At 61.5% G+C, this 170612-nt stretch carries 159 protein-coding genes, 7 tRNA genes and 2 pseudogenes (1 of these 168 only partly in view); 73 read left to right on the forward strand and 95 right to left on the reverse strand.

Translation table 11 applies throughout. The features are described 5' to 3' along the window. Nucleotides 1–916, reverse strand: the 5' portion of a protein-coding gene (gene serB, locus ACW5W7_RS09470; RefSeq protein ID WP_456501526.1) for a phosphoserine phosphatase SerB. The gene continues 89 nt to the left of window position 1, outside the view; 916 of the gene's 1005 nt are visible here — the first part of the coding sequence; it begins with the start codon at nucleotides 914–916; the stop codon falls past the left edge of the window. Between the two features lie 186 nt (nucleotides 917–1102). On the opposite strand from serB, the gene ACW5W7_RS09475 reads away from it, so the two are divergent. Together ACW5W7_RS09475 and ACW5W7_RS09480 are read left to right on the forward strand one after the other, a co-directional pair. After that, nucleotides 1103–1711: an AhpA/YtjB family protein gene (locus ACW5W7_RS09475; protein ID WP_349919742.1), complete on the forward strand. Its 609-nt coding sequence runs from the start codon at nucleotides 1103–1105 to the stop codon at nucleotides 1709–1711. A 64-nt stretch (nucleotides 1712–1775) separates the two neighbouring features. Then, nucleotides 1776–4031: a PAS domain S-box protein gene (locus ACW5W7_RS09480; RefSeq protein WP_456501527.1), complete on the forward strand. Its 2256-nt coding sequence runs from the start codon at nucleotides 1776–1778 to the stop codon at nucleotides 4029–4031. Nucleotides 4032–4149: 118 nt separating this feature from the next. Here the strand turns inward: ACW5W7_RS09480 and ACW5W7_RS09485 are convergent, their stop codons facing one another. The 8 genes from ACW5W7_RS09485 to ACW5W7_RS09520 form a co-directional block, all read right to left on the reverse strand. Next, on the reverse strand, nucleotides 4150–4938 hold the full coding sequence (locus ACW5W7_RS09485; RefSeq protein WP_456501528.1) for an RT0821/Lpp0805 family surface protein: 789 nt from the start codon (nucleotides 4936–4938) through the stop codon (nucleotides 4150–4152). Between the two features lie 132 nt (nucleotides 4939–5070). Beyond that, nucleotides 5071–5784, reverse strand: a complete 714-nt coding sequence (gene deoD / locus ACW5W7_RS09490; protein WP_100858606.1) for a purine-nucleoside phosphorylase — start codon at nucleotides 5782–5784, stop codon at nucleotides 5071–5073. A 150-nt stretch (nucleotides 5785–5934) separates the two neighbouring features. Next, nucleotides 5935–7143, reverse strand: coding sequence for a phosphopentomutase (locus ACW5W7_RS09495; protein ID WP_349919746.1), 1209 nt, complete (start codon nucleotides 7141–7143; stop codon nucleotides 5935–5937). A gap of 14 nt (nucleotides 7144–7157) precedes the next feature. Then, nucleotides 7158–8489 (reverse strand): thymidine phosphorylase, encoded by a 1332-nt coding sequence (gene deoA / locus ACW5W7_RS09500; protein WP_456501529.1) that lies wholly within the window; start codon nucleotides 8487–8489, stop codon nucleotides 7158–7160. An 83-nt stretch (nucleotides 8490–8572) separates the two neighbouring features. Further along, entirely contained in the window at nucleotides 8573–9346 is a 774-nt protein-coding gene (deoC, locus tag ACW5W7_RS09505; protein WP_349919749.1) for a deoxyribose-phosphate aldolase, read from the reverse strand. A 390-nt stretch (nucleotides 9347–9736) separates the two neighbouring features. Next, nucleotides 9737–9907: a XapX domain-containing protein gene (locus tag ACW5W7_RS09510; protein ID WP_349919750.1), complete on the reverse strand. Its 171-nt coding sequence runs from the start codon at nucleotides 9905–9907 to the stop codon at nucleotides 9737–9739. A 123-nt stretch (nucleotides 9908–10030) separates the two neighbouring features. Beyond that, nucleotides 10031–11305, reverse strand: coding sequence for a NupC/NupG family nucleoside CNT transporter (locus tag ACW5W7_RS09515; protein WP_349919752.1), 1275 nt, complete (start codon nucleotides 11303–11305; stop codon nucleotides 10031–10033). Between the two features lie 213 nt (nucleotides 11306–11518). Continuing rightward, nucleotides 11519–12307 (reverse strand): TatD family hydrolase, encoded by a 789-nt coding sequence (locus ACW5W7_RS09520; RefSeq protein ID WP_456501530.1) that lies wholly within the window; start codon nucleotides 12305–12307, stop codon nucleotides 11519–11521. Nucleotides 12308–12347: 40 nt separating this feature from the next. Between ACW5W7_RS09520 and tppF the strand changes: the two genes are divergently transcribed. Further along, nucleotides 12348–12962, forward strand: a complete 615-nt coding sequence (gene tppF, locus ACW5W7_RS09525) for a type IVa pilus pseudopilin TppF (RefSeq protein ID WP_456501531.1) — start codon at nucleotides 12348–12350, stop codon at nucleotides 12960–12962. Here the strand turns inward: tppF and ACW5W7_RS09530 are convergent. From ACW5W7_RS09530 to amt, 4 genes are all read right to left on the reverse strand, one after another. Beyond that, nucleotides 12931–13113, reverse strand: a complete 183-nt coding sequence (locus ACW5W7_RS09530; RefSeq protein ID WP_456501532.1) for a hypothetical protein — start codon at nucleotides 13111–13113, stop codon at nucleotides 12931–12933. The genes tppF and ACW5W7_RS09530 overlap by 32 nt on opposite strands. An 82-nt stretch (nucleotides 13114–13195) precedes the next feature. Further along, nucleotides 13196–13708: an N-acetyltransferase family protein gene (locus ACW5W7_RS09535; RefSeq protein ID WP_456501533.1), complete on the reverse strand. Its 513-nt coding sequence runs from the start codon at nucleotides 13706–13708 to the stop codon at nucleotides 13196–13198. Nucleotides 13709–13801: 93 nt separating this feature from the next. Next, nucleotides 13802–15151, reverse strand: a complete 1350-nt coding sequence (gene rlmD, locus ACW5W7_RS09540; RefSeq protein ID WP_456501534.1) for a 23S rRNA (uracil(1939)-C(5))-methyltransferase RlmD — start codon at nucleotides 15149–15151, stop codon at nucleotides 13802–13804. Nucleotides 15152–15435: 284 nt separating this feature from the next. Next, nucleotides 15436–16845: an ammonium transporter gene (amt, locus tag ACW5W7_RS09545; protein ID WP_349919761.1), complete on the reverse strand. Its 1410-nt coding sequence runs from the start codon at nucleotides 16843–16845 to the stop codon at nucleotides 15436–15438. Nucleotides 16846–17771: 926 nt separating this feature from the next. On the opposite strand from amt, the gene ACW5W7_RS09550 reads away from it, so the two are divergent. From ACW5W7_RS09550 to arsC, 4 genes are all read left to right on the forward strand, one after another. Then, nucleotides 17772–18140 carry a VOC family protein gene (locus ACW5W7_RS09550; RefSeq protein ID WP_456501535.1) on the forward strand — a complete coding sequence of 123 codons (369 nt, stop codon included), beginning with the start codon at nucleotides 17772–17774 and terminating at the stop codon, nucleotides 18138–18140. A 708-nt stretch (nucleotides 18141–18848) separates the two neighbouring features. Beyond that, entirely contained in the window at nucleotides 18849–19205 is a 357-nt protein-coding gene (locus ACW5W7_RS09555; RefSeq protein WP_456501536.1) for an ArsR/SmtB family transcription factor, read from the forward strand. Nucleotides 19206–19241: 36 nt separating this feature from the next. Beyond that, the gene (arsB, locus tag ACW5W7_RS09560; RefSeq protein WP_456501537.1) at nucleotides 19242–20306 is read left to right on the forward strand and encodes an ACR3 family arsenite efflux transporter; all 1065 of its coding nucleotides are present in this window, start codon (nucleotides 19242–19244) and stop codon (nucleotides 20304–20306) included. Nucleotides 20307–20341: 35 nt separating this feature from the next. Beyond that, nucleotides 20342–20767, forward strand: coding sequence for a glutaredoxin-dependent arsenate reductase (gene arsC, locus ACW5W7_RS09565; RefSeq protein ID WP_456501538.1), 426 nt, complete (start codon nucleotides 20342–20344; stop codon nucleotides 20765–20767). A 305-nt stretch (nucleotides 20768–21072) separates the two neighbouring features. On the opposite strand, the gene ACW5W7_RS09570 is transcribed toward arsC, so the two are convergent. The 12 genes from ACW5W7_RS09570 to ACW5W7_RS09625 form a co-directional block, all read right to left on the reverse strand. Then, entirely contained in the window at nucleotides 21073–21576 is a 504-nt protein-coding gene (locus tag ACW5W7_RS09570; protein ID WP_456501627.1) for a YgjV family protein, read from the reverse strand. 59 nt (nucleotides 21577–21635) lie between these two features. Further along, nucleotides 21636–22211, reverse strand: a complete 576-nt coding sequence (locus tag ACW5W7_RS09575) for a Crp/Fnr family transcriptional regulator (RefSeq protein WP_456501539.1) — start codon at nucleotides 22209–22211, stop codon at nucleotides 21636–21638. 138 nt (nucleotides 22212–22349) lie between these two features. Continuing rightward, complete coding sequence (locus ACW5W7_RS09580; RefSeq protein ID WP_456501540.1) at nucleotides 22350–23240, reverse strand: hypothetical protein; 891 nt, start codon at nucleotides 23238–23240, stop codon at nucleotides 22350–22352. A gap of 407 nt (nucleotides 23241–23647) precedes the next feature. Beyond that, entirely contained in the window at nucleotides 23648–25912 is a 2265-nt protein-coding gene (locus ACW5W7_RS09585; RefSeq protein WP_456501541.1) for a DUF927 domain-containing protein, read from the reverse strand. Then, nucleotides 25909–26265, reverse strand: a complete 357-nt coding sequence (locus tag ACW5W7_RS09590; RefSeq protein WP_456501542.1) for a hypothetical protein — start codon at nucleotides 26263–26265, stop codon at nucleotides 25909–25911. Before ACW5W7_RS09590 ends, ACW5W7_RS09585 begins: the two co-directional genes overlap by 4 nt. Then, nucleotides 26258–26416: a hypothetical protein gene (locus ACW5W7_RS09595; RefSeq protein WP_456501543.1), complete on the reverse strand. Its 159-nt coding sequence runs from the start codon at nucleotides 26414–26416 to the stop codon at nucleotides 26258–26260. Before ACW5W7_RS09595 ends, ACW5W7_RS09590 begins: the two co-directional genes overlap by 8 nt. Next, nucleotides 26413–26571 carry a hypothetical protein gene (locus ACW5W7_RS09600; protein ID WP_456501544.1) on the reverse strand — a complete coding sequence of 53 codons (159 nt, stop codon included), beginning with the start codon at nucleotides 26569–26571 and terminating at the stop codon, nucleotides 26413–26415. The genes ACW5W7_RS09595 and ACW5W7_RS09600 overlap by 4 nt, the downstream gene beginning before the upstream one ends. Then, on the reverse strand, nucleotides 26568–27152 hold the full coding sequence (locus ACW5W7_RS09605) for an ash family protein (RefSeq protein WP_456501545.1): 585 nt from the start codon (nucleotides 27150–27152) through the stop codon (nucleotides 26568–26570). The genes ACW5W7_RS09600 and ACW5W7_RS09605 overlap by 4 nt, the downstream gene beginning before the upstream one ends. A 14-nt stretch (nucleotides 27153–27166) precedes the next feature. Next, a complete protein-coding gene (locus ACW5W7_RS09610) occupies nucleotides 27167–27580 on the reverse strand; it encodes a hypothetical protein (protein WP_456501546.1) in 414 nt (137 codons plus the stop codon). Nucleotides 27581–27590: 10 nt separating this feature from the next. Further along, nucleotides 27591–27800 (reverse strand): helix-turn-helix transcriptional regulator, encoded by a 210-nt coding sequence (locus tag ACW5W7_RS09615; RefSeq protein WP_139406556.1) that lies wholly within the window; start codon nucleotides 27798–27800, stop codon nucleotides 27591–27593. A gap of 243 nt (nucleotides 27801–28043) precedes the next feature. Next, complete coding sequence (locus ACW5W7_RS09620) at nucleotides 28044–29252, reverse strand: tyrosine-type recombinase/integrase (protein WP_456501547.1); 1209 nt, start codon at nucleotides 29250–29252, stop codon at nucleotides 28044–28046. A 260-nt stretch (nucleotides 29253–29512) separates the two neighbouring features. Beyond that, nucleotides 29513–29597 (reverse strand) — tRNA-Leu (locus tag ACW5W7_RS09625). Nucleotides 29598–29740: 143 nt separating this feature from the next. On the opposite strand from ACW5W7_RS09625, the gene ACW5W7_RS09630 reads away from it, so the two are divergent. Next, the gene (locus ACW5W7_RS09630) at nucleotides 29741–30259 is read left to right on the forward strand and encodes an RDD family protein (protein ID WP_349919786.1); all 519 of its coding nucleotides are present in this window, start codon (nucleotides 29741–29743) and stop codon (nucleotides 30257–30259) included. Between the two features lie 241 nt (nucleotides 30260–30500). Here the strand turns inward: ACW5W7_RS09630 and lptG are convergent, their stop codons facing one another. Together lptG and lptF are read right to left on the reverse strand one after the other, a co-directional pair. After that, the gene (lptG, locus tag ACW5W7_RS09635; RefSeq protein WP_349919787.1) at nucleotides 30501–31571 is read right to left on the reverse strand and encodes an LPS export ABC transporter permease LptG; all 1071 of its coding nucleotides are present in this window, start codon (nucleotides 31569–31571) and stop codon (nucleotides 30501–30503) included. Nucleotides 31572–31596: 25 nt separating this feature from the next. Then, complete coding sequence (lptF, locus tag ACW5W7_RS09640; RefSeq protein ID WP_456501548.1) at nucleotides 31597–32709, reverse strand: LPS export ABC transporter permease LptF; 1113 nt, start codon at nucleotides 32707–32709, stop codon at nucleotides 31597–31599. 172 nt (nucleotides 32710–32881) lie between these two features. On the opposite strand from lptF, the gene pepA reads away from it, so the two are divergent. The 6 genes from pepA (at nucleotide 32882) to pbpG (ending at nucleotide 41107) form a co-directional block, all read left to right on the forward strand. Continuing rightward, the gene (gene pepA, locus ACW5W7_RS09645) at nucleotides 32882–34393 is read left to right on the forward strand and encodes a leucyl aminopeptidase (protein WP_349919791.1); all 1512 of its coding nucleotides are present in this window, start codon (nucleotides 32882–32884) and stop codon (nucleotides 34391–34393) included. Nucleotides 34394–34547: 154 nt separating this feature from the next. Then, entirely contained in the window at nucleotides 34548–35000 is a 453-nt protein-coding gene (locus ACW5W7_RS09650) for a DNA polymerase III subunit chi (RefSeq protein ID WP_349919792.1), read from the forward strand. A gap of 62 nt (nucleotides 35001–35062) precedes the next feature. Beyond that, the gene (locus tag ACW5W7_RS09655; RefSeq protein ID WP_456501549.1) at nucleotides 35063–37915 is read left to right on the forward strand and encodes a valine--tRNA ligase; all 2853 of its coding nucleotides are present in this window, start codon (nucleotides 35063–35065) and stop codon (nucleotides 37913–37915) included. Nucleotides 37916–38166: 251 nt separating this feature from the next. Beyond that, nucleotides 38167–39459: a hemolysin family protein gene (locus ACW5W7_RS09660; RefSeq protein ID WP_456501550.1), complete on the forward strand. Its 1293-nt coding sequence runs from the start codon at nucleotides 38167–38169 to the stop codon at nucleotides 39457–39459. 18 nt (nucleotides 39460–39477) lie between these two features. After that, nucleotides 39478–40143, forward strand: a complete 666-nt coding sequence (locus ACW5W7_RS09665) for a DedA family protein (protein ID WP_349919798.1) — start codon at nucleotides 39478–39480, stop codon at nucleotides 40141–40143. A gap of 136 nt (nucleotides 40144–40279) precedes the next feature. Continuing rightward, nucleotides 40280–41107, forward strand: coding sequence for a D-alanyl-D-alanine endopeptidase (gene pbpG / locus ACW5W7_RS09670; protein ID WP_456501551.1), 828 nt, complete (start codon nucleotides 40280–40282; stop codon nucleotides 41105–41107). A gap of 519 nt (nucleotides 41108–41626) precedes the next feature. Here pbpG and ACW5W7_RS09675 read toward each other — a convergent pair. The 12 genes from ACW5W7_RS09675 to pncC all read right to left on the reverse strand — a co-directional run bounded on the left by ACW5W7_RS09675 (nucleotide 41627) and on the right by pncC (nucleotide 49197). After that, nucleotides 41627–41703: transfer RNA gene (locus ACW5W7_RS09675), tRNA-Arg, on the reverse strand. 29 nt (nucleotides 41704–41732) lie between these two features. Continuing rightward, nucleotides 41733–41809, reverse strand: a tRNA-Arg gene (locus ACW5W7_RS09680). 28 nt (nucleotides 41810–41837) lie between these two features. Beyond that, nucleotides 41838–41914, reverse strand: a tRNA-Arg gene (locus ACW5W7_RS09685). Between the two features lie 26 nt (nucleotides 41915–41940). Beyond that, nucleotides 41941–42017, reverse strand: a tRNA-Arg gene (locus ACW5W7_RS09690). 98 nt (nucleotides 42018–42115) lie between these two features. After that, a tRNA-Arg gene (locus ACW5W7_RS09695) sits at nucleotides 42116–42192 on the reverse strand. A gap of 3 nt (nucleotides 42193–42195) precedes the next feature. Further along, nucleotides 42196–42288, reverse strand: a tRNA-Ser gene (locus tag ACW5W7_RS09700). A 214-nt stretch (nucleotides 42289–42502) separates the two neighbouring features. After that, the gene (gene csrA, locus ACW5W7_RS09705; protein ID WP_005315760.1) at nucleotides 42503–42691 is read right to left on the reverse strand and encodes a carbon storage regulator CsrA; all 189 of its coding nucleotides are present in this window, start codon (nucleotides 42689–42691) and stop codon (nucleotides 42503–42505) included. 92 nt (nucleotides 42692–42783) lie between these two features. Next, nucleotides 42784–44031 (reverse strand): aspartate kinase, encoded by a 1248-nt coding sequence (locus ACW5W7_RS09710; protein WP_349919801.1) that lies wholly within the window; start codon nucleotides 44029–44031, stop codon nucleotides 42784–42786. A gap of 16 nt (nucleotides 44032–44047) precedes the next feature. Then, a complete protein-coding gene (gene alaS, locus ACW5W7_RS09715) occupies nucleotides 44048–46672 on the reverse strand; it encodes an alanine--tRNA ligase (RefSeq protein ID WP_456501552.1) in 2625 nt (874 codons plus the stop codon). Between the two features lie 338 nt (nucleotides 46673–47010). Next, entirely contained in the window at nucleotides 47011–47526 is a 516-nt protein-coding gene (locus ACW5W7_RS09720; RefSeq protein WP_456501553.1) for a regulatory protein RecX, read from the reverse strand. A gap of 35 nt (nucleotides 47527–47561) precedes the next feature. After that, a complete protein-coding gene (gene recA, locus ACW5W7_RS09725) occupies nucleotides 47562–48626 on the reverse strand; it encodes a recombinase RecA (protein ID WP_456501554.1) in 1065 nt (354 codons plus the stop codon). Nucleotides 48627–48705: 79 nt separating this feature from the next. Next, nucleotides 48706–49197, reverse strand: coding sequence for a nicotinamide-nucleotide amidase (pncC, locus tag ACW5W7_RS09730; RefSeq protein WP_434668514.1), 492 nt, complete (start codon nucleotides 49195–49197; stop codon nucleotides 48706–48708). A gap of 256 nt (nucleotides 49198–49453) precedes the next feature. On the opposite strand from pncC, the gene ACW5W7_RS09735 reads away from it, so the two are divergent. The 3 genes from ACW5W7_RS09735 to ACW5W7_RS09745 all read left to right on the forward strand — a co-directional run bounded on the left by ACW5W7_RS09735 (nucleotide 49454) and on the right by ACW5W7_RS09745 (nucleotide 53353). Further along, entirely contained in the window at nucleotides 49454–49861 is a 408-nt protein-coding gene (locus ACW5W7_RS09735) for a Spy/CpxP family protein refolding chaperone (protein WP_456501555.1), read from the forward strand. 652 nt (nucleotides 49862–50513) lie between these two features. Beyond that, nucleotides 50514–52679: a DEAD/DEAH box helicase gene (locus ACW5W7_RS09740; RefSeq protein ID WP_324021113.1), complete on the forward strand. Its 2166-nt coding sequence runs from the start codon at nucleotides 50514–50516 to the stop codon at nucleotides 52677–52679. Further along, nucleotides 52676–53353 (forward strand): DUF2290 domain-containing protein, encoded by a 678-nt coding sequence (locus ACW5W7_RS09745; RefSeq protein ID WP_324021114.1) that lies wholly within the window; start codon nucleotides 52676–52678, stop codon nucleotides 53351–53353. Before ACW5W7_RS09740 ends, ACW5W7_RS09745 begins: the two co-directional genes overlap by 4 nt. 122 nt (nucleotides 53354–53475) lie before the next feature. Here ACW5W7_RS09745 and ACW5W7_RS09750 read toward each other — a convergent pair whose 3' ends face one another. The 3 genes from ACW5W7_RS09750 to ACW5W7_RS09760 all read right to left on the reverse strand — a co-directional run bounded on the left by ACW5W7_RS09750 (nucleotide 53476) and on the right by ACW5W7_RS09760 (nucleotide 56144). Then, nucleotides 53476–54225 carry a hypothetical protein gene (locus tag ACW5W7_RS09750; RefSeq protein ID WP_456501556.1) on the reverse strand — a complete coding sequence of 250 codons (750 nt, stop codon included), beginning with the start codon at nucleotides 54223–54225 and terminating at the stop codon, nucleotides 53476–53478. A 1-nt stretch (nucleotide 54226) separates the two neighbouring features. Further along, the gene (locus ACW5W7_RS09755) at nucleotides 54227–54418 is read right to left on the reverse strand and encodes a helix-turn-helix transcriptional regulator (protein ID WP_410488146.1); all 192 of its coding nucleotides are present in this window, start codon (nucleotides 54416–54418) and stop codon (nucleotides 54227–54229) included. 433 nt (nucleotides 54419–54851) lie between these two features. Further along, nucleotides 54852–56144: a tyrosine-type recombinase/integrase gene (locus ACW5W7_RS09760; protein ID WP_456501557.1), complete on the reverse strand. Its 1293-nt coding sequence runs from the start codon at nucleotides 56142–56144 to the stop codon at nucleotides 54852–54854. 366 nt (nucleotides 56145–56510) lie between these two features. On the opposite strand from ACW5W7_RS09760, the gene mutS reads away from it, so the two are divergent. Beyond that, the gene (gene mutS / locus ACW5W7_RS09765) at nucleotides 56511–59099 is read left to right on the forward strand and encodes a DNA mismatch repair protein MutS (protein WP_456501558.1); all 2589 of its coding nucleotides are present in this window, start codon (nucleotides 56511–56513) and stop codon (nucleotides 59097–59099) included. Between the two features lie 89 nt (nucleotides 59100–59188). Here mutS and ACW5W7_RS09770 read toward each other — a convergent pair whose 3' ends face one another. Both ACW5W7_RS09770 and ACW5W7_RS09775 read right to left on the reverse strand, forming a co-directional pair. After that, nucleotides 59189–60787 (reverse strand): BCCT family transporter, encoded by a 1599-nt coding sequence (locus ACW5W7_RS09770; protein WP_434664417.1) that lies wholly within the window; start codon nucleotides 60785–60787, stop codon nucleotides 59189–59191. A gap of 9 nt (nucleotides 60788–60796) precedes the next feature. Continuing rightward, nucleotides 60797–61324, reverse strand: coding sequence for a hypothetical protein (locus ACW5W7_RS09775; protein ID WP_456501628.1), 528 nt, complete (start codon nucleotides 61322–61324; stop codon nucleotides 60797–60799). Nucleotides 61325–61488: 164 nt separating this feature from the next. On the opposite strand from ACW5W7_RS09775, the gene ACW5W7_RS09780 reads away from it, so the two are divergent. Beyond that, nucleotides 61489–61968 (forward strand): MarR family winged helix-turn-helix transcriptional regulator, encoded by a 480-nt coding sequence (locus tag ACW5W7_RS09780; protein ID WP_456501559.1) that lies wholly within the window; start codon nucleotides 61489–61491, stop codon nucleotides 61966–61968. 59 nt (nucleotides 61969–62027) lie between these two features. On the opposite strand, the gene ACW5W7_RS09785 is transcribed toward ACW5W7_RS09780, so the two are convergent. Further along, nucleotides 62028–62609 carry a YjaG family protein gene (locus ACW5W7_RS09785; RefSeq protein WP_349919811.1) on the reverse strand — a complete coding sequence of 194 codons (582 nt, stop codon included), beginning with the start codon at nucleotides 62607–62609 and terminating at the stop codon, nucleotides 62028–62030. Nucleotides 62610–62769: 160 nt separating this feature from the next. On the opposite strand from ACW5W7_RS09785, the gene ACW5W7_RS09790 reads away from it, so the two are divergent. Continuing rightward, nucleotides 62770–63714 carry a D-2-hydroxyacid dehydrogenase gene (locus tag ACW5W7_RS09790; RefSeq protein WP_349919813.1) on the forward strand — a complete coding sequence of 315 codons (945 nt, stop codon included), beginning with the start codon at nucleotides 62770–62772 and terminating at the stop codon, nucleotides 63712–63714. Nucleotides 63715–63780: 66 nt separating this feature from the next. Here the strand turns inward: ACW5W7_RS09790 and mepM are convergent, their stop codons facing one another. Beyond that, on the reverse strand, nucleotides 63781–65118 hold the full coding sequence (mepM, locus tag ACW5W7_RS09795; protein WP_349919814.1) for a murein DD-endopeptidase MepM: 1338 nt from the start codon (nucleotides 65116–65118) through the stop codon (nucleotides 63781–63783). 270 nt (nucleotides 65119–65388) lie between these two features. Here mepM and ACW5W7_RS09800 point away from each other — a divergent pair, with 270 nt between their 5' ends. Together ACW5W7_RS09800 and ACW5W7_RS09805 are read left to right on the forward strand one after the other, a co-directional pair. Continuing rightward, nucleotides 65389–66687 (forward strand): LapD/MoxY N-terminal periplasmic domain-containing protein, encoded by a 1299-nt coding sequence (locus tag ACW5W7_RS09800; RefSeq protein WP_456501560.1) that lies wholly within the window; start codon nucleotides 65389–65391, stop codon nucleotides 66685–66687. Next, nucleotides 66684–67625 (forward strand): TAXI family TRAP transporter solute-binding subunit, encoded by a 942-nt coding sequence (locus tag ACW5W7_RS09805; protein WP_349919817.1) that lies wholly within the window; start codon nucleotides 66684–66686, stop codon nucleotides 67623–67625. The genes ACW5W7_RS09800 and ACW5W7_RS09805 overlap by 4 nt, the downstream gene beginning before the upstream one ends. Here the strand turns inward: ACW5W7_RS09805 and ACW5W7_RS09810 are convergent. After that, nucleotides 67620–68291, reverse strand: coding sequence for a transglutaminase-like cysteine peptidase (locus ACW5W7_RS09810; protein ID WP_456501561.1), 672 nt, complete (start codon nucleotides 68289–68291; stop codon nucleotides 67620–67622). The genes ACW5W7_RS09805 and ACW5W7_RS09810 overlap by 6 nt on opposite strands. Nucleotides 68292–68355: 64 nt before the next feature. Further along, nucleotides 68356–69270, reverse strand: a complete 915-nt coding sequence (znuA, locus tag ACW5W7_RS09815; protein ID WP_456501562.1) for a zinc ABC transporter substrate-binding protein ZnuA — start codon at nucleotides 69268–69270, stop codon at nucleotides 68356–68358. A gap of 93 nt (nucleotides 69271–69363) precedes the next feature. Between znuA and znuC the strand changes: the two genes are divergently transcribed. Beyond that, the gene (znuC, locus tag ACW5W7_RS09820; RefSeq protein WP_349919821.1) at nucleotides 69364–70128 is read left to right on the forward strand and encodes a zinc ABC transporter ATP-binding protein ZnuC; all 765 of its coding nucleotides are present in this window, start codon (nucleotides 69364–69366) and stop codon (nucleotides 70126–70128) included. Between the two features lie 20 nt (nucleotides 70129–70148). Then, the gene (gene znuB, locus ACW5W7_RS09825) at nucleotides 70149–70928 is read left to right on the forward strand and encodes a zinc ABC transporter permease subunit ZnuB (RefSeq protein ID WP_349919823.1); all 780 of its coding nucleotides are present in this window, start codon (nucleotides 70149–70151) and stop codon (nucleotides 70926–70928) included. An 18-nt stretch (nucleotides 70929–70946) separates the two neighbouring features. Here znuB and ACW5W7_RS09830 read toward each other — a convergent pair whose 3' ends face one another. Next, nucleotides 70947–71864: a LysR substrate-binding domain-containing protein gene (locus tag ACW5W7_RS09830; RefSeq protein ID WP_456501563.1), complete on the reverse strand. Its 918-nt coding sequence runs from the start codon at nucleotides 71862–71864 to the stop codon at nucleotides 70947–70949. Nucleotides 71865–71955: 91 nt separating this feature from the next. On the opposite strand from ACW5W7_RS09830, the gene ACW5W7_RS09835 reads away from it, so the two are divergent. Further along, nucleotides 71956–72813, forward strand: coding sequence for a DMT family transporter (locus ACW5W7_RS09835; protein ID WP_456501564.1), 858 nt, complete (start codon nucleotides 71956–71958; stop codon nucleotides 72811–72813). A gap of 16 nt (nucleotides 72814–72829) precedes the next feature. On the opposite strand, the gene ACW5W7_RS09840 is transcribed toward ACW5W7_RS09835, so the two are convergent. Next, nucleotides 72830–73411: a uracil-DNA glycosylase family protein gene (locus tag ACW5W7_RS09840; protein ID WP_456501565.1), complete on the reverse strand. Its 582-nt coding sequence runs from the start codon at nucleotides 73409–73411 to the stop codon at nucleotides 72830–72832. Between the two features lie 101 nt (nucleotides 73412–73512). Here ACW5W7_RS09840 and rarD point away from each other — a divergent pair, with 101 nt between their 5' ends. Together rarD and ACW5W7_RS09850 are read left to right on the forward strand one after the other, a co-directional pair. Beyond that, nucleotides 73513–74406 carry an EamA family transporter RarD gene (gene rarD, locus ACW5W7_RS09845; protein ID WP_434664424.1) on the forward strand — a complete coding sequence of 298 codons (894 nt, stop codon included), beginning with the start codon at nucleotides 73513–73515 and terminating at the stop codon, nucleotides 74404–74406. Then, a complete protein-coding gene (locus tag ACW5W7_RS09850) occupies nucleotides 74403–74753 on the forward strand; it encodes a GIY-YIG nuclease family protein (protein ID WP_434664425.1) in 351 nt (116 codons plus the stop codon). Before rarD ends, ACW5W7_RS09850 begins: the two co-directional genes overlap by 4 nt. A 41-nt stretch (nucleotides 74754–74794) precedes the next feature. Here the strand turns inward: ACW5W7_RS09850 and pspG are convergent, their stop codons facing one another. The 4 genes from pspG to ACW5W7_RS09870 all read right to left on the reverse strand — a co-directional run bounded on the left by pspG (nucleotide 74795) and on the right by ACW5W7_RS09870 (nucleotide 76863). Then, the gene (gene pspG, locus ACW5W7_RS09855; protein ID WP_349919830.1) at nucleotides 74795–75013 is read right to left on the reverse strand and encodes an envelope stress response protein PspG; all 219 of its coding nucleotides are present in this window, start codon (nucleotides 75011–75013) and stop codon (nucleotides 74795–74797) included. A 46-nt stretch (nucleotides 75014–75059) separates the two neighbouring features. After that, nucleotides 75060–75266 (reverse strand): PspC domain-containing protein, encoded by a 207-nt coding sequence (locus ACW5W7_RS09860; RefSeq protein ID WP_349919831.1) that lies wholly within the window; start codon nucleotides 75264–75266, stop codon nucleotides 75060–75062. Nucleotides 75267–75268: 2 nt separating this feature from the next. Further along, on the reverse strand, nucleotides 75269–75931 hold the full coding sequence (gene pspA, locus ACW5W7_RS09865; RefSeq protein WP_456501566.1) for a phage shock protein PspA: 663 nt from the start codon (nucleotides 75929–75931) through the stop codon (nucleotides 75269–75271). Between the two features lie 203 nt (nucleotides 75932–76134). Beyond that, nucleotides 76135–76863 (reverse strand): 1-acylglycerol-3-phosphate O-acyltransferase, encoded by a 729-nt coding sequence (locus ACW5W7_RS09870; protein ID WP_349919835.1) that lies wholly within the window; start codon nucleotides 76861–76863, stop codon nucleotides 76135–76137. A 163-nt stretch (nucleotides 76864–77026) separates the two neighbouring features. On the opposite strand from ACW5W7_RS09870, the gene ACW5W7_RS09875 reads away from it, so the two are divergent. The 4 genes from ACW5W7_RS09875 to ACW5W7_RS09890 are packed head-to-tail and all read left to right on the forward strand — an operon-like array spanning nucleotide 77027 to nucleotide 80776. Then, nucleotides 77027–77398: a hypothetical protein gene (locus ACW5W7_RS09875; RefSeq protein WP_456501567.1), complete on the forward strand. Its 372-nt coding sequence runs from the start codon at nucleotides 77027–77029 to the stop codon at nucleotides 77396–77398. Nucleotides 77399–77448: 50 nt separating this feature from the next. Then, nucleotides 77449–79488 carry a protein-disulfide reductase DsbD family protein gene (locus ACW5W7_RS09880; RefSeq protein WP_456501568.1) on the forward strand — a complete coding sequence of 680 codons (2040 nt, stop codon included), beginning with the start codon at nucleotides 77449–77451 and terminating at the stop codon, nucleotides 79486–79488. A gap of 10 nt (nucleotides 79489–79498) precedes the next feature. After that, nucleotides 79499–80236 carry a DsbA family protein gene (locus ACW5W7_RS09885; RefSeq protein ID WP_456501569.1) on the forward strand — a complete coding sequence of 246 codons (738 nt, stop codon included), beginning with the start codon at nucleotides 79499–79501 and terminating at the stop codon, nucleotides 80234–80236. Nucleotides 80237–80239: 3 nt separating this feature from the next. Further along, entirely contained in the window at nucleotides 80240–80776 is a 537-nt protein-coding gene (locus tag ACW5W7_RS09890) for a protein disulfide oxidoreductase (protein WP_456501570.1), read from the forward strand. Nucleotides 80777–80868: 92 nt separating this feature from the next. Here ACW5W7_RS09890 and ACW5W7_RS09895 read toward each other — a convergent pair whose 3' ends face one another. Continuing rightward, nucleotides 80869–81279 (reverse strand): EF-hand domain-containing protein, encoded by a 411-nt coding sequence (locus ACW5W7_RS09895; RefSeq protein ID WP_456501571.1) that lies wholly within the window; start codon nucleotides 81277–81279, stop codon nucleotides 80869–80871. 312 nt (nucleotides 81280–81591) lie between these two features. Here ACW5W7_RS09895 and atcJ point away from each other — a divergent pair, with 312 nt between their 5' ends. From atcJ to ACW5W7_RS09930, 7 genes and pseudogenes are all read left to right on the forward strand, one after another. Next, nucleotides 81592–81876, forward strand: coding sequence for a cold adaptation protein ActJcold adaptation protein ActJ (atcJ, locus tag ACW5W7_RS09900; protein WP_349919844.1), 285 nt, complete (start codon nucleotides 81592–81594; stop codon nucleotides 81874–81876). A gap of 7 nt (nucleotides 81877–81883) precedes the next feature. Continuing rightward, nucleotides 81884–82414: a cold adaptation protein AtcA gene (atcA, locus tag ACW5W7_RS09905; RefSeq protein WP_456501572.1), complete on the forward strand. Its 531-nt coding sequence runs from the start codon at nucleotides 81884–81886 to the stop codon at nucleotides 82412–82414. A 13-nt stretch (nucleotides 82415–82427) separates the two neighbouring features. Continuing rightward, nucleotides 82428–83195, forward strand: a complete 768-nt coding sequence (atcB, locus tag ACW5W7_RS09910; protein ID WP_349919848.1) for a cold adaptation protein AtcB — start codon at nucleotides 82428–82430, stop codon at nucleotides 83193–83195. An 11-nt stretch (nucleotides 83196–83206) separates the two neighbouring features. Further along, complete coding sequence (atcC, locus tag ACW5W7_RS09915) at nucleotides 83207–84109, forward strand: cold adaptation protein AtcC (protein ID WP_456501573.1); 903 nt, start codon at nucleotides 83207–83209, stop codon at nucleotides 84107–84109. A 178-nt stretch (nucleotides 84110–84287) separates the two neighbouring features. After that, nucleotides 84288–84539, forward strand: a complete 252-nt coding sequence (locus tag ACW5W7_RS09920; RefSeq protein WP_349922576.1) for a hypothetical protein — start codon at nucleotides 84288–84290, stop codon at nucleotides 84537–84539. Between the two features lie 182 nt (nucleotides 84540–84721). After that, complete coding sequence (locus ACW5W7_RS09925; protein WP_456501574.1) at nucleotides 84722–85096, forward strand: hypothetical protein; 375 nt, start codon at nucleotides 84722–84724, stop codon at nucleotides 85094–85096. A 770-nt stretch (nucleotides 85097–85866) separates the two neighbouring features. Further along, nucleotides 85867–86529: pseudogene (locus tag ACW5W7_RS09930) on the forward strand (tetratricopeptide repeat protein); the annotation flags it as partial. An 82-nt stretch (nucleotides 86530–86611) separates the two neighbouring features. Here ACW5W7_RS09930 and parC read toward each other — a convergent pair. The 12 genes from parC to nudF form a co-directional block, all read right to left on the reverse strand. After that, the gene (gene parC, locus ACW5W7_RS09935) at nucleotides 86612–88906 is read right to left on the reverse strand and encodes a DNA topoisomerase IV subunit A (protein WP_456501575.1); all 2295 of its coding nucleotides are present in this window, start codon (nucleotides 88904–88906) and stop codon (nucleotides 86612–86614) included. Nucleotides 88907–88977: 71 nt separating this feature from the next. After that, nucleotides 88978–90876 (reverse strand): DNA topoisomerase IV subunit B, encoded by a 1899-nt coding sequence (gene parE, locus ACW5W7_RS09940; protein WP_456501576.1) that lies wholly within the window; start codon nucleotides 90874–90876, stop codon nucleotides 88978–88980. A gap of 116 nt (nucleotides 90877–90992) precedes the next feature. Further along, entirely contained in the window at nucleotides 90993–93005 is a 2013-nt protein-coding gene (locus ACW5W7_RS09945) for an FUSC family protein (protein WP_456501577.1), read from the reverse strand. A gap of 1 nt (nucleotide 93006) precedes the next feature. Further along, on the reverse strand, nucleotides 93007–93873 hold the full coding sequence (locus tag ACW5W7_RS09950) for an efflux RND transporter periplasmic adaptor subunit (RefSeq protein WP_456501578.1): 867 nt from the start codon (nucleotides 93871–93873) through the stop codon (nucleotides 93007–93009). After that, entirely contained in the window at nucleotides 93866–94087 is a 222-nt protein-coding gene (locus tag ACW5W7_RS09955) for a DUF1656 domain-containing protein (protein WP_349919863.1), read from the reverse strand. Before ACW5W7_RS09955 ends, ACW5W7_RS09950 begins: the two co-directional genes overlap by 8 nt. Before the next feature lie 109 nt (nucleotides 94088–94196). Continuing rightward, the gene (locus ACW5W7_RS09960; RefSeq protein ID WP_456501579.1) at nucleotides 94197–94598 is read right to left on the reverse strand and encodes a GFA family protein; all 402 of its coding nucleotides are present in this window, start codon (nucleotides 94596–94598) and stop codon (nucleotides 94197–94199) included. A 32-nt stretch (nucleotides 94599–94630) separates the two neighbouring features. Further along, nucleotides 94631–95254: an NUDIX hydrolase gene (locus ACW5W7_RS09965; protein ID WP_456501580.1), complete on the reverse strand. Its 624-nt coding sequence runs from the start codon at nucleotides 95252–95254 to the stop codon at nucleotides 94631–94633. Nucleotides 95255–95256: 2 nt separating this feature from the next. After that, nucleotides 95257–95844, reverse strand: a complete 588-nt coding sequence (locus tag ACW5W7_RS09970) for a YqiA/YcfP family alpha/beta fold hydrolase (RefSeq protein WP_456501581.1) — start codon at nucleotides 95842–95844, stop codon at nucleotides 95257–95259. Beyond that, a complete protein-coding gene (locus tag ACW5W7_RS09975) occupies nucleotides 95841–96011 on the reverse strand; it encodes a YqiA/YcfP family alpha/beta fold hydrolase (protein WP_456501582.1) in 171 nt (56 codons plus the stop codon). Before ACW5W7_RS09975 ends, ACW5W7_RS09970 begins: the two co-directional genes overlap by 4 nt. Beyond that, nucleotides 95935–96753, reverse strand: a complete 819-nt coding sequence (cpdA, locus tag ACW5W7_RS09980; RefSeq protein WP_456501583.1) for a 3',5'-cyclic-AMP phosphodiesterase — start codon at nucleotides 96751–96753, stop codon at nucleotides 95935–95937. The genes ACW5W7_RS09975 and cpdA overlap by 77 nt, the downstream gene beginning before the upstream one ends. A 26-nt stretch (nucleotides 96754–96779) precedes the next feature. Further along, entirely contained in the window at nucleotides 96780–97220 is a 441-nt protein-coding gene (locus ACW5W7_RS09985) for a DUF1249 domain-containing protein (protein ID WP_456501584.1), read from the reverse strand. A gap of 1 nt (nucleotide 97221) precedes the next feature. Next, complete coding sequence (nudF, locus tag ACW5W7_RS09990) at nucleotides 97222–97863, reverse strand: ADP-ribose diphosphatase (protein WP_456501585.1); 642 nt, start codon at nucleotides 97861–97863, stop codon at nucleotides 97222–97224. Nucleotides 97864–98175: 312 nt separating this feature from the next. Here nudF and tolC point away from each other — a divergent pair, with 312 nt between their 5' ends. Beyond that, nucleotides 98176–99501: an outer membrane channel protein TolC gene (tolC, locus tag ACW5W7_RS09995; protein ID WP_349919873.1), complete on the forward strand. Its 1326-nt coding sequence runs from the start codon at nucleotides 98176–98178 to the stop codon at nucleotides 99499–99501. Nucleotides 99502–99626: 125 nt separating this feature from the next. Here the strand turns inward: tolC and hldE are convergent, their stop codons facing one another. Further along, entirely contained in the window at nucleotides 99627–101054 is a 1428-nt protein-coding gene (gene hldE / locus ACW5W7_RS10000; RefSeq protein WP_434664457.1) for a bifunctional D-glycero-beta-D-manno-heptose-7-phosphate kinase/D-glycero-beta-D-manno-heptose 1-phosphate adenylyltransferase HldE, read from the reverse strand. Nucleotides 101055–101323: 269 nt separating this feature from the next. Here hldE and lpxL point away from each other — a divergent pair, with 269 nt between their 5' ends. After that, a complete protein-coding gene (gene lpxL / locus ACW5W7_RS10005; protein ID WP_456501586.1) occupies nucleotides 101324–102247 on the forward strand; it encodes an LpxL/LpxP family Kdo(2)-lipid IV(A) lauroyl/palmitoleoyl acyltransferase in 924 nt (307 codons plus the stop codon). A gap of 77 nt (nucleotides 102248–102324) precedes the next feature. Here lpxL and ACW5W7_RS10010 read toward each other — a convergent pair whose 3' ends face one another. The 3 genes from ACW5W7_RS10010 to ACW5W7_RS10020 form a co-directional block, all read right to left on the reverse strand. Next, nucleotides 102325–104301: a bifunctional 2',3'-cyclic-nucleotide 2'-phosphodiesterase/3'-nucleotidase gene (locus ACW5W7_RS10010; protein WP_456501629.1), complete on the reverse strand. Its 1977-nt coding sequence runs from the start codon at nucleotides 104299–104301 to the stop codon at nucleotides 102325–102327. A gap of 127 nt (nucleotides 104302–104428) precedes the next feature. Beyond that, nucleotides 104429–105049 (reverse strand): L-lysine exporter, encoded by a 621-nt coding sequence (gene lysE / locus ACW5W7_RS10015; protein ID WP_349919878.1) that lies wholly within the window; start codon nucleotides 105047–105049, stop codon nucleotides 104429–104431. A gap of 336 nt (nucleotides 105050–105385) precedes the next feature. Beyond that, nucleotides 105386–106165 (reverse strand): LuxR family transcriptional regulator, encoded by a 780-nt coding sequence (locus tag ACW5W7_RS10020; RefSeq protein WP_349919880.1) that lies wholly within the window; start codon nucleotides 106163–106165, stop codon nucleotides 105386–105388. Between the two features lie 64 nt (nucleotides 106166–106229). On the opposite strand from ACW5W7_RS10020, the gene ACW5W7_RS10025 reads away from it, so the two are divergent. The 8 genes and pseudogenes from ACW5W7_RS10025 to ACW5W7_RS10060 all read left to right on the forward strand — a co-directional run bounded on the left by ACW5W7_RS10025 (nucleotide 106230) and on the right by ACW5W7_RS10060 (nucleotide 116760). Beyond that, nucleotides 106230–106856, forward strand: a complete 627-nt coding sequence (locus tag ACW5W7_RS10025; RefSeq protein ID WP_349919881.1) for an acyl-homoserine-lactone synthase — start codon at nucleotides 106230–106232, stop codon at nucleotides 106854–106856. A gap of 288 nt (nucleotides 106857–107144) precedes the next feature. After that, the gene (locus ACW5W7_RS10030) at nucleotides 107145–108044 is read left to right on the forward strand and encodes a LysR family transcriptional regulator ArgP (RefSeq protein WP_456501587.1); all 900 of its coding nucleotides are present in this window, start codon (nucleotides 107145–107147) and stop codon (nucleotides 108042–108044) included. Nucleotides 108045–108130: 86 nt separating this feature from the next. After that, on the forward strand, nucleotides 108131–110149 hold the full coding sequence (locus ACW5W7_RS10035; RefSeq protein ID WP_456501588.1) for an exoribonuclease II: 2019 nt from the start codon (nucleotides 108131–108133) through the stop codon (nucleotides 110147–110149). A 590-nt stretch (nucleotides 110150–110739) separates the two neighbouring features. Beyond that, a complete protein-coding gene (locus tag ACW5W7_RS10040; RefSeq protein ID WP_456501589.1) occupies nucleotides 110740–112668 on the forward strand; it encodes a PTS mannitol transporter subunit IICBA in 1929 nt (642 codons plus the stop codon). A 34-nt stretch (nucleotides 112669–112702) separates the two neighbouring features. Beyond that, nucleotides 112703–113845, forward strand: coding sequence for a mannitol-1-phosphate 5-dehydrogenase (locus ACW5W7_RS10045; RefSeq protein WP_456501590.1), 1143 nt, complete (start codon nucleotides 112703–112705; stop codon nucleotides 113843–113845). A gap of 111 nt (nucleotides 113846–113956) precedes the next feature. Continuing rightward, nucleotides 113957–114478 (forward strand): MltR family transcriptional regulator, encoded by a 522-nt coding sequence (locus ACW5W7_RS10050; protein WP_438551599.1) that lies wholly within the window; start codon nucleotides 113957–113959, stop codon nucleotides 114476–114478. Between the two features lie 22 nt (nucleotides 114479–114500). Next, a pseudogene (locus ACW5W7_RS10055) lies at nucleotides 114501–116413 on the forward strand (cation:proton antiporter). A gap of 98 nt (nucleotides 116414–116511) precedes the next feature. After that, the gene (locus ACW5W7_RS10060) at nucleotides 116512–116760 is read left to right on the forward strand and encodes a hypothetical protein (RefSeq protein WP_349919891.1); all 249 of its coding nucleotides are present in this window, start codon (nucleotides 116512–116514) and stop codon (nucleotides 116758–116760) included. Between the two features lie 40 nt (nucleotides 116761–116800). Here ACW5W7_RS10060 and ACW5W7_RS10065 read toward each other — a convergent pair whose 3' ends face one another. Both ACW5W7_RS10065 and zntB read right to left on the reverse strand, forming a co-directional pair. Next, nucleotides 116801–117319: a mechanosensitive ion channel domain-containing protein gene (locus tag ACW5W7_RS10065; protein ID WP_456501591.1), complete on the reverse strand. Its 519-nt coding sequence runs from the start codon at nucleotides 117317–117319 to the stop codon at nucleotides 116801–116803. Nucleotides 117320–117328: 9 nt separating this feature from the next. Beyond that, on the reverse strand, nucleotides 117329–118321 hold the full coding sequence (gene zntB, locus ACW5W7_RS10070; protein ID WP_434664468.1) for a zinc transporter ZntB: 993 nt from the start codon (nucleotides 118319–118321) through the stop codon (nucleotides 117329–117331). A gap of 105 nt (nucleotides 118322–118426) precedes the next feature. Between zntB and ACW5W7_RS10075 the strand changes: the two genes are divergently transcribed. Next, nucleotides 118427–118879, forward strand: coding sequence for a YaiI/YqxD family protein (locus ACW5W7_RS10075; RefSeq protein ID WP_456501592.1), 453 nt, complete (start codon nucleotides 118427–118429; stop codon nucleotides 118877–118879). A gap of 736 nt (nucleotides 118880–119615) precedes the next feature. Next, the gene (locus tag ACW5W7_RS10080) at nucleotides 119616–122411 is read left to right on the forward strand and encodes a beta strand repeat-containing protein (RefSeq protein ID WP_456501593.1); all 2796 of its coding nucleotides are present in this window, start codon (nucleotides 119616–119618) and stop codon (nucleotides 122409–122411) included. Nucleotides 122412–122599: 188 nt separating this feature from the next. Here the strand turns inward: ACW5W7_RS10080 and ACW5W7_RS10085 are convergent, their stop codons facing one another. Further along, entirely contained in the window at nucleotides 122600–123805 is a 1206-nt protein-coding gene (locus ACW5W7_RS10085) for a NupC/NupG family nucleoside CNT transporter (protein ID WP_456501594.1), read from the reverse strand. Between the two features lie 540 nt (nucleotides 123806–124345). Here ACW5W7_RS10085 and dbpA point away from each other — a divergent pair. Further along, nucleotides 124346–125725 (forward strand): ATP-dependent RNA helicase DbpA, encoded by a 1380-nt coding sequence (gene dbpA, locus ACW5W7_RS10090; RefSeq protein ID WP_456501595.1) that lies wholly within the window; start codon nucleotides 124346–124348, stop codon nucleotides 125723–125725. An 80-nt stretch (nucleotides 125726–125805) separates the two neighbouring features. Further along, entirely contained in the window at nucleotides 125806–126096 is a 291-nt protein-coding gene (locus ACW5W7_RS10095; RefSeq protein WP_349919903.1) for a YkgJ family cysteine cluster protein, read from the forward strand. Between the two features lie 16 nt (nucleotides 126097–126112). On the opposite strand, the gene ACW5W7_RS10100 is transcribed toward ACW5W7_RS10095, so the two are convergent. Beyond that, nucleotides 126113–126538 (reverse strand): hypothetical protein, encoded by a 426-nt coding sequence (locus tag ACW5W7_RS10100; protein ID WP_349919904.1) that lies wholly within the window; start codon nucleotides 126536–126538, stop codon nucleotides 126113–126115. A 274-nt stretch (nucleotides 126539–126812) separates the two neighbouring features. Between ACW5W7_RS10100 and ACW5W7_RS10105 the strand changes: the two genes are divergently transcribed. Then, on the forward strand, nucleotides 126813–128219 hold the full coding sequence (locus ACW5W7_RS10105; protein WP_456501596.1) for a PepSY-associated TM helix domain-containing protein: 1407 nt from the start codon (nucleotides 126813–126815) through the stop codon (nucleotides 128217–128219). Between the two features lie 70 nt (nucleotides 128220–128289). Here ACW5W7_RS10105 and ACW5W7_RS10110 read toward each other — a convergent pair whose 3' ends face one another. The 5 genes from ACW5W7_RS10110 to ACW5W7_RS10130 form a co-directional block, all read right to left on the reverse strand. Further along, complete coding sequence (locus ACW5W7_RS10110; protein ID WP_349919907.1) at nucleotides 128290–128505, reverse strand: DUF6500 family protein; 216 nt, start codon at nucleotides 128503–128505, stop codon at nucleotides 128290–128292. A gap of 12 nt (nucleotides 128506–128517) precedes the next feature. Further along, a complete protein-coding gene (locus ACW5W7_RS10115) occupies nucleotides 128518–129531 on the reverse strand; it encodes a CobW family GTP-binding protein (RefSeq protein WP_456501597.1) in 1014 nt (337 codons plus the stop codon). 115 nt (nucleotides 129532–129646) lie between these two features. Continuing rightward, nucleotides 129647–129844: a YbdD/YjiX family protein gene (locus ACW5W7_RS10120; RefSeq protein ID WP_290019660.1), complete on the reverse strand. Its 198-nt coding sequence runs from the start codon at nucleotides 129842–129844 to the stop codon at nucleotides 129647–129649. A 61-nt stretch (nucleotides 129845–129905) separates the two neighbouring features. Further along, a complete protein-coding gene (gene cstA, locus ACW5W7_RS10125) occupies nucleotides 129906–132029 on the reverse strand; it encodes a pyruvate/proton symporter CstA (protein ID WP_456501598.1) in 2124 nt (707 codons plus the stop codon). Between the two features lie 248 nt (nucleotides 132030–132277). Beyond that, nucleotides 132278–133183 carry a 1,4-dihydroxy-2-naphthoate polyprenyltransferase gene (locus ACW5W7_RS10130; protein WP_349919911.1) on the reverse strand — a complete coding sequence of 302 codons (906 nt, stop codon included), beginning with the start codon at nucleotides 133181–133183 and terminating at the stop codon, nucleotides 132278–132280. 214 nt (nucleotides 133184–133397) lie between these two features. On the opposite strand from ACW5W7_RS10130, the gene ACW5W7_RS10135 reads away from it, so the two are divergent. From ACW5W7_RS10135 to ACW5W7_RS10170, 8 genes are all read left to right on the forward strand, one after another. After that, on the forward strand, nucleotides 133398–134732 hold the full coding sequence (locus ACW5W7_RS10135; RefSeq protein ID WP_456501599.1) for an isochorismate synthase: 1335 nt from the start codon (nucleotides 133398–133400) through the stop codon (nucleotides 134730–134732). Between the two features lie 33 nt (nucleotides 134733–134765). After that, nucleotides 134766–136502 (forward strand): 2-succinyl-5-enolpyruvyl-6-hydroxy-3-cyclohexene-1-carboxylic-acid synthase, encoded by a 1737-nt coding sequence (gene menD / locus ACW5W7_RS10140; RefSeq protein ID WP_456501600.1) that lies wholly within the window; start codon nucleotides 134766–134768, stop codon nucleotides 136500–136502. Between the two features lie 62 nt (nucleotides 136503–136564). Next, on the forward strand, nucleotides 136565–137320 hold the full coding sequence (gene menH, locus ACW5W7_RS10145) for a 2-succinyl-6-hydroxy-2,4-cyclohexadiene-1-carboxylate synthase (protein WP_456501601.1): 756 nt from the start codon (nucleotides 136565–136567) through the stop codon (nucleotides 137318–137320). Between the two features lie 71 nt (nucleotides 137321–137391). Further along, nucleotides 137392–138252, forward strand: coding sequence for a 1,4-dihydroxy-2-naphthoyl-CoA synthase (gene menB, locus ACW5W7_RS10150; protein WP_434664480.1), 861 nt, complete (start codon nucleotides 137392–137394; stop codon nucleotides 138250–138252). After that, nucleotides 138252–139181, forward strand: coding sequence for an o-succinylbenzoate synthase (gene menC, locus ACW5W7_RS10155; protein ID WP_456501602.1), 930 nt, complete (start codon nucleotides 138252–138254; stop codon nucleotides 139179–139181). Before menB ends, menC begins: the two co-directional genes overlap by 1 nt. After that, nucleotides 139174–140595, forward strand: coding sequence for an AMP-binding protein (locus ACW5W7_RS10160; protein ID WP_456501603.1), 1422 nt, complete (start codon nucleotides 139174–139176; stop codon nucleotides 140593–140595). Before menC ends, ACW5W7_RS10160 begins: the two co-directional genes overlap by 8 nt. A gap of 222 nt (nucleotides 140596–140817) precedes the next feature. Continuing rightward, entirely contained in the window at nucleotides 140818–143562 is a 2745-nt protein-coding gene (locus tag ACW5W7_RS10165; protein ID WP_456501604.1) for a collagenase, read from the forward strand. 136 nt (nucleotides 143563–143698) lie between these two features. After that, entirely contained in the window at nucleotides 143699–144592 is an 894-nt protein-coding gene (locus tag ACW5W7_RS10170; RefSeq protein ID WP_456501605.1) for a SanA/YdcF family protein, read from the forward strand. 70 nt (nucleotides 144593–144662) lie between these two features. On the opposite strand, the gene ACW5W7_RS10175 is transcribed toward ACW5W7_RS10170, so the two are convergent. Together ACW5W7_RS10175 and ACW5W7_RS10180 are read right to left on the reverse strand one after the other, a co-directional pair. Next, on the reverse strand, nucleotides 144663–145277 hold the full coding sequence (locus tag ACW5W7_RS10175; RefSeq protein WP_349919925.1) for a superoxide dismutase: 615 nt from the start codon (nucleotides 145275–145277) through the stop codon (nucleotides 144663–144665). Between the two features lie 19 nt (nucleotides 145278–145296). Then, nucleotides 145297–145722, reverse strand: a complete 426-nt coding sequence (locus ACW5W7_RS10180; RefSeq protein WP_349922582.1) for a hypothetical protein — start codon at nucleotides 145720–145722, stop codon at nucleotides 145297–145299. Nucleotides 145723–146002: 280 nt separating this feature from the next. On the opposite strand from ACW5W7_RS10180, the gene ACW5W7_RS10185 reads away from it, so the two are divergent. Together ACW5W7_RS10185 and ACW5W7_RS10190 are read left to right on the forward strand one after the other, a co-directional pair. Continuing rightward, nucleotides 146003–146914 carry an alpha/beta fold hydrolase gene (locus tag ACW5W7_RS10185; protein ID WP_434664488.1) on the forward strand — a complete coding sequence of 304 codons (912 nt, stop codon included), beginning with the start codon at nucleotides 146003–146005 and terminating at the stop codon, nucleotides 146912–146914. After that, entirely contained in the window at nucleotides 146911–147663 is a 753-nt protein-coding gene (locus tag ACW5W7_RS10190; protein ID WP_456501606.1) for a lipase secretion chaperone, read from the forward strand. The genes ACW5W7_RS10185 and ACW5W7_RS10190 overlap by 4 nt, the downstream gene beginning before the upstream one ends. A gap of 93 nt (nucleotides 147664–147756) precedes the next feature. On the opposite strand, the gene ACW5W7_RS10195 is transcribed toward ACW5W7_RS10190, so the two are convergent. The 3 genes from ACW5W7_RS10195 to sgrR form a co-directional block, all read right to left on the reverse strand. Then, nucleotides 147757–148458: a hypothetical protein gene (locus ACW5W7_RS10195; RefSeq protein ID WP_456501607.1), complete on the reverse strand. Its 702-nt coding sequence runs from the start codon at nucleotides 148456–148458 to the stop codon at nucleotides 147757–147759. 31 nt (nucleotides 148459–148489) lie between these two features. Further along, on the reverse strand, nucleotides 148490–148885 hold the full coding sequence (locus tag ACW5W7_RS10200) for an acyl-CoA thioesterase (RefSeq protein WP_349919930.1): 396 nt from the start codon (nucleotides 148883–148885) through the stop codon (nucleotides 148490–148492). Nucleotides 148886–148968: 83 nt separating this feature from the next. After that, on the reverse strand, nucleotides 148969–150675 hold the full coding sequence (gene sgrR / locus ACW5W7_RS10205; RefSeq protein WP_456501608.1) for an HTH-type transcriptional regulator SgrR: 1707 nt from the start codon (nucleotides 150673–150675) through the stop codon (nucleotides 148969–148971). Nucleotides 150676–150775: 100 nt separating this feature from the next. On the opposite strand from sgrR, the gene ACW5W7_RS10210 reads away from it, so the two are divergent. Together ACW5W7_RS10210 and ACW5W7_RS10215 are read left to right on the forward strand one after the other, a co-directional pair. Further along, entirely contained in the window at nucleotides 150776–150952 is a 177-nt protein-coding gene (locus ACW5W7_RS10210; RefSeq protein WP_456501609.1) for a hypothetical protein, read from the forward strand. Between the two features lie 140 nt (nucleotides 150953–151092). After that, nucleotides 151093–152361, forward strand: coding sequence for an O-acetylhomoserine aminocarboxypropyltransferase/cysteine synthase family protein (locus ACW5W7_RS10215; protein ID WP_456501610.1), 1269 nt, complete (start codon nucleotides 151093–151095; stop codon nucleotides 152359–152361). An 84-nt stretch (nucleotides 152362–152445) separates the two neighbouring features. On the opposite strand, the gene ACW5W7_RS10220 is transcribed toward ACW5W7_RS10215, so the two are convergent. Next, a complete protein-coding gene (locus ACW5W7_RS10220; protein ID WP_456501611.1) occupies nucleotides 152446–153621 on the reverse strand; it encodes an iron-containing alcohol dehydrogenase in 1176 nt (391 codons plus the stop codon). A gap of 210 nt (nucleotides 153622–153831) precedes the next feature. On the opposite strand from ACW5W7_RS10220, the gene ACW5W7_RS10225 reads away from it, so the two are divergent. Further along, nucleotides 153832–154416: a hypothetical protein gene (locus tag ACW5W7_RS10225; RefSeq protein WP_434664496.1), complete on the forward strand. Its 585-nt coding sequence runs from the start codon at nucleotides 153832–153834 to the stop codon at nucleotides 154414–154416. Between the two features lie 150 nt (nucleotides 154417–154566). On the opposite strand, the gene ACW5W7_RS10230 is transcribed toward ACW5W7_RS10225, so the two are convergent. Continuing rightward, nucleotides 154567–155001, reverse strand: a complete 435-nt coding sequence (locus tag ACW5W7_RS10230) for a hypothetical protein (RefSeq protein ID WP_349919937.1) — start codon at nucleotides 154999–155001, stop codon at nucleotides 154567–154569. Nucleotides 155002–155409: 408 nt separating this feature from the next. Here ACW5W7_RS10230 and ACW5W7_RS10235 point away from each other — a divergent pair, with 408 nt between their 5' ends. Beyond that, entirely contained in the window at nucleotides 155410–156882 is a 1473-nt protein-coding gene (locus ACW5W7_RS10235) for a C69 family dipeptidase (RefSeq protein ID WP_456501612.1), read from the forward strand. Between the two features lie 57 nt (nucleotides 156883–156939). Here the strand turns inward: ACW5W7_RS10235 and ACW5W7_RS10240 are convergent, their stop codons facing one another. Genes ACW5W7_RS10240 through ACW5W7_RS10250 form a run of 3 tightly spaced genes read right to left on the reverse strand, consistent with a single transcriptional unit; the run spans nucleotide 156940 to nucleotide 158477 of the window. Then, nucleotides 156940–157686, reverse strand: coding sequence for an SDR family oxidoreductase (locus tag ACW5W7_RS10240; RefSeq protein WP_456501613.1), 747 nt, complete (start codon nucleotides 157684–157686; stop codon nucleotides 156940–156942). Nucleotides 157687–157729: 43 nt separating this feature from the next. After that, a complete protein-coding gene (locus tag ACW5W7_RS10245) occupies nucleotides 157730–157972 on the reverse strand; it encodes a DUF3624 domain-containing protein (RefSeq protein ID WP_349919941.1) in 243 nt (80 codons plus the stop codon). A gap of 31 nt (nucleotides 157973–158003) precedes the next feature. Beyond that, nucleotides 158004–158477: a GNAT family N-acetyltransferase gene (locus tag ACW5W7_RS10250; RefSeq protein ID WP_456501614.1), complete on the reverse strand. Its 474-nt coding sequence runs from the start codon at nucleotides 158475–158477 to the stop codon at nucleotides 158004–158006. Nucleotides 158478–158662: 185 nt separating this feature from the next. Here ACW5W7_RS10250 and ACW5W7_RS10255 point away from each other — a divergent pair, with 185 nt between their 5' ends. Together ACW5W7_RS10255 and ACW5W7_RS10260 are read left to right on the forward strand one after the other, a co-directional pair. After that, on the forward strand, nucleotides 158663–160105 hold the full coding sequence (locus ACW5W7_RS10255) for a RimK family protein (protein ID WP_456501615.1): 1443 nt from the start codon (nucleotides 158663–158665) through the stop codon (nucleotides 160103–160105). 24 nt (nucleotides 160106–160129) lie between these two features. Further along, entirely contained in the window at nucleotides 160130–160663 is a 534-nt protein-coding gene (locus ACW5W7_RS10260; RefSeq protein ID WP_456501616.1) for an MgtC/SapB family protein, read from the forward strand. A gap of 85 nt (nucleotides 160664–160748) precedes the next feature. On the opposite strand, the gene ACW5W7_RS10265 is transcribed toward ACW5W7_RS10260, so the two are convergent. Next, nucleotides 160749–162368 carry an alpha-amylase family glycosyl hydrolase gene (locus tag ACW5W7_RS10265; protein ID WP_456501617.1) on the reverse strand — a complete coding sequence of 540 codons (1620 nt, stop codon included), beginning with the start codon at nucleotides 162366–162368 and terminating at the stop codon, nucleotides 160749–160751. A gap of 124 nt (nucleotides 162369–162492) precedes the next feature. Further along, entirely contained in the window at nucleotides 162493–162765 is a 273-nt protein-coding gene (locus tag ACW5W7_RS10270) for a DUF2442 domain-containing protein (RefSeq protein WP_349919947.1), read from the reverse strand. A 260-nt stretch (nucleotides 162766–163025) separates the two neighbouring features. Here ACW5W7_RS10270 and ACW5W7_RS10275 point away from each other — a divergent pair, with 260 nt between their 5' ends. Continuing rightward, nucleotides 163026–164990, forward strand: a complete 1965-nt coding sequence (locus ACW5W7_RS10275) for an LTA synthase family protein (RefSeq protein ID WP_456501618.1) — start codon at nucleotides 163026–163028, stop codon at nucleotides 164988–164990. Nucleotides 164991–165047: 57 nt separating this feature from the next. Here the strand turns inward: ACW5W7_RS10275 and ACW5W7_RS10280 are convergent, their stop codons facing one another. Next, nucleotides 165048–165518, reverse strand: coding sequence for an Lrp/AsnC family transcriptional regulator (locus ACW5W7_RS10280; protein WP_349919950.1), 471 nt, complete (start codon nucleotides 165516–165518; stop codon nucleotides 165048–165050). A gap of 161 nt (nucleotides 165519–165679) precedes the next feature. Here ACW5W7_RS10280 and ACW5W7_RS10285 point away from each other — a divergent pair, with 161 nt between their 5' ends. Continuing rightward, nucleotides 165680–166192, forward strand: coding sequence for a phosphatase domain-containing putative toxin (locus ACW5W7_RS10285; protein WP_456501619.1), 513 nt, complete (start codon nucleotides 165680–165682; stop codon nucleotides 166190–166192). Nucleotides 166193–166265: 73 nt separating this feature from the next. Here the strand turns inward: ACW5W7_RS10285 and metA are convergent, their stop codons facing one another. Beyond that, nucleotides 166266–167213 carry a homoserine O-acetyltransferase MetA gene (metA, locus tag ACW5W7_RS10290; RefSeq protein ID WP_349919953.1) on the reverse strand — a complete coding sequence of 316 codons (948 nt, stop codon included), beginning with the start codon at nucleotides 167211–167213 and terminating at the stop codon, nucleotides 166266–166268. 143 nt (nucleotides 167214–167356) lie between these two features. Here metA and ACW5W7_RS10295 point away from each other — a divergent pair, with 143 nt between their 5' ends. Next, the gene (locus tag ACW5W7_RS10295) at nucleotides 167357–168595 is read left to right on the forward strand and encodes an HD-GYP domain-containing protein (RefSeq protein ID WP_456501620.1); all 1239 of its coding nucleotides are present in this window, start codon (nucleotides 167357–167359) and stop codon (nucleotides 168593–168595) included. Between the two features lie 34 nt (nucleotides 168596–168629). Then, nucleotides 168630–169793: a molybdopterin-binding protein gene (locus tag ACW5W7_RS10300; protein ID WP_456501621.1), complete on the forward strand. Its 1164-nt coding sequence runs from the start codon at nucleotides 168630–168632 to the stop codon at nucleotides 169791–169793. A gap of 14 nt (nucleotides 169794–169807) precedes the next feature. On the opposite strand, the gene ACW5W7_RS10305 is transcribed toward ACW5W7_RS10300, so the two are convergent. Then, nucleotides 169808–170344 carry a metal-dependent hydrolase gene (locus ACW5W7_RS10305; RefSeq protein ID WP_456501622.1) on the reverse strand — a complete coding sequence of 179 codons (537 nt, stop codon included), beginning with the start codon at nucleotides 170342–170344 and terminating at the stop codon, nucleotides 169808–169810. Nucleotides 170345–170612: the final 268 nt, after the last annotated feature.

The following is a 170612-nucleotide window of genomic DNA, read 5'->3' on the forward strand; positions in this document are numbered from 1 at the left end:
GCGCCCGTACCAGGGGCTTGGCATGAATGGCGATGCCGAGTCCCGCCACGCCCATCATCTTGAGATCGTTGGCTCCGTCCCCCACCGCCACCGTCTGGGAGGGGGGGATAGCATAGTCTGCCGCCAGTCGTTCCAACACCTCGGCCTTGACGGCGGCATCGACGATGCGACCGCTCACCTGGCCGCTCAGACGATCACCGTCCAGGGCCAGCTCGTTGGCGAAGATGGCATCCAGTCCCAGCGCCCGCTGCAGCTCACCGGCGAAGCGGGTGAAACCGCCGGAGGCGATCGCCACCTTCCAGCCAGCATCCTTCAGGGTATCGACCATCAGCCGCAATCCCGGCATCCAGGGCATGTTCCCCGCGACGTCATCGAGAATGGTGACCGGCGCGCCCGCCAGCAGGGCGACCCGGTTGCGCAGGCTGTCCGCGAACTCCAGCTTGCCCTGCATGGCTGCCGCCGTCACGGCGGCCACCTGCTCCCCCACCCCGGCCAGGCGAGCTATCTCGTCGATGCATTCGATCTGGATGGCGGTGGAGTCCATGTCCATCACCAGCAGACCGGGTTCACGCAGGCTGGGCAGAGCGGCGAGATGACAGAGATCGAGATCCCAGGTCTCGGCCTTGATCCCCTGCACCAACGCGGGGGAAAAGTGACTGGTGCCGAGCAGCAAGAGCGGGATCCCCGCCGGCTCTCCCGGCGGGTAGAGACTGGCAGACACCCCATGATGAGTCAGCAGGTCGGCCAGCCGCGCGAGATGGTTGGCCCCCAGCCCCTTGCCGAACAGCACAAGCCAGGCGGCATCCAGCGGCTCATCGACGGGGAGCAAGGCTTCGGAAGTCAGCAGCCAGTGGGGCGCGGAGCACAGGGCCAAAGGCCAGTCAGAGAGAGCCGGGGGGAGTTGGGACAACAACATAAGAGAGACGCCTTCCTTGGGGGTTCAACATGCTGGCCCAGAGTAGCGTATTGCTTTTTGTACAGGCAAGCGCCAAGATCCCGCCATGGATCCGCCCGGGTGAACAGTGCCTGGCAGGGTTCCCAGGCGGTGTGCCAGCAGCATGCCGCGGCTTTCCGGCATCACCCATCGCAAGAGGTTCGGGCTTTGCGTCATCTTCCCATCAAACGTGTCATCAGTCTGGCGGCCGGCACCCTGCTCGGCCTCTGGGTGCTGGGGCTGCTCATTCACATGCAGGGAGAGAGCCAGGCCGCCCTGCACAGCGAAGCCCGTGACCGCGCCCAGGCCCTGGTCTCCTACGCTGCCCGCGACATGGGCCGCTGGATCAAGGAGGACAAGGAGAGCGAGCTGGAACGTTTGGCGCAAGATCTGGCTTCCGAGCCGGAGATCCTGGATGTCACCCTCTACGACTCCCGTGGCATCCCCCTGGCCCAGTCGGATCAGGCCGTGCCGCTGGAGAATCTGCTGCCCATCGGTGCCGACAACAAGTCCCTGCCGGAACAAGGCAAGGGGCGTATCCAGTTCGTGCAGGAAGTGCAGGATGGCAATCTGACCCTGGGCTACCTGAGGATCACCCTGGAGGAGCAGAAGCTGCTGGCCAAGCAGGATACCCACCTCAAGGTGAATCAGGAGAAACAGCGGCTGATGCTGCTGGTGATGCTGCTGGCCGGCCTGCTCATCTCCTACGGCGTGCGCCGCAACTACATGCGGGTACGCAAGCACAAAAAGCAGAGCAAACCCGCCGCCCCCCAGTAAATGGGGTAGATCGCTCCCGCCACCTTGTATATAACTCTGACAGGATGACTGGCAGGAGAGCCACATGATTGCCCCCCCCCTGCCCCTGGACGAGCACAGCCGGTTGGAACGACTGCAGATGCTCGGCCTGCTCGATCGGGAGCCCATCGACCAGCTGGATCTTCTCACCCGGCTCATCACCCGACACTTCTCGCAGCCCATCGCCATGGTCTCCCTGACCGACGTGAACCGGCAGTGGTTTCTCGCCCGTACCGGCCTGGAACTGTACGAGATCAGCCGGGAACACTCCTTCTGCGGCCACGCCATCCTCCAGCCCGACATCATGCAGGTACCGGATGCCCGCCTCGATCCCCGTTTTGCCGACAACCCGCTGGTGACGGGAGAGCCCCGGGTCGTGTTCTATGCCGGCCGCCCCCTGCGCGCCCTCGATGGCGTGGTGCTCGGCACGCTCTGCCTGGTGGGTACTGAAGCCCATCACCTCGATGAGGAGGCGTGTCGCGATCTCGACGACTTCGGTCGCCTGGTGGAAAACACCCTGCACGATCTGGAGCGACGCCATCAGGTGCGCAGCCTGAACCAGGTATTGGAGGACAAGGAGCACCTCTTCACCCTCACCTTCAACCAGTCGTCGATCGGCATGGCTCTCTCCACCCTCGATGGCAAGTGGATGCGGGCCAACCCGGGACTGGAGCGACTGCTCGACTACAGTGAACGGGAGATGCTGGGGCGCACCTGGCACACCATGACCCACCCCGAGGATCTGCCGCAGGAACGATCCCTGCTCAACGCGCTGCTAGCAGGGGAGATCCGGGACTACCGGCTGGAGAAGCGGATGATCCGGGCCGACGGCAACCTGTGCTGGGTACAGCTCAGCGTGACCCTGTGCCAGGGCCGCACCATGGAGCCTCACATGATCGCCGTGTTCGCCGACCTGACCGAGCGCAAGCAGGCCGAGGCCGACCTGCTGCGACTGCAGCTTGGGCTCGAGCAACAGGTGCGCGAACGCACCCGCGAGCTGTCAAACACCGTCGAGCAACTGCATCTCGAGATGCAGGAGCGCGGCGCCGTGCAACAGCGTCTATGGCAGGAGCAGCGCCGCCTGCAGTACATGCTGGAGCACACCAGCAACGCCTTCCTGGAACTCGACGAGTCCCTCGTCATCACCGGCTGGAATCCGGCCTCCACGACCCTGCTAGGCTGGCGAGCGGAAGAGATGCTGGGACAACGCCTGCCTCGCTTGCTTGGAGAGGGGCATCCCCTTATCCCCCTGCTGGAGACCCCGCAGAGCCCGCCACGGCGTCTGGAGTGTGAGCTCGGGACCCGTTCCGGCCAGCAGATCCCGGTCGAGGTGATCGCCGAGCGTTACCAGTTCGACGGCAAGGTGCGCCTCGCCCTGTTCCTGCATGACATCACGACCCGTCAACAGGCGTTGGCCGAGATAGAGCGCGGCCGGGCCCGACTGCGCTCCATCACTGACGGCCTGCCGGTGATCATCAGCATGATCTCTCCCGAGGGGCGCTACCTGTTTGCCAACCAGACCTATTGTCATTACTTCGGGCTTCGTGCCGATGCCGTGCGAGAGCTCAGCGTACGAGAGGTCATTGGCGAGGAGGCCCATGACATGGCCATGGCCCAGGTGGCAAGAGCCCTGGCGGGTGAACAGATTAGTTACGAGCACAGACTCGACCTGCCCATCGGCACCCGCGATCTCAGGATCACCATGATCCCGAGCCGGGGGGATGAGCCCGGGGTCTATATCCTCGGCAGTGACATCACCGAATTCAAGGCACTGCAAAACCAGCTGGAACATGAGGCGGCTCACGACCCGCTCACGGCCCTGCCCAACCGGCGCGCCTTCACCCTGCGTCTCTCCCGGGAGCTGGAGCGGGTCCATCGGAACGGCGAACCCCTGGGCCTGCTGTTCCTCGATCTCGACGGCTTCAAGGGGATCAATGACAGACTGGGGCATCACGTCGGCGACGCCTTGCTGCAGCGCTTCGCCGCCGTGCTGATCGCCGAGGTGCGTCCGGGGGACATGGTGGCTCGCCTAGCCGGCGACGAGTTCACCATCATATTGCCAGCCTTGCGCCAGCCTGAGCAGGAGCTGCCCGCCCTGTGCGAGCGACTGCTGGCGGCCATGGCCCTGCCCGCCGATGTGGCCGGTCATCTGCTGCCTCTCGCCGGCAGCATAGGGGGAGCCCTCTGCCACTCGGGGCAATATTGCCACATCGACGATCTGCTGCACCGGGCCGATGCCGCCATGTACAGAGCCAAGCAGGCTGGCAAGGGAGGCTTCTACCTCGATCTCGACACGGCATAAGAGGCTGTCAGGCCTCAAAGCAACGGGGAGGCCTGATGCCTCCCCGTTTCTTGTTTCACCACGTTTCCCGCAGGTTGCGCTGATCGGACCGTTCAACGGCCCCCACCCCCGCAGGCGTTCAATCCGAAACGATCTCCCAGGAGCCATCAGGCTTCTGGCAAGCGGTACCGAAGGCATCCTCCTTCTTGCCCCCCACCGTGATGGTCTGCTGGAATTCGCGGCAGTAACGGCCACTGCTGCTGGTCCCTTCCCGCACCGCAGTCACCGAGCCGGAGGCGTCGCCATCGCTCCAGGTGACGGGATCATTCAGGGGCGCGGTGGTCGCCTTGACCTGGGCCGCCTCGTGCTCCCGCTGCTGCTCCTCATTGATGTTGTCGAGGATCTTCAGGGTAATGGCGGTGAAGGCCAGCCACTTCCAGGCATCGTTGTCGTCGTAATAACTGCCATAGCCTCCATACCAGTGACCATAGGGGCGAACCACCACCACGTCGTGATAGACACGGCGCCGGTTCGGCGGCACGACGATGTTGTTGTGGCGATTGTCGATGACCACGTTGTTGCCCCTGATGTCACGACTGTTGTCGATATGGCGGTTGTCCAGCTGACGGTTGCCCTCGACATGACGATCCTGTACCTGACGCGGGTTGACATGAACCGGCCGGGTCGCCTTGTCCCGCGCCCTCACATTGCCCCACCCCTCGTTGAACTTCACCGACTCCCGATTGGCCTGACGGGGCACGGCCCTGTGCTGCACCGCGTGGGGTTGGGATACCCGCTGCGGCGCTGGCCTGTGCTGGGGAGCCCGGTGCTGACCCCTGCCCTCCAGCGCCAGCACCTCCTGCCAGAGCGTCGGGGCTATCAACGTCATGGCAAGCAGCAACGGGGTCAGGATATATATTCGTTTCATGGTGTTAGCCTCGTGAGGAGTTGCCCGAAAGTATAGACAGCGCAACTCGCCAGCTGAGTTTTCCACCCCGATGAGGCATAAAAAAACGGCGACCCCGAGGTCGCCGTTCTTGCGTGGAGCCGAGGCTTGGGATCAGTCGCCCAGCAGCACGGAGTCCAGCGCCACTTCGATCATGTCGTTGAAGGTCAGCTGACGCTCTTCGGAGGTAGTCTGCTCACCGGTACGGATGTGATCGGAAACGGTGCAGATGGTCAGGGCCTTGGCACCGTATTCAGCGGCTACGCCGTAGATACCGGCCGCTTCCATCTCGACACCCAGGATGCCGTATTTTTCCATGACGTCGAACATGGAGGGATCCGGGGTGTAGAACAGGTCGGCGGAGAAGATGTTGCCAACGCGCACGGCAACGCCCTTGTTCTTGGCAGCTTGCACGGCATTGGCCACCAGATCGAAATCGGCGATGGCGGCGAAGTCGTGATCCTTGAAGCGCAGACGGTTGACCTTGGAGTCGGTGCAGGCACCCATGCCGATCACCACGTCACGCAGTTTCACGTCTTCACGGACGGCGCCGCAGGAACCCACACGGATCAGGGTCTTCACACCGTAGTCGGTGATCAGCTCCTTGGCGTAGATGGAGCAGGACGGGATGCCCATGCCGTGGCCCATGACGGAGATGCGACGGCCCTTGTAGGTGCCGGTGAAGCCGAGCATGCTGCGCACGTCGCACACCTGCTCCACGTTCTCCAGGAAGGTCTCGGCGATGTACTTGGCGCGCAGGGGGTCGCCCGGCATCAGTACGGTGTCAGCAAAGGCGCCATCTTTCGCATTGATATGAGGAGTTGCCATTCTCTTAATTCCTTCACACTAGGTTGAGTTTTATTGTCTTTATTGGGTTGCCCGCCACCTCGCGGCAGCGGGCGGGTAACTTACAGGACGCGGGTGCGGCAGTGCAACCCGGGCAGCGGTGCATGCATCAGGCACACACTGGCTGCATCATCACAGGAAGCTGGTGCCGTATTGCAGCTTCGGCAGGCCGTGGTAGGCGGCGATGCTCTGGCCGATGTCGGCGAAGGTCTCGCGACGACCGAGGGAGCCCGCCTTGACCGGCTTGCCGTAGAACAGCACGGGGATGTACTCACGGGTATGGTCGGTACCGCTCCAGGTCGGATCGCAACCGTGGTCGGCCGTCAGCACCACCACATCGCCATCCTGCAGGATCTCGAACAGCTCCGGCAGGCGGGAGTCGAAATACTCCAGCGCATCGGCGTAACCCTTGACGTCACGACGGTGACCGTAGGAGGAGTCGAAGTCCACGAAGTTGGTGAAGACGATGGTGTTGTCACCGGCGGCCTTCACCTCTTCCAGAGTGCGATCCCACAGTTCGGTCAGGCCCGTGCCTTTCACCTGCTTGGTGATGCCTTGCTGGGCATAGATGTCGGCGATCTTGCCGATGGAAACCACCTGGCCACCCGCATCCTTCATGAAGTCCAGCACGGTCGGTGCCGGCGGCAGCACAGAGTAGTCGTGACGGTTGCCGGTGCGCTTGAAGTTGCCCTTGCCGGTACCCACGAACGGACGGGCGATGACGCGACCGATGTTGTAGGGCTCCAGCAGCTCGCGCACGATGTGGCACAATTCGTAGAGCTTCTCGAGGCCGTAGGTCTCTTCATGGCAGGCGATCTGGAACACGGAGTCGGCGGAGGTGTAGAGGATCGGCTTGCCGGTACGCATGTGCTCTTCACCCAAGTCATCGAGCACCTGGGTACCGGAGGCGTGGCAGTTGCCGAGGTAACCCGGCAGGCCGGCCTTCTCGACGATGGCATCCAGCAGCTCCTGCGGGAAGCTGTTGTGGTGATCGTGGAAGTAGCCCCAGTCGAACAGCACGGGCACGCCGGCGATCTCCCAGTGACCGGACGGCGTGTCCTTGCCGGAGGAGAGCTCCTGGGCGAAGCCGTAGGCTCCGACCACTTCGATGTCCTTCTTCAGGCCCGCCGGGAAGACGCCGGAGGCGAGCTCCCCGGCGTGACCCAGACCCAGCTTGTTCAGGTTCGGCAGGTTGAGCGGGCCACGGCCCTCGAACTCACCGGCTGCGCAGGCCTTGGCGATATGGCCAAGGGTGTTGGCGCCCACATCTCCGAACTTCTCGGCGTCGGCGGCAGCGCCAATACCGAAAGAGTCCATCATCAGAATAAAGGTACGTTTCATGGGACTTCCCCTTGTTACAAATCAGCCAGACCGATGCGACGATAGACCTCGGGCAGTGCCTCTGGTCGGGTGTCACCGATCCTGACAGCCGCCTGCACCATGCCGGCAGCTTGAGCAAATTGCTCTTCGGTTTGAGCGTGGATCAGCGCGAGCGGCTTGTCAGCATCGACGCTCTGACCCAGGCGGATAAAGTCGGTCAGACCGACCGCATAATCGAGTTTGTCACCGGCGGCGCGGCGACCACCCCCCATGGCGACCACGGCCAGACCCAGCTCACGGGTATCCATGGCGGTCACGAAACCAGCCTTGGGCGCGAACACGGGACGCACGATGGCAGCCTTCGGCAGATGGTTGTCGTAGCGTTCCATGAAATCGCTCGGGCCACCGAGGCCGGTCACCATGCGACCGAAGATCTCTGCCGCCTTGCCGTTGTCCAGCACGGCCTGCAGTTTGGCGCGGGCATCGTGCTCGTCGCTGGCAAGACGGGCGGAGATCAGCATCTCGGCACACAGGGCCATGGTCACTTCGTGGATGCGCGGGTTGCGGTATTCACCGGTCAGGTAGCGCACCGCTTCGCGCACTTCCACCGCATTGCCGGCGCTGGAAGCCAGCACCTGGTTCATGTCGGTCAGGAGCGCAGAGGTACGGCAGCCAGCACCGTTGGCGACGGCGACGATGCTCTTGGCCAGCTCTTCGGAGGCTTCGAAGGTCGGCATAAAGGCGCCGGACCCCACTTTCACGTCCATCACCAGGGCTTCGAGCCCGGAGGCGAGCTTCTTGGAGAGGATGGAGCCGGTGATCATGGCGATGGATTCGACGGTGGCGGTAATGTCACGCACCGCGTAGATGCGTTTGTCCGCCGGGGCGAGATCGCCGGTCTGGCCGATGATGGCCACACCCGCTTCTTTCACCACCTTCAAGAAGCGATCGTTGTCGACCGAAGTCTGGTAGCCGGGGATGGCATCCAGCTTGTCCAGGGTGCCGCCGGTATGACCGAGGCCACGGCCGGAGATCATGGGCACGAAGCCACCGCAGGCGGCGACCATGGGGCCCAGCATCAGGGAGACCACATCACCCACCCCACCGGTGGAGTGCTTGTCGACGATGGGACCGCCGAGGTTCAGATGATCCCAGGAGAGCACCATGCCGGAGTCGCGCATGGCACAGGTCAGGGCCACCCGCTCATCCATGGTCATGTCCTTGAAGTAGACCGCCATGGCGAGTGCCGCGATCTGGCCTTCACCGATGGTGTTGTTGGTAATGCCCTGAACGAAGAATTGAATCTCTTGGGTACTGAGCGCTTCACCGTTGCGCTTCTTGCGAATAATTTCTTGAGGCAAAAACATCTTTCATTCCCTCCGTGCACCGTGCACGAACACAGACCAAACAGGATCCAGATAGAGGGCGGCGTACCGCCCTCTGCCGCGACTCAGTAACCGCTGGTGTTGGCCGGCTTGTCGCCGTGACCCAGGGTCGCCAGCAGGCTGGCCAGCAGGCTGGATGCGCCGAAACGGAAGGTGCGGGGGGAGACCCAGTCCTTGCCCAGGATCTCTTCGGCCATGGCCAGGTACTGACCCGCCACGGCGGCATCCTTCACGCCACCCGCCGGCTTGAAGCCCACTTTCGGGTTCTTGGCCTTGATCACTTCCATCATGATGCGCGCCGCTTCCGGGGTCGCGTTCACCGGCACCTTGCCGGTGGAGGTCTTGATGAAGTCGGCACCGGCGTCGATGCAGATCTCGGAAGCGCGACGGATCAGCGCCTCTTCCTTCAGCTCACCGGTCTCGATGATCACCTTCAGCAGGGCTTGCGTGCCACAGGCTTCCTTACAAGCTTTGACCAGATCGAAGCCAACCTGTTCATTGCCCGCCATGAAGGCGCGGTACGGGAAGACCACATCCACCTCGTCGGCGCCGTAGGCGACGGCGGCACGAGTCTCGGCCACGGCGATCTCGATGTCGTCGTTGCCGTGGGGGAAGTTGGTCACGGTGGCGATGCGCACGTCGGCGGCACCGATCTCACGCAGGGTCTTGCGTGCGATGGGGATGAAACGGGGATAGATGCAGACGGCGGCGGTGAGGCCGGCCGGAGACTTGGCCTTGCGGCACAGATCGATCACCTTCTGATCGGTGTCGTCATCGTTCAGGGTGGTCAGGTCCATCAGGTTCAGGGCACGTTGGGCGGCCAGTTTCAGATCGGTCATGCTATGTCTCCAAAGTCTCGATGATTCCCAATACCAGCGATCAGCATCCGCCGAACCAAAGGGATCGGCAAGTGAAGATCCCGGGTAAACGGGATATGGAATTACAGCGCAAATGCACAGGCAATACGGCTGCAAATAAGGCAAGAGCCCTGTCACTTTCTTACAAAAGTGCGGACTTGGTTCCATGAAGACTTGAGAAAGGCCGACAACCGCTGACCCGGATTCCCAATCAATTCCATTTGACCGCCAACACCCGACTTGAGCGGGTATTAGTCAATGCCAGCACCCTGCTGGCATCGCCTATTTCAGCCGAGATACCCCGTGTTTGCAAGCCGGATTTGCCAATTTCAGAGGTACCTCACATCTGGCAAAACCGGGTCTGGAAAATGCTTAAGAGAAGAATTTTGTCAGGATCCAGGAGTAGGCAATCCCCCCCAGATAGACCCCGACTATGCCCATCACCCCGGACAGAACCGGTGGTGCCGGGATCGGCAATTTGAGGAAAGAAAACAACACTCCGACGAGAAAGCCGGCTGCCATCGCCAGTAGTACTTCATTCATATAACCTCCGATTTGACTCATTTTTTTATTAGTTTAAGCAGGAAAACGGTTGTCACCGCCCCAAACGCGAACGCCACAGCTTTTCGCTGTGGCGTTCGTCTTTACCCGTGTGTCAGGCAAACATTACATGGCGGTCAGTGCCAGGAAGAAGCCTGCGATGGTGGCAGACATCAGGTTGGACAGAGAGCCGGCCAGTACGGCCTTCAGACCGAACTTGGCGATGGTGCCGCGACGGTTCGGTGCCATGGAGCCCAGACCACCCAGCAGGATGGCGACGGAGGACAGGTTGGCGAAGCCGCACAGGGCGAAGGAGATGATGGCCTTGGTGTGGTCAGACATGGCCACGCCGTTGATCAGCATCTCATCCTTCAGATACGGAGCGAAGTTCAGGTAGGCAACAAACTCGTTCACCACCAGCTTCTGACCGATGAAGGAACCGGCAACGACGGCTTCGTTCCAGGGCACCCCGATCAGGAAGGCCAGCGGGGAGAACAGCCAGCCCAGCAGCAGTTCCAGAGACAGTTCAGGCATGCCAAACCAGCCACCCACACCGGAGAAAATGCCGTTGATCATGGCGATGAGGCCGATGAAGGCCAGCAGCATGGCGCCCACGTTCAGGGCCAGTTGCAGACCGGCGGAAGCACCCGCAGCGGCCGCATCGATCACGTTGGCCGGCTTGTCATCCAGATCGCCATCGGCGGCGTTCTCGTCGTAGTTGGGGGTTTCGGTTTCCGGCACGATCAACTTGGCGAACAGCAGACCACCCGGTGCAGCCATGAAGGAGGCGGCGATCAGGTATTCCATCTTGACGCCCATGGAGGCGTAACCGGCCAGCACGGAGCCGGCAACGGAGGCCAGGCCACCACACATGACGGCGAACAGTTCGGAGTCGGTCATCTTGGAGATGAAGGGACGTACCACCAGCGGGGCTTCAGTCTGGCCCACGAAGATGTTGGCAGTCGCCGACAGGGACTCGGTACGGGAGGTGCCCAGCACCTTCTGCAGACCACCACCCAGCAGCTTGATCACCCACTGCATGATGCCGAGGTAGTAGAGAACCGCGATCAGGGAGGAGAAGAAGATGATGACCGGCAGTACCCGGAAGGCGAAGATGAAGCCGCCGCCACCGAACACTTCAAACATCTTGTTGCTGACCAGGCCACCGAACAGGAATTCGATGCCGTTCTGGCCATAGCCGATGACGCTGGAGACGGCATCGGAAACGCCGACCAGGATGTCACGGCCCACCGGGACGTAGAGTACGAATGCACCCAGGCCAGCCTGAATGGCAAAAGCACCCGCCACGGTACGAACTTTGATTGCCTTGCGATTGCTGGAGAACAGCACCGCGATAAGGATGAGCGTCGCCATCCCCACCAGACCCATAATCAGATTCATTATTAACACTTCCTCTTAAGTAGCACCTTCCAGCTTGTTAACGTTTTGTGTCTTGCAGCCGTTAATCAAGGGTGCGCATTATACTAATTACAGTGCGACAAAGTAGAATGCTGGTCACATTTTATAAGCCCGAAACGGGCTGGACATTGTTTAATTAGACCGCAAACGATTTTTATGGGTCCTATTTTTTATCACGGCGCTATCAATAGTTAATCAAGTGTTAAATGCCATGTCCAGCCGTGGAAAAGCCTGCTGAGTGGATTCACGTAACACCGAGGCAACATCCGCCAGCGGTTGTTGCCGCAATTGCGCCAGCATCTGGATGATGGTCAGCAGGCTGGCAGGGGTATTTGGCCCCGCTTGCTGCCCTTGCAGCGGCATGTCTGGGGCATCAGTCTCCAGCAACAACGCCTCCAGCGGCATCTCCCGCACCGCCTCCCGGGTCTTGTTGGCCCGCTCATAGCTGATGACTCCCCCGATCCCCAACCTGAAGCCGAGCCGCCAGAAGACTTCCGCCTGCTGCAAGGAGCCGCCGAAGGCGTGGATCACCCCGCCTCTGGCCGGTTTAAGGCGTCTGAGAATCTTGGCAACGCTATCGTTCGCCCGCACCGAATGGACGATGAGCGGCAGATCGAACTCCATGGCCAGCTTCACCTGTGCCTCGAACGACTCGACCTGCCCCGCCTGCGGCACCTGGCTGCGCAGATCCAGTCCACACTCGCCGACGGCCACCAGGCCGCGAGGCTGGCTCGCCAGCAGGGCACGCAACCGAGTCAGCGCTCCCTCGCGCTGCGTCCCCACATGCCAGGGATGGATCCCGAGGCCATAGGCCATACCGGCATGCTGGTCAGCCAATGCCATCACCCTGCCCCAGTTTTCCTCCCCCACGGCGGGGATGATATACTCGCCCACCCCCAGTTGGCGCCATGCGGCCAGCTGCACCTCCCGCGTCTCGTCGAAGACCGGAAAATCGAGGTGGCAATGGGTGTCGATCAGTTGCATGTCACGCCTACCTGTTTGTCGTATTTAATGGGTTCATTCAATGTCAAAACGCGCTTCCCAAGGCTTCACCCTGATAGAACTGGTGCTGGTCATCATAGTGTTGGGGATCCTGGCGGTCACTGCCCTGCCCCGCTTCATCAATGTGCAGGATGATGCGCTCAAGAGCAGCGTGGCGGCAACCGCAGGCGGTTTCTCCAGCGCCGTACAACTGGCCCACGCGGGCTGGGCCGTCAAGGTGAAAGGAGAGCCGCTGGCACTCTATAACTTTAGCGGCATGGGCAAGCAGGATCTCGACATCAACAGCCTGGGTTGGCCGGTGGGCACCAAGGAAGATCAGGGAGGCCAGGGGCCGGATACCATCTTCCCGGGGGGAGAGAGCGATCAGATCTCCGTCAGCAGCCGGGACGACTGCGAGAGCCTGTTCGGGGGTCTGCTCGATACCGGCCAGACTGCTGAAGATGAGCTCCACACCGACTCGGCCAGCGACTATATCTCCCGGCTCATCCCCGCCGACAACCAGAGCGTCGGCAGCCTGCGCCACGACAACTGCCGCTATACTCTGCGGGATTCCATCGGCCGCTTCCCCGCCCATCCGGACGGGCTAGCGTTTGACTACAACAGCATCACCGGCGCCGTGACTCGCAACTTTCAGTGAGGGATGAGGGGGCCTCCGCCGTGGCAGCCTCCCGAGGCTCCTCCCCTTCCCGGCGTACCGGCACGCAGCAGCGCCGGTTCTCGGGAGTGAGTCCCCACTCCTGGCACCAGGCATCGTAACGGGCCAACCAGCGTAACAAGATACCCTTCATCAACGTTCTCCTCTTCTTATCGGACCAGTCGATACGCTGCCCCATTGCGGCTTGCCCATCCAGCACCATCGGGCCAACGGCGTCATGGGGCACTGGACGGCAACAGCAGGCTCATGCTGATCTCGTCGACATAACCCTCGTCCAGTCGATACGCCTGCCGCCGCCCCCCCTCATCCATGAAACCGCACTTGCGGTAGAGAGAGTGGGCCACCTCGTTATGGGCCATGACCCCCAATTCCAGCCGGCTGACCCCAAGGTCGCTGGCGGCTGCAATGAGGGTGCGCAGCAAGCGCTCTCCCCAACCCTGGCCACGCGCACCAGATCGCAACCCCATCACCACCAGTGCACAGTGACGATTGCGCTGCAGGTTCCCTCCCAGCAGGACGGCAAAGCCCTGGACCTCACCGGCCAGCTCCAGCAGCCACATGCGCTGATTGGGGCTGGCTGCCATGGTCGCCAGACGCTGGCGCTGTCCCTCGATATCCGAGGGCCGCTCCCCCGCCTCATAGAGCATGAAGCGGGTCTCCCCGTCCAGTTGCCGGAAGAAGCGATCCAGTGCGGCGACATCTTCCACTCCTGCCAGACGAACGCTCATCCCTGCTTGCTCCTTCCCTGCTACCTTGTCGCGGTCATAAAAAAACGACTCCATTAGGAGTCGTTTTTATCAGGGCTATCTGGCTAATTCAATTCACGCCTTGGCAGGCAGGCTCAGGCGAGCCACAGCTTCGACATGCATGGAGTGGGGGAACATGTCCACCGGCTGCACCTCGTCCAGCACGAAGCCCTGTTTGACCAGCCAGGCCAGATCCCGGGCCAGGGTCTGCGGGTTGCAGGAGACATAGACCAGCCGGCGCGGCGCCATGGCGACCAGGGTCTGCAGCACCGCCTTGTCGCAGCCTTTACGGGGCGGATCCATCACCACCACGTCGGCGCTCACCCCCTGGGTGTGCAGCTCGGGCATCAGTTGCTCGGCTTTGCCCACGTGGAACTCGGTATGCTCGATGCCGTTCAGGGCCGCGTTGCGGCGGGCGTCGTTGATGGCGCTCTCCACCGACTCGATCCCCACCACCCGGGCCGCCTTGTTCGCCAGGAACAGGGAGATGGTGCCGATGCCGCAGTAGATGTCGAACACCGTCTCGCTACCGGTCAGCTCGCAGTACTCCAGAGCCTTGGAGTAGAGCACGTCGGTCTGGCTCGGGTTGTTCTGGAAGAAGGAGAGAGGCGAGATCTCGAACGCGAGTTCGTGGATCTGGTCGCGGATCACCCCTTCCCCCAGCAGCACCCGGTTGCGATCCCCGAGGATACGGTTGGTCCGCTCATCGTTGATGTTCTGCACCAGGGTGGTAATGGGCAGATCGCTCAGGGCGGCCAGCAGCTCGGCTTCAAACGGCAGGGTCTCCCCCAGAGTGACCAGTACCACCATCAGCTCGCCGCTCTTGAAGCCCTTGCGGGTCATCAGGTTGCGCACGCAGCCGCTGTGGTTCACCTCGTCATAAGCCTGGATCTCGTGCTCGCGCATCCAGTGGCGCAGGCGGGCGTTGAGTTCCACGTGCAAGGCGTCCTGCACCGCGCAGTCGTCGGCGGTGATGAGATCATGGGAGTGCTTGCGATAGAAGCCAAGCTCGGCGCCAGCCTCTGTGCCGCGCACCGCATACTGCGCCTTGTTGCGATAGGCAAACGGGCTGTCCATGCCGAGGATGGGGTTGACCCGGGTCACCAGTCCGGCCTGTGCCAGCGCACTCTCCACCAAGGATTGCTTGAGAGTGAGCTGCGCCGGATAGGCAAGGGGGCGCACCTGGCAGCCACCGCATTCGGTGTTGGGGCAGAAATCCGGTACCCGATCGACGGACGGCTGGGTCAGTGCCACCAGCTTGCCGTGCAGATAGTTGGGTTTGACTTCGGAAAGCTCCACCAACGCCTGCTCACCGGGCAGCAACCCTTCGACAAACAGGGGGCGATCGAACAGGCGTCCCTTGCCATCCCCTTTGTCGGTCAGTTCCAGAATATCGATCTGATGTTGGTGTCCCACTAACGGCATGAGCGGCTCCGAAGGCATGAATAAAGAAGGATGAAAGCAGGGCAAGCCCGGCTACCCCGAATAAAGGGTGGCAGAGTTTAGCGGAGATCCACACAAAATGCAGGCATAAAAACACGCCGACTCGCAGACGACCTCACTACGGGCACAGGGAAGGGCAAGCCGCTCAGACCTGCTTGGGGAAGATAGGATGGAACCTTATCGAGGCGACGGCCCGACCCAGCAGCCAGACAATAAAAAAGCCGCCGGACAGAGCCCGGCGGCAAACTTCTCAATGGGAACTTCTATTACAAACTGTACGCTTTCTCGCCATGGCTGGTCACATCCAGCCCTTCGCGCTCGGCGTCTTCCTTCACTCGCAGACCCACCAGCAGGTCCACCAGCTTGTAGGCCACGACAGAGACCACGGCGGTCCAGGCGACCGTCACCAGCACCCCGATGACCTGCACCTTGACCTGCGCCAGGATGGAGTAGCCTTCGGCGACCTGGTTGGTCACATAGTCCCACACCCCGGTACCGCCCAGATCCGGGCTGGCAAACACCCCGGTCAGCACCGCACCCAGGATCCCGCACACCCCGTGCAGGCCGAACACATCCAGGCTGTCATCGGCCCCCAGCAGACGCTTGAGACCGTGTACGCCCCACAGACCGGCGACCCCGCTCAGCAGGCCGATGATGAGGCCACCACCGACACCGACGAAACCGGCCGCCGGGGTGATGGCGACCAGACCGGCCACCGCACCCGATACCGCCCCCAGCAGGGAGGGACGACCCTTCATCAGCCATTCGGCGAAGGTCCAGGAAAGAGCCGCCGCCGCCGGCGCCACCCAGGTATTGATCAGGGCCAGGGCAGCCGTGCCGCTCGCTTCCAGCGCAGAGCCCGCGTTGAAGCCGAACCAGCCGAACCAGAGCAGGGCGGCACCTATCATGGTCATGGTCAGGCTGTGAGGCGTCATGGGATCACGGCCGTAGCCCACCCGCTTGCCCGCCATGAAGGCCCCCACCAGACCGGCCACCGCCGCGTTGATGTGCACCACGGTACCGCCGGCAAAGTCGAGGGCGCCATGCTGGAACAGATAACCGGCAGTGGCACCGGCCGCTTCGGCCGCGGCGGCATCGGTATAGGCATCGGGACCGGCCCAGTACCACACCATGTGCGCCATCGGGATGTAGGCGAAGGTGAACCAGATCACCGCGAACAGCAGCACCGCCGAGAACTTCATCCGCTCGGCAAAGCCACCGACGATGAGGCCGCAGGTGATGGCCGCGAAGGCCCCCTGGAACACCACGAAGATGAACTCGCTGATCCCCACGCCCTTGCTGAAGGTGGCACCGATGGAATCAGGGGTGATCCCCATCAGCAGCACCTTGTCGAAGGAGCCGTAGAAGGCGCCCCCTTCGGTGAAGGCCAGGGAGTAGCCATAGACCACCCAGAGCACGGTGATGAGGCAGAACAGGGTGAACACCTGCATCAGCACGCTCAGCATATTCTTGGCGCGCACCAGGCCACCGTAGAACAGGGCAAGCCCGGGGATCGACATCAGGATCACCAGGGCCGCGGCCACCATCAGCCAGGTATTGTCTCCCTTGTTGATGGTGACGGTCGCCGCCTGCACGGCCACTTCTTCGGCCCAACCTGGGGTGGCCATGGTGGCGCCCAGCGCCAGCAGGCCAGTCATTACGAGTCTCTTGAACATACAGCCCTCTCCTTGTCGTCCCGGCACCTGGCCGGGTCCATGTCCTGATATGAATGTCACACTCGGCTATTTACTCACATCGTCAAACCGGTATTGCCCCTCTGCCGATCCCGTCGGGATCATCATGGCGACATGAATCTTTTAAAGCATAAAGCAGGCCAAAAAATATAATTCATATATTTCAATGCGTTGAGGTGACTGGCGATGCGCAATGCACCATGATGGCGCAGCCTGACCATCAAGGAGAAGGAGATCGCACTCCTGCTGTGCAGCCGCCGCAGGTCGCACCAAGATGGGACGGGATGTCAGCGCCTAACCGCAGGCGCGCCGTTCTATCTGGGCCGGGGCATTGGAGCATCGAGGCATCAGGCATCGAGGCGCTGGGACGTCCTCCACCCCGGCTGACACGCCACATGCCGCGCGATGCCCGCGCAAACAGGGTGACCGAATGTGGCGGGGAGATAGAAGAGATCAGCCCCCACCAGCGCCACCAGCGCCACCAGTGGCGACGCCATATCGCCATATGAAGAGAGATAAAGAAGAAAAGCCGCCTCAGGCCGCCGACCCATCGCCGGGCAATGCCTCCCGGCCCCGGGCAAGAGCCGTGATGCTGGGGAACCCGCCGCCTGGTGGCATTTATAAAATAAATGGATTGCCTGTTTTCATTAACGAATCGAATGATGTGATGGCCCGGATCCGGGGCATGGCGGCCATACAGGACGTGAACTTGGCTGCGAGGAGAGGATCCCGGCATTCGATCCGGAGGTCGGTGGCGATGCCGTGCGACCCGGGCATGGCGATCGCGCTCTGCCCAGACGGGTGACCCCGGCAGTCAGGGCTGGCGAGCCCCGGATATTCCGGGTGATACTGGCTGCACGTTACCACGCGACCCCGCATCACTCGCTCCATCACCGCCAGAGGGCCTCATGAGCAACCTTAACATCACCGAAATCAAGGCCTTCGTGCCTGCCCGCGACTTCGCCCTGTCCAAACAGTTCTATCAGGATCTCGGCTTCACCCTGGCCTCGGATGGCGGCGGGGTCGCCTATTTCCATTTCGGGGAGGTGAGCTTCCTGCTGCAGGATCATTGCCACGAGCAGCTGGCCGAGCATTTCATGATGCACATCCTGGTGGAAGATGTGGCGGCCTGGTGGGCCCACGTCAATGCCAGCGGGGTCGCCGCCCGCTACGGCGTCAGGGTCACCGAGATCGTCACCCAGCCCTGGCGAATGCAGGATTTCTGTCTGTATGACCCGTCCGGCGTGCTGTGGCGCATCGCCCAGAACATCGACTGAAGCCTCTGCAAACCCAGAAAAACAAAAGGCCATCCGTGAGGATGGCCTTTTGTCATGAATCTGTATGGTGCCGGGGTCTCTATCGAATTGTGAATTTATTAGTATGATTTTAAAGGAAAAATCTGGATGTGGATTTTACTTATACCCCCAAAAACACCCCCACATCAGTGGCAGTGGTTGCTGCCTCCTCGAATCAGTGCGGGATATCTCAGGGGCAAGCCCCTTCCCTGTCCCGGGGAAATTACCCCTATACAGGGTGCGGTGAGGGGCCGGGCCATCCAGGTAAACGCCCCCTAGATTTGGTCACCGGCGTACCGGTCTGCCCTGCCGAAATGTCGGGTCAGATCATCGGCAACACCAAGAGCCTCTGGGTAGAGGTCAGTTCCCTATATGCCCACCCTTCACTGGTTTCATACTCACGGTGTTCTACTTCGCGCCGATGTATTTCGTTTTGCGCAGAACTGCGCAATTGCGCAATCTCTAAGCCTTCCACCTTCTCTCCAAGCCTTGTCACACCAGGATCCTCTCATACTGAACCACCCGTTGCATTTCGTTTTTGCGCAGTTTCAGTGCGCAATTTGCACAATCTGCCATCGGTCTCAACTCGGGGCGTGGGCAACCCATGCAATTTAGATTTGATGCTATGACCTATAATCATTTCAACTATTCTTGTAGTATTGAACTATGTAATGGTTTGAGGGCCACACGATGAACAAAGATGCTGCTACAAAAGTATTTGAATCCCTTTCATCAGGAGTCCGATTGGATGCCTGGCGTTTACTGGTAAAGGCTGGGCCTGATGGAATGGTAGCTGGAGAGTTAGCCAACAACTTGGGTCTTGCAGCCAATACCCTGTCATTTCATCTCAAAGCGATGATGTATGCCGGCCTGTTGTCAGTGACACAGGAAGGTAGATTCTTGCGTTATCGCGCCAACATTTCCCTGATGGTTGAGCTTATTGGCTATCTCACTGAGGAATGCTGTGCAGGCCACCCGGAAGCCTGTGGCATTGGCTGTATCAACCCCTCTACTCAGCTTGAGCAGTCCTGTTGCGCCAAGGCATAACCCTTTTCACCACACGTGTTTATCACCGGAGTTCAAATGTCTGCTGTATGTGATGCGAAGGCCACGCCGGCCATCGGCTTTTTCGAGCGTTATCTGACCGCCTGGGTGGCGATCTGTATCTTGGTGGGGATCGGGCTCGGCCAGGGGTTACCTGAATTGTTCAAGGCTATCGGTGCCATGGAAGTGGCCAAGGTCAACTTGCCGGTAGGACTGCTGATTTGGGTAATGATCATCCCCATGCTGCTCAAGATAGATTTCGGAGCGCTCCATCAGGTGAGGGAGCATATGAAGGGGATCGGAGTCACTCTTTTCATCAACTGGCTGGTCAAACCCTTCTCCATGGCCTTCTTGGGTTGGTTGTTTATCCGGGGTCTGTTTGCCGACTGGTTGCCTGCCGATCAGCTCGATAGCTATATAGCGGGCCTCATCCTGCTGGCCGCCGCCCCCTGTACTGCTATGGTGTTTGTCTGGAGCCGCCTCACCAACGGTGATCCCTATTTCACCCTCTCCCAGGTAGCGGTGAACGACCTCATTATGGTCTTTGCCTTTGCCCCGTTGGTGGCACTGTTGCTCGGTGTTTCTAGCATTGTGGTGCCTTGGGATACCCTGCTGACCTCTGTGGTGCTCTACATCGTCATCCCGGTCATCATCGCCCAGGTGCTGCGCAACGCCCTGCTGCGCAGAGGTCAGGCAAGCTTCGATAACGCCATGGCACGTATTCAGCCTTGGTCAGTGGCCGCCTTGCTGGTCACCCTGGTGTTGCTGTTCGCCTTCCAGGGTAATGCCATCATAGAGCAGCCGCTGGTGATCGCCTTACTGGCAGTGCCTATCCTGATCCAGGTGCTGTTCAACTCGGGGCTCGCTTATTGGTTAAACCGCAAGGTGGGGGAGAAGCACTCGGTCGCCTGCCCCTCCGCCCTGATCGGAGCCTCCAATTTCTTCGAGCTGGCGGTGGCTGCCGCCATCAGCCTGTTCGGCTTCCACTCCGGCGCGGCGCTGGCCACCGTCGTTGGGGTGCTGATCGAGGTGCCCGTCATGCTGTTGGTGGTGCGTATCGTTAACGCCAGCAAGCCCTGGTATGAAGCTGGCATCCGCTCATAGCCCGTTTTGTCCACTTGAGTCACGAGAGAACCGTAATGAGTGCAATCACCATCTATCACAACCCGGATTGCGGTACGTCACGCAATACTCTGGCGCTGATCCGCAATGCGGGTATCGAGCCCACCGTTATCCACTATCTGGAGACCCCGCCTTCACGGAGTGAACTGGTAGCCTTGATCGCCGCCATGGGGATGCCGGTACGCGAACTGCTGCGCATGAACGTGCCACCTTATGAGGCGCTGGGGCTGGCCGAGGGCCACTTCAGCGATGACGAGTTGATCGACGCCATGCTGGCCCATCCCATCCTCATCAACCGCCCCATCGTCGTGAGCCCGCTCGGTACCAGGCTCTGCCGGCCGTCAGAAATGGTGCTGGATATCCTGCCGACTCCGCAGCAAGGGGCGTTCACCAAGGAAGATGGTGAGCGGGTTATCGATGTAAGTGGAAAGCGTCTCAAATGATGGCGCTAACATCGAAGTGGGATTTAAAGAAAACATGGAGTGATTAGGGATAGACAGCATATGGCGTGGTATTCCCGACCATGTCAGGGATACCACGCCACAGCCGATTCAGAGAGCCACCTGGTGAGCACAGCTAATGGCCAGGGAATGGCGCCGCATGAACAGAGCCCACCAGGTGGTAGCAGGGAGCATATCTGATTCGGCAGACAATACCCTCATATTGCTAATCTTTGGGTTGTAAGAATAGCAAAGCGAATGGCTGAGAGTTCATATTGTGAGCTCGTTCTAGTTCATGAGGTAACCGGTTAAATTGATGGCTCCTTGCTCCAGTAGTGACGGTAATAGCCGATTAGGTTGCTGACGAGAAACAACCCTTCCATCAGTGCTGCCACAGGAGAGCCAATCAGAAAGTTGTTAACTAGCCAGCAAAGCGTGCCGAGCAGCATCCAGTGTCTTAATTGGCGATCACTTGGGCAAAAGGCTGCTCGGGTTTGCAGCATGCTGGCAAGCAGTCCGAGTAGATCCAGCGGTCCCCTATAGGTATTCATCACAACCGCGCAAGACAATCCCATGAAGCTCCACATCATATCGCGGTGTATCACGTACATACTGGCTAGGAAGCGTAGGCTCGCCAGCCCCAGTAGGCTGGCTGCCGACCACTGCCCGAGCAGCGCGAAATGACCCGCATTGAAGGCACAGGATGCTGCTAAGCAGGCCAGGATCCCTTTGCGCCTTTTCAGCTGGAATGACAGTAAGTCCAGTATCAAGGCCAGGCTCACCACCAGCTGGGACCACATAAACAACGACATTAACCAATACTCCATCCCTTTGAGAGGAAGCAGCATGGAGGGAGTTTGTTGCCACGACATTAACCCCTGTTAATGCGCCGGCGGATCCGTGACAAGCTGACCGGGCTTATTCCTATGTAGTTGGCGAGCTGAACCTGGCTGAGCCGTTCGGGCCAATGGGGGAAAATGCGGCACAGTTCGAGGTAGCGCTGCTCAGGGGAATGCAGTAGTAGGAAGGCTTCCTTACGTTCCTTGTAGCCCAGTTGCTGGCGTAATAGTGCCAGGCAGACGGGTTGCCAAGTGGGCTCACCCAGCAGGGCGAGGGGTAACCGCACCACCTGCAATGTGGTCAGCGCCTCCAGCTGGTAACCGGCGGGCTCTCCGTTCAGCCAGCTGTCATAAAGTAGGCAGAGCTCACCCTCGAAATAGAACTCCTTGCAGCGTTCCTGCCCATCCTGGCTGTAGTGACAAGCCCGGGCCATACCACGCTCGATGTAAAACGCGGCTTCTTGGTTGGTCCCTTGGGGCTGTAGTATCTGACCAGCAGCTAGGGTTAGCCTTGGCAGACGTTGGCACTGCACTTCGATTACTGACTGCTCTAACCCCATTGCGGTGAGAAAGTCGGTTAGAGATTGGGCCGTGTAGAGGGCGGTCATGAGCGATTTCCGTATACAGGGCAGTAATAGTTAAAATCATCTCATAGAATCAGCCAGATTTGGTTGATCTTGGACTCATTAAGAATACGAATAGAAACTCCTTGGGACGACATGGAACCCAGGCATCACTAGTCCACACTAGCTGACGAGGTTTTCCAAGATCCGGTCCGCCTCTGGCATATCTTGGCGCTCGCTGATCATCAGGTAGCGGAGGGTGTCCTTGGCTTCTTCCCGGGTCCGCGGCCGTAGCTCTGCCAACAAGCCGAAGATGAACCAGTCTCGGGCAGACGACTCCATGCGGTGCTCGTAATCTCCACTGGTATCACAGGCTTTTCGCAAGTAGTGAAGGTCATTCCAGTAGGCCAGCTCGTGAAGGCAGTCGCTCAGGGTGTGTGGCATCAGTTCGGGTAGCGCCTTGAACCGATCGGCCACCTGTTCCGGCGGGTAGTCCCATTTCACTCGCTCAACTGTTCGCAGGCTCTCCAGGCAAAATACCTCCGCCGGTGTGTCATCCCACAGTTCATCCCCGAAGCGCCCGACCGCCTCGGCTTCCTTGGCTCGTCGTTCGATGGCACGCTCTGCCAGGCCATCCAGGTTGGCAAAGCCGATGCTGCCAAGTCCCGCCATGATATGCCCGGCGCTGGCCACCAGCCACTTACCGTAACGTGTCTCCAGCTCCTCGAGTGGGGTGGTTATCCGCCCTGCAGCTTCCTTGGCTTGTTCAATACGGCCCGGGTCACCAGTCTCTATCACCTGGCGTAACCAGAGCAGGGCATCGATTTCCTTGTCTCCTGTCACCACCAGCTGGGGTGGCAACTCTGGAACTGTCGGCAAGGTCTCCCTGCTGCTTTGCCGTGGAGGCAAGGTGAACATGGCCCGGTGCCTTGGATTATCGGCAAACAGCCCCGACCGGCTGATGATGGACTTCACGGTACCCAATGGCAGGCCGGCTATCTCGGCAACCTCACTCAGTGAATGACGGCGGCGCAGTTCGAGCACCAGCTCTCGTTGTTTGTTGGTCAATCTCAAGGCAACCCCCCTGTTGCAGTAAAAGTGTGATCTCGATCGGCCGTCTGCACTCTATATATGAAAAAAACGGTGGCTACAGTGGCTACGCGGCTACAACTCCCTTCTAGGCCGCGCCATTGCTGGGTTTGTCGTGTAGCCACTACCCAAAAAGGTGGTGGCTACAGGTGGCTACACACCTCTTACTCGGTGGCTACAGCCCCCTTTTGTAGCCACTGTAGCCAATGTGTAGCCACTAAAAATCAGCCTAGTGGCTACACCTCTATCCCTTGATACATAAGGCCTACAGAGGTGTTTTGTTATGGTGTAGCCACTGTAGCCACCATTTTTGTTTCTTCTTTCACGCGCGCGCATGAGGCAGAAAAGGCAAGGGCCACACTCGGTGGCCCTCTGGTTCCTGTTGGCTGAGGTTATTCATCCTCCATGCCATCCCCCTCATCACCCAGTACCCGCTCACCCAGCACATAGACCCTCATCCCTTTCCCCATGCCGGGCAATCTGACTTGTCGCTGTAGCCGCTTCCTGTCTTTGCCTGTCAGCAGATAGCCAGCCTCAAGGCACAAGATGGCCGCTCGCTTGGGATCTCGCCCCTTGGTGATCTCAAGCCAGCCCTGGGGCAGCACAAAGAAGCTCACCCCATCCGACTCCACCTTGCGAAAGCCCACCATGTTGGCAGGACGATGGCTAGAGTCGAACCAGTCGGCAAAGCGTGTGAACTGGTGGGCAAAGACAAATCCACGTACCTGCATCAAGGTGGCAGCGTCCTCCTGGTTGCCCAAGTGCCCCCGTTCTGCCAGCCAAGCCTTGAGGCAGACCCTCACCGCTCTGATGGCTTCCCCCTCTGGCCAGCCGGTCACCCCCAATCGGGTGGCCAGCTCCCCGGCTGCGGCCACCAGCGCAAACCGGTTGATAGCTCGGCCAACCTGATTACCCGCGCCCTTGGGAGTCAGCTCGGCTGCCAATTGCTTAATCTCGGCCCTCAGCCGCTCTCTCTGCTCATCCATGGTCTGAGTCAGGGCATGGGCATAGGTGCGAAAAGCGATGCCGTGATGTGCTTCTGTGTTGGCTTTCAGGGTGTCGGCAAAGCTGCGGCCTCCATCCATGCCATGCAGCCACTCAAAGGCGCCATGGTGCCCGGTATCGCTGGGGATCTGGATTGTCCGCACCTCCATCCCGGCCTGGGTACTCTTCCCGGCACTGGCGGCATGGTCCTCGAGGCTCAGCTCACCGGTGGAGAGGAACAGCAACCGCCAGGCCTTGCGCTCTCTGAGCTCCCCATCCTGCTTACTACGGCCCTTGCCTTGACCGTTGGCCAGCATGTAGGCGGTCTGCCCTGCCTCCCGGCCATCCAACTCGCCCAGTTCATCCAGACAGAGCAGAGCATCATTACGCCGGCTGGCAATCCCCTCAATGGCGTTACCGGTGGCCCGCCAGGTCTGGGAATACCGATCCGGGGACCCATAGACACTGGCGGCCGCTTTCATCACCGTGGTTTTGCCGTCGGTACTCTCACCCTTGAGGTGGAAGCCACCGCCCTCCATGCCTACCAAGGAGAGCAAGGGAGCCGCAAAGGCGAGTGACAGCGCAAAGCAGAGGCGGGAGTTGCCCACAGCCAGCCCTGCAACCCCCTGTTGCCAGCCGGCCAGGGTACCGCGCTCGGTAAAGTCGCTGGCGGTGTAGCCGGCGGTCTGCAGGATGACCCCCTCAGCATCTGGCCCAATGGACCCACCGGGCAGCACATAGGCATGCCCATGCCACCCTGTGCGCTCGACACAGGTGATCCGCCGCTTGGGCTGGCAGCTCATCAGGTAGGCCGACAGCCTGCGCTTATGACTTAGCTCGATGAAGGGCAACCCCGCATCCAGCAGCGCGGCAAACACTTCTTCACCGTTGCGTGGGACCAGGGCGCGCACCGGCATGGCCCATTGGCGCGTCCGCCCGGCACTGTCTCGCCATTCCAACAAGCGGCCGTAGCCGCGGCCTTGCTCGTCAGCGGTTTCAGCCAGCACATGGACGGGACTGGCGATGGGGATCCACTCTTGCCGGGCATCCTCACCCCGGCCCACTGTGGTCAGGGCACACAGACGCGAGCCCCGCACCACAAACCCTGCTGGCAGCTCTGGCCCTTCCTCTGGGTTGCCTTTCACCAGATGGAGCGGAGCCACATTGTCTGACCAGGGTGCCTCGTCCGATTGGGTGTCTTCCGCCAGTGTCTGCTCGAAGGCCACCACATCCACCAGCTGCCAGGGCTCGGCATTCTGGCCCGGGTTACCGCGGTAGAGCTCGGCCTTAGGGGCTTGCTTGCGCAGAGCCACGATCAGCCGCTTGGCCTTCTCGGGGGCCAGGTTGCCGAACTGGTGAACGATGACTCGCTTGGTGGCATCCCGATCGGCCATCTTGTAGAGCCTGGCGCCTTCATCCAACTGAGCAGGCCCCACATACAGCGCCTGTTCTGGTTCGCTCTCCGGATCAATCGGGTTGTCTGTGGCCACCGCCTCGTTGTGGGCGCGCTGCAGGGTAGCCCTGATGCCGGCATCCCTGCTGGCTTGCTCACCGGTGTGGATCACGACCACCTGTAGATCATCCAGGTCCGCAAACTTGAGAAAAGTGCCGGCCCGGGATGGTGGGCTGTTTTGATGACCGGGGCCTGCAGCCCCTTGATGTAGTGCTGTCATTGCATCGCCCTCCGCTTGCTCTCGCTTGCCAGTTCAACCACGGGGTCCTTTCCTTCTTCCAGCATCTGGTGAACATCGGCGCAGAAGGCGCAATACATCTGATCCACCACCAAGGCACCCAACGAGGTCAGAGTCCCGTTCACCACCATGTGCCGCAGCATGAGCAAGGCATCGGCCTGTCCTTGTTGCGCCCCAGCGTTTTCGAGGTGAGTGCCCACAATGTTGTTATGAATAGCCATCGTCAGTGACTCAGCTGCAAGGGGAAGCTGGATCCCCAGGTGAGTAAACACATTGCCCCGGGCGGCCAGGTAGGCCTGGGCTAACTGCTCCACCAGCTTATTTAACTCAGTCATGGCAACCCCCTGTTGCATTGCGCTCGCCTGGTTGTTTCTGGGCCTTGGTCACCCGCTTGAAGAGTTCCCGCAGTACCGCGGGGCGCAGCGGATTACGTGATAGCTCACGCCACATGCGACCATTCAGGGTGTTGATCAGTCGATTACTCATGCCAGCACCTCCTGGCAGAGCCCAACCTCAATGCGCAGGGCATCCAGCAAAGCGCTGAACTGCGCCCGCTCTTGGCGGCATAGGTCGGTTTGTTCCAGGGCGTCGGCAAACTGCTCGAGCAGTGCCTCTAGGCGGGATGGGGTGGATTGGTTCATGCGACCACCCCCATGCTCGGGGTGCGGGACATAAACACCAGCGACAAGCCAGGCAGGTTAGCGCGGGCTTGGTGCTCGGTATTGGCGATGACAGAGATAGTGCGGATACGCCGAAGCTCTGCGAGACGACAGGCGCTGGGGCGTTGGATCAGGAAGGTGAAGATTTTGGGTAAAGCAGGGGTGGGGACAGTAGCCATGATGGCAGCCTCCTTCTTTAGCAGTTTGTTACTGCCACAGGAAGACGCCAATCTTCTGGTGGCAGCCCGGACAAGGTTGGCGTAACTGGTAAAGAAGGAACCCAGCGCCCCTTTCGAGGCCCTCGCCCGAACCGCCATAACGCTGTAGAGGCCGTCGGCCGGGTAGGCCAACAGCGCCTCAAGAAATGAGGATCGAGTACCGACAAAAAACCACGCAATAGGAGCGTGGGTCGGCTCCAGCTTTAATTTCGAGACGCCAATCTCGGCAACGGATTTGGCCGCTGCAAGAGGAATCGTACTCCGTTGGAGGTTGTGGGACAAGCCCACCCCTTGGATTTGAGGCAAGGCTTCGCCCTGGGCAGTGAGCCCATATTGTTCTTTCATGGCATACCTCGGGGTTAGGCGGCGGGAGGGAGGGGAGTGGCTGCCGGCGTGCGAGCGCACAGAGTGGCGGCGTAGTCATCTGCCAGTGGGGCCGCCTGGCGCTGGTGTCGCCAGTGGTTGATCAGAGCCACCAGCTTATGGGCTTGCTCACGGTCGGCCAGCCAATAGCGCTTGAAGCGAGTGGTCCCGCCGCCGCTATGCTGGTGCTCAAAGAACGCATCGGTGATAGCTACCCCGTGGTTTCGACGGAGTAGGCCGATGCTGTTGCGCAAGTTGAGGTCATGGAGCCCAGACAGGCCAGATAAGGCGCTGACACCCTGGGCTCCCTGCTCCAGTAGGTGGGTGGCGACCAATTCGTACTTGGTGATATGCTGACCCTGCTCAAGCTGGGTCGTGCCGTTCGCGGTGCGGCCTTTTTCTTTTTGCATCTTCTCCTCCTTACGCAGCTTGGCCTTGAGCGTTGATCCACTCGTGAACCTCTTCACAGCGCCAGGCGGTGACCCGGGCTCCCAGCTTGATTGGCTTCGGGAACTTGCCTTCACCAACCATCCTCCACAGCGTTGACTTGCTGAACGGCAGTGGGCCTACCTTGCTGGCCGTGGTCACCAGTTGTGCCTCTCGAATAAATCCTGTTTCCGGTATTGTCATGTGAGCTCTCCTGAAATGAAAAAGCCCGACACAGTGGTCGGGCTTAAGAGGGATAAAGCAGTCTTTGATGATGAATGGGGCTGATTTTGACTTGGGATCCTCCAACGCAAAAACCCGGCACGATGGCCGGGTTTGGATATGAAAAAGGCCCAATCTCGAGAGAATGGGCCATGATGGGGAAATCCTAACGCTGGTGTGATAACGAGTCAAGCAGTCGCTTAGCGTGTCACCCCCTCCTACCTCTTACCCTGCTCTGTGGAAGTTCACCGGACGAACATTGCCGCCCTGTTGTGACTCATAGAAGTCAGCAAGCCACTGCAAGAGCTTGCGGCGATCATCCAGGTACTCGGCCCTATGGTAGGCCGCCCGCACCTTGTTGCGCTCAGCATGGGCAAGCTGGCGCTCAATGACATCCGGATCAAAGCCCTCCTCGTTGAGGGTGGTGGATGCCAGCGCCCGGAAGCCGTGTGGGGTGGCAATCCCCTTATAGCCCATTCGTCCCATGGCATAACTCAGGGTGTTCTCGCTCATGGGGTCAGTCAGCTTCCGCTCGCTCGGGAACAGCAGCTCACGGTGTCCGGTTATCTGGCGCAGCTCCTCAAGCACAGCAAGGGCCTGTCGGGAAAGGGGCACGATATGGGGTACCCGCATCTTCATCCGCTCAGCCGGGATCCGCCACTCGGCTCGCTCCATATCGAACTCATCCCAACGAGCAAAGCGCACCTCACCAGGGCGGGTCATCGTCAACATCAGCAGGTGGAAGGCTAGGCGGGTTGCAGGGTTCAATGGCTCAGCAGCCAAGCGCCGGTAAAACTCCGGCAGCTCAGCCCGCGGGAGCGCCGGCCGGTGTTCCTGCTTGGTAGCTCTCAGTGCCCCTTTCAGATCTTGGGCTGGGTTGTAGTTGGCCCGCCCGGTCTGGATGGAGTAACGCATGACAGAGCTGATCCGCTGCAGTACCCGTCCAGCTGTCTCGGTGGCTCCCCTTGCCTCAACCTTGCGCAAAGCATCCAACATGATGGGCGCTGTCAGCTCAGCAACCGGCACCAACCCCAGATCGGGAAAGGCATCCACTTCCAAAGACTCGATGACCCGTTTGGCATGACCTGGGCTCCAGCGGGCTAACTGACTCTGGTGCCACTCCCTGGCTATGGCCTCAAAGCTGTGTTCGCTGGCGAGCCGGCTGGCTACCTTGCTCTGCTTACGGGCAAGACTGGGGTCGATACCCTCTGCCAGCAGCCTGCGAGCCTCCTCTCGCTTAGCTCTCGCCTCTTTCAAGGAAACCTCTGGGTAGACCCCCAGAGCCAGCACCTTCTCCTTTCCAGCGAAGCGGAACTTGAGGCGCCAGTATTTCCCCGACGAGGTGATCAGCAAAAAGAGGCCCTTTTCATCAGACAGCTTCTGCTGTTTGCCATTGAACTTGGCTTGTCGGGCGGCGGTATCGGATAGCGGCATGGGGGTATCTCCCGTTTAACTTGGGGGTACATGGCAGACGCTGGGGGTATAAGCCACTACCTCACAGGCCATGAATGGCGCGGGATAGCGGACAGGTGGGGGTACTTTTTACCCCTACTGGGATTTGTACCCCCAGAGATACCCCCAATAATGGGGGGATGTCATGAGGCTTTATGATACGACGAGAAACAACAAAAAACCCGCAAGCCTTACGCTATGCGGGTTTCTGGTCTGCCGTGATACGGCATGAAACTGTAATATGGTGCCCGGGGTCGGACTCGAACCGACACGTCTTGCAACGGCGGATTTTGAATCCGCTGCGTCTACCGATTTCGCCACCCGGGCAACTGCGAGGGATTATACGAATGGCGTTTGGGCATGCAAGGTGTTTTTCTCTCGCCCATTGTTGTTTGCTCATTTATTCAACGCCTTGCCGATGCATGGTCAGTTACATAGAATGCCCGCATCGTATTAATGGGATAAACACCATGGTCAAGCGCAAGACAATCACCCCTCTTCAACCTCCGCCCCAGCACAAGTACCCGTCGGCTGGCTTGCTGCGCCGCCTGGGCGCCCTGCTCTATGACTATCTGGTGGTCATCTCCTTGCTCATCATCGCGGGCTTCATCGGCATGGGGGTCGCCTACCTGCTGCTGGCCACCGGCGTGGCCACCGTGCCCGAGGGCAAGGACGCGGCCTGGCTGCTGACCAGCCCGCTCTACAGCGCCTGGCTGGCCCTGGTGATCTGCGGTTTCTACACCTGGTTCTGGACCCGCGCCGGCCAGACCATCGGCATGCGTGCCTGGCGCCTGCGCATCCAGAACCTGGACGGCAGCAACATCCGCATCACCCAGGCCCTGATCCGGCTCGGCACCGCTGCCTTCGGGCTCGGCAACCTGCTGTGCGTGTTCAACCGGGAGCGGCCCCGCGCCTTCCAGGATATCTGGGCGGAGTGCGAGGTGGTGGTACTCGGCAAGCAGGACAACCTGGATCAGCTGAACAAATAAGGCGGTTGGCCTGCAAGCAGGGGTCATCCCCCCTCAGCGTCTATCAAGCAAAAAGGGCCCGGCGGGCCCTTTTCGCTGTTTGATGCGCCGACACAAGCTGCAGCACGCCAAAACAAAAGGACCCTGTGGGTCCTTTTGTTTTTCTGTCCCGCATTCAGCAAACACGACTCGGAATATTGCAGGCTGGGCGCAGGCGAGGTCAGCATAAACCGACACCACAGCCCATTCCCACCTCATGTCGCTACTGCTTGCGGCTCAGAATATAGAAGGAAATGCCGCCAAACAGCAGGCTGGGTGCCACTGCCGCCAGTATGGGAGGCACCGCATAGACCAGACTCACCGGGCCGAATACCCGATCGCTCACATAGACGGCGAAGCCGGTCATGATCCCCATCAGCATCCGCGCCCCCATGCTCACCGAGCGCAGGGGACCGAAGATGAAGGAGGAGGCGAGCAGTATCATGGCGACCACCGATAGCGGTGACAGCAGCTTGCGCCACATCTCCAGCTTGTAACGACCGGCGTCCTGCTTGTTGGCATCCAGATAGCCGATGTAATCCCGCAGCCCGGAGATGGGCAGGTTTTCCGGGTCGACGCTGACCACCCCGAGCTGTTTGGGGGTCAGCTCAGAGCTCCACGCCATCTGGGCAAGCTGCTCGTCCTGGATCTGCTTGGGATCGTCGAAGCGGGTGATGTGCACCTGCTTGAGCAGCCAGTGGTGCTGCTCGAACACCCCCTCCTCCGCCTGGATCACGTCGATGAGGTTGCGCGACGGGGTGAACCGGTACAGGGTGATGCCGGTCAGGGCGCCATCATTGCGCACCCCGTTGATGTTGACGAAGTTGTTGCCATCCCGGGCCCAGACCCCGTAGGCCGAGACCGTCAATCGCCCTTCGGACATGGCCCCCGCCTTGATGTCATCGGCCATGCGCTTGGCGACCGGGGCCACGTACTCCCCCATCAGCCCCACCAGCAACATCAGCGGGATCGCCGTCTTGAGCGCCGCCATGACGATGCTGATCTTGGAGCGGCCCGCCGCCTGCATCACCACCAGCTCCGAGGTGGTCGCCAGCTGGCCGAGACCGATGAGGCCGCCGAGCAGGGCCGCCAGCGGGAAGAAGAGCACCGCCTCTTTCGGCATGGAGAGCACCACGAAATAGAGGGCGTTGAGCATGTCGTAGTTGCCCTCCCCGACCGCCTTGAGCTGCTCCACATACTTGATGAGCGCCGCCAGCCCGACCAGGGTCAGCTCGCACAGCAGGATCGACATGAAGATGACCCGGCCGATGTATCTATCGAGAATGCCAAACATCAGCAGTAATTCCTATGTTGCAGCATCATGCTGATTTGCCTTTGAAAAAGTGGCCTTTCACCCCGTTCCACCAGCTGGTGCCCTGCAAGTTGAGCGGCAGGCCGATCAGCAGCAGATAGGCCAGCGGCACCAGGAACATGCCGGGCCAATGGGGCAGTCGTCCGCTGTCGATGGCCGAGCGGGCAGCGCTCAGCAGCAGGAAATAGGAGAGATAGAGCAAGATGGCGGGCAGCAGCTTGGCATAGCGGCCCTGACGCGGGTTGACCCTGGCAAGGGGCACCACCAGGAAGGTGAGCACCAGGATGGAGAGCGGCAGCGACAGGCGCCACTGCAACTCGGCCATCAGCTGATTGTCCTGGGTGCCCAGCAACGCCATGGTCGGCTTGGCCGCCGCCTTGCGGTTGGAGCGCTCCATCTCCTGCTGGCGGATCACCAGGCTGTATTCGCTGAATTCGGAGACCTGGAACTTCTTGCCGGTGAACTGGCCCTCGTAGCGGGAGCCATCGATCAGGGTCAGCCACTGCAGACCGTTGCTGTCGGCGGTCACATGGCCTTCGCTCGCCACCACCACGGAGGGGGGAGAGGTGCCTTCGGCCCGCTGCAGCACGAAGATTTTCTGCAGCTGGGAGCCCTTGTCGTTCAGATCCTGGATGTAGGCGACCAGCCGCCCCTTGTCGAGCTCCATGAAGCGACCCGCCTGCAGGAAGGAGATACCGGGATCCGCCTTGAACTCGTCGATCACCTGATACTCGCGCTCCTTGGCCTGGGGGGCGACCCAGCCGGTATTGAAGGCCGCCACGGCGGCGGTCAGCAGGGCCAGCACCAGGGCGCTGCGCATCACGAAACGGTGGCTGAAGCCCACCGCGTGCATCACCGTCATCTCGCTTTCGGCATACAGGCGGCCGTGCGCAAACAGAATGGCTAAAAACAGGCTGATGGGCAGCATCAACAACGCCATGTTGGGCAGGTTGAGCAGCAGCAGGGTGGAGACCAGGCGCGTCGGCACCTCGCCATCGGCGGCGTCACCGATGATCTGGATGAATTGCTGGCTGACGAAGATAAGCAGCAGTACGAATAACACCGCCAGCTGGGTTTTCAGGGTTTCCCTGAACAAATATCGGAAAACGATCACAGTCATTCCCAAGTAAACTTGTGTTTTTAGTCGAATGCCTGAAAAATAGGGCCCTATATTGGATTTTTACCAGTTTGAACTGCGGAGCCTGTGGCTGTTCGCTCCGCCTCTGATACCCCAACAAGCACCGCATTATTCAATAATTGGTGCCTTTTGTCTTTAGGATGTAGGAGATTCCATGGAGTTCAGTGTAAAGAGTGGCAGTCCTGAGAAGCAACGCAGTGCCTGCGTGGTGGTCGGCGTGTTTGAACCCCGCCGTCTCTCTCCGGTTGCCGAACAACTGGACAAGATCAGCGACGGCTACCTCAGCTCGCTGCTGCGCCGCGGCGATCTGGAAGGCAAACCAGGCCAGATGCTGTTGCTGCATCAAGTACCGGGCGTGCTCAGCGAGCGCGTGCTGCTGGTCGGTTGTGGCAAGGAGCGGGAACTCGACGAACGCCAGTACAAGCAGATCATCAACAAGACCATCACCACCCTGAACGAGACCGGATCCATGGAAGCCGTCTGCTTCCTGACCGAGCTGCACGTCAAGGGCCGTGATACCTACTGGAAGGTGCGTCAGGCGGTGGAAACCACCAAGGCGGGCCTCTACAGCTTCGATCAGTTCAAGACCAACAAGGCCGAGCCACGCCGCCCTCTGCGCAAGCTGGTGTTCAACGTGCCGACCCGTCGGGAACTGACCATAGGCGAGCGCGCCATCACCCACGGCCTGGCTGTGGCGAAAGGGGTGCGCGTCTGCCGTGACGTGGCGAACATGCCGCCCAACGTCTGCAACCCGGCCTACCTCGCCTCCCAGGCCCGTCGTCTAGCGGATGCCTATGACAACATCAGCACCAAGGTGATCGGCGAGCAGGAGATGGCCGAACTCGGCATGAACTCCTACCTGGCGGTGGCCCGCGGCTCCGAGAACGAAGCCATGATGGCCATCATCGAGTACAAGGGCAACGGCGATGCCAAGCCCGTGGTGCTGGTGGGCAAGGGGCTGACCTTCGACTCCGGCGGCATCTCCATCAAGCCGGCCGACGGCATGGACGAGATGAAGTACGACATGGGTGGCGCCGCCTCCGTGCTCGGCACCATGCACGCCCTGGCCCAGTTGCAACTGCCCATCAACGTCATCGGCGTGCTGGCGGGGTGCGAGAACATGCCGGGGGGCAACGCCTATCGTCCCGGTGACATCCTCACCACCATGTCCGGCCAGACCGTCGAGGTGCTCAACACCGACGCGGAAGGGCGCCTGGTGCTGTGCGATGCCCTGACCTACGTGGACCGCTACGACCCCGAGACCGTCATCGACGTGGCCACCCTGACCGGTGCCTGCATCATCGCCCTGGGTCACCACACTTCGGGCCTGTTGGCAAACCACAACCCCCTGGCCCACGAGCTGCTGAACGCCTCCGAACAGGCGGGCGATCGCGCCTGGCGCCTGCCCCTCTTTGAGGAGTATCAGGAGCAGCTGGAGAGCCCGTTTGCCGACATGGCCAACATCGGCGGTCGGCCGGCCGGCACCATCACCGCCGCCGCCTTCCTGTCGCGCTTCACCAAGAAGTACAACTGGGCCCACCTGGATATTGCCGGGACCGCCTGGAAGAGTGGCAAGGAGAAAGGCTCCACCGGTCGTCCGGTGCCCCTGCTGACCCAGTTCCTGCTCAACCGGGCCGGGGTGGCGGACGTCGAAGACAAGGAATAAGCCTTCTCTTCAGATGTCCCATCGGGAGAGTGGTATCACAAGGAAGAGGCTCGCCTCTTCCTTGTTTCATTGAGAACATTGGGAAACCGCGCACCGCACGGCCCCCCAGAAGACGGCCAACTGCTGTCCGTCACAGCCAAACGGGACTGACCTGATGAGCCAAGTGACCTTTTACCTGATGAACGAGCAGGATGACGAACGCGGCAGCGCCTGCGAACGTCTCGCCTGCCAACTGGCAGCCGATGGCTGGAGTGCGGGGCATATCTACCTGCTGTGCCGCGACGAAACCCAGGCCCAGCGTCTGGATGAGCTGCTCTGGCAGTTGCCAACCGATCGCTTCGTGCCCCATCAGTTGCAGGGGGAAGCCGGGCAGGCCCCGGTGGAGATTGGTCATCAGCCGCCGAAGCGGCGCTACGCCCGTCTCATCAACCTGACCGAGCAGACACCTTTGTTTGCAGGACACTTCGCTCAAGTGGTAGATTTTGTCCCCACTGACGAAACGCAAAAGCAGCAAGCCCGCGAGCGCTACAAGCACTATCGCCAGGCAGGCCATACCCTCGAGATGAGGGATCAGCCCGCTGCCGCACCGGATCCGGCGCAGCCCTGACGGCCGCCCCCGCAGATCCCGAATCCATTCACACCAGCATCCATCCAGAATACGGCGAGACCATGGAAAAGACCTTCAATCACAACGCCATCGAACAGGCGCTCTACCAGCACTGGGAATCCCAGGGTTACTTCAAGCCCCACGGTGACACCAGCAAAGACTCCTTCTGCATCATGATCCCGCCGCCGAACGTCACCGGCAGCCTGCATATGGGTCACGCCTTCCAGCAGACCCTGATGGACACCCTGATCCGCTACAACCGCATGCAGGGCAAGAACACCCTGTGGCAGGCGGGCTGTGACCACGCGGGTATCGCCACCCAGATGGTGGTGGAACGCAAGATCGCCGCCGAAGAGGGCAAGACCCGTCACGACTACGGTCGCGACGCCTTCATCGACAAGATCTGGCAGTGGAAGGAAGAGTCCGGTGGCACCATCACCCGCCAGATGCGCCGTCTCGGCGACTCCGTGGACTGGGAACGCGAGCGTTTCACCATGGATCCGGGTCTGTCTGACGCCGTGCAGGAAGTGTTCGTACGCCTGTACGAAGATGGCCTGATGTACCGTGGCAAGCGCCTGGTGAACTGGGATCCCAAGCTCAACACCGCCATCTCCGATCTGGAAGTAGAAAACCGCGAGATCAAGGGCCACATGTGGCACCTGCGCTACCCGCTGGCGAACGGTGCCAAGACCGCCGAAGGTCAGGATCACCTGATCGTCGCCACCACCCGCCCGGAGACCATGCTGGGTGACACCGCCGTCGCCGTGAACCCGGAAGATCCGCGCTATAAAGCCCTGATCGGCCAGCACATCCTGCTGCCGCTGACCAACCGTCTGATCCCCATCGTCGCCGATGAACACGCCGACATGGAGAAGGGCACCGGCTGCGTGAAGATCACCCCGGCTCACGACTTCAACGACAACGAAGTCGGCAAGCGCCACAACCTGCCGATGATCAACATCTTCACCCTGGACGCCCACGTGCGTACCGAGGCCGAAGTGGTCGACAGCAACGGCAACCCGAGCACCGCCTATGACGCCGCTTTGCCGAGCGAGTTCGCCGGTCTCGAGCGCTTCGCCGCCCGCAAGGCCATCCTGGCCAAGCTGGACGAACTGGGCCTCTTGGCCGAGACCAAGGATCACGTGCTGCAACAGCCCTACGGCGATCGCGGTGGCGTGCCCATCGAGCCCATGCTGACCGACCAGTGGTACGTGCGCGTGGCCCCCATGGCCAAGACTGCCATCGAGGCGGTGGAAGATGGCCGTATCCAGTTCGTGCCCAAGCAGTACGAGAACATGTACTTCTCCTGGATGCGCGACATTCAGGACTGGTGCGTCTCCCGTCAGCTGTGGTGGGGTCACCGCATCCCGGCCTGGTATGACGAGGCCGGCAAGGTCTACGTCGGGCGCGACGAGGCCGAGGTGCGCGCCAAGCACAACATCCCGTCCGTGACCGTGCTGCGTCAGGACGAAGACGTGCTGGACACCTGGTTCAGCTCCGCCCTGTGGACCTTCTCCACCCTGGGCTGGCCGAACAACACCGAGGCGCTCAAGACCTTCCACCCCACCGACGTGCTGATGAGCGGCTTTGACATCATCTTCTTCTGGATTGCCCGGATGATCATGATGACCATGCACTTCATCAAGGACGAGGACGGCACCCCGCAAGTCCCGTTCAAGACCGTCTACATCACCGGCCTCATCCGGGATGAAGAGGGCCAGAAGATGTCCAAGTCCAAGGGCAACGTGCTGGATCCCCTCGACATGATCGACGGCATCTCTCTGCCGGACCTGCTGGAGAAGCGCACCGGCAACATGATGCAGCCGCAGATGGCCGAGAAGATCGCCAAGCGTACCGCCAAGCAGTTCCCGGAAGGGATCGACGCGCACGGCACCGACGCCCTGCGCTTCACCCTGGCGGCGCTGGCCTCCACCGGTCGTGACATCAACTGGGACATGAAGCGCCTGGATGGCTACAACAACTTCTGCAACAAGCTGTGGAACGCCTCCCGCTACGTGCTGATGAACACCGAAGAGCAGGATTGTGGCCTGAATGGCGGCGAGATGCAGTTCAGCCTGGCGGATCGCTGGATCCAGTCCCAGCTGCAGGTCGCCATCCGTGACTTCCGCACCGCCCTCGATACCTACCGCTTCGACATGGCGGCCGGCATCTTGTACGAATTTATCTGGAACCAGTTCTGCGACTGGTATCTGGAGCTGACCAAGCCGGTGCTGGGCAAGGGCTCGGAAGCCGAACAGCGCGCCACCCGCCACACTCTGGTGAACGTGCTGGAAACCCTGCTGCGCCTGGCGCACCCCATCATCCCCTTCATCACCGAAACCATCTGGAAGTCGGTGGCCCCGCTGGCGGGCGTGCATGCAGACACCATCATGCTGCAGGCCTTCCCGGAGTTCGACGGCGCCAAGCTGGACGAGACCGCCATGGCGGATCAGGAGTGGGTGAAGGAGTTCATCGTCAGCATCCGCAACATCCGCGCCGAGATGAACGTGGCACCGAGCGTGGGGCTGAACGTGCTGCTCAAATGCGACGCCAAGGACGCCGAGCGTGCCCGGGACAACGAGGCCTTCCTCAAGTCACTGGCCCGTCTGGAGTCCATCCGCGTGCTGGCGGACGGTGAAACCGCGCCGTTGTCGGTGAAGAAGCTGATCGGCGCCACCGAGCTGATGATCTCCATGGCGGGCCTCATCGACAAGGAGGCCGAGCTGGCCCGTCTGGCCAAAGAGCTCACCAGGCTCACCGGCGAGTGTGCCCGCATCGAAGGCAAGCTCGGCAACGAGGCCTTCGTGGCCAAGGCGCCGGATGCCGTCATCGCCAAGGAGCGCGAGAAGCTGGAAGACTACCGTCTCCAGCTGGTCAAGCTGGAAGCCCAGCAGGCCGAGATCGCCGCCCTCTAAACGACGCCCATGCCATGCAAGAGCCCCCGTCAATCGGGGGCTTTTTTATGGGCCGCCCGCCGGTGAATGGGGACAATGTTTCGCACCGTCCGCCCTGTCCCGGTAAAACGGAGCCAATCAGCCCTTTCTTTTGGCCGTGCCTCCCAGAAAATTCAAAAATTCACGAGCCAGATCCCCTGCTTTCACAAGCGCATCGCCCGCAAATTCATTACACTGCCAGCGACCTTTTCTATCAGGAGTGCTGTCGCAGTATGGAAATATTGATCCTGCTTGGATTGATTTTGCTCAATGGCGTCTTCGCCATGTCGGAAATTGCCATCGTCACCGCCCGCAAGGCGCGCCTCAGCAAGATGGCCAGTGAGGGCAGCCGCTCCGCCGCCATCGCCCTCAAGCTGGGCGAGAATCCGACCCACTTCCTCTCTGCCGTCCAGATAGGCATCACCAGCATAGGCCTGCTCAACGGTATCTATGGTGAATCCCTGCTGGCCCAGCCCTTCGCACTCTGGTTGCAGGAGTGGGGACTCACTCCCAAGAGCAGCAGCCTGATCGCAACCGTCATCGTGGTGGTGCTGGTGACCTATCTCTCCATCGTGGTGGGTGAGCTGGTCCCCAAGCGTCTCGGTCAGCTCAACGCCGAACGTATCGCCTGCCTGGTGGCCCGCCCCATGCTGTGGCTGGCCACCCTGACCCGCCCCTTCGTCTGGCTGCTCTCCGCCTCCACCAACGCCAGCCTGCGCATCCTGCGGGTCGATCAGAGCAGCAGCAACAATGTCACCCAGGAAGAGATCCACGCCATGCTGGTGGAAGGGTCCGAGGCCGGCATCATCGAAGATCACGAGCACACCATGCTGCGCAACGTGTTCCGCCTCGATGAGCGCAGCCTGGCCTCCCTCATGGTGCCCCGCAGTGACATCCACTACATCGACCTCTCCCTGCCGCTGGACGTCAACCTGCAGCGGCTGGTGGAGTATCGCCACGGCTTCTTCCCGGTCTGTGACGGCAGCCTGTCGGATCTGGTGGGCATCCTCAACGTCAGCCGGGTACTGCATGCCTATATCAAGGGAGAGCCCATCGATCTGGCCGCCCTGACCCAGGATGGCAGCCTGCTGCCGGAGACCCTCAACGGTCTCGAACTGCTCAACCACTTCCGCACCCATTCGGAGCACATGGTGCTGGTGGTGGACGAATATGGTGAGTTGCAGGGGCTGGTGACCCAGCAAGATCTGCTGGAAACCCTGGCGGGAGACTTCCAGCAGGAGGGGGGCGAAGACAACTGGGCCTTCCAGCGCGCCGATGGCAGCTGGCTGCTCGACGGCCTCATCCCCCTGCCCGAATTGAAGGATTGTCTGGAGCTGGTACGGCTGCCGGAGGAAGAAAAACATCACTATCACACCCTGGGAGGGCTTATCATGCTGCTCCTTGGCCGCCTGCCCCAGACCGGAGACATGGTCACCCTGGAGCAGTGGCAACTGGAAATTGTGGATATGGACGGCCTGCGCATCGACAAGGTGCTCGCCATGCCGCTGACCGACCAACCCAGCTAATCTGCGGAGTTTGCTTGTATGGAGCAGTTTTACCACCTGGCTCACGCCTTCATTAATCAGGATCTGGCGGTGCTGTCCGATCCCAAGATGGTCTTCATGGTCTATGTCGTCCTGCTGACCTTCCTGGTACTGGAAAACGGCTTCATCCCGACCGCCTTCCTGCCGGGAGACACCCTGCTGATCCTGACCGGCGTGCTGATCTATCAGGGGGTGCTGCCCCTGGCCGTCATTCCGCTGCTGATCGTGGCCACCTTCGTCGGCACCTGGCTCGGCTACATGCAGGGACGCTTCCTCGGCCATACCCAGATGTACCACAAGCTGATGTCCCACCTGGAAGACAGGCACAAGGAGAAGGTGCACTACCTGCTCAACAAGTACGGCATCATCACCCTGATCACCGCCCGCTACATCGCCTTCGTGCGCACCGCCTATCCCTATATCGTCGGGGCCAACGAGATCCCCCAGGGCCGCTTCCTGGTGGTGAACCTCATCAGCTCCATCATGTGGATCTGCCCCCTGGTGGGTCTGGGCTACTACCTGAGCCACACCAAGCTGGCCGCACAGTACGAGTCCCAGTTCCTCAGCGTCATCCTCTGTCTGCCGCTGGTGCTGCTGGTGGGCGGCCTGATCGCCATCGTCTGGCGCTGGTGGAGCAAACGCAAGGCCAGCGCCACCAAGCCGTGAGGCAAATCATCAGGGTCGCTGCGAGGCGGCCCTTTTTTATGGAAATAATGACGAAATCCTCACTCCCGCTCTTGTAAAGCGGGGGCAAAAATGAGTGAATCTAGCGCCTTTTTTTCGCCGTGGATGGAGTCGTTGTATGGGGTGTCGGATTCGCGCAATCGCGCTGGTGTGTGGCCTGATGAGCCTGTTGGGGCTGCCCGCAGCCATGGCGGCCCCCAACCCGGCCAAGCTGCAGCTGAAATCGGGCAGCGTCCTGGTGATGGACGTCAACACGGGCAAGACCCTCTACCAGAAGAACCCCACCCAGGTGCGCCCCATCGCCTCCCTCACCAAGCTGATGACGGCCCTGGTGGTACTGGATGCCAAGCAGAACCTGAGCCAGACCCTGACCGTGGATCAGAACGACAGGGATAACCTCAAGCATACCTACTCCCGGGTGCGCTTCGGTACCAAGGTGAGCCGCCGGGATGCCCTGCACCTGGCGCTGATGTCCTCCGAGAATCGCATGGCCTCGGCACTGGCCCGCCACTACCCCGGTGGTCGCGCCGCCTTCGTGCGGGCCATGAACAACAAGGCCAGAGCGCTTGGCATGCGCAATACCCGCTACTATGACTCCACCGGCCTGTCGACCCGCAACGTCTCCACCGCCCAGGATCTGGCCAAGCTCATCTCGGTGGCCTATCGCCAGCCGCTGATCCGCCAGTTCACCCAGAACGACAGCATGGAGATGCGCTTCTCCAACCCCTCCTACAGCCTGATGTTCAACAACACCAACCCCCTGGTGAAGAACCCGGACTGGGACGTGCGCCTCTCCAAGACCGGTTACACCGACGAGGCGGGGCGCTGCCTGCTGATGCGCGCCAAACCGGATCGCCAGGAGCTGGCCATCGTGCTGCTCAACTCGGTGGGCAAGCGCACCCCCATCGGCGATGCCAACCGCATTCGCAAGTGGCTCAAGAGCTGAGCCCCACCCGATGACAAAAGGATGCCGAGGCATCCTTTTTTATTGCCCGGGATTCGTGATCCCGGTGCGTCTCGCGCTCCCGGTGTCTGTCTGAACCGCGCCAGGGGATGACTGGGCCGATTCTGTCATGGGGGGCGGCTCACAGCCTGCCCCCGCCAGAGCCGTTCCCCAAAAGGGTGCCAGCGCCTGACAAGACAACAGATGCCTCAGGGCCAGGCATGCCTAGCGATGCTCGGGAGACGGCGGATCACTTGCCAGGACGGGCTCACGGGCTCCTCATGCCTGCTGGCGCCACGCCTTGGAAAGGGGCACCTTGCACACAGGGTTGGGGACAAGCAACGCTCAGAGTGGCCATGGCGGGCGCGTAATGCGGCACCGGGAGGTGCCGGCCAGCCGACAAAGGGACCAATAAGGCAGAGAGAAAGAGAGGTAAATGTAGAAATGGCAGCATATCTACATGGTGAAATCGGTTTTTGGCACATAAAAAAACAGCCCCGACCGAAGTCGGAGCTGTCTATATGGTGCGCCCGAGAGGATTCGAACCTCTGACCACCTGGTTCGTAGCCAGGTACTCTATCCAGCTGAGCTACGGGCGCTCATCAACTTTTGACATTGCTTCTTAAAATGGTGCGCCCGAGAGGATTCGAACCTCTGACCACCTGGTTCGTAGCCAGGTACTCTATCCAGCTGAGCTACGGGCGCTCACAAACTTTGACATTGCTTTATAAAATGGTGCGCCCGAGAGGATTCGAACCTCTGACCACCTGGTTCGTAGCCAGGTACTCTATCCAGCTGAGCTACGGGCGCTCATAAATCATTGATTTCACTTTAAATGGTGCGCCCGAGAGGATTCGAACCTCTGACCACCTGGTTCGTAGCCAGGTACTCTATCCAGCTGAGCTACGGGCGCCCTGATTTAAAGCGATAAAAAAAGCTTACTCAACAGTAAGCCTTTTATAGCGTACCGACGTGCTGAAGGTCGATACATGACTCATCGTGAGTCGAATATGGTGCGCCCGAGAGGATTCGAACCTCTGACCACCTGGTTCGTAGCCAGGTACTCTATCCAGCTGAGCTACGGGCGCAAATGGCGGAGAAGGGGGGATTCGAACCCCCGATGCGGGTATAAGCCGCATACTCCCTTAGCAGGGGAGCGCCTTCAGCCTCTCGGCCACCTCTCCGTTTGCGGGGCTGATAATACTTCACAGGGATTTTTAGTCAAACACTTTTTTGGAGAAAACAGAGCGTTCGCTCAGCATTTGGCCAAAGAGTGGAATATTCAAGCAAAATGGGTATTTACCCACAACTTTCGTGCCCTGGCGGGCCTTTTAGGGGGCCCGGAAAAACAAAAGGCGACACATGAGATGTCGCCTTATAGCAGCTTAGAGATGCGGCTTAGAAGTTCGGTTGACCCGGTACTTTCTCGGCCTGTATCCGCATGTAGATCTCTTCACGGTGTACAGAGACCTCTTTCGGCGCGTTCACACCGATACGTACCTGATTGCCTTTCACGCCCAGAACGGTCACGGTCACTTCGTCACCAATCATCAGGGTTTCCCCTACACGACGAGTCAAAATAAGCATTCGCTTGCTCCTGTATCCTGTTTTGTATTTATATCGATATAGCCATTATCTTACAAAGATACCGATATGGTAAATGGTTGAAACTAAATCAATCAGGGATTGTTCCCCAAGGGCTGCTCATGCGGCTCTTGATCCAACCCGAAAGCGGAGTGCAACGAACGCACCGCCAGCTCCAGGTACTTCTCGTCAATCACCACGGATATCTTGATTTCAGAGGTGGAAATCAACTGCATGTTGATCCCCTCCTCGCCCAATACCTTGAACATGGTGCGCGCGACACCAGGGTGATTCCACATGCCAACCCCGACGATGGAGACCTTGGCGATCTCCCCGTTGCCCTGTACGCAGGCGGCCCCCAACTCGGTGGCGGTCTCCTCCAGCAGGGCGCGGGCCCGGCGGTAGTCATCGCGATTCACCGTAAAGGTGAAATCGGCGGTGCCATCCCCCATGGTGTTCTGCACTATCATGTCGACATCTATGTTGGCATCGCTGATCGGATTCAGGATCTGCGCCGCCACCGTGGGTCTGTCCGGCACACCCAGAATGGTCAGACTGGCCTCGTTGCGGTTGAACGCAATGCCGGAAACCAGGGGTGCTTCCATTCTCTCACCTCCGTATGTGATTAAGGTTCCCTCTCCGTCGACAAAGCTCGACAGCACCCGCAGCGGTACGCGGTACTTGCCCGCGAATTCCACCGAACGGATCTGCAGCACCTTGGCCCCCAGACTCGCCATCTCCAGCATCTCCTCGAAGGTGATGGTGGAGAGCCGCCTGGCCTTGGGCTCGATGCGCGGATCCGTGGTATAGACCCCATCCACATCGGTAAAGATCTGGCATTCATCGGCTTTGATGGCTGCCGCCACCGCCACCGCTGTGGTATCCGAGCCGCCACGGCCCAGGGTAGTGATGGCGTTATGTTCATCACGGCCCTGGAAACCGGCGATCACCACCACCTTGCCCGCCCCCAGTGCATCCTGCACCTGTTCGGTATCGATGTGGGTGATGCGCGCCTTGCCATAGGCGGAATCGGTGTGAATGCGCACCTGATCACCGGTCATTGAGACCGCGGGACACCCCCGCTGGTTCAATGCGATGGCCAGCAGCGCTATGGTGACCTGCTCACCGGTGGAGACCAGCACATCCATCTCCCGCCGGTTGGCATCCGGATCCAGCTGCTGGGCCATGCCCAGCAACCGGTTGGTCTCACCCGACATGGCGGAAACCACCACCACCACGTCATGCCCCTGGGCGCGGGTCAGGCTCACCCGTTCGGCGACTGCCGCTATTCTTTCCAGCGTGCCGACCGAGGTGCCGCCGTACTTCTGTACATAGAGTGCCACAGATCACCTCGCCCGTTTACAGGCGCTCTTCCAGCCAGGAGTGTACGGATTGCAGTGCCGCCGGCACGGCCTCTGGCTGGGTGCCCCCTGCCTGCGCCATGTCGGGACGACCACCGCCCTTGCCGCCCACTTGCTGGGCCACCAGGTTGACCAGCTCGCCCGCTTTTACCTTGGCAGTCAGGTCGTTGGTGACACCGGCGATCAGATTGACCTTGTCGTCGCTGCTGGTCGCCAGCAGCACGACACCGGATTTCATCTTGTTCTTCAGTTCGTCCAGCATGCCGCGCAGGGACTTGGGATCCGCGCCATCCAGCGCCGCGACCAGCACCTTCTGACCATTGATCTCGATCACCTGGCTCAGCAGGTCGCTGCCCGCCTGAGCGGCCAGCTTGGCCTTGAGCTGTTCCAGCTCGCGCTCCATCAGCTTGGCCTTGTCCATCAGCTGGCGCACCTTGTCGGCGATGGAGAACTGATCCCCCTTCACCAGGGCGGCCGCCTCTTCGATCTGTTCGCCCAGCTGGTGCATGAAGTCGATGGCACCCTTGCCGGTCACCGCTTCGATGCGACGCACCCCGGCGGCGATGCCGCTCTCGGCGATGATCTTGAAGAAGCCGATGTCACCGGTACGCTTGGCGTGAGTACCGCCACACAGCTCGGTGGAGTAATCGCCCATGCGCACCACGCGCACGTCGTCTTCATACTTCTCGCCAAACAGTGCCATGGCACCGGCAGACTTGGCAGCCTCCAGATCCATGACCTGGGTGGTGACGTCGTGGTTGGCGCGGATCTGGGCGTTGACCAGCTCCTCGATGCGACGAATGGTTGCCATGGTCAGGCCTTCGAAGTGGGAGAAGTCGAAGCGCATGCGCTCTGCTCCCACCAGTGACCCCTTCTGGGTCACGTGATCCCCCAGCGCCTGGCGCAGGGCCGCGTGCAGCAGGTGGGTCACGGAGTGGTTCAGGGCCACGGCCTGACGGCGCTCGCCATCGACCTCGGCTTCGACCTCGGCACCCTTCTCCAGGGTACCCAGCTCCAGATAACCCTTGTGAATGATGGCCTTGCCTGCCTTCTGGGTATCGGTCACGGCGAAGATGCCGTCGTCCACCTTGAGCACGCCGCTGTCACCCACCTGACCACCGGACTCGGCGTAGAAGGGGGTCTCGGCCAGTACCACAACGGCCTCTTCACCGGCGATCAGGCCATTCACCTCGACGCCATCCTTGTAGATGCCGACGACGGTGGTCTTTTCGCTGAGCTGCTTGTAACCGGTAAATGGTGTCTCGAAGTCGAGTTTCAAGACCTCGTTGTAGTTCACGCCGAAGCTGGAAGCCTCCTTGGCTCGGGCGCGCTGTTTGGCCATCTCGACATGGAAGCCTTCCTCGTCGATGCCGATCTCGCGCTCACGCACCACGTCTGCGGTGAGGTCAGCCGGGAAGCCGTAGGTGTCATAAAGCTTGAACACCACCTCGCCCGGGATCACCTTGGCGTCCCCCAAGTTGGCCAGCACGTCTTCCAGCAGCAGCAGACCGCGGTCCAGGGTGCGGACGAACTGCTCTTCCTCGATGCGCAGCACGCGCTCCACCAGGGGCAGCTGGGCAATCAGCTCGGCGGCCACATCCTTCATCTGTACCGCCAGCTCGGCGGCCAGCTTGTAGAAGAACACCTCGGTGGCGCCCAGCTTGCGGCCGTGGCGCACGGCGCGGCGGATGATGCGACGCAGCACATAGCCACGACCTTCGTTGGACGGCATGACACCGTCAGCCACTAGGAAGGCGCAGGAGCGGATGTGGTCGGCGATGACCCGCAGGGACTGATTGCTCAGATCGCTGGTACCGACGATCTCGGCGGCCTTCTTGATCAGCGCCTGGAAGATGTCGATCTCGTAGTTGGAGTGCACTCCCTGCAGGATGGCGGAGATGCGCTCAAGGCCCATGCCGGTATCCACGGACGGGCGGGGCAGCGGCTCCATGGTGCCGTCGGCCTGACGGTTGAACTGCATGAAGACCACGTTCCAGATCTCGATGAAGCGGTCGCCGTCTTCGTCCGGGGAGCCGGGAGGGCCACCCTGGATGTGGTCGCCGTGGTCATAGAAGATCTCGGTGCAGGGGCCGCAGGGGCCGGTGTCACCCATCTGCCAGAAGTTATCGGATGCAAAGGCCGCGCCCTTGTTGTCACCGATGCGTACGATGCGATCGGCGGGGACCCCGATCTCGTTGGCCCAGATGTTGAATGCTTCGTCGTCCGTCTCGTACACGGTCACCAGCAGGCGCTCTTTGGGCAGCTTGAGGGTACCGGTCAGGAATTCCCAGGCAAAACGGATGGCATCCTGCTTGAAGTAGTCACCGAAGCTGAAGTTGCCCAGCATCTCGAAGAAGGTGTGGTGACGGGCGGTATAGCCCACGTTTTCCAGGTCATTGTGCTTGCCGCCGGCCCGTACGCAGCGCTGGGCCGTGGTGGCACGATGATAGGCACGCTTGTCTGCGCCAAGGAACACGTCCTTGAACTGGTTCATCCCTGCGTTGGTGAACAGCAGAGTCGGGTCGTTATGGGGAACCAGGGAGCTGGAGGAGACAACCTGGTGCCCCTGGGAGCGGAAATACTCGAGAAACGCGGCGCGTAACTCAGACGTGGACATATACATGGAAAATCCTGCTTGATTCGGATACGGACTTTTAATCGCAATAATGTAAGTTTTCTGCGGGGTAAAGTAAAACGTACCAGCCCCTGATGGGTGAAAAAGCCCCGTTCGGGAAGGGTGCAGGCGAGCCCTTGGTGACGGCGGCGTGCCACAGGGGAAAATCAGAGGGAAAATACGCAACGAGCGTCCCGGCCAGCGTCAGTCGGCGGTGACCATTTTCGATGGATTGGGGAATATCGCCACGCTGGTACCTGGGGCTCGGGACTCCCACTCAGGCGCCAATAAGGCGGCGCCCCCTGGCCTGAGTCTTTCCGACCCGAAGAGGCGCCACACTTTGACGCTTATTCCTCCTGGCCCTGCATGACGGCGATGGCATAGCGGGCCTGATCCTGATTGAAACCACGGCCCAGCAGGTACTTGAGCCACTTCATGCGCAACTTGAAATCCGCGAGATCCGTTGCCCTAGCGCGGCGCTGCAACAGCTCGGCCGCCAATTCGAACCAATCCAGCTCAGGTTGCTCGAACGCCGCCTCTATCTGGTTGTCGTCCAGCCCCTTGCGACGCAGCTCGAAGCGGATCTTGATGGGGCCATGGCCCTTGGCTGCCCCGGCCCGCACCGCCATGGCGCCGTAGCGCTCGTCGTCGACCCAGCGATGATCACGGCAATAGTCGAGAACAACCTCGACCACGGCGTCCGTAAAGCCCTGCTTGCGCAGCCGGTTCGCCAGCTCGGACTCGGCACTCTCCCGCCGCGCCAGACTGCGCATGGCGAAGGCACGCGCCGCGGCAAACTGCTCTTCAAAGGTGGGCTCGGGGAGTGGGTTATCTGCGGGTTCTGACATGGGGGTATCGACCATAAATGAGAAGGCCGGGTATCAACCCGGCCTCTTTGTTATTCGAACTCTTGCTCGTTTTCGGGCTCGAACTCATCGGCCTCGGCCACCTCGGCCTTGCCGTCCTGCGGGATGGCACCCGACAGCAGCAGTTCGCGCAGGCGAGCTTCCACCTCAGCCGCCATCGCCTTGTTCTCGGCGAACAGCTTCATCACGTTGGCCTTGCCCTGACCGATCTTCTCGCCGTTGTAGCTGTACCAGGCGCCAGCCTTGTCGATCAACTTGTGCTTGACGCCCAAGTCCACCAGCTCGCCTTCCTTGGAGATACCGGCCCCGTAGAAGATCTGGAACTCGGCCTGCTTGAAGGGAGGCGCCACCTTGTTCTTGACGACCTTGACGCGGGTCTCGTTGCCGACCACTTCGTCCCCTTCCTTGATGGCGCCGGTACGACGGATGTCGAGACGCACGGAGGCGTAGAACTTCAGGGCGTTACCACCGGTGGTGGTCTCGGGGCTGCCGAACATGACGCCGATCTTCATCCGGATCTGGTTGATGAAGATGCACAGGCAGTTCGCGTTCTTGATGTTGGCGGTCAGCTTGCGCAGGGCCTGGGACATCAGACGAGCCTGCAGACCGACGTGGGAATCCCCCATCTCGCCTTCGATTTCGGCCTTCGGCGTCAGGGCGGCCACGGAGTCGACGATGATGACGTCGACGGCATTGGAGCGCACCAGCATGTCGCAGATTTCGAGAGCCTGTTCGCCTGTGTCAGGCTGGGAAATCAGCAGATCATCGACGTTTACACCGAGCTTGGCAGCATAAATGGGGTCCAGAGCGTGCTCCGCATCGACGAATGCACAGGTCTTGCCTTTCTTCTGGGCTTCCGCGATCACCTGCAGGGTCAGGGTCGTCTTGCCGGAGGATTCCGGACCGTAGATCTCGACGATACGGCCACAGGGCAGACCGCCGATCCCCAGCGCCACGTCCAGGGAGAGGGAACCGGTGGAGATGGCTTCGATGTCCATGGTCTTGCTGTCGCCCAGACGCATGATGGAGCCCTTGCCGAACTGCTTCTCGATCTGCCCCAGCGCAGCCGCCAGTGCCTTCTGTTTGTTCTGATCCATGCCAATCTCCGCTGGGAATCGTGGTAAGAAATGAAGTTGGGCTAAGTATACTGTTTATGCATACAGTATCAAGCCAAAATTATCTGAGCAGGGCCAACAAGCCGGAGAGCGCCTGTCTGACGGCCTGTTGTCGCACTTGCTGGCGGTCGCCGTCGAAGCGGGCCAGCAGGGAGTGCTGGCGGCCGCTCTTGTCCGCCCAGGCGAACCAGACGGTACCGACCGGTTTGTCATCGCTGCCGCCCCCCGGGCCGGCGATGCCGCTGATGGCGACGCTGATGCCCGCATCGGAGCGGGCCAGGGCTCCCCGCGCCATCTCCAGCACCACGGTCTCGCTGACGGCGCCGTGGCGCAGCAGACTGTCGATGCTGACGCCCAGCATCTGCTGCTTGGCCTCGTTGGTATAGGTGACAAAACCCCGGTCAAACCAGCCCGAGCTGCCGGCGATATCGGTGATGGCGGTGGCCACGCCGCCGCCGGTACAGGACTCCGCGGTCGTGGCCAGCCAGCCCCGCGCCGTCAGCGCCTCGCCCAGTTCCTGGGAGAGGCGGGCGATCTCTGCATCAAGCCCCATCGTCATGCCCTCGTTGGCCCCTTGCGGGCTGAATATGGGGCTCATTATGCAATTGCCCCTGCCCGGGGACAACCCGCGAGGCGCCCCCTGCGTCAGCCTGGTTCAGGCGCCGGTGGCCACTCACCAGACGAGCTCCCCGGCAAATGGTCCGCGCTTAAGCTTCAGTACATGGGGGCTCTCTATAATCAACGGGCGCCGCCGTTGGAGCGGCATCCATTTGAAAAATACCTTCCGATGAAAACATGGAGAAAAACAGATGAAGCATCAGTTTAAAGTTGCCATGGCCGCGCTGGCTATCTGTGTGAGCAGCCAGGCCTTCGCCGCCGAGAGCGCTCCCGAGCTGCAAACCGAGACCACCCTGGCCCAGGAGCTGAACCTCTCCAGCGCCCAGGTTGAACAGATCAAGGGGCTTCGGGAGAAGGCGGCCAAGGAGCTGAGCTCCGTCAAGCTCGATGCCATCGGTCAGGATGTCATCGTCAACATGATCAAGAGCGGCAAGTGGGATGAAGCGGCCGCCAAGAAACAGCTGCAGACCATCAGCAACGTCCAGGCCGAGGCTCGCTACTACCGCGCCCACTACCTGTTCGAGGTGAGCAAGGTGCTGACTGCCGAGCAAAAAGCCAAGCTGCACGAGATGCTGAGCGGCGGCGAAGCCATGTACTAAGGGCGATGCCCTCCCATCCCCGCTGCCAGGCGGGGATGTTGTCTATCCCCATCTCTTCCCGCCATTCGAGTCCTCCCCACTCCAGCCAGCCCACTGCGTCAGGACATGCCAACCTAGTCAAGACACCGGGTTTGCCCCCAAGACGGAGATTCCCCCTCACCATCCGCTCCCGAGCATGTAGAATGGCTGCCAGATTCAGACCCAAGATGGCAGACGCTTCCCTGCCAGAGCACCTTCTGGAATAGCACATGACAGCACAGCACCCAGTCAGCGGCGCCACCCTCAGCGCCCACACCCCCATGATGCATGAGTGTATAAAACTTTTATTATCAAATAGATAAAGGCAGCACTCACAAAAAGGCATACTAAAGCTCATACTTTATAGACCGCCTTGCATCAATCCTCTTTATACCCACCTCACAAACATATGCTCAGCAACATGACCCCCCGCATTGAGAACGGCAGCTAACAACAAAGCATTCGATGGGGCGACTCGAACCCAACTAATCCATCTCACCTTGCCAGTAGACAAAACTTCACACATCACATAAGAAGGTGAACAATGTCAAACGAGGGGGACGATGGAGCTAAGGATTTGTATAATCCCTTCAGCTGTAAGCCATTGACCAAGTCTAAAGAGAGGTATAGAAGCATGAGCAAGCTAAGCTTCATTAGAGGCTCGAATGGTAAACCCGTAGCAACTAGAGCTCTAGAAGATGTATTAGCTAGCATTAATAGCTTGGAAGGCGAGTGCTTCTTCGGATACCCATTGATTCCAACACCCGAAGGAAAATTTTTTCTCGACGGCACTTACCTTAGTTGCACCAAGGGCATCGTTCTTTTCGACATTGTCGAAGGCACTAACTTGGGCAACTACAAAGAGCGGCAAGACGATCTGGCTAACAAGATTGAGTCTAAGCTAAGGCTTCATAGGGAGCTTTTGAATGGCCGCCGACTGATTCCGCCGATTAGCGTTGTAACTTACGCACCAGCACTGACGAACCTTAGTGCATACAATGATGCCGACTACCATGTTGCAAATGACAGCAATCTAGATGCTATCTTGGGTTCTATAACATGGTCTGATTCGTCTGATGCACTCTTTAAAGCCACTGTTTCTGCTATCGAAAGCCTCTCATCGATTAGAAAAAGCCGCCTAAGACGAGAAGTACATAACGCAGCATCACGAGGCTCTCTCCTTAAAAATCTTGAAGACTCTATTGCGACACTAGATCATCGTCAAAATCGTGCAGTTGTGGAAACTGTTGATGGCGTACAGCGGATTAGAGGGCTTGCAGGCTCAGGTAAAACGATCGTACTAGCACTTAAGGCTGCGTATTTACACACTCAACACCCTGACTGGAGAATTGCAGTCACCTTTAATACACGCTCTCTCAAAGGTCAGTTTAAGAGACTAATCAACAATTTTTGTGTTGAGCAAAGTGGTGAAGAACCTGACTGGACTAAACTTCGAGTTATTAATGCTTGGGGAGCTCCGGGTGGAGATGAGAGAGACGGCCTATATTATGAAGCATGTCGAGTTTCAGCATCAGACTTCTTTGATTTCAGAGCAGCGAAGGCTGCATTCGGCGATAATGAGAAATCATTTAGAGGTGCTTGTGAACATTTGCTATCAACGCTGCAAACCTCAGTTGAAGTATATGATGCGATCCTAGTTGATGAAGCCCAAGATTTTTCTCCCAGCTTTCTGAAGCTATGCTATACGATGCTGAGAGACCCAAAACGTCTTGTTTATGCATATGATGAATTGCAAAATTTATCCGGAACCTCGCTACCACCACCAGAAGAAATTTTCGGGGAAAACGAAAAGGGAATACCTTTAGTCAGTCTCGCAATGGACGAGCGCACTGACGTTATTTTACAAAAATGCTATCGAAACTCTAGACCTGTTCTAGTTGCTGCTCATGCCCTTGGCTTTGGTATTTATAGAGAACCACCACCCAAAACATTACAAACGGGCCTTGTTCAAATGTTTGAACAACCCGCACTCTGGCAAGAAATTGGTTATCGCGCGGAGAGTGGAGATCTAGAAAAAGGGAAGCATGTTGTTCTCCAAAGAACACCTGAGACTAGTCCTGAGTTCTTAGAGAATCACTCACCTATTGATGACATCATTCAATTTATTCGATTCGAAAATGAACACGATCAAAATGAATGGGTAGCTAAACAAATTCACCAAAACATTACCCAAGATGAATTACGTCATGACGATATCATCGTCATCAATCCAGACCCTCTTTCTGCCCGAGCCAAAGTGGGGCCTATCCGTAAGATACTGTTTGATAACAACATTCAGAGCCATCTCGCTGGTGTTGATACAGAGGCCGATGTTTTCTTCAGATCTGAATGGCCATCAGTTACATTCACAGGCATCTATCGAGCAAAAGGCAATGAGTCAGGCATGGTATATATCATTAATGCTCAAGACTGCCATGGCTATGGTGCTGGGCTTTCAACATTAAGAAGTCGCCTGTTTACGGCAATTACTCGTAGCAAAGCGTGGGTTCGTATTGTTGGTCATGGTCATGGAATGGATGCACTCATGAGTGAGTACCAAAAACTCCGTGATCACAATTTCATGCTCGACTTCACATATCCGACCGATGATATTCTAAAAACTTTGAGAATAGTTCACCGAGATATATCTGCACACGAAAAGAAACGTCTAGAGCAAAAGAAAAACTCAGCAGTAGATTTTGTTGAGGCACTTAAGAATGGAGAGCTTACATTAGCTGACTTGGATGAGGCAACTAAAGAAGCCCTTATTGCTCACATTCGAGATATGGGGGCACAATGAGCCCCCAAAATCTACATCTCAGTGTACATAAAGAACTGAACTCAATTATTTCATCATTAATTGAGTTCAGTTTAATAAACGATCAGAACTTTCCAGCAATTAAAAAACTACCAGACAATAAGCATGAGGTTAGTTTTAAAGGTGCAGACCATGTCTCTATAGCCATGAAAGATATAGATTATGGAGAGCTTTATAAAGAACTTAATTCTAAGCGTTCTTTCACTGCTAGATTAATTGATGGTGCATTGATACAGCTCTCATATCTTTTTGAAAATGGTGTCCTCATAAAGCATCGCTTAGCATTCTATCCATCACCATATCTCCAACCGTACCAGAACTCTGATGATGATTATAATCGAGATGAGATTTACTTAGAAATAGTTTCAAGGCGTATAATTCCATTTCCTTTGCGCTTTGACTACGATTCTTATGCAGCCAAAGATCTTATCCACCCACATTGTCATTTAACCTTGGGAGATGTTAAAGATTGTCGAATTCCAACATCAGGCCCAATCACCCCTCTTTGGTTTTTTGATTTTATTATTAGGAATTTCTACCAAACACAAAAAATCAATTTCATTGATAAACTCCCTGCACTCAAAAAAATCAATTTGAAAGGCACAATTACACCGTCAGAAAAAAATGTAATACATATCAATATACCAACTAGATAAGTAAAAGTGAAGGATAAGTTTCATCCTTCACCATGCTTAATCATAGTGTTACTACACTAACCTCATATAATACGTTGTATAACGCATAGATTGACATATACAGCACATAATTTAGACATTGCTCAGTTTTTCCTTCTGACATTATGTTCAACCAATAGCGTTTCAATACGTAGTGAATCAAGGTAATGTAATGAATCACAATAATTCATCCTTTCTCCTCTACATTTTTTACCTCCGGGCATTTTGGATTGCCACATAAATTTATAAACATACGTAACAAGATAAACCAACCTACCTAAAGAGGTATAATCGATAGGATCAATCCTAATAGGGAATGCTTGTTTCCCATTCCAAGACGGCACACCATGTCTTTTTTTAAAAAGCTTGTTCAGCATTTTCTTTTCAGTGTCATTGATCATCAAGAACAAATGAAAATGTGGTAGCCATAGATTATTCCCATGCTCAAATACGACTTCTAGTGCGCCATACATTGGGCTTTCAATACCTAGTTTTTTGATGTCTCGATAAAGTTTCGCCTTCAACTTCTGTGGGTTTAATTTATTCAACTCATTCTTTGCCAAAATATCACGATAAAGTACTAGTGAACAAAAGCTATAATCTCCATTCATCAAAACCTTAGTTACTGACTCGATGATTTTAATTCTCTTGGTTCTGACACATTGTTTGCAGGCAAGTGAATTACAATTGCAGTAATCATCTTCAATACAAGACATCAATTTATAAGCTAGCTCTCTATGATGACGTCCCTCCATTTTAATGAGTTGTTTAACACGATCTTGTGTCTCAATCTCGGCATCCTCCACAGTTTCGATGAGTGAGCAGATCAATTTGTATAATGACTTATTATCCATATCACCCCCCGATCTCAGAACCCACGGTTGATACCCAATGTTCAATATCCGAGCTCCGCCAACCAACAGCCCTCTTTCCTGTTAGCTGTATTTGCTTAGGGAATAGTCCCTTCTTCATCAATCGATATATTGTTGCTTTGGACAGTGCACAACATTCTACAACATCATTAATTCTGTATATTTTCATAACCATGACATTCCTTTTTCAGTGTCATGGCTCTTTACAGTTTCAAGTTCTTGTCATGTGTTTTACGTCTCTATCTAGAGAAGAATGTTTGATATGTTTGATATGTTTGCCCAATCGGCTCAAACGTTTGGTTCAGATAGCGAGTAGAATCGTATACTGTGGTAGCTATGCGACGAGAATCTAATAACGGCTCTCACTAAAATCAGCACGCTCAACACAACGCTGCAGGCTCAACACAACGCTGCAGGCTCAACACAACGTTGCAGGCTCAGCACAACGTTGCTGGCTCAGCACAACGTTGCTGGCTCAGCACAACGTTGCTGGCTCAGCACAACGTTGCTGGCTCAACACAACGTTGCAGGCTCAACACAACGTTGCTGGCTCAACACAACGTTGCAGGCTCAGCACAACGTTGCAGGCTCAGCACAACGTTGCTGGCTCAGCACAACGCTGACCGTCGCTCCTGAAGCTGATCAAGGTAATTTGCCCAACGTTGAAGCCATTCGCGACATTCATCTTCATACGTATACAAATTGTATGTTCCTTCGATTCCTCTTGGTGAATGACCAATAATTGCTTCCGCTATATCAGTTGGGCACTTCAAACGAGCAAGTCCTGTTCTCACCGTTCTTCTTAAATCATGTGGTGTCCAATGCGCGATGTCTAACATAGAACCACTACACCGCATTCTCCAAGCTTGCTCAGTAAGTTGCTTTTGTTGAATTGCAACTCTGGTTCTTAATGAAGGAAATACGTAAGTTGAGCTTAGTGACCTCAACGTTTTCAAAAATGAAATGGCTTGCGTTGGCAACTGCACACGTCTATAAGCACCATTCTTCGATAGCTTTATTCTAAAGGTTGCGTCATCAAAGTTGATATCTTCCCATTTTGCGGAACATAGCTCTCCCGTTCGACATCCAGTCCACAAAGCCATACGAATAATTGATTTATGTGTCGTAGTATAAGTCGAGCTTGGAAGCCAGATTAATAGTTTTTCTAATTCCTCATCATCAAGATGACGACTTCCTTTAGTAGACGTTAGCCTCACCTTTGCTCTTTTTAGTTGTTGCTTAACTAAATCAACTGGATTGACCATGTCACGAGATACAAATCCAGTATCGATGCCAATGTCATACGCAGACTTTAACTCTCGAAGAACAGCTCCGGCTTGAACATTTGCACCGCGTTTTAAAATCATATCCATAACAATACTTTTGATATCAGCAGAGGTAATTCTTGTTAGACTATAATTGCCAAGATACTGAACAGGATCTGCATACAACATTCTCCTCACCTCTCGTTGCCCTTTCAGCTTTCTTGCTCCATTCCTCAGAGATCCATCAACATTCTGCCCATCTTCTATATAACATGTAAGATAGTGATCAATGAGCTCCTTGAGCGTTACATCTTTAACTTTTAGAACGACATCAGATATAGTTACTGAAGATTGCTTTTTTAACTTATGCAACTCTCCATTACGCCTATAAACTTTTAGTTTAGCAAACTCAACTCGAGCCTCTGATAGAGAGGTTTCAGGATAGTAGGCAAAAGTAAACTGCTTCAGCTCTGATGTGACCGGATGCCGGTATCTATAGATGAAGCTCTTTGATCCTTTCTCACTACACCTCACTCTAAGTCCCCTGTTAACTCCAGTGTCAGTTAGATCCTCATCTGAAGGTTTCATTCGTTTAATATCAAGATCAGTGAGCGGATGTGTCTTACTCTGCTTCATTTTGAATCCTCTTCAATTTTTAATAAAGTTCATCACCTACGACATCCATCAAATAGAGGTGTGCGGCTTGTTATGCCTTTACAAATTTATGGGCGTTAGTGAAGAACTCAGACGAGTAGAATGGGTTGACTGCTAATGCAGCCTTTTAGAGTCAAAGTGATTTTGATGAGGAGCTTGCGTACATGTTGGTTCAGCATCTTGCAACGTATCTGGTACGATGCACTCAATAACTCATGTATAGCTTTTACAGTTTCTGAACCTTGCGATGTAACTTGCTATACAAAAAGCTACACATGACTGTGAGGTTGTGTGAGACATCCTGAGCGTCACAGAGATGCTCTGAGACAACGAAAGAATGACAACACAATGATCAATAAAGAATTTACCCCCAAGCTACAACCAGATATCAAGGCTCAGCTTCACCTACACACCCCCATGATGCAGCAGTACCTGACCCTCAAGGCTGAGAACCCGGAGATCCTGCTGTTCTACCGGATGGGCGACTTCTACGAGCTCTTCTATGACGATGCCCGCAAGGCCTCCCAGCTGCTCGACATCTCCCTGACCAAGCGCGGCCAGTCCGCCGGCAGCCCCATCCCCATGGCCGGGGTGCCCTATCATGCCATCGAGGGGTATCTGGCCAAGCTGGTGCAGCTCGGCGAGTCTGCCGCCATCTGCGAGCAGGTGGGGGATCCCGCCACCAGCAAGGGACCGGTGGAGCGCAAGGTGGTACGCATCATCACCCCGGGCACCGTCTCCGACGAGGCGCTGCTCAGTGAACGCCAGGACAACCTGATCGCCGCCGTCTATCACGATGGCCGCCGCTTCGGCTATGGCACCCTGGACATCGGCTCCGGCCGCTTCTTCATCAATCAGTTCGACAAGGAAGAGACCCTGTTGGCGGAGTTGCAGCGCACCAACCCGGCCGAGCTGCTCTACCCGGAATCCTTCGAGTTCCTGCGCCACGTCGAGGGCCGCCGCGGCCTGCGCCGCCGCCCGGAGTGGGAGTTCGAGCTGGGTACCGCCCGCAAACTGTTGTGCCAGCAGTTCGGCACCCAGGATCTGGTGGGCTTCGGGGTCGAACAGAGCGAGACCGCCCTGTGCGCCGCCGGCTGCCTGATGCAGTACGTGAAAGACACCCAGCGTACCGCCCTGCCCCACATTCGCGGCGTACGCCTCGAACAGCCGGATCACGCCGTCATCATGGACGCCGCCACCCGCCGCAACCTGGAACTGACCCAGAACCTGGCGGGCGGTTATGACAATACCCTGGCCGAGGTGCTGGACAGGACCGCCACCCCCATGGGCAGCCGCTTGCTCAAACGCTGGATCCACCAGCCGATCCGGGATCGGGTGATCCTCAAGGGGCGTCAGAGCACCATCGCCGAGCTCATCGAGCAGAACCTCTACGACGAACTGGGCGGCCTGCTGCGCCAGGTCGGCGACGTGGAGCGGGTGCTGGCGCGTCTGGCCCTGCGCAGTGCCCGTCCCCGCGATCTCACCCGGCTGCGCCAGGCCTTCGACCAACTGCCCGAGCTGCAACGGCTGCTGGCGGGTAGCGAACACGAGGCCGTGCAGCAGCTGAGCGCACGAGCCAGCACCTTCCCCGAGCTGCTTGATCTGCTGGAGCGGGCCGTGATGGAGGTGCCGCCTGTGCTGATCCGCGATGGTGGCGTCATCCGCGATGGTTTCAACCAGGAGCTGGACGAGCTGCGGGATCTCGCCAACGGCGCCACCGCTAGCCTCGCCCGCATCGAGGAACGGGAGAAGGCCCTAACCGGCATCAATACCCTCAAGGTGGGCTACAACAAGGTGCACGGTTTCTACATTGAGGTGAGCCGCGCCAACAGCCACCTGGTGCCGACCCACTACATCCGCCGCCAGACCCTCAAGAACAACGAGCGCTACATCATCGATGAGCTCAAGAAGTACGAGGACAAGGTGCTCACCGCCCAGGCCCAGGCGCTGGCGCTGGAGAAGCGTCTCTACGAGGAGTTGCTCGACGCCCTGTTGCCCCACCTCGGCGAACTGCAGGAGTCTGCCGCCGCGCTGGCGGAGCTGGACGTACTGTCAAACCTGGCGGAGCGGGCCGAGACTCTGGACTACCGCTGCCCCACCCTGACCGAGGAGGATCAGATCCTGATCGAGGCGGGTCGCCACCCCGTGGTGGAACAGGTGATGACGGATCCCTTTATCGCCAACCCGATCAACCTGCAGCGCAGTCGCCGCATGCTGATCATCACGGGCCCGAACATGGGGGGTAAGTCCACCTACATGCGCCAGACGGCGCTCATCGTGCTGCTGGCCCACATCGGCGCCTATGTGCCCGCGAGCAGCGCCCGCACCGGCCCCATCGATCGCATCTTCACCCGCATCGGGGCCTCGGATGACCTGGCTTCCGGCCGCTCCACCTTTATGGTGGAAATGACCGAGACCGCCAACATCCTCAACAACGCCACCGCCCGCAGCCTGGTACTGATGGACGAGATCGGCCGCGGCACCAGCACCTACGACGGCCTCTCCTTGGCCTGGGCCTGTGCCGAGCAACTGGCGAGCAAGATAGGCGCCTACACCCTGTTCGCGACCCACTACTTCGAGCTGACCCAGCTGCCCGCACTGATGGAGGGGCTGGCCAACGTCCATCTGGACGCGGTGGAACACGGAGACACCATCGCCTTCATGCACGCGGTGCAGGAAGGGGCGGCCAGCCGCTCCTACGGTCTGCAGGTGGCGGCGCTGGCGGGAGTGCCCAAGTCGGTGATCCATCAGGCTCGCCACAAGCTGGCCGAGCTGGAGAGCGCCACGCCGGCCCCCGCCGGCGAGGCACGCCCGGCCCCGGTCGTGCTGACACCCCAGCCCCACCCCGTGGTGGAAGAGCTGGCGGCTGTGCGCCCGGATGAGCTCAGCCCCCGTCAGGCACTGGATCTGCTCTATCGCCTCAAGCAGTTGCTGTAACCGGCGCCGAACGACAGCCATGAAAAAAGGGAACCGCGAGGTTCCCTTTTTTATTTTCTGTTCAATGGCTTGCCATCTGCCGGTCTGGCTTAGGCCGGACCAATCCGGTCCATCAGGCTCAGGTGGGAGGAGCCGTCGTGACGCTTGAGGTTCTGCCGGTACTCGAACTGGCGCTGACTCTCTTGCTTCAAACCCAGCATCAGGGAGTAGCACATGGCCAGCATGATCAGGGAGAAGGGCAGCGCTGCTATGATGCTGGCCGCCTGCAGAGCCGCCAGGCCGCCGGACACCAGCAGTATGGCCGCCACCAGTCCCTGACCCAGACCCCAGATGGCGCGGTGCAGCACGGGGGGATCCTGATCGCCGATGGAGAGCAGCGTCGTGATCACGAGCGTGCCCGAGTCGCTGGAGGTGATGAAGTAGGTGCAGATGAGCAGAGTCAGTACCCCCTTGGCAATCCAGCCGAAGGTATCCCAGTGCAGCAGCTCCACCGTCTTGTAGAGGGCCAGGGTCACATCCTGATTGACCGCTTCGACCACGCCACCGCTGCCGAACAGCTCGAGGTGCATGGCGGTGCCACCGAACACGGTGAGCCAGAGCATGCCGAGCAGGGAGGGCACCAGCAGGACGCCGAGCACGAACTCGCGGATGGTACGGCCCTTGGAGATGCGGGCGATGAACATGCCGACAAAGGGTGCCCAGGCGATCCACCAGCCCCAGTAGAAGGCGGTCCAGCTGGATTGCCAGGCCGAGGTGCCGTTGGCCTCGGTATTGGTCCAGAAGCTCAGCTTGACGATGTTTTGCAGGTAGTCACCGATGTTCTGCACATAGGCGTTGAGCAGATAGGTGGTCGGCCCCAGCGCAAGGAAGAGGGCGAGCACGAAGACGCTGAGCCAGATGTTGAGTTCGGAGAGGATCTTCACCCCGCGCCCCACCCCGGAGATGGCGGAAAGAGTAGCAATAACGCTGATGCCGCCGATGAGCCAGAGCTGGTTGGTCTGGGAGACCCCCATGCCAAACATCTGGTTCAGGCCCGTATTCATCTGGGAGACCCCCAGTCCCAGGGAAGTCGCCACCCCGAACACGGTGCCGAACACCGCCAGCACGTCGGCCGCGTGGCCCCAGAAGCCGTAGATGCGCTCACCGAGGATGGGATAGAGCACGGAGCGGATCGCCAGTGGCAACTTGCGGCGGTAGCTGAAGAACGCCAGCGAGAGACCGACGATCACATAGATGGCCCAGGGATGCAGACCCCAGTGGAAGAAGGTGAGGCGCATGGCGATCTGGGCCGCCTCCGGGGTCATCCCCTCGGTGATGAAGGGATTGCTCTGCAGGTGATACATGGGCTCGGCGATGCTCCAGAACACCAGACCTATGCCCATGCCGGCACTGAACAACATGGAGAACCAGGCGAAGTAGCCAAATTCCGGTACCTGGTCGTCGTCGCCCAGCCGGATGCTGCCAAAGCGGCTGAACATCAGATAGACGGCGAAGAACAGAAACAGGGCGACTACCAGGATGTAGTACCACTTGAAGCCGGCAATGATGGTGTCTTTGGCGCCGGTAAACCAGGTCCCCGCGGTATCGGGATCAAAGACGCCGAACAGCAGGAACAGGGTCACGACGGTCAGGGCCGTCATGGCCATGGTGGGATTGAGGCCTTTCAACAGCCCTTTGGTTGCTCTCATCTGGCCTCCTTAGTCATGGTTGAAAAAATCTTCGCCGACGTGATCGCCCGCCCCGCCGATGGCGCGATAGACCAGACGGCCCGCCACCTGTTCACGGTGATCCACCAGGCTGACCGACGGTTGACCGTTCACCGCATGGCGCTTGCCGAGGAAGATGGCCATGGGGACCCCCAGGCTGGAGACGCCGCTGGTGATCCAGAGCCGGTTGAAATCGTAGGAGCCGCCGATGAATTCAAGTTGGGCCAAGCCGTTGTCCAGGCCCGCCAGGTAGAAGTTCATGGCGCTCTCGTCGGGGAAGAGGTGTACCAGTACATAGGCATAGCGCAGTTCGTTCACCAACTCCTTTAATCTGAAAGCACCGGTGTTGCTGCAAGAGAGGGGCAACTCACCATCGTAGTGATGCACCTTGAGGTTGTTCGGGTCTTCGTCATAGGCGGGCTGGTAACGCACGAATGCCGAGGTATCTGGCAGTTCATAGCGAACTCTGACTACCCGTAGCTCGTTCACAAGGGACTTGATATCCAGGTCGTTCTGCATCATTTCGCTCCTCAAAGATCGGATTAAATTTCGAAAACAGCGGGATAACCTAACACAAAATTAGTTAGAGCAGAAACTATTAGACCAAAAACCATATTGACCTTGTGTGGAATTAGGCGGAAAATCTTGCGCCTCTCAACTACCAGGCCATGAGCCGGACCCCAGTGGAAAAACATGATGAAGTGCTGGTCGCCCTGCGCCAGATCATCCGTGCCATCGATATGCACTCCAAACGCTTGATCAAGGAAGCCGGGCTGACCTCACCACAGCTCCTGCTGCTCAAGGGGATAGACGAGCTGGGGCAGATCTCCATGCGCCAGCTGGCGGATCACACCAACATGAGCCAGGCCACCGCCACCACCATCATGGATCGGCTCGAGAGCCGCCACTTGGTGCAACGGATCCGCAGCGAGACCGACAAGCGCAAGGTACATGCGACGCTGACTGACGCGGGCCGAGCCCTGCTGGAACAGGCGCCGACCCCGCTGCAAGAGAGCTTCATCCTGCGCTTCCAGGCTCTGGAAACCTGGGAACAGACCCTGCTGCTCTCCTCCCTGCAGCGGATCTCCTCCATGATGAATGCCGATGGCATCGACGCCGCACCAGTGCTGAGCGTCAGGCCCCTCACCGAGGAGCGGGCATAAAAAAAGCTCCCATTCGGGAGCTTTTTTTATGGGCAGGCGCGGAAGGCGCCGCACTCGTATCACTCGTCCAGGCTGATACCGATATTGGAGACGCCGCCCTGGGCGGCAAACTCGCGGATGGCCAGGATGCGGTCGCTGTCGCGCTCGAAGGCCACGCGCTTGAGCAGTTCGACCTGAAACTCCAGCTCGGCCTCGATGTACTCGTGCTCGTAGAGTTCCTCATCGGTCAGGTCGCGCTCTTCCAGCATCTCGATGAAGCCGGCTACGGTGCCCACAGACGCGTGACTGGCATCCGTGGCTTCTTCGCCCACCCGGCAAATTACCGAGTTGTAGGCGCAGCCCAGTGCGACGCAGGCATCCAGTGCCGGATAGGCGCCATAGGATTCAAACTTGCTGGGCTCGGGAATGTAGATCTCGAACGCCTCCAGAATGGCCCCCAGATTGACCCGGGAACCCTTTACCGTGAGGTAGTTCCACATCTGATCCAGCGCGTGACGAAATGCCCTGGCATCGCCGAAACCGGACGCCTGGGAAAACAGCACATAGTTGGGGTACATGCGCTCTGCCAGCGCCAGGGTGTAGACGGTCTGCTGCCAAGGCTGCAGCTCGGCCAGTCGCTTATAAAACTTGTCACCAAACACTGGAGTCTGATCCTTTGCAAAATGTGGGGCAGATTGTAGCCCACGAGGGGGCTGGCGAAAACGAAAAAGCACCCTGCTCGGCTATCTTGCCCGATCAACTGGGGTAAGATGGGAACAGATCCCCCTTTGCCGTGCCATAAACATGATAAGGAACAAGAGTATGAGCCAACGTACCCTGCTTCTGCTCAGCCAGGACAACGCCCATTACGAGCGCCTGCTCAAGGCCGCTCACCTCCCCCATCTGCGCATTCTGCGGGCCGACAACCAGAGCGAAGCCGAACGGCTCATCGGTGAGGCACACATCCTGATGGCCGAGCCGGCTCGCGCCAAACCCCTGTTGCCCAAGGCCGGCAAGCTCGGCTGGTTGCAATCCACCTACGCCGGGGTCGATGTGCTGCTGGATGCCAGCTGTCGCCGGGACTACCTGCTCACCAATGTGCGCGGCATCTTCGGCCCCCTGATGAGCGAGTATGTGTTTGGCCACCTTCTGAGCCTGACCCGTCATCTGCCCCTCTACCGTGAACAGCAGCAACAGCAGCTGTGGCAGAGCCAGCCTTATCAGGGGCTCAAGGGCAAGACCCTGTTGCTGCTTGGCACCGGTAGCATAGGCCAGCACATCGCTCACACCGGCAAACACTTCGGCATGCGTGTACTCGGCATCAGCCATAGCGGTCGTGAGCGGGCGGGTTTCGATCAGGTGTATCAGCTGCCGGCGCTGAACAAGATGCTGGCCCAGGCCGACGTCATCGTCAGCGTGTTGCCGGCGACCCGGGAAACCCGCCACCTGTTCACCACCGATCGCTTCAACCACTGCAAGCCGGGCGCCATCTTCTTCAACGTCGGCCGGGGCAATGCGGTACACGAGGGAGACCTGCTGGCGGCCCTGCAAAACGGCAAGCTCGCCACCGCCGTGCTGGATGTGTTCGAGCAGGAGCCCCTGGCTCCCACCAGTCCCCTTTGGCATCAGCCCAATCTCATCATCACGCCCCACAACAGCGCCTACAGCTTCCCGGAAGATGTGGCCCAGATCTTCATCCGCAACTACATCCGCTTCATCGACGGCCAGCAGCTCGATGGGCGCATCGACTTCGACAAGGGTTACTGAGTCCGGTCCATGAAAAAGGCCCCGCCATGATGGCGGGGCCTTTTGCTATCTGGACAAGAAAGAGACTCAACCCGCCTCCATCTCCTGGCGATAGCTCTTCACCTTGGCGAGGAACTGACGCTTCTCCTTGCCGGAGAGCGGTTCAGCCATGGGCAACTTGACCGTCATGGGGTTCACCGGACGGTTGTTGATCCGCACCTCGTAGTGCAAGTGGGCCCCCGTGGAGCGCCCGGTATTGCCGGAGAGAGCAATCTTGTCACCCATCTTCACCTTCTGACCGGGTTTCACCAGCAACTTGCTCAGGTGCAGGTAGCGGGTCATCAGGGTGCGGCCGTGCTTGATCACCACATAGGTGCCAGCCAGCGGGTGACGGGTCGCCTTGAGCACCACACCATCACCGGTAGCCATCACTGCGGTGCCCACCGGCAGGGCGAAGTCGGTACCCTCGTGGGGGCGGACCTGACCCGTGATGGGGTGGCGCCGGGCCGGGTTGAAGTTCGAGCTGATCCGGTAGCGACTGTGGGTCGGATAACGGCGGAAACCACGCTCCAGGCTGTTCGCCTGACCGTCATAGTAGTTGCCATCCTCCGACAGCCAGGCAGATACCGCCTTGCCCTGGCTGAACACCTCGACACCCAGCAGCTGGGTGTTGCCCGTGCTCTTGCCCTCGACCGTCTCCTGACGCACCAGCACCTTGAATTTGTCACCTTTTTGCAGATCTTTCGCGAAGTTCATCCGCCACTGGAACAGGTTGGCAATCTTCTGGATATGGTTGGCCGGGATGCCGGCATTGCGGGCGCTGACATAGAAACTGCCATTGATGACACCGTCATAACTCTTCTTCTGCCACTCCACCTTCTCGTTGAGCATGTTGGCGCTGTAGGTGTCATCGGTGCGTTCCAGCACCAGGGTCTGCTTGATGTTCAGGCGGATCTTGAGCTGCTGCAGTATGTTGTCCTGATCGATCAGCAACTCTATGGTCTGGCCAGGCTTGAGGCGGGCCAGATGATTCTTGGCATCCGCATCCAGCACCTTGTAGAGGGTGGTGGTAGAGAGCCCCAGATTGTTGAAGATGGCCGTCAGGTTTTCACCGTTGCGCACCCGGTAATCCTGCCACTGGGGAGTCACATCCGCCGGGATGTCATCCTCCGGGGCGGCCGCCTCCACCAGTTCGTGGTCCGGGATATCGTTAAAATCGGTGTTGTCTTCGTTGGTCGCGGTGCCCGGGGTAGCGATGGGCAACTCGAGACGCAGTGGCCGCTCCAGGATGTCACCTGGTGCTGGCAATACGGCTACCGCCGACAGCGTCATGGCCGTGAGCAGTAACATGGCATAAAAATGCTTGCGGGGAACCGGGGGTTCCCAGTTGGCAGCCTGCGCTACCAAGGGACGGAGACGTTTCATCCGCTATCCTGTCATTAGATCTAAGGGTGGTAGTTGTGTGTCTGTCTTTATGATTTTTTATTATGAAAACCGTGCATCTGGCAGTTAGACCTAAATACTTACAAAAAGTTCATAGCTATATGCACGAACCTCACATTTTATGCATAACCTTCCTGTATTGGCAGAAATGATCGCCAGTTTCAGACATTTCTTTCTATTTTTAAGAACCCGATCCGGTTGTCGTCGCTCAAGATCAACCAAATGTTGCAAGAACATTTCCATGGAGTGGATATGTCATTAGCAAAATTGTTAAACGTAATCATCCTGATCCTCTTCACCATTGGCGCCATCCTGCTGTTCATGCTGGAGATCACCACGGTGCGGCAATCCATCCTCGACCAGATGTCCGCCAACCTCGAGACGGCCATCACCGCCCTCGGCCTGGTGCTGCAAGGCACCCTGCTCAATGATGACAAGGTGCTGGCGGAGACCATCGTCAATGCCATGTTTGACGGCGGTTTCGTCAGCTCGGTCACCCTGCTGGATCCGGACGGCCAACTGCTGTTCCAGAAGGCATTCCACACCGCGCAGCAGAACATCCCCGCCTGGCTGCCGAGCCTCATTGCCATGCCACCGATCAAGGTGGAGCAAGAGCTCACCGATGGTTGGCGCATTCTCGGTACCCTCACCCTCGAGGGGCACAAGGGCTATGCCTACCAGCATCTGTGGAACGCCATCAGCCGCACCGGGCTGGCCCTGCTCGGCGGCCTGCTGGTGCTGACCCTCATCATTCAGTGGGTATGCAACCGGCTGTTGCGTCCTCTCGAGCAGGTGAACCTGCAATTGTTGCAGGTGCGCCAGCGCCAGTTCAGTGGCAACCTGCCCATCCCCTGGCTGAGAGAGTTGCGGGAGGTCGTCTCCTCCATCAACCAGCTGGTCTCCGAGCGCAAGCGGGATCTGCTGCAGCAACGGCTCAAGATCACCCAGCTCGGCAAGCAACACGAGGGCCAGAGCAGCCAACCGCTGATGGGGCTGACACAGACCCCGGGTGACATGCATCTGCAGCATTTCGTCTCTACCCAGGGGGATATCCGGCTCTACAGCCGCCTGCTCCCGCAAAACCCACCGAGTGCGGACAGCTCACCTGACGAGATCCGGGCGCTGCTCAACCACTGGCTCGCACAAAGGACGGAAGGGATACAGCTTCCTCTCAGTCTGCTTGCCCACCCAGACTGGGCACAATTCTCGTCCACACTGGCCAGCGGCAAGGGCAAGACCCTGGACTGGCGCTGGGATCAGCCAAACTTCCCTCCCCTTGCCGAGGAGAGACTGTCGGCCCTGGCGGCTCAGGGGGTCGAGATGGCCTTCAGCAATGTCCCCATGAACAACGACAACCTGACCAGGCTCGACCCCGTCAAACCCGTGTTCATCAGTTGCCAGCTCACCGACGCCCCTCTGTACTGGAACCTGCTTTCCCAATGCCTGCACGCCTCCGGTTACACCCTGCTGGCAGAAGCCAGCGAGGTAACGGATATGGGCACCTTGCGCAGTTGGGGCATCGATGGCTATGCCAGCCAGGAGGCATCATGAAACGTTCCCTGTTGCTGTTCCCTCTGCTCCTGGCGTCTGCCTCTCATGCCCAGACCGTGTCCATCGGTACCGGTGGCGAGCAGGGGATTTATTATCAGGTCACCAAGGAGTTCTGCCGTCTGGCCAACAAGAGCGACCCCGGCCTCCAATGCAAGCCGCAGGCCAGCTCAGGTTCCATCGAGAATCTACGGCAGTTGCAGGCAGGGGAAAGCCCCTATGCACTGGTGCAATCCGACTGGCTCTATCAGGCCAGCCACGGCAGCGGCCCCTTTGCCAAACAACCCCAGCCCGAACTGCGTGCTCTGTTCGCCACCCATGCCGAGCCTTTCACCATAGTGGTGCGGGCCGATGGTGACATCACCAAGCTGGAACAACTCAAACTGGCCCCCATCGACATGGGGTTGAAGCACTCTGGCACCCGTCAGACGGCATTGGCATTGTTCTCTTTACTCGGCGCCACCGAGCAAGACCTCGATCTGAAAAGCGTGGCCAACCAGGCCGAAGCCCTGTGCAGCAAGCAGATCGACGCCTTCGGGCTGGTGATGGGCCATCCGAATCGCATCGTGCTGGACACCTCGAAGCGTTGCGCCATCCGCTTCTTGTCCATCGATGGCCCCGTTCGTGATCAGCTGCTGCAGGGGGTCAAGTATTACCAGCGCAGCCAGGTGCCGGCCCGCATCTACCCGGGCAATCTCAAGGCCACCCCCACCTTCGCCATCGCCGCCACCCTGGTGACCAATGCCAGCATGCCGGATGGGGATGTCTACCGCCTGACCAAGGCCATGTTGAGCCAGCAGACCAGCTTCAACGAGCAGACGTACGGTTACGCCAACCTGTTCCACAAGGCGCGCAATAAAGTCGGCCCGGTGTTGAGCATCAGTCAGCATCCGGGCGCGGCAAGGTACTTTGAGGAGTTGAAAGCGGCGGGCAAGTTATAGCTGACGGCGGGGGGCACGCAGATGCTCGCTGGAGAAGCGGCTCTGCATCGAGGTCCACTGGGTCAGGCGATCGGCACTCCCCGCCAGGGTGCCTTCGCGCCGGGACTTCATCACCCAGATGCTCTTGGCGTCAAAACTGTAAACCGGCTGCAGGTCGTTTCTTTTGCTGCCCGGCAGGATGCGGCCATTGATGTTGTCGAGGACCAGAGGGTCAGATTTGGCGGTGGGAAAGTAAAGCGTCACCATGTGAAACTGGTTGTATCGAATGGCCTTCACATAGGCCAGCCGCAGCTTCTTCTCATCCACCCCCAGCTCCATCAGGGTGTAGTACTTGGAGATACTGTAATCCTCGCAATCCCCACCACGGGCTCCGATAAACTCCAGCGGATTGGCCCAGTAGTCTTCCTCTCCCCATAACCTGGGATCCTCGCTATAGGTCAGGTTGTTGAAGTAGTTGTTCACCAACTCCAGTTTCTGCTGATCCGTCGTGCCCGCCCGCGGGCTGAGCAAGCGGGAAAACGCCTCCGCCCGCTGCAGCGCCCGAGCGCCGTAGACTTCCTGCAACTTGGACTTGAGATCAGGGCTGGCGATATAGCTGGACAGCTGGGAAGCCTGCAACGGGGCACTGATCAGTGCCACCATGCAGGCGGGGATAATCCATTTCATACGGGACACTCCATGTCATGCGCTGGAGGTCAGTATAGTCAGCCCTGATGGTCACACCGAGGTGTTAGCGGCACTCGGCAAAGGCATCGGCCAGTTGCTGCATAAACTGCGGATAACCCTCGGGTCCTAGCGGTACTTGTTCACCCACTTCATCCAGCAGCAGCACCTTGGCCCCCGTATTGCGGGCGACCGACTCGATCACCGCGGGCGAGAATTGCGGCTCGGCATAGATGCAGCTCGCCTGTTTCTCCTCCAGCGCCTTGCGGATCTCCACCAGCGTCCTGGCACCGGGGCGGCGCTCAGGGCTCACGGTAAAGTGACCCTTGGAACTCATGCCATAGTGGCGCTCCCAGTAGCCATAGGCTTCATGAAACACGAAGTAGCCCTTCTGATTGACCGCTTTCATCTGTCCGGCAATCACCTTGTCCTTGGCATCGACCTTGGCCGTGAAGGCTTTCAGGTTGGCACCGTAACGAGCGGCATTGGCCGGATCCTGGGTGCTCAGCGTGTCACTCAGCGCCTTGGCGATCACCAGAGCCTGGGTCGGTCCCAACCAGATGTGAGGATCCACCCCCTCGTGATGATGTCCCTCATGACCGTCATGGTCATGACCCTCATGTTCCTCGTCACCGTGCTCCTCGTGTCCGGCCTGCTTACGATAGTCAAACAGCGGCATGCCCGGCACCTTGGTCAGGGTCAGCACATGGGGATGCTGAGCCAGTGGCTTGGCCATGAAACCCTCCAGCTCGGGGCCAACCCAAACCACCAGGTCGGCGTCATTGATGCTGCGAATATCGGAGGGACGCAGGGCAAAGTCGTGGGGAGAAGCGCCGGTCGGCAGCAGCACCCTGGGCTCGCTCACACCGTCGGTGATGGCGGCGGCGATGAAGCCGATGGGTTTGATGGTGGTCAGCACCTCGAGGGCACGGGCGGGCAGACTCACCGCCAGCAAGGCAGTGATCAGGGCAAGAATGCGCATAGGGGTCTCGTCAGGAAGTATGTGTGTGATAATATAACAGCCAACGCTGTTGTTATATTATAACTCTCACAGGCTGTAAACCCCGGAGCTGTCATGACCCAACTGGTGGAGCTAAAAGATGTCTGTCTCTCGTTTGACGGACGTTCCGTGCTCGACAAGGTCTCCTTTACCCTGAACAAAGGCAAAATCACCACGCTGGTCGGCCCCAACGGGGCGGGCAAGAGCACCCTGAGCAAACTGGTATTGGGCCTGCTCAATCCGGACTCCGGCGAGATCCGGCGCCGCCGGGACTTGCGCGTCGGCTATGTCCCCCAGCGCCTCTATCTGGATCCCACCCTGCCGCTGACGGTGCGCCGCTTCCTGCAGCTTGGCAAGAATGGCCGCCTCTCCATCGAGGAGGCACTGAACCGGGTCGGCGCCCAGGATCTGCTGGACAACCGGATGCAGAAACTCTCCGGTGGCGAGATGCAGCGGGTGCTGCTGGCCCGTGCCCTGCTGGTCAAGCCCGAGCTGCTGGTGCTGGACGAACCGGTGCAGGGAGTGGACATCAACGGCCAGATCGAGCTCTACGCCCTTATCGGCCAGCTCGCCGCCGAGCTCCACTGCGCCGTGCTGATGGTCTCCCACGATCTGCACCTGGTGATGGCCAGCACCCACGAGGTGATCTGCCTCAATCGCCACGTCTGCTGCCATGGCGAGCCGGAAAGCGTGGCTCGTCATCCGGAATTCGCCCGCCTGTTCGGGCGCCCGGAGCAGGAGGTGCTGGCGGTCTATACCCACCATCATCACTGCGACGGTGAACACCACCATCACGAACCGCAGGCCCCGATTATCCGCCTGCCTTCTCGCAACAAATAGCCAAGCAATAGGACATTCCAGTGGACAGCTTTCTGCTATACGCCCTCGCGGCCGGCCTCGGCATCGCCCTGCTGGCCGGCCCTCTCGGCAGCTTCGTGGTGTGGCGCAAGATGGCCTATTTTGGCGACACCCTCTCCCATGCCTGCCTGTTTGGCATCGCGCTCGGCATCCTGCTGCAGGTGGACTTGACCCTGGCAGTGGTGGTCTGCTGCCTCGCCATGGCCATGCTGCTGGTCGTCATGAGCCGCAACCAGCAGGTGGCCACCGATACCCTGCTCGGCATCCTGGCCCACAGCGCCCTGTCGCTGGGCCTGGTGACCTTGAGTTTCATGGACAACGTGCGGGTCGATCTGATGGCCTACCTGTTCGGCGATCTGCTCTCGGTACAGCCCATGGATCTGCTCTGGATCTACGGCGGCGGCGCCCTGGTGCTGCTCACCCTGTGGCGGCTGTGGGATCCCCTGCTCTCCATGACCATCTCCGAGGAGCTCGCGCGGGTGGAGGGTGTACGAGTGGATGTGCTGCGCTGCGTGCTGATGCTGCTGATCGGCCTGGTGATCGCGGTGGCGATGAAGTTTGTCGGGGCCCTCATCATCACCTCCCTGCTGATCATCCCCGCCGCCACCGCACGGCGCTTCAGCCAGACCCCGGAACAGATGGCGGGCCTCGCGGCCCTGATCGGTTGCCTCTCCGTGCTGGGGGGGCTCAGCCTCTCCTGGTATCAGGATACCCCGGCGGGCCCCTCGGTGGTGGTCTGTGCCACCAGCCTATTCGTGCTGAGCCAGTTCAAGAAAGCCTGAATGCAGAGTCCGAGCGCCTCACGTCCGCTTGAGGGGGTCGTTTTCACCGGGGCGCAGGCTCGCCTGCGCCTCCTGCCAGAGCCACTGTCGCAACCGGCTGATGGCGGGTTCATGGGCCCGTGAGCGCTTGCAGACGAAATAGAAGTGATCCCCGGTCTCCAGAGCATGGAGCGGCAGCCGCACCAGGCCGGGATCCTCCGGTTGCAACATGTAGTCGTTGATAAGCGCCACCCCCTGATCCCAGTTGGCCGCCTCCAGCGCCAGCAGGATATGGCTGAAATGGTGCATCCGCGCAGTCGGGGCAATCGTCAGTCCGCCCACCTCGGCCCAGCGCCGCCAATCCTCCCCCTTCTCCCGGTAGATCGCCTGGATGGAGAGCAGTGGCAACTGCCACAGGGCCTCGGGCCACTCCCCCTCCACCTGCTGCCACAGTCGCCGGCTGCACACCGGCATCAGCCGCTCCCGGTAGAGCAGATCGTGCATGTAGCCAGGCCCCTCGGGGGACACGGTGATGAAGCCGTCCGCCACCCGATCGGAGAGCTCGGGATCTTCAGCTACCATCTCCAGGCTCAAGTCCAGCTCGGGGTAGAGCTGGCGCAGCCCCGCCAGACGCGGGATCAGCCACTTCACCGCGAACGAGCTGTAGACCGCGAGCCTGACCCGCATCTCGCCGCCACCGCGCAGCTGCTCGCTGCTGTGGGCAATCTGGCCGAGCCCCGCCGAGATCCCCTCGAAGTAGACCTCCCCCTGCGCCGTCAGGGAGAGCAGCCGTCCCTGGCGCAGCAGCAACCGCTCCCCGAGAAAATCCTCAAGCAGACGGACCTGATGGCTGACGGCACTCTGGCTGACGTTGAGCTCCAGCGCCGCGCGGGAGAAGCTGAGCAGGCGGGCGACCACCTCGAAGTATTGAACGGCGCGCAGGGGAGGCAGCTTCATTATCTAAAATTCTCATGGATGGTCATTTTTTATCATTTTACTGGATAACAAGCCCCAGACTACTCTTACCGCTTCTGAAACGGGAGGCAGTATGAATGCAGTCGGGATAGGCATCCTCTATCTGGTGCTGGGCAACATGGTGGCGGTCTTCTCCGACGCCCTGGTCAAGGTGCTGGATCCGGATCAGCCGGTGTTCCAGTTCGTCTTCTTCCGCCAGCTCTCCGCCGCCCTGTTGCTGATGCCCTGGCTGCTCTGGTCCTGGCGCGCACACCCGCCGGTCGCCATCAAGTGGCACCTGCTGCGAGCCCACATCTGGGCGGCCGGGGTCTGTTTGATGGTGGTCGCCCTCACCCGGCTGCCGCTGGCCACCGCCAACGCCCTCTTCTACGCGGCGCCGCTCTTGATGGTGCCGCTCGCGGTCTGGCTTGCGGGAGAGGCGCTGTCGCGCCAGAAGGTGGTGACGGCGCTGCTGGGTTTTGTCGGGGTGCTGATCGTGCTGCGGCCGACCGAGGTGAACTGGGCCGCCCTGGCCGCTCTCGGCGTGGCATTGTCATTGGCGGTCAACAACCTGCTGATCAAGCGCATCCCCCTCAAGCAGCCCATCGCCCAGACCCTGTTCTTCACCAACGTGCTGAGCATGCCCATCATACTGGCGCTGGCCTGGTGGGAGGGGGGCGACTGGCAGTGGCAGATGTGGTGGCCTGCCTTCGGTTCGTCGGCGCTGATCATGGTCTATGCCGGGCTCTGCGTGATGGCCTATCGCAAGGCGGAGGCGAGCAAGATCGCCTCGGCGGAGTACACGGGGCTCTTGATGGCGGTGGCCATCGGGGTCTGGCTGTTCGATGAGCAGCCCGGCCTGCCGCTGCTGCTGGGGTGCCTGTGCATCATACTGCCCCTGGTCGCCATGGCCCGCAGCAAACCCAAGCCGCTGGCCGAGCCCGCGACCTGAGTCCGAGACAATAGGGTCACCCCAGCAGTGGGGTGACCCTCTGTTTAAGGTGCGGGATCACCTCCTGCTCGAACCAGGGATTCTTCTTGAGCCAGAGGGTGTTGCGCGGCGAGGGGTGGGGCAGCGGCAGCCAGGCGGGGCCGTACTCGGCCCAGTGTCTGACCGTCTCGGTGAGGGTGTGTTGTGCTGCCTTGCCCAGATAATGATGCTGGGCGTACTGGCCGATGAGCAGGGTCAGCTCGACATTGGGCAACAGCATCAGCACCTTGTCGTGCCAGGTCGGCGCGCACTCGGGACGGGGGGGCAGGTCCCCGGACTTGCCTCGGCCCGGGTAGCAGAGCCCCATGGGCATGATGGCGATGCGGGAATCGTCGTAGAAGGTCGTTTTATCCACCCCGAGCCAGTGACGCAGCCGATCCCCGGAGGGATCGTCCCAGGGGATGCCGCTGGCATGGACCCGGGAGCCCGGTGCCTGACCGATGATCAGCAGGCGGGCAGAGGCGGCCCCCCGGATCACCGGTCTGGGGCCGAGCGGCAGGTGAGCCTCACACAGGCGGCAGGCCCGGATCTGTTCAAACAGGACGTCGAGTCGATTCATGGGGGCATGGTAGCAGAGTTTTCCCGCCGATCCCGCTTGTGAAAGCCGTGGCGGATACCTATCATGCGGCCACAATTGTTTAATTTAATAAACGGAAAGCGATGAAGAACTGGCTGGGCCCCGGCAGTGCGGCCCTCTCTTTCGTGCTCTGGGGCATGCTGCCGCTCTATTACCAGTTCATGCCCGAGGTCAACATGTGGGAGCTGCTCTCTCACCGGGTGCTCTGGTCGGTCGTCCTGCTCGGCAGTCTGTTCCTGCTGCTCGGCGTACGGGTGCCCTGGGCACGCCTGCGCGGCGAGCCGCGCCAGCTCGGCCTCATCCTGCTGGCGGGCCCCGTCATGTCCATCAGCTGGTGCATGTTCACCTGGTGCCTGACCACCGGCCAGGTGCTGGCCACCAGCCTCGCCTTCTTCATGACGCCCCTGTTCAACATCGTCTTCGCCGTCCTCTTCCTCAAAGAGAAGCTCACCCCGCAGAAACACCTGGCGGTGGCCCTGGCGTTGGCCGGTCTCGCCTACATGCTGTTCTCCTACGGCGAGCTGCCCTGGTTCTCCCTCATCATGGGGGCCAACTTCGCCTTCTACGGCCTCATCAAGAAGAAGGTGCGCTATGACGCCGGGGCCAGCCTCTATCTCGAATCCCTGGTGCAGCTCCCCATCGCCCTGCTGATCATCGGCTATCTCGGCGTCCAGGGTACCAGTCTGTTTATGGACGGCGACTGGCGCGAGCGCCTGCTGTTGATGGGCAGCGCTCCCGCCACCCTGCTGCCGGTCGGGCTCTTCTGCTACGCCGTGGCCCGCACCCGCATGAGCACGGTCGGATTGCTGCAATACATAGAGCCGAGCCTCGCCTTCCTGCTCGCCATCTTCTGGTTCGGGGAGACCCCGGATCCGGTGAAATCCGTGGGCTTCGCCTTCGTCTGGGCCGGCCTGCTGGTGAGCCTGCTGCCCCTGCATCGACTCCGGCGCAGTCAGGTGCAGTGGAAAGAGTCATGACGACAGACGTTTGTACCGATAAACCGGCAGATAACTGGTTTATCTATCTGGTGCGTACCCAGGGTGGTGCGCTTTACGCCGGTATCACCACGGATCCCGAGCGGCGCCTGCGCCAACATCAGAGTGGCAAGGGGGCGCGTGCCCTGCGTGGCAAGGGGCCTCTGACCCTGGTGTGGCAGCAGACCGTCTCGGACAAGGGCCAGGCCCTGCGCCTCGAATATCGCCTCAAGCAGCAGAGCAAGGCCTTCAAGGAGCGGCTGGTGCAAGAGCCAGCCCTCTGGGATGAGTGGTACAGCGCCTGGCTGACCAGCCTCTCCACCCCCGAGTCAGTCAGCCCTGCGCCATAAAAAAGGCCACCGCAAGGGTGGCCGTAAAGTGCCAGGGAGGCCTAACGATAGGTATTGGATTGCTTGCGCCTGTTGCTGAGCAGCCAGCACACCACCAGCACCAACAGCAGCCAGGGCGCCAGCTTGATGACCAGAGCAAGCATGCCGGCCAGGATGCCAAACAGCGCGAAGACCCCGCTCACCAGCAACATGGCCAGCACGGTAAATCCGGTCAGCGCCATGGTGACCAGCACCAGCATCAAGACGATAAATTCCAGCATGTTTTGCTCCTTGGTATCTCATTGGCAGATAGAAACCCTGCCTGGGTCAATCCAGCCAGCGTTTCAATTCACGGCGCGGCGGCATGATGAGCACCGCCAGCAGGTAGGCCGCCAGGGCCAGGGGTGGCATCAGGATCAGGGCGAGCAGCATGACCACCCGCACCGTCACCCTGGAGATCCCGAGCCCGTTGGCAAGACCGGCGCAGACGCCGGTGAGCTTGCGGTGGGCCAGATCTTTCGGCCAGGGGGTCATCATCAGGCCTCCTCTTTTTGGCCCTTCAGACGGGCCAGCTCGCGTTCGATCTCGTCATTGAGCTCCAGCTCGCGGAACTGGGCCTCGAGGGAAGGATTCTGCCCCAGGGTCGCCGCCTCCAGCTGGGCTTCCAGCTGATCCACCCGGCCCTGGAAACCATCGAAACGGGCCATCAGTTCATGCGTGCGCTGGTTGTCCACCTGGGCGCGGGCCCGGATCCGGCTGTGGGCGGTCTGCTCGCGCAGGGTCAACATCTTCTGCTTCTCCCGCGCCTCGGTCAGCTTGGTCGCCAGGCGCTCGCTGTCGGCGGTCAGCTGGGCCAGCACCTCGGCCACCCGGGCCTTGTCCTGCTCCAGCTGTTCGCATTTCTTGACCTCGGCCAGCTTCTCGGTGAGGGCGGCGCGGGCCAGGTCTTCCCGCCCCTTCTGGATGGCGAGCTCGGCCTTGGCGGACCACTCCTGGATCTGGTGGCGCAGCGCCTGCTGGTGGCGTTCCAGCTGCTTCTGCTCGGCAATGACGCGGGCGGCCTGGGTTCTCATCTCGACCTGGACCTGCTCCATCTCCTCGATCATCAGCCGCAGCATCTTCTGTGGCTCCTCACTCTTGTCGAGCAGGCTGTGCAGGTTGGCATTGATCACGTCGGTCAGGCGGCTAAATACGCTCATGGTCTGGCTCCTTGTGGATGGGATGTCTATCTCTCCCAGATGCATTACAAGAGCCGTGCCAAGAAAATTTATCCTTTCTTTACAAAGAGATGGTGGTTGTTAGTGGACATTCAACGGGCAGGTAGTGGTGAAAAAAACCAATGAAGTGGTGATTTTAACCAATAAAAAAGGGAGCCAGCGGCTCCCTTTCTCTCTTCTCAGGCTCAGGCGGCCTTGTGGTGACCGAGCTTGGCGTCCAGCTCCGCCAGCTTGGCCTCCATCCGGGCCCGGCAGGTGTCGGACAGCTCGCGAATGCCGGCGGCGCCGTGCTCCTTGCTGCACACGGGGGGCAGCATCTCCAGCAGCACCTCGCCGTTGTCCCAGCGGTTCAGATCCACCTGGCCGAAGTAGCTGGAACAGACGATGGGCACCACGGGCACCTCGGCCTGCACGGCGGTGTGGAAGGCGCCGGCCTTGAACGGCAGCAGGCCACGGCCCTGGGAGCGGGTCCCTTCCGGGAACATCCAGATGGAGGTGCCGCGACCCTTGATGCGATCCACTACCTGGCCGATGGTGCCGATGGCGCGGGAGCGGTTGGATCTGTCGATCAGCACGTTGCCGGAGAGCCAGAAGATGAGGCCGAAGAAGGGCAGCCACAGCAGGCTCTTCTTGCCCACCGCCACCACGCCGGGCACCACGGCGCCGGTCACGGTGAAGATGTCGAAGTTGCTCTGGTGGTTGCACACATAGACAGCCGGGCCGACCGACTTGATCTCGTCGGGAATGGTGACCCTGACCTTGAGCCCGATGAGAGGGCAGACCGCATGATACATGCGGGCAAAGACATAGACGTTGTTGGGATGGCGCGGGCGCACCAGACAGAGCAACAGACCGAATACGAACCAGAAGACGAGCAGCAGGGCAAGCAGCAGCACGCGGGCAATTTTGAGCATCGAACACCTCGGAATTTAACTCGGCGCAGTATACTGGTCCCCCTTTTAGCGAACAAGCGTTCGCCAAACAGAACTGACCACCCCAGGCGGTACAGACCGGCCCCGGCTTGCTCCTCCCGTCATTGGCCGTTAGGATGTGCCCATCTTGATGAACGGGGCAAGCATGATTCACCAACAACGTGTGGCGAAACGACTCCTGCTGCTGGTCTGCCTGCTGGTGCTCAACTGCGCTGCCCAGCCGCTGGCCCGGCTGGCCCTGCTCGATCACGCCCTCAGCTGCCAGACCCTGCCCTCGCTCGCCGATGCCGAGGTTCAGGATGGCGCCACCAATCCGCAGCCAAATAGCTGCCAGCTCAACGGCAAGTGGCTGAGCGCCGCCACCCTGCTCTGCGTCGAGCAGCTCTTCTTCGCCATCGCCCTGGTGATCGCCCTCCTGGCCCCGCTCTGGCGATATGTTCCCCCCTTGCCTCCCCCGAGAGTCATCTCACCGCCCGAGCGGCGTCTGCACCTTCGTCTCTGCGTCTGGCGGGAATGAGTTCGACTGCTAGCCATTAGCCGTCATTCATTTTTTTGCGAGAGAACAAGATGTCAACATTCCTCAAGGCAACCCTGTTACTGGGCTGCCTGCTGTGGCAATCCACGGGATTGGCCAGCGACACGGGCTGGCTCACCAGCCCCCAGAACGATCACGCCAAGATCAGGCTGCAAGCCGATCGCAGTGACCCACAGCAGACCCGGATCCTGCTCGATGTGGCGCTGGAAGCGGGCTGGAAAACCTACTGGCACAGCCCGGGTGAGGGGGGGATCGCCCCCCAGATCCTGTGGGACGAACCGGTCACGGACTTCCACTGGTACTGGCCCACCCCCCGTCACTTCGAGGTGGCCGGGCTCAGCACCCAGGGCTACCAGCAGAGCGTCAGCTTCCCCCTCAGCCTGAGGGCCGATGCGGATCAGCCCCTCAAGGGTACGCTGCGCCTCTCCACCTGCAGCAACGTCTGCATCCTGACCGATTACCCCTTCACGCTCGATGCGGACGGCACGGCGCCCGCCGGTTTCGACTTCGCCTGGGCCAAGGTCATGAGCGCCCTGCCCCAGCCCCTGCCCGCCGACACCCAGGTGAAGGTCAGCTACGGGCACAATCAGCTGCAACTCCTGGCGGAGCGCCCCCAGGGCTGGCAATCCCCGGCCCTCTTTATCGATGCGCTGGAGGGCGCCGAATTCGGCAAGCCCGAGCTCGAGGTGCAGGGCAATACCCTGACGGCCCGGGTGCCGGTCAGCGACGGCTGGCAGGGAGACGCGCCCGACTTGCGCGGCCAATCCCTCGGCCTGTTGCTCACCGACGGGGAACAGGCCTGGCAGGCAAAGGCCGCCATCGGCGAGGCCCTCTCCCTGCCGGCGCCAGGCAGCTCCCTGCCCTGGCTGCTCGGCATCGCCCTGCTCGGCGGCCTCATCCTCAACCTGATGCCCTGCGTGCTGCCGGTGCTGGCCCTCAAGCTCGGCTCTGTGCTGCAACAGCAAACACAACAACAAGGGACGATACGCAAGCAGTTCTTCGCCGCCAGCGCCGGCATCCTGGTCTCCTTCTGGTTGCTGGCCGCCATGAGCAGCCTGCTGCGCGCGACCCAGGGGGCGGTCGGCTGGGGCATCCAGTTCCAGAGCGCCGGTTTCATCGGCTTCATGGTGCTGGTGACGGCGCTGTTCTGCGCCAATCTGCTGGGCTTGTTCGAGATCCGTCTGCCAAGCGCCCTCAGCACCCGGCTCGCCACCAGCGGCGGCAACGGCCTCGGCGGCCACTTCCTGCAAGGGGGCTTTGCCACCCTGCTGGCCACCCCCTGCTCGGCCCCCTTCCTCGGCACCGCGGTCGCCTTCGCACTGGCGGCGCCGCTCGGGGAGCTCTGGCTCATCTTCACCGCCCTCGGGCTTGGCATGAGCCTGCCCTGGCTGTTGGTGGCGGCCCTGCCGCGCCTCGCACTCTGGCTGCCAAAGCCCGGTCGCTGGATGGGCCAGCTGCGTATCCTGCTCGGCCTGATGATGCTGGGCTCCAGCCTCTGGTTGCTGAGCCTGCTCGCCAACCACCTCGGCACCCTCACCACGGGCTGGCTGATGGTGGGCCTGTTGCTGGTGCTGCTGGCAGGCATCATCTGGCGTCATGGCATCCGCGGCTTCACGCTGGCCCTCTCCCTCTCGGCCCTCGTGGGGGGCGCCCTGCTGCTGGGCGGCGCCTTCAGCGCCCAGGGCGGCACAACCGCCGATCGGGTCGCCTGGCAGCCTCTGTCTGAACAGGCTATCACTCAGGCATTGGCCCAGAACAAGCGGGTCTTCGTGGATGTCACCGCCGACTGGTGCGTGACCTGCAAGGCCAACAAATACAACGTCTTGCTGCGCGATGAGGTGCAGACCGCCCTCTCGGCCCCGGATGTGGTGGCCCTGCGCGGAGACTGGAGCAGGCCGAGCGACACCATTTCCGCCTTCTTGCGCAAGCGGGGGGCGGCCGCCGTGCCCTTCAACCAGATCTACGGCCCCGGCCTGCCAGAGGGAGAGACCCTCTCTCCCCTGCTGGACAAGGGCGACCTGCTCGACGTCTTGAACAAGGCCGGCCTCATCAAGCCCGCCACCCATTTCTGAGGAGAATCCCATGAAACTGAACACCCTGACCCTGATCGCCGCCCTCTCCGCCAGCGTGCTGGCCCCGGCCCTGCACGCCGCCCCCTTCACCCCGGAGCAGGAGGCGCGCATCAAGGAGCTCATCCGCGAGACCCTGGTACAGAACCCCAAGATCCTCGACGAGGCGGCCGAATCCTGGGAGAAGCAGAATGCCGCGGCCCAGGAAGCCCAGCTCGGCGACGTCATCAAGGGCAATCAGGACGTGCTGTTCAACAGCGCCACCAGTCCGCGCCTGGGGGCCAAGAATCCCAAGCTGACTCTGGTGCTGTTCACCGATTACAACTGCCCCTACTGCAAGCAGTTCGATCCCGAAGTGACCAAGCTGCTCAAGGCCTACCCGAACGATCTGGGGCTGGTGATCAAGCTGTTGCCGTTCAAGGGGCAGACCTCCGCCAAGGCGGCCCAGTACAGCCTGACCCTGTGGCAGCAGGACCCGGCCCGCTTCCTCCCCCTGCACGACAAGCTGATGAGCAAGCAGGGTATGCTGACGGAGGCAGACATCAACAAGGCGCTGGCAGCCACCGGCAACGTGGCGCTCAAGCCTGATGCCAAGGCCAGCGAGGAGCTGCGCAGCAGCTTGCGCATCGGTACCCTGCTCGGTGTGCAGGGCACGCCGGCGACCCTGATCGGCAATCAGCTGGTGCCGGGCGCCCTGCCCTATGAACAGCTCGAACAGCTGGTCAAAGCCGAACTGGCCAAGCGGAGCTAAGCCATGGTCGAGAACGTGCATCCCAAACCGCCACGCTGGCGGCGTTGGGGCAAAGAGGCGCTCTGGCTGCTGCTGATGGCGCTCATCGTCTCCACCCTGCTGGATCTGTGGCGCAGCCCCAGCCTGCCGGACGGGGCCATGCAAGCCCCTATCACCCTGCAGGATGGCACCCGCACCGACCTCGCCACCCTGAGCCAGGGTCAGCCCCTGCTGGTCTACTACTGGGCCAGCTGGTGCGGGGTCTGCCGCTTCACCACCCCGGTGGTGGAGCAGCTATGGCAGGAGGGCGGCAACGTGCTGACGGTGGCGCTGCGCTCCGGCAACGACACCCAGTTGCAACAGGGCATGAGCAAGAAGGGGCTCGGCTTCCCCACCCATAACGATGAGCAGGGCAATCTCGCCGCCCGGTGGCAGGTCGGGGTCACCCCGACCTTCCTCATCGTTCGGGATGGGGAGCTGGTGAGCAGCACCACCGGCTGGAGCAGCCGCTGGGGACTCAAGCTGCGGCTCTGGTGGGCCAGCTGGTCGCTCCCCGCCTGATCCTGCAATGAAAAGAGCCCGGTCGCAGGACCGGGCTCTTTTATCTGACGGCAAACGCTCACCGGATGGTGGCTTCCTCGCGGCGGATCCCGCTATTGCGCGGCCTCCATGACCCGCTTATCCAGGTTGGCCTTGATCTCGGCCCGCTCGGACTCCCCAATTACCCCGTCCCCGTTCTTGTCCAGACGCGCAAACAGCTTCTCCTGACGGGCCATGAACTGCGCCTTGCTGGTGTCCCGTCTCGGCTTGAGCTGCGCCATCCGATCCGGCACCGGCTTGCCCGCCTGCTTCATCACACCCTCTATCTTGGCCAGGGCGGCCTCCTTCTCGGCGACGGAGATCACGCCATCCCCGTTCTTGTCCTGTTGGGCGAAGCGCTGCTCGGCCCGCTCCATGAACTGGGCCTTGGTGATATCGCCCATCAAGGGGGTGGAGGGCAAGGTATCGGTGGCAAAGGCAGCGCTGCTGCAGAGCGCGAGGGCGAGAAGACAAGGTTTGAACATGGCGATGATTCCTTATGCTGACCCGACAGGCCGGGCCCTGAATAATGAGACTCAAACCAAGCGCCAGCCAGGCACCCGGTACCGCAGTTGGGCAACGGGGCGGACAAAGAGTTCCGGCCGCCATCCCTTCTGCCATTGTAGCCCCGCCACCGAGTCCCATTCCCTCATCACTTTTTGCGCAAGAGCGCCGCACGCTCGTGGCAGTAGTGCCGGCTTTCCGTTAAAATGGCGAGTTTTTACCACGCCTGGTTCCCCAAGCCCCTCCGGCGCCAGCCTTGTGACTCTGATGATGCCAGTGATGCAGGATCTGCCATGAACAACTACTTTCGGGTGCTGGGCGTCAAGTCCAACGCCAGCGAAAACGACATCAAGAAAGCCTATCGACGGCTCTCGAACCAGTTCCACCCCGACAAGCTGATTGGGGCGAGTGAAGAAGAGAAAGAGCAGGCCGCCATCCGGCTGCATCAGGTGAAGAAGGCCTATGAAGTGCTTTCCGACCCCAAGGCCCGCGCCGCTTTCATCAAGGATTTCAACAACGTCATCGTGACCGATCCCGCTGCTGCCATGCAGGAGATGTGGGACCAATTTTACCCCTGAGGCTGATATGCAAAAAAAATGGGACCAGGCGCGGCTCAAGGCGCTGCAAAGCGATGCCGGCGAAAACATCGAATCCTACCGGGATCAGGATCAGCCCAAGGCGCTGGAACAGTTCACCGGCAAGATGAAGGCCCTGCTGCTGGCGGATATCAGCATGCTGGAGTTCATGCCCGAATACCTGCCGCTGGCCCTCTATGGCCGGGTGCAGTTCCCCCCCAAGGCCAAGCTGGAGTGGGCCAAGTGGCTCGCGAGCGGCGTCCAGCCCGACTGGGATGCGTTCAAGGTGTCGGTGGCGTTCAACAACGCAGACCTCCCCCTGGTCAAGGCAGTGCGCGCCCAGAGCGAGGATCAGCTCATCGAGGCCTGCGCCGTGCTCTATCTGCTGGACAACCCGCAGCCCCGCGGTGGCCGTCATGCCGATGACGACTATGAGTTGCGCGACGAAGATGACGAGGACGGGGAAGATGCCGACGCCGATTATCATGGCGGCAATGGCGAGGAAGACGATCAAGACATGTACGACGAAGTACGTTTCTAACTTGAGGCAGAGCATGAGCAACAGTCTGATAGAAATTACCGCCATCGAGATCAAAGAGCTGGCGGTGATCGAGCCGAAACAGGCCAGCGAGAAGTTCGAACTGATCGCCAAGACCATGTCTGACGAGCAGTTGGCCGAAGTCATTGAAAATATTGATATCGTCACCCTGACCCAGATCAACGGCCAGCACGACATCTCCTTCCCGTCCATCATCTCCGAGCTGATGACCCCGGAGCGGATCCGCGACATCGTCTGCCAGCAGCCCCTCTACTGGGAAGAGGCCATCAAGAACAACGCCGACGAGCTGCAGCAGCACACCTTCGATTTTCTCAACTACCTGATCCGCACCCAGGACAGCGAGGCCAAGCAGCGGGAGATCCTCGAGTGCATCGCCGAGGATCCCGCCGGCCTCTTCTACCTCGCCATCCCCTTCATCGAGTTCTACCGGGGCGATCGCTATGAGGATGACGAAGGCTATGGGGACGTGTTGCACGCCGAAGAGGAGGATCTCGAGGAGTCCCTGCGCTACAGCGAGCGCCAGCAGGCCGAGGGCACCCACGACTACTCCCTGGATGACCCGAGAAGCCTGTTGATGCTCATTCGCGAGCAGGCCCCCGAGGTGGAAAAAGCCATCAAGGCCCTGCTGCGCAGCGAAACCTCCTCCTGGGATGGCATCATCAACAAGTTCGCCGCCGAACTGGTGATGCAGGCCAAGGAGAAGAACAAGGTCGAGGAAGACGAGTACGGCGACGTCGACGACATGTTCAGCTTCCTGGATTGAGGTAGAGACCCATGCAACTCGTCATTCGTGAGGCCAATGAAGGCCCCTTCCTCAGCCAGGTGCTGCGCTTCGGGCGCGACAACGAACGCTTGAGTCAGCAGCAGCTCGCCGCCATCAAGGGCAAGGCGGTGCTGATGAGCCTGAAATTCGCCGACAAGTACTACAACAAGTACAAGATGCACCTGCTCGAACAAGCCGCCCACGACGTCATCGGCGTGGTGAGCCTGGGGCTGCAGGAGCTCTCCGGGCGGGACGTGGCCCGGGCGCTGGCCCTGCTGCAGGCGCCGGAAGGGCCCATCAAGCCGTTCCAGAAGGGCTGGTCCATGCTCATCACCGTCAGCCCCAAGCAGGCGGGCAACAGCCTCTACGGGGACGTGGATGCGCGGCTCTTGGACAAGATCTCGAGCCCGCCGGACGTGGAGGAGTGGCAAGGCTGGCAGGAGTACGAGAAGGCCCTGGCCGAGCACAACAAGTCCCGGCTGATGGGGCTGCTGGACGGCCACTTCTTCGCCTATGACAACGATCACCCCACCATGGAAGACAAGCTGGCGGAGGCCCTGCTCTATCGCATCCTGTGCGGCAAGGGCAGTGGCGCCGCCCCGCTCAAGGTGAAACAGGATCTCAAGCGTCGGCTGGCACGGGATATCGTGCTGCAAGATGCCTGGCTGGAGCAGGATTATATCGCCGCCCAGCTGGCACTGCTGCTGGCCGAGCTGCCCGCCGACATGGCCGACGCCCTGCGCCAGGAGCTGAGCCCGGGCTTCGTGTCCAATCTGCTGCACACCTTGAACTTCGTGCGCCAGTATCAGCAGTTGCAGCAGGAGAACGCCTCGCCGGAGAAGCTCGACAACATGGAGATGCGTGCTGGTCTCAAACACCCATTGCTTGGCTGGCCCCTCTACCACGACTTCTAGGGATGCTCCCCTTGCCCCAGGACTCCATCACGCCCGGCTCGCCGGGCGTGATGCTATCCGGCCTCGGCCAAACTACCCCCTAAGCGTCATAGGCCTGCAGTTTGTCAGGGTTATAATGGCTCCTTTCCACCGGCAGCAGGGGCCAGCCATGAGCAGAAAACCCGACCGCATCACCGCCATGCAGCAGATCATCGACGCCGTGAAGGCAGAGTTCCCGCTCTACCAGCCGGACACCTTCAAATGCGGCCCGGACAACACCTGCATCGGCTGCCCCAAGAAGCTGATGGAACTGGTGGATACGGATCTTTGCTACTGGCAATACCAGATCGATCGCGGCATCCCGCCGACCTTCGACGAGCTCTACAGCTTCGGCAAGATGTGCAAGAACATCCGCCGGGCCCTGGTGCGCAATGGCCGCCTCCCCGCCTGATGCTCTATGAACCACTACCTTATGGTGATTTCACAGATCGTTTCAGCTATCGGGATTAGAAATACCCTGATGGAATAAGGCAGAGACGATAATGTGCAATAAAACAAGCCGATCTCGGGTCTAGGTTCAAGGGCCCTCAGTGGCTCACGCTATGCTCATCTCTCAATTCAGGAGGACACGCCATGACTCAGGAAAGGATCCAGACCCGCTACCCCTTGGGCGGCCCCTTCGCTACCCAAAGCGCACTCAAGCAGGCCATCAGCCAGGCCATCGAGGCCCACAAGCGGGACTTCTTCCCCCTGCTGGAGCGGCTGGTGGACGTGGGGGACACCCGGGTCAACTTGAGCCAGGAGAACCCGCTGCGAGTGCTCAGCATCGAGCTCGCTGATGATGCAGCTGGGGGTATCGCCCAACTCAACTACGAATCCAACTTCGCCGAGAGCTGCCTGATTATCAACGAATACGACCAGCACCAGACCAGCCTGGCTTTCAGCCTCGACGGGGACGAGCTTGTCTTCGACGTCGAGCTGCCCATTGCGTGGAATTTCAATAACTAAAGGGTCAGGGGGGATGCCACTTGGCTGCTACCCTGACCTACCGGTTCCCCTCACCCTGGCCCTCTCCCAAGGGGAGAGGGGACAGTATCGCACCAGCTTCCAGCCGTAACAGTCATTCCATACACCTGTGGTTATTCCAGACTGTCAGACTCCTCCCCCATCTCACCCTCGGCCAAATAGCTACGTCCAGTCACGCAGCCACCATAGTCCTAACTAACTGAGTCTGAGCTCCCTTCTCCCCTCGCAGGAGAAGGGTTGAGGAGGGGGCAAGCCATCACAAAAGAAGTTATCGACCAGCACCAGAGCGTTGAATCGAGTAGGAGCAAGTAGGGTCGATTAGCGAAGCGTAATCGGCTGTACCACAATCTCGGTGGTTATGGACTTAGAGATCAGTTGAAATTCCTACAAAAAAGTGACAACTGGTTTTCACTATTGTCTGATTACGCTGCGCTAATCAGACCTACGGCCCTGTTTGCCAGCCAGTGAATTGAGGATTGCCTACGGGTTGGGAGACGGTTATTTTACTTCGGATTTGATCAACAAGGCCGCGACTAGCGTGAAAAACGTAAAATAATTGAAAATAATATTTCATTAATAGGGTGACAATTGAAATGAAAAAACATATTGAGTTAGGAGTGTTATTGCTGGTATTTAGCACTACCTCATGAACGAAAGAGCTTGCCCCACAAGAAACAGTTGCTTATAAAACATGTGATAGGGATGTTTCATTTTATGTAGAAGTCGCAAATAAAGGGAATGCTGAAGCGCAGTATTGCCTTGGTGTGAAGTACAACTCAGGCAATGGAGTGCAGCTTGATTTTAATCAAGCTAAGGAGTGGTATGAAAGAGCAGCTAACCAAGGGGATGCTGAAGCTCAATCAAGTATTGGTATGTTGTATCTCAACGGTAGTGGCGTAAAGCAGGATTACAGTCAAGCTAAGGAATGGCTCGAAAAATCAGCTAAACAGGGAAATGCCGAAGCTCAATTTTTTTTAGGCTGGATGCATGATAACGCAGATGGGATGTCGCCGGATTACGAGCAAGCAAGAAAATGGTATGAAAAAGCAGCTAACCAAGGGTATGCTAAAGCTCAACTAAATATTGGGATGTTGTATTACAACGGTAGTGGCGTAAAGCAGGATTACAGTCAAGCCAAGGAGTGGTTTGAAAAATCAGCTAAACAGGGAAATTCAAAAGCTGAATTCCTTATCGGTTCTATGTATTTTCTTGGCGAAGGCGTAGAAGAAAATTACAATCAAGCGAAGAAATGGTATGAAAGATCTGCAAATCAAGGAAATTCCGACGCGCAACGCTCACTAGGGCTAATATATGAAAAAGGTATTGGCGTAAAGCAAGACCACACAAAAGCTCAAGAACTGTACAATAAAGCAGAAGCGCAAGATCGCTTAAAAAAAATTCTGTCTTCGATGTAAGACAAACTCAAAGGTAGCTGATTGTTTTGGATAGATTCACTATCTAAATAGAAAGGGCGCTTTCGCGCCCTTTTAATATTAATTACCCTTCCTGATTTTCCCCCACTACCGGCTCGGCGCCGGTCACCGGTTCAATCTCTATTCTGTCCACCCGCTGCAAGCCGCGGGGCAGCTTGGCGCCGCGGCGGCCGCGCTCGCCGCGGTAGTAGTCGAGATCAGACGGCTTGAGAGTCAGCTTGCGCTTGCCGGCGAACAGGGTCACCGACTGGCCCTGCGGGATCACGGCGGCCATCACCACAAACTCCTCCCGCGCCTTCACGCGAGCGGACGGGATGCTGATGAGCTTGTTGCCCTTGCCCTTGCCGAGCACCGGCAGGGTATTGAGCGGGAACAGCAGCATGCGGCCCTCGTTGGAGATGGCCATGCACAGATCAGTTTCCGGCGAGCCAATCTTCTGGGGCGCCATCACCAGGCCCCCTTCCGGCACGCTGAGCAGCGCCTTGCCGTTCTTGTTCTTGCCGATGAGGTCGTCGTAGTGGCAGACAAACCCGTAACCGGCGTCGCTCGCGATCAGGTACGGCTCGCCTTCGTTGCCCATCACCAGATGACGCACCTCTTCGCCTGCGCCCAGCGCGAAGCGGCCGGTGAGCGGCTCGCCCTGGCTGCGGGCGGAGGGCAGGGTATGGGCCTCCAGCGCATAGGTTCTTCCTAAGGTCGAGAGGAACACCGCCTGCTGGTTGCTGCGCCCGAAGGCGTGGGCGAGATAGCTGTCCCCCGCCTTGTAGGAGAGCCCCTCCACGTCCACGTCGTGGCCCTTGGCGGCGCGTACCCAGCCCTTGTCGGAGAGGATGACGGTGACCGGCTCGCTCGGGGTCAGCTCTTTTTCGGTGAGCGCCACTGCGGTGGCGCGCTCCACCAACGGGGTGCGGCGATCGTCGCCGTACTTCTCGGCATCCGCCAGCAGCTCTTTCTTGAGCAGGGTGTTGAGACGACGCTCGGAGCCCAGGATGAGTTCCAGCTTGTCACGCTCCTCGGCCAGCTCGCTTTGCTCGGCGCGCAGCTTGAACTCTTCGAGTTTCGCCAGATGGCGCAGTTTGAGCTCGAGGATAGCTTCGGCCTGGGTCTCGCTGATGTTGAAGCGCTCCACCATCACCTTGCCCGGCTCATCCTCGGTGCGGATGATCTCGATCACCTCGTCGATGTTGAGGTAGGCGATGAGCAAGCCTTCGAGGATATGCAGGCGGGCCAGCACCTTGTCCAGGCGGAACTGCAGGCGGCGACGCACCGTCTCGCGGCGGAACGTGATCCACTCGGAGAGGATCATCTTGAGATCTTTCACCTGGGGGCGGTTATCGAGCCCCAGGATGTTGAGGTTGACCCGGTAGTTCTTCTCCAGATCCGTGGTGGCGAACAGGTGGGCCATCAGCCCCTCCACGTCCACCCGGTTGGAACGGGGGATGATCACCAGACGGGTCGGGTTCTCATGGTCCGATTCGTCTCGCAGGTCGGTGACCATGGGCAGCTTCTTGGCCACCATCTGGGCGGCGATCTGCTCCATGATCTTGGCGCCGGAGGCCTGATGGGGCAGCGCCGTGATGACGATGTCCCCATCCTCCTCGCTCCAGACCGCCCGCTGCTTGATGGAGCCCTTGCCGGTCTCGTAGATTTTGCGGATGTCGTCGCGGGGGGTGATGATCTCGGCGTTGGTCGGATAGTCCGGCCCTTGAATATGCTGCATCAACACATCCAGACCGGCGTTTGGGTTGTCCAGCAGCTCCGCACAAGCATAAGCCACTTCCCGAGCGTTGTGGGGCGGGATATCCGTCGCCATGCCCACCGCGATGCCGGTCACCCCGTTGAGCAGGATGTGGGGCAGACGGGCCGGCAGCACCACGGGTTCCTTCATGGTACCGTCGAAGTTCGGGGTCCACTCCACCGTGCCTTGGCCGAGCTCTGAGAGCAGTAGCTCGGAGAAGCGGGACAGCCGCGCCTCGGTGTAACGCATGGCGGCGAAGGATTTGGGATCATCCGGCGCCCCCCAGTTGCCCTGACCGTCCACCAGCGGGTAGCGGTAGGAGAAGGGCTGGGCCATCAGCACCATGGCCTCGTAGCAGGCGCTGTCGCCGTGGGGATGGTACTTACCCAGCACGTCACCCACGGTACGGGCGGATTTCTTGTGCTTGGAGAGGGCCGACAGCCCCAGCTCGCTCATGGCGTAGATGATGCGCCGCTGCACGGGCTTGAGGCCATCGCCGATGTGCGGCAGGGCCCGATCCATGATGACGTACATGGAGTAGTTCAAGTAAGCCTGTTCGGTAAAGGTGCGCATCGGCTGACGCTCTACCCCATCCAGACTGAGCTCGATAGCATCACTCATAGGTTTTTCTCATGCTAGGGTGCGCCCTCGGGGGGCACACCTGATATGCGGATCGGCAAATGACCGATGGCTTAGATGATGGCAAGGTTGCCCTTCTCTTCCAGCCACTCGCGGCGATCGGAGGCGCGCTTCTTGGCCAGCAGCATGTCCATCAGTTGCAAGGTCTCGTCCCCCTCTTCTCCCCCGTCATCCATGGTGAGCTGTACCAGACGGCGGGTGTTGGGATCCATGGTGGTTTCCCGCAGCTGCTTGGGGTTCATCTCGCCCAGGCCCTTGAATCGGGTCACCATCACCTTGCCCTTCTTCTTCTCCGCCTCGACCCGCTGCAGCACGCCGTTCTTCTCGTCCTCGTCGAGGGCGTAGAAGACCTCCTTGCCGATGTCGATGCGATAGAGCGGCGGCATGGCCACATAGACGTGACCCTGCTTGACCAGGGTGCGGAAATGCTTCACGAACAGGGCACACAGCAGGGTGGCAATGTGCAGACCGTCCGAGTCCGCATCCGCGAGGATGCACACCTTGCCGTAGCGCAGGCCGGAGAGATCGTCCGAATCCGGATCCAGACCGATGGCCACCGAGATGTCGTGCACCTCCTGGGAGGCGAGCACCTGGCCGGCCTCCACCTCCCAGGTATTCAGGATCTTGCCGCGCAGGGGCATGATGGCCTGAAACTCGCGATCCCGCGCCTGCTTGGCACTGCCGCCCGCGGAGTCACCCTCCACCAGGAACAATTCCCCTTGCATGGGATCGGCGCAGCCACAGTCGGTAAGCTTGCCGGGCAGAGCAGGACCCTGGGTGATTTTCTTGCGCACCACCGTCTTGGCGGCGCGCATCCGGCGCTGGGCGCTGGAGATGCAGAGCTCCGCCAGCTGCTCCGCCAGCTCGGTGTTGCTGTTCAAGTAAAGGCTGAAGGCATCCTTCACCACCCCGGAGACAAAGGCCGAGCTCTGGCGCGACGACAGTCGCTCCTTGGTCTGACCGGCGAACTGCGGATCCTGCATCTTGATGGAGAGGATGTAGGCGCAGCGATCCCAGATGTCTTCCGGGGTGAGCTTGACCCCGCGCGGCAGCAGGTTGCGGAACTCGCAGAACTCGCGCATGGCGTCGAGCAGCCCCTGGCGCAGACCGTTGACGTGGGTACCGCCGAGCGCGGTGGGAATGAGGTTCACATAGGATTCGGCGAGGCATTCGCCCCCCTCCGGCAGCCAGCACAGGGCCCAGTCCACCGCCGACTGCTCGGTGCTGAAGGTGCCGACGAAGGGCTGCTCCGGCAGACAGGTGAACTGCTTGACCGCATCGACCAGGTAATCCTTGAGGCCATCCTCGTAGCACCACTCGAGCTTGATGCCGGTGTTCTTGTCCAGGAACTTGATGGTGAGGCCGGGGCAGAGCACGGCTTTGGCTTTAAGCAGGTGCTCGAGCTTGGAGACCGAGAAGCGCGGCGAGTCGAAATAGCTCGCCTGGGGCCAGAAGCGCACCCGGGTGCCGGTGTTGCGGCGCCCGCAAGTACCCGTGATGGTCAGCTCCTGCACCTTGTCGCCGCGCTCGAAGGCGATGTCATAGACCTGGCCGTCCCGGCGTACCGTCACCTCGACCCGATCGGACAGGGCATTCACCACCGAGATGCCCACCCCGTGCAGACCGCCGGAGAACTGGTAGTTCTTGTTGGAGAACTTGCCACCCGCGTGCAGCTTGCAGAGGATGAGCTCGACCCCGCTGACCCCTTCCTCCGGGTGGATGTCCACCGGCATGCCACGGCCATCATCGATCACCTCGAGGGACTGATCCTCGTGCAGGATCACCTCCAGATTGCGGGCATGTCCCGCCAGCGCCTCGTCGACGCTGTTGTCGATGACCTCCTGGCCGAGGTGGTTGGGCCGGGTGGTGTCGGTGTACATGCCGGGGCGACGACGCACCGGTTCGAGGCCATTGAGAACCTCGATGGCATCCGCATTGTATTGAGTAGACATGGAGGGCCTTGCGAATTGACGTTTGGGGAGAATCTTACTCGCTGAGCGGGGCTGGGACAAACCCGTCTGTGGCAAAGGGTGATCCAGAGGGGCCAAGTCACCCCGACTGGCGGGATTCAGCGGGCTTCGGGGGTGCCAGGCAGCGCCAATTGCAACTGGGATAGCGAGCATTGCAGCCGCCACACCAGCCCCGCCAGTGCCTGGGCCGTCGGTTCGGGATTGGTGGCCAGCCCCTGGCTGATGCGCCCCAGTTCGGCCAGGGTGCGCGTCAGGGCATCATGCTGCACCCCGCCGGCATCCAGTATCCCCTTGAGGGAGCGAAGGCAGCCGTCCCGTACCAGGTAGAGCGCCGGATCCCGGCTCTGCCACTGGCGCAGTTGCCAGACGATGTGGCTGCAGTTGAGCAGCACCACGCCCCAGCGCAGCCCCCAGATCCTGGCGCCCTGATCCGTCCCCTGACCGAGCTGGCCGATGAGGTGATAGATCCTGGACTCGAACTCGGGCTCGCTCTGGTGCGGGCGGGATCTGAGCTGATCCATGAAATCGAGCCGCAGGCGGCGGATGAGACGCCGGCTCTTGCGAGAGTCCGAGCTGGGTCTGAGGATCTGGAACGCCAACCCGGCCACCATGACCCCCAGCACCTTGGCGATGCTGTCGTTGACGAAGCCCTGATAGTCGTAGCTCGGCGGATTGGTGATGGCGAGGAAGGAGCCACAGAGCACGATGAGCTGGCCCCAGAGCGCCGCCGAGGCGGGCCGCTGCAGCTTGAGCATCTGCATGGTCATCAGCGCCGGGAACAGCAGGGCGCAGAAGACCCAGAAGTCATCTATCTGGATCATCAGGCCGAACTTGATGGCAAAGCAGGCGAGGCTCAGCAGCAGGATGGCGTTCTGCATGTTGCCTATCCCCTTCAGGGGCGCCGTCCCGGACGAGTAGAGCACGCAGCAGATGGAGAGCATGGTCAGCGCCGACGCCCCCGAATCCCACTGGGTGTTGATCCAGAAGGCGCAGCCCAGCACCACGCTGGCGAAGGTGCGAAGACCGTTGTAGGCCGCCTCCAGGCTGTCGGTGTGGCTGGTGAGCGAGCTGTGACGCGGCGGCGTCGGCCACTCCTGCCCCTCGTAGCGAGCCAGTCGGCTGAGCCAGCGCTGGCACTCCAGATAGGTCCAGCAGAAGACCCGCAGCCGCCGCCAGAAGGTCTGCAGCCGATAGTCGTCGGAGCCCATGGCCAGGGGGGCCAGCAGGCGGGCGATGCGCACCTTGTCGCAATCGGGATCGCTCAGGGCATTGAGCACCTCGGCGAGCAGCGGCTGCAGTTGTGCCTCCTGCTCCGGCAGGTTGTGCAGCATGCGGCGCTGGCCCGAGAGCAGGCTGACCATGCGCAGCTGGCGGTGCAGCAGGAAGTTGAGCAGCTTGTTGTGGCGCCTGAGCCGGTGGTGGCTCCAGACCGCCTGGATGCGCAGCAGGTTCAGGGTCAGGATCTGGCCTATCACCCCCTCGTGGGCACTGCGCACGTCGGCGCTCGCCTCCCCCAGCCAGAGCAGTCTGGCGTGTTCCAGCAACCGGGCCTGGCTGCGCTGCAGGGAGGCCAGCAGGGTCTCGCCATCCGAGGTGCTCGGCAGGATCATCATCATCAGGCCGCCACAAAGAATGCCGGTGATCACCTCGCTCACCCGCGCCTGGGCGATGTCGAAGATGTGGCGGGGATCGTCCACATTGACGCAGGCGAAGGCGATGATGGCCGCCGTGTAACCCGCCAGGGCGAAGGTGTAGGAGACGTTGTTCTGATAGTGGTTGGAGACGTAGGTGCAGAGTCCGAGCCAGAGCGCGATGAGGAAGGTGAAGAGCCAGGGGTCGGCAAGGCCCAGACCGGTCAGCATCACGGCGGCCATGGCGCCGATGAGGCTGCCCACCACCCGCCCCAGACTCTTGCTGATGACGCCGCCGACGGTGGGAAAGCTCACCACGGCGGCGGAGGTCATGGCCCAGTAAGGGGAATCCAGCTCCAGCACGAAGGCCAGCCAGAGCGACAGGCACATGGCCAGGCTGTTGCGCAGGGCGTAGCGCCACTGCCCCTCATTGGCCTGGCCCCAGGGGGTGCGCCGCCAGAGGGATGCTCCGGCGTTCATCTTACCCTCCTATGGTGATGGTGCAGGTGGTGCCCGCGATGAGCGCCAGACCGGACGGCACCTCCAGCAAGCGGATGCGCACCGGCACCCGCTGGGCCAGCCTCACCCAGGGCACGTTCGGTTTGACATCGAGCAGCAGGCTGTCGCTCCCCTCCACGCTCTGATCGTGAATGGCGCGCCCTATGCTCTCCACCTCTCCCTTGAGCGCCTGTTCACCGCTGTAGAGCACGATCTGCGCCGGTTTGCCCGGCTGGATGTGCCTGAGCTTGGTCTCCTCGAAGTAGCCCTGCACATAGAAGGAGTGGATGTCCACCAGGGCCACCAGGGGCACACCGGCGCTGGCATAGTTGCCGACCCGGGTCTGCAGGTTGGTGATGTAGCCATCGCTCGAGGCCTTGATGGTGGTCTGGGTGAGGGACCATCTGGCCTGCTCCAGATCCGCCTCGGCCACCTGATAGGCCGCCCGCATCGCCTGGGCGTTGAGCCGCGCCTCATCCACTGCCTCGGCGGAGATGACGGTACGAGACAGGCTCTGGCGACGGTTCGCCTCGTGTTCGGCCTTGTCGAGATCCGACTTGGCCTTGGCGAGCGCCGCACTGGCGTTGTCCAGGGCGATGCGGTAAGGCACGGGATCCAGGTTGAACAATACCTCCCCCGCCTTCACCAACTGGTTGTCCCGCACCGGGATGCTGACGATCTTGCCCGACACCTCGGGGGTGATGCTGACCAGCTCGGCCCGCACCTTGCCATCCCGGGTCCAGGGCCCCTGCATGTAGTAGTTCCACAGCCACCAGCCCGCCGCCAGCGCCAGGGCGCACACCAGCAGGGTGGAGAAGTATTTGAGGGTCGCGAGGGGAGATTTAGCCATGAAGCAGGATCCAGAACGCGCCGCTGACGGCGAGGATGAAGAGGGAGAGATCCATCAGCAGGGGGTGCCATACCTCGCCGCCGTAGAGCCAGTCCCGCAGCAGATGATGAACCGGCAACCAGCCCAGCAGACCGAGCAACACCGCCTTGAACAGGGGCGGCAGATAGAGCGAGGCGCCCAGAATGAGATCGGGCAGGGCTGAGGCGATCGGCAATGGCGGCTCCCTGTGGATGGAGAAAGAGCGGAGAAAACCCGCCTTGGGCAGGCCAACCAAGGGTAACACAGCCCCCGGAGGCGCTACAGAAGCAGATGAAGCCTTCTTGTCAGCCCTTTCTGTCCGCCGGATGGTTGACCCCGTCTCGCACGGGCACGTCACCGAGATCAAACGGATTGACCCCCTCGAGACAGGCGAGATTGTAACCGTACTCGGCCGGGTTGGGGCGACGCTGATGATGGGTGTAGATGCCGCAGACGCCGCAGAAGTAGTGCTTGGCGGTGCGGGTATTGAACTGGTAGCAGCGCAGCACCGCTTCCCCCTGCAGGATGCGTATGCCCGCGAGCGGCACCGACGCGACGATGGCCCCTCGCCGCCGACAGAGGGAGCAGTCGCAGCGGCGGGGATCCACCACTCCGTCCGGCAGGCTGAGATCCAGCACCAACGCCCCGCAGTGACAGCTGGCCCTGTGTTTATCCTGAATGAGGGTGTTGCCGATTTGCTTGATCATGGGGCCTCCTTGCCAGCCGATGTCACAAAGCGTCAGTCGAACAGTGTCTCCACTCGCCCCTCTCGCACCTGCCCATGCAGGCTGTGCAGTTGGCTCTCCACCACCCGGTGGCGGGAGAGCTCGGGTAGCTGGTCGATGGGGAAGTAGCCTGCGCCCTGGGTCTCGTCGGTCTGGGTCAGCAGCTCGCCCCCCGTCACCTCGCACAGGAAGAAGGCCTTGTGGGCGTGGGGCAGTTGGGGCGGATGGGGATGTTTGTGCTTGTCGAACAGCGCCAGCAGCCGTGTGGCATGGCACGCAAGACCCGTCTCCTCCTGCACTTCCCGCACCACAGCCTCTGCGGGGGAATCGCCGATATCGCACCAGCCCCCCGGCAGGGTCCAGCAGCCGTCGCTGCATTCCTGCACCAGCAAGATGTGGCCGACCTCATTCACGATGAAGGCTCGCACATCCAGCTTGGGGGTGGGGTAGCCGCTGTCCAGTGCAATCCAGTGGGCGATGGCCGCGGGATCCAGCTCGCTCTGGCTGGCGATGAGGGTCGCCGCGGCGTTTCGCAGCGCCTCGAAGCGGCCGATGTCGAAGGGATCCTTGGAGTAGGTGAGCCCGGCCTGGGCCGTGGCCAGCACCTGTTCGAGAAAGGCGGCCAACGGCGCTTGCATGGCTAGAGCCCGAGGAAGCGAATGATCTGGGCGGGATAGCGCTCGAAGCCGACGAAGGCGTGGTTGCCGCCGCACTCCAGGGAGAGGCGGGCGAAGCGGTACTCCTCCAGCGCCTTGCGATAGTCGAGCACCTCATCCTCCTGCTGTTGCAGGATCCAGAGCCGCTCGGGGGCGCTCACCCTCACCGCCAGCGCACGCAGTTCGTCCATGTGGGCTGGCAGCAGCTCATAGCGCTCATCGGTGTAGGGGTTGGTCTGGGGACCGAGATAGTCTTGCAGGAGCTCGTGGGGACGCACCGCCGGGTTGATGAGCGCGGCGCGGCAGCCATGCAGCTCACTCACTCTGGTCGCCATGAAGCCACCGAGGGAGCTGCCCACGGCACCGAGTCGCAGTCCGTCACCATGGCGAGCCTTGAGGGTCGCTATCTGCTGCTCGATGGCTGCCCAGGCCGCCGCCGGGGTATTGGGCTGGGCCGGGATGATCACCTCGATATCCGGCCTGTGCGCCGCCACCCAGGCCGCCATCTGCTGTGCCTTGGCGGATCCCGGCGACGAATTGAAGCCGTGCAGATAGAGCAGGACTGATTTCATGCCGGCTCCCTCATTAACTGTGCCTTGGCGGATCCCGGCGACGAATTGAAGCCATGCAGGTAGAGCAGGACCGATTTCATGCCGTCCCCCTCAGTAACCGGTGGCATTGGGGTCGGGCACAAACTGCCCCATGGGCAGGCGCCAGACCTGGCTGTCGAGCCGGCCATCCGGATACAGGGTCAGGTAACGCCAGCCCGGGCCGGACTCGTCCAGCGCGAAGCCATCTGACAGGGGCTTGAACTGGATGCAGGTGGAGGGGCTGGCGATGAGCCGCACCCCGCGGTGCATTTCGTCAAACTCCTGGTGGACGTGGCCAAACAAGATGGTCTTCTGCTGGGGGTGGCGGGCCAGCACGGCGAACAGCTCGTCGGCGTTCTTGAGGTTGTGCTGATCCAGCCAGGCACAGCCCACGGGCACCGCCTGATGGTGCAGGGCGATGAGGGCGTGGCGGTCGGGATGCTGGCGCAATGCGCTGTCCAGGGCTGCCAGCTGGTGATCCCCGAGCAGGCCGTGGGGTTTGCCGCGCACCTGGGTGTCGAGCAGTATGATCTGCCAGTGATCCCCCACCAGCTGCTTGGCCTCGCTGATCCCGGCGGCATGCAACTGCTCCGTCATCAGCGGGCCGTCGTCATGATTGCCGGGCAGCCAGTAGATGGGGCGAGCCAGGGGCGCCATCATGGAGGCAAAACGCTGATAGGACTCGGGGCTGTGATCCTGGGAGAGATCCCCGGTCGCGAGCACCAGGTCGAACGGATGTGCATTGTCCTTCACCCGTGCCAGCACGGCATCCAGACTCTCGGCGGTGCGTACGGCCAGCAGCCGTCCTTCGGCACTGGCGAAAAGATGGGTATCGGTAATCTGTAACAGACGCACGTTTCCGTCCGGCGCCTGAGGTAGCTCTGTTTCCAAAATCACGCTTCTTTTTATGAGTTCAACTAGAGGATGTTAATCAAGCTGGTGCCATGTTTGAGACAAAACTTCAGCCATTCGGCCAGAAACAGATTTACCTGCTCCTTTTCATCCCTGTGGTGCATTTTTTGATTGGGATAATCATAACGTGGTTGCAACATTGAAATCTGTTGCGCGGCACACACTTCCGCCATGCGCACATCATGATACAAACGAATCTCGATACGAGCCTGCAAGTAGCCCGGCAGCTCGGGATTATCCTGGGTCAGGATCACCTGGCTGGTGAAACGGCTGTCATCGCTGACGGTCAACCTGAACTGCAGGCCGTTTCCCACCTGATAACGGCGCTCGTCCCCCACGGCACCACCCGGCGGCAGCAGCTTCATCAGGGCCATGTAGTTCACCTCGCAGGTACGCTGCAAGGACATCAGGTCAGGTACATGCCGCTTGGCGAGGAGTACGGACATCTCAGCGCCCCGCCAGCCAGCGCGTCTGCAGTTCACCATGATTGAGCGCCAACCATTGCAGGGCGATGACGGAGGCCGCGTTGTCGATGCGCCCCTCTTTCAGCCAGGCGTAGGCCTGCTCGCGGCTGACCACGTGCACCCGGATGTCTTCCCCCTCTTCCGCCAGACCGTGGATCCCGGTGGCCTGACTGGCGTCCACTTCCCCCACATAGACCTCGATCCGCTCGGTGCTGCCCCCGGGGCTCACCAGATAGCTGATGGCATGCTCGCAGCGCCCCACCTCGAGGCCCGCCTCTTCCACTGCCTCCCGGCGCACCACGGCCTCCGGGGTCTCCCCTTCGTCGATGATGCCGGCTACCAGTTCCAGCAGCCAGGGGGTGCTGCCTGTCTCCATGGCACCGATGCGGAACTGCTCCACCAGCACTATCTGGTCGCGCACCGGATCATAGGGCAGCAAGGCCGCGGCATGGCCCCGCTCGAACAGCTCGCGGACGATGGGCTCGTTCCAGCCACCGGCAAATAATCTGTGCTGCAGGCGATAGACGCTCACCTTGAAGAATCCGTTATATCCGGATGATTTTTCGATGATTTTCACATCACTACCCGAGTAGTGACGGGTTTGTGGCAAGGCTTGCTGCGACATACGACACTCCTGCCAGCTTGACTTGGCGAGGTTTGACCATAATATTCGAGAACATGAATGAACGTTCATTCACTCATTCTCGCTGGCGATAGGGGATGGATTTTAGCAGCCACAGGGTATTTGGCTAGGCACGCAGCCCAGAAAATCCCCCCGAAACCTTGACATTACCGCTGCTGGAAAAGAGACAGTTCGCATTCAAATTTGCTTATAGTAGAGTGGTTAAGCTGAAATCAAGCTTGCTCGGTGACAATCTCTCCTCCCTCTTCATCCAGCGGACAGCTTTGGGTTGATACATAAGGTCAAAACTATCATATGAAAAGAACACTCTTGTCAGTCATGGTGATGCTGGGTGTGAGCAGCGCTGCTCATGCCGAAAACCTGCTCGATATTTACCAACAGGCCCAGGTCAAGGATACCCAGCTGCTGGAGTCCAAAGCGAGACGAGACCAGGCCTTCGAGAAGATCAATGAATCCCGCGCAGCCCTGTTGCCACAGATCAACCTGGGTGCCGGTCTGAACTATCTGCAGAACAAGAACGACACCCAGACCAACACCGGAGCCAACGGTTCCCTCACCCTGGATCAATCCATCTATCGCCGCAGCAACTGGGTCAATCTGGATCTCACCGAGAAGAGCGCCACCCAATCCGACGTGGGCTACAACCTCGAAATTCAAAACCTGATGCTGCGCACCTCCCAGGCTTACTTCGACGTGTTGAAGGCCATGGACACCCTGGAATTTGTACGCGCCAACAAGGTCGCGGTCGAGCGTCAGCTCGAACAGACCCAGCAGCGCTTCGAAGTGGGCCTGACCGCCATCACCGACGTGCATGAAGCCGAGGCCGAGCGCGATCAGGCGCTGGCAGACGAGATCAATGCCGAGAACACCCTGGACAACAGCTACGAGAGCCTGCGTGAGCTGACCGGCATCGATCACCGCCAGCTGGATGTGCTGAACACCGATCGCTTCGCTCCGCAGAAGACGCCGTTCAACTCCGACAAGTGGCTGGAGCTGGCGCTGGACAAGAACCTGGAACTGCACAGTGCCCGCATCGGCAAGGACATCGCCAAGGAGCAGATCGATCTGGCCAAGACCGGTCATGAACCGACTCTGGATCTGGGCGCCGGTCTCAGCGCCGGTTACAACGACTACAAGGACGAGATCCGCAACCCCGAGAGCAACAGCAATCAGGGCAACGTGGGCTTGACCTTCAATCTGCCGCTCTATACCGGCGGGGCCACCACCTCCCAGGTCAAACAGGCGCAGTTCAACTACGTGGCCGCCAGCGAGCAGCTCGAGCGCAGCTTCCGTTCGGTACAGAGCACCGTGCGCTCTTCCTACAACAACGTGAACGCCAGCATCGGCTCGGTCCGCGCCTACAGCCAGTCCGTCATCTCCGCCGACAGTGCCTTGAAGGCGACCGAAGCCGGTTACGAAGTGGGGACCCGCACCATAGTCGACGTGCTGGACTCCACCCGCAAGCTGTACGAAGCCAAACAGAAGCTCTCCGAGGCGCGCTACAACTACATCCTCAGCATCCTCTCCCTCAAGCAGGCCGCCGGTACGCTGGAGCAGAAGGATCTGGAAGACGTGAACCAGGGCCTGATGCCCGCCCCTCAGGTCACCAAGAAGTCCTGATCCGGTTTCACGCCATGCAAAAGGCGACCATAAGGTCGCCTTTTTGTTGCCTGCCCCCTTCATCAGGGCGGACGGATACCGTCAAAAAACCCGGCCTCGGCCGGGTTTTTCATGACATATCAACCTTAGCCGCGTTCGCGAATGGTCTTGATTATGTCGCTGGTGGAGCAGCCGTCCTCGAAGTTCAGCACTCGCACCTCGCCGCCGTTGGCGGTCACTTCGGCGTAGCCGGCAATCTCTTCGGGCTTGTAGTCACCGCCCTTGACCAGCAGATCCGGCAGGATCTCGGCGATCAGCCGCTGGGGAGTGTCTTCGCCAAAGGGCACGACCCAGTCCACGGCACCGAGTGCCGCCAGCACCGTCATGCGGCGCTCGGTCGGGTTGACCGGGCGACCCGGTCCCTTCAGGCGACGCACCGAGTCATCGGTATTGACCGCGACGATCAGGCGATCCCCGAGCTTGCCGGCGTTGGCCAGGTAGGAGACATGACCCGCATGCAGGATGTCGAAGCAGCCGTTGGTCATCACCACCTTCTCGCCCCGCAGGCGGGCAGCCTGCACGGCCACCTTCAACTGGGCCTCGGACATGACGCCGAAGCCGGTTTCGTGCTCGGTGTAGAGCGCATTGGCGAGCTCGACCGGGCTGACGGTGGAGGTACCCAGCTTGCCGACCACGATGCCGGCGGCGGTGTTGGCCAGGGCACAGGCCTCGTCCAGACTCTTGCCGGCGGCAAGGGAGGTCGCCAGGGTGGAGATGACGGTATCGCCGGCACCGGTCACGTCATAGACCTCGTGCGCCTGGGCAGGCAGGTGCAGCTCGGGCTGACCTTCGCGGATCAGGGTCATGCCGTTCTCGGAGCGCGTCACCAGCAGGGCCGCCAGCTCGAAGCGCTTGACCAGCTCCAGCCCCTTGGCGACCAGCTCGGCCTCGTTCTTCACCTTGCCCACCACGGCCTCGAATTCGGACATGTTGGGGGTCAGCAGGGTGGCACCACGGTATTTCTCGAAATCCGTCCCCTTGGGGTCCACCAGCACGGGGATGCCGGCGGCGCGGGCACGGGCAATCATGCCGGGTACGTCGTTCAGGGCGCCCTTGCCATAGTCGGAGAGGATCATCACGTCCGCCTGGGGCAGCGCCTGCTCGACCTTGTTCATCAACAGGGAGGCGTCCACGTCGTGGAAGGCCTCTTCGAAGTCCAGACGCAGCAGTTGCTGGTTGCGCGACAGCACCCGCAGCTTGGTAATGGTCGGATAGTCCGCCAGACGAACGAAATCACAGGCGACCTTGACCCCGGCCATCTGGCTCGCCAGGGCGTCGGCCGGCTCATCCTGACCGGTCAGTCCCAGCAGCACGGCATGGGCACCGAGCGCGGCCGAGTTCAGGGCCACGTTGGCGGCGCCACCCGGGCGCTCCTCGATGTGTTCGACCTTGACCACGGGCACCGGCGCCTCGGGGGAGATCCGGCCGGTGGGGCCGTGCCAATAGCGGTCCAACATGACATCGCCAACGACCAGGACGCGGGCTTTTTCAAACTCGGGCAGGGTGATCTTCATCTGTATCGGCTCTCAAAACCTGAAAAATTCAGTCCCGGATTTTATCACACTCTTTTCCCTGGCGTGAAAAAAGCGCGGTAACCCCAGTGATGGCGGCCCTTTCCCGTCGCTTGACCCCTCTGACCAGATGCGGCGATTCGCACCCGCCCCCCCTTTTCGGATAGAATCCTCAGATTGCGCTTAACACCGTTCGCACGGGGCCAGTGCCGCGAGGCCCTCTCCCTCATGCGGCCTCCCGCTGATTTGCGATTGAGAACAAGAGACTCTTCATGGCCCAAGAACACGCTCCCCGCCTCGAACCCCGTCTGTTCCATCCCCGTTATTGGGGCAGCTGGCTCGGCCTCAGTCTGCTCTGGCTGCTGGTGCTGCTGCCCTGGCGCAGCCAGATGTGGCTGGGCCGCCAGCTCGGTACCCTGGCTCGCAAGATATTGAAATCTCGCGTCAAGATCGCGCGCCGCAATCTGGAGCTGGCCATGCCCGAGCTCAGCCGGGATCAGCGCGAAGCCCTGCTGGTGCAAAACTTCGAGAGTGTGGGCTGCGCCATCTTCGAGGTGGGCATCGCCTGGTTCTGGCCGGACTGGCGGATGCGCCGCCTGATGAAGGTGGAAGGGGAAGAGCACGTCATCGACGCCGCCCGACAGGGTCAGGGCATGCTGCTGCTCTCCTGCCACTTCCTGACGCTGGAACTCAACGCCCGCTGCTTCGGTCTGGTGCGACCGGGGGTCGGCGTCTACCGCCCCAACACCAATCCCGTGCTGGAGTATGCCCAGTACCATGGACGCTGCGCCTCCAACAAGTATCTGGTGGGCCGGCTGAACGTGAAGGGGATGATCAAGGCCCTGCGCAACGGGGATGCCCTCTGGTACGCGCCGGATCACGACTACGGCGCCCACGCCAGCGTGTTCGTGCCCTACTTCGCGGTGGAGCAGGCCGCCACCATCACCGGCACCGCCACCCTGGCCCGGGTCAAGAACACCGTCACCCTGCCCTGCTACAACATCCGTACCCAGGACGGCTACACCCTGCACATCGGGGCGCCCCTGGCGGATTATCCGAGCGGTGATGACGTGGCCGATGCCGCCCGCGCCAACCGGGAGATTGAAGCCGCCGTGCGCCGCGCGCCCGAGCAGTACATGTGGCTGCACCGCCGCTTCAAGACCCGCCCCAATCCGGAGGATGCTGGGTTCTACTAAGCCCTCCCTGCCCTCTGCTCCAAATGAAAAAGCCCTCGCACTGCGAGGGCTTTTTGTTATCCGTCAGGAAGGTGCTATCAGCGAACCAACCGGTAGATGGCGTAACCCGGATGTTTGGCATCACTCATCGGCAGGGTGGACTGATAGCTCAAGTCTGCCCCCGCCAGGGCCTTGGCCTCATCCCGTGGCGAAGAGTAGAGCCGCACGTCCACGCCCGCAGGCAGTGCCTTCATGTACCAGTTGTCGTTGGCCGCCGGGCTGAAGCCGGACGGGTTGTCCGCGGACTGGGACTTCAGATACTGGGCGATGATCTCCCGCGTCTCGAAGGGATCCTCGTGGACGATGTTGCTGCCATCGATCCCCGGGAAGTGTCCGCCGCCGCTGGCACGGTAGTTGTTGGTCACCACGTAGAACTTCTGGGCCGGATCCAGGGGCTGGCCGTTGAAGGTCAGGCCGCTGATGCGTTGACCATCGCTCACCTTGGCGCCGTCCTTGTTGTAGCGGGCGGGCTGGGTGATATCCACCTCGTAGCTGACCCCGTCGATGACGTCGAAGTTGTAGGTGGGGAAGTTCTCGTTCACCAGCCACTGCACGCCCGTGTTGCTGGCGTCTATCTGGTTGAACTGGCCGGCGCTCATCTCCAGCCACTCCTTGACGGTAGCGCCGTTCACCTCCACCACCTGCAGGGTATTCGGGTAGATGTAGAGGTCGGAGACGTTGCGCAGGGAGATATTGCCCTGGGCCACATAGGTGAAGTCATTGATGCCGTTGCGACCACCGCGGAAGGGGGCCGCCACCGAGAGGATGGGATAAGACTCCTTGAGCAAGCCGTCTTTTTGCAACTGCTCGGCATGCTGGCGCTGGGCGTCGCTCACCAGTTGAACGGACGGATCATCCTGTACCAGGGCGAAGAAGCTGTGGATGGGGGAGGTGATCTTGCCGAGCGGCTCGTCCAGCCAGAGGTTGGTGGCATCGTGATCCGCCTGCACCAGGTCCACCACCCGCTGATCCACGGCGCTGCCTTCGCTGGAATCGATCTTGCGCAGGCTGGCCTGGCTCTGCTTGACCTGCCACTTGCCATCCACCTGCTCCAGCTTGAGATCGATGATGCCGAGGTGATTGCCCCAGTAGCCGGGCATGACGGTGGGGATGCCGCTCAGGGTGCCGGCCTGGTTGTCCACCTCCGGCAAGTCCGGGAAGTCGCCGGGGAAGTTCTTGTGGGCATGGCCCAGCATCAGGGCGTCGATGCCCTTCACCTTGGCCAGGTGCCAGGCGGAGTTCTCCATCATGGCCTCGTAGCTGCTGGCGTTGATGCCGGTGTGGGCGACCACCACCACGATGTCGGCCCCCTTGGCGCGCAGCTCCGGCACGTAATGGTTGGCGGTTTCCACCATGTCGGCCACCACGACCTTGCCCTCCAGGTGGCGCTTGTCCCACTGCAACACCTGGGGCGGGGTCAGGCCGAGGATGCCGACCTTGACGGTTTGCGGCTGGCCCTTGTCATCCGTCACCTTGCGCTCCAGCAGCAGGTAGGGGGTGAACTTGTTGCCGCTCCAGTCAATCTGCCCCTTGGCGTCGCGCTTGAAGGCCCCAGCCTCGAACACGTTGGCATTCACGTAGGGGAACTTGGCTCCCGCCAGCACCTTGCCGAGGTAGTCCAGCCCGTAGTTGAACTCGTGGTTGCCGAGGTTGCCGGCGTCATAGCCGAGCTCGTTCATGGCCTTGAACACCGGGTGAGCCTGCTTGTCGAGGTAGCCGGCACCGGATTGCTCGAAGATGTAGTCAGCCAGCGGCGTGCCCTGAATGAGATCGCCGTTGTCGAGCAGCAGGTTGTTGGGGTTCTCGGCGCGGGCGGCCCGGATCAGCAGAGCCGTGCGGGAGAGGCCGAATTTGCGATCCTCCTTGTTCTGGTAGTAGTCATAGCCCAGCACGTTGGAGTGGATATCGGAGGTCTGGATGAGGCGCAGGGAGACGGCTCCCGGTTGCGCCTCGCTGTCGTTGTCGCTGCTACAGGCAGACAACAGCACGATGGCGGCAATAGCCCCCAGTTTCATGGTTTTATTCACTGTCTATTCCCTTTTTTTATGAGTGACGCTTTACCAGCGACGGGAATTTAACAGACGAATATGTCAGCAGATGAAGCCGGGACTCATTTTTATGAGGCCCGGCACAAAAATAGCCTTATGACGCCATCAGGGCCCCGAACGCCAACTTGGCTGCCAGCACCAGCATGATGATACCGACAATAATATCAATGGCTTGCTGCACTTTCCCCCGTGCGAGCCAGGGTGAAAGTGCCGCCGCCCCGAACGCCAGGCTGTAGAACCAGACCAGGGAGGCCAGCATGGCCCCGGCCGCGAAGGCGGGCCTGAGATCCTCGGCGAACTGGCTGCCGAAGGAGCCGAGCAGCATCAGGGTATCCAGGTAGACGTGGGGGTTGAGCAGGGTCACCCCCAGGGTCATGGCCAGCACGCTCTTGATCCCCATCAGTTGGGGAGAATCCGCCAGCGCCCCGCCCTGCCCGCGCCAGGCGCTGCGCAGGGATCGCACGCCGAACCAGCCGAGGAAGATCACCCCGCCCCAGGTCAGCAGCGCCAGCCCGATGGGGCTGGCCGCCAGCAGATTGGCACCGCCGAACACCCCGATGCCGATCAGCACGAGATCGCACAGGCAGCAGAGGGTGGCCGTCAGCAGGTGATGGTTGCGGTGGATGCCCCGGCTCAGCACGAAGGCATTCTGGGCGCCGATGGGAATGATCATGGCGAGGCCGAGGGTAAAGCCTTGCAGGGTAGTGGCAAACATAGGGGGTACGTCCAGTGAAGAGATGGACGGCACTATAGAGCCTGCCTCTTCATCAGAGAAATTCATTCATTTGCTGATGCATTAGCCGTTCTGATGACAGAAGCGGTTTGCCATTCCTCCTCCCCTGTCAATAGCAGGATCTGACAATTGTCCCTCCCCCTCCCCGACCCGAGAATCGTCAGGGTTATTTCCCCGGGCACGGCAAAACGCCGGCCAGACGGGGAGAGACGCAATCCGGCATCCCGCGACGACAAGGATCTTGGCACTGTGATCGGGAGAGGAGGAAGTGAGTTCCATGAGAAGCCCAGCGACAGCTTGTTGTCGCCAGGCCCGGGATCATTGCAGCAGCGAGGGATAGTTGGTGATCACGACCTGTTCCAGGTTGGGCAGCAGAATGCCGCTGCTCACCCCCTTGGCGATGGCCTGGTAGCGATTCATGGAGCCGGTCTTGCGGGTCACCTGATTGAGGTGGTAGTTCACGGTGCGCTCGGTGATGCCGAGGATGCAGGCGATCTCGCTCGAGGTCTTGCCTTCGCTGGCCCAGAACAGGCACTCGGTCTCCCGCTCGGTCAGCGCCTCCTGCTCCTCCTCCAGCATGCTCTTGCGCACGATCCGGATCGCCGCCTCGAAGATGTAGTTGGACATCCAGGAGAGGATGGGCGAGGACTCCAGCAGCAGATCGCTCGAGGCCCGCTCCCGGGTGATGAAGGAGAGAATGCCGTTCTCCCCCGCCGCCCCGTGCAACGGGAAGGAGATGCCGTTGCGCAGGCCGAACTCCGCCGCCAGCCCCATCACATCCATGCTGCCCTCTTGCAGGAAGCGCGCCTTCTCGTCCAGCCGGTTCCAGTAGATGGGCAGGGTCTGCTTGCGGGCGAGCTGAATGATGGGATCACAGGAGAGCATGTGGTTGGCCGTGTAGGCCTGCACCCAGGAGTCGGGGCACTGGTTGAACAGCACCACCTTGGGCCTTTGCATGGACATGGGCAGGATGAGCGCAAAACGATAGTAGTCGTAACCCATTCCCAGGGTGAAGCGGCCGATCAGTTCGGCCAGCCGATTGCCATCGGTCACCAGTGTGAAATGTTCCAGATACTCAAGCAGTTGGTCGCGTGTCATTAGGCTAGCCCCCCTAGACAAGGCTTTGGATTATAGCGCCGAAACATGAAATGGAGAGACATGAATGCTTGTTTTCAAAGGAAAAATAAAAGAACACCCCAAATGGGAGGTCGAAAACGAGCTCTATCGCTTTCGCAAGCGAGTCTTCTCCGATCGGCTCGGCTGGGATGTGGAAGCCCACAAGGGGCTGGAGCGGGACAGTTTTGACAAACCGGACACCCACTGGGTGCTGATCGAAGACGAACAAGGGCTGTGCGGCTGCATCCGGCTGCTCAGTTGCGCCCAGGATTACATGCTGCCCAGCATCTTCCCCTGCGCCCTCGCCGGCGAGATGGCTCCCCGCGGCCCGGAGGTCTGGGAGCTGACCCGGCTCGCCGTCGACGCCAGCCGGGCTCCCCAGCTCGACAACGGCATCAGCGAGCTGACCTGCGTCATCTTCCGCGAGGTCTATGCCTTCGCCAGAGAGCAGGGGATCCGGGAGCTGGTCGCCGTGGTCAGCCTGCCGGTGGAGCGCATCTTCCGCCGCCTCGGCCTGCCCATCGAGCGTCTGGGCCACCGCCAGGCCGTGGATCTCGGGGCGGTGCGCGGGGTCGGCATCCGCTTCCTGCTGGACGAGCGCTTCGAGCGCGCCGTCAACCGGCCGCTGCGGGGCCGCTACAGCCGGGCCGGCGAGTTGCTCGGCACCCCCTGAATCCACTCAGTCCACCCCATGCGGCCGGCCCTCCGGCTCTCGCCATAAAAAAGTCCCGGGACTGTGCCCGGGACCAAAACTCTCGCTATGGCCCGTTTCCACCCCATGCAAAAACGGACCGAATGAGTATCCAATGAATCTCACCCATCCGCTACTGTCACTTATCACAGTGGCCGACCTGCACCTTCCCGGCAGCCGGGATGCCACCAGAGCCCGCTTCGCCAGGTTGCCAACCCCGCGCTTTCAGTAGCATATTTACTGATATTGAAACTTTCATAAGGAATGCTGATGAAGGCACTGGACTACAAGCTGCTGCTGGCGCTGGACGCCGTGATGGAGGAGCAGAATTTCGAACGGGCCGCCCAGCGCCTGCACCTCACCCAGTCCGCCATCTCCCAGCGCATCAAGCAGTTGGAGCAGCAATTCGCCGAGCCGCTGATCATCCGCAGCCAACCCCTGCGGGCCACCGAGCTCGGCCAGAAGTTGCTGGCCCACTACCGTCAGGTGCGCCAGCTGGAGCTGGAGTTGGCGGGGGAGCTCTCCCCCGAGGAACCCCAGGCACCGGTGCGGGTCAGCATCGCCATCAACGCCGACAGCCTGGCCACCTGGTTCCTGCCCGCCCTCGGCCCGCTGCTTGAGCAGCATCCCATCGAGCTGAACCTGCTGGTGGATGACGAGAGCCGCACCCTCGACAAGGTGCGCGAGGGCCAGGCATTCGGCGCCGTCAGCCTGCAGCCCCAGCCGCTCGCCGGTTGCTGTGTCGACGAGCTCGGCGAGATGCGCTACCTGCTCACCGCCAGTCCCGCCTTCGTCGCCCGCCATTTCCCGCACGGCCTCACCGCCGCCGCGCTCGCCAAGGCGCCGGCGGTGGCCTTCGATCAGCGCGACGACATGCACGTGAGTTTCGTGGCCCGCAACTTCGACCTGAAACCCGGCGGCTACCCCTGTCACACGGTGCGCTCCTCCGAGGCCTTCGTCGCCATGGCCGAGCAGGGACTGGCCTGCTGTCTCATCCCCGAGCTGCAGATCCGTCGCCAGCTGGCGGAGGGCAGCCTGCTCGATCTCTGTCCGGATCTGCACCTGGTGGAGCGGCTCTACTGGCATCGCTGGGTGCTGGAGCGGGGGCTGCACAAACAGGTCTCCCAGCGCCTGATCGTGCAGGGTCGCCGGGCACTGCAACCCCGCTGACGCGGCCATTCACCTTGGCTTTGGGGGGGTAAAAACGTATAGTGCTGGGCGATTCTTCATCGGTTTCCACCTCAGGTTCCTCACTTATGTTTCAAGACAATCCGCTGCTGGCCCAGCTCAAGCAACAAATCCGCGAGAACATCCCCAAGAAAGAGGGTGTGATCCGCGCCTCCGATCGAGGCTTCGGCTTCCTGGAGGTCGATGAGAAGACCAGCTATTTCGTGCCCCCTCCCTACATGAAGAAGGTGATGCACGGTGACCGGGTGAGCGCCCTGATCCGGACCGAGAAAGAGAAGGAAGTGGCCGAGCCGGACGCCTTGCTGGAGCAGGCGGTGACCCGCTTCGTCGGCCGCGTGAAGATGTTCCGCGATCGCCTCAACGTGGTGCCGGATCACCCCCTCATCAAGGACGCCATCAAGGCCCGCGCCAAGAAGGGTCTGGACGAGAAGTCCTTCAAGGAAGGGGACTGGGTGGTGGCGACCCTCAAGCGCCACGCCCTGATGGACGGCAACTTCTCCGCCGAAATCACCCAGCTCATCGCCGACAAAGACGATCACAACGTGCCCTGGTGGGTGGTGCTGGCGCGCCACAATCTGGCCCAGATTGAACCGGCCGACCTGCCGGAGTGGAAGGTGATCGAGGAGGAAGAGCTGCCCCGCACCGACCTGACCTCTACCCCCTTCTTCACCATCGACGGCGCCAAGACCAAGGACATGGATGACGCCCTGGCTATCCGCAAGCTGGACAACGGCTGGGAACTGCTGGTGGCCATCGCCGATCCGACCGCCTATGTGGCCGAGGGCAGCGAGCTGGATCTGGAAGCGGCCAAGCGCGCCTTCACCGTCTACATGCCGGGCCGCAACGTGCCCATGATCCCGCGCACCCTCTCAGACGAGCTCTGCTCCTTGAAAGAGGGCGAGGAGCGCAACACCCTGTGTGCCCGCCTGCTCATCGCCGAGGATGGCCTGCTGCTGGAGGAGACCGAATTCTTCGCCGCCCGCATCAACTCCCACGCCCGCCTCTCCTATGACGACGTCTCCGACTGGGCCGAGCACGGCAAAGCGCTGGATATCGACGCCGGGGTGCTGGCCCAGCTGCCGCTGATGAAGGCCATGACCGAGGCGCGCATCAAGTGGCGCACCGAGCACGCCCTGGTGTTCCCGGACCGCCCCGACTACGACTTCGAGCTGGGTGAAAACGGCGAGGTGCTGGCCATCCACGTGGAGCCGCGCCGCATCGCCAACCGCATGGTGGAAGAGTCGATGATCGCCGCCAACATCTGCGCCGGCCGCGTGCTCGGCAAGCAGGTGGGTTACGGCATCTTCAACGTCCACACCGGTTTTGACGAGGAGTCCCTCGACGGTGCCATCGAGCTGCTCAAGACCGCCGAGGCGCCGTTCGAGAAGGAAGAGATCGCCAGCCTGTCCGGCTTCTGCGCCCTGCGCCGCTGGATAGACAACCTGGATACCCGCTGGCTGGACGGCAAGATCCGCCGCTTCCAGAGCTATGCGCTGATGTCCTCCGAGCCGGGTGCCCACTACGGCCTGGGGCTCGACGCCTATGCCACCTGGACCTCCCCCATCCGCAAGTACGGCGACATGGTCAACCATCGCCTGCTGAAAGCCGTCATCGCCGGCAAGGCTCCGGGCCCGCGCCCGAGTACCGAGCTGACCGAGCACCTGACCGCCTGCCGCCGCCTGCACCGCATGGTGGAGCGCGACATCGGCGACTGGCTCTATGTCCGCTACCTGATGTCTGCCGCCGGCACCGATCAGGTGTTCAACGCCGAGATCATCGACGTGATGCGCGCCGGCCTCAAGCTGCGCCTGCAGGAGAATGGCGCCGTGGTCTTCATGCCCGCCCGCCACATCCTGGACAACAAGGACAGGCTGGAGTGCAACTGGGACAACGGCCGCGTCTACCTGGACAAGACAGAGGTGGTCTATGAGCTCGGCCAGGTCATCGAGGTCAAGCTGAGCGAAGCGGTGGAAGAGACCCGCTCCCTCATCGCCAAGCCGGCGGTGGCGCTGGTGCCGGGCCCGGCGCCGGTCGCCCCGGCCGCCGATGTCGAGACGCCGGCCGATCCGGCTCCCCAGGCGGAGTAAGCTCTCCCCTTTCAAAAGGCCCGCCCCGTGCGGGCCTTTTTCATGGCGGTGCACGGGCCGATCACCACTCATCCCCACCCCGTGTCCTTTCCCGATCCTTCCCCCTCAGGCTTACTACAGACGAAACTCTGCTCCCCTCCCTCTCTCTGCCTGAAAGTGGGCAACAAATCAGAGTGATTCATCGCTCAGTTAGCCCATTGCATGGCAGATCCATCGCTGCCACCCCCGGATGCAGGCTCAGCGACTGAGCCCCAATTGGAATCAAATTCACATTTTGTGACAAAAATCACATTGACAGCCACTCGCGGCAGACATGAAAACGAGAGGTAAATCACGGTAAAACATCGTTCGCAGCAGAAAAGAACAAAAAGCAGCCAAAAAACAGTTCTAAATCGTGATTTGGATCACTCATGAGGGAGGGGGGAGGGAGGTGTATTTGAGAGGCAAGTCACAAGATGCCCCGTTTTCAGCCTAATTTGATCGCAAGCTGGTAGATTGAAGTTGCTTAGACGACCCGGATGGGGGGTTCGGCAAAACCCACCACTCCGACTACCACTCTTAATCAAACAGGCTTAAAACGGGGTCCCGACATGTTATCACCGGATACCAAAGTCAAGATACAGAATTTTGGACGCTTCCTGTCCAATATGGTCATGCCCAACATAGGCGCCTTCATCGCCTGGGGCTTCATTACCGCCCTCTTCATCCCCACTGGCTGGCTGCCCAACGAGACGCTGGCCAAGCTGGTCGGCCCCATGATCACCTACCTGCTGCCGCTGCTCATCGGCTACACCGGCGGCAAGCTGATCGGCGGTGAACGGGGCGCCGTGGTCGGTGCCATCACCACCATGGGGGTCATCGTCGGCACCGACATCCCCATGTTCATGGGTGCCATGATGGTCGGCCCTCTCGGTGGCTGGGCCATCAAGCGCTTCGACAAGGCGATGGAAGGCCGGGTCAAGAGCGGCTTCGAGATGCTGGTCAACAACTTCTCCGCCGGCATCATCGGCATGTTGTGCGCCATCCTCGCCTTCTTCGTGATCGGTCCCTTCGTCAAGGTGCTCTCCGGCGCCCTGGCTGGCGGTGTCGACTTCCTGGTCGCCCACAGCCTGCTGCCGCTGACCTCCATCTTCGTCGAACCGGCCAAGATCCTGTTCCTGAACAACGCCATCAACCACGGCATCTTCTCGCCGCTCGGCATCCAGCAGGCGACCGAACAGGGCCGTTCCATCTTCTTCCTGATCGAGGCGAACCCGGGCCCGGGCCTCGGCGTGCTGCTGGCCTACATGGTGTTCGGCCGTGGCAATGCCAAGCAATCCGCTGCCGGTGCCTCCATCATTCACTTCTTCGGCGGCATCCACGAGATCTACTTCCCCTACGTGCTGATGAACCCGCGCCTCATCCTGGCGGTGATCGCCGGCGGTATGACCGGTGTCTTCACCCTGACCCTGTTCAACGCGGGCCTGGTCTCTCCGGCCTCCCCCGGCTCCATCTTCGCCGTGCTGCTGATGACGCCCAAAGCCTCCCTCATCGGGGTGCTGCTCTCCATCGTCGCCTCGGCCACCGTCTCCTTCCTGGTCGCCGCCGTCTTCGTGCGTGCCCAGCAACCGGAAGCCGACGAAGCCGATGCCCTGGGTGAAGCCACCCGCAAGATGAAGTCCATGAAGGGTGCCAAGCCAGAAGCCGCGGCGGCCAAGAAGCCCGGTGGTGAACTGATGGCGGTACGCAACATCGTCGTCGCCTGCGATGCGGGCATGGGCTCCAGCGCCATGGGCGCCGGCATGCTGCGCAAGCGGGTAGAGGCCGCCGGCCTCGACATCAGCGTGACCAACCGCGCCATCAACAGCCTGGACGATCAGGTGGATCTGGTCATCACCCACAAGGATCTGACCGACCGTGCCCGCCGCCATGCGCCGCACGCCCAGCACATCTCCCTCAACAACTTCCTCGACAACGCCCTCTATCAGGAGCTGGTACAGAACCTGAGTCTGGCCAGGGCTGCCAACGACGACGTAGCCAACCCGCACCTGCTGGTGGCCGCCAACGACGACAGCTTTGAGCCGCAGAGCACCGAGGTCTTCACCCTGAGCCTGCAGGACGTGCACCTGGGCCTTCAGGCCGACAACAAGGAGGCCGCCATCCTGGCTGCCGGCAAGCTGCTGGCCGAGCGTGGCTACGTGGCCCCGGACTATGTCGACGCCATGCTGGAACGCGAGCAGCTGGTCTCCACCTATCTTGGCGAGTCCATCGCCGTGCCCCACGGCACCATCGCCGCCAAGGAGCACGTGAAGCGCACCGGCATCGTCATCTGCCAGTACCCGGCCGGCGTGCCGTTCGGTGAGTCCGCCGACGAGGTGGCGCGGCTGGTGATCGGTATCGCCGCCCGCAATGACGAACACATTCAGGTAATAACCAAGCTGACCAATGCACTGGATGAACCGGGTCTCATCGACCGGTTGGCCAGCACCCGGGATCCCCAGGAGTTCCTGGATTTACTGGGTGCCGAACACGCCGCATAACTCATCATCGTCTTTGGTTGTAGAGGTTAATATCATGAAAACATTGCATTTTGGTGCCGGCAATATAGGCCGTGGCTTCATCGGTAAACTGCTGGCCGACGCCAGCCACCAGGTCACCTTCGCCGACGTCAACGAGACCCTGATCGATCAGCTCAACCACCGCCAGGAGTACAAGGTGCTGGTGGTGGGCACGGATCAGAAGCTGGATGTGGTACGCAACGTGGCGGCCGTCAGCTCCGCAGGGCAAGAGGTGATCGAACGCATCGTCAGCGCGGATCTGGTGACCACGGCGGTAGGCCCCAACATCCTGGACAAGATTGCCAGCACCCTGGCCAAGGGGCTGCAGGCCCGCTTCGATGCCGGCAACCTGACCCCTCTCAACGTCATCGCCTGCGAAAACATGGTACGCGGCACCAGCCACCTCAAGCAGGAGGTACTCAAGTACCTGCCGGTCGAGTATCATGCCCGGCTCGACGCCTGCATCGGCTTCGTCGACTCGGCGGTGGATCGCATCGTGCCACCCGCCGCGGCCAACGACGATCCCCTTGAGGTGACGGTGGAGAGCTTCAGCGAGTGGATCGTCGACCAGACCCAGTTCAAGGGCGAGCTGCCCAAGGTGGCGGGCATGGAGACGACCGACAACCTGATGGCCTTCGTCGAGCGCAAGCTGTTCACCCTCAATACCGGCCACATCGTCACCGCCTACCTCGGCAAGCTGAGGGGCTACCGGACGGTGCGCGACGCCATCGAGGATCCGCTTATTCGCAGCAAGGTGCGCCGCGCCATGGAGGAGAGCGGTGCTGTGCTGGTACAGCGTTACGGCTTCGATCCGCGGCTCCATGCCGCCTATATCGAGAAGATCCTGGCCCGCTTCGCCAACCCCTATCTGGTGGACGAAATCGACCGGGTGGGCCGTCAGCCACTGCGCAAGCTGGCGGCGGGCGACAGGCTGGTGAAGCCGCTGCTCGGCACCCTGGAATACGGCCTGCCCAATGATCATCTGCAGGAGGGCATAGCGGCGGCGCTGCACTATCGCAATGCCGACGACCCTCAGGCGGTAGAGCTGCAAGCCTTGCTGGCGGAGATCGGCCCGGCCAAGGCCCTGGCACGAGTGACCGGCCTGGATGCAGACAGCGAGATCGTTGCCGCCATCGTCGCCCGCTATCAGACCCTGTGAGGACCCACAGGCGGCATCCTGGCCTACCCATCGCGGGTTGCCAGGGTGCCCCCAAGTTAAAAACCGGGAGAGAGCCTGGCTCTCTCCCAGTCAGCTGGACCCCAAGTACCTATGACCACACACCAGGAAGATGAAGTACTGGAGCGACTGAACGAGCAGGATGGCCCTCGCGGCTTCTTCCTCGAGGTCGTGTCCATCCTGGAAGAGGCGGTCGACTCCCTGATGCGGCGCGCATTCCGCCAGGAGGAGTATGCCGTCAAATACGCCATCGAACCCCTGCTCAACCAGAGCGGTCCCCTCGGCCAGCTGGAGGTGCGCCTCAAGCTCATCTTCGCCCTCGGCCTCATCTCCCTCGAGCACTATCAGGACATCGAGGCCTACATGAAGATCCGCGATTTCCTGGTGCGCGATCCCAAGGATTACCGCTTCAGCGACAAACCCGTTCGCGACCTGCTCGATCGCCTCCATGGCATCAACCAGGCGAGCATGATGCCGCAGGATCCCCCGGCCAACGAGGAAGACTGGCCCCTCTACCAGATGCAGCTGAACCGGCTCGATCAGATGGTGCGCTCGGCCCTGGTGCTGGCGGTGACCGACTGCGTCACCGAACTGCACAAGGAGAGCCCCATCTAGTCGCACCGCACATTCCGCTTCCATTTCCCCCTCCACCGCCCAGGCGCGGGCCACCTCCCCTGTTCCAATCGAATGTCAATTTGCCCCGCTTCCCCGCTACACTACTCCCAGTCCCATTACCTGCCCGAGGTTGGCATGATTGCACTCTCCCTGGCGGGGATCGCCCTGATCTCCCTGTTGGCCCAGTGGCTGGCCTGGTCCCTGCGGGTGCCAGCCATCCTGTTTCTGCTGCTCAGCGGCCTGTTGCTCGGCCCCGTGACGGGGGTGCTCGATCCGGATGCCCTGCTCGGGGATCTGCTGTTCCCGCTGGTCTCCCTGTCGGTGGCCATCATTCTGTTCGAGGGGGCATTGACCCTGCATCTGGCCGAGCTCAAGGGGATTGGCAAGGTGGTGCGCAACCTCTGCTCCGTCGGCATGCTGGCCAGCTTCGCGGTGATAGGCGGCGCCAGCTACTTCCTGCTGGGGCTGGATTGGCGAGTCGCCATGGTACTCGGTGCCGTGCTGGTGGTGACGGGACCGACTGTGGTAGCGCCCATGCTCAACGTGATCCGGCCGGTGCGGGAGGTCGACAAGATCCTGCGCTGGGAGGGGATCGTCATCGATCCCATCGGAGCCCTGTTCGCGGTGCTGGTGTTCGAGGCGGTGCGCCTCGGCAGCCAGAGTGACGTGCTCAGCCATACCCTGCTGGCGCTCGGCAAGACGGTGGGGGTCGGCACCCTGATCGGGGTGGGCGCCGGCTGGCTCACCACCCTGCTCATTCGCAAGGACTGGCTGCCGGTCAGCCTGCATAAGTTCGGCGTGCTGGCGCTGGTGCTGGTCACCTTCACCCTCTCTGACTGGATCAGCCACGAATCCGGCCTGCTGGCGGTCACCGTCTTCGGCATCTGGCTCGCCAATCAGGAGGGGCTGGATCTGGAAGAGGTACTGGAGTTCAAGGAGGAGCTCGCCGTCATCCTCATCTCCTCCCTGTTCATCCTGCTGGCGGCCAGGCTCGATCTGGCACAGCTCTGGCAGCTCGGGCCCATGGTGCTGCTCCTGCTGTGTGTGGTGCAGTTTGTGGCCCGCCCACTCTGTATCCTGGTATCGACCATGGGATCGGATCTTCCCTGGCGTGCCCGCGCCCTGCTCAGCTGGATTGCCCCGCGCGGCATAGTGGCGGCGGCAGTGAGTGCCTCCTTTGCCATCAGCATGCACGAGGCCGGCATTGCAGATGCCGACAAGCTGGTGCCTCTGGTGTTCGCCGTCATCATCTTCACCGTGGTGCTGCAGAGTCTGACCTCTGCCCCCCTCGCCAACCTGCTCGGCATGCGCCAGAGCGCTCCCAATGTCTGGCTGCTGATCGGCGCCAACTCGGTGGCCCGCGCCATCGCCAAGGCGCTGGCGGATCAGGGCATCCCGGTGCAACTGTCGGATCCCGCCTGGGAACACTGCAAGCTGGCCCGCATGAGCAACCTGCCCTGCTACTTCGGCAATCCGCAGTCGGAGCAGGCCGAGTTGCACCTGCCGCTCACCAGCATCAGCACAGTGCTGGCCCTCTCTCCCAACCGCCACAACAACGCCCTCGGCGTGCTGCACTTCGCTCACCTCTATGGGGAGGAGAAGGTCTACTCCCTGCGCTCCAGCGATCAGCACGGCAAGGCGAACCGGGAGAGTGCCACCTTCCGCGCCCGCCAGAATCTGTTCGGAGCCGAAATGAACTTTGCCCGCCTGAGCGGCCTGCTGAGCCGAGGGGGCCAGATCAAGGCAACCCGGCTGCGGGAAGCCTTCGACTGGAACCAGTATCAGGAAGCCAATCCGGGCGCCATACCGCTGTTCCTGCTCGATGCCAAGGGGCAGCCACAGGTGGTCACCGGCCCCATCCAGCCCCAGACTGGCGAGCTGGTGATCGCCCTGCAACCCCCCCGCGACACTCCCGTCCCGGATGCCATCAAGTAATCAGCGCCTGAGAGATGATCCAGGGCTGGCCGGACAGGGCTCCGCCCAGTCCGGGCAACTAGAATGAAGGTGAGTGCCATCGGTCATAGGAGGATGTCATGACGGTCACCGAATTGCGGACATTGCATCAGCAACAGCGTTTCAAGGAGGCGGAGATCCTGCACGATGTCATCTCACCTGGCTGGATCGTGGAATTTCGCGGGCAGGACGGTCGTCTGTACGCGATGACGGACACTCTGGGGTGCCCGGTGAGCTTCGCCTCCGCCGAGGAGGCGCGCGATCATATTCACCGGGTGGCCGATTGTCCGGTGCAGGTCGAGCATCTCTACCACTTCTTCGAACGCTGAGTCAGCCTGTCCATGAAAAAGGCTCCCGAGGGAGCTTTTTTCATTCTGGTTGCAGGGGCACGGCTTCCCTCTCCTCCAGCTTCCTGACCGGTTTTTGCAGGATCAGGTTCGCCGGATAGGTGACCATGTCGCCGTTGTCGTCCCGCACTCGCACGTAGAAGAGACCGATCTCTGTGATGACCCCTGTCACGGAGTCATCCTTGTCGAGGATGCGGATCCGATCGCCAATCTTGTAGGGAAAGGCGAAGAAGATGGTGATGCTGGCGGTGATGTTGGAGAGGATCGACCACTGCGCCACCATGGCGACGCCGAGCACCGCGAAGAAGGAGGAGGCCAGAACCACCAGGCGAGAGAAGTCGAGTCCCCAGACCCCGGCCAGGATCAGCAGGGTCGCGCACCCCAGCAAGAAGTGGAACACATGCTCCACGTAAAGCACCCGGTTTTCACTCACCTGCTTGGATTTGGCCAAGGCCAGCAGGCTCTTGTGGATCAGCCCGCGAATGAGGGTGTGACCCAGCAGCAACAGCAGGGTCACGCCAAAAGATTCCCACGTCGTCATCTGCGCTCCTTACCACCAGCGTCTGTGTTTGAGCCAGACGCCCAGCCCGACTGCCAGCGCCAGCAGGGAGCCGCTGAAGATCCAGAAGGCGGCTGGGCTCTCGGCCCCCGGCATTCCCCCCAGGTTGATGCCGAACAGACCGGTCAGGAAGCTGGCCGGCAGGAACAGCAGCGCCATGACCGACATCTGGTAGGCGCGGCGGTTGGTCGCCTCTGCCATCAGGTTGTTGATCTCGTCCGCCAGCACGGCGGTACGGGCCACTCCAGCATCCAGATCGTCCAGCCAGCGCCGCAGGCGATCGGCGATATCGAGCAGGCGGCGCCTGTCATCTTCATCCAGCCAGCTGATCTTCTCGTTGGCAAGACGGGCCACCAGATCCCGCTGGGGGGAGAGATAGCGGCGGATCATGATGAGTTGCTTGCGGATCCTGGCCAGACGGCCGTTGGGGGGGAGATCCCGCAGCAGAACCTGCTCTTCCAGCTCCAGGATCTGATCGTGCAACTCTTCGACAAACTCCCCCGCCCGGTCGGTCAGGGCATCGCAAATCTCCACCAGCCAGTCAGCTGGCGAGTCGGCCCCGCCCCCCAGTTTCAGCTGTTCGAACACATCCCGTTCAGACAGCAGGGGGCGACGGCGGCTGCTCAGAATGAGATCGGGGGTGATGTAGATCCGCAGCGCCACCATCTCCTCGGGGCGGTGATCCTTGTTGTGGTTGATACCACGCAGGATCAGGAGCACCGTCTCCCCCATCCGGACCAATTTGGGGCGATTGCTTTGGCCGAGCAGAGATTCACGGACCACCTCATTGATGAGCGGCGTCTGCAGCAGCCAGCGAGCCGCTTCCGGATTGCCGTAATCCAGGTGCAACCAGCTGGGTTCGGCGGCGGGGATCTCGCTCCCCACCGCCAGAGGCTGCATGCCCCCCTTGCCATCCAACGTCAGGCCGTAAATCACATCACTGGGCACCCGATCCATCCACTCATCCTTTTCGCGTCGATTCATCGGGTCAGCTTACACGAAAGCGCGGCCTGGCTCAGCACCGGGCAGCCCCTCTCGGCCAACCATGCTAATATGTGCCCCCTCGTGTGAACCATTGGAAACCATGCCATGCCCATCTGGGTCGATGCCGATGCCTGCCCTCTCCCGGTCAAGGAGATCCTCTACCGTGCCGCTCACCGCACTCAGGTCGTTACCACACTGGTGGCCAATCAGGGGCTGCGCGTGCCTCCCTCTCCTTTCATCAAGACGCAGCAGGTGGAGAAAGGTTTCGATGTGGCGGATCACGTGATAGCGCAGCAGGTTAAACCCGGTGACCTAGTCATCACCGGCGACATTCCGTTGGCGTCCTGGGTGATCGACGCTGGTGGCGAAGCACTCAATCCTCGCGGCGAGATCTATACCCGCGAAACCATACAGGCCAGACTCGGTATGCGTAACTTCATGGAGGAGCTGCGATCGGCTGGCATCCAGACCGGTGGGCCCGCGCCCTTCAATGCCGCCGACAAACAGCGCTTCGCCAACGCCCTGGATAGATGGTTGCTCAAGGGCAAACTGACTTGACCCAGCACAGCGCTCCTCTTGCCACCATGGGCTTGGCTTGCCGGCCCATGGACTCAAGTCATCCCTTTCCATCCAGTTTCGTCCAGCCTGCTGTCTCACCTAAGTCTTGTCCTCATGCCATGGTTCACACCAAGGCCATCGATACCTGATTGCCGCCCTTCTCCACCGGCAGAACGGTTCATCAATATAACCAAAGAACGGCGATTTGTTACAAAGCAATACTTTTAATTATATCAATAGCCATTGAAATACCCCTTCCCCTGACCTAGACATATTAACAAACCACAAATAATAAATTTATCCATAGCGGTCATCTAGGATTCACACCCTTAGCATTCACACCCACATAGAAAAGAGGGCTTGTCTCATAAAAAGCATCTATCACTAGAATTTAATACAGATAAATCAGCACATTGATAAAACATGTCATTCAACAAAAACAGAGATAAATATCTCTGCAGGATTCGCTGTCCCCTCATCAGGGTGAATCTCCTCTTACCTTAAGCACAGAGATTAAAGGGGAATATCCATGAGCAAGCCAATGACAGTATTTCTTTCGCTGTTTCTTACCTTCTTCTTATTCAGCTGCGGCGGAGGAGGCGGAGGGGGAGGCACCAAACCAACGAATCCATCCGCCAAAACTATCACCAAAATAGATATATCTGGCGATACCGCAGGCAATCAGGCCCGGGCAGAAGCCAACCCCAGCACCCCCCTTGGCCTGAGTACCCAATATTTGGCCATCGCCACCTATAGCGACAACAGCACCGCCAACATTACTGACGTCGCCAGCTGGAGCAGCGCCGATACCAGCATCGCGACCATAGATGCCATGGGATTGGCCAAGACACTCAAGGTCAGTGAGACGGTGATCACAGCCAGCTATCAGGGAGTCACCAGCAATAGCTCGGAGCTCACCATCACGGATGCCATCCCCACCCAGGTTTCCATCATTCCCCCGACCACCAAGCTCGCCAAGGGGTTGTCACTGCAGTTGCAAGCCATTGCTACCCTCTCGGACGATACCACCAAGGATGTGTCGACCCAGGCCAGCTGGCAGAGTGACAACCCATCCGTGCTGAGCGTCGATAGCCAGGGGAAAATCACCGCAAACGATACTGGTGATGCGACTGTGACGGCCACCATATTGGGCGTCACTGGCCAAACCAGTGTCTCTGCCGTCAATCTGGCCGTCAGCCAGATCCAGATCATTCCGGCCTCCGTGCAACTGGCCATCGGCACCACCACCAAACTGACGGCCATTGCCACCTTTGCCGACAACAGCACCCAGGATGTCTCCTCCCAAATCGCCTGGCTGAGCAGCAACAACGCCGTTGCCACAGTCGATAGCACAGGCCTGGTGACCGGTGTCGCTGCGGGTTCAGTGACGCTGTCCGCCACCCTGCTCGGCGTCACCGCGACTACCAGCATTCAGGTCAACAACGCCAGCCCTACCGCCCTACAAGTCATTCCTGCCGTCTCGACCATTGCCCTCGGTACCAAGAGTCAGCTGCAGGCCATCGCCACCTTCAGCGACGGCTCGACTCAGGACGTATCGGCTCAGGCACTGTGGAGCAGCGACAACCCCGTCATCGCCAGCGTAGACAGTCAGGGACAGATCTCGGGTAACGGCATAGGCCAGGCCAGCATCACCGCCACCCTAGGTTCCGTCAGCCGCAGTGTCAGTCTGACCATAACCAATGCCATCGCCACCTCGTTGCAGATCATTCCGCCCACCGCCTCCCTGCCTGCAGGCACCAAGTTGCAATTCCAGGCCATCGCCAGCTTCAGCGACAACTCATCGCAGGATGTTAGCGACCAGGTCAGCTGGATTAGCTCGGATAACAGTGTGGCGGTCATAGACCAGTACGGTGAGGCAACTGCGGTCAGTACAGGAGGAACAAACATCTCGGCCCTCTTCCAAGGCGTCAGCAGCAATACTGTATTGCTGGTGGTCACCAATGCCACCATCAGCAACGTCCAGGTCGTCCTCGATAGCGGCAGTGGCACTCTGGCCAAGGGCAGCTCGGTCCAGTTCAAGGCCCAGGCGGTGCTGAGCGATGGCAGTACGCTGGATGTCTCCAACCAGGCTGCCTGGGTCAGCAGCGATCAGACCAAGGTCACCATCGATACCCAGGGTCTGGCGACCGGGGTCGCGGTGGGTACCAGTACCATCACTGCCAGCGTCAATGGCGTGACCAGTGCCGGGACAATCTTGACGGTCACCAACGCCACCATCGGCCAGATCCAGCTCACCCCTCCCACTCTCACCCTGGCCAAGGGTACCAAAGGCAAGTTGACGGCTATCGCCACCTATAGCGATGGCACGACTCAGGACATCTCTAACCTGGTGGCCTGGAACAGCTCGGATATCGGTGTCGCCACCGTCAACCTGTCCGGTGAAGTCACCGCGGTCACCATTGGCAATGCCACCCTCACCGGTCGCGTGGGTAGCGTCACCAGCAATCCAGTCAGCCTGAGCGTCTCCAGTGCCAGCGTGAACCAGATCGACTTGTCGGCGACGGCATCGACCCTGGCGGCCGGCACCAAGACCCAGTTGACTGCCGTTGCCAACTACTCCGATGGCAGCAGCCAGAACATCTCGAGTCTGATCTCCTGGAGCAGCAGTGACAGCAACGTCGCCACCGTCGATACCAATGGAGAGGTGACGGCAGTATCCCCCGGGACTGCCACCATCACCGGCAGTTTTGGCGGGCAGACCAGCACCCTGATCATCACGGTCACGGCGGCAACGGTCAGTACCATCCAGATCAGCACCCCCTTGGCCTCCCTGGCACTGGGTACCAATGGTCAACTGAGGGCGCTGGCAACCTACTCCGACAATACGGTGGTGGATGTCACCAGCCAGGCCAGCTGGAGCAGCAGCTCTCCCGCCTTGGTGAGCGTGGATGCGAGCGGCCAGATCAAGGCTCTGGCCGTGGGTTCTGCCAACATCAGCGGCACTCTGGGCGGCATCACATCCACCATCAACATCGCGGCAACGGCTGCAACTGTGAGTTCGCTCAGCATAGAAACCATCCCCAATCTGGCGAGTGGAAACGAGGTACAGCTCAAGGCGACAGCAACCTTCAGTGACCTGACCACCCAGAATGTCAGCGCCCTTGCCCATTGGCAAAGTGACGATATTGGCGTGGTGACCGTCACCGGCACCGGGGTTGCACATGGGGTGGCGGCAGGCAATGCCAATATCAGTGCCAGCTTCCTGACCGGCTCAGACAGCAAGCCGATCACCATCACGGCAGCGACTCTCGGCAGCCTGACGGCCAGTTGCACCACCCAGGTCCAGCTCGGGCTGCTCGGCCTCCCGATTGCCAACATAGTGACCCGCAAGGCCGTCGCCAGCTTCTCTGATGGCAGCACGCTTGATGTCAGCAACAGCGTCACCTGGAGCAAGAATGGTGTCGTGCTCGGGGTAACCCTCAACAATATCGACATACTGCTGTTGACCCAGCAGGTGACTTACCAGGCCACCCTCAATGGCGTGACCAGTAATACCGTCACCTGTCCTTAAATAACCGGCATCGCCTCATCGTCCCTGCGATGGGGTCCTTGCCCCAGACAAAGAGGCCGCCACATTGGCGGCCTCTTCATTTTTCTGGTCACCCCCATACAGCACGAGACCGTATATCGATGCTTCCTATCACAAAAGAACAACCCCCTGCCTGGGCAGGGGGCTGTTGGCAAGACAAGAGCGACTTGTCAGATCATCACACCGGCGATCACGGCGGAGAGCAGGCTCACCAGAGTGGAGCCGTACACCAGCTTCAGACCGAAGCGGGAGACCATGTTGCCTTTCTCTTCGTTCAGCGCTTTCACTGCACCGGCGATGATGCCGATGGAGCTGAAGTTGGCGAACGACACCATGAAGATGGAGAGGATACCAACGGTGCGCGGGGAGAGCTCGGCGGCGATCTTGCCCAGATCCATCATGGCCACGAACTCGTTGGTCACCAGCTTGGTTGCCATGATGGAGCCAGCCTGCAGAGCCTCACCGCTTGGGATACCCAGGATCCAGGCGATGGGGTAGAAGATGTAGCCCATCACGTGCTGGAAGTTGACACCGAAGGCCACCTCAAACAGGTAGTTCACCAGGGCGATCAGGGCGATGAAGCCGACCAGCATGGCCGCCACGATCACGGCCACCGAGAAACCGGCCATGATGTATTCCCCCAGCATCTCGAAGAAGTTCTGACGTTTCGGGTTATGGTGCTCGTCACCCTCTACCAGGCTCTTGGCGTCGGTGACCGTGTTGTCAGGCTCATAAGGGTTGATGAGGGAGAGCACCACGAAGGTGCTGAACATGTTGAGCACCAGCGCCGCGACCACGTAGCGCGGTTCAATCAGCTGCATGTAGGCGCCGACGATGGACATGGACACGGTCGACATGGCGGTCGCCGCCAGGGTATACATCTGCTTCTCGTTGAGGTGCGGCAGTATGTTTTTGAGGGCGATGAAGTTCTCGGACTGGCCGACGATCATGGAACTGATGGCATTGAAGGACTCCAGCTTGCCCATGCCGTTGATCTTGGCCAGCACGGTACCGATACCGCGGATCACCAGCGGCAACAGGCGGATGTACTGTAAAATGCCGATCAAGACGGAGATGAAGATGATGGGCATCAGCACCATCAGGAAGAAGGAGAACGCCCCCTCATTCATCAGACCACCGAAGACGAAATCGGTCCCCTGTTTGGCAAATTCCATCAGCTTGGTGAAGCCTGCGGCAAAACCACCCACCACCGCCAGACCCACTTCGGAGTTCAACATGAACCAGGCCAGTGCCAGTTCAACCACCAACAGCTGGCCGATATAACGCAGCTTGATCTGCTTCCAGTTGCGGCGGTTTGCCAGCAACGCCAGAGCGAGGACCATCACCAGTCCGAGCACAAAGTGAACGTATTCCATACCTGTAGCACCTGAGTGAGTTTTAATTTTTGACCGGCGCCATCATAGGGAATTGCCTATTTAAAAATCGGAGGGGCATCACAATTTGCAGTAGAAATATGTACCCAGAATAATACAAACGTTTTTAAATTAATTAATCTGCAAGAATACGTTTCAATTAACCAAGATAGTCCGCATCAACCAATATAAACAACGACTTGCAATACTAAAACCCGGTATCGATATACACCAATAAATCAAAGACAGGTTAATTAATGGCTTGGAAATGCCTGCTTAAAGCATATTGTTCTGCTTTATTTAATCACTTTCGATTGAAAAACGTTTATATTCTTTGAGCATAATTAGTCATCCCTCTATGTCCGTCAGCCTGCCGTCGACATAGTCAGGATTCATCCAGACATCACACGGCTCGTTGACCCAGGAGCAGCCGGGCTGCGCTCAAAAATCCGCCACAATCCATCACAGCGAGCATGACTTCTGGTACAATGCGCCCCCTTAAGCGCACCGCGCTCCCGGTTTTCTTTGAAATAGAGTCTTTTTGTGAACAACAGCGAATTTAGCAGCCTCAACCTCTCCCCCGCCCTGCTGGAGAACCTCGCCAGCCTGGGCTACCAGCAGATGACCCCGATCCAGGCCCAAAGCCTGCCCCTGGTGCTGGAAGGCAAAGACCTCATCGCCAAGGCCAAGACCGGCAGCGGCAAGACCGCCGCCTTCGGCCTCGGCCTGCTCTCCCGTCTCAACGTCAACCGTGTCGACGTGCAGGCCCTGGTGCTCTGTCCGACCCGCGAGCTGGCAGATCAGGTGGCCACCGAGATCCGTCGCCTCGCCCGCGCCATGCCCAACGTCAAGCTGGTGACCCTGTGCGGCGGCACCCCGACCGCCCCCCAGTCCGCGACCCTGAGCTTCGGTGCCCACATCGCCGTCGGCACCCCGGGACGCATCCTCAAGCACCTGGAGCAAGGCACCCTTGAGCTCTCCAGTCTGGAGACCCTGGTGCTGGATGAGGCGGATCGCATGCTGGACATGGGCTTTGGCGAAGACATCAACCGGGTCATCAGCCATGCCCCTGCCCGTCGCCAGACTCTGCTGTTCTCCGCCACCTATCCGGAGGGGATCGCCCAGATGAGCCGCGGCGTACAGCACAACCCGGTGGAGGTGAGCGTGGAGTCCCTGCACGAAGGCAGCGCCATCGAACAGAAGCTGTATGAAGTGCCCGCCGGTCAACGCCTCGACGCCCTGACCTGGCTGCTGAGCCACTATCAACCGAGCTCTTGCGTGGTGTTCTGCAACACCAAGCGCGCCTGCAACGACGTGGCCGAACACCTGGCCGCCAAGGGCTTCTCGGCACTGGCGCTGAACGGCGATCTGGAACAGCGGGAGCGGGATCAGGTGCTGGTGCGCTTCGCCAATGGCAGCGCGACCATCCTGGTCGCCACCGACGTGGCCGCCCGTGGCCTCGACATCAAGGAGCTGGGCGCCGTCATCAACTATGAGCTGACCTATGACCCCGAGGTGCATGTGCACCGAATCGGTCGTACCGGCCGTGCCGGCCAGCAGGGTCTGGCCCTGAGTCTCTATCAGCCCAATGAGGCCCAGCGTGTCAACTTCATCGAAGAGTACCAAGAGGCGCCCATTCCCCAGGGGGATCTGAGCGAGATCGGGCGCGAGCTCAAACCCGTCACGCCACAGATGGTGACCCTCTCCATCGATGCGGGCCGCAAGAGCAAGGTGCGCGCCGGCGACATCCTGGGCGCATTGACCGGGGAAGGCGGCATTGCCGGCAGCGAGGTCGGCAAGATCCAGATCTCCGGGCAATACTCCTACGTGGCGGTCAAACGCCAGGTAGCGAGTGCCGCCCTCAAGCGGCTGCAGGAAGGCAAGATCAAGGGTCGCAGTTACCGTGCCCGCAAGCTGGGTTAAGACTCCCGCCATGAGCCAGACGCAGGCGCCGATGTGGCGCCTGTTTCATTTTTCCATGCCATGACCACAAGGGTGATGAGATGACCCAACAGACACTACCCGAAGTGAGTTGCCAGAACTGTGAGGCCTGCTGTTGTCGCCTCGAGGTGATGCTGTTCACCGATACCGGTGTACCGGATCGCTATGTGGAGGAACGGGAAGGAGAGGTGCCCGTGATGCACCGGCTGGAGGATGGCTGGTGTGCGGCGCTGGATCGCAACACCATGATGTGTCGTATCTATGAGGTGCGCCCCCTCATCTGCCGGGAATTCGAAATGGGCGAGCCGGACTGCATCGACGAGCGGGACAAGTGGTTCATCCATCTGAACTGATTGCCAGCTGGCGCCTCTATGACACCGGTTCTTCAACGCGGAGCCTGCCGTCCAGTGCGGCCAGCTGTTCCCTGACCCAGTTCATGGCCTCCTCTTCACTCTCGCAAAAATGCACGCCCTGAAATGGCAGACCGGCAAAGACCCGCTCCGCCAGATACTGTTTGAAGCCCCCTGCCATCACCACCGCCAGAAAGGCGCAGCCGTTGGCCGCGCACCAGCCAAACTGGCTGCGAAAACGGGCAAGGACGTCGGGACCGGCAGCCTCGAACTCGGTCGCTATCTCGACGATCCCCCAGGGAGCCTGACTCAGGCTGGCGATCCGCCGACTGAACTCGGCCTCGTAGGCCATGGCCCCCGCCAGGTTGAACGCGCCAATCGGACGACAGAGCAGCACCCGTTCCCGCTGCTGCAACTCGAATTGACCGTGCGGTTGCAAATACACAACAACTTCCTCCTGGATTTTCCGCTACCCTGCTCACCCCATCAATATGCCACAAATAACTGACACAGTAATCAGTTGCCACCCATTTCATCACTACAATTATTTTTGTAATCAATAAATTAGGTTCTATTCGCCAACACGGGCGCTGCGAACAAAGGCCAGGCCCCGAGCGCTCGGCGCTGTTTTATTGCAGTTAACAAAACGTTGCTGCTATCATCCGCGCCAGCAAACCTTCCACCAGCTGAAACCTTCACCCCGACCGCAAGGATCTGAGATGAAAAACCACGACGCGACTCATTACCAGCGGATCTGGCGCTGGCACTTCTATGCCGGCCTCTTCGTCGCGCCCTTCCTGATCCTGCTCTCCCTCACGGGTATGGTGTATTTGTTCAAGCCTCAGCTGGACAATCTCATGTATCCCGATCTGATGAAGGTTGCACCGGCCACCCAGACCCTGAGCGCGGATCAACTGCTGGCCAAGGCGGTGATCGCCATGCCGGATGCCAGCCTGCGCAAATACTTTCCCCCCACGGCGCCGGATGCCAGCGCCCAGATAGTGGTCCATCGCCAGGGCAGCGAGCTGACCCTGTTCATGGATCCCGCCAGTGGCGCCCTGCTCGGCACCATGGACAACAAGTGGAATCTGCAGGCGGTGGCGCGGGCCCTCCACGCCGAGCTGATGATAGGCACCACGGGCGATCGGTTGATCGAGCTGGCCGCCGGCTGGGGCATAGTGCTGCTCATCAGCGGTCTCTATCTGTGGTGGCCCCGCAAGGGACCCGGCGTCGGCGGCATCCTCTGGCCCAGAATGCACCAGCGGGGACGACTCTGGTGGCGGGATCTGCACGCCGTGGTCGGCTTCTGGGGAGCGGGCTTCCTGCTGCTGCTGCTGCTGAGCGGCATGACCTGGACGGGGTTCTGGGGGGATCAGTTTGCCAACCTCTGGAATCGCTTCCCGGCCGCCATGTGGAACGAGGTGCCCAAATCCGCCCCGCTTGCTCGCAGCCTCAACCATGCCCATGAGCAGACGGTGCCCTGGGCCATGGAGAGCACCCCCATGCCGAGCTCCCAGCCCGCCAGCGAGGGTCATGATCACAGTGCCATGGGGCACGGCGGTCACGAGGGCATGGTGATGGCCAGCCACCGCATCCCGCTGCAACAGGTGGTCGACATCGCCAGCGAGCGCAAGGTCGTCCCGGGTTACAGCATCACGCCCCCCTCGGGGGAGACTGGCGTCTACACCATCGCCATCTTCGCCGACGATCCACGCAACGACGCCACCCTGCACATCGATCAATACAGCGGCAAGGTGCTGGCGGACGTGCGCTGGCAGGATTACGGCCCGGTCGCCAAGGTGGTGGAGACCGGCGTCATGCTGCACATGGGCAAGATGTATGGTTGGCCCCATCAGCTCGCCATGTTCCTCATCTGCCTGATGGTCCTCGCCAGCTCGGTAAGCGGGCTCTGGATCTGGTGGAGCCGCCGTCCCCAGGGCCGCCTCGCCGCACCGCCCCTGCCCGCCAAGCTTCCCCCCATGCGGGGCGCCATCGCCGTGCTGGTACTGCTCGGGTTGGCCTTCCCTCTGGTCGGGGCTTCCATGGTGGTCATCTGGCTGCTGGACACCCTGATCTTCTCCCGTCGTCCGGCGGGTGCGACCCAGGCTGGCGGCTCCCGCGGCTAGCATCATCATCAGCCAGGCTAATAAAGAAAGGGCTCCCATCAGGAGCCCTTATCGTTTTTATCCCGCCCGGTTACTCCGCTTCAACCAGGCGGATGATCTTGCTGGCCTTCTCGAAATGGTCCAGTCGATGAGTCTGGATCCACCAGGTCGCCGCCTCCATCAGTAGCGCCGGATCCTCATTCTTGTTGGCAAAGAAGGCGTAGAAGGAGACGCCGACTCCCTCCCCTTTCTGGGCGATCTTCTGCTGGCAGACCCGGAGCATCTTCTCTCTCAGCGACGCGCGCATCGATCTGTCTCCTCAGTGCCCTGCCTCGGCAAAACCGGCTCGCAGTGCCTCGGTCGGCAGGTAACGGCCGATGATCACCAGCCGCGAGCGTGGCGCTTCTTCTCCCCAGGGAGAGCCATAGTCGAACCCCACCACCCTGTGCACCCCCTGCACGATGAGACGGCGCGGTTCACCAGCGATGGCCAGCACCCCCTTGTAGCGCAGCATGTCGTTGCCGTGCTGCTCGACACAGGCCTCCATGAAGGCACCTGCCCGCTTCAAATCCAGCTCGCCCCCCTCGAACAGATGGGCCGCGATGGCATCGTGCCAGGAGCGGGGTCGGGCCGAGAGAGGCGAGAAGGCCTCGAAGCCCTGGCCTCCCCCCCGCACGATACGCAAACCCGAGCTCAGACCGAGATCATCGCTCAGGGTAAAGGCGTCCAGATCCAGCCAGAGCGCAGCCGGGCACTCCCCCTGCACGATGTCGAGGATCTCGGCCCTGGGATTGATCCCGTGGATGCGGGCGATGGCGGCTGCCCGCGCCACCTCATCCACCCTGTCCGTCTTGGTGAGCAGGATGCGGTCGGCAAAGCCGAGCTGGGCCGCCGCCACCGGATGCTCGTCCAGCTGGCGGCCGATGTGTTCACAGTCCGCCAGGGTCACCACGGCATCGAGGCGCAGGGCGTCCCGCAGCCCCTCCTCCACGAAGAAGGTCTGGATGATGGGGGCGGGATCGGCAAGCCCCGTGGTCTCGACGATCAGCCGCTCGAAGTGAAGCTCTCCCGCTGCCCGCCGGGCCAGCAGATCGCTCAGAGCGGCGCTGAATTCACCCCGCACGCTGCAACAGACGCAGCCGTTGCTGAGCTCCACCACGCTGACCCCGGCCCCCCCCTCCAGCAAGGCGCCGTCGATATTGGCGGCGCCGAACTCGTTCTCGAGGATGGCCACCGAGGCATCGGCGTGGTGGCGCAGATAGTGGTTGAGCAGGGTGGTCTTGCCGGCGCCGAGAAAACCGGTCAGCAAAGTGACGGCTACAACTTGCGTCATGATGGAAGTCCTGTGGGGAAGGGATGGGTGGCCGCTCCCAGCCACGCCGAGAAAACCGTCCAATCAAGGGTGACTGCAATAGCCTGGGTCATGAAAGGATCCTACAGCAAAAGGATTAGCAGCAGCGCCCGCCATTCTTGCCGCCATAGCGGGCATCCTGGCGTTCGCGGAAGAACTCGTCGTGGCTCATGGGGGTCTGATCCGGGTGGGTCAGTCGCATGTGCTGCACATAGTTGTCGTAATCGGGCACCCCCACCATGAGTCTGGCGGTCTGCCCCAGGTATTTGCCCGCCTTGGCCAGGGTATCGAACATGGTTGCTCCTTGAACCGCTTGCCCACAAACCGGCACCGGGATGCCGGTTTGTGGAGTCACCTTACTTGAGGCTGGGGGCCAGATCGCCGTCATCATCCGACTTGGAGGATGCCCCCTTGCCCGCCGGCATCGGCTGATACGGGGTCTCGTTGGCGGTCGGCTGCGGATCGTGCAGCGCCTTCATGGCCGTCTTCAGGGAGAAGAAGGCGAGGATCACCACCACCGCCATGAAGAACAGGGTCAGCCCCGCGTCCAGCCGGTTGTTGAACACCAGCTGGGCCAGCTGGGATTCGGTGTACTGGGCCGGAATGGTGCCGCTGTCGATCATGGCCTGGAACTTGTTGGCGATGGCCAGGAAGCCGAGCTTGGGATTGTCGCTGAAGGTCTTCTCCCAGCCCGCCGACAGGGTGCAGATGAGCAGCCAGCTGGTGGGCAGCAGGGCGACCCAGGCGTAGGCCTGGCGCTTCATCTTCACCAGCACCACGGCGCAGAGCATCAATGCCATCCCCGCCAGCATCTGGTTGGCGATGCCAAACAGCGGCCACAGGGTGTTGATGCCACCGAGGGGATCCACCACACCCTGATGAAGGAAGTAACCCCAGGCCAGTACGCACAGGGCGGTGGCCAGCAGGTTGGCCGGCAGGGAGTCGGTGCGTTTGAGGGACGGGGAGATGACCCCCATCAGATCCTGCAGCATGAAGCGCGCGGCCCGGGTGCCCGCATCCACTGCGGTGAGGATGAACAGCGCCTCGAACAGGATGGCGAAGTGATACCAGAAGGCGACGTTCATCAAGCCGCCGAGGGCGCCGTGCAGTATGTAGGCCATGCCCACCGCCAGGGTCGGGGCGCCGCCCGCCCGGGCGATGATGCTCTGCTCCCCCACTTCGCTGGCGATGCGGGTCAGGGTCTCCGGGGTGATCTGGAAGCCCCAGCCGCTCACCACGGCGGCGGCGGAAGCCACCACGTCGGCGGTGCCCGCCGGTGCCAGCACCGCCATCGGGCTGTTCATGGCGAAGTAGACACCCGGATCGATGACGCAGGCGGAGACCAGGGCCATGATGGCGACAAAGGACTCCATCAGCATGCCGCCGTAGCCGATGAAGCAGGCCTGGTTCTCGTTGGCCAGCATCTTCGGTGTCGTACCGGAGGAGATGAGGGCGTGGAAGCCGGAGACGGCGCCACAGGCGATGGTGATGAACAGGAAGGGGAAGAGATCCCCGGCCCAGACCGGGCCAGTGCCGTCCACGAACTGGGTCAGCGCCGGCATCTGCAGGGTCGGCTGGGTCACCAGAATGCCGATGGCCAGACCCACGATGGTGCCGATCTTGAGGAAGGTGGAGAGGTAGTCCCGCGGTGCCAGCAGCAGCCAGACCGGCAGCACGGAGGCGACGAAGCCGTAACCCACCAGCATCCAGGTCAGTTGCACCCCGTCGAAATCGAAGTAGGGGGCCCAGGTCTCGCTCTCGGCCACCCAGCCACCGGAGACGATGGCGAAGATGAGGCACACCAGGCCGATGATGGAGACTTCACCGATGCGCCCCGGCCTCAGGTAGCGGGTGTAGATCCCCATGAAGACGGCGAGCGGTATGGTGAAGGCCACCGTATAGGTGCCCCAGGGGCTGTGAGCCAGCGCCTTGACCACTATCATCGCCAGCACCGCCAGGATGATCACCATGATCATGAAGGTGGCAATCAGGGCGATGACCCCGGCCGTCGGCCCCATCTCCGACTTGATCAGCTCGCCGAGGGAGCGGCCATCCCGACGGGTGGAGACGAACAGCACCATGAAGTCCTGCACCGCCCCCGCCAGCACCACCCCGGCCAGCAGCCAGAGCATGCCGGGTAGATAACCCATCTGGGCCGCCAGCACGGGGCCCACCAGGGGGCCGGCGCCGGCGATGGCGGCAAAGTGGTGGCCAAACAGCACCTTCTTGTCGGTCGGCACATAGTCCAGACCGTCGTTGTGACGCACCGCCGGGGTCATGCGGGTGCTGTCCACCGCCAGCACCCGCTTGGCAATAAACAGACCGTAATAGCGATAGGCGATGAGATAGACACACACCGCCGCCACCACTATCCAGAGTGCGTTGATCTGTTCACCCCGGTTGAGGGCGATATAGCCAAGGGAGCAGGCGCCGGCCAGTGCCAGCAACCCCCATCCCAGGTGTTTTCCCAACTTGTCCATTTTGTGCTCCTTCCATGGATTTTTTACACAAGCAGTCAGATACGGTTACATCTCTATAGCAATCCGAGGAGTGCCACAATCGGGGCTCGTCACAACTAGGCCTGCCATCGGCACAATTTCTCAATATTGACGACCGGATCACGGGCGGCCGAAGGCGACCACCCGGATATGGCTGAATGAATTGAGAAAAGCGGCGGCAGCGGCCACAAAAAAGGCCCCTCGCGGGGCCTCATACCTGTCATCTCCCCTCAGGAGAGGGCGAGACCGGTGGAGAGCAGCAGGCTGTAGAGGAAGGCGCTGATGGCGGTCTTCTTGAGGGCGCCGGTCAACACCTCCCCATCGAAGCTCAGTCGCAGGGTGCGGGCGGCATCGGTGAGGGGCTTCAGGGCGGGCAGGAAGATCCAGGGCCAGAGACCGGCGTTCTGCGTCAGCAGGAAGGCGACGGTGGCCAGCACTGCCGCCCCGAGCAGGGCCCAGTGGTAGGCGATGGCGCGGTTGCGGCCGAGGCGCACCGCCAGGGTGATCTTGCCGCTGGCGGCATCGGTTTCGATGTCCCGCACGTTGTTGATGTTGAGCACGGCGGTCGCCAGCAGGCCGCAGGCGGTGGCCGGCAGCAGCAGATCCCACTGCAGGGTATGGGTGAACAGGTAGTAGGAGCCGAGCACTCCCAGCAGACCGAAGAACAGGAACACCGAGATGTCACCGAAACCGCGATAGCCGTAGGGGGTCTTGCCCACCGTGTAGGTGATGGCGGCAACGATGGCCGCCCCTCCCAGCAGGATGAACAGCAATATCTGCTGCCAGGCCTCGCCGAAGGCACAGGCCAGCAGGGCGAGACCGCTGACGATGGCCGCCAGCGCCGTCATCCCCATGGCCACGCACATCTGCTTGCGGGTGATGAGACCGGACACCACGGCACGCTGGGGGCCGATCCGTTCGCCGTTGTCGGCGCCGGATACCGCATCACCATAGTCGTTGGCCAGGTTGGAGAGGATCTGCAGCAGGATGGCGGTCAACAGGGAGAGCCCCATGATGGTGCCGTCGAAGGCACCCCGGCTGGCGGCCAGTCCCGACCCCAGCAAGATGGAGGAACAGGCAAGCGGCAGTGTTCGCAAACGCGCCGCCAACAGCCAAACAGAGAAGGTATTTGTCATATTGTGATGGCCAAACAATCAGATATTGATCGTGTTAAGGGTTATCGAACCGGATTTCGGTATACTTGGCCCCGTGGGAACGCTTTGAGCTCCCTCGGGCAATTTACATGGAAGAATGGGCAGATAATATATAGGAAATCATCGCCCTTTGGCATCAACCTGCGCCATCCTCCCCCCGGAGCGATCGCCATTATCCGGCTCAGACAAGACATCCATGTTGGCTCAGACCCATATCAAGCAACAACTGGACGCCCTGCGTCACAGCAATGTCAGCGGCTTCGTGCGGTTGCGCGTGGCGGCACCGGTGCAATCCTTCCTGGGCTGGCTGGCGGCGCAGACCCTCTATCCCCGCATCTACTGGCAGGCCCGCAGCCCCCAGAGCCCGGAGTATGTGGCCCTCGGCTGCATCCACGAGCTGACCCGCCCCCAGGACATCCGCCGGGTCTGCGACAGCATCGACGGCGACAGCGATGACAGCCCCCGCTACTATGGCGGTCTGGCGTTTGATCCCGCTCAGCCCGGCTGGCCCGGGTTCGGCCCCTGCCGCTTCGTGTTGCCACGCATCGAGCTGGTGCGCCGGGGGGAAAGTGTCAGCCTCTGCCTGAACCTCTGGTTGCCGACACGGGATGAGGTCGACGCATTCGATGCCGAACTGCGGGCCGCCGGATCGGCCCTCGATGCCCTGCTGCCGGAATCCCCCCTGCCCGCGCTGCACAAGCGGGACTGGCAGCGGCAGGATTGCCCCTCACCGGCCCTGTGGCAACAGCTGGTCGAGGCCGTCACCAGCCCGGCGGCCCAGGCCCACACCCCCAAGGTGGTGCTCTCCCGTGAGAGCAGTCTGGCGCAGATTGACACTAGCCAGTCCCCCCTCTCTCCCTGGTCCCTGCTGGCCCAGTGGGCAGGCCATGCCCAGGAGTGCTTCCACTTCGGCTTCCAGTTTACCCCGGCCCAGGCATTCATTTCTTGCTCCCCCGAGCGTCTCTATCGCCGCGAGGGGCGCCACCTCCTGACCGAGGCGCTGGCGGGCACCATTCGCCGCTCCGGGGATGCGGCCACCGATGAACGGTTGGCGGCGGAGCTGCTGGCCGACAGCAAGAACCGGCTGGAAAATAGACTGGTTCATGCGGATATCCTGAACCGCCTGGCCCCCCTCACCAGCCACACCAGCCTGACCGAGCCACGGATCCTCAAGCTGCGACTCTTGCAGCACCTCAAGTGCGACATCGAGGCCGACCTCCACCCCGAGGTCTGTGACTGGCAACTGCTGGAGGCCCTGCACCCCACCCCGGCGGTGGGCGGCGCACCGCGCGAATCGGCGCTGGCCTTTCTGCGCGAATACGAGCCCTATGACAGGGGCTGGTATGCCGGCGCCTGTGGCATGCTGAGCCGGGAGACCTCCGAGTTCGCCGTCGCCATCCGCAGTGCCCTGGTACAGGGGCAGACCCTCCGCCTGTACGCCGGGGCCGGCATAGTGGCGGGATCCGAACCCGTCGCCGAGTGGGCCGAACTCGACAACAAGATAGCCAACGTGCTCTCCCTGCTGGGATAGCGTTTTCCATCGTTTCCTCACTGCGAGAGCCTCATGTCCGCGCGCCCAGCCTTTGCCACTCAACACGCCACCTTCAACCACGTCTGGTCTTCCCTCCTGCTGGAGGAGCTCCATCGTCTCGGCGTGCGGGACATTGCCCTGGCCTCCGGCTCCCGCTCCGCGCCGCTGACCATGGCCGCCGCCGCCCATGAGGGTTTTCGTCGCCACCTGCATTTCGACGAGCGGGGTCTGGGCTTCATGGCCCTCGGGCTCGCCAAGGGGACGGGGCGACCGGTGGCGGTGATCATGACCTCGGGCACCGCGGTGGCCAACCTCTGGCCCGCGGTGGCCGAGGCCCAGCTGACCGGCGTGCCCCTCATCATTCTCTCCGCCGACCGGCCTCCCGAGCTCATCGACAACGGCGCCAACCAGGCCATCAATCAGCAGGGGATCTTCGGCCACTATCCCGTCTATCAGCTCAACCTGCCGAGCCCCACCCAGACCATTCCCGCCGCCTTCGTGCTGAGCTCGGTGGATCAGGCCCTGGCCCAACAGGCGCGCACCCCGGGGCCGGTGCATCTCAACTGCATGTACCCCGAACCCCTCTACCCGGGTGAGCACTATCAGGAGTTTGGCGACTACTTGGCGCCGTTGGGGGACTGGCTGCACTCCGGTGAACCCTGGAGTCCCTGGCTGATGGGGGAGCAGGCTTGCCCTCCCCAGGCCGACTGGGCAGCGCTGACGGGCAAGCGCGGCGTCATCGTCGCCGGCCGCATCCAGGATCCGGCGCAGGGCGAGGCGGTGGCCGAACTGGCAGAACGCCTCGGCTGGCCATTGCTGGCGGATCTGCAGAGCCAGATCCGCTTTGACCGCCGCAACCACATCCACATGGATCTCGCCCTGCAAAGTGGCGACTTCGCGGGTGAACTGGCCCGCGCCGAGGTGCTGCTGCAATTTGGCGCCCGCCTCGTCTCCAAGCGCCTCGGCCAGTTCATCAGGCAGCACTCCTGGCAGGATTACTGGCTGGTGGACCCGCAGCCGGCGCGCCTCGATCCCGATTACCGGCTGCGCCGCCGCCTGCTGTGCGAACCCGCCGCCTTCGTCGCCACTCACCCGCTCCCTGCGGCGCAGGCGCAACGACCCTGGCACCGGCTGGCAGAACACCAGCAAGGGGCCAGCCAGCTGATCCGCGCCGCCTGCGATCGCTTCTCCGAGCTCGGGGTCTGCCACCGTCTGAATCAACTGATCCGGGGCCAGTTGTTCGTCGGCAACAGCATGCCCGCCCGGCTGATGGACATGCTGGGCGAAACCGGCAAGGGCCCCAGCCGGGTGATGACCAATCGCGGCGCCTCCGGCATCGACGGCCTCATCGCCACGGCCTACGGCTTCGCGCAATCGGTCGAGCAGGGCAGCGATGAGCCCACCACCCTGCTGCTCGGGGACTTGAGCGCCCTGCACGATCTCAACAGCCTGGCCCTGCTTCGCAAGGGGAGCCAACCCCTGGTGGTGATCCTGCTCAACAACGACGGTGGCAGCATCTTCCGCCTGCTGCCGGTGCCGACCCAGGATCAACTGCTGGAGACCTATTACTGCCTGCCCCACGGCCTGCATTTCGAGCACGCCGCCGCCATGTTCGGCCTCGCCTATCGGGCCCCCACCTCGCTGGCCGAATTCGAGCAGGTCTACGCCAGCGCCCTGGAAAAAGGCGTAACGCTGATTGAAATCAAGGTACCGAGCAACGAAGTGGCCGAGGATCTGAAGGCATTGGGAAATGCGATTCGTGGCCACTGACATCAAGGTTCCAGAACATCAGGAAGTGGCCGAGGATCTGAAAGCACTGGGGAACGCCATCCGTGGCCTCTAATCCGGACAGTCGTGGGCTGCCGCTGGTACTGCTGCACGGCCTGCTCGGCGATGGCCGCGACTGGCAGGACGTGATCGACGCCCTGCCCGGGATCGATTGCCACGCACTGGATCTGCCGGGCCATGGCCGCAACCAGCATTTGCGGGTGGACGGTTTTGACGAGGCCAACGCCTGGCTCAGCGGCGAACTCGAAACCCGCGGCATCCGCCACTACCGGCTGGCGGGTTATTCCCTCGGTGGGCGGCTGGCGCTCTATCACGCCAGCCAATTCCCCACCGGGCTGCAGGCCCTGCTGCTGGAAAACTGCCATCCGGGCCTGCCGGAGGCCGAGCGGGCCGCCCGCCTCCGCCACGATGAGGGATGGGCCAGTCGCTTCGAGCACGAGCCCCTGGCCGAGGTGCTGGCAGACTGGTATCGCCAGCCGGTGTTCGCGGATCTCGACGAGGATGGACGGGCGCGACAGCTGGCCAGGCGCCTTGGCAATGATGGCCGGGCGGTAGCCGCCATGTTGCGGGCCACGTCGCTGGGCAAGCAGCCGGATCTCGCCCCCTGGCTGGCATCCACGGGCTTGCCCTTGACCTGGATCTCCGGCAACCGGGATCAAAAATTCCACCGCCTGGCTTGCCAGCTGGTGGAGCAGGGTTGCAATATCAATCACTTGGCGCTGGATGGCGGCCACAATCTGCACGCCGACCAACCCGAACGCTTCGCCGCCTGCCTGCGTGACTGGCTAGGCAGCACCTGAGCCGACGACCTGTCCGGCCCCGATCCATTCCGGCCTGCCCCTGCGGGCCGACCAACCACAAGAGAGTGCACATGATTGAAGCAATGACGGAAGCGGAACTCTACGCTCCTATCGAATGGCAGGATTGCTCTGCCGGTTACGAGGACATCCTCTATCACAAGTCCCAGGATGGCATTGCCAAGATCACCATCAACCGTCCCCAGGTGCGCAACGCCTTCCGCCCCCGCACCGTCAAGGAGATGCTGCAGGCCCTGGCCGATGCACGCTACGACGATCAGGTCGGCACCATCATCCTCACCGGCTTCGGCGAGAAGGCATTCTGCGCCGGTGGCGACCAGAAGATCCGTGGCGACTACGGTGGATACCGGGATGACGAAGGCACCCACCACCTCAACGTGCTGGACTTCCAGCGCGACATCCGCACCTGCCCCAAGCCCGTGGTGGCCATGGTGGCGGGCTATGCGGTCGGTGGCGGCCACGTGCTGCACATGATGTGTGACCTGACCATAGCCGCGGACAACGCCCAGTTCGGCCAGACCGGCCCGAAAGTCGGCTCCTTCGACGGCGGCTGGGGCGCCTCCTACATGGCCCGCATCGTCGGCCAGAAGAAGGCCCGCGAGATCTGGTTCCTGTGCCGCATGTACGATGCCCAGCAAGCCCTCGACATGGGTCTGGTCAACACCGTGGTGCCTTTGCCTGAGCTCGAGCGCGAAACCGTGCGCTGGTGCCGCGAGATGCTGCAGAACAGCCCCATGGCCCTTCGCTGCCTGAAGGCGGCCCTGAACGCCGACTGCGACGGCCAGGCCGGCTTGCAGGAGCTGGCGGGCAATGCCACCATGCTGTTCTACATGACTGAAGAGGGTCAGGAAGGGCGCAACGCGTTCAACGAGAAACGCCGTCCCGACTTCTCCAAATACAAGCGGAACCCCTGATGACACTCGCCCTCTATCGCTACCATCTGCCTTTTATCCAGCCTCTGACCTTTCACGGCAAGGTGGAGGCGGCGCGCGAGGGCTTGCTGGTGCGCATCGACGACGGCTGGGGGGAAATCGCCCCCCTGCCCGGTTTCTCCAAAGAGACCCTGGCCGAGGCCCAGACCGAGGCCATCGCCTGTCTGACACAGCTGGCGAGGGGTGAAGCCATCGCCCCCCGCCTGCCCTCGGTGCAATTTGGCCTGGACTGTGCCCGGCGTCAGTGGCCTGAACAGATCGCCACCTTGCCCGACCCCTACCCCCTCATTCAGGGCTCTCCCCAGGAGCTGCTCAAGAACTGGAAGCTGTGGCTGCACGAGACCCCTCTCAAGGCCAAGCTGAAGGTGGCCCGCTACCCCATGCGGGATGAACTCGCGCTGATCCGCCTGCTGCTGGACAGACGCCCCAATCTCAAGCTGGTGCTGGATGCGAACCAGGGCTGGACCCGCGAGGAGGCCTGGGCCTTCTGCGGCCACCTGGATGCGAACCGGATCGAATACCTGGAAGATCCCTGCGCCCGCTTCGACGACATCGCCTTCGTGGCCGCCCGCACCAACATGCCGGTGGCGCTGGACGAACTGCTGAGCCAGGGAGAAGCCTGGCAGCCCATCCCCCAGCTCAAGGCGCTGGTGCTCAAACCCATGCTGCTGGGCAGCCTCGCCAACAGCGAGGCCCTGGTAGCCCGAGCCCGGGAGCTGAGACTCAAGGTTATCGTCTCCTCCTGCTTCGAATCCGGCGTCGGCCTCGGCCAGCTCGCCCGCCTCGCCGGGGAGTGGGCACCGGATCAGGCGCCGGGTCTGGATACCCGTCGCTGGCTGACCGGGAATCTGCTGGACAAGCAGGGCAACCCCGATCTGGCGCAGCTCAAGCCCCTGTTTCACCGTGACTGAGGCCCAGTCCCCCGCCGGGCAGGTCACCGAGCCCTGCCCGGTTCGCCACTGGGCCCGGCTGGCTCCGGAGCGGATCGCCATCCACGCCGCCACGTCGCAGGCACGGCCGCTTTGCTACCGACAGCTGGATTTGAGGCTCAACGCCCTCTGCGAGCAGTTGGCATCTGCTGGTTTACGGGCCAGCGACAGGTTGGCTGCCGTGGTACGTGGTGCCGAGGCAGATGTTCTGTTGGCCTGGGCCTGCATTCGCAGCCAAATCGTCTTCTGCCCCCTCAACCCCGCCTTCCCCCTCAGCCGACAGGCCGAGCTGGCGAGCCAGCTCGCAGTCGCCGCCTTCTGGTCGGCGAGCGAGATCCCAAATGGCCCCTGGCAAGGGCTGACACTGGATTTCGAGGCTGAGCTGGAGGCAGGGGACAAGCCGCTGCTGCTGATTCCCGGGCGGCAGAGCAACATGATCCTCACCTCGGGATCGAGCGGCATGCCCAAGGCGGTGGTGCACCGTCTCGCCAACCACCTCGCCTCGGCGAGGGGCTCAAGCACCCTCATTCCCCTGGATGAGGCGTGCGGCTGGCTGTTGTCATTGCCGCTGTTTCACGTCGGCGGCTACGCCATCCTGTTCCGGGTCTTCCTGGCGGGGGCTGCGCTGGTGCTGGACGATCGCAGCCAGCCCCTCAAGGATCGGTTGGAGCGCCAGCCCATCACCCACCTCTCCCTGGTACCGACCCAGCTCTGGCGCCTGCTGGCCCAGGGCTTCGATCCCGCCCGCACCCGGTTGCGGGAGCTGCTACTCGGCGGCGCCGCCATCCCGGAGCCCCTGGTGAACCGGCTCGCATCCCTGGGGCTGACCCCCAAGGTGAGCTACGGGTTGTCGGAGATGGGTAGCCAGGTCTGCACCGGCCGGCCCGCCGGCGCCGGGGTGGTGGGCCACCCCCTGCCCGGGCGGGAGGTCTGCATCCGGCAGGGAGAGATCTGCGTGCGCGGTGCCACCCTGTTTGCCGGCTACTTCCAGGCGGGCGGGCGGGCGCTGCCGCTGGACGCCGAGGGGTGGTTCCACACCAGGGACAAGGGCCATTTCACCCCGGACGGTGCACTGGTGGTGGAGGGGCGACTCGACAATCTCTTCATCTCGGGCGGCGAGAACATCCAGCCAGAGGCCATCGAGCAGCGGCTGGTGGATCACCCCGCCGTGGCCCAGGCCCTGGTCGTCCCCATCCCGGACGAGCAGTGGGGCCAGCGCCCCGCCGCCTTTATCGACTGGCACCAGGAAGCCATCGACGTCGCCGAGATGAGCGCCTGGATCAGAGCGTCACTGCCCGGCTTCATGGTGCCGGATCGCTGGCTGCCCTGGCCGGATCTCGGCGGCAACCTCAAACCCTCCCGCACCCGGCTCGCCGCCCTGGCCGCCTCGAGCTGACCCGCCAGGGGCGGACCTTCGCCCCTGTTCCCTCCATGCCCCGCTGCCTACCCCCATATAGGGCTAAGCCCTTGCTATCGATATGGCTCCTAATGGGGCTGACTTTGCCATCTTGCATGTGAAAGGCATGATTGCCCCGGCCCAGCTGGCCAATTGATATTCCTTTGGCACCCACTACCCTCCCTAGTCCCCCACGCCCATCCATCCACCAAAGGGATCAACATGAACTACCTGGGTACCCGGCTGCTGTTGTTGGCAGCCCCAAGCCTGCTCGCCACCTCGGCGCTGGCCAACTACAGCACCGACTGGCGGCACTACCAACTGGACGGCGAGACCAGCCGCCAGCTGGGGGATCGCCTCACCGAAGTCACCTACGAGCTGAGCGCCCGCGACAGCGGCGCCCCCTATCAGCGGCTGCGGGTTTACCGCCGCTTCGACTGGCAGACAGCCGACCTCGCCCCCCTGGCCGAGCGGCAGTGTGGCGAACCCAGGGTCAGGGTCGAGCAGGGCAGGCAGATCCGCTACCTCAGTTGCGAGCAGGTGGTGCCGGTGGGCAAGGCGATCCCTGCCAGCAGCTATGACTTCGGCTATGGCCTGAAACAGGGCCGCTGGGAGCCCCTGGCGGGGACACCGACCGCCCCGCGCCAAGATAGCCTGCCGCTGGCGGAGCGGATCGTCCTCGGTCACAGCGAACAGGAGCTGGATCGCTGTGAACTCGGCGACGATGGCCGCTGTACCGAACAGACATGGCAGTATCACCCCCGGGAGTGGCAACAGCTGAGCGTGCTGGAGGAGACCCCCAACGAGCGGGATGGCCGGCTCGAGCAGATCTTCTTCCGCCTGCAACCCGTGGCTGGCAGCCAGGCCGCCAGCCAGGTGCGTGAACTGCACATCTGGCGCCAATACAGCTGGTTGCTGGAGGAGGCCAAGGCCCAGCAGGAGTGCGACGAACCCCAAACCCGCACAGAAGGCACCAGGACCATCAGCTACCGGGTTTGCCGCCAGACTCTGCCCGCCGGCAGCGAGGTGCAGGTGATGCTCAAAGATACCGGCTATCAATACCCGGTCGGGGGGAGCGAGTGGCAAGCCTTGCCAGAGACGGCCGAATGGCAGGAGAGCCGGACTCTCAATCGTCCCATCATACTGGCCAGCAAGGAGGAACAGCTCGACTGCCGCCGTGCCGATGGCCGTGCCTGCTCCGAACCCGAACTGCCGGGCACGGATCTGCTGGACGCCGACGCGGCCAGGATAGTGCAGGATGCCAGCGGCCAGCCCGCCCCCGTCTGGCAGGAGAACTATGGCCACGACGACGCCAAGCTGCTGGCGGTCTCCCGCGGTATCCAGAGCCTGCTGGCGGCCAACCAGCCGGCCCACCCGGCCATGAAGTTGCTGCTGGAGTACGTGCGCGCCCACAACTATCACAACTACGGCAAGCACAGGGAGGATGGCCCCGCCGCCGCCGAAGCCCTGGCCGAGGCGCTGACCGCCCTCGGGGCCCATCCCCTGCTCTATCCCGAGCAGGCGAGCGATGAGGTGGGGGGCGTCATCAGTGCCTGGAGCATCGCCCTGCACGGCCAGTTTAGGAGCCCGGCGGTGCAGAGCCGGTTCGGCACTCTGCTCGGCCAGTTCAACCAGATGCTGGCCTACAGCACCCGCCACGCCAGCGAGATCAACGGCCGCCATCCCTGGGCGACCGTCCTGTTCGATCTGCTCAACTTCATCGACTTCGCCAGCGACTACGCAACCCCCTTCGCCGCCGACTTCCGCCAGCAGGATGCTGAGCTGCGCAAGCAGCTGCGTGCCATCGGCATGAGCGAGCTGGCCCTGTGGCAAGGGCGGGACGGCCCGGATCTCTTCCTGCTCAACAACGTGCTGGATGCCTACACCCGCCTCTACCGGGTGGTGCGCTACACCCGTCCGGACGAGGCCGAGACCTATCGCAAGGGGCTGGATGAGGCCGTCATCGCCCAGATCCGCCACCACGGCCTGATCCCTGGGGGCTCCCAGAGCCCGGACCTGCTGGAAGAGATGTCGCTGACCCTCTCCACCTACTACCTGACCTACACGGATCGCACCAGCGAGGCCTGCATCAGCGGTGACTTCGCCGGGCTCTGCACCCCGGTGCGGGTTGAAGACGTGCTGCCATTCGAGCACACCTGCTCCCCCACCCTGCGCCTGCGGGCCCAGGATCTGACCATGAACCAGGCCGAGGGGATCTGCCGCGAGCTGGGGGCCGAGGAGCAGCAGTTCCACCAGCAGATGGAGACCGGCGGCCAGCCGGTGGCGGATGACCTCAACGAGGCCCTGGAGCTGGTGATCTTCGACTCTTCCGCCGACTGGAAACGCTACGGCAGCGCCCTGTTTGGCGGCGTCTCCACCGACAACGGCGGCATCTACCTCGAGGGGGATCCGGCGCGCCCGGGCAACCAGGCCCGTTTCTTCGCCTACGAGGCGGAGTGGAAACGCCCCGCCTTCCAGGTGTGGAACCTGCGCCACGAGTACGTCCACTATCTGGATGGCCGCTTCAACCAGTACGGCAGCTTCGGCCACTACCCCCTCAACCGCACCACCTGGTGGTCGGAAGGGCTGGCGGAGTTCATCGCCCACGGCCAGTGCTTCGCCCGCGGGCTGGACAACGTCAGCGCCCGTCCGGCGGGCGAGCGCCCCAGCCTCGCCGAGATCCTGCACCTCGATTACGACAAGGGGGGTGAGATGGTCTACTCCTGGTCCTACACGGTGCACCGCTTCCTGAACGAGACCGGACGCGGCAGCAGCTGGCTGGCCATGGCCCAGGCCCTGCGCGGCCCGGATCAGGCCCAGGCCATGGGTGCCTTCGAAGGCGAGCTGGACTCGCTCATCGCCAGCGACAGCGAGGCCTACCAGTCATGGCTGGCCGACGAGCTGCTGCCCTGGTGGGCGGCCAACAAGGAGTCCGAAGCCTGCCAGGGCAACGATTCAGCCCACTGAGTTCCCTCCTTGCCATCACAGGGGCGGCCATGTCGCCCCTGAATCCTCCCGTCCAGCCTCCCCCAGCGACAGTCTCTGCCCGAGTGACACCCTTCGGGGCCATCAAGCCTGACGCCAGCGCCCAAGTTGTAATAGAATGGCTCCTTGTCATCCCTTACTTCAGACCCGAATCGCGCCGCGCATGAAGAAGTTTGCCAAGATCCTGCTCGCCGTTCTCTGCCTGCTGCTGGCCTTTGTCGCCGCACTGCTGGGCTACAGCGAATGGACCGTCTCGGACGCCCGTCACTACACCTATGACGACGTCGATGCCGTGCCCTACAACCGGGTCGCCGTGGTGCTTGGCACCTCCAAATACCTGATCGGGGGCAGCCCGAATCACTACTTCAAATACCGGATCAAGGCCGCGGCCGAGCTCTACAACAACGGCAAGGTGGACTACATCCTGGTCTCCGGCGACAACGCCACCGTGCAGTACAACGAGCCGCGCCAGATGCGGCGCGCCCTGATCCAGGCGGGCATCCCCGCCAGCGCCATCTACAGCGACTACGCGGGTTTTCGCACCCTGGACTCCGTCGTGCGAGCCAAGGAGGTGTTCGGCCAGTCCCGCTTCACCGTGGTCTCCCAGGCCTTCCACAACGAACGCGCCATCTTCATCGCCCGCCACTTCGGCATAGAGGCCGTCGGCTTCAACGCCCTGGATCCCAGCGCCTATCAGGGCATTCGCACCCGGGTGCGTGAAGTGGGCGCCCGCCTGATGGGGCTGCTCGATCTCTATGTACTGGACAAGGGCCCCAAGTTCCTCGGCGAACCCATCGTCATCGGTGGCCCCATTCCCTGCGAGGCCCTGAGCACCCTGGGGGCGAGCCAGCCCTGCCTGCCCCTCCCCACGAGTCAGGGGGAGCCAGCAAAACCGCTGAAAACCGGCCAGGGCGGCGTGGACAAGCCTGCTCCGGCGAACCCCGCCAGCAGTGCCAGCGACACTCGCGAAGCCAGCAGCTCGGCGGTCCCCACCGGCTCGGCAACCGACTGAGGCTCATCGCCCCAAAAAAAGACCCGCCAGCTGGCGGGTCTTTTTTTCATGGGCAGTGGCGGGGCCGGACTTATGCCAGCGCCTGCTGGTAGCGGCGCGCCACCTCGGCCCAGTCCACCACGTTGTAGAAGGCGGCGATGTAGTCGGGACGCTTGTTCTGATACTTGAGGTAGTAGGCGTGCTCCCACACGTCCAACCCGAGGATGGGCACATGTCCCTGCATCAGTGGGCTGTCCTGGTTGGCACTGCTCTCTACCTGCAGCTTGCCGGCCTTGTCCACCACCAGCCAGGCCCAGCCACTGCCGAAACGGCTCAGGGCCGCCTGGGTGAAGGCCTGCTTGAAGGCATCCAGCCCCCCCAGATCCCGTTCGATGGCGGCGGCCAGGGCGCCGCTCGGCACGCCACCACCCTGGGGGCTCATCACTTGCCAGAACAGGCTGTGGTTGGCATGGCCGCCACCGTGGTTGCGCACCGCCCCCTGGATCTTGGCCGGCAGGCTGTCGAAACGGGCCAGCAGTTCATCCACCGGCAAGGCGGCAAGTTCAGGGGCCCCTTCCAGGGCGACGTTCAGGTTGGTGATATAGGTCTGATGATGACGGCTGTGATGGATCTCCATGGTCAGGGCATCGATATGGGGTTCCAGCGCATCGTAGGCATAGGCAAGGGCGGGCAGGGTATGGCTCATGTTCGTCTCTCTTATCGGGTTAATGCAGTCGGGAGGCTGGCTCGGCCTGACACAGACACTGGCCGAGGCAACGTTGAATGCCGTCGTGGCTGCCATGTCTGCGCACGAAGGCGAGCAGCTCGGTACGGGTGTTGTGGCTGTGGCGCTGGGCCGAGGCGCGCAAGGAGGCAGAGCAGGCCGGTGACTGGCTGGTGGCCAGCAGGCAGTCATGGATATGGCACAGCATGTCGGCGGCTCTGTCTGGCAGGGTCATGGCGATCAGCAGATCCGCCATGTTGTGATGGGCCACCACCAGGGCCGCCACCGCCTCATCGGCATCCGGCCAGAAGGAGAACTGCTGGCGAGCCAGCCAGAGCGCCTGCTGGTAGCAGTCGAGCGCCCTGGCATGTTCACCGGCATCGAAATGGCGGTTGCCACACAGGGTCTGCTGTTTCCAGTGCGCCATGCTGTTGTCCGCGTCACTCGCGCCGACCCATCCCTTCACCCAGCTTGCTGTCATGCCTTGAACACCGAAATGATAACAATTATTATTTAACTTATTTGTGCTGGGAACACAAGGGATAGATTTGCCACTCCCCTCTGCCCATATGGGTAGTGTTTTGTCGAGATGATCGGTTTAGTGACCGCACCCACAGATACATTCGAGTTCAACGACCATGCTGATGGGCACTGGCATGAGGCCGGTGGCTGCCAGGCGGCAGTCTGTCGACACAAGGATGATGCAAATGAAGAGATGGCTTCTGGCGCTGCTCTGCGCCCTGCCCCTGCTGGCCCAGGGGGCTGGCTACACCCAGACCCGTTATCCCATCGTGCTGGTGCACGGGTTGTTCGGCTTCGACAAGCTGCTCGGGGTCGATTATTTCTACGGCATTCCCCAGGCCCTGAGCCGGGACGGGGCCAGGGTCTACGTGGCCCAGGTCTCCGCCACCCAGAGTTCCGAGCTGCGTGGTGAACAGCTGCTTAAGCAGGTACAGCAGGTGCTCGCCATCACGGGGGCGGAGAAGGTAAACCTCATCGGCCACTCCCACGGCGGCCCCACCATTCGCTACGTGGCCTCGGTCGCCCCCGAGCTGGTCGCCTCCGCCACCAGCGTGGGGGGGGTCAATCAGGGATCCGAGATAGCGGATCTGGTGCGCGCCAGCGTCACACCGGGCTCGGCCGCCGAACAGCTGGCGGTGGCGGCGGCCTCGGCCCTGTCCGGGGTCATCTCATTGCTCTCCGGTGGCAGCAGCCTGCCCCAGGATCCCCTCAAGGCGCTCGATGCCCTCACCAGCAGCGGGGCCCAGCGCTTCAACCAGCGCTATCCGGAAGGGTTGCCCAGCCAATATTGCGGCGAAGGGCCGCTGCGGGCCGCCAACGGGGTCTACTACTTCTCCTGGAGTGGGCGCGGCAACATGACCAACATCCTGGATCCGGTGGATCCTGCCCTGGCCCTGACCGGCACCTTCTTCAAGGAGCCCAACGACGGCCTGGTCGGCGTCTGCAGCAGCCACCTCGGCAAGGTGATCGGCACCGGCTACCGGATGAACCACCTGGACGAGGTGAACCAGTCCTTCGGCATTCACCACCTGTTCGAAACCGATCCCCTCACCCTCTATCGCCAGCACGCCAACCGCCTGCAGGGGCTGGGGCTATGAAGCGGGGAACCCGGATACTGGGGCTGCTCTGCCCAGCCCTGCTGCTGGCGGGGCTGACCCTGTGGCCAACCCCCGACACCAGCCTGACGGCCGCCCCCGAGCGCGGGGCGCTGCGCCACCAGCTGGCTCAGCGCATCGAGCAGGGAGAGACGGGCGAGGGGGACGATCTGATGCGCCGCTATCAGGGATTCATCGCGGCAGAAGGGAGCCTGACGGTACCAACGGATCCCGGTCTCGCCAGCCTGCAGTTGCTGTTCGACGAGCGCGAGCAGTTGCGCCAGCTGAGCTTCACCCCGGCCGAGCAGGATCAGCTGTTTGCCGAGGATCGGCTGATGGAGCAGTGGACTCTGCGCCGCAAGGCGCTGGCGGAGGCGAACGATGCCGACAAGCCGGGGCTGGCCACCGGGCTGGAGCTCTGGCTGGCGGAGCAACCCCAGTGGTTCAGGGAGGCCGACGCCAATGGCCGCCTGCTGGCCGATCTGCAACAGATGGAGCGTCTGCCAGGGGATGAGCGGGCAGCCTTGCTGCAGGAGCGGCTGGGACAGGAGGCGGCGGATCGCCTGCATCAGCTGGAGCAGGGTCAACAGGCGTTCGATCGGCAGCTGGCGGGCTATCTGGCGGAACTGACCCCTCTTTCCCTCGACGACAGGCTCGGGCAGCAGCAGGAGATACTGGCCAGATGGTTCCAGCCAGAACAATGGAAAAGGGTAGAGGCACTGACCAGAATAAAACTCGGTAAAACCCGATAGGAAGCCCCCCTGTCCGGCTTGCCCGGGCCAGGAGTAGCACGAGTGATCCAGACAACGAGGGGGCCAGCGCCCCCTCGTTGTCTGTCGGCCGCCTTATTGCGGCTTGTTGGCGGCGGGCATGGGCTGCCAGGTGAGGCGGGTCACCTGGGTACCCTGCAGCTCGCAGGTGAAGCAGAGATCCTGCCAGCCCTTCTCCTGGCGCAGGGAAACTTCCCCCTTCACCCCCTCTTCGCTCACCTTTATCTTCTGCGACTCGACCTCCACCTTGTCACCCTTGGCCAGCGCCATCAGCTTGCCGCTGCACAGCCACTGGGCCAGCTCGGCCCCCTTCAACTTGACGCCCCCCTTGGCGGCCTTCTGCTCCGCCTGGCTCGGCACGAACAGCTGGCTCAGTTCGGCGGCCCGTCTGGTGAGCCACTCCTGACGCTGCTGCATGCTCATCTTGCTGACGAACTCCGCCGGCTGACCCTTGTCATCCAGCCACTGGGTCAGGGTGCCCGCGTCGTCGAAGGCGAACTGGGCGGCCGGCTCCTTCACCCCGAACAGCTTGCCCCCCTTGAAGTAGTAGCGACTCTCCCCTTCCAGCTTGCCCAGCTCATTCATGATGGGCACGGCGATGATGACGGGCTGGCCGTCGATCCAGGCCTTGATGTCCACCCCGTCATGACTGAACAGCCGGGTGTCGAGGGCACTCTCGGCCCCCTTCTCCATCAGGGTGAACTGTTCGGCCAGGGTGGCGGCGAGTGCGGGCAGGGAGCTGAGCCCCAGCGCGAGAGCGATCAGGGTATTGCGCATATGTGTCCTGTGATGGCCCGGGGGCCTTGGGTTAACGCTCTATCAACCAGACCTGGAGCCCGGCCTTGTGTTGCTCGTCGAGCGGCCGGGACTGGCGGGTCTGGTAATTGAAATGGATCAGGGTGGTCTCGCCGGTGACGGCCAGCTCCCCCTCTTGCCAGGCTTCCTGCCACAGGGTAAACGAGCTGGTGCCGATGCGGCGCACCCCGGTCTTGATGGTCACCGGCTGGCCGTAGAACAGCTCCCGTTTGAACTGCACCTCATAGCCCGCGATGATCAGATGCCAGTCACGCACGTCCAGCTCGGGAGTGAAGAGACGGAACACGGGATCCCGGGCCGACTCGAACCAGACCGCCGGCACCGTGTTGTTGATGTGGCCGAGGGCGTCTGTCTCTTGAAAACGGGGTTGGATCTGCATTTCCAGCATGGATATCGACTCCTTGTCGTGGGACCGGGCACAGGCTAGCGCGCCCGCTGCCGCGACTCAAGCCTGTCGGTGCCCGGCCGGGATCAAGCTCCGTTTTCTGTCTGCTGTGCCCCCTGTTCGGGTTTTAACCAGGCGCTGCGAAAATCGAACCAGCCCAGGGCCGTCATGCGCACGCCATGCACGCCCACCCGGCTCTCCAGCTCCAGCCAGTGGTGAAACAGGGGCACGAACCAGTGCTGGCGCTGCACCTGCGCCAGCAGGGCGCGGGGGCCGGGGGCCTCCTCCTCGGCGCGCCACTGCGTCAGACCCTGCCACAGGGCCTGCTGGCCCCCCCACACCCGGCGCAGCAAGGGGGTGCCCTGCAACCAGGCGTAGGGGGCGAAGGCCTGCTCGTGCTCGAGGTTGAGGGTGCCGAGCCAGAGATCCACGTCCTCATCCACGCCGCTCACCCAGCGCTCGTAATCCAGGAAACGCACCTCGAGCCGGATCCCCTGTTCGGCCAGCAGGCTGGCCATGGCGCGGCCGCACTCGTCGAACTCCAGGTGCTGGTTGAAGCAGGCCATCACCAGCCGGGCCGGCAACCGTTCGGGCTCGGGGAGCGAAGCCGCCAGCCCCTCCCGCCAGTGAGGCAAGAGGCCGAGGGCACTGGTCCAGCCCCGTTGCAACTCGGGGGCGACCCGCGCCATCAGGGCGATGGGATTGAGCAGACGGGTCAACCAGTGGCGCAGAGCCGGATCCTGCAAGGCGGCGGATCTGTCGTCCTGCAGCAGGAAGTAGCAGCCGGACTCCAGTTCGGACTCCCCGCGCATGGTGCCGAGCTCCGGGCTGTCGCTGCCCAGTTGCAGGTGGCTCTCCAGGCGTTCCGCCAGCTCGGGCAGCATCCAGATGTCGATCTCGTCGAGCAGGGCGCGCAGACCGAAATAGTCGTCAAAGGCGCTCAGGCACAGGTGCAGCGGATCATTGGTGGTCACCCGGTAGGGGCCGGTGCCGACCGGCTGCAAGGGAAATCCGGCCGTGCCTCTCAGCTCCCGGGGCAACACCGCCGCCACCGGCTCTGCCAGCAGATGGAGCAACCAGGGATCCGGGCTGTCCAGGTGCAGATCCAGGGTGCGCGGCCAGGGGCTCTCCAGCCGGGTGAGGTGGGCGAACAGGGGGCGATCCCGCAGCGCCTGCAGGCTGTCTATCACATCCTCCGTCTCCAGCTCGCGACCATGATGAAAGCGCACCGCCGGCCTCAGGTAGAAACGCCAGTGGCGGGGGCCGAGGCACTCCCAGTGGTGGGCCAGATCCCCTTCGATTTCCCCATTTTCCTCATTTCGCCGGGTCAGACCGTTGAAGATCTGCCGGCTCAGGTGCACCTCGGAGCGGCGCAGGGGGGCCGTGGGCAGCAGGTGGGGCAGCGGGCGGTAATAGGGTACCCGCAGGATCTGGCGTCCGGCCCGGGTGGCCTGGCCGAGCTGCTCGATGAGCAGCGGGGTGAGCAGATCCAGCCGATCCTCCGCCACCCTCACCGCCTGGGCCAACAAGCCTTGCTGCAACAACGCCCGCAGGCGACGCCGGATCAGCCCCTCCTGATTGTCCAGCAGGGTCAGCCGGGAGCGACGCCCGCGTCCCGCCTCGGCGGTCCAGTTGAGCCAGCCCTGCTCCTGCATGCGTCTGAGCAACAGGCGGGCGTTGCGCGGGGTGCAGCACAAGAGATCGGCCACCTCGGCGAGGCTTATCTCCCGTTCGTCAGCCCCGAGTTGCTGGGCGAGCCGTTGAAACTGCTGATAGAGACGAGTGGTGGGCATAAAAGAGGAAATCCATGTGCGTGAATTCGTCAGTTTTTACTTCCTCATTTTAGCTCAATACTGATGCCGAACATGAGTACAACGTCACAGGAGCACCATCATGAGCCATGTATCTACCCCCAAGCCGGACCGGACCCAACAGATCCTGCGCCGCTACTTCCTGCGGATCCTGCCCCGCTCGCTGCCGCTGATCGAGGATCCCATGAACCAGCTCAACCGCCTGATGCAGTGGGACATGACCCAGATCGACGACAGGGAGTACCGCCGCCGCTTCTGAGCCCCGGGGCAGGGGCCGGATCACATCGCCAGCAGAAGCAATAGCTTTGCCGGATCTGCCTGTTTACAACGGGTCAGAGGCTGCTAGATTGGACGTCTATCCATCTATAACAGTGAGCTACATCCAGCAAGGAGTGTGTGATGAAAGATGCGACCCTGGCCCTGCACCACGGCTTTTCCCACGACCCCACCACCAAGGCGGTGGCCGTGCCCATCTACCAGACGGTGGCTTACGAATTCGACAACGCCCAGCACGGGGCGGATCTGTTCAATCTGGCAGTGCCCGGCAACATCTACACCCGCATCATGAATCCCACCAACGACGTGCTGGAGCAGCGCCTCGCCGCCCTGGAAGGGGGCATCGCCGGGCTGGTGGTATCGGCGGGCTCCGCCGCCATCACCTATGCCATCCAGGCACTCACCGCCGCCGGGGACAATATTGTCTCCACCCCCCAGCTCTACGGTGGCACCTACACCCTGTTCGCCCACATGCTGCCAAGCTTCGGGGTCGAGGTGCGTTTCGCCAAGGATGACAGCGCCGAGGCCATCGCCGCCCTCATCGACGACAGGACCAAGGCGGTCTACTGCGAGAGCATCGGCAACCCGGCGGGCAATATCGTCGATCTGGCGGCCTTCGCCCGGGTGGCTCACGCCCGCGGCGTGCCTCTCATCGTCGACAACACCGTCGCCACCCCGGTGCTGTGCAAACCCATCGAGCACGGCGCCGACATCGTCGTCCACAGCCTCACCAAGTACGTGGGGGGCCATGGCAACTCCCTCGGCGGCGTCATCGTCGACTCGGGCAAGTTCCCCTGGGCGGATCACGCCGAGCGCTTCCCCCAGCTCACCCGGCCAGAGCCCTCCTACCACGGGGTGGTCTACACGGAAGCCTTCGGCCCGGCGGCCTTTATCGGCCGGGTGCGCACCGTGCCCCTGCGCAATACCGGCGCGGCGCTGGCCCCCATGAACGCCTTCCTGCTGCTGCAGGGGCTGGAGACCCTGAGCCTGCGCATGGAGCGCCACGTGGATAACGCCCTGCGGGTCGCCCACCACCTCAAACATCACCCCAAGGTGGCCTGGGTCAGCTATGCCGGCCTGCCGGGCCACCCCCACTACCCGCTGGCGGAGCAGTACATGAAAGGTCGCCCCTCAGCCATTCTCTCGTTCGGGTTGAAGGACGGTTACGAGGCGGGGGTACGCTTCTACGATGCGCTGAAGATCTTCAAGCGGCTGGTCAATATCGGTGACGCCAAATCCCTGGCCTGCCACCCCGCCTCCACCACCCACCGCCAGCTGAGCGAGGCCGAGCAGGCCAGAGCCGGGGTCAAACCGGAGATGATCCGGCTGTCGGTGGGCATCGAGGCCATCGAGGATATACTGGCGGATCTGGATCAGGCCCTGGAGGCCTGAGGCCGCGCATGTCACCGTCCTGTCTATAGCAAAACGCCCCGTCAGACGGGGCGTTTTGCATGATGGAGAACGACAGGCGCGGGATCAGATCGCGTGGGAGAGGATCCTGGCGACCTTGTCCGGATCGATGTCCTGATGCTCCCCGAGGGCGGTCAAGTCGAAGCGCTTCAGGTTGGAGCAGATCCCCGGGATGCAGGACGCATCCAGGCCGTAGTCGGCGAGGCGGGTGCCCACCCCCATCTGCTGGAAGAACTGCTCGGTGCGGATGATGGCCTCCTCGATGCGCAACGCCCTGTCTTCCCGTCTGGAATGCCAGACCCGCTCGGCAAACTGGGCCAGCTTCTCCTGCTTCTGAGACGCCTGCTCCCGCAGCAGGGAGGGCAGCACCACCGCCAGGCTCTGGGCGTGATCCAGCCCGTGCAGGGCGGTGAGCTGATGGCCGATGGCGTGGGTGGACCAGTCCTGGGGCACCCCGCGCCCGATGAGGCCGTTCAGGGCCAGGCTGGCGGCCCACATCAGGTTGGCCCGCACCAGGTAGTTGGTGGGCTCCGCCAGCGCGCGCGGACCGTTGTCCACCAGCACCTGCAGCAAGCCTTCCGCCAGCCTGTCCTGCACCTCGCCCCCCACCGGGAAGGTGAGGTACTGCTCGGTGATGTGGATGAAGGCATCCACCACGCCGTTGCCGATCTGTCGGGCCGGCAGGCTGTAGGTAGTGGTGGGATCCAGCACGGCGAAGCGGGGCTGCACCAGTTCGCTCTTGAAGGAGAGCTTGGCGTCACCCCGGCTCACCACGGCGGCGGGGTTGCTCTCCGAACCGGTGGCCGGCAGGGTCAGCACGCAGCCGAGCGGCAGCGCCGCGTCCACCGCCGCCTTGTGCAGCAGGATGTCCCAGGGATCTTCCCCCTCGAAACGGGCGGCGGCGGCCACGAACTTGGAGCCATCCACCACGGAGCCGCCCCCCACCGCCAGCAGGAAGTCGATGCCCTCGAGTTTCACCAGGGCTACCGCTTCCATCAGCTGATCGTACTGGGGATTGGCGCCGATGCCGGAGAACTCCTGCCACTCCATGCCCGCCAATGCCCGGGTCAGCTGCTCATAGACCCCGTTCTGCTTGATGCTGCCCCCGCCATAGAGCACCAGCAGGCGGCTGCCCGTCGGGATAAGCTCCGGCAGGCTGGCGATCTGGCCCTCCCCGAAACAGACCCGGGTCGGATTGGCATATTGGAAGTTGTACACGGCAAAGCCCTCGGTTGAATGCATGCAGGGGGATTGTGCGCCCCCCGGCTGGCAAGGTCAAAAACGGGATCCCCTTATCAAATGGCGCGGGGGGACACGGAAGGGGGATGGTACTCAGGTGTGACTTTGCTATGGTGGTAATGGGGAGCGGCCATCCGGCCCTTGCCCTCATCGGTTCATCGCCGCCGCATCACCATCGGGTGCGCACCATTTTCTGATCACAGGATCTTTATCATGAAGCTGAAACACGCATGGATTGCCGGTCTGCTCACCCTCTCGTCCGTCTCCCTGGTACAGGCCGCCGTGGTCACCACCAATGTGGCCGTCACGCCGGGCAGCGCCAGCCTGGCGGAAGAGGTGACGGCCCAGGCGACGGTCACTGCCATCGATCTGGCCACCCGCAAGGTCAGCCTGAAGAATGCCGACGGCAAGCCCTTCGATCTGGTCGCCGGGGAAGAGGTCACCAATCTGCAGAACATCAAGGTGGGGGATGTGGTGGCGCTGCGCTACCTGCAACTGCTGGATCTGGAGCTGCTCAAGGGCACCGCCGGGGTACGCAAACGGGTGGTCGAGGTAGAAGGGAGCAAGGCCGCCGCCGGGCAGGAGCCGGGCGCAGGCGCCGGCATGCAGGTGACCATCTATGCGGACGTCATCGACATCGACAAGGCGACCCAGACCATCAAGGTCAAGGGCGTGGACAAGACCCTCACCGTCAAGGTGAACGACCCCGCCCAGTTTGCCCTGATCGCCAAGGGGGATCAGATCAAGGCGGTCCAGACTACGGCCATCGGTATCGGCATCGTGCCAGAGCAGAAGTGATCACCCCCTGATCCACGGGGAGGGCACACCTCCCCGTCTCCACCATCCCGCACCTGACCCCTGCTCTCGCCGCTGTGCGCCCCCAGCCACCCGGTGGCAAGCCCTTGCCTACGGCCAACAACGATTGCCGTTTGGGTCAGGTTTTTACCCTCAGGCGCTCTGCGTCTCTGACGCCTTGCCGGTGAGTCTGTCCATGGCTGCCTTGAGCATGGCATCCCGCTGCTCGGTCAGGGCCTTGGTCTGTGCCTCCCGCTCCTCGCCGGAGAGCTGCTTGTTGCCGGCCACCTCCTTGAGCTGACTCTCGATGGCGTCAAATTTCTTGCGATCAAAGCCCAGCGCCTTGTCCACCAGCTGCTGGACCAGCACATTATTGGCGCTGCCGCTCTGGCCCGTGCTCTTGCCGCTCTTGGCCAGGTGCTCATAGGTCAGCACCTGCTGCGCCTTGCCGGTCATCACCTGGCTGGAGAGGCTGACTTGCTGATCCCAACCGCCGCCCTGCTGGCTGTCGCTGGCGCTGAGGGTGGCCAGGGCCCGCTGTTGGGACGCGCTCTGGGCGAGTTGCTGACCATAGGGTTTGATATTCATGAGAGCTCCGCGCTGTCTGCCGGCCCGACCGGCGTTTGGGGATGCATCCCCGTGATGGCAACAGCAGAGCAAGTTGCAGGCCAAGTTGCCGAGATGGCGTCCAGACGCCCCCTTTCACCGCAGATCCCGCTGCCCAGGCACCATGGGGCCACAGCCCTCACCACTTATTGCTCTCATCACCGAACAAAAGCCATGAATGACCCACAGATCACAAAATAAACACCTAAGGAGGAATAAGATGCCAGCGCACAATACGGTCAGGACGCGGTATTGTGGATGAAGTGTTTGCAATATCAATAAGATGCAGACCAATCTACCGGCATCCCCAGGTTGCCGCCCAAGGCCTGCGGCAAGCCCCCTCTCCTCATCCGGCCTGACTCACACTCACTATCAGCTTCGGGCAACCTCATGAAAAAACACACCTTGAGTCTTCTCAGCGCCACCCTGTTCACCCTGATCGGCAGCAGTGCCGATGCCTGCACCGGCCTCATCGTCGGCAAGGGCGCCAGCGCAGACGGCAGCGTGATGATCGCCAGAAACGAGGATTTCGGCGTCAACAACTGGAACAAACATCTGGTCTTCCATCCCGCCAGGCAGAACGAGGGCAAGCTGTGGAAGCTTGGCAACGGGCTTGAAGTGCCCATGCCCAAGGCCTTCCTCGCCTACTCCGCCATCCGTGACTGGGATGCCGTCACCAGCGAGCCCGCCGGCGGATATTACGAGGAGCGCGGCATCAACGAAGCCAACGTCGCCATCTCGGCCACCACCAGCGCCGAGGTCAACGAGCGGGCCCAGAAAGCCGATCCGCTGATCGAGACCGGCGTCATCGAGGCCGTCATCCCCACCCTGATCCTGCCCCAGGCGAAAAGCGCCAAGGAGGGGGTCGAACTGCTCGGTCGCTATGTGGAGACTTATGGCGCCGGTGAGGGCAACAGCCTCTATCTGGCGGACGTGAACGAGGCCTGGCTGATGGAGATAGGCTCCGGCCACCACTGGATCGCGGTGCGGGTCCCTGACGACAGCTACGCCATGGTGGCCAACGGCCTGCGCATCCACGACGTCAATCTGGACGGCGCCGATGTGCTGCACTCCCCCAAACTGCTGGAGTTCGTGCGCGAGCACAAGCTGCTGGATAACCCGGATGCCAAGGCCTTCAACTTCGCCAAGGCGTTCGGGGTCATCGCCGACCCTTACAACGTGGACAGAGAGTGGCTCGGCCAGCAGATGTTGAGTGCCTCCCACCAGCAGTCCACCCGCCAGGCGCAGTATCCCCTGTTTATGAAACCGGATGCCCCCATCGCCGTGCCGGATGTGACCAGGGTGCTCAGCGCCACCTATGAGGGCACGCCACTCGATGGCAAGGCGGAGCGGCCCATTCGCATCGACCGGCAGCTCGAGTCCCACATCATCCAGTTGCGCAAGGAGATGCCCAAAGAGCTGCAGGGGCTCATCTGGCAGAGCTACGGCGTGCTGGCCGAGTCGGTGATGGTGCCCCTCTACAACACCCTGGGGTCCTACCCCCTGCCCTACCAGAGTGGCAGCGACACCTATTCCGACGACTCCGCCTACTGGCAGTTCCGCAGCCTGACCGCGCTGGCCAACACCAACCCGGACAAATACCTGCCCCTGCTGCGGGGGGTCTGGGCCAAACAGAGCGACAAGTACTACAAGGAGGTGGCGGTGCTGGACAAGACCCTCAAGCAGACCTATGCCAGCGACAAGGGCACGGCGCTGCAGCTCGCCGCCGACTACTCCTACGGCCAGCTGGAGCAGAGCTATCAGCTCGCCAAAGAACTGCGCTTCAAACTGATGACGGATCTCACCAAGAGCACGGAGAAGAAATATTCGGAGGAGGAGTTCAAGAAGATCATGAGCCTGTAGGATCAGGTTTCAACAAAGAGGCGCCATCAGGCGCCTCTTTTTATTGCATCGGAGGGATCAGTGGCGACTGATATGAAGCGGCCCGAAGGTTTGGGCCACCGGCATGATCTCGATGCTGTTGATGTTGACGTGGGCGGGCTGCTGGCTGACCCAGAGCACGGTATTGGCGATGTCTTCCGGCTGGATGGACTTCACCCCCTGATAGACGGAGGCCGCCTTGGCGTCATCCCCGTGGAAACGCACGTTGGAGAACTCGGTGCCGCCGCACAGGCCGGGCTCCACATTGGTGACCCGGATGGCGGTGCCCGCCAGATCCGCCCGCAGGTTCAGGCTGAACTGCTTCACGAACGCCTTGGTGGCGCCATAGACGTTGCCGCCCGGATAGGGGTAGGTGCCGGCGATGGAGCCAATGTTCACCACGTGGCCGCGATTGCGCTCCACCATGCCCGGCAGCAGCAGGCGAGTGAGCAGGGTCAGGCCGCTGATGTTGGTGGCGATCATCTGCTCCCAATCCTCCAGATCCGCCTTGTGGGCGGGTTCGAGCCCAAGCGCCAGGCCGGCGTTGTTGACCAGCAGATCCACCTGCTGCCACCCGGCGGGCAGGCCCGCGATGGCGGCGCGGGTGGCGGCCTTGTCCTGCACGTCGAACACCAGGGGCAGGAAGTTCTCCCCCAGCTCTCCGGCCAGGCTGGCCAGCCGCTCGGCACGGCGACCGGTGCCGATCACCTTATAACCGGCACCCACCAGCAAGCGGCTGATGGACTCACCAAAACCGGACGACGCGCCCGTTACCATTGCAATCATCGGAACCTCCATTGTCATTTATCTAATTGATAGCTAAAAGAATTCATTCATCTCCCGCCGGCTTGGCGAAGCGTCGCCAGAGAAATGCCAGCAGGTGCAGCCCAAACAGACCGGAGCCCGCCAGGGCAAACAGCAGGGCGGTGAGAGCATTGACCGAGGTGTCGGCCCCCAGCCACCCCCAGGCCAGCCAGCCGATGGCCCCGATGAGGAGGGTCTGGGCGGCGCAGACCGGGCAGCGCCCCAGCTTGGCGCGGATGCTGGTCGCGAGGCAGTCATCACAGCTCATGTGTCATCCCTCGGTTTCTGGGCATCCCGGCTCATGGGCTGTTCCGTTGGTCCGCTTGCAGTTCCAGCACCAGCCGATGTGCATGCTGACCCGGCCCGTAATAATCCGGCAGCCGCAGGCGGGAGCGAAAGCCCAGCTCGCGGTAGAGGGCGCCGGCCTCGGGGTTGGCATCGGACACCTCGAGGCGGATGGCCCCCCAGCCTGCGGCCCTGCCCTCGGCGATCACCTGCTCCAGCAGGCGGCGGGCCCAGCCCTGGCGGCGCACCGTCCAGCGGATGGCGAGGGTCTGGATGGTGAGCCGATCCCAGCCCTTGTGCTCCAGCACGCAGAGATAGCCCATCAACTGGGCCTTGTCGTCTTCCAGCAGCAGGGTGCGGCCCTTGGCCTGGTTGAGCAGATAGTGCCAGCGGCTGCGGCCGAAGGCGACCTCGGGGGGAAAACAGTAGCGCTCCAGCCGGGTGATGGCGCCCAGATCGTCGGGGTGGGCGGCCCGTAGGGTCAACAAGGCGTTATCCTCGTTCGGTTATTTATCCTCAGCACCAAAAATGCGACTTGTATCACAAGTTACCAAGGCAGATGATTAGGCACTGTAACCTCTTGTTTCCCCTCGCGCCATTGTCGTGCTTGTCGGTGCATCGAAGCCCACTGGGGAGACTGCCATCCGGGCAGTCCTTTTGTGGAGCCGAAAATATGAGTACCTATGTCATCGTCGAGGAGCTCGGCGACTGGCCCTGCCATGCCGACTACCTGCTGACCGCCCGCACTTACCTGCAGCACGGCCTGCCCACCACGGGTGGTCGCCCCCGCATCATCAACCTCTGCCGCAGCCTGGAACACCTGAGTGCCGGCTACTACTGCTCCCTGCTGGCCCAGGCCCGCAGCCACCACTGTCTGCCGGGGCTGCAGGCCATCAGCGTGCTGCAACCCCAGCAACCGCCGGCCAAGCTGTGGCGCAAGCTGCAGGGCTGGCTGAGTCGCCAGAGCGAGGACAGGATCCGGGTACGCGCCATCTTCGGGCAGTGCGAGCAGAGCGAGCTGGCGGGCCTGGCCCGCTACTACTACGGCCTGAGCCAGCTGCCGCTGCAGGAGCTGACCCTCAAGCGCGGCCGCCACGGCTGGTCGGTGCGCCAGCAGCAGAGCCTGTCACCACTGGAACTGAGCCAGGAGGAGCGGGAGCTGATGCTGCAGCACGCCCAGGCTCTGGTGGGGGCCGCTGACGAAGAGCAGGCGGCCCCCCTCTATCAACTCGCCATCCTGGTGGATCCCAACGACGGCCGTGCCAGCAGTGACGAACTGGCCCTGCGCCGCTTCATCCAGGCCGCCGCCGCCCAGGGGATCCAGGCCGAGATCCTGGCACCCTCGGCCATCGAGAGGCTGCCTGAGTTCGACACCCTCTGGCTGCGATCCGAGACGGCGGTGGGTCACTACACCTTCGAATTCGCCCGCCGCGCCGAACAGCTCAAGATGCCGGTGATCGACAGTTCCCGCGCCATCCTCGCTTGCAGCAACAAGCTCTATCTGTACGAACTGATGGTACGCAGCGGCGTCCCCATGCCGCCGACCATGGTGGTGACCCGCCGCGGCCGCCACCATGTGGACGAACTGGTACAACGGCTCGGCCTGCCGCTGATCGTCAAGGTGCCCGATGGTGCCCAGGGGCGGGATCTCGCCATGGCAAGCGACGAGATCCAGCTCGCGCGTCTGCTGGACGAGGGGCTCGGTCGCTCCGCCCTGCTGCTGGTACAGAGCCGGATCCCCGCCGAGTTCGACTGGCGCATCGGCTTCCTCGACGGTTCCCCTCTGTTCGCTTGTCGCCGCTTCCGGCCCGAGCCCGGCAACCGCATCCGTCGTCGCAAGCACCCCCTCGACATGAGCCGCATCGAGGCCCTGCCCCTCACCGAGGTGCCGGAGCGCGTGCTGCAGACCGCCCGCCGCGCCGTCCATCAACTCGGCAACGGCCTGTTCGGCGTCGATCTGCGCCAGCAGGGACGGGACTGCGTCTTGCTGGAAATCATCGACAATCCCTGGATCCGTGGCGATATTGAAGACAAGGAGGCAAAGGACCTCTATGAGCGCCTGGCCAGGGCCTTCCGGCAGCGACTGGAAAACCGGGGGCAGGGCGCGCTCGGATAACAAGCATCGAACGCAGAGGTGAACATGATGACAACGCAGTGGTGGGACATAGCGCCCCTCGGCTGGGAGAATATCCTGGCCTGCCTGGTGTGCGGCGGTCTGGTGGGGCTGGAGCGTCAGCTTCACGGCAAGCCGGTCGGCATCCGCACCTCCTCCCTCATCGTCCTCGGTACATACTGTTTTCTCGCCATCGGGGCCACCGTCAGCACGGTGGCCGCCGATCAGGCTCGGGTGCTGGGCCAGCTCATCACCGGCATCGGCTTTCTCGGCGCCGGGGTCATGATGACCCGGGACGGCCAGGTGCAAGGCGTCACCTCGGCAGCCACCATCTGGATGCTGGCCGCCCTCGGCGCCCTCATCGGCATGGAGCTGCTGCGTCAGGCCTTGCTGCTCACCGGCGTCACCCTGGGGATCCTGGTGGGTGTGCACTACCTGGAGAGCAGCTTCAAGAGTCTGCGCCGCGGGGTACACGACAGACTGGAGCTGTGGCGCAGCGGCAACGGTCATGCTCCCACCCGCAACCACAGGGATGAACTCGGCAGCGGCATCGAGAAATAGCGAATGCCGGCGAAACCGGAACAATGCAGCAGGGCTCCATATCGGAGCCCTGCTTGTTGCTGGGGTAAAGGTGCGAGGTGGCGCGCTATTGCAGCAGCAGGAAGCGTCCGCTGAGCGGCGGCAACTCGACGGTTACGCTGCTGCCTCCGAGGGCCAGCCGCTCGCCGCTTTGCAGATCCACCAGGGCACTGCCGCTGCGCAGTTTACCGACCGGCACCCCATAGCTCTGGGGCGTGCTGGAGACGTTGAGCAGGTAGACGACTTGCTCGGCTGCCGTCTGCTTGATGTCCCCGTAGACGCTGCCATCGGCCACCAGCTTGACCCGCTCCCCCTGATAGAGGGCGGGGTGAGCGGCGCGCAGGGCCAGCAGCTGGCCGAGCCAGGCCTTGAGATCCGCCTGCTCGCTGCTCGGCACGAAGTCGGTGACGCCCGGCACCTTGCCGTCGCTGCGGGCCACGTGATCGTCGCACAATCCCTGGGCTGCACAGTCGCCGCTCACCTGCTTGGCAAAGCCCGGCACCTCATCACCAAACTCCTCCCCGTAGTAGAGGGTGATGGGACCGGAGCGGGCCGCGAGGAAGCTCAGGGCCGCCTTGTGGCGCAACCAGTAGCCCGCCGGATCGAAGTTGCCGCGCTGGAGCAGGTCGCCGAAGCGCACCAGATCGTGGTTGCCCAGCATCAGGTTCGGCATGGCGTGGCTGGGGTAGTTCTCCACCTTGTTCCAGCTGGCATCGAGCACACCAGCCCCCTGCCCGCCCTTGCCGGACTCTTCCACCGCCAGGGCCTGTACCAGGCCGTAACGCAGGGGGAAGTCGAACGCCGAGGGGAGTGCCGGCTTGTCGCTCGGGCCATAGGCTTCACTTCGGATCTCGTTCGCCCCCTTCCACACCTCCCCCACCAGGTAGCCCAGGGTGCCCCACTGCTGACCTGCGGCCTTGCGAGCCGCGCTCGCCTGCTCCACCTCGGTGCGAATGGCGCGCCAGTCGTCCAGCCCGAGCTGATAGGCCTGATCCAGGCGCCAGCCATCGATGCCGTACTGCTCGACCCAATAGCGAGCAACTTCCTTGAAGTAGGCGAGGCTCTCTGGCTTGCCGTAATCCACCAGCTGGCCCGGATACCCGGCGCCGCCGCTCTTGAGGGCAGGCAGACGTCCCTCGGGGGAAGGCTTGCTCACCCCGACTGTGTTGACGTGGCCGAACACCCCATCGAGCAGGACATAGAGCCCCCGCTTGTGGGCCTCGTCCACCAGGGTCTTGAGCTCCGCATTGGTGCCGAAATTGGGATCGACGTTGAAGAAGTCGCAGGCGAAGTAGCCGGTGGCATCCAGCCTGTCGTCCCCGCCCTGACCGGCGCAGGAGTCAAACACCGGAGTGAGCCAGAGAGCGTTGACGTTGAGGCTCTTGATGTGATCCAGGCTCTGGATGATCCCTTGCAGATCCCCGTTGTGCCGGGAGGGGCCATAGCCGACCCCGTAGTTGGCAGCCCCATTCCCGTCGACGAAGGACTCCACCATCACCTGGTAGATCCGCAGGTTGCAAGCGGCCAGATCCGTGCCATAGCAAGCCCTGGCGGAGGCAGGAGGAGAAGGTGGATTGACCACCGGCGGCTGGGTCTCAGTCTCTGTGCTGCCGCCACCACTGCCGCATGCAGAGAGGAGCATGGCTGCCCCCAATAGGGCGCCATGGCGCAACTTTCCCTGTTTCATTGTTATCTTCCCGCTGTGGAGGTATCGGCGCAGGGTGCGCCGTACTGATGCCATATTAACCAGCGGACAGAAGGAGGTCTGTGACTGAAAACGTTATCTGGTTCAGCGTGTTAGCGCTGCCGGCTCAGTGCAGGTTACGGCTGTTGAACGCCTCGCGCTCGTCGATGGGGGTGATGAGGTGATAGACCTCGTGAGCGGCCAGCACGCAGCCTCCCGGCCAGGCCAGCTGATGGCGATCATTGATGAAGACCCGGGCACAACGTCGTTCCGTGTCCAGGGTGGCAAACAGGGGTTGCTCACGCCAGGGGGTCAAGTCCAGCGCCCCCGTGGTTCCGTCCGAAAGCACCACAAACAGACACCATCCCTGCAGATACTCCACATCCAGAAAGACCGGCATGATCTCGGCTCCATTCGAGAGATTCCGGCGCCATTATAGTGAAGCGCGCCCCATGCTTTGTGATGCCCATCACGTTTCAATCAGCCGTTTATACCGTCATTTTGTGTGAGATTGCCCAGTAAAACCGGCCACCGCCCCACTCCCTGAACATTTTCCTTCCCCTTGCCGCAACCTTATCGAACCGCCACTGTCATACATTTGCAACATCATAAAAATGGCCCCGGATGGGCTTAACAGACAGGCTTTTTTCAGGAAAAACAATGACAAAGATAAGGAGTTGGCTGGGCCCATTTTGGCCCATTGCCGTGTTTTCAGTGATCGCGCTATTTGCCCTCTCCGCGAGCCGGATAGGGCTCGGGCTCTGGCAACAGGAGCGGGTTGAGGCGGTCAACGGCTGGTCTCAGATGTTGCTGCAAGGCCTGAGGGTCGACTTCGCCACCCTGTGCTGGGTATGGGGCGTCCCCGCCGTCTTTACCCTCCTGCTGGCCGGTCCCCATGCCCTCGGCCGAGCCTGGATGCAGCTGATCCGGCTCTGGCTGACCCTGGGGCTCTGGCTGATGCTGTTCCTCGAGATCTCCACCCCTTCTTTCGTCACCGAGTACGGGGTGCGCCCCAATCGCCTCTACATCGAATACCTCATCTATCCGAAAGAGGTGCTGGCCATGCTGTGGGCCGGGCGCAAGGGAGAGCTGCTGCTGGCCCTAGTGTTCAGCACGGGCGTGCTGGCTGGTGGCTGGTGGCTCGGGGGTCGCCTGATCCGCAACCTCAGCTTCCCGCGCTGGTATCTGCGACCCGCCTTCGCCCTGCTGATCCTGGCCATCGGCTTCCTCGGCGCCCGCTCCAGTCTGGGCCACCGGGCCCTCAACCCGGCCATGGTGGCCTTCGCCAGCGATCCCCTGATCAACGCCCTGGTGGTCAACTCCTCCTACTCCCTGTTCTTCGCCATCAAGCAGATGGGGGCCGAGGAGAATGCCAGCGAGTTCTATGGCGAACTGCCCCAGCAGCGGATCCTGGAGCTGGTGCGCGAGGAGAGCGGGCGCCCGAGCCAGGACTTCAACTCCGAAACCCTGCCGAGCCAGAGCTTCAACGAGGCCAGCCATACCGGCAAGCCGAAGAATCTGGTGATCCTGTTGCAGGAGAGCCTGGGGGCCCAGTTCGTCGGCTCCCTCGGCGGCCTGCCGCTGACCCCCAATATCGATGCCCTGTCGAAGGAGGGTTGGGCCTTCAACCAGCTCTACGCCACCGGCACCCGTTCGGTGCGCGGCATAGAGGCGGTACTGACCGGTTTCACGCCAACCCCGGCCCAGGCCGTGGTCAAACTCGGCAAGAGCCAGACCAACTTCTTCACCATCGCCGATCTGCTGCGGCAGCGGGGCTACAGCACCAGTTTCATCTATGGCGGCGAGAGCCACTTCGACAATATGCGCAGCTTCTTCCTCGGCAACGGCTTCAGTCACATCGTCGAACAGAAGGACTTCAAGAACCCGGTGTTCGAAGGTTCATGGGGCGCCTCTGACGAGGATCTGATGGCCAAGGCGGACGAGACCTTCCGGGCTCTCAGCAAGGAGGGCAAGCCCTTCTTCAGCCTGGTGTTCAGCTCCAGCAACCACGATCCGTTCGAGTTCCCGGATGGCCGGATCGATCTCTATGAGCAGCCCAAGCAGACCCGCAACAACGCCGCCAAGTATGCGGACTACGCCATCGGCGAGTTCTTCAAGAAGGCCAGATCGTCGGACTACTGGAAGGACACCCTGTTCCTGGTCATCGCCGATCACGACAGCCGGGTCGGCGGCGCCAGCCTGGTGCCCATTCCCCGCTTCCACATCCCCGGGGTCATCGTCGGCGAGGGCATCACCCCGCGCCAGGATCCGCGCATCGTGAGCCAGATAGACATGGCGCCGACCCTGCTCTCCCTGATGGGGATAAGCGCCGACTACCCCATGCTGGGCAAGGATCTGACCCGGATGCCGGCAGACTGGCCGGGGCGCGCCCTCATGCAGTACGACAAGAACTTCGCCCTGATGCGGGGCAACGACGTGGTGATCCTGCAACCGGAACGGGCGCCAGAGGGGTATGAGTATGACCCGGCCAGCCAGCGACTCACCCCGGCCGTGCAACCGGACGCCATGAAGAAGGCGGCGCTGGGGCTGGTGCTCTGGGGCAGCCTGGCCTATCAGCAGGGGCTCTACCGGACCGCTCCGGACAGTCGCCTTGTGCTTAACTGATGCGATTTTGCAGACAAAAAAACCGCCATTTGGCGGTTTTTTATTTCCTCATGCTGCTCAGGAGGGGGAGAAGCAGGGGAGTGAACGGCTGAACTTGTGCTCGAACACCAGGGATGTCTCCAGATGCACCACCTCTTCCCGGGCGGTGAAGTGATCGAACACGAAGTTGCGCAGGTGCTCGGTATCGGCGACGCACAGATGCACCAGGAAGTCGTCCTTGCCCCCCATGTGGAACAGGCTGATCACCTCGGGCAGGGCCAGGATGGCGTCACGGAAGGCGTCGATGATCTGCCGGCTGTGGCGGGCCAGTTGCAGGGAAACCATGGCCTGGATATGACCGCCCAGCGCCTGATAGTCCACCTCGCAGTGCGCCCCCTTGAGCACCCCGTCCTGTTGCAGTTTGCGCACCCGCTCCAGGCAGGTGGAGGGCGCCACGCCGACCAGGGCGGCCAGGTCCTTGTTGGTCATGCCCGCATCGCGAAACAGGTGGGCCAGGATGTCCAAGTCCAGTTGATCCAGGTTTCTCATCTTCACTCCTTGCATCACTCGATTTTTTTAAGACTCTGCCCGTAATCCGGGCCGAACACAACGCTCATTGACATGGCAATCACTGCCTCTATGCTTTGCCGCACTCGGGCCTGGCACCGACAGCGTCGTTCAACACCTATCGACCCCTCACAAGGAACCCCATGCACCCCTCCCATCCGTTCTGGAGTCTGGATGTCCCCCGTTTCGACGGCCAACTGCTGCTGACCCCCTGCCCCGGCACCCAGCAGGTGTCCGCCCCGCACGCCCTGAGCCAGTTGCAGCTGGCGGGCGCCCGGGCGCTCATCACCCTGGTCACCGCCGACGAGCTGGCGGCCCAGGGCCTGCATCGGCTCGGCGCCGAGTCTGAGGCCAGGGGCATGGCCTGGTACCATCTACCCATTCGGGACGACGAGGCGCCGGATGCCCAATTCGAACAGGCCTGGTGCCAGTTGCTGCCGGAGCTCATTTCCTTGCTGCGAGACGGCAAACAGGTCGCCATTCACTGCCGTGGCGGCAGTGGTCGCACCGGTCTGGTGGCAGCCGCCCTGCTGATGGCGCTGGGTCAGCCACAACCGGAGGCCATGGCCTGCGTCCGGGCCCACCGCCCCAGGGCATTCACCCTGGCCAGCCACCGCCTCTGGCTCGATGGCTGGGGGGCACGGCTGGCAGACTGAGGCAATTCAACCGCCGGGCTGCTCGCTGGCCCACTGCCTCGACCGAATAGCCGATAGGCAGGCCACCGGCACCTCAAGGCTTGGGCGGCTGGTAGGTAAACACCTTGCCGATGTCTTCCACCTTGTAGCTGGTGAGCTGGTAGACGTAGTAGTTGAGCCAGTTGGAGAACAGCAGGTGGCCGTGGCTGCGCCAGCTGGCTCGCGGCGTCCGGGTCGGATCGCCCTCCGGGTAGTAGTTGACCGGCACGACGGGGGTGAGCCCGGCCGCCAGATCCCGCTGATACTCCCCGTCCAGGGTCAGGGCGTCGTATTCCGGATGACCGGTGACGAATACCTGACGGCAATCCTTGGTCGCGGCCAGATAGACCCCCGCCTCTTCGGACTCCGCGAAGATCTGCAGATCCGTGTGGGCGCGGATAAGATCCCCATCGAACGCCGCATAGCGGGAGTGGGGGGCGACGAACTCGTCGTCGAAGCCCCGCAGCAACGGCTCGTGCTCATCGAGACGATGATGGCGATAGACCCCGGAGAGCTTCTCGCCGTGAGTCTGCTTCTCCATGCCGTACAGCGCCTTGAGGGCCGCCTGCACCGCCCAGCACAGGAAGAGGGTGGAGGTCACGTGCCGATGGGACCACTCGATGATCTCGACGATGCGCGGCCAGTAGACCACCTCCTCGAACTCCACCAGCCCGAGCGGCGCCCCCGTGATGATCATGCCGTCGTAGTTGTTGCCCCGCACCTGTTCGAAGTCGTGATAGAAGTTCTCGAGGTGCGCCTGGGGCGTGTTCTTGGACTCCCTGTCGTCGATGCGCAGCAGATCCACATCCACCTGCAACGGCGAGTTGGAGAGCATCCGCATCAGCTGGATCTCGGTCTCTATCTTCTTGGGCATCAGATTGAGGATGAGCACCCGCAGGGGGCGGATGTTCTGGGTGACGGCCCGGGATTCCGTCATGACGAAGATGTTCTCTTCCCCCAGCACTTCGGCGGCGGGCAACTGGTCCGGGATCTTGATCGGCATACTGACTCCCTGTACTGCATCGGTAAACATGTCTGGACATCTAGAAGCCTATAATAAAGCGCCCGCCCTGTCATCAGATAGCTTTTCTTCATTCCGCCCTTTGACTAGCATACGACTTCACTCTGTTTTTCATGCCCAAGCCCATGACAGGTATCAAGATCTCGGTAGATCGGCTGCAAGTCGGCAATTATGTCTCCCTGCCACTGGGCTGGCGCGAACACCCCTTCCTGTTTTCCAGCTTCAAACTCAAGAGTGAACAGGAGATAGCGCTCATCCGCCGGCTCGGCCTCAAACTGGTCACCATCATCCCCGACAAGAGCGATACGCCCCCCAAACCCCTCGACCAGGTCGCACCCCCATCCGCCGATGGCGGTGCCCTCGCCAACCGCCAGCAGGAGATGCAGCAGGAGAAGGCCAGGCGCATCGAGCAGTTGCAGCGTTATCGCCGGGATCTGCAGCAGTGCGAGAAGCAGTTCCAGCAATCTCTGGCCCAGGTACGCAGCCTGATGGGCAAGATCCAGTCCCGTCCCCTCAACGCCATCGGCGAGGCCCGGGAGCTCATCAACGCCATGACGGAGCAGCTGCTGTCGGTGGACGAGATGGTGCTGCACCTGGTCTCGGACAGCGAGGATGGCAACAGCCTGCAGTTCCACTCCCTCAACGTCAGCGTGCTCAGCATGCTGCTGGCCAGGGAGTGCAAGCTGCCGGCGGAGGCGATCCGCCAGGTCGGCATGGGGGCGCTGTTCCACGACATCGGCAAGTTGAAGCTGCCGAGCCAGCTGCTGCGAAAACGCGGCCCCTTCACCAGACCCGAGCAGAATCTGATGGCCCAGCATCCCCGCTTCGGCCTGGATCTCCTGAGTCACGCCAAGGATTTCCCGGAGCAGGCCAGGAGCATAGTGCGCCACCACCACGAATATCTGGATGGCAGCGGCCCGGAAGGGGTCAAGGGGGAACAGCTCGATCCCCTGACCCAGATAGTCTCCCTGGTCAACGAGTACGACAACCTCTGCCACCTGCAGGCCAAGGTGCCCTACTCCGCCCTCGGCAACCTCTACAAGCTGCGCAAGGGACAGTTCAACATCGACTACCTCGGCATGCTGATCCGGCTGATGGGGATCTACCCGCCGGGCAGCGTGGTGCAGCTCTCCAACGGCCAGGTCGGGCTGGTGATGTCGGTCAACAGCGCCCGTCTGCTCTACCCCGCCGTGCTGGTGTACGATCCGCGCATTCCGCGCCAGGAGGCCGCCATCATCGATCTCGAGCAGGCGGAGCTCACCATCGCCAAGGTGATCCACCCCAAACGGCTGCCACCGGCGGTGTTTGAATATTTGAACCCGCGCACCCGGATCAGCTACTACTTCGAGCACGCCAAGCCTTGAGCTGCGCGGCTCATCATCGACCTCAGGAGTCTGCATGCGCATCGAGATAATCAGCACGGGGGACGAGATCGTCACCGGCCTGGTGGTGGACACCAACGCCGCCTGGCTCAGCGCCCTCTTGCTGGAACAGGGCTGGCAGGTGCGCCGCCGCGCCACCGTCGGTGACAACCTGGCGGATCTGAAGGCGGTGCTCGCAGAGAGCAGCGAGCGCGCCGAGGTGGTGCTGGTGTGCGGCGGGCTCGGCCCCACCGCCGACGATCTCACCGCCCAGGCGGCGGCCGAGGCCTTTGAGCAGCCGCTCACCCTCCATCCGGACTGGCTCGCCACCCTGGAGGCCCGCTACGCGGCCCGCGGCATCCCCATGCCCGCCAGCAATGCCAAGCAGGCCCATCTGCCTCGGGGCTGCGAGATCCTGGACAACCCGGTGGGCACCGCCTGCGGTTTTGTGGTGCGACACCCGGCCAGCCACGGCCAGAGCCAGCTGTTCTTCACCCCGGGCGTGCCGTTCGAATTCAAGCAGATGGTGCGCGAGCAGATAGTGCCGCGCCTCAAGGCGCTGGCTGGGGAACAGACCGACACCGAGCTGCGCCGCTTCTACAGCTTCGGCGTCTTGGAATCCGCCCTGTCAGACAAGCTGGATGCCGCCCCCTGGCCAGCGGGGGTGGAGCTTGGCTATCGCTCCGCCATGCCGCTCATCGAGCTCAAGCTCATCGGCCACGGGGCGAGCGCCGCCGACCTGGATGCCGCCGAGGCGCGGCTGCTTGGGGAGATCTCCCCCTGGCTGGTGGGACGGGGAAACGAGGAGCCTGCCAGTCAGATCCTGGCTCTGCTCGGAGACCAGCCGCTAACGCTCTGCGAGGGAGAGAGCCGGGGTGCCCTGCTCGGCCTCTGCCACGACTATCCCCAGCTGCAGGCCCATTTCGACCCGCTGCTCCCCAGCGAGCTGGAACAGCTGAAGCGTGCAGAGACGGGGCTCAGTCTCACCATAGGCCGGGCGGGATCGGACGGTGTGCCCCTGCTGCTGTGCGCCCATGGTCAGGTGATGGGCCAGACCCTCAAGGTCCGCCACCCGGATCCGGACAGCGGGCGCCGGATCCTCGCCTTCGCCGCCCTCGACATGCTGCGTCGCCACCTCTTGGGGCTGCCGGCGATCGCGGACTATCTCACCCTGACCCGCAGCGCCCTGCGCCGGGACTAGGCCATCGGCCGGGCTCAGAGCCTCGGCAGCAGGGCAGCCAGGGTACCCAGCCCCTGGCCGCCATGAACCCAGTAGCCCGCCAGTGCCAGAGTCAGCAGACAGAATGCCGCCTCGTAGCCGCCCCCGCTCTTGAGGGGCAGGCCGGGCAGGCGAAAGCGCCGACGCAGGGGCCAGAACAGCGGGATCCCCGCCGGGGTAAGCCAATCCCCCAGCAGATGGCTCAGGTAGCCGATGATGAGGGCATCCTTCATCGCCACCGAGAAAATCCCCGGCCCCTGAAACTGGGCCAGCCCCCAGATCCCCGCCCCGACCGCCAGCAGACTGTGGGTAAAGCCGCGATGGCCGAACAGGCGCGACAGCGGCCCCGAGATCCAGGGCAACTGGCGGCCGAGCAGGGACTTGGGGTGATCGAGATCCGGCAGCAGGGCGCTGGCCAGGGCGAGCGGCACCAGTTGCCAGAGGCTGGCATCGGCCAGAGCCGGGGTCAGCTCCAGCTTGTGGGCAATCAGGGTACAGGTTACGGCAAACAGCAGGTGGCCTTGGGCGGTCATGATGGGCGTCGATGGAGCAAGAGATGGGCGGAGGGGATACTGGCCCGATGAGACCGGGCGGCAGATTAGCATCCCTCCCCGGGTCGTGAGCAAGACGAATGTTGCTCATTCCCAGTTTTTGCAGTCATTTATTCCACAAAATACCCGTTCCACAGCTCAAGGGTGACTCATACAGCACCAAATTCACCGCCAGACAAGGAGGTCGGCCCGCCCCAGGGCGCTGGCCGCCCCCCCCACACGCCACGCTCGTATAGAATCGCCGGGCGGG

The organism is Aeromonas intestinalis (assembly GCF_054052485.1).

What these genes read in the sequence shown, in the direction of transcription:
- ACW5W7_RS09480 (WP_456501527.1), top strand. Translation starts at nt 1,776, where the DNA reads ATGATTGCCCCCCCCCTGCCCCTGGACGAGCACAGCCGGTTGGAACGA.
- ACW5W7_RS09485 (WP_456501528.1), bottom strand. Translation starts at nt 4,938, where the DNA reads ATGAAACGAATATATATCCTGACCCCGTTGCTGCTTGCCATGACGTTG.
- deoD (WP_100858606.1), bottom strand. Translation starts at nt 5,784, where the DNA reads ATGGCAACTCCTCATATCAATGCGAAAGATGGCGCCTTTGCTGACACC.
- ACW5W7_RS09495 (WP_349919746.1), bottom strand. Translation starts at nt 7,143, where the DNA reads ATGAAACGTACCTTTATTCTGATGATGGACTCTTTCGGTATTGGCGCT.
- deoA (WP_456501529.1), bottom strand. Translation starts at nt 8,489, where the DNA reads ATGTTTTTGCCTCAAGAAATTATTCGCAAGAAGCGCAACGGTGAAGCG.
- deoC (WP_349919749.1), bottom strand. Translation starts at nt 9,346, where the DNA reads ATGACCGATCTGAAACTGGCCGCCCAACGTGCCCTGAACCTGATGGAC.
- ACW5W7_RS09510 (WP_349919750.1), bottom strand. Translation starts at nt 9,907, where the DNA reads ATGAATGAAGTACTACTGGCGATGGCAGCCGGCTTTCTCGTCGGAGTG.
- ACW5W7_RS09515 (WP_349919752.1), bottom strand. Translation starts at nt 11,305, where the DNA reads ATGAATCTGATTATGGGTCTGGTGGGGATGGCGACGCTCATCCTTATC.
- ACW5W7_RS09520 (WP_456501530.1), bottom strand. Translation starts at nt 12,307, where the DNA reads ATGCAACTGATCGACACCCATTGCCACCTCGATTTTCCGGTCTTCGAC.
- tppF (WP_456501531.1), top strand. Translation starts at nt 12,348, where the DNA reads ATGTCAAAACGCGCTTCCCAAGGCTTCACCCTGATAGAACTGGTGCTG.
- ACW5W7_RS09530 (WP_456501532.1), bottom strand. Translation starts at nt 13,113, where the DNA reads ATGAAGGGTATCTTGTTACGCTGGTTGGCCCGTTACGATGCCTGGTGC.
- ACW5W7_RS09535 (WP_456501533.1), bottom strand. Translation starts at nt 13,708, where the DNA reads ATGAGCGTTCGTCTGGCAGGAGTGGAAGATGTCGCCGCACTGGATCGC.
- rlmD (WP_456501534.1), bottom strand. Translation starts at nt 15,151, where the DNA reads ATGCCGTTAGTGGGACACCAACATCAGATCGATATTCTGGAACTGACC.
- amt (WP_349919761.1), bottom strand. Translation starts at nt 16,845, where the DNA reads ATGTTCAAGAGACTCGTAATGACTGGCCTGCTGGCGCTGGGCGCCACC.
- ACW5W7_RS09550 (WP_456501535.1), top strand. Translation starts at nt 17,772, where the DNA reads ATGAGCAACCTTAACATCACCGAAATCAAGGCCTTCGTGCCTGCCCGC.
- ACW5W7_RS09555 (WP_456501536.1), top strand. Translation starts at nt 18,849, where the DNA reads ATGAACAAAGATGCTGCTACAAAAGTATTTGAATCCCTTTCATCAGGA.
- arsB (WP_456501537.1), top strand. Translation starts at nt 19,242, where the DNA reads ATGTCTGCTGTATGTGATGCGAAGGCCACGCCGGCCATCGGCTTTTTC.
- arsC (WP_456501538.1), top strand. Translation starts at nt 20,342, where the DNA reads ATGAGTGCAATCACCATCTATCACAACCCGGATTGCGGTACGTCACGC.
- ACW5W7_RS09570 (WP_456501627.1), bottom strand. Translation starts at nt 21,576, where the DNA reads ATGTCGTTGTTTATGTGGTCCCAGCTGGTGGTGAGCCTGGCCTTGATA.
- ACW5W7_RS09575 (WP_456501539.1), bottom strand. Translation starts at nt 22,211, where the DNA reads ATGACCGCCCTCTACACGGCCCAATCTCTAACCGACTTTCTCACCGCA.
- ACW5W7_RS09585 (WP_456501541.1), bottom strand. Translation starts at nt 25,912, where the DNA reads ATGACAGCACTACATCAAGGGGCTGCAGGCCCCGGTCATCAAAACAGC.
- ACW5W7_RS09590 (WP_456501542.1), bottom strand. Translation starts at nt 26,265, where the DNA reads ATGACTGAGTTAAATAAGCTGGTGGAGCAGTTAGCCCAGGCCTACCTG.
- ACW5W7_RS09595 (WP_456501543.1), bottom strand. Translation starts at nt 26,416, where the DNA reads ATGAGTAATCGACTGATCAACACCCTGAATGGTCGCATGTGGCGTGAG.
- ACW5W7_RS09600 (WP_456501544.1), bottom strand. Translation starts at nt 26,571, where the DNA reads ATGAACCAATCCACCCCATCCCGCCTAGAGGCACTGCTCGAGCAGTTT.
- ACW5W7_RS09605 (WP_456501545.1), bottom strand. Translation starts at nt 27,152, where the DNA reads ATGAAAGAACAATATGGGCTCACTGCCCAGGGCGAAGCCTTGCCTCAA.
- ACW5W7_RS09610 (WP_456501546.1), bottom strand. Translation starts at nt 27,580, where the DNA reads ATGCAAAAAGAAAAAGGCCGCACCGCGAACGGCACGACCCAGCTTGAG.
- ACW5W7_RS09615 (WP_139406556.1), bottom strand. Translation starts at nt 27,800, where the DNA reads ATGACAATACCGGAAACAGGATTTATTCGAGAGGCACAACTGGTGACC.
- ACW5W7_RS09620 (WP_456501547.1), bottom strand. Translation starts at nt 29,252, where the DNA reads ATGCCGCTATCCGATACCGCCGCCCGACAAGCCAAGTTCAATGGCAAA.
- ACW5W7_RS09630 (WP_349919786.1), top strand. Translation starts at nt 29,741, where the DNA reads ATGGTCAAGCGCAAGACAATCACCCCTCTTCAACCTCCGCCCCAGCAC.
- lptG (WP_349919787.1), bottom strand. Translation starts at nt 31,571, where the DNA reads ATGTTTGGCATTCTCGATAGATACATCGGCCGGGTCATCTTCATGTCG.
- lptF (WP_456501548.1), bottom strand. Translation starts at nt 32,709, where the DNA reads ATGACTGTGATCGTTTTCCGATATTTGTTCAGGGAAACCCTGAAAACC.
- pepA (WP_349919791.1), top strand. Translation starts at nt 32,882, where the DNA reads ATGGAGTTCAGTGTAAAGAGTGGCAGTCCTGAGAAGCAACGCAGTGCC.
- ACW5W7_RS09650 (WP_349919792.1), top strand. Translation starts at nt 34,548, where the DNA reads ATGAGCCAAGTGACCTTTTACCTGATGAACGAGCAGGATGACGAACGC.
- ACW5W7_RS09655 (WP_456501549.1), top strand. Translation starts at nt 35,063, where the DNA reads ATGGAAAAGACCTTCAATCACAACGCCATCGAACAGGCGCTCTACCAG.
- ACW5W7_RS09660 (WP_456501550.1), top strand. Translation starts at nt 38,167, where the DNA reads ATGGAAATATTGATCCTGCTTGGATTGATTTTGCTCAATGGCGTCTTC.
- ACW5W7_RS09665 (WP_349919798.1), top strand. Translation starts at nt 39,478, where the DNA reads ATGGAGCAGTTTTACCACCTGGCTCACGCCTTCATTAATCAGGATCTG.
- pbpG (WP_456501551.1), top strand. Translation starts at nt 40,280, where the DNA reads ATGGGGTGTCGGATTCGCGCAATCGCGCTGGTGTGTGGCCTGATGAGC.
- csrA (WP_005315760.1), bottom strand. Translation starts at nt 42,691, where the DNA reads ATGCTTATTTTGACTCGTCGTGTAGGGGAAACCCTGATGATTGGTGAC.
- alaS (WP_456501552.1), bottom strand. Translation starts at nt 46,672, where the DNA reads ATGTATATGTCCACGTCTGAGTTACGCGCCGCGTTTCTCGAGTATTTC.
- ACW5W7_RS09720 (WP_456501553.1), bottom strand. Translation starts at nt 47,526, where the DNA reads ATGGTCGATACCCCCATGTCAGAACCCGCAGATAACCCACTCCCCGAG.
- recA (WP_456501554.1), bottom strand. Translation starts at nt 48,626, where the DNA reads ATGGATCAGAACAAACAGAAGGCACTGGCGGCTGCGCTGGGGCAGATC.
- pncC (WP_434668514.1), bottom strand. Translation starts at nt 49,197, where the DNA reads ATGGGGCTTGATGCAGAGATCGCCCGCCTCTCCCAGGAACTGGGCGAG.
- ACW5W7_RS09735 (WP_456501555.1), top strand. Translation starts at nt 49,454, where the DNA reads ATGAAGCATCAGTTTAAAGTTGCCATGGCCGCGCTGGCTATCTGTGTG.
- ACW5W7_RS09740 (WP_324021113.1), top strand. Translation starts at nt 50,514, where the DNA reads ATGAGCAAGCTAAGCTTCATTAGAGGCTCGAATGGTAAACCCGTAGCA.
- ACW5W7_RS09745 (WP_324021114.1), top strand. Translation starts at nt 52,676, where the DNA reads ATGAGCCCCCAAAATCTACATCTCAGTGTACATAAAGAACTGAACTCA.
- ACW5W7_RS09750 (WP_456501556.1), bottom strand. Translation starts at nt 54,225, where the DNA reads ATGGATAATAAGTCATTATACAAATTGATCTGCTCACTCATCGAAACT.
- ACW5W7_RS09755 (WP_410488146.1), bottom strand. Translation starts at nt 54,418, where the DNA reads ATGGTTATGAAAATATACAGAATTAATGATGTTGTAGAATGTTGTGCA.
- ACW5W7_RS09760 (WP_456501557.1), bottom strand. Translation starts at nt 56,144, where the DNA reads ATGAAGCAGAGTAAGACACATCCGCTCACTGATCTTGATATTAAACGA.
- mutS (WP_456501558.1), top strand. Translation starts at nt 56,511, where the DNA reads ATGATCAATAAAGAATTTACCCCCAAGCTACAACCAGATATCAAGGCT.
- ACW5W7_RS09770 (WP_434664417.1), bottom strand. Translation starts at nt 60,787, where the DNA reads ATGAGAGCAACCAAAGGGCTGTTGAAAGGCCTCAATCCCACCATGGCC.
- ACW5W7_RS09775 (WP_456501628.1), bottom strand. Translation starts at nt 61,324, where the DNA reads ATGCAGAACGACCTGGATATCAAGTCCCTTGTGAACGAGCTACGGGTA.
- ACW5W7_RS09790 (WP_349919813.1), top strand. Translation starts at nt 62,770, where the DNA reads ATGAGCCAACGTACCCTGCTTCTGCTCAGCCAGGACAACGCCCATTAC.
- mepM (WP_349919814.1), bottom strand. Translation starts at nt 65,118, where the DNA reads ATGAAACGTCTCCGTCCCTTGGTAGCGCAGGCTGCCAACTGGGAACCC.
- ACW5W7_RS09800 (WP_456501560.1), top strand. Translation starts at nt 65,389, where the DNA reads ATGTCATTAGCAAAATTGTTAAACGTAATCATCCTGATCCTCTTCACC.
- ACW5W7_RS09805 (WP_349919817.1), top strand. Translation starts at nt 66,684, where the DNA reads ATGAAACGTTCCCTGTTGCTGTTCCCTCTGCTCCTGGCGTCTGCCTCT.
- ACW5W7_RS09810 (WP_456501561.1), bottom strand. Translation starts at nt 68,291, where the DNA reads ATGAAATGGATTATCCCCGCCTGCATGGTGGCACTGATCAGTGCCCCG.
- znuA (WP_456501562.1), bottom strand. Translation starts at nt 69,270, where the DNA reads ATGCGCATTCTTGCCCTGATCACTGCCTTGCTGGCGGTGAGTCTGCCC.
- znuC (WP_349919821.1), top strand. Translation starts at nt 69,364, where the DNA reads ATGACCCAACTGGTGGAGCTAAAAGATGTCTGTCTCTCGTTTGACGGA.
- ACW5W7_RS09830 (WP_456501563.1), bottom strand. Translation starts at nt 71,864, where the DNA reads ATGAAGCTGCCTCCCCTGCGCGCCGTTCAATACTTCGAGGTGGTCGCC.
- ACW5W7_RS09835 (WP_456501564.1), top strand. Translation starts at nt 71,956, where the DNA reads ATGAATGCAGTCGGGATAGGCATCCTCTATCTGGTGCTGGGCAACATG.
- ACW5W7_RS09840 (WP_456501565.1), bottom strand. Translation starts at nt 73,411, where the DNA reads ATGAATCGACTCGACGTCCTGTTTGAACAGATCCGGGCCTGCCGCCTG.
- rarD (WP_434664424.1), top strand. Translation starts at nt 73,513, where the DNA reads ATGAAGAACTGGCTGGGCCCCGGCAGTGCGGCCCTCTCTTTCGTGCTC.
- ACW5W7_RS09850 (WP_434664425.1), top strand. Translation starts at nt 74,403, where the DNA reads ATGACGACAGACGTTTGTACCGATAAACCGGCAGATAACTGGTTTATC.
- pspG (WP_349919830.1), bottom strand. Translation starts at nt 75,013, where the DNA reads ATGCTGGAATTTATCGTCTTGATGCTGGTGCTGGTCACCATGGCGCTG.
- ACW5W7_RS09860 (WP_349919831.1), bottom strand. Translation starts at nt 75,266, where the DNA reads ATGACCCCCTGGCCGAAAGATCTGGCCCACCGCAAGCTCACCGGCGTC.
- pspA (WP_456501566.1), bottom strand. Translation starts at nt 75,931, where the DNA reads ATGAGCGTATTTAGCCGCCTGACCGACGTGATCAATGCCAACCTGCAC.
- ACW5W7_RS09870 (WP_349919835.1), bottom strand. Translation starts at nt 76,863, where the DNA reads ATGCTCAAAATTGCCCGCGTGCTGCTGCTTGCCCTGCTGCTCGTCTTC.
- ACW5W7_RS09875 (WP_456501567.1), top strand. Translation starts at nt 77,027, where the DNA reads ATGATTCACCAACAACGTGTGGCGAAACGACTCCTGCTGCTGGTCTGC.
- ACW5W7_RS09880 (WP_456501568.1), top strand. Translation starts at nt 77,449, where the DNA reads ATGTCAACATTCCTCAAGGCAACCCTGTTACTGGGCTGCCTGCTGTGG.
- ACW5W7_RS09885 (WP_456501569.1), top strand. Translation starts at nt 79,499, where the DNA reads ATGAAACTGAACACCCTGACCCTGATCGCCGCCCTCTCCGCCAGCGTG.
- ACW5W7_RS09890 (WP_456501570.1), top strand. Translation starts at nt 80,240, where the DNA reads ATGGTCGAGAACGTGCATCCCAAACCGCCACGCTGGCGGCGTTGGGGC.
- ACW5W7_RS09895 (WP_456501571.1), bottom strand. Translation starts at nt 81,279, where the DNA reads ATGTTCAAACCTTGTCTTCTCGCCCTCGCGCTCTGCAGCAGCGCTGCC.
- atcJ (WP_349919844.1), top strand. Translation starts at nt 81,592, where the DNA reads ATGAACAACTACTTTCGGGTGCTGGGCGTCAAGTCCAACGCCAGCGAA.
- atcA (WP_456501572.1), top strand. Translation starts at nt 81,884, where the DNA reads ATGCAAAAAAAATGGGACCAGGCGCGGCTCAAGGCGCTGCAAAGCGAT.
- atcB (WP_349919848.1), top strand. Translation starts at nt 82,428, where the DNA reads ATGAGCAACAGTCTGATAGAAATTACCGCCATCGAGATCAAAGAGCTG.
- atcC (WP_456501573.1), top strand. Translation starts at nt 83,207, where the DNA reads ATGCAACTCGTCATTCGTGAGGCCAATGAAGGCCCCTTCCTCAGCCAG.
- ACW5W7_RS09920 (WP_349922576.1), top strand. Translation starts at nt 84,288, where the DNA reads ATGCAGCAGATCATCGACGCCGTGAAGGCAGAGTTCCCGCTCTACCAG.
- ACW5W7_RS09925 (WP_456501574.1), top strand. Translation starts at nt 84,722, where the DNA reads ATGACTCAGGAAAGGATCCAGACCCGCTACCCCTTGGGCGGCCCCTTC.
- parC (WP_456501575.1), bottom strand. Translation starts at nt 88,906, where the DNA reads ATGAGTGATGCTATCGAGCTCAGTCTGGATGGGGTAGAGCGTCAGCCG.
- parE (WP_456501576.1), bottom strand. Translation starts at nt 90,876, where the DNA reads ATGTCTACTCAATACAATGCGGATGCCATCGAGGTTCTCAATGGCCTC.
- ACW5W7_RS09945 (WP_456501577.1), bottom strand. Translation starts at nt 93,005, where the DNA reads ATGAACGCCGGAGCATCCCTCTGGCGGCGCACCCCCTGGGGCCAGGCC.
- ACW5W7_RS09950 (WP_456501578.1), bottom strand. Translation starts at nt 93,873, where the DNA reads ATGGCTAAATCTCCCCTCGCGACCCTCAAATACTTCTCCACCCTGCTG.
- ACW5W7_RS09960 (WP_456501579.1), bottom strand. Translation starts at nt 94,598, where the DNA reads ATGATCAAGCAAATCGGCAACACCCTCATTCAGGATAAACACAGGGCC.
- ACW5W7_RS09965 (WP_456501580.1), bottom strand. Translation starts at nt 95,254, where the DNA reads ATGCAAGCGCCGTTGGCCGCCTTTCTCGAACAGGTGCTGGCCACGGCC.
- ACW5W7_RS09970 (WP_456501581.1), bottom strand. Translation starts at nt 95,844, where the DNA reads ATGAAATCAGTCCTGCTCTATCTGCACGGCTTCAATTCGTCGCCGGGA.
- ACW5W7_RS09975 (WP_456501582.1), bottom strand. Translation starts at nt 96,011, where the DNA reads ATGGCCGGCTCGACAGCCAGGTCTGGCGCCTGCCCATGGGGCAGTTTG.
- ACW5W7_RS09985 (WP_456501584.1), bottom strand. Translation starts at nt 97,220, where the DNA reads ATGTCCGTACTCCTCGCCAAGCGGCATGTACCTGACCTGATGTCCTTG.
- nudF (WP_456501585.1), bottom strand. Translation starts at nt 97,863, where the DNA reads ATGTCGCAGCAAGCCTTGCCACAAACCCGTCACTACTCGGGTAGTGAT.
- tolC (WP_349919873.1), top strand. Translation starts at nt 98,176, where the DNA reads ATGAAAAGAACACTCTTGTCAGTCATGGTGATGCTGGGTGTGAGCAGC.
- hldE (WP_434664457.1), bottom strand. Translation starts at nt 101,054, where the DNA reads ATGAAGATCACCCTGCCCGAGTTTGAAAAAGCCCGCGTCCTGGTCGTT.
- lpxL (WP_456501586.1), top strand. Translation starts at nt 101,324, where the DNA reads ATGGCCCAAGAACACGCTCCCCGCCTCGAACCCCGTCTGTTCCATCCC.
- ACW5W7_RS10010 (WP_456501629.1), bottom strand. Translation starts at nt 104,301, where the DNA reads ATGAAACTGGGGGCTATTGCCGCCATCGTGCTGTTGTCTGCCTGTAGC.
- lysE (WP_349919878.1), bottom strand. Translation starts at nt 105,049, where the DNA reads ATGTTTGCCACTACCCTGCAAGGCTTTACCCTCGGCCTCGCCATGATC.
- ACW5W7_RS10020 (WP_349919880.1), bottom strand. Translation starts at nt 106,165, where the DNA reads ATGACACGCGACCAACTGCTTGAGTATCTGGAACATTTCACACTGGTG.
- ACW5W7_RS10025 (WP_349919881.1), top strand. Translation starts at nt 106,230, where the DNA reads ATGCTTGTTTTCAAAGGAAAAATAAAAGAACACCCCAAATGGGAGGTC.
- ACW5W7_RS10030 (WP_456501587.1), top strand. Translation starts at nt 107,145, where the DNA reads ATGAAGGCACTGGACTACAAGCTGCTGCTGGCGCTGGACGCCGTGATG.
- ACW5W7_RS10035 (WP_456501588.1), top strand. Translation starts at nt 108,131, where the DNA reads ATGTTTCAAGACAATCCGCTGCTGGCCCAGCTCAAGCAACAAATCCGC.
- ACW5W7_RS10040 (WP_456501589.1), top strand. Translation starts at nt 110,740, where the DNA reads ATGTTATCACCGGATACCAAAGTCAAGATACAGAATTTTGGACGCTTC.
- ACW5W7_RS10045 (WP_456501590.1), top strand. Translation starts at nt 112,703, where the DNA reads ATGAAAACATTGCATTTTGGTGCCGGCAATATAGGCCGTGGCTTCATC.
- ACW5W7_RS10050 (WP_438551599.1), top strand. Translation starts at nt 113,957, where the DNA reads ATGACCACACACCAGGAAGATGAAGTACTGGAGCGACTGAACGAGCAG.
- ACW5W7_RS10060 (WP_349919891.1), top strand. Translation starts at nt 116,512, where the DNA reads ATGACGGTCACCGAATTGCGGACATTGCATCAGCAACAGCGTTTCAAG.
- ACW5W7_RS10065 (WP_456501591.1), bottom strand. Translation starts at nt 117,319, where the DNA reads ATGACGACGTGGGAATCTTTTGGCGTGACCCTGCTGTTGCTGCTGGGT.
- zntB (WP_434664468.1), bottom strand. Translation starts at nt 118,321, where the DNA reads ATGAATCGACGCGAAAAGGATGAGTGGATGGATCGGGTGCCCAGTGAT.
- ACW5W7_RS10075 (WP_456501592.1), top strand. Translation starts at nt 118,427, where the DNA reads ATGCCCATCTGGGTCGATGCCGATGCCTGCCCTCTCCCGGTCAAGGAG.
- ACW5W7_RS10085 (WP_456501594.1), bottom strand. Translation starts at nt 123,805, where the DNA reads ATGGAATACGTTCACTTTGTGCTCGGACTGGTGATGGTCCTCGCTCTG.
- ACW5W7_RS10095 (WP_349919903.1), top strand. Translation starts at nt 125,806, where the DNA reads ATGACCCAACAGACACTACCCGAAGTGAGTTGCCAGAACTGTGAGGCC.
- ACW5W7_RS10105 (WP_456501596.1), top strand. Translation starts at nt 126,813, where the DNA reads ATGAAAAACCACGACGCGACTCATTACCAGCGGATCTGGCGCTGGCAC.
- ACW5W7_RS10110 (WP_349919907.1), bottom strand. Translation starts at nt 128,505, where the DNA reads ATGCGCGCGTCGCTGAGAGAGAAGATGCTCCGGGTCTGCCAGCAGAAG.
- ACW5W7_RS10115 (WP_456501597.1), bottom strand. Translation starts at nt 129,531, where the DNA reads ATGACGCAAGTTGTAGCCGTCACTTTGCTGACCGGTTTTCTCGGCGCC.
- ACW5W7_RS10120 (WP_290019660.1), bottom strand. Translation starts at nt 129,844, where the DNA reads ATGTTCGATACCCTGGCCAAGGCGGGCAAATACCTGGGGCAGACCGCC.
- cstA (WP_456501598.1), bottom strand. Translation starts at nt 132,029, where the DNA reads ATGGACAAGTTGGGAAAACACCTGGGATGGGGGTTGCTGGCACTGGCC.
- ACW5W7_RS10130 (WP_349919911.1), bottom strand. Translation starts at nt 133,183, where the DNA reads ATGACAAATACCTTCTCTGTTTGGCTGTTGGCGGCGCGTTTGCGAACA.
- ACW5W7_RS10135 (WP_456501599.1), top strand. Translation starts at nt 133,398, where the DNA reads ATGTTGGCTCAGACCCATATCAAGCAACAACTGGACGCCCTGCGTCAC.
- menD (WP_456501600.1), top strand. Translation starts at nt 134,766, where the DNA reads ATGTCCGCGCGCCCAGCCTTTGCCACTCAACACGCCACCTTCAACCAC.
- menB (WP_434664480.1), top strand. Translation starts at nt 137,392, where the DNA reads ATGATTGAAGCAATGACGGAAGCGGAACTCTACGCTCCTATCGAATGG.
- menC (WP_456501602.1), top strand. Translation starts at nt 138,252, where the DNA reads ATGACACTCGCCCTCTATCGCTACCATCTGCCTTTTATCCAGCCTCTG.
- ACW5W7_RS10165 (WP_456501604.1), top strand. Translation starts at nt 140,818, where the DNA reads ATGAACTACCTGGGTACCCGGCTGCTGTTGTTGGCAGCCCCAAGCCTG.
- ACW5W7_RS10170 (WP_456501605.1), top strand. Translation starts at nt 143,699, where the DNA reads ATGGCTCCTTGTCATCCCTTACTTCAGACCCGAATCGCGCCGCGCATG.
- ACW5W7_RS10175 (WP_349919925.1), bottom strand. Translation starts at nt 145,277, where the DNA reads ATGAGCCATACCCTGCCCGCCCTTGCCTATGCCTACGATGCGCTGGAA.
- ACW5W7_RS10180 (WP_349922582.1), bottom strand. Translation starts at nt 145,722, where the DNA reads ATGGCGCACTGGAAACAGCAGACCCTGTGTGGCAACCGCCATTTCGAT.
- ACW5W7_RS10185 (WP_434664488.1), top strand. Translation starts at nt 146,003, where the DNA reads ATGAAGAGATGGCTTCTGGCGCTGCTCTGCGCCCTGCCCCTGCTGGCC.
- ACW5W7_RS10190 (WP_456501606.1), top strand. Translation starts at nt 146,911, where the DNA reads ATGAAGCGGGGAACCCGGATACTGGGGCTGCTCTGCCCAGCCCTGCTG.
- ACW5W7_RS10195 (WP_456501607.1), bottom strand. Translation starts at nt 148,458, where the DNA reads ATGCGCAATACCCTGATCGCTCTCGCGCTGGGGCTCAGCTCCCTGCCC.
- ACW5W7_RS10200 (WP_349919930.1), bottom strand. Translation starts at nt 148,885, where the DNA reads ATGCTGGAAATGCAGATCCAACCCCGTTTTCAAGAGACAGACGCCCTC.
- sgrR (WP_456501608.1), bottom strand. Translation starts at nt 150,675, where the DNA reads ATGCCCACCACTCGTCTCTATCAGCAGTTTCAACGGCTCGCCCAGCAA.
- ACW5W7_RS10210 (WP_456501609.1), top strand. Translation starts at nt 150,776, where the DNA reads ATGAGCCATGTATCTACCCCCAAGCCGGACCGGACCCAACAGATCCTG.
- ACW5W7_RS10215 (WP_456501610.1), top strand. Translation starts at nt 151,093, where the DNA reads ATGAAAGATGCGACCCTGGCCCTGCACCACGGCTTTTCCCACGACCCC.
- ACW5W7_RS10220 (WP_456501611.1), bottom strand. Translation starts at nt 153,621, where the DNA reads ATGCATTCAACCGAGGGCTTTGCCGTGTACAACTTCCAATATGCCAAT.
- ACW5W7_RS10225 (WP_434664496.1), top strand. Translation starts at nt 153,832, where the DNA reads ATGAAGCTGAAACACGCATGGATTGCCGGTCTGCTCACCCTCTCGTCC.
- ACW5W7_RS10230 (WP_349919937.1), bottom strand. Translation starts at nt 155,001, where the DNA reads ATGAATATCAAACCCTATGGTCAGCAACTCGCCCAGAGCGCGTCCCAA.
- ACW5W7_RS10235 (WP_456501612.1), top strand. Translation starts at nt 155,410, where the DNA reads ATGAAAAAACACACCTTGAGTCTTCTCAGCGCCACCCTGTTCACCCTG.
- ACW5W7_RS10240 (WP_456501613.1), bottom strand. Translation starts at nt 157,686, where the DNA reads ATGATTGCAATGGTAACGGGCGCGTCGTCCGGTTTTGGTGAGTCCATC.
- ACW5W7_RS10245 (WP_349919941.1), bottom strand. Translation starts at nt 157,972, where the DNA reads ATGAGCTGTGATGACTGCCTCGCGACCAGCATCCGCGCCAAGCTGGGG.
- ACW5W7_RS10255 (WP_456501615.1), top strand. Translation starts at nt 158,663, where the DNA reads ATGAGTACCTATGTCATCGTCGAGGAGCTCGGCGACTGGCCCTGCCAT.
- ACW5W7_RS10260 (WP_456501616.1), top strand. Translation starts at nt 160,130, where the DNA reads ATGATGACAACGCAGTGGTGGGACATAGCGCCCCTCGGCTGGGAGAAT.
- ACW5W7_RS10265 (WP_456501617.1), bottom strand. Translation starts at nt 162,368, where the DNA reads ATGAAACAGGGAAAGTTGCGCCATGGCGCCCTATTGGGGGCAGCCATG.
- ACW5W7_RS10270 (WP_349919947.1), bottom strand. Translation starts at nt 162,765, where the DNA reads ATGCCGGTCTTTCTGGATGTGGAGTATCTGCAGGGATGGTGTCTGTTT.
- ACW5W7_RS10275 (WP_456501618.1), top strand. Translation starts at nt 163,026, where the DNA reads ATGACAAAGATAAGGAGTTGGCTGGGCCCATTTTGGCCCATTGCCGTG.
- ACW5W7_RS10280 (WP_349919950.1), bottom strand. Translation starts at nt 165,518, where the DNA reads ATGAGAAACCTGGATCAACTGGACTTGGACATCCTGGCCCACCTGTTT.
- ACW5W7_RS10285 (WP_456501619.1), top strand. Translation starts at nt 165,680, where the DNA reads ATGCACCCCTCCCATCCGTTCTGGAGTCTGGATGTCCCCCGTTTCGAC.
- metA (WP_349919953.1), bottom strand. Translation starts at nt 167,213, where the DNA reads ATGCCGATCAAGATCCCGGACCAGTTGCCCGCCGCCGAAGTGCTGGGG.
- ACW5W7_RS10295 (WP_456501620.1), top strand. Translation starts at nt 167,357, where the DNA reads ATGACAGGTATCAAGATCTCGGTAGATCGGCTGCAAGTCGGCAATTAT.
- ACW5W7_RS10300 (WP_456501621.1), top strand. Translation starts at nt 168,630, where the DNA reads ATGCGCATCGAGATAATCAGCACGGGGGACGAGATCGTCACCGGCCTG.
- ACW5W7_RS10305 (WP_456501622.1), bottom strand. Translation starts at nt 170,344, where the DNA reads ATGACCGCCCAAGGCCACCTGCTGTTTGCCGTAACCTGTACCCTGATT.